The following is a 230,686-nucleotide window of genomic DNA, read 5'->3' on the forward strand; positions in this document are numbered from 1 at the left end:
CGATTATGCTCTTCATACATTTCCAGCAGGACAACGAGCTGTGACCATAACTGGGATTCTTTCTGAGTCTGTGACTCAAGCAGAACCCCAAGCTCGTCCGCTTCACGCTCATAAGAACGCCGTTTCTCATTCAGCTCAGCATGACTCTTATGCAGTGCCAGCTTCCGAATCTCTTCCTGCTTGTGCTGTTCTTCCAAGTCTCCAATGTCTTGAAGAATCGTTTTGGCCGCTGAGATCGTACGCTGCAGGGCAGCTGCCGGAGAATGGGCGGCATCCTGCCCATATTGGGCTGCGAATGCTCCGAGTTCTTCCGTGTATTGCCGAATAGATAAGGTCAAATCATTGATCTGATTATCCAGCCCGGCCAGCTCCACCAAGAAACTTTCCCTTTCCTTGCGCAATCTTCTCTCTTCCACCGTTAGGTCTTGCTGTGCTGTCCCAAACTCTCTGATCGTTTGCTGCCAGAGATTAAACACCACATCCCACTGTTTCCGCAGCTGTTCCTTGGCTGCCTGAATGACCTCTTGCCGTTCTTTCATCTCCAGAGAACCTTCGATAGCTTGAATTTCTTTTTGCCACTGCTCAATTTGCCGGGTATGGAGCAACCGTTTAGCCAGAAAATAAGCTACTTCAAGCTTCTTCTCTTGCGCTTTGGAATCCTCCAGCCGACCACGCGCACGGCTCTGATCATCACTGAGCTTCTTAAACTCTTCTTGCTTCAGTTCCGTTTCTTCCTTGCTGCGTAAGTATTTAAGATTGTCTGTCTCAAAGCGCAATTGCTTCGCATCCTGATAACGTCCAGCCAGTTCATCAGCAATCTTACTTCGCTCAACTTCTGCATTTCTCTGCTCTTCATAGATAACCGTATAGATTTGGCGTCCACGTAATTCCGTTTCTTGAACTACGTTTTCTGCTTCCACGCCTAGTTTTACCAGCTCATAAAGTGGTGCAGCCATACTAAGAAACTCTGTATAGACCTGCTCCCGCTGTTCAAGCATCGGCAAGCGCTGAGCCACTGTTGCTGTATCGATAAACATCCGCTGCAGCGTATTGTCGTCTTCCTTTAATCCTTCATTCAGACTAGATCCGATTTCAGGAATAATCAGCTTTTCGAACAAGTTATGATTGGTGAAGGCATCATTCTTTTTAAAATAACCTTTGATACCGCCCTCTTCACCATTGATCCGCCGCATATTACGCCACTCGGCGATATGGATATCCCGGGTAGCCAGGAAGTCATAATATCTTTTCAAATCCGAGCTATGGCTGCCAAAAGGTACAATCTCTCCCCGCCGATCGCGCACAAATTGCTGGATCGTTTCAAAACTCGTAGGTTCAGCAGTCACCTCGTCAAATAACGGCAACGTTGATAGCGTAAGTTCAGCCGCTTCACCGTAATCTGTAAGTGCGTACAGCAAGTAATCCACTTTGATATCCTGCTGATCAAGCGAATTATGTGCCGTCATAGCGATTCCCGTGGTCATATACTCATTGCGCTCATTGTTGTCGAGATGCCATTCGATAGCTACGTGAAAAGTGTACGGTTTAAGTTGTTTTTTATGATTATGAAAGAATGCCTCAACCTGGTTCTCACTGTCTTTGCCCCATGGTGTTTTGGGCATCAATAGCTGGAAAATGGATTGCAGCAGTACGCCCTTTCCACCGCCATTCATGAGCGTAATAAGCGTATTAGCGGGTCCCTCTTCGTTACAGAGGTCCAGAATCATGTCGTCGTATTTCTTGAGCATCTTCTCGTATTTAAGTCCTGTAATTCGTATGCGTTCAATCCGCGGCATAGGTAGCACCGTCTTTCTCAGCTAAAGTTCTTCCAATGAGGCTCTTTAATTCCTGGTATCGATCGACATCATGATATAAATAACGCATTCTCTCATAAAGCTCTTCCCGAGGAAAGATACGCTTCTCTGTCTCAGAGATGAATACGAGCTTCTCCTCCTCCAGAAGTTTCATGCCTTCATGAATCAGCCCAATTCGTGAGCCTGCGCCTCTGGTCAGAAGATCGCTTTCTTCCTGACTCTTAGTCTGCATGTAAAGACTGGTCCATACCTTAAACATCGCTTGGATATCAAGCTGCCACTGCTGGCTGAATCGTCCTTCCTCATCCATCTGAATCCACGTCTGAAAGAGAGAGGACACTTGATCAGCAATTTGAATATAGGACATACTGTCCTGCCCAGACTTAAAATGAGTCTCATCCTGATCCATTTCGGCCAGAAAAACCAGAATAATAATATTGATAATATGTAAGTGAGTTTTACGCTCAACACGTGAATATTTGTTCTTCAACTGGGTGAAGTTGGTTGCAAACACTGATCCCAGCGGATTAACTAGCAGATGGAGACGGTGCCCGGAATTCATCACCCGACAGCCCCCTTCTTTAGCAACGTACTGAAGTGCATCATAAGTTCCTGCATCCTGAAGGCATTCTGCCGCTGCAGGGTCATCGAGAGGAATTACTTTTTTACGGAGCAATTCAAAAAATAGCCGCGAAGCTTGCTGTACCTGTTCTAATGTATAACTCATGTTAGTAACTTCTCACCTCTCCACGATCGTAATCATATATGGACTCATATCCAGACCAGGACACCGTACCCTTGAGGCTGGTTCTGGAGCAATGCTCGTCCGCAGCGTTTTGCCGCGTAAACTCTCCAACAGAAGATCTTCCGCAAGCACATATTGGATTAGCTGTTGGCATTCATCAGAAACGCCGCTACCACCTTCTGGTGCCTGTTCCTGCACTAAAATATCTGTATGAAAAAACTGCACCCACAGATCAACAGCATCCGGTGTGTTAGCCCACCCTGTTAGTTCTTCGGCGGAAAAAGCGTCTGCAGTAAAGGTAAAGCTTCCCTGCTCAGCCAAGGCAGCAAAAACCGGCATCCACAGCTCCACTACTTTTCTCCATGGAATACCTTTAGGAATATATTGAACAGGCTCAGTGTCCACCTCATCTTCGAAATCATCCATCATTAAGTCGGGGATAAACCCTACCTCTTGTTCCTCCCAAGCCCAAGGAAGCGGATAAACGAAGTCCTGATTCGGAGCGAATAATCCGCTGAGCAGCAGTTCAAGACTGTCACCGCTTGGCAGACCCTCCTCTTTCACCCATTCCTCCCATACATGTGTACGGAAGTTAAACCCGGCTGCTCCCCAGAATAATTCAGGGAAGTTCAACCTTAAATTGGTCTCCATCTCAAAAATATTCAACACTACCTCAGCCAGCTCATCGTGTACACGCCTAGAAAGCTCGACTCGTTCAGAGAGAATACGGATCTCATTGAAGTCGATCACGTCTTTCTCATCATTGGCCAGCCGGGCCAGAGAACGGTGAATACTGTCAAAATGTTTGCGTTCCTCCTCGAACTGATGATGAATCTCTTCGAGTCGCTGATGCCGAGCTACTCCGAATTCACTAAAAATATGCTTCGGATTGCGGCGTAACGCATTGCGGTATTCTTGCTGTTGCTGAGTCATCTTACGGACACGGGAGATCAGTTCATTAACATCCTGAAGAGCCCGAGTTACGCGCCCATGCTTTATATGCATTTGAATCTCGAGCAGTTTGATGCTGATCTGAAATTCATCAATAATCTCATGGCTCATAAAAATGAGCTCCATTGCATATTCAGAGAGTCGATAGATGGTTCTGCCGTTCTCTTCCCAACTGCTGCGAGTCGCATCCTCATCCACCGTGAAATACTTATATTTCTGCACGGACATTTGCCGGGTCACATCATCATAGAAAAAGGATTCGAAATCCCCACCATTCCCGCTCCACAATAAACCGTCCACGAGACGCTCTACGGATTCGGTAGTCCCAAGATTGGCGATATTAAAACGTTCCAGCGCAGTCCAAGTAAGCTCAATAATATCCTCTTTGGATCTTCTCTCATTCGATTCTAGCTCCAGATAATAGACTTGCAGCAGAACGCTTAAAGATACCATTTCTTTGTAAGGTTGGATTTCGCCAAGGTTCATGCCAGCCCCCAAATTCCACAGGGGATTCAATCGTTTGTTTCGTTCGCCAAAATCCGACCAATTCATCTTTCTGCTAACCTCGCCATCACTTCATAATTTAAAATTTCCTGCGGAACTCTCCGGTCCTCTTCCAGCAATCGTTCCATATATGACTTTAGTTCGGGATAATTAGAGAATTCTTGAAGTACATTGTGTAGATGATCTGGGTTACAACTCTGGGGAACATTATACATATACGGTTCCTCAGTCAGTTTCATCATCTGCTCATAAATAGGGAGCGCCAGTCCAAGGTTTAAATCCGGATAACTAACCTTTAGTTTACCGTATATGTCCAAACCTGCTTTATCCATATCCCCGACATATAACAAGGTGGTTTGAAGGGGGTCAATATCCAATTCTTCAAGAAAGAGTAGGCTACTATCAATCTTCCAACCTTCACCGTAAATTAGCATGTCTGGAAACAGACCACAGATCTTCTTTTCACTAAGCATTAATCGTTTGGCTGAATGGAAAAATGACTTATTCTCCACAATAAGAATATTCCGAACGGGAACTAATGAACTGAAGTAAATAAATGGCTCCCTTGCGTTTACACTTTTTAAACTTTCCAGCGTAAGTTTAAGTCTAGTAAGAAATTGTTTACCTTCAGTTTCGGAGAGCCACTTCTCCTTACCAAACAGTTCCAGTGACCTTTCTTCTGTTGTAATGATTTCGCGATCCTTCGCCGTACGCAAAAAATTAGATACCTGCACAATCTGATCCCAAACCTCTTGTGTCTGAGTTTCAGGACGAATCAAGTAATAATGAAGATCCAGTAGATTCTGTACGCTTAACACGGCTGAAGGATCCCACCCCACTTGAGTTGAAACACTCTTATTTAACCAAAAATATGTATACATATAAGGCTGTTTAGAACTCATCGGACTGGACTTCACCGGTTCTAAGAAACCTTCAGCAACAAGCTCGTTTATACTATCCGCCAAAACACGAAATCCTCCGGCCCATAGATATTCTTCCTGTGTTTTATAAGCAGAACTAATGACTTCTTGTTCAATGCTGTCAAGATTTATTTTTCTTCTCCCTGTACGCACAGTTCCGTACTTGTTCTCCAACAAATTAATTATAATTACTCTCAATTCATCACCCTCACTAAAAGAAATAAAACCCCTATACATCCTGTATAGGGTTCTGAAGCACGGGAATATATGTTTCTATTATAACAATCCTTCAAAGGTTATGCTATTTTTGTTAAACAAAATAATAGATTCTATTGTTTACACTTTCCTATCAAAAAAGAGGTTATACTACGGATTTTCACTTTAACACATAGACTATTTACAGTGTTAGGTATCGCTAGAACATAATTAGGGAAAAACTCCCTGAAAACAGTCGATATTCGCTCTAAATGATCTGAATTAGGGAATTGCTCCCTAAAAATCAGGGAAATCTCTTCATTTTCCACCAAATCAGCTAAATAATAGGGAGGTTTTCCCTAATTATTAGCCGGATGACAAAAGATCGCAGAATTACAGGGAGAAATTCCCTGATTTTTCTGTTGAAGCTTCATTAACCCTTATAGACTCCGCAAAAAAAAGACAGCCCCAAAAACCATGAAATGGCTGAATGGGACCGCCCTTTTTTATTAACTACTCGGCAACTCCTGGCGTAAACGCCATACAATACTGCTCAAGTGTGCTATTAGGTAGAGGAATGACCTTAACCGTACGGAACTGATAATGCTCATAAACGGGCAAATTGCTCGGTGTCTGTGTCTCTAACGTACATAACGTATTGCTCATACGACATTCCGCGAGTAGCGGTGTCATGATTTTTGATACATATCCTTGACCTCGATATTGATCCTGCACTGCAAGCATATCCAAATGTTTATACTTCTGATCCCCAAACATTGATAACCACAAGGAACTCATACTACACAAAATAGATAAACCACGTATAAATCCTCGCACCCCAATGATTCGGCAAATCGGCAATGACTTAATTATCGCAAGGACTATCTGTTTCATATACCTGACGTTCGAAATCACTGTCCCTGTCTGACGCTCCGAATGGAACACTAAAGCCACTGCTTCAAAGTTAGTAGAAGTCGTTAGTAAATCCGAATATGGATACAACATCTCAATGTAACGATGAAAAAAAATATTCAACACGCGTAATCGGGTTGATTCATCAGGCAAGATATGCTGATATAACGGATCATTTTTGGCAAATGCTTCGGCCAGAACACTGGCTGCTCTTGGAATATCATGCTGCTGAATTTTTAGTAATGTACTACAAATAGTTCCACCTCATTTAATAGTCTTATGAATTAGTATAACTCGTCCAATTGAATATGGCACGATGGTTCTATTGTCATTTCTTTATTGAATACGATATGATTGAAAAGATTACAAAAATACTGGGAGGTAAAATGGAAGATATTATACTGTGGCTTAAATACTTGTTTCTAGGGTTTGTTCAAGGGGCAACTGAGCCAATCCCCGTCTCTTCGAGCGGCCATTTGATCATCGCACAGAAATTGCTAGGCTTAAAACAAAATGGGCTATCATTTGAAATTTTAACAAATACGGCTTCACTAATTGCGATTTGTTTTATTTTCCGCAAAGATATCGGAAGATTGATCACTGGATTCGTTCAATTTATTCTGACCCGCAAAGAGGAATATAAGTCGGATTTCCTCTTCTCTTTGTACATCATCATCGGTACCTTGCCTGCGGTAATTGTTGCCTTACTCTTCAAGGATCAGATTGAGGATATCTTCTCGTCGGTTCATACCGTATCCATCGCCTTGCTTGTTACAGGGGTAGCTTTATGGTTGATCCGTAACCTTCGCGGACGTAAACAAGATGGTGACTTAAAAGCGAAGGATGCAGTTATAGTCGGACTTGCCCAAGCAGTCGCCCTTATTCCTGGGATAAGCCGTTCTGGTGCAACTGTCATCTCTTCCATCGCTGTGGGAATGAAGCAAGAAACTGCTTTACGCTTTTCTTTTATGCTTTATATTCCTGTCAGTTTGGGCGGACTCGTTATGGGCGCATCTGATATTGCCCACGATCCTAACCGCTCGCAGCTAGCCATTCCATACTTGATTGCATTTATTACTACACTTATCGTCACTTATTTCTCCATGCGTTGGTTTATGGGGATTATGGCTAAAGGTAATTTGAAGTATTTCTCTTATTACTGCTTCTTAGCTGGGATACTTCTCCTCATCTTTATGTAAGACATAACTTCAATTAAAAAACCTCATGACAATCTCTGAGATCACAGAGAGAGCATGAGGTTTTTTTGTACTATTTCAACATGGATATTACTTCATCGCTCGACCGGATCTTACCTATGCGAGGGAAGATAGTTTTGCATACATAATCATGTTCTTCTTTAGCCATCGCGGTCATAGCATCTTCTACAAAAACTTGATGATAACCAAGCTGATAAGCTTCTCTAGCAGTAGTATCCACACCAATCGAGGTAGAAATACCACATAATACGATCGTGTCTATTCCGCGGCGTCGTAACTGCAAATCAAGATCAGTACCGAAAAATGCCCCCCACTGCCGTTTGGTAATCAGATGTGCATTTTTGATATTCGCTAATTCTGGTACGATGTTGTCCCAACCTTCTGGATAGGTCACGGAATTCATTTTCAAATCAGTTTTAGGTTTAAGCATATCTTGCCCATCTAGCCATGACACCCTCACCAAAACAACAAATCCTCCTTTCTCCGTAAAGGATTGGGCTAATTTGCTGGCATTCTCAACCACCTGAGCACTTGTATGCGGCCCCTGCTTTGGACTGTGGACAATTCCCTGCTGCAAGTCGATCACGACTAGCACCGTTTTACTTGCCTCAATACTTTCAGATGCTAAGCTTGGTAATTCTTCCATTGTCTTCTCTCCGATTACTATCAATTTTTGTATACTACAATTACCCTATATTACCCAATAGGTGTCCCATTAGGTAATTTAATATCTGGCTTCAAGAGAACCACATCCCCTTTATCCGGTATTCCTCCAAGAACTAATACTTCTGATTGGAAACCCGCAATATTTCGAGCAGGAAAGTTAACTACCCCAATGATTTGTTGCCCTACAATCTCTTCGGCCTTATATCGTTTAGTAATCTGTGCACTTGATGTTTTGCTTCCGATATCTGGTCCAAAATCAATTTGGAGTTTAATCGCAGGTATTTTTGCTTTTGCAAAAAACTCCGCATTAATAATTGTTCCAACACGAACATCAAGTTTTAAAAAATCATCAATAGTTACCATTTGCCATCCCCCTATTTAGCTAAAACATTTTCCGACTACTTATTTACTTATTTTGAATGTTGTACTTTAAAGATTTCGCCCAAAAATACATTCCCATACCGAATAAGGTTATTATGCCACCTAAAAACTGGAATAACGATATAGTTTCCCCTAATAATAGATATGCAAGGACAATGGCAAGAACAGGCTCACCAATAATCCCAACCGAGACAGTAGTTGCTCCAATCGACTTTAACAAAAGGTTAAAGATGTATTGACCAAAAATAGTTGGAATTATTGCAAGAAGCAAAAAATAAATCCAATCTGATGAAGCATAATTAATTAATGAGACATTATTTATCAAATTGTACACGAGCATAACAGTACCACCAATAAAAAAGACGAAAATGCTGTATTTATTTGCATTGATTTTGCCGCTTACTTTTTGCCCGGCCAACAGATAGACTGAAGCAAAGAATGTGCCAATTAACGATAAACCATCGCCGATTAGTGCATCTTTCGAAACCCATATGTCTCCCCATGCAATAACAATCGAACCTAAAAGAGCAACAATCAGGCAAAAAACGGTTAGCAGGTTAACATGTTCTTTGAATAAAAAGTAAGACCCCATCATAACAAATAGCGGCTGTAACGATAAGATCACCATGGAGCTTGCAACTGAAGTATAGACCAATGATTCCATCCAGAATAAAAAGTGTAACCCTAGAAATAGGCCGGATAAAATAACGATGGCCCAATCTTTTTTATTCATCTCAGTAGAACGAGCCATTTTCCCAGATGTAAAACAGAGCATGATGATTACAGAAATAAACAATCTATACATCCCGGCCACTGAAGTAGGTGTATCTGAAAGTTTAATCATGATTGAAGAGATAGAAACGGACAAAATACTGATAAATAACAGAATAAACGGATGAAATAGTATAGACGGTTTATTTGAACTAACCATAGTTCCTCCAAAATGTGTGACAATCCCTGTGCACAGAATTGTATGATAAGTCTAGGCTGGATATAATAATATCACCGTCAGGGTCTATATTGTGCAACTATATCTTTAATTTATATAGAAATATCGTCAAATAAGGAGAATAAGCACTTTGAAAAAGCAATTGCACGAATCCATTCAATTTCCTGATGATGCATTTCCATACATCATGTACACTCATACCAATTATGAATCTATTCCTAATGGCAGAGGGGTTAACGATCTACATTGGCACCAAGAACTACAAATTACTTTAGTGACCAAAGGGAAACTAACCATACAAGTCAACGGAATCAATTATGCTTTAGAAGCAGGTCAGGCCATCTTTATTAATAAGAGCGTACTTCATATTGTTACATACCTTAACCAAGAGGGTGAATATGTTAGTTTTAACTTCCCAGAGAAGTTACTTGCTTTTTATTCTGATAGTGCAATGGAAAAAAAGTATGTACTTCCGTATACCAATTCATTCTTGTTAAGTTTAGAAATCAAAGGAGATAAGGACTGGCATAATCAAATCCTACAAATTCTTTGGGATATGAAAAAAGAATTTGAATCGAAAAAAAAATGGGGATGGGAGTACGAAGTTTCTATCAAAACAGTCCAGTTATGGTTAATCCTTATATCAAATTTTTCTCTATCCTCTGAGGAATCGTCTAAATATAACAGACTCCAGCAAGAGAGACTACAATTAATGCTTAGTTTTATTCACAAAAACTATTCTAATAATTTGACATTGAAGGAAATAGCAGATACAGCACATCTAAGTGTATCGGAGTGCACTCGAGGTTTTAAGAAAAGTATCCATATGACTCCGTATTTCTACTTAATTAAATATCGCATTAATAAAAGCTGTGATTTGTTAATAGCAACTGACTACACGATAACTGAAATCGCACAGCGAGTTGGTTTCAATAACGCAAATCACTTTATCCAGTCTTTTAAAAAACACTTAAACATAACTCCTAAGGAGTTCAGAAAAATTAGAAATGAACGAACTTAAAAAATCAAAAAAGGCAGAGTCGATCACTTTGTCTGATTGCCTTGTGTTAGCGTAATTTCGATGTCCTTCGTAAATCTCGAATATATTTCCAAGACACAAGCTTAATGTTTTCATTTTCTAATAGTCTATGATTTCGGGAACGCCATATAAACGATATCCCACTCTTTTCCAATAAAGTTACGTTTATATCTTCAACCTTTTCGTCCTGCATGAATTAGTGTTCAATTCTACTATATGATAAACTTGCAAGAAGTTATCTGCTATTTATCTATTAATAAAGGAGCGGAAAAATGAGATGGGCAAAAAGAAAAAAACATTACCCGCCAATTTTGCCGAGCTGGTTAAAACGAATGATATATCTGCCTTAAAAGAGGTATTTGAGCTATGCGAATGGGATGCCCGTGGGGGTTACAGCAAAGGTACCGCCCTCAGCTTCCGGCAAATACCGGATGAGATGGTTTCCTGGCTTGTGGAGCAGGGTGCTGACATCAACGCTGCCGACAACTATAAGCGTACCCCTCTTCATGCTCAGGCTGCAACCTGGTCCGGAAATGTCCCCTTACTCCTTGAACTAGGTGCAGATATGGAAGCTCTGGATTACCAGAATGAGACACCGCTGCACTCAGCAGCTGCTTCTTACAAAACAAAAGTAGTGCGTGATCTGGTGGTACGCGGCGCAAATGTCCATGCAGAAAATAACCGGAAAAACACACCTCTCGCCAAAGGATTATTACAATGCCGGAATATCGATATAGTTCACATGGCAGAAATCTCGCGAATTATGCTGGATGCAGGAGCAGTAATCACGCCGGAGATGAAGGAATCCGTGCGGCGTATCGGCAAGGATTTTGAATTCGTCAGAACAAATTACAATAAAGATCGACTGGATGAAACTGCAAATGCTCTCCTGGAGCTGTACCGGCAATTTGATGTCGAGCCTATAGCGAAACTGCAGAGACATGATGGAATCTCTCCTATCGAGGTAACGGCAACCGCATGGCCCGCACAGCACCAAGAGCTGTGGGATTTTCTCGTCCCTGCTTCAGGACACGCGACAACGGTGCAGGGTGAGGTTATCCGCATCACAGGGCGGGTGTCTCATGAAATCCTTAATAATGGCGGAGGAAACTGGGATGCCGATTACCGTAAAATGCTGGATGCACTGATACGGCATTTTAGCACGGGAACGCCTTTAGAGCCCGTCCTTCTTCAAGAGGCAACATCACTCGCCAAACGGTTCCGCAACATCGCTGGCAATGAGCAACCAGCCAGATTATGCGAGCTGGCGGTGCAATGGGTACTTGCCAATCCTCAGCCTATTTCTATGACACAACCCGATTATTCCCGTTAAGTCTATCCTGAATCCTTAACGTGTCTATTATCTAACTAAAGAAAACAAAGAAACGCCCCGAAGAAAAAACTTTGGGGCATCAATTTACATGAATTCTAGATCCAACAAGTTTTAAGGATAATGACGAGAAGAATGTAAAGCACAAGAATCGTACCCGTTGATGTCCAAGGATTAATACAAACTGGAGCCTTTTTTTGTTCTTGAACGCCCCCAACACAGTTATACCCCATTTAAATCCCTCCCTAATTAATTTTTTTAAATTTCACAACAGCATATGACTATGTATCATCAAGTGATTGGGCATTAAACAACTTTGCCGCTTGTATCTAAGTCTATGATTCAATTCATTTTCTTTAACTTGACAAGCATACATAACTTTATGCTAATATAGACAAATCAATAACGTTGATATATCATCTATTCTTCAATTAGGAGAGATCATATGGATTCAAGAGAACCTTTAGGTTTGGTCATTCGAGATTTGCATTTAGAAATAGCAAATTATTTAACAAAGTTACTTGCTCCTTTTCGACTTGCACCTGAACAGCATCTACTTATGGCTCTGATGCTTGAGAAAGAAGGTCTATCTCAGAACGAGATTGCTGCTAATCTTGGTAAGGACAAAGCCAGTGTTGCCCGAATGATCGCCAGCTTAGAGAGCAAAGGTTACATACACAAAGTAACAAGTGCGCAAGATCGCCGAGCGGTAAATGTATATGTAACAGAAGAAGGACGGAAATTAGAGAATACTATAAATGAGGTGACGGTCAATTTAAACGAAATTATCGAGTCAGGATTATCTGCTTCAGATTACTCAACGTTAAAGACTTTGCTAACACATGTGCTGAATAATGTAAGAAGTGCTTAAAGCATTTCTCTCCCCCATATAGTTGATATATCATCTATCATGCAAAAATAATCCGAATCAAAATTCTGAAAAGAGGTTCATCATTATCATGGAATCAACATCAACTGTTCAAGTTAAACGTCCCGCTCTTATGGCCTTCTCGCTTATGCTAGGTGCATTCGTCGGGCTATTCAGTGAAACCGCCTTAAACATGGCTTTTACAAATTTAATGGATGAATTTTCAATCAACGCCTCAACGGTTCAGTGGCTAACCACAGGATATTTACTTGTATTAGGAATCCTCGTTCCAATATCCGCCCTATTAATGCAATGGTTTACCACTAGACAATTATTCACAGCTTCTTTACTATTATCTATCGTCGGCACATTAATTGCTGCCCTCTCGCCCAATTTCACCTCATTATTAATTGCACGATTAGTGCAAGCCTTAGGGACAGGCTTATTGCTTCCATTAATGACCAATATTATTCTTATTATTTTCCCTGCACATAAACGCGGAACTGTCATGGGAATGATGGGACTCGTTATTATGTGTGCACCGGCCCTTGGACCTACTCTATCTGGTTTAATTGTAGATCATTTGGGCTGGGAGTATATCTTTTGGATAAGCTTACCTTTATTGTTATTTACATTAGGTTTCGGATTAACATTCATCAAAAATGTAGCCAACATCACAAAACCTAAAATTGATATTTTATCCATCTTGCTTTCTACTCTTGGATTTGGTGGAATCGTCTTTGGTTTTAGTAACTTTGCTGATCATTCTTTGAGTGAAATCATTGTTTTGCTGCCTCTTATTATTGGTTTCATCAGCTTGATTTTGTTTGTATTACGGCAATTTAAATTGGAAACCCCAATGCTGAATTTACGGGTATTTAAATATCCTATGTTTACGATAGGTCTTATAATGCTCTTTTTAGGGATGATGATCATTTTATCTTCTGCAATTTTATTACCTTTATATTTAAAAGGAGGTTTATTGTTATCGGCCACAATGGCTGGTACTCTACTTCTTCCAGGCAGTGTTATTAACGGGGCTATGGCTCCAGTTACGGGTAGAGTATTCGATAAATACGGTCCGAAATTATTGCTGCCGCTTGGATTTTTTATCGCAACCATTGCTGGTTTTCTATTTACAAGAAACTCTACTGAAACCAGTAGCCTAACCTTTATTTTAATACACTGCGCAATGTTTATCGGATTAGCTATGGTCATTATGCCCGCTCAAACCAATGGGTTAAATCAATTACCCGTGAAATACTATCCGGATGGAGCTGCTGTTATGAGTACACTTCAGCAAATTGCAGGTGCTCTTGGTACAACGTTCGCTGTTACGCTAATGTCTAGCGGACAAACACGATTTGCAAACACACATCCAACCGCTGCACAGCCTGAAATATTAACCGCTGGAATTACACATGCTTACTTATTTATCGCAGCAATTGCAGCTATAGGATTGATTTTATCGTTATTTGTGAAGCGTATTCGAGTGTATTGATTTGTCTGTTAAAAAGACAGTGGACATTAACTGCCCGCTGTCTTTTTTTTAAGTATAACCCTAAGGCTTTAACTCATATGTTTTTCATAAAAAACTAATGTTAAGTTGTCATTTATTTTTTTGGTTTCCCCCGTGCTTCTATACCCTAACTTTTCATATAAATAGCAATTTCTTTGCTCCTGTATAATACTATCCAGCTCCCATTTCTTTGCATCTTTATATCTCTGTTCAATGATTGCAAAAACCTGCTGGGCAATCCCCTTCCCATGATGTTCTGGCAATATAAAGATGATGCTGACCCGATAAGTTTTATTATCCTTTTTAACGATACGGACACCGCCCACAGCAATATCAAAATACTTAATCATATAATAATCTGCAAAAGACTGATTAATTCGATCCCTGATTTGTTCCACAGATTCATTGGCTGGGCTGGTTTCATAATCTTTATATTTCTCCAGCAATGGCATAAAAGCTTTGACTTGCATTTCATGAATAAACGCTGCGTCGCTCGCGTCTGCTTTAGATAAAGAAATCTCCATAAAGTTATCCCCCTCCGATAGTTAGTAAATATATAAGCTGTCAGATATTCTTTTTATCCACCGGTTTAGAGGAATCTCTAAAAGAGCCCAAGATCCCCGTAAACAGTCCAATTAATCCAATAAAAACGCCTATCCCGCGACCACCCTCATAGGCCAATATCACAACTACTCCAAACAATGTAATGTGAAGACCAAAAAGTTGAGTTTGTAGCACACTAGGCCGGATAAAATCTAATAATGCTCCTGCGTGAAACATTACAACAACTAGCACAATTAGAGCGGTTAAGATCCATAATCCTAAACTAATCATCCATACCTCCATTAAAATTTATTATCCACTAGGCACTCCTGATTTCAAATAAAGACACTTGAGCCTCCCGGCTCCAGCGTCTCATCATGTTGATTTATGGTTTGTTTTTGGGAAGGATATAGAGTGTTCCGTCTTCTTTATATTCAGCATAGGCAATATCCTCAATGCAATTATAACCAGACTCTCTGACGCGTTCCTGAATCTGCTCCTTGTTCATCGATCTGCCCCGCATGGACTCTTCCAGTACCCTGCCTTTATCAATAACTGTTATGGAAAAAGCAGAAGACTGCTCAGCTTCAGACTTGCGCATAACCGATAGAGAGCCGTTCGTTTCAAGCAGAGCATACCGTACTTCACTTAGGGAGAAGATATTTTGTTGCCTCAGCATGAACAGCAGTTGGGTATACTCAATATCGTATTTCTCCAACAAATCCTGATTCACTTTGCCATCGTCAATTAGCAGCACTGTCCGGCCTTCCGCCATGTTCCCGAATTTCACAAAATGGGTGGTCACCTTTTCGAACAGATAAGATAATGCGGTCCAAATAAAAAGAGCAAACAGCAGATGCCAGATCTTCACCTCATCATCATATATCGTATTGCCGACAATTTCACTTAAAATCAATGAAGACAGAAAATCGAGTGGTGTCAATTGACTAAGCGTCTTGCGGCCGGTAATAAAGGTAATGATCCACAAACCAAAAAAGCTGATGACCAATTTGACGCCTATAGATACAAATATCTCCATTGCTGCACCTCCAGATGGGACTCGTACAGGCTCATTGCCCTTTTTACACGAAATCCATTCATGAGAGGTATTACACACTCCTAGTGGGGTATAAACAGCAAAAGATACTCTCTGCAACTTGCCTATGTTGGGATAGTTATAAGGAACGTTGTCCCTTTGCCTTTTTCACTATCGACTTCAATAGTTCCTTTCACTTTATCGACGGTACTGTAGACCATAAGCATACCCAGCCCCGTTCCTTCTGCTTTAGTCGAATAATACGGCTTACCGAGTCGCGATATTTCATCTTTAGTCATGCCGACTCCGTTATCTTTAATACTGATCATAATATTTTGTTTTTTTTCAAATATATCGATAAATAGCGTACCGCCATCGGTTTCCTTCATCGCTTCTATACCGTTTTTATATAAATTAATAAGACACTGCTGAATCTGGTTCCGGTCATAGTTTTTATTTAACGAATTATTAAAACTAAATTGAACATCTACTTTGTGCATAGTGGCATAAGGCATTATGATATTTTTAGTATATTCTGATTCTGCCTTCATATTGGAGTAAACCATGTTTTCAGATTGTGGCTTGGCAAAGGAGAGATAATCACTTACAATTTTTTCTGCTCGCTGTAGCTCTTGTAGAGATAACTCTACAAAGCCCTTTTCCTCTGGCGTCATCGTTTTAGATTTATTTAATAGCTGCAAAAAACCACTAGTCACTGTAAGTGGATTTCTGATTTCATGGGATACACTTGCCGCTAGCTCGCTGACGACATTTAATCTTTCCGATTGAACAATCCGTTCCCGATTTTTAATATTGGAGATAATCTTCTCAATCAAAATCATAATGACACTCATCACCCCAACATGAGTTGTCAACGCATTTAATGAAAGAATCCAAAATTGCCTGTCTAAGGAATCCTGAACAAAACCTAAAATTAACAGATAAACCCCCATAATTAGCAAAGCAATCAGACTTGCCGCAATCACACGACCCTTCGATGGTAATTTTAAAAATCTATTTTTATATAACGGCACCAAAATCAGAATCGCTGTCGCAAATAGAAACGAATAAAATACTCCACCTCCACCCACATAGAATCTGTAAGCATTCAAAATAATATATAGAGGAAGAACGTTCCTATATCCTCCAAACAGTGCCACAATAATAAACGGAATGTACCTTAAATCAAAAATATAGCCAATTTCAAGTCTGATAGGTTTTGCAATACAGAGACTCATGGTCACTGCAGACATAAAAACGAGAATCAATCTATTGTAGGAATAGGCCCGATTCTCAAAGAATATTAGAAATGTTAATACTGGAAAAAGCAAAAACAAAAAATTTAAAAGTAGGGTTTCAAACAAGAGATGACTTCCTTTCAGCCTTTTGCTGCGTAAATGAATATATTCAAGGTTATATTAAGAGTTTTAGATCATTACCTAAGCTAACATTATAAGTCACAGTATTGACTATACACTATGTATTTCTCAACCATTTTTCAAATAATCCCAAAAAATCATACTATAGAACCACAATTAGCAAAAAAATACAGACATCTGAAATCTGTTTGGGGTCATCAATTTTCGTATTCCTGAATATCTAAATTGTAAACTGTACCTTCGTAGTTTTTAAGGGCTCATAAATCTAGAGCTGCCACCTTTCTGTATCTGAGAGAAGGAGAGGATTTCATTGCATCCCATAACCGTAATCGAAATTGTAACGTCGGTTGGGTTTGTCCTTGTCATTTTTGTTATAGTATTAGTTTCACCTACGAGGATTAGAAAACTCGGTTTAATCGTAGCCTCTATATTAACATTACTTTTGCTTTTATCCTTTGCGATTCGTCCCGTTTGGATTGAGTTTCAAGTTTCTAAAAAAACAGAACAACTTAATCAATATCTGGAGAAAAAATACCCTTATCAAGAGTGGGAGATTAGCCGGCCAGAAGGTAGACAATATAATCCTTATCATTTAACGGTTAGATTTAAAAATGAAGCGGGCTGGGCTTATACCTATTTAGTAGCAGACAATAATATTCATCAAATCGTTTGGATCCCACCAGAAGGCAAATCTCCTGAGGAAGGAACGCATTCGGAAATGAATCATTAAGTTGTCTTACACAGAAAACAGCCATCCCCTCAGGATGGCCGGTTTTTATTTCACTAAAAATCCGTTAACTGTGATATGGAGCGGCGCCTAATTTAACTTCGCTCGGATCTCCACTTTTGATAATAGCAATGGAGACAGCTATAAGCAATATTTTCCGGAGAAGAAATAAGTACTACAGCCTAAAAACAATTTGATTTCCTGTCTCATTGTTCTTGAAGGGCTTACCATGTTCCCTGAACTCTAATATAACACCTGAAGGATCGTCAGAAAGCGGTGGAGAAATTACGTAATTATAAGAAGCTTGTCCGGTTGAACTTCCGCCATTCATCATTCGACTATCATATTCTTCTCCTATAAACAGCTCGAAAAAGCTATGGTTATGAGAATTTGTTGGAAGCTCAGTTGTCATGTCCCAATCTATATTAAGGGTGACCACACTAGCATTACTATATTGGCGTATAGAGGTCAGTGTATAAAAAAATCCATCTTTCTCAATTGATTTAAGAACTGCAATATGTTTTCTAAAATCAATTGGCTCAACCATCGGTTTAAAATGATCTTCACTTAGCAACGTCCCAAATACCGCTCTCAAAAAATCCTCATAGAGCTCATAATTTTCTGCCCATTTAGAGATAGATTCAAACGGTGGGAATCCTGGATTATTATTCGAGATTTCCTTTCGTTGCTTGATCAATGCACATATTTGCTCGTCAATATCCTTAATTTGCAGATCGTAATGTTCGGTTGGTCGTACAAACGGCATCCTTTTCATGTTGAACCTCCTTTTTGCACAAATGCAAAAGAAATCTCAGCTTCACATACAAGCTCACTATTTACTGTTGCGGTGCCTTTGCCTTTTACAATTTCACCTTTCATCCGATTGACTTCGAATCCGAGAAGAAGCTGATCCCCAGGCGTTACTTGGCGCTTAAAACGGGCATTATCAATGCCAACTAATAACCCTATCTTGCCCATCAGCTTCTCGTTTTTGCACATTGTGATTCCGCCTACCTGGGCTAATGCCTCCACAATTAAAACACCCGGCATAACAGGATGCTCAGGAAAATGGCCGCTAAAAAACGGTTCATTAATGGATACATTTTTAATACCTACTGCTCTTTTGTTCTCCTCCAGCTCTATAATTCTGTCCACTAAAATAAACGGATACCGATGAGGAATAAGTTCTACAATCTGCTGTATATTTAGCATAATTCCCGTTTTAGCCTCCTAAAATACCTTTTGGGTAATTTTAACATTAGAAGTGATTTTGTACTACTCAAAAATACCCAAGTAACTGACCTATAACATCACTTCTGTAGACCCTAAAAAAACAACGGCAGTCCTGGACTAGTAAATAAAGTCCCTGACTGCCGCTTTTTATTGATCTATTGTATCCTAGCTTAAGATTCAAACTTAATTAACAAACACCTGTGTCTTTCTCCCTGCTTCAATTCGTTCAGTGAATTTTCCGCCAGTGTATTCCTCTATCACCTTTTTCCAAAAGCGTTGTGCGGGCTCGTTATTATCTATTTGGTAAACTTCCCATTGCCCCTTATGTATATTAAAAATATCTTTTGCAACTAGTCTACCTAATCCTACTCTCCGATACTTTTTTATAATAAAAAACTCTGCAATGGAAAAGTATAAATCATCATCTCTATTTTTTAATTTGACTAAAACGAATCCAGCATTTTTCCCATTCAGAGTTAACAGATATGGGAAATTCGAGTCCTCTGTCCAGTAATCATTGAGAGGATAATCATTAAATTTCCCGTTTTCTTCAAGGTGCAAATCCATATACTCGGAGAAATCATACATATAAAATTGCATTAGGTTGTTGAGGATTTCTTTTTCTTCAAGGGTCGCCCTTTTAATTTGATAGTTCATCTAAAAACCATCCCATATCTATATTTTATCTAATTAGTAACGGACTCTTCTATTTTCTCGGATAAGTTTCTTCGCATCCTTCGAAATAAAATGATTGTTGTTGTGCGCTTCGATGGATTGATTCCCAATGACTTTGCAGTAATATGTTACCACTCAAGAATACTCTCTTTCAACTTTACAAATTTTTACTTTGTAATTTTGGTACCATTCTTTCTTACCTTTCTCCTGAGCAACTTTGTGAGATTGATGCTGTTTCCAGTTCCTAATCGCGTCCAAGCTCTCCCAATAAGAAATCGTAATACCCGCTCCTGAAGAATCCCTGACACTCTCCACTCCTAAAAACCCAGGTTGCCCGGACGCAAGCTGCTCCATTTTTCCAGCCATAAGGTTATATCCGTTATCCCCCTCCGTACGTTGACTTGAAAATATGACTGCATAATAAGATCCATTTGATTCATGAACCATTCCGCTCAAACTCCCCTTTAATCGTAGATGTTTTTATATAAAACAGATTATACTATTATAATTAAGATAAAAATAATGAATATTAATTGTTAGTTTAATGAATTTTTTTCATACATTATTGAGGAGAGAAATCATTATGAATCTTTTAAAATATCAAATTTTCAGTAAGGTAGTTGAGATCGGCAGCATTACCAAAACAGGAGAGATATTAAATTTAACACAATCAGCCATCAGTCATGCGCTTTCTAGCTTAGAAGCTGAATTCGGACTGTGTCTTCTCATAAGAAACAGATCGGGTATCCGGTTAACCAACGATGGCGAACGTTTAATCCCACATATCAGAGAAATCCTCCACCTTAATGAAAAACTCAATCAAGAAGTAGCTGCATTAAAGGGTGTCGAAATCGGCACTGTGAAAATAGGTACTTTCTCTAGTGTATCGATCCAATGGATGCCCCAAATCATTAAACAATTTCAAAATCAGTTTCCACATATTGAAATAAAACTACTTGATGGTAACTACTCTGAAATAGAAGAATGGATTGCCGATGGAACCGCTGACTTGGGATTTGTTAATCTGCCTACTCGAGATGCTTTTCATGTGGTCCCTCTTCAAAAAGATAGGATGGTCTGCATTATGTGGCAGAATCACCCTCTCGAACGCCAATCAACCATCCGCCTTGAGCAATTGATTGATGAACCTTTTATCATGCCCATTGCGGGTTGTGACACCGATGTAAAGCGAATTTTCTCGCAAAATAAACTCACACCCACGATCAAATATGAATTAGAAGATGATCATGCCATAATCGCCATGGTACAAAATGGTTTAGGGTTAAGTATTCTCCCAGAAATGATTTTGTCACATCTCCCCGACAATGTATGTTATCGCCCATTGGAAGGCGAGTATTATCGTTCTATTGGTATTGCAGCCGCCTCCATTAAAAATGCCTCTCCAGCGGCAAAAAAACTAATTGAATTCATAACACAATGGATCACCAACGTGCCCATCCCTCCGCATTACCGTGATTAATGAGATGGCTCAACGCGCTGTCTGTAACGGCAAGCTTTAAGGCTATCCTTCGCAGAGCAGTCCCTTTTTTGATCCAGCATTAACGTTAGCGTCAGGGGAAACGATTCTTCACTATGTATCTTTTGCGAAATTCACAACTCCCGGGACACGATAATTTGCACAACATAGAGAACAGCCTGCTGGCTGTTCTCTATCGCTGTCTGCCTTAGAAGCACGTGAACGAGCTAATCCGATTCAAATCAATGCCGAAGTACGACCAGAAAAAACCGTTCCATCTGAACCCTGCAATAGAATTACGTCCGACGAATACCGGAAAGAACCAGAATTGCTCGCCGTTGTTCAGCCAAATGTATGTGTTGCGGAACAGGCAGCGTCTGATCCCGCCGGGATCAATGGCAAATGTGGTAGACGACATTTGTGGCACGAATTGCGGTGGAGGAGCCGTCGGCGCTTGAACGCCTCCCGGTGCACCCCCCGGAAATTGTCCGGGGGTTCCACCCGGAAACCCTGGTCCTCCTGGTCCTCCAGGTCCTCCTGGCACGCCAGGTCCGCCTGGTCCGCCTGGGAATCCTGGAAATCCTCCGCCGGCTCCCGGTGTTGGAAAAAATCCCATATGTGATCGCTCCTTTCAATGAGTAGGCATAATCATCATATGCATTCGCGGAGAGAGCGTTTGGGCGCAATAGGCGTTTTTTCAAAAAATGAAAATCAACAATAAGATCTAGCATAGGCACTATCAGAAACCTAATTTGCCTCTACTTATGGTACGTTCAGCGCATCATAGATAAACTGACCAATTACACTCAGCTTTACCTGCTGAATTTATTCCGTCCACATCACCTTACTAAGTTTTTAACTTTAATATTGAATCTTCACTGATGTGATGTAGATGCCTGGTCAGCCTTCACACAATCAATAGCGACAACGAATGCAATCATGAGCGTCTCCATCTCATCCTTCAATATTTGAACCTTATAGCTATCCCCCCAAGTGAACCATTCCTTGTTCACTTTACCGATGACTACACCACGCTGTAAAACCTGAAAATCCATGTCCCACCAGTTGCCATGTACCTCAATGTCAGCCGCATCAATCGTATAACGTGCTTTAAAGAAAGAAAACTCCTTCTTAATCGTCAATACCTCTCGACCATCTACTTCTACAAAAAACTTTGGTAAAAAACTGAACACTTTTTTCGTAATAAGTGCGACCTCATCTCTTGTTGTATTCATAATGGAGAATGTCTTGGGAATTTGCATAAAACTGCCCTCTACGTAATAGACATCTTGCTCCTGCTGATTCTTTACCGTGAATTTACCACTTAGACTGAATACCTTTTGTTTTATATAAAGTTGCTTCATTCTAAGCCTCCTATCGTTCCTCTTAGTTAACATCATTTTAGACAAATGTTATAGTTGTTTTGTCATAATAAAATCTATTTGTTCTTCTTCACCCATATAAAAAGAATGAGTTCCTGTATGAACAAACTTCATTTTTTCATAAAAGCTAATAGCGTTTTTATTTTTTTCCCAAACCCCTAACCAAATCTTCTCTTTATTACATTGTACCGCTATTTCTATAGCTTTATTTATTAGATATTTCCCAAGCCCCTGTTTATGAAATTTTTTTCTAATATAGATCCTCTCGACTTCAAGTGAATCATTACCCATTACTTCAGATTGAGCATCCTCGGTGTTTACCTTTAAATACCCAGCGATTTCTTCATTAAAATAAATAAAATAGAATTCTGATGAGCTATCCGACAATTCTTTTTCTAATTGTTTTAAGTTAAATGCTCTATCCAGGTAGGCCTTCATATTTTCAGGTGAATTTTGATTACTAAATGTCTCATTAAATGTTTCAACACTAATTCCTTGAAGTGAACCTAGATCTTCGAACGTGCACTTTTTTATATTGATAGCCATATCGTTTTCTCCTTTTAAAATATCAATTTACAAATAAACTCTTATTTCGAGCTCTAATTATATGGTGTTATGCAGATGTGACAGGAAAATAGTATACCATAATTGTTGTATTTGCAACAAAAAAACTAAGGATTTACCATTCATTCTACCTATTCGCGTATTGGCGTAATCAGTCTCTCTACGGCAGTCAGAACTCCAAAAGGAAGCGAGCGAGGTTTGGGGATTCGATGATGGAAGATGGTTACTTTCGGACCCAGATGACGTTATTTGCGAATATTTCGGCTTTGGAGCAAGGTTTCGGACCCCAGTGCAGTTATTCCCCCGAAAAGGCTGCTTTCGGGGTGTTTTTCAGGCTAATAACGGCTATACGGTCCGTTAGGATTCCAAAAGTGAGATATGGCGCGTCTAAGGGTCATCTGAGTCCGTTAGATGCTTCCGGGCGCGCAAACGTGATCGAAGAATGTGTGGCTTGGGAGTTTGATGATGGATGACGGTTACTTTTCGGACCCAGATGACGTTATTTGCGAAGATTTCGGCTTTGGAGCAAGGTTTCGGACCCCAGTGCAGCTATTCCCTCGAAAAGGCTTCTTTTGGGGTGTTTTTCAGGCCAATAGCGACTATGCGGTCCGTTAGAATTCCAAAAGTGGGATATGACGCGTCTAAGGGTCATCTGAGTCCGATAGATGCTTCCGGGCGCGCAAACGTGGTCGAAGAAAGTGTGGCTTGGGAGTTTGATGATGGAAGATGGTTACTTTCGGACCCAGATGACGTTATTTGCGAAGATTTCGGCTTTGGAGCAAGGTTTCGGACTCCAGTGCAGTTATTCCCCTGAAAAGGCTGCTTTCGGGGTGTTTTTCAGGCCAATAGCGACTATGCGGTCCGTTAGGATTCCAAAAGTGAGATATGACGCGTCTAAGGGGCATCTGAGTCCGTTAGATGCTTCCGGGCGCGCAAACGTGATCGAAGAAAGTGTGGTTTGGGGATTCGATGATGGATGGCGGTTACTTTCGGACCCAGTTGACGTTATTTGCGAATATTTCGGCTTTGGAGCAAGGTTTCGGACCCCAGTGCAGCTATTCCCTCGAAAAGGCTGCTTTTGGGGTGTTTTTTAGACCAATAACGACTATGCGGTCCGTTAGGGTTCCAAAAGTGGGCTATGACGCGTCTAAGGGTCATCTGAGTCCGATAGATGCTTCCGGGTGTGCAAATGTGATCGAAGAAAGTGTAGTTTTTTTTGGGGGATAGCGGAGGTGACAAAAGTAGAGGGTTCTTGATGATGGAGGAAGCAAACGAAGTTTCAGGATTCGCGGATGGAGAAAACGAGCGACGTTTGGGGGACGATGATGGAGCAAAAAAAATGAGGTGCCCCAGCAGCCATTTTCGGCTTTTAGGACACCCATCCTTTCCGCTGTGCGCATAAAGCGCAGTATGGTGGACTGGTAAGAGCCCGGTTAAAGCCATCTCATAAATCTTTTTTTAGATAGTTTAATCTGATTACTTTCGGCCCATGCGGTTAGTTCTTTCATTCCCTTGTATTCTTCGTCAAGAAAACTAAAACATAATTTATAGGGAGGAAATTTGTGATCTACAGGTTTAATGCCTATTACGGGTATGAAATAGCCCTTTACATAAATATTATCAATTTGATTCGCTTGAATTTCTTTGTTTTCTACTATTATAGCGTCCGGATGAATTCGAACCTCAATGAACTTTCTAATCGTAATGATCCTATAGAGCAATATGATTACAACAATCAGACAGAAAGCCGACCATATATAACCAAAATAAAGTAATACTTTATACTCCGTATTATTTCTGGTATTTAACAATAGTATGCCACTTGAAAAAATCATAGAAAACAGAAGCGACATTAACGACGGACGACTCACCTTATAAGCACCTATATTTTCCATAACCCCCTCACTTTCTCAGACTATTATAACTTACTATATTTCATAAATTATGGATATGGCACTTCTTTTTAATCCACAGGAATCTCAATCACCTTGTTATATTCCTTCATATAATGTATTCCTTCTATCAGAATACTTTCAGGTTTCGTTTGTGTATCAAATAATAAGGTGCGTTCCTTCATGAGTTTACCGTTCATTTGTTCTGACTCTTTTTGATTAATTGTTGTTTTTAAAGCCGTGTTTTCGTTAGCATTTTCTATAGACACACCATCCAGCATTACATCCTCATCTGTAGCAATAGTTATTTCAATCCCTTGAGCGGTCTTGGTCACATCTTTAATCCATAATTCTTTATCCCCTAGTAGAATCGGCTCATTACTATCAGCATTTAGAGGATACTTCTCTTCCAGCTTCTGATATCCAACAAACTCTTTAACAACCAGCTGCAATGAATGTAATTCTTTTGGCAAGGTGTCATAACGAATATCAAATGATCTCCCACCCAGCGAGGTTTTATTGCTACTACCTAATATTTCTACAGGCTTTCCATTGGCAATTAATTGAATGCCTTCTAACCCTAATCTTATTCGATCGAAATTCTCGACATTCATACTCCCTTTAATCACAGTCATGGTGGGTGTGGCCGTGATCGACTTGAAGGTAATTGATCCTTTGTCGGCTTTGACCTTTTTATTAATCGACTGTTTGATCTGAGTCACCATCGCTTGATTTGGATTATAAGAAAACGTTATGCTCCCTTCACTCATCTGCCCTTTCTGGGGAGGTCCCCAGTAATGAAGTGTTAGTTTTTTCGAGAATGGGCTTACGCTATCAAATGTCATCGTGCCTTTTATTTCTGTATGTTCGTCGTTGATTAAAGATACGCCGCTTCTTATGTTGGAATTCGTGAGAAACCCTTCTATTTTTGAAGGACTAAAATGATCTCCCGTCTCCTGTAGTCCCTTAGGATTGTTTAACGTGTAATACACAATAAATTGATTGGCATCTGCCATAATTCCGTTAATCGTAAGTTCTGTTCCATCTGCTAACGTCGTCTTTTTGTCTATGCTTTGTCCCATTCCTTGTTCATTGAGTTGTTGTAAAGTTCCCTCTAACACCTCATCAAAACCAAATAACTTTTTTCCATAATAAGCGAAGGCATTATAGCTGTTTCCAGAAACTACTATCACTAATATAATGACGGCTGCAATCTTCCAGAGGGGCGAGCTTTTTCTTTTTATTCTTTTTGGAGGTGCCGAGTCTAAAGCATTTCTTAATCTCATTTCTAAACCCTCAGGTGCAGTTATGGACTCTAAATTCCTCTTCTCATCCACTAATCGTTGTTCGACGTTATTGTTCATCAACATCACCTCTGTAATGATTTTTCAGCGTTTGTAATCCATTGTAGATCCTTGATTTAACAGTTCCGATCGAGACCTGTGTGATCTCAGCTATCGTTTGATAATCGAGATCATGAAAATATTTCAATTGAATTGCTTCTCTTTGCTGCTCGTTCACATGTAACAATAACGCCTGCATATCCATTTGCTGTTCACTTTTATGATAAGGATCGCCTGATGTAACATCGGCTTTTTCCTTCTCGTCAGTGATGCTCCAGTCCTCTAATAACACCAGCTTGCTTCGCTTATGAAGTTGCCTTTTACAGCCGTTTACCAAAATCGTCTTACTCCAGCTGTAAAAAGACTCCTCTTTCTTAAGTTGGTCAATCTTCTCGTATAACGTAACTATCATTTCCTCCATGGCATCCATAGCATCATGTGCATTTCCCATATAGCTGTACGCAAGCCTATAAAAAACATCCTTTTCATACATGATTAATTGCAGCAAAACTTCTTTATTTCCCTTTTTAGCTTTTTTCACCAATCGAACAACATCCATGCCTTCACCTCTCTCCCCTATATGAGTCAGGAGCACTGTAAAAAGTTCATCTTCATAAATTTTTTTTATATATCGTGAACTATTCAATCCACCCAAACTGTAATATTCAGGAAAATTTCACTCAGACATACCCAAATCTAGTTGATTTTAAACGCTTCAATGTAATAGAATGAACTAATCTAAAAAGAAAAGGATGGGCATAAGCAATGCCGTTTAAAGAACCTCGTACACTTAGTAAAAGATCTCTGCTATTCTTCTCTCTCATTATGCTTGTAAAAAGCTATTTTGCCTGGTATTTTCTATTTGAAGATGGCCCTACTTGGACCACTTGGCTTAAAGAAATCCCTTTTGTACTTCTAGTCTTTTGCTTGATTGAATGGTTCGCTACGAAACGAAAAATTGCAATTTACATGCTTGTCAATGTATTGATTACTACTCTATTTTTCTCATTAATTGTATATCATAATCATTTTGGCATCATTGCTACTTCGCAAGTATTAGATCAGGTCAAACAAGTGGGAGCCGTAAAGAAAAGTATATTTTCGGTCCTTCGTCCTCAATATATGCTTATCTTTGTGGATATCATTGTCATCAGCTTGGTGATGTTTAGAAAACAGAAAGCGCTGGATTGGAAAAAAGCCATGTCGCGCAAAAGTAACCGTAAAGCGGTGGCAGTCCTGTTCTGTATTTCCATCATCATTTGTGCAATGAATATTTTTCCAAACCGTGCCAGTATGAACGAAACGATTAAAGCGGAACAAATGGGCATTCTTAATTATGAAGCCTACTCTCTGCTAGCTGATCAAGAGGAAGAACAAATTGACGTTTCTGAGATTACGCAATCCACTATTGATAAAACTAAAGGAATTCAAGCTAGCTCTAATCCGGTTTTATTTGGAGCCGCCAAAGGAAAAAATCTAATCATTCTGCAAATGGAGTCTTTCCAGAACTTCTTAATCAATCTAAAGATTGATGGACAAGAAATCACACCAAATATGAACAAGCTTGCCGCCAGCAGCTTCTACTTCCCGCGTTTCTACCAGCAGGTTGGACAAGGCAACACTTCAGATGCAGAGTTTATTGTGAACACTTCTTTTTATGTACCCCCTGATGGTCCAGCTACCCAAATGTACGCTCCTAAAGAGCTACCAAGCTTACCCAAGCTGTTGCAAGCACAAGGTTACGATACGGCAACATTCCATACGAACGAAGTCGACTTTTGGAACCGTGGTGAGCTTTATAGTGCTTTGGGATTCAATCGTTATTATGATAAAACTTACTTCGGGGAAGAAGACACTGTATTCTATGGCGCTTCTGATGAAGTTTTGTATGAAAAAACAGCTGCAGAGCTGGCAAGAATGGATCAGAATGAGCAACCCTTTTACTCCCATGTAATTTCGATGTCATCTCATAATCCGTTCTCCATCCCAGAGGATAAATACAAAATGACACTTCCAGAGCGATTCGAAGGAACGCTTGTTGGCGATTATATTCGGGCTCAGAATTATGCTGATTATGCGCTGGGACTTTTTATCGATGAGCTCAAACAAAACGGTGTGTGGGATAACAGCTTGATCGTATTGTACGGGGATCATCGTGGACTGCCTATCTTCTCTCTAAAAGAGGATGATCATCTCCTACTGGAAGAGATTCTCGGCCATGAATATTCGGAACGTGAATTGATTAATATTCCGTTGATCATGTCAGCAACAGGGATTACAACTCCTAGTGTAAAAGAACAGCTAGGCGGGCAAGTGGATATTTTACCTACCGTATCTAATTTATTGGGTGTCTCTCTTGCAGATCATATTCATTTCGGACAAGATCTCTTGAATCAATCAACTTATAACTTACTACCACAACGGTATTACTTGCCTACAGGATCTTTCGTAAATAACGAAGAGCTCTTCTTATCCGGCAGTGGCTTCGAGGATGGCCAGCATTATACTTTATCTGGTAACGGCAACCAACCTCTGCAATCCACAGAAGACGAATTCGAGCGTGCCTTACAGCTACTCCATTTGTCAGACAGTTATGTTACACAGCTACCGGATAGAGTTATTGAAGAATAAGCTGCAATGTATAGCAAAAAAGACTGTGCTCACCAAATCGGTGAGCGCAGTCTTTTTCTATAATGATTATTATTTTGACTCTTTAACAACTAGTTTAAGCGGTGCCGCAATCAGCTTCTCTACGGTTTTGCCTTCTAATACATCCTTAGCGGCTTGAATGGCTAGTTGGCCAATTAATTCAGGCTGCTGCGCAACGGTTCCTGTTAATTTACCAGCTTCGATGGATTTAAGTGCATCTTCATTTCCATCAAAACCAATCACAGGGATATTCTTGCCTGAACTTTGAATGGCTTCAATAGCACCTAGCGCCATTTCATCATTATGAGCGAAAACTGCTTGTACGCCAGGATTTCCTTGTAGAAGGTTCTCCATAACGGTCAGCCCTTTCGTACGGTCGAAATCAGCTGTTTGCTTAGCAATGACCTCTAGCTGGCTGTCCGCAATCTCATGGAATCCCTTACCGCGTTCCCGAGTCGCTGAAGCTCCTGGGGATCCTTCTAGCTCGATGACCTTTGCACCTTTCCCAAGCTGCTCTACAATATATTGTGCCGCCATAGAGCCACCCTTTACATTATCAGAGGCAACAAGAGCTTTGATATCCCCTTGATCTGCGGAACGGTCCAACGTAACGACGGGAATATTTAAACTGTTAGCTGTTTGCACTACTGTCGAGATCGCTGATGAATCCACTGGATTGATCAATAACGCATTCACACCTTTTTGCATCAAATCTTCGACGTCATTACTTTGTTTAGCAGAATCATTTTGGGCATCAATGACAAGGACTTCCAAGCCTTGCTTCTTAGCCTCAGCCAAAACACCATCTTTAACGGATACAAAGAAGGGGTTATTCAATGTAGATATAGATAATCCAATCTTCATGTTCTCCATGCTTCCACCACTGCTAGGCTTAGCCCACTCTGGAGGCTCCAAGGAACAACCTGTCATGAGAATTAATAGTAAGGAAGTAAGAATCAAAGTTAACTTTTTCATGTTGGAATCCCCCTTATACGGCTTTCTTACGGTCTATGAGTACGGCAATGGCAATAACGATCCCTTTGACCACCATTTGGTAAAAAGAGGATACGCCGAGCAAGTTCAATCCATTGTTCAAAATCCCGATAATCAGTGCACCAATCAATGTGCCCACGATACGTCCACGACCACCAGTTAAGCTCGTACCGCCTAATACTACAGCTGCGATAGCATCCAACTCATAAGATGTGCCTGCTGTGGGTTGCGCTGAGTTCAATCTGGAAGTCAGGATCGCTCCTGCCAATGCGGACAACATACCGGTCAATGAATAGATCATTATTTTAATGCGGTCGACTTTAATCCCTGAAATAATAGATGCTTTTTCATTACCACCAATGGCATAGGTTTTACGACCAAATGGAGTTTTGTGCAATACAACCCATAAGACTGCGAAGACGATGATCATTGTTATAGCAGGTACAGGTATTCCCAGTAAATATCCACGGCCAAACAATTGGAAGGTCATGCTGTCTCCGAGACCTGTGATCGGATTACCGTCTGTGTATACAAGTGTTAATCCCCGGAAAATCGTCATGGTCGCCAACGTAGCGATAAATGGCGCCATTTTACCTTTTGTAATCATCAGTCCGTTGACCATCCCCATCACGCCACCCGCTAAACAACCTACAATAATGGCTAAGACAGGATCCCAACCAGACAACATCAGGTTAGCGGTGAAGGCACTGGATAGGGCTAGAATAGAACCCACCGATAAATCGATACCACCCGTTAGAATAACAAAGGTCATCCCAAAAGCGATAAGCGCATTTATGGCAACTTGTCTAAGCAAGTTCAGGATATTAAGGGGCTCCATAAAGCTTGGGTTCAACACCGTAACGATAACAATTAGAATAATCAGCCCTAGTAATGGACCTAGCTTCTGTGTAATTTGCCCGATTTGAAAACCTTTATTTTCTCTCTCACCTTTGATAGTTGTCATTACTATTGCCCCCCTGTAGCTAACGTCATGATTTTTTCTTGCGTAGCTTCTTGTTGTGATAGCTCTCCACTAATTTCCCCTTCATGAACCACTACGATCCGGTCGCTCATTCCTAAGACTTCAGGAAGCTCTGACGATACCATGATTATGGCGACTCCACGTTCCGTTAATTCGTTCATGAGCTGATAGATCTCCCGTTTAGCTCCTACGTCCACTCCACGGGTAGGTTCATCGAGGATAAGCACACTTAAGCCGATCCCAATCCATTTGGCGATGACCACCTTTTGTTGATTCCCCCCGGATAAATTCCGGACTAAAGTGGAGGAAGACTGTGTCTTGATGTGTAGCCGTTTGATAAGTATGTCTACAAATTCTTGTTCTTTTTTATCAATGATTACACCCTTAGGAGCGAAGCTATATAAATTTGTAAGCACCATATTGTCTCGAATAGAGAAATCAAGCACTAACCCTTCATCTTTACGGTCCTCCGTAACGAATCCTATCCCCGCCTTCATCGCATCATTGGGATTTCGAATCGTGACCTTTTCTCCCCGCACCATAATTTCTCCACGGTCTAACGATTCCAAACCGAATAAGGTTCTCATCATTTCTGTTCGTCCAGATCCCATTAATCCCGAGAAACCTAAGATCTCACCCGAACGAACGGAGAAATTAACATCTTTAAATTGCCCTTTTTTCGTGGCATTTTTAACTTCAAGAACAACCTCTCCGGGTTTGGAGGTACGCTCAGGAAACCGGTCGGTTAATTCACGCCCTACCATCTTCCGAACTACATCATCGAAGTTAGTCTCTGGAATGGGCTTCGTGTCTACTGTTTTCCCATCTCGCATGACCGTTATTCGGTCACATATCGTAAAAATCTCTTCCATCCGGTGCGAAATATACACGATGGAGACGCCTTCCTTTTTAAGGGAAGTTATGACTTCGAACAATTTCTGGATTTCCCGTTCGGTTAATGCCGCTGTCGGTTCGTCCATGACGATAACTTTTGCATGAGTCATAAGCGCTTTTGCAATCTCAATCATCTGTTTCTCCCCTACCGAACATTCCCCCGCCTCTTGATTTAAGGGAATCGTTACGGAGAGCTTACGAAACTGTTCATTTGCTAACGCTTTCATTTCTTTCATATTTAAGATCCCTAGTTTGGAGGTTCGTTCCTTACCAATAAACAGATTATCTAGAACTGTCATATCCGGCCACACATTCAACTCCTGATGGATAAAAGCGATCCCATAACGTTCAGCCTCTTTGGGATTGTTAAAGTATGTTTCCTGACCATCTATACTAATGGTTCCTTGATCACGCTGATGCAGTCCAATCAAAATGTTCATCAGAGTAGACTTTCCTGCGCCATTCTCTCCCATTAGGGCATGAACTTCACCATCCTTCAGCTCAAAATCCACACCCGTCAACACACGGTTAGCCCCAAAAGATTTATAAATATCCTTCATCGTAATGTGCATATGCTTTGAACCCCCTTTTTATCAAAAATAGACCCCGGCTTGTAAAATACAATTTGCATACGGCTTAGCTTCCCCCGTACGAATGATGACCTTCGCATGCTGGGTTAACAATTTAAATTGTTCATGTGAAATCGCCTCTATAGGTATTTCCTTAAATTTGTCATTCAAGTATTCAGAAGTGCCTTTATTTTTTGCTGCTAATTCCTCTGCCACGATAACTTTCTCTATGACCATATCCTCTGAAATGATTTCGACAATCTCTTGAAAGCTGGGAACTCCCAATTTAAGCGCTAAATCAATCTTTGGAACACCAGATGGAACGGGTAATCCAATATCAGCAATGACAATCGTATCGGTGTGGCCTAAATCAGTAAGCACTTTGGAAATATGACTGTTTAAGATTCCTTGTTTTTTCATAATTAAAGACTCACCTCCACCTCTACTCTTGTTGGCATGCCACCTTGGGCACCAAATTTTGTGACGGATAAAGAAGCCGCGCGATTGGCAAACTTTACACTAGTACGAATAGACTTGCCTTCAGCTAGAGCAACAGCAAATGCCGCATTAAAAGTATCTCCTGCTCCAGTGGTATCTATAGCATTCACTTTATAGGTGGGAACTAAAACTTCCTGTTTACCATCGTAATAACGTACACCATTGCTGCCCTCGGTTATAAATAACTTATTGGGATATTTGCGTAAAGCTTCAGCAGTACTCATCTCAGGAAATAATATTGCACATTCATGTTCATTGGGAGTTAAATAGGTGGCATTGTTTATAATCGTTTCACTGATAGGCCGAGCAGGTGCTGGGTTAAGCAACATAGGCACATTGAATTTATAGCAAATCTCACTTACATAAGACACCGTCTCTTCCGGAATTTCTTGTTGGATTAATACCATGTCAGAGCCTTTAATATTATCAAGTGCCCGTTCAACCAATGCAGGAGTAACTAAATCATTGGCTCCTTTTACAACGATAATGCTGTTATCGCCTTCCGCTAAAATGATGTGAGCTGTTCCACTTTCGACATGTGTAACCGGTTCCACATTGGCGGTAAAAACGCGATTCTTTTTCAGATTATCCATGATAGCGGTACCATAGAAATCATCACCTACACAACCAACCATTGTAACTTCTGCTCCTAGACGGGCAGCAGCGACGGCTTGGTTCGCACCCTTACCGCCCGGAACGGTGGAGAATTGTTCTCCAAGCACAGTCTCACCCGCGTGAGGCCGCTTATTCGAAGTCACTACTAAATCCATTGAACAGCTGCCAATTACACATATCTTAGCCATATTCATCAACCTTTCTCATGTTGTCATCTATTCTTTACTTCTTGTAGTTTCCCGCTCCACAAAGCTAACGGGTAGTTGAATAATCTTCTCTTCCACCTTATCTTGCTCAATTAGCTTAATAAGTAAACCCGCTGCTTCTCTACCCATATCATGTGCCGGCTGGCGAATGGTGGATAAAGCAGGTGACAACAAGCTGCTGAGCGGGATATCATCAAATCCGATGATTTGCAGATCCTGCGGCACTCTTTTACCTAAACGATGTGCTTCATGAATGACTGCCGTCGCCACAATATCATTACTGGCAATTACGCCATCCGTATCTATATATTTATCAAATAACTCCACAGCCCATTGTTCTGCTACTGTATGGGAGAAGGATGAAGTTTCGATCACATTATAGCTGATTCCCATTTCATTAAGGACTTCAATCGCCCCAAGAAATCGATCTTGTGCAGGTTTGATATGCGCCGGTCCTTGTATCACTGTAATTTTTTTGCTTCCCCGTGCGATAATCTCCTGTGCTGCAAGACGTCCGCCCTTTTTGCCATCTGCGTATACGGAAGGGCTATCATTAGAAGTACGGTCCAGAAATACAACCGGAATCTTCAAGTTAGAATAAACGTCACTCTCAGGGAAATTGGTTGACGATATCATGCCAATGACATTGTTTTGGATAAAGGTTTGAATATAATCCATCTCTTTGTCCTCGTTCTCATCACTATTGCCAAAGATGATCCGATAACCTTGCTCCTGCATCCGATCCTCTATCCCCCGCGCTAACTGCGGGAAGAACGGGTTAGTAATATCAGGCAAGAGCAGCCCGATTAATTTAGATTTCCGCTTGTATAATGATCTTGCAACCTCATTAGGGGTATAATTCATTTCTTTGATCGCTGCCTCAACCTTTTTGCGAGTATCGATATTCACATATCCAGATTCATTTATAACCCGTGAGACTGTTGCTACCGAAACTCCAGCTATTTTTGCGACATCTTTGATCGTCATCATTCTTTCATTCATCCCCCAATGTGTAACCGGTTACATGTATTACATAAATTAGATTATCACATAACCTTTTCATTTACAAATCTTTTTTTCGAACATAAAGCTAACAAAAGATACCAACTATATATCGATATCTTTTGTTATTTGAATTTATTTATCTGCAAAGCGATTTAATAATTTTATTGTATTGAAATGCATACCTTCATGGTAAAGTGTGAAATTTATGAATTCACCGATTGAATTTAGGGTTAATCCACTCCCTGTTGTAAGAGGGGTTACTTGCTCACTTAAGCGATTGTGAAAAGCTTCCTGGATCCGTTTGGGTTGCTCCGTAAGCATCTCAAGTAAAACTTCAAGCGTTGGCGGTTCCTCATTCCACTCGGCTGGTTTAGTCCCTTTCGCAAATAAGCGTTCAAAGCTTGCCGGCAATTGCATAAGCTCCCGAGCAGAATGAAAGGCAAACTTCTCTTGCACCAAATAAATATGTCCCAAATTCCATCGGATATTGTTATTAAACCCTTCTGGAATGCTATTCAAAGTTCCCTCAGATAGTCCCTCGACAGCACGCACAGTAACACTACGCACAAACTTAATTTGTTTGAATACAATTTGATCCATTATGACCCCTCCTAATTTTTATCCATAGTTTACCATAAGATTATCTTTAATTTCCTAATATTATTTTATACTTAATTGTTTCATAACGAGCGTAATAAACAACTGCATATAACTTTCTTGAAGTTTCTTCTTTCTGTAGCCCATCCATATCGAATGCTTGGAGACTACATTTTCTACTGCTACTTTAGCTAATGTTCCCTGATCAAGATAAGGTTTCGCCAACAAAGCGGATACATAACTAATTCCATAACCGGCAATGACAGCTTGAATAACTTCATTCACTCCATTAAATTGAAGCCCAATCGTTGGCTGCTGTACACTTCTTTCTTCACACAACCGGACAAGCCGCTCTCTGGCTGCACTGCCCTCTTCCCTCATAATAAATGCTTCAGACATTACTTCTTCAAAACTAACCTGCTGATTGGCAATAGGGTGATGGGAAGAAACCACGAATACATACTCGTCCCTATATAACTCCCGATGTTCGAACACTCCTGTATTATGCGAAGGAAACTCCATATCACTGTAAATCGCCACGTCTGCTTCAAAATTATTTAATTTTTCCATGACACCATGAGAATTAGTAGTAGTGATCTGAATGTTAACTTCCGGAAAAGATTGTTTGAATAATGACGCCCACCGGGGAATGAGGATGCTTGTCGCTAAATAATTACCTGCAATCCGCAGATTCCCCTCAGGAAATTTGTGATAGTCTTCAATGATTTGCTGGACTTGATCACCCATGGCAAAAAACTTCTCAAGAGGTTCGATTAACCTTTTTCCTAAAGGGGTAAGCACCATCCTCTTTCCTTTAATTTCAAATAATAAAATATGATTCTCCCGTTCAAACTTACGGATTTGCGCTGATATAGCGGGTTGACTGATATGCAAACGTTCAGAGGCTTTGGTCACACTACCTGTGATCGCAACGTAATAAAACAATTTTAATACATGATAGTTCATCGTCAACTCTTCCTCACTTTATAAAATAATATCTGTATTCGCCGCTTATCCTCAGCCATTTTATTATAACTATACATTATGGATGTTAACTATTATATATTGTTTATTTATATTTATTTATCTTATACTTACAACTATTCATAAGGGAGGTCACGTTAATGACAAAGACAGTATTCTACTTAACCCGCCACGGGCAAACAGAATGGAATTTACAAAAACGAATGCAAGGGCATCAAAATTCTGCGCTTACAGCCTTGGGCGAACAGCAGGCGGAATGGTTAAGAGATCGTTTGGAAGTAGAAAACTTAGGCGCAATTTATTCTAGTACTAGTCCAAGAGCATTGCATACTGCGCAGATTTTACGGGGAAAGCGGAGTTTACCTATTCATCAGCAAGTTTCTTTAATGGAAATTAACATGGGGAGCTGGGAAGGAATGAATACGGATCAGATACAACTAGAATCCCCTTTACAATATTCCCATTTTTTCACCAGACCCGATCTATATATTCCTCTAACCTCAGGTGAAACTTACAAGCAGCTTGAACAAAGAGTAGTGCCGACAATGGAGCGCATCATAAACGATAACGTAGGGCTAGAAGTGCTCATCGTCACACATCGGATGACTTTAAAAGTCATTATGGCTTATTTTCTCAATAAATCATTGCAGGAAATTGGGGAGTTACCGGATATTCTCTCTACAGCATTATGTAAAGTAACCCTAACTGATAACAATACAACCATTGATCTGTATGGAGATACTTCACATTATCAATGACTATGGGTCAAAAAATAAAAAGGTAACTCCGATTAACGGGGCTACCTTTATAGGGTTCAACATTAAATATCCACACTTTTGATTATAAAACTGCGGACCTTCATCCATTTGCCTGAAATGAATTCATCAATCGTTTTCGTCTTTGGTCTAACGCAAAAGCGATGTTTTGCCCCTTTATCAAAGCCCACAGCTTCAAAAATTAGGCTATCCCCTATTTGCTCCTTGAAGAACACCTGCTTTAATCCCAACCTATTTAACATTTCAAGCTTTACGCTCTCAATATATGTGCGCGAATACTCCTTAGACATATGTGTTCCTCCTAGTAGTGGTAGTAATATTATAAGTCAATATGAAGAAAATCAACAATAGTTCATATATTCATCCACAAAAAACAACCAGGCAGCGATTCTCCGTTGGAGGTTCACTGCCTGGTGTTTTGGGTCTGCGGTGGTTTGCTTGAGTAGGTTACGAGCTAAGCTTAATCATTTGTAGCTTTCGGATACCCACTCCGTTGTAACGCACTATCTTGGTGAAATTTGTAAGATAACTGCATTCTATACACTTATTCCATATCCACAAGGGCTAATTCTAACTTTAAGTGTATTCTATACAATTAAAAACTAGAGAAGTAGCCTGTAGAGTATTAAATCAAGAAAAATTGATGTACTAAATACAGCTATTTTTATTGGCCGAGCATTTTGAGCATTTTAGTTGTACAAAATACAGTTAAAACCATCTACTGTACACTTCAATACTCCATTACTTGTTACTTCAAAGCTTCCGTCGGCTCTCATATGGTAACTAGATGGGGTGTAGTCCATTATGAGTTTGCCCATTCATACTGATTCCTTTTTCCTGAACCTATCCGAATAATTCTATCTATTTAGTCCTTCAACTTCTACATCTAACTAATCGAAAACATCACTAACTTATTTAACTTCAGTTGCCCCAGTCACTTTACCTTCAATCCCTGCAGTTGCTTTCACATCTTCGTTTGCGAAGTAAAGATTTCCATCAATAGTCGAGGTTTCATGCAGATTAAATCCGTTCGCTTCTACATAAACATCACCTTTAATGGTTCCGCCTTGAACTCGTAAATTTTCACTTTGTACAGTTAACTTAGGTACAGTGAGTGTGTAATTGGCAGTAACTTTGTGATCAGCGTCTTGGGCATAAAGAGCAATCTTACGGTAGATGTCGCCGTCTGCGGCCCCTTTATCATGGAATTCGCCTTCAACAACAACATCTTGGGCAATAGTCACATCATTTAGAATGGCAATAATCCAATTTCCATCTTTACTTACAGCCTTGGTAAACGCATCTGCTTGATTTACGATTGAAGCTGTAGTAACTGCATCCGTTTGCTCTGTAGTTGGAGCCGTAGTAGCCGCCGAATTAGTCGCATTATTATTATTCGCACCACAACCAGACAATACTGCAACCGAGACGCCTGCTACTAACATCATTTTAAATAACTTCATTTTAAATCCCCCTTGTTTTTGATTATAAATTAATTATATATTAAAATTTTTAATAAACAGGTGAAAATTTTCACAATATTGTGTCGTTATCTGAAGCGGTTTCATAAAGATCACTCCTCTCCATCCGGATTCGTATCCACAAGTAACACCTCATCTCGCTGCCCGTTTTAAGTTCATAGATCTTAATACTTATTTACCCAAATTTTAAGAAAGGTCACAAAGGTGATTAATTCCACACAAAAAGGACACTCCCAATAACTGCGGAAGTATCCTCAAAATCTTTATTACTATAAATCTTTAGATTAGATATTCTCTTGAAAAAGATATGGAACCATCATACTCTACACTTACTTTTTTAATGTTAGGTTTATGCAAAACTCCAGCATAAAAATAATACAGCGGAAGGATGACCATTGGGTTAATAAGCATTTTTTCAGCTTTTGCATAAAGCTTGTTTCGTATAATTTAGCTTAAGACGATTATCAAGCAGATCTTCCCAGAGTTGAATCTCAAGGGCTACATTCTTCCATTTCTAGCAACTTAACAGGGTCATCTGACTGCTCACTCCCCCCCATTGACGCTTTAGAATCAGAATGTTAATCTTTAGAAAATATCACAAGGATAAGGGAGCTATTTACTGGTGAAAAAGACAACCATGAAGGACATCGCACTTCGTGCCAATGTCTCCGTCGCAACAGTGAGCTATGTTCTGAATCGTGTCGGCAACCAAACCATTCCTGAGAAAACGCGCCAGCAGATTCTTCAGCTTGCCGAGGAACTGCATTACATACCGAATCTGGCAGCACGTTCACTTGCGAATCAGAAAACAGGATTGGTCGGTGTGCTTGTTAACACAGCAGCCCATACCCCACACTGGAAGCTCCATGCCCAGTTCTCATTTATACATGCCTTGGAACAACGGTTAACAAATGCTGGTTACCATACGCTGCTATATTCACTTGATGTTGACCAGCCTTCTTTGGATATTATCGTAGAAAGAAAGCTGGAGGCTGTATTTCTGATCGATGTGCGCGAGGAAGCCTTTTATTCGATCTCCAAGCATTTTGTAGAAGGAATTCCTTTGATTCTGATCGACAGCATGATAGAAGATAAACTCTTTAAGCAAGTCTTTTTCAACTATCGAGCAGCTCTGCAAAAGGTAAAACCACAGGACCTTTCACAGGTATGTTTAATTATGGAGAGCTTCAATAACTCTTTCCTCACCCGCTTTATTCAGGACAGTCTTCCATTACCTGAAGAAGCGATATTCACCGTTGTCAATTTGGAGGAATTAAATACATTCTTACAGGAGGGGGGCTATAAAGAGGCCATTGTCATTAATGAGTTTATTGGAAGTTACGTTGAAAAAAACGGGAGGTTCGAACAACTCTCTGTTCTTTGCACCTGCAATTGTCCGGAAATATTAGGAGATGACGTTCATAAATTCATTTTCACAGGGGATAAAGCGGCTACTGCATTTGAACTCATGGACAAATTATTGCATCATTCTGACTACTCCGCACAAGAAAATAATTGTTATTTTGTAGAATAATTTTTTTGGCTATTCACTTAAGCGTTTAAGTTGAAAGGAGCATAACTTATGCCTGGTCCTGTATTAGTGAAACAAGTTCCCTCTGCTGTTCAAGCTCATCCCTCTCTTTGGGGAAATCGGAGATTCCTGCTGCTACTCAGTTCGTACTCCATTTCCTTGTTCGGTAACACTTTTCATAGTATTGCTTTAAGTTTATGGGTACTGCAAACGACCGGCAGCGCCAAAATGATTGCCATCATCACGATAATCAATTTATTGCTTAGTTCTTTGCTCGGATCGATAGGGGGAACTTTTGCGGATAGGGTCAATCGTCGAACCCTCATGCTGATCACAGATCTGATAAGTTGCGGACTCGTAGTGACGCTAGCTTTAGCCATTTCCCTGCCCTCTACTTCGTTCATTATCGTCGCCATACTGACGGGTCTTACGACCATTTCAGCTTTATTCCAGTCCCCGGCATACCAAGCTTCTATCACTACTGTTGTTGGTAAAGAACATCTACAAAAAGCGGTAGGACTGTTGAACTTGTCTGAAAACATCTGCCGGACTATTGGTTATTCCGCCGGTGGGATTTTCGTAGCGAGTTTTGGAGCAGCCGACGCTATTTTATTTGATGGAGCTACATTCTTCCTCTCCTTTCTGCTCGTGTTAGCGGTCCGCTCCCTTCCTTTGCCAACTCAATTAAATAACGTGCCCAAGAAAGAACGGAAATTCACACAGGATTTGATCGATGGAATTCGCTATATTTGGAGGTACCCTTTTGCACGCGCCGTTATGATTATGCTTCCTACCTTAACCTTATTTTTTGTCCCCTCCCTGATGTTGACCCAGGTTATGGCTGTCAACGTGTGGGATTCCACTCCCTTTCAGTTTGGACTTATTGAAGCCTGTATTCCACTTGGTTATATGATCGGATCCGGTCTGATCTTACTGCTCGGCTCCAAATTGAAAAACAGAGGTTTCCTTATTATGACTGGACTGCTATGTCTCGGTCCCCTGTACCTCCTGTTATCATTCGTCACTTCCGCTGCGATTGCCATTCCTATCATTCTTGTGATTGGCTTCATGTTCTCATTCTCCACGTTGCTGATTAATACAATCCTTAGGCTGGAAGTTTCAGAAGACATCCAGGGTAGGGTGTTCGGTGTATTAGGTTCTATCATGAGTGTAGCCCCATCCATTGGTCTTACTGCTGTCTCATCCTTGTCTGATCTCTTCAGCCCTGGTCCTGTCATGGGTTCAATCGGAGTCTTACTGCTGCTGTTTGCCTTATCAACTATCACTAAATTAAAGGTAATTCGAAACTACAAGTAATTTCAGAACGTATCCTGTGTTCTTTATCGCCCTCTTTTTCTAATAACGCGTCTAAGATGAAGCTCAAACAGTAATAGAACAACCAGAAAAATCAATAACAGGAGACCCGCTATTCCAGTTAGAAATGGAAATAGGAGTGGGAAGAAAATACTAGGATAGGCCTTAGTAACATCTGAATAATAGCCCATACCCATAAGGGAGGTACCGGAGAACTCGATTAGCTTGACGCCTAAATGATTGTTGCTTCTTTGCGCATAGCTGAGAACCTCTTCGTCTACTTCTCCGTCTTGTGCAATCGTGATGATTTTCCATTTTCTTGTTTCCATGGGTTGACTATCGTCGGTCAGTCTTTGGACTATATTTATTTGATTCTCACCAGTCTTTCGGTCCTTTACTGTGAGAATATCTATCCACGAAAAATACCTGCTGCCTCTGTCCCGATTGGATAGCCATATTTCATCAGGGGTGGAGATTTTTTGATCATTTAATAAGAACTGAACTTTGACAATATCACCAGGCGGGACCTTCTCCTCTTCATCCCATGGGGTCAACTCTGCTTTCCTGCCTGTTTTTTCTTCCCTGATTTTAATATTCTTATCATCAACCGTTATCTCTTGTACGTTTATTGGGTTATATTCTTTTTCAGCATGCTTTATCTCATAACGCTGATTAATTTGATCAGAGATTATGTACTCACGTATATAGTTGAACAATGGGTTAAAAGAAATCGCCAACAAAAATAGCGAGACGCCAGATATAACTATAAACTTCTTCATAAGTCCTCCTTTTTAACGTACAGTCAGTTTAAACTTTTGGCGTGAACCCCCTTCCGGTCCATCGGAACACACTCATCCATTTATATCTTCCATCGTAGCGTTAATAACATTCATAAATAAGTTCTCCTTTAATAGATTAGGCACTACCTTCCTCTAAATCTCCCAACCATAATAAACATTGTGGAATAAAATCAGCGTAGTCGTGTAATGCATTAATCGTACGGATTACCTCACGAGTACCCAGCTCCCGTTCTGCATCATCTGAGCTCTCCAGTCCTAGCGAACGTCTGATATTGTAAGCTAACCATTCTAATTTTCTCAAAAAGCCATAGTTGAGCACAACCTGCCAATCCGCATAAATCTCTCCGCCATGCTCCAGATAGCTGTTAATCAAATTTGAGAATGCCTTTTTGCTTAAATCTCCCGATTCAGAACCTGACCAATATAAAGCTACATCTATCAGCTCTAACGTAGGATGAATAGGTCCTGCTGCTTCCCAATCGATTATTATCGGAACTTTCTGCTCATCCCACAAGACATTTTTGGGGTCTAAATCCCGATGGCTGATAACATAATGATTCGTCAATAGACTCGCTGAAGAATGAATCAATGACTCCCAATTCTCTATCTTATGCAGGTGATCTGCCAGCAAGCTTGACCATTCTGCACCCTGCTGCTCTCCTTTGAGAGCAAGCTCCTTCCAATTTTCAACTGCAGCATTAGACGCTTTAAGCGTTTCAAAGTGATGATCATCCGTTCCCTGTGAGAAATCGATGATGTGGAGCTGCGCAAGAATTGCCCCAATCTTTTTACAACAATCTAAATCTATTTCATCTAAAGGTAATGCCTTCCCCTGAACCCATGGAAACAATAAATAAAATTGCCCTTCAACCTCGTGCATACTACTGCCATTAGATACGATTGCCGGGACAGCATGGATTCCCTTTTGATAAGCCAGATTCGCAACCATTTCAGAAAAAATATAATTGGACATTGCTGTATCTCGTTGCATAATTTGAGGATTTAAGACCTTTACTGCGTATTGCGCTTTATCCGTTTGCAGGCGATACATTCTGTGCAAGAGTCCGCCTGTTATCGGTTCAGGTTCATTCATCAACAGACCCAGATTATATTTGGCACAAAGTGTAGCGAATTTTAAATTATAGCTTATATTTTCCATGTTATGTATTCCTTTCTGTGTGAGTAAAGTCGTACTCATTTAAAATGGTTCAAGTAAATTTAAAACATATTTTTATCTTTATGAAATATTATGTACTGTTCACTATGACATCCTGTGTAACCCTCGTGAACCAAAAATGAAAAGGAGGCTTCGTTAATGAGTAAGCGGTTACATCAATCAGGGTATCTTGTAATCATTTGGTTTTTAGTCTTTACCTTAGGGACGGCAGCTTTTGGCTCTCTTTCCTCTGTGTCGGCAGCATCTGCCCGGCAAGCGGAAAAGCTAAATCGGGGACTAGTAGCAGTGAAGGTATCCAGCGGTGTATTTGTGAGCTGGCGGCTACTCGGAACAGAAGAACTGTCGGTTTCTTTTAATTTATACCGCAATGGTACAAAAGTAAACGTTACCCCAATCACGGACAGCACGAATTATCAGGATAACGCTGGCATAACTTCGTCTAGCTATACAGTTCGAGCAATCGTCGGCGGTATTGAGCAATCAGATTCCCCAGCAGCAAATGTATGGGCCAACAATTATTTGGACGTTCCGATTCAGATTCCGGCAGGTGGCACTACGCCAGATGGCGTAAGTTATACCTATAGTGCCAATGATGCCAGCGTGGGCGACTTAGACGGTGACGGGGAATATGAAATCGTGTTGAAGTGGGATCCTTCCAATTCCAAAGACAACTCGCAAAGTGGCTATACAGGCAACGTCTATCTGGATGCCTATAAGCTGAATGGAACTCGGCTATGGCGAATTGATCTGGGTAAAAATATTCGGGCTGGCGCACATTATACTCAATTTCTAGTCTATGATTTCAATGGTGATGGTAAAGCCGAAGTAGTCTGCAAAACAGCAGACGGTACAGTTGATGGAGTTGGCGTAACCCTTGGAAACACAAGTGCAGATTATCGCAACTCCAGTGGATATATCCTGACCGGGCCTGAATATCTGAGTGTATTTTCCGGACAAACGGGCAAAGCCTTAACCACGATTGATTATGTTCCTGCCAGAGGAACCGTATCCAGTTGGGGTGACAATTACGGCAATCGAGTAGACCGCTTTTTAGCAGGTGTAGCCTATCTGGATGGAGTACATCCAAGCATCATTATGGCACGTGGTTATTATACACGCACAGTCGTTGTAGCTTTTGACTGGAATGGCAGTGCTTTGACCCGTAAATGGACCTTTGATAGCAATAGCTCCACCAATGCTGGAACCGCCGGTCAAGGTAATCATAGCTTAAGTGTAGCCGATGTGGATAACGATGGTAAGGATGAGATCATTTATGGTGCCTTAACCATTGATAATAACGGTGCGACCTTATACAATACAGGGCTGGGTCATGGAGACGCGCTGCATGTAGGTGATTTAAATCCGAACCGCCCCGGTCTCGAAGTTTTTAAAGTCATGGAAAATACTAGTTCTCCCTATGGCGCTGCGGTATGGGATGCTGCAAACGGGACGGTCTTATGGGGTGTATACACGGGAAAAGATACCGGCCGGGGGATGGCTGCCGATATTGATCCCAATTATCCCGGGGAAGAGGTATGGGCTCACGGCGTTGGCCTATACTCCATTACAGGCACCAAAATAAGCAGCTCAATGCCTTCTGTGAATTTTGGAATCTGGTGGGATGGCGACTTGTCCCGCGAACTGCTGGATGGTGTCAAGATTGATAAATGGAACCCTGCAAGCAACTCCGTTACCAATTTATTAACCGGAGCGAGCGTAGCATCCAACAATAGTACCAAAGCAACGCCAAGCCTACAGGCCGACCTGCTTGGAGACTGGCGCGAAGAGGCTATCTGGAGAAAGTCCGATAACTCGGCTCTACGAATCTATACAACTACGAACATCACCACTAATAAAATATATACCTTAATGCATGATCCAGTATATCGGTTAAGCATTGCCTGGCAGAATACAGCTTACAATCAACCTCCGCACACAGGATTTTTCCTAGGCAACGGTATGGCCACTGTGTCTAAACCCAATATCTACGTAGTGCCGTAAGCTTTCTAAAGAATCAGTAAGTGAACAAAAAAGCAATTGCTGTTATCCGGATGTGCCGGGGCAACTGCTTTTTTGTTCGGTTTATACCAGCATCAGCAATGATCGAGGTGCGTTAATAGTTTTTTTAATTGTTTAATGCCTTCGCATTGAGTGGTTATTATTGCATATAGGATAGGTTTTAGTGCTGGGCAGATATTAAACTGCAAAACGTTGTTTGACATTCGTACAGCGCCCTCATGATGGGGTATCATCTCTCGTACAAAATTAGCATTTACTCCGTTGGTTACAGTTGCCGATCCCATTTCTGAGAACATTGTTTGCGTTACTTGCTCGAATTTCTTCATGTATTGAGATCGTTCAAAATCTGTATTCGTCAGCATTCTGCATTTGCACTGGATAGCTTGCATATTGGAGATACTTTTAGTTTGTGCTGAAATGATATTTGTAGCAATACGCTGTAGTTCAAGATTGGTCGTGTATTTAAGAATATTACGAGACATCTCAATAGCTGCGATATGATGTGGTATCATCTGTTGAATAAAGGTGTCTGATATACTACACGATAGCGGAACACATGTCATTCTTCTAATCATGGTATTTAGAATATTATAATAAGCATTCAGATAAGCTTGTGTCACATTGCTTAGTTTGCAGTTTCTATCCATAAGGTTCATAACTCCTTTCTGGATAGTGTATGAGAAACGTTATGGGTATGATCCTAGATCCCCAATTAGAACCCCAGCTTTAATAGCCAAGCTGCAAGCTTCTCCTCCCGCCTTTTCAATTCCCCATCTACGCGATTATATTTTCCAAGCCGTTGCTCAGCTGCAATGCTGCCATCTAGCATATACAAGACACGCTCAGCTTGAGCAGCGACTTTAGCATCATGTGTGGCGATTATAAGCGTTGTTCCTGATTGATTAATATCTGCTAATATGTCCATGATTTCACTAGCTGCTTTTGAGTTAAGCGCCCCGGTTGGCTCATCGCCAAATAATATATCTGGCTGATTAATGAGTGCTCTGCAGATTGCTGCTTTTTGTAATTGTCCTCCTGACACCTGTGTAATATCACGTTCAGCCAGCGCAGATATTCCTGTTTTGTTCATTAACTCAGCTGCTCTTTTATTGATAGTTCTACGGCTGCTGGTTCTCGCCCGATAAGCAGACAGGATGATATTGTCGCGGATATTCAAGTTTTTTAACAGATGCATTTGCTGAAAAATAAAGCCCATATGCTTTAAGCGCAGACCGGCTAATTCGTTCTCTGAAACTCCGCTGATCTCCTGCCCTTTAAAAATAACACTTCCCTCTGTCAACTTATCCATCCCGCTGATCGTATACAGCAATGTTGATTTTCCTGAACCAGAAGGTCCCATGACAGCTATGAATTCCCCCTGAGACACCTGAAGCTGAACATCCTTTAATATCGACTGCGGAGTTCCTTGCCCTGTTGAATAACTTTTTATTAACCCTTTCGTCTCTAATATGAACATTCTGCCACCTCCTATCATTCGGCAATTAGTTTGGCTATACTGGATTTTCTGATTGAGATCGTGCTTGTTACGGTGGTGAGCGCTACAATCAGCATGACAAGTAGAGGAAGCATAAGATAGGCTACCGCCGGATTGACTACAAACTGTATCTTAGAAGCCCCCATGAAAGAGCCTAGCATTTGAGCAATTTTTTGCCCGAGAGTGTTAGCAGCAATAGTACCAAGAATGACGCCCAGCCCTGATATTATCAGCATCCTTACCAGATACTGCCTACGAATATCTCCTAACGTAAAGCCAACACTTCTCAAAATAGCGGTTTGCGAAGAATCCTTGGCAAGCAGCATTTTCAGAAATAAAGAGGTAATCAATATCGAAATCGAAAATGCGATAACGATGGATAAGCCTGTAACCAGCTTCAATTGGCGAATTGTATTTCCTAATGTCTGAGCTAAATAGCTTTGCAGATGAGTGATTTTTGCTGGATAAAATAATTTGGTGTACTGATCCATTTTTGCCTGGACGGAAATTCCCGGATTCACATCCAAAGCTACTACATACCAGAGAACCGTCTTCGAATCATATGGCAATTGCGCTTTTGCGGTTCGGCCACCATTAGTTATATCCTGATAGATCCCGCTAACGGTCAATTTTCTTGCCACCCCAGCAACCTCTAAATGAACGATATCCCCCACCTTTTTATTCAGTTCCTTGGCGTTCAGGTCAGAAAGAGCGATCTCATTTGCACTTCTAGGAGTTCCTCCATGAACATACGAGAGCGGAAAAATAGTAAAGTCACCGGTTTCAACATTTAGCGATTCCCATACACCATCACTACCTAATACCTTAAATCTAGAAGTAATCAGTGGAGAAAATTTAGAGATGTCCGGGTCATTTTCAAGCTTGGTTATCATCTCATTAAAACGCTTCTCTATTTGGTTCGATTGCTGCAAATCAATGCGAATATCGCTCTGACCGACGCCCATATAAGAAACAAACCGGGGAGACTGAAGGGTATTCAATATATTCACTGGCACTAGAACGATAAACAAACTGATCACAAATACGAAGAACAATAATCCGTACATGGTGAAGCGCCCGTAAACATCTTTTACCCCGAGAAAAGCATTCACGTTAACAAATTTACGCTTGCTAAGTGAAAATCCGCTTGTGTTCATCCTTGCTTCACCCCTCGTACCTGACCGTAAAGCTTCTACAACCGTGATGCGATTAAAGCGTCTAAGAATCATCCGGCAAAAGAATACAACAACTCCAAAGATCAAACCTACCGCCAGGACAGGAACAAAATATTGAAGGATACTGGCAGGAGCAACGCCCAAATACAAAGTAATATTGGCTGTAAACAAACGCACCACACCTAAAGACAGTAAATATCCACATACAGAGGCGACGGCTGCCATCACGATATATTTTGCTAAATAAATGCTGCGAATATCTTGCTGCGTGATCCCAATCGCTTTCATGACACCTATCTCTCTGTAATCCTCTTCCAAGGTAGCGATCATCGTAAATCTGAGACATAAAATAGCAATCAGCATCAGCAGAACACTTACCAAAATAATAACAACTGCGATAATCCCGTCCGTCAGTGCATTCAGCGTTTTAAATAAAGGATAGTCAATGGAGGGGCCTTTATTGGGCAGATTTGAGGATTGATACTCATTGCGGAAATCATTGAGCTTAGATAGATCTGTAAGCTGAAATTCAATCAGGTATTCAGGTTCGCCGAGCTGTTGTTTAAGCGCTGTAAAGTCAGCAGCATTTACGACAAAACGTTTGGAGCTGACCATGGCTGGATTCATTTGGACATCCCTTACAAAATCAGTAATCACAAACTTTTTATCGAACTGTTCACCTAGAACGCTAACTATGTCGCCGATTTTCAGATTCTTTTGCTTCATATAATAAATGGGGACAGCGATTTCTCCTGCCGATACCTCAATCACCTTGTTCTCTAAATTCAGCAGCAAATCAAATGAAGGGTTCTGCTCTACAAAGCCGATATCCATCACGCTGTTTGCTTCCGAGCCTTGGTTACTGCCTAGATAAACGTTAGATCCATCCAAGTTAAGCATCTCTACGGTTTGTTGGTCTTTCACCAGTGGATTAGCGGCTGTAAAGCTCTCGATTGCTGAGCTGTCGATTTGTCCTGCGTGCATCTGCACGAAATGAGGGGCTTTGGATTTAATCAATAGCTGATTCAAGGACCCCGACAATTCAATAATCACTTGCGACGCTGAAGCAACAAGCAAAGCCGATAACATGATAAACACAAATAATCCGAAGGTAATGATTTTATTGCGTTGAAGGTCTCTTTTTACAATTCGTAGCAGCATTGACGGGCCTTCTCCTCTCTAATACGGAATTCAATTATTCACGTTCAAGGCAGCGAATTGATTTCATTCTGGGGATCACAAATGCCATAATAATGATGAGCAAACCAGAGATGATAAATAATAAACCGATTCCCCGTCCTTCCCCAGTGCCTATCACCTTACCTACTGATGAAGCAAGCAGACCTCCCTCTCGTAAAAGAGGATTAAACACTTGATCAGCCAATATGCCAGCAAAAGCATACGCAGCCACATAACCGAGTTGTGATAAAATGCCAATGATCCCCCATGCCCGCCCCTGTGTGTCATTTGGGATATGGTTGCGAATCATAACATCAGCACTGGTATTAACAAAAGGCAACGTTGCAAAAAATAAAAAGCCAGCAGCTGTAATAAAAGCAACATTCGTGGTCAGACCCACCAAAGAAAAAAACAGTCCGGCGAATCCTAGGCCGAGCGCTAATACTTTGATATATTTACGATCGATGCTAAAAACTCCAATAATCAGACTGCCGAGCAACATCCCTATAGCACTTACAGACAATACCGTGCCTAGAGTTTTCGTATCCGTAAAGGGTAGAAGCATAGGCGTATATAAGGTTTGGAGAAAACCCACATAAAAAGTAACGACAGACAAAATGATCGTAAGCTGCAGTACACCTTTCGTGTAAATAAGAGCATCCCAGCCCTCCTTCAAATCTTTTACAAACGACTGATTCGTTGGAACTCTGTGTTCAGTCTGTAGATTCCTGCGAACAGCCATCACTGCAAGAACTGTAACTAGAAAGGTTGAGATATCTATAAGCAGGATAGTTTTTATATCCATAAAGCTAAGCAAAATCCCGGCAAGGATAGGAGAAAGAAGATATTTTGAGGACGCAGCAAGCTGAACTAAGCCACTGGCCTTAGCAAATTGCTTCTCTGTTAATAAATCTGTAATGGTAGCTTTGTAGGCAGGTTCAAGCAAGGATACAAAAATCGAACTAAACGTCACGCCCAGACAAATCTGCCATAATTGAGGTTCACCCAGCAGCATGATGATGAGAACATATACAAGTCCAAAAGCAGACAACAAATCCCCTGCTATCATCATCAATCGCCGATCAAACCGATCCGCTAACACGCCGCCAAAAGGACTGAGCACAATGGAAGGGAGAAAAGCACATAAGGTTAAAAGTGCCACGCTAGAGGCAGTCTGTGTCATCTGGAACACATAAACCCCTAAGGTGAAAGCTGTCAACCCGCTGCCAACACTGGATATCCACTCCCCCATCCAAATGATCATAAAATTTCCGAAGGATTTGTTGTTCAGAATATTCCCTCTCCCCTACTCAAACATTTGAAACACATAGTCGAAGCTGCCCTTCTCCGCCCCCAGCGTAATTTCCATCGTATAGATAAAAGCTCTTATCTTCTGGATGATTTCCTCAGGCTGCCACTTGAATATCCCTTCATCAAAAAGAAATTGAGAGGTAATCAATAGAAATTCCATCGTCTCCCGGGGATACGGATTGTGAAACAGTCCCTCCTCTATGCCCTGCTCAATGACCTCCGTCAAAACAGGAGTTAGCCGCAAAATGGTTTCCACCAAGCTTTTCTGGTGCAGCTGTGCATTATCAGCCTGATGGAACTGCTCAATCATTTGGCTTTTTCTGTCCGTATCCGGCTTTTGCGCCATAATGATTTGCAGCAGCTTTTCATGAACGGTCAGCTTAGGATCTGCAGCAATTTGCTTAGCAGCTGCTACACCAGCATCAATAAATCGCAGCACAACAGCATCCATGACCTCTTCCTTCGATTTAAAATAATAGTAGAAGGTTCCCTTCGCGATACCTATAGCCTGCAAGACATCATTCACTGTCGTTTTGGTATACCCTTTCGTAAAAAACAGCATTTCTGCTGTATCCAATATTTCATTTCTACGTTCTTCCGCTTCTTTGGAAATTCTCATCTGCAACGTCCTCCATTCTATCGACCGACCGTCGGTCTATTCCAATTATATACAAACATTAGATCCTGTCAAGATTAATCCGGCATCACAAAAAGAGAGAATTCCAAAAGCTACGTTATAGCAGCTGGAACTCCCTCGTTTTGGGATATACTGTTGGGTTTAACTGTTGAGTTTTAGTCTTACTGTTTACTGTTTGGTCTTATTGTTTACTGTTTGGTTTTACTGTTTGGTCTTATTGTTTACTGTTTGGTCTTACTGCTGCGTTTTACTTTTAGCTTGCTCTTTGATCTGATCCGTTGAGCGAAACCTTTGCTCGCGTTGTAACACTAAACTACTAAACTTCGTTTGCTTGGATCACATTTGCACTTACGACGCAGCTTATCGGACACAGCTGACCTTATACGCTGCATTATCCCCCATTTGGATTCCTAACGGACCGCATAGCACCTATTGGCATCAAAAACACCACAAAAGACCGCTTCCTCAAGGAATAGCTGCACTGGAGTCCGAAAACCGGCTCAAAGGGCTATAAATTTGCAAATAGCGTCCTCTGGGTCCTTAAGCAACACGGGATAGGGATTCAATAGGTAATCAATAGGTATTCAATAGGTATTAATTACCTAAGTTCGGACTAAGTGGCTTCCGGCTGCAGATTTTGCCCCCAAACGGCTTCCCTGTATAGAATGCTGCTATTTCGCATGAGCTTCTGCAATCCCGTCTCAAATAGATTATCTAATCCGCCGGATTGTACTAATGAAAATTTGCTGCCCAAGGAATAGGCTATATAATAATCCGCCCAACTGCTATAACGTTCTTGTAGCTGCCTTGCGGCTTCTATTTTGTATTCCCAGGCTTCTTCCTTCTTCAAATAATCCTCAACATAACCAATCCGGCTCAGATAAATTACCCAAGCTAATCCAAAAGCAGAAATGTCACCAGAAGGCAACTGATGTATACCTTGTGCAACAACCTTCAGATTAACAAAATCCTCATGATCCTTATGTGCCTCAAGATATTTACTGCGTGAGGTTTCGGAAAGTGTGGCTAAACGAGCATGTAAAGATCTATATTCTGCACGGTTGCCATCTTCTAGAAGCCAGCGAATCTGGCGATGAAAGGAGTTAGCATCCTCGATATTCCATCTTTCACAAGCATTTTTGATTAATCCTCTTTTGAAGAAGACATTACTGAAATCAAACTCATAAACCACATAGTATCTCCCTAAGAGACCACGTATGCAGGTAGAGGAAAGACAGCGGAAATACATTTCCAATCGTTTTCTTTGCTTAACATTGTATTCCTTCAGCATGTAGAGCCTCCTGATATTAGTTCGAGAATAGGTATGCTGTTTTGCAAATCTTCCTGATTTTCCATAGAAAAATAAGAATGAACACCGCATTGACAAGCGGGGGAAGCTCAGATACTGAAAAATAACATATGGTATATACCAAAATATAGAACCAGCTTAATTTCAGGAAAACCAATAGATAGAATAATATAGGCCCCATAATGTTCTTTCCAATGGTTACGAGCGAAGAGATACGAAGACGTTGTGGATACAGTTTTTTGTTCTTCAACATGGACTTATTCGCAAGGTAACGAAAATGAATGAACTCGTCCTTTTTAGACTCATTAGTCTCCGTTTGTGTAAGAGCTTCCTCAATATGAGAACATGCAATCTTACATTCCAGAATTAAACATTGCACATCTCTATTTCCAGCATCCTCTTGCAACAAATATTCACAATCCTTCATCGCTTCCTCATAACGCTGCAAATAGTAGAGAAGCCGGCCTCTTAATAAGTAACCGTCTCTTTCGTTAGGCCACATAGTGGTTACTCGGTCCAAGCACACCAGCGCTTCCATATAATCAGCAGTATCCAGACAATTCTTAGCTCGCAATAATTGCAGATCAGGATCATACTGAAACAGCTTATTTGCTTCGTCGAGCAGTTGACCCGCTTCAGTATGTTTATCCTCCATCAGCATGAATTGAGCGGATTGCCTCAGATTTAGATAGTGTTCTATGTCAAACTCAAGAGACTCCTGCAAAAGGAAACACTCATAACGCATCTCCATGCTTCCGTCGACCTGCCCCAGTATGTACTCGACTAACTTATTATCATAACGTTGAAGAAATATTTCCTTGTCCTCACGAAAATGAAAAAATGAATCCAACGCCTCCCATACGGCATGAGGCAAATTCCGATGCTGATCAAGGAACAACATAAGCTTATCCCTTAGCCGATCACGATGCTCTATACTCCACATGAAATCTTCATTCAAAAGTGAATGCCACGAAGCTTGTTGAATCCGCCGCGAGAAATCCGCATACAGTTCCCTAATTTGTCTGTCAAAAATATCTGCTGGCTGTTCTTGAAGATCAGCATCAAGTTGGATGGGAAGAGGGCGAAACAGCGCCCACTCGTTTTCATGTGGTATAGAAGTGGTCCCTTCTACTTCTTCCTCGGTGTCTTCCTCCGCAACTTCTTGTTCTTCTTCCTCGCTTTCTTCCTCCTCAGCTTCATCTACTCGTATTACTGTTTCTGCTTGTATCACCATTTTTTCTATTTCTTTTGATATTGCTTCTGCTATTTCTTTCTTATCCTCACCTATAAATGAAGGGACAGTGCTTGCTATACGCTGCCCGGAGCGGGCCCATTTCACGGCTGTATCATAAGCTTCTCTAAGCTGTTGGTATCCTTCAGGGTCATCTTCGGGGTGATGCGATTTCAGCTTTTTGGCATAGGCCTTCTTGATGATAGCTAGTTCATCTGTGGGTTCAATCTCCAACATACTCCAGATTGTCATGTGAAGTATGACCACCCTTCAATTTCCGCCAATTGCTCATTGAAAGCTTGTGCCGCTTTTTCAATCACTTTTTCGTTCTGAGTATATAAAGCATCTTCGAATACTTTCAGACACTGTGCGATAAATTTCCGTTGGTCCCCAAGCACCTCTTCATATAAACGCTCACCTCTAGCAAGCAGAAGCCTGTTCTCGGTACGCTCACGCGGATGAATTTTGATACTCCGCAGTTCCAGTAAACGAGCTTCAATTTGCTTTTTCGTCATTGCACCAGCATTTTGCTCAATGATCATCTGATGCTTCTGACCTGTTGAAACGGTTGTAACCTCCACCTCAAGAATCCCATTCACATCATATGTATATCTGACATCTATACTTTCTTCTCCCCGAGGTGCTTGCGGAATCTGAAACTCCATTTCTCCCAGGAAAAGATTATTTTCAACGCGAGGACTCTCCCCCTGATACACATCCACACTTATGATCTTTTGATTATCTGCGGCTGTATATAGACGTTCTACCCGGCTAACAGGAATCGGAGTGTTACGTTCAATGATCGGAAAGTAATGTCCAGATGACGTTTGTCCGCTTGAACCTCTACGCAGAACACTGGTTCCTAATGTATAGGGGCAAACGTCCGTCAAAATCATTTCATCCAGCGCTTGATCACGCTGCTTCAGCGCCACCTGAACCGCAGCTCCCAGTGCGACGGTCTCATCTGGGCTGATATTCGCATAAGGCATTTTCCCGAACATACGGCTGATAATTTGCTTAATCAGAGGCATTTTAGTCGCACCCCCAATCATCACAATCCCATCCAGATCGGAAGGCTGCAGTGAAGCATCCCGCAATGCTCTTTCTATCGGCTGTCTTAGACGTATTAGTAACGGTTGTACCAATTGCTCAAGCTCTGAGCGTTCTATAGTCAGCACGTATTCTTCCTTCTTAATAACTATCCGCATAGTCGCAGCAGACTCTGTACCAAGAATTCGTTTACTCTGCTCAGCCTGCTTATACAACATCGACCTCGTTATTGGTGTTAATGATTCCGCGTCCAGCTTATTCTTTTGGATAAAATAGGCCACTAGTATCTCTGTGAAATCTTCCCCGCCAAGATAGTTATCTCCGGCAATCGACTTAACATCCATTACCCCTTCGAAAAGCTCCAGAATTGACACATCAAAGGTTCCTCCACCCAAATCAAAAACAAGAAATGAAGTCTCCTGATTCTGATGCAAGCCATAAGCGAGTGCTGCCGCCGTAGGTTCACTAATAAGCCGCTCTACTTGTAAACCAGCCAGCTCAGCTGCTTTCTTAGTTGCTTTCCGCTGAACATCATTGAAATAAGCCGGAACACTGATTATAGCTTTCGTTACGGACTCACCTAGATGATTTTCCGCATCCTCTTTCAGTGACCGCAGAACAAAAGAAGATAACTCTTCAGGAGTAAAAGTCATCGTACCTAGTTTGTATTTCTTTGCTGATCCCATAAAGCGCTTAAAAGTCGAGGCGGTTAGCTGTGGATGTGTAATCAGTCGTTCCTGTGCGATTCTTCCAACCAATACTTCTCCCCCTGCATCTACACTAACAATCGAGGGTGTTACATGCTCCCCGAGTACATTGGGAATAATTACAGCCTGACTGCCGTCCCAATAAGCAGCAAGACTATAGGTCGTTCCTAAATCAATTCCGATTGTTCTCACTACTATCTCCACTCCTTTTATATACAATAATATACAAAGAAAAGAGTCCAAGAATCGAAATGTCACTAATTCAACATATTTACATCCAGAGCATAATAATGAAATTGCACTTCTGCAATAGACATAAAAAAGGTATCTCAAAAGCCACAATGGCTGATGGAATACCTTCATTTTTTGGCGGAAAATATTTTTCTGTACATCATCTATAAAAAAACAGTCTCATTCGTTCTCTGGACGTCCTAACATCTGATCTATCTTCTCTTTTGCACCTTCCCATGAGGTCAATAATGGAAAAGCATATTGTTCACGGGCCCGCAAATTCCATGGATGCGGAATACAAAGCACTTTTCTTCCCTCCTGCAATGCCGGAACCAGGTTATGCACCCCGTCATCGATCAATAGATCGTAGTTAATAAGATTTTTTCGCTTACAGGTAAAGAAATTTTCAATCGGAATAAACGGCATATGCTTCTGCAGCCAGTTCCATTTTTCCACCACCGACTGGGGTTGGGCTGCCGTAACAATAATTACATCATAAGCGTTATGCAGTTTCTCCATTTCTCCTACGACATGTTCGTCAAACAGTTCAAGCTCTTCATACAGACCGGGCCGCCCATAGAAAATCTCTTGTGTACAATCCGGATGACGTAAATGATCCGTATTCCAATCAAGCATTTCCTCATACCGCAGCAGATGCGTGGGAAAATCATTATTATTATGGTATATGGCTCGCTTCACTAGATGGCAAATTGTATCATCCATATCTACTGCAATTATTGGCTTCCTCATCTGCGCCTCCATTATTTTTTTAGATTACACTTTAATTATATACAATGAAATTACGGTTTTCGTCGAGAGTTAATTAAAATCCCGGTTAATGTTTATTAAATGCTTCTACGCATTTTTGGCAGATACAAGCTTTCCCTCTCAGTTCTTCCGGGATCTGTTCTTGCAATTCGAGTGGAATTTCTGTATGGAAACACCAACAGTCACCGCCTTCAGCGCCACAACGATTCAATTCTTTACATAAAGGACAATGGCGTTCTTCAACCAGTATGTTCATCGTATCCAAAATTTCTACTCCCCCAAAAATCAAAAACTATTTTTCTTTGGAAAACCATATCAATAAAATAAATCCAACTTCAATTTCTCTATTATTCCAACACTTGTGAACTCGGTTCACTTGCATTAAGATAGTGAACATTACGAACTCAAATGGGAGAATAACAGATGAATGATAAGAAGCTGAGCTTTTTAGATACCCTACATAGTGACTTACTTGCTACCATGGAAGAAGTATATAATCCTTGCAGGTTTGATTGCTCCGAACCAATTCTTGAACCGCAAAATGCGGAATACGGAGCATATATCTTTACCTTAAATGCGCTGGCCATTAGATTCCGGGTGGCTAAAATCACACCCACTAAAGTCGGGCAATTTGTGACACTATGGGAGCGAATTGGAGATCATCCCATCCAACCCTATGACATCTCAGATCCTGCTGATCTCTTCGTTATAAGTACACGAAATGGGAATCACTTTGGCCAATTTATTTTTCCAAAAGCTGTCCTAAGAGAACAAGATATTCTATCTGATAAAGGTGAAGGTGGAAAAAGAGCTTTTCGAGTCTACCCGCCTTGGGACATTCCCACGAGTCGCCAAGCTCAAAAAACGCAAACATGGCAGTCGGAATATTTCTTGGATATCCCTGCAAATAAACCCGTAGACTACCTTCGTGCGCAAGCACTTTACGGTTTACCCGTAAATCTTACGGTCTGACCTATCTCCTCCACATGTTCCTTATCGCCCTGCAAAATAAAATAATAGTATACATCATCTCCTATTTTCACCGCTTCGGGATATTTAATTATAAGCGCCGCTTGATGATTCCATTCCTCCCCTTGGTCAGCAGAAGGCATAATCAACTTTGCCTTCTCTTCCTCTTTCAACCTCTCTAATGTCAGTTCAGTAATTTGCGGATTGGAGCCATAAGGCTTCAGCTGATGGGAGGCAACGATTTCAGCAACTTCATCTATTGATTGTCCCTCTCCAGACATAGCGGATGATTGAAAAAAACCATCCTCCCCCTGACCCTTCTTATCATCTGCTGAATCTACGACCCATTCCGTTGGATACTTCAAAGAGACTCCATAAGCATTGGAAGTAAAGGTTGCAAGCCCAGTTTGCGTAACCAGCATACCGATTACAGTACCTGCAAGTACAATAACCGCGATAACCAACACCCATAGCCACCGTTTTTTGTATACTCTTATTTTCACGATATCCCCCTAAATCAATAATTAGTTGACATGTACAATATTAGGAAATAAGATATAAACAAACATATGAGCAATCATTCATATGTATTAGTGAGGAGGAAATTAAAATGAGCGATCTTAAAAATATCCTATCTCTACTTCTTTTCTGCATCTTCCTAATTTCTTATCTATTAAAGCTCCTTATACTTTACAAGAAAAACCACATTAAAGGAAACGTTCTGGCTAAAGGCGCTAAACTATCTAAGATCCATTATACCGAGCTATTGGTAAAAACCTCTACTTTTTTATGGGGCGCAGTATGGTTTGTTTTTTCCGTAGCAGAGTCCTTTATGGTTACACTTGTAGACAAAACGTTTGATATTCCTGTAATTCACTTTAGCGGTGTTGGTGTAGCTGCCCTCGGGTGTTCCATTTTCATTCAAGCTATGATTGCTATGCGCACTTCATGGAGAGTTGGGATTGATAAGACTACTGTAACCAAACTCATCACACACGGTATTTATAAATATAGTAGAAACGCTGCATTTGTCGGGTTTGATCTCATGTTTTTGGGATTGTATCTGATGTACCCCAATCTATTAACACTCCTAATATTCATTCTTAACATTGCCGCGATTCATTTACTAATTCTTCAAGAAGAGCAACATTTAATGTCCGTATTCGGAGATGAATATATCCAATATGCCAATAATACACCCAGATATTTTTTATTTTAAAATCTTTTATCAAGCTCCGATAATTTATATTCACTATATCATTTTACATTTTTTACAAGTCCAGAAAACATTCTCTTAATGTAACTACTATAATATGAGACTGTAAACATACATTAGGAGGGAAATTATGAAATCACCGAAAAAGTATGGCGTCAGAACAGCAATTGTAGCGACAGCGGCAACTGCTCTTTTTGTATCCAGCATAGTCACTACAAATGCACCTAATCAAGCAGACGCAGCATCTTCGAACACAAGAAATGTAATTCTGTTTATTGGAGACGGAATGGGTGCTGCTCAGCGTGATGCCATCCGGCTTGCCACCGTAGGTGAAAAAGGAAATCTAGCAATGGATTCCATGCCATACGTTGGATTAATTCATACAAGCTCCACTGTCCCTGTTACAGATTCGGCTGCTTCTGCTTCTGCTTATGCCAGCGGTGTGAAGACTTATAATGGTGCTATCGGAATGGATGCCGATAAAAAAAGTGTTAAGACCATTATGGAATATGCTAAAGATGCCGGGAAATCAACTGGTGTCGTTACTACTAGTCAGATTACAGACGCGACTGGCGCCGCATTTGGTGCTCACGTTGAAGACCGCTCAAAGCAAAGTGATATCGCTCTTCAGCTTCTGACAAAGAGCAAGGTTGATGTTCTGCTCGGTGGGGGTGAGGATTTCTGGTACCCGGCAGGCAATCCCGGCAAATTCCCAGATGAACCCGCTGAAGATCCTTCAGAAAAAAGCAAAGGAACGCAAGGTAACCTTGTGGATAAAGCTAAACAATTGGGCTACACCTATGTAACGAACAAAGCGGATATGCAAAAAGCAAAAGACGGCAAGCTACTTGGAATATTCGCAAACGAGGAAATGTTCCAGCAAAAGCCTGAGGGTGAAGGAGATATTTATAATCCGGTGGTATCGCTGCCCGAGATGACTAAGAAAGCTATAGATACGCTAGCAACAAATAAAAAGGGGTTTTTCCTTATGGTGGAAGAAGAAGGCACTGACGAATTTGCACACCAAAACAACGCTAAAATGACGATTAAATCAGGTCAAGAACTGGACAAATCCGTGCAAGTAGCCAAAGACTTCGCCAAAAAGAATCCAGATACACTGGTTCTTGTTCTTGCCGACCATGAGACCGGCGGATTTTCTATTGAAGCTGTTGACGCAGATGATGAGTCCGGTGACGGCATATCCAAAGAAGACGGTCCATTCGCCATCGCCAATTCCAAACACAATTTTGTAGTGGACTGGACGACCTCAGGCCATACTGCGGTTGATATTCCAATCACAGCTATGGGCAAAAATGCACAATTATTTACTGGAATCTACGAAAACACCGAAGTATTCACCAAGCTTATGCAAGCATCAGGTTTTAAAGCCAAAAAATAAAAGCAAATAATAAAAGACTAGCCAGATTTTTTTCTGGGTAGTCTTTTTCATTTTAAAATACAGTATTTACTTAGCATCTGTTCGCACAACAAAAAGGATATCCTTAGTCTGATCCGCCCATTTACCTGTCAGATGAAATCCTCTGATCGTTGCTCCAGGCTCAAGCGCACTCTCATCATCCAGTTCTATGCCCACCTCTCTGGAGAGGGTCTGAGATTGAATCACTTTTCCATCCATATGAATGGTTATCTCTGGCATCGCCGTGCTGCTGACTTCCTCACGATCACAAATGGTTAATACAAGCAGAAGTACAAAACTTAGGACTGCGATGTATATTCTTTTCAAGAAGACACCCCTTCTTCCCATTGTTCAACTAATCTGATGTGAAATATTCGATTCCCAATATGATCAAACCCAAAATAAAGATGATGATACCAATCACAAGCGGAAAACCTAAAGCTAAACTATGAATCGATTTTACAAATATACCGTTAATTAACGATTACAGCGAGGTGTGTTTATAAAATTCTATTTTTATAGCTAATCCAACGGTTTCCTTATGCTTCTAATTTACGTGACAGCTCCTTAATTAACTCGATCTCTCGTAAAACCATACTTCGGGTGTAAAAATAGAGCTCCTCAGAGTAATCCATATCCTCACTATTGCCAACTACTTTGGATAACTGCTGTAAATGGTCCAGCTTTTCGTTCATATAAGTCTCTCTGTAATCAAGCAATCTTCTACGTGTCTCCTGATCCAAAAGCTCATAATAAGCAAGACGAATAGACCATTCATTATCAATTCGAATAGTCTCCAGCGTAAATTCTGTTAAGCAGGTGTTAAACCGCTCCTCACCCTCAGTAGTTATAGAATATACATAACGTTTAGGCCGGCGTTCCTGAATTTCCGTTTTTTTGATTACCCATTTTCGCTTTTCAAATAATTTCAGCTTTGGATAAAGCGAGTTATTGTTTACGATTTTATCATTGCCCATTACAAAAATAATGTTTTTTTTAATTTCATAACCATGTTTGGCCCCTTTCATTAATTGGGCCAGAATCAAAACTTCAATATCCATAATCATCCTCCGGGCTTCCGGAATACGTATCCGGTTCATCATTTTCTTATATTACCTCAATTACTACATTCCTGCCAAATCACTCGTGATTTTTTGCACATACTTTCACCCTGCTCTTTCGCTAATATAGGTTAAAATAACCTATTTATTTTTAACCTATATGTAGAGAGGAAGTTATCGTATGGAATTCACACATCTATTTAGCAAGGGCACAATCGGAAATATGGAGCTTAAGAACCGGGTCATTTTACCAGCGATGGGCACGAAAATGAACGCGCCGGGTGGATACGTCAGTGATCGTCTGATTGATTACCATGTAGCACGAGCTAAAGGCGGCAACGGCTTAAATACTGTAGAAGTAACAACTATTCACCCAACGGCGGCCTCCGATGATGCTCCTGCCCTTTATGATGATAAATTCATTCCAGGTATGGCTCAATTAGCATTAGCTATTCGAGAGGCAGGAGGCAAAAGCTGTCTACAGTTATGGCATGGAGGTAAAGTAACTCCCAACCTAATTCAGGTCTCCTCTTCACCTGTTCCGTTTGAAGGCGTGACTCATATACCACGTGAACTTGCGCATCATGAAGTCGGCGAGATGGTTCAAGCTTACGCAGATACAGCATTACGTGCGAAGAAAGCCGGATTTGACAGTGTGGAATTCCATGCCGGCCATGGTTATTTGCCCCAACAATTTCTAAGTCCTGCAATGAATTTTCGTCAGGATGAGTACGGCGGTTCTTGGGAGAATCGCTGCCGCTTCCCGCTGGCTTGTATCCGGGCTATCCGGAAAGCGGTTGGACCTGGGTTCCCTATCTTGATGAGAATCTCTGCGATTGAGGATCTACCGGGCGGACTTACGCTGGAAGATATGAAGCTCTTCTCAAAGCTCGCTGAAGAAGCTGGAATTGATGCTATTAATGTATCTCGTGGGGTCCCTGCTGGCGCTGCGATTAAATATGAAGTTCCGCCGATCGATTTACCTGTAGGCTTCAATGTAGATAACGCAGCACAAATTAAATCTGTGGTTAACATCCCTGTTATTGCCGTAGGCCGTATTAATGATCCAGCAATTGCAGACCGGATTATTGCGGAGGGTTTGGCTGATTTTGTAGCCATTGGGCGTGCGCAGCTGGCAGATCCGGAATTCTGCAATAAAGCTTTAGCCGGACGTGCAGACACGATCGTTAAATGTGTGGGTTGCGACCAAGGCTGCTTCGATGGATTCGTGAATCCTAATGTTCCATTTATCAGCTGTGTGTTTAATCCTGCAACCGGTCGTGAAAGTGAATATGAATTGCAGCAAACGGGTATCCCCAAAAAAGTACTTATTGCTGGTGGTGGCCCTGGCGGATTAGAAGCAGCTGTCACCCTGAAACGACGTGGGCATCATCCAATATTATGCGAAAAAAATGACATTCTGGGCGGACAGCTTTATATTGCCGGTGCCGCACCACGTAAAGAGGAAATGGCTGCAGCCGCTCTGAATATGGGAGAAACCGCTAAACGTGAAGGTGTAGACATTCGAATGAATACAGAGGTTACACCTGAATTAATCCAGGAAATTGCTCCAGATGAGGTCATTCTTGCAATCGGATCTTCTCCTATTATTCCGCCTGTGGAAGGCATCGACAGTTCACATGTGGTCAATTCACATGATGTGTTATGGGGAACGGTTCATCCAGAAGGAAGAGTCGTTATTATCGGCGGTGGTTTAGTGGGGCTTGAGGTCGCAGAACTGCTTGTAGAGCGCGGACATCAAATCACTGTAGTTGAAATGCAAGCTGATGTTGCTAATGATCTAGGGCTTCTGCGTAAAATCTGTGTCATGGAAAGTCTATATGGACATGGCGTTGAATTAATGACCAACAGCAAATGTATGGCGATTCAAGGGGATAGCGTAATTGTTGAAAAAGACGGCGAACGTCACAGCCTACCTGCTGATTATGTAGTAATTGCTGTAGGTTCACGCGCCCTCAACAAACAACCCCTTCAGGACTTCTTGGAGGAAAGCTCCATCCCTTATCATGTAATTGGCGATGCGGTGCAAGCGCGTAGAGCGCTGAATGCGATTTGGGAAGGCGCTGAATTAGCTAGACGAATCTAATTAAGCTAACTATATGCTTCATGAAAATAACCCGGCAGGTCCGCCCTGCCGGGTTATTTTTTACTCAGAGTGCATTCGTGAAATGTTATTCGGTAATCGGTATCCATTTAATCCTTCACCCTTCACCCATTATGCCGTTCGGACTCAGGAGACGCTATTGAGCTAAAAATAGCCTTTTTACGAATCTATCGGACCTAGATGCCGCTATTCCGCAAAAATAGGGGTCAAAAGAGGTGCTGCGACGGGAATAACTGCAGTGGAGTCCGAAAAGCTCAGCAAATCAGGATTTAGGTGCTAATAAGTGCAACGGTGTCCGTTAGCGAGAGAGATGCGCACAAAAGTATGGTAAGAAAGATGAAAATGGTGAGAATGTCGAGAATGATGAGATTGGTGAGAATAGTGAAATACTCATCTCAATGACCACTCACATTCATTTTGAGTATCGGCAGCCCAATAAATGCGGCATATCGCTCAGCTTCTTTAAGAACCAACTTTTCCGTATCACCCAGCTCGGCAAAAGGATGGATCATAATCTCAATCCCCTTGGTCTTTAGGGTTCTTTTCCATGTACCCACAACCTGACCCTCCACAACAATCGTCGGAAGAAAAACACCATTATTCCCCGGAACTATTAAAGGAGCAACGTCGGGCTCTAGAACGGCACTTCGGTCTTTATAACCCAGAATGTACTCATCAAAACCCGGAAGCAGATGAACGCCCGAGTCCTCAGCAGTTGGCTCTAGCCGATGAGCAGACATCCAATACTCACTGCTATCAATAACCTCTGATTGCAGTTGACTTTTGGCCGCTTCCAGACCTCTTCTAGCATCGGTAAGGGTTATGCCTGCCCACCAAGCAAAATCTTGAACAGTTGCAAAACCATGTCCAGTGAAATATCTCCGAGCGAGTTCATACAATGATTCATCGTAAGAAAGTTCTCGAAACTGTGGCACCCATTCCTCTAACAAAACAATCGTTTGCTGCTTACCATTCATCGGTCCGAAACAAATCAACCCTTGGTACGCAACATTCCACAACATATGATAACCACGCTGGTTCCCTGTGTGAATACCTTCTTCTTCTATAAGCTGAAGTAGAAGTGCACGATCTAGCTGCTTTCCACCTTGTAAAGCATTAACTATAATATGTCTACAACGTTCTAGTGTCTGATCATCTAGCCCAAGCTCTGCATTCCGCCGCTTTGTTTGTCCTGCTAAACGCGGCACAGATAGCTGATGCATCCACTTTACATCTTCCGGTGGGACAAAATGAAGCGTACCTCGCAGCGTCCAATTCAGAATCATCTTGCGATCAGCGATAGCACGCTCTATATCAGCTAAACTCGAAGATGGAATACGTAACCCGATCGCCCACATCGCCTGCATGTAATCCTGCGCCTGTACTGCCCCTAATTCTTTAACGACCTGTTCGGGCTTGATTAGCTTGGAATCAACGATCTTCTGGTTATATAAACGTTGCGCAGCTATCATTTTATTCGTCACACTTTGCCTCCTTAAGTGATCCTTCTCAAACCATCGTTTAACCTTATTGGAATAATTTTAATATAATTTTTTCCAATCTCATAGTTTTTCTTATTTCTTAGCTGTGGCCCGTCTTACGGTGCGACTACCGATCCCAACAAATCAATGATTTGCTCAACCTGAGCATAAGGTAAACCACCAATATCAATCTGAGCCAGAAAACGATTGTGTCCGTACAGCTCATGTTGATAAAGGATTTTTTCAATAACCTGTTGTGGGCTGCCTACGAGCAGCGCATTTCTCACACTCATGGCTTCAGCAAATTGGTCTTTAGGGTACGCTGATCCACGAAGCTCTTTCATCATGTGATTTAAATATGGGTAATAGTTACGGAATGCTTGCTGTGAATCTTTATCGATATATAAAAGGGTGGTTGTACCCACCGGCAGCTCTGCCGGATTAAAACCTGATTGTGCGGCAACCTGACGATACATATTCACAGAGGTCTTGAACGCTGAAGCAGGTCCACCTAGAACAGCCAGCATCATCGGGATGCCCATTCTTCCTGCCTTAACTGCACTTGCCGGAGGTCCACCAACCGCTCGCCAGATAGGCAGTTTACCATTCAGAGGCTTCGGAAAAATCTCCATATCATTCAGAGCAGGACGGAATTGCCCTTCCCAGGTAATTCTTTTTTCGTTATTTATTTTCATAAGCAATTCAATCTTCTCTTCGAACAATTCTTCATAATCCCTCACGTCATATCCGAACAGTTCATAAGCTCCTAATCGTGATCCACGTCCAGCAACAATCTCTGCTCTGCCTCCGGATAACAAATCCAATGTCGAAAATTCTTCATGTACACGTACAGGATCCGCTGTGCTCAATACAGTCGCTGAACTGATGAGTTTGATTCGTTCCGTTGTATTTGCTATAGCTCCAAGTACGACCGATGCTGCTGAAGTAATAAATTTCGGCTGATGACTCTCCCCCACTCCAAACACATCTAATCCAGCATCCTCTGCTAATTTGGCGGCAGCAATGATCTCTTGAATCCGTTGTCGTTCACTGATTGATTTACCTGTTAAGGCATCTGCAACATGATCACCTAATGTGTATAAACCTATTTCTAAACCCTTATTCTCGTCGATTCTATATTGTTCCATCATGATGATGTCCTACTTTCTTCGCTGTATTATTGGATAGGATGAAGCTTCGATGCAATCTCTTCCCGGCGTTCTTCCAGAAAAGAAGGCAAGGTCAAATTCTCGCCCAATGTGTCAAAAGATTCATCAATCTCAAACCCTGGACCATCTGTAGCAAGCTCGAAAAGAATATGGTTCGGATCACGGAAATACAAGGAATGGAAGTAATAACGATCAATGACCCCTGTGTTCTTGAACCCTGCAGCTGTGATTTTAGCAGCCCATGCGGTTAATTCTTCCAGATCCTTCACTCTTATAGCCACATGATGGACACTCCCTCTTCCCGGTCTTTCCCGGTCTTGATCATTAACTTCTTTGAGCTGAAGTTCAGTGTACAAGCCGCCTTTAGCTGTTTCATAAATATCCACCATAACCTTCGGATCACCCATAGATGGAACTCTACGAACTTGTGTATAGCCTAAAATATCCTCCAAAACAGCCTTTGTACGGCTAGCCTCACGGACAGTCAATTCAACGGGACCCAATCCAACAATGGCATATTGTGGTGGAATATCATCAGTAATCCAAGGTTCTACCAGCTGAGTCACATTATCTTTTTCTGCGGACACCAGATGAACCGTTAATTCATCACTATCCTGAAAAGTAAGCGAATTGCGCTCCTCTATACTTACGATAGCTTCATGAGCGACTTCAAATGTATCTAATCTGCTAGCCCAATATACTAAAGCCTCATCGCTAGGAACGAGAAGAGAGATTGCAGAAATACTGTTCGTTCCTTTCCGGGTCTGGCCTGCATTTGGCATTTCAAAAAAGGATACCTCGGTGCCTGGAGCGCCATTAGAGTTGCCATAGAATAAATGGTACATGGTTGGATCGTCCTGATTTACGGTTTTTTTGACAAGTCTTAGTCCCAGTACTTCTGTATAAAACCATAGGTTTTGTTTAGCGTCTTTAGTAATCATTGATACATGATGTTGTCCGGTTATTTGTGGTTGGCTCATTTTAATTTCCTCCTAATATAATTATGGTTTACTAGTAAACTGATGCTGAAAAAAGGAAGCTTTATTCAGAATAAAGCTTTTACAATACTACTGAACTCCTCGTGGAATTCGATTCTCATTCAGGCTATGGCGGTGAATCTTCTTAAGCATGCTGTAAAATACTTTTTTCTCGTCGTCCGTCAGTGGATCGAATAACGAAGCTTGGAAATCCGATTGCAAAGGAAGCACCTTCTCGATAAGCGCCTGGCCCTTTTCAGTTAAAGAAATATACTTCACCTTCCAATCCTGCTTGCGTTCAATCCATCCTTCTTTTTCTAATCTGCCAAGCATATGTGATACTCCACCTTTAGTAATGGTTAAATGCTCGGCAATATCCATTTGTGTCACAGGCTGATGTAATAGTATTTGTACTAACGCATCAAACTGGCTGACCGTTAAATCAAACTGCTTCAAGAACTCATTGGAAAGATCGTTACTATTGTCATAAACTCTTACCAGCCGCAGCCAGATCAATAAGCTTAGTTTGTTGTCTTCAGTGAATCCATTGTCTCGCATTATGCCACATCCATTACTTTGGAATTGGATCTATTTGATTATCAGTTTACTAGTAATCTGATATGAAGTCAAGTTTCGTATTAACTTAAGAAATAGAGAAGCACAGATAAACCATTACTAAACATGTGCGCGCCTATAGGCACTAATATATTTTTTCTTTTCTCATATAGGTAGGCAAAGATTAATCCAGCAGCCATATAGGAGAAGATATTCCACATTTCGTTATAGTTACTCTGGAACACCACGGCTCTATAGACATGTTGAAAGCCAAATAAAAAGGAGGATATCAGATAAGCCAGAAGACGACTCTTCCTGCGGATCGTTCTATAAATGGTAACCCGATATACTAATTCTTCAATCAAGGGGCCAATCCATACCACGTTCACTGTAAAAATAAATGGATACGAGGACAACATTGCCCGTAAATCCACCTCATTAACAGACTTTGTAATAGGATGAAAAATGGAAATTAGTGTGGGGATCAACATACTTCCGATGATAATAATCAAACAAAGTCCCCAAACCATCCATAACATATTACGGACCCAGTATTGTCTGAAATCATGAATAGCTTGTTTATAGAATCCCCTAAAACCTATAATCACTCCTATGTAGATCAGACTATTCAACATTAAGGCCATTCGATTTTGTTGTTCTGGCTGCCAAATAAAAACATGGTTGAGAATCCCCATAACCGGCCTGATCAAGAGAATAGAGAACAACCCTAAAAAGTACATTACTGCTAATATAACGCCTAAGATCAATTGCCTTTTACTTAATTTTTCATCAATCATTATAATCTATTCCCCCAAGTAAAATTGTTAATAGACTGAATATCAACCATTTTAGCATTGGGAAATTTCATATGACTTAATGTAATCTTACATAGACCTTAAATTTGCCGGTTCAGCTCAATTATAATTTCAAACTGGTTATCTTGCGTATTCAGCTGAACAGTCCCTCCATGAGCAGCTATTATTTTTTGAACAATGAGTAACCCTAATCCAGAACCTGCCGGGTTCAAGGCTGATGGTTGGCCGTAATTAATAAAAGTAAGCTTGGCTCCATCATTCACCTTTTCCAGCACAGCTTGAAACGTAGAACCTTGCTCCTGATAAGCGATGGCATTATAAAGCAGGTTTGAGAATACTCGATTCATTCTTTTTTTATCAAACTGTAGAATTATTTCTTCTGGCTCGATTACAAAATCAGGGATCATACCCGCAGCCTCAAGCTCGGGCAACATATGTATCATTTCTTCTCTCAAGTATTCTGAGAAATCATCTGTTGTAACATCCAAGCGGAATTCGGGACTTTCCATTCTCGATAATTCAAACAAATCCTGAATCAATACATTGGCACGGATACTATTTTCGTATATTATTTTGGCAAATTCCAAATGTTCTATCCGACCGCTCCCCTGTTCTTTTAGTTCAAGCTCTGCGTAACCCATAATACTTGTTAATGGATTTTTTAAATCATGGGATATATCCAATATTAGATTTTTTCGATTGTTTTCACTCTGTTCTTTTAACGAGGTCTGGATCTGAATCACTTCTGCCATATGATTAAAAGCCTGCTCCAGTTGACTAAACTCCCTATTCCCGCCTACCTGCACTCTTGCTGAATAATCCCCATTCTTAACCTTTTTAACAGCAGCGGACAACTGGTCTAAGGGTTTAATGAAACTAACCGCCGTAATTCTCGCATAAATCATCGTGCTTAGAATCAGAATCAACAAATAACCTAACCCAATAAACCCAAGCATTTGAAGGGTATGATCCTGCATAGGTGAATCTGAATTCCAATGGAAACTGCCTGTCATTTTCACTTGTATAGGTAAAGAGACGATCAGCCAAAATTGTTCCTGCTCATTATATTCAACAGTGATCATATCTTTGTTAGCGCCAGTATTCATTAGAAAATCCGTAAATTCTTTGACACTAATCTGCTTGGACGTAAATGGATTGTTGCCAATGGAGTGTATGACTTCGTAATTGGAATTCACAACCTGTAAACTGCCCCCGACATCATTAACAACACTAGTGTCAATTCTTTGATAGTCATTTTGCATAAGCTTAGCAGCCGTTAACTGATTATAAATAATGTCCTTAGATCCCAGCCTGTTCATGCAAAACAAAGCAACAATCACCAATATCGTTATAACCGTTGTTATAAGAAAGATCGCGATATAGTTTTTTAACAATTGATAGGATATATTTTGTTTTCTCATCTTATTTACCTGGGTTGTAGAATTTGTAACCTAGTCCACGCACTGTAACGATATATTCGGGATGGTGCGGGTCCCGTTCGATCTTATTCCTTAGACGGCTGATGGTAACCATAATCGTATTATTATCACTATAGAAATCTTCTTCCCACGCCGCTGCATATAACTTTTTGGGCGTAAAAATTTGATTAGGACTCTGCATCAGACATTGTAACACCTTATATTCCTTGGCATTTAGAAGAACTGGACTTTCATTTATGTACAACATACATTCCTTTAAATTCAGCTTCAATTCTCTATGTTGGATTGTTTCTTCAGTTATCGATTGGCTAAGATCGTATACATTTCTTCGTCTCAGCTGCGCCTCAACCCTAGCCACAAGCTCTGAAGCACTAAATGGCTTCACCATATAATCGTCTGCTCCAAGGCCTAAGCCCACTATCTTATCAATTTCTTCACCGCGGGCAGTTAACAAGATAACCGGAATATGGCTTTTCTCTCTTATCCGTCGCAGCAGATTAAGCCCATCAAGCCTGGGCATTACAATATCCAGAATGGCAAGATTTATTTCATGTTGATTAACAACCTCTAAAGCCTCAATGCCATCCTTGGCTTCGAATACTCGATAGGATCGATCTTCTAAATGTATTTTCACTAGTTTTCTTATATCAGTTTCATCTTCAGCAATCAGTATATTCATCGCTTAATTCCCCTAACTATTCTCAAATAGCTGAGTCTTTTCACTCAGTATAACTTGCCAATACCACTTCGGTATATAAAGCCTAAAGAATACATCTGGAACATCATGATTAAAATACCCATGGATCACCATAATCAAATCTATTAAAATCAATAATTCCAAGTTCCTCGACTTCGTAATGATCATACTCCCGTTTTTTATGATCATAATGAAAAATCTCCGCCGTTCTCAACAATAACGCTCTGCCCTTATGAACCGGTTCAACTCCCTCCCATGTAGAAGCATTCGGGATGTCACTAAAAAATGGAATCATTTCACGACCTCCTTTTAATCAAACTGCTTCACAAAATAGAAAAATTTTCTTATATATTTCTCAGAAAATTATTTTATTCAATTGATGTTGGAACAACAATAGTGTATGATGCATAGTATAGATCGAATACTGTATGACACATAGTAAGTATAAACGACTTCGACGTCCTCTTAAGGACAGCAAGCGTTTAAACCAAAAATATAAGAACAATTTATAAGAGATTATAAATTCTTATATTTTAAATAATGAGGTGGGTGAATGAGTACTTTATTAAATTCTTTAATCACAGAGCTTAGAAGAGGTACGTTAACGCTAGCCGTTTTAAGTCAATTACGAACGCCCCAGTATGGATATTCGCTCGTTCAATTGTTGGAGGAATCCAGCATCATCATCGATCAAAGCACCCTATATCCATTACTTCGCCGATTAGAGAAACAGGAATTAGTGACGAGCAGCTGGGACACATCCGAGAGCAGACCCCGTAAGTATTATGTTCTAAGTGACTATGGCGTAGAGATTTTTTTACAGCTAAAGGAAGAATGGCTTAAGAATTCGAAAGAACTCTACGGCCTATTACAAGGGGAGGATGACCATGAAGCTGATTGAGATTTACATTCATGAAGTTACTCGGAGGTTACCAGAACAAAATCGGGAAGACATCGCATTAGAATTACGATCAACCATCGAGGATATGTTACCGGATGATTATGACGAAAAAGAGGTAAAAGCCGTCCTTGCAAAATTGGGCAATCCAGCTATTTTAGCTAGTGAGTACCGCGATCAGCCCATGTATCTCATCGGCCCACGCTATTTCGATTTATATGTTACGTTATTAAAAATGATTATACCCATCGCTGTAGTTGTTTCTTTAATCGCTCTGGTTGCTGATTACTTGATTGGCTACAGCGGCGATAAAACAGTTGCGGATATTGTTACTGCAGTTATAAGTACAGGAATTGGAACCTTCCTTGAAGTAGGCATCCAAGTCTTTTTCTGGATAACTGTTGTGTTCGCTATTATCGAACGGGCGGATAAAGGAAAGGAAGGTCATCCTCTTACTACAAAATTAAGGAAATGGACTCCTGATGATTTGAAGGATATCGCGCTTGTCCATAAGAAAAAAGCAATTACAAGCTTCGAAGTGTTCGGAAGTTTACTGTGGACTGCCATTTGGGCTACTGTTTATTTTAATGCTGAACACCTGATCAGAGTCTATAGAGGCGGTGAAGGCGCACTTAACTTCGTGGCCCCAGCTTTTAATCAGCATGTATTACTTGATTATTGGCCAATTATTCTTATTGTGATCGGATTAGAAGTCGCGTTAACTATATATAAATTAATCAAGAGACAATGGACTAGAGAATTAGCATTATGTAATACGGCCCTTGAGCTCATTGTACTTATTGTATTCGCTGTTATCCTTATAAATCCGAGTGTATTCAACCAAGAATTTATTAATTACATGTCTAATTTATTAAACACTACAGCTAACCAATTTGAAACGGGACTAGTAGGTGGAGGAATAGCAATCTTGATTTTAGTCGCGGTCCTCAATATATATGAGGGCTTCCGCAAGGCTCGCCATTAGTATTCACAGAACGGCGATTCTCCTGTTATTTGGTGAATCGCCGCTTTGTTTTCTGACTCGTTGAATGCCTGCTTCAAATGCAACAACTTCAACATTGTCAGACCCCTCTGAGAGTTGCGGACCCAGATGACGTTATTTGCACATTTTCTGCCTTTGGAACAGGGCTTCGGACTCCAATGACGCTATTCCCTAGAATCAGCTCCATATCGGGGGTGTTTCAAGGCAATAGCGGCTATGCGGTCCGTTGGCATCCCAAAAGTGCGATATTTCTGGGTTTAGAGTCATCTGTGTCCGATAGGTGTTTCGTATGTGCAAATGTTGGCGAAGAATACGAAAAAAAGGAGTTGTCTCAGCAGCCATTCAGGGCATATGGGACAACTCCTTCTGATTTAATTAAATAGTTCAAGCTCGATAACCGTATCCATCTCATCAGGTAACATCGCGCCTTTTAATGTAATAAAAGCTCCACCGTCAACATCCGAATATTCCTCAGCCATCCACGGCACCTCCACCTTTAGCTCGGTACCATCACGTAGTAATCTAGCCTTATTAATCTTCCCTTTCAAGCCTTGGAAATAGATCGGGCCAATTCCACGGTCGTAGACATGCGCATACAATTTATTGCCCTTTTGCGTATAACGTCCCCACTCTGGCTTAGGTAGCGAAGACTTCCCGCATCCATAAATACTATCTCCATTAAGGCGCATCCACTCCCCAACTTCGTCAAGGATAACCAGGGATTCCCGTGTCATTTCACCTTTAGCATCTGGTCCAACATTGAGGAGCAGGTTACCATTCTTACTGATACATTCGACCATCGTACGAATGACTTGCTTGGTCGATTTATAATTCTTATCCTCGGAATGATAACCCCAGTTGTCATTCAGGGTAATGCAGGCTTCCCAAGGGATGGATTGCCCGTTTACGTCAACAATGCCGCCAGGCGGAATGATCTGCTCGGGGGAGAAGAAATCTCCAGCATACTCCTCAGGTTCTGCCGCACGAATATTGCCACCTAATCGATTGTCGATAATAATATCAGGTTGTATGGAACGAATCATCCGGATAAGCTCCGTCGCCTTCCACTTCTCCCCTGTCATATTATCGTAGGAGAAGTCAAACCACATAATGTCGATTTTACCGTAATTGGTGAGCAGTTCCTTTACTTGCCCATGCATATACTCCAAGTATCTATCGAAATCAATCGGCTTATCTTTGACCGCTTCGTTATCCCGATCAGGATGTGCCTTATCTCCATAACCGGGATAATCCTCATGGTGCCAGTCTATGATAGAGTAATATAGACCAACTGCAATCCCTTCAGCACGGAAAGCGTCTACATATTCCCGCACTAGATCACGCCCAGCGGGCGTATTAGTCGCTTTGAAATCAGTCAGCTTACTATCGAACAGACAGAACCCGTCATGATGTTTGGTCGTAAGCACAGCGTATTTCTGACCCGCAGCTTTGGCTGCACTTGCCCATTTCTTCGGGTCATATCGTGAGGCGTCAAATTCATCGAAATACGTCATGTAATGCTCTCTACTCATCCGCTCGTTGCCGCGTATCCATTCCCCTCTAGCAGGAATTGAATATAAACCCCAATGGATAAACATCCCGAACCTATCCTGTAAGAACCATTTCGTTCTTTCTTCTCTTGTACCCATCTCTCCAACTCCTCCGTTAATGAAAGCTGTGAATCAATCTTTCACTCCACCTAAGCGGTATGGAATAATGCTGCTGCTCCAATTAGGCCTACATCATCTTTGAGAGCGGCAGGTTCAATTGTAAAAGTACCCTTATAAGGATCCATGACAAATAGATCCGTCTTCTCCACCAGTGCAGGGAATAACAAATCTCCAGCCTTACTCACGCCTCCACCGATCACGATCCGATCAGGATTGAACGTATGTACTGCATTGGCTAGACCTAGTGCCATATAATGAATACTCCGGTCAATAACCTCAACGGCCACGGGATCGTTAAGTGCCATGGCTTCAAATACATGCCGCGAAGTAATTTTTTCTCCATTTATATTAGCCAGTTCCGTAATCATCGACGGTCTGCTCTCCATACTTCGCAGCGCCATATCCCGAATCGCTGTGCCCGAAGCGAAAACTTCCCAGCAGCCGAATCTTCCACAGCTACATTCCGTTCCGTTCGGGTCAATAATATTATGACCTAGTTCACCAGCAAATGAATTTTTGCCAAGAAGCAGCTTGCCGTCAATGACGATACCTGCTCCAATTCCAGTGCTAAAGGTAACATAAACCATGTTGTCCGCACCTTTGCCAGCACCTCGGACATACTCGCCCCAAGCCGCAGCGTTCGCATCATTCACTACCTTTACTTCAACGCCTAGCTCCAACTCCATCCAGTGCTTCAGTGGGACATTATCCCACTCCGGAAGATTGGTGCCGTGAATAACGATCCCGTCCTGGCTATTTACAGCTCCGGGAGAAGCCAGACCCACTCCTGTGAGTGGTCGCCCTTCGGATACGGAGCGGATCATATCGATCATTCGCTGCACCACTTCTTTAGCGGTACGTGCCCCAGCCGTTTCCATCAATTCCCGTTTCAACACGGTCCCCTTTGAATCGAACAATGCTGCGGCAATTTTTGTGCCTCCTAAATCGATTCCAACTACGTAGCTCTCAACCTTCTGCATAACCCATTCACCTTTTCACTATCTATTATTAGCCGTTAGAATGAATACTCTCCGCTAACGCCCGTAAGGCTGCTGGATCGATTGGCGACAAAGCGTCTTTATCATAACGAACAGCCGACCCAAAATGCACTTCTGTTACTCCAGTCTGATGTATAAATGAAGTAATACCTTCCGGCTTCAGACCGCTTCCAGCCAGTATACTTACCGTTTTACCCCTTGATTCCTCGACTAGCTTCCGCATAGCAGGAATAGCTTCAGGTGCCGGACCTGGCCCGGCAGAAGTGAGTACACGCGTAATTTGCGGATACTTACAAAGCGTTCGATAACCTTCTATTTGATCCTTCAACTCATCAAAAGCACGGTGGAAGGTAACTTGCAATCCCTCGGTCAACGGCAATAATGTTTCAAGCGCTCGCTCGTCGATAGTCCCTTCCGGGGTTAACGCACCAAGCACAATCCCCGCCGCACCGCTGGCTGCAATTTGCTTTATCTCTGCTGCCATGGTCAAAATGTCATACTTTGAATAGCAAAAAGAACGGCTGTGCGGGCGAACCATAACAAACGCAGGAATGTTAACCGATTTAGCAACTTGTTGCACCAATCCTATCCCTGGTGTTAATCCGCCTTCCGTAATCGCAGTAATAAGCTCCAGGCGGTCAGCCCCGTTCGCTTCTGCTGTAAGGGCATCGTCCATACAGGTAGCGATGACTTCCAATCTCATAACTTTCCTCCACTCTTCCGGTTGTTATTGTTGCGCCTGTTTCATGACATAATCAGCGAGCAGTCGAGCACCATAGCCCGTTGCTCCAGCTTCTGAATACCCCACATCCTGTTTGTACTGAACCGTCCCAGCCATATCAATATGGACCCAGCTCAGCGATTCCGCTACAAAGCGCCGTATAAAAAGCGCTGCTGTAATCGCACCTGCAAAAGGTGAAGTACTAACGTTGCGCAGATCAGCGTAATTGCTTCGAAGATCGACTTCGTATTCATCCATAAGCGGCATGGGCCACAGTCGTTCTCCATTGCGCTCACCGATTTCGACGAGGCTCTGCGTCATCTCTCCATCACCCCATATGCCGGCGATACCTAATCCTAACGCTGCGCCAACATTTCCAGTAAGTGTTGCAATATCAATGACCTTAGTTGCCCCGATATTTGCTGCATGAATAAGAGCATCCGCGATAATAAGCCGCCCCTCGCCATCCGTATTTGCAACCTGAACCGTCAGCCCATTAGGATAGCGTATAACAGACGATGGCAGCATTGCTTCAGCATCTGGTACGTTATCAACAACTGGGATCAACGCGGTCACATTTACATGAGCATGATTCCTTACTAAAATATCCAGCGCCCCAAGAACAGCTGCTGCCCCACCCATATCCATACGTGCATCGCTAATATCACTTGCGGTCTTAACATTCATCCCACCCAAATCGAAGGTAACACCTTTACCCACCAATGCCAGCATTGGCAATTCAGGGTTACTCTCATAGCGAATTTCAACGAGGGCTGGGGAGTGTTTACTGCCTGCTCCAACCGCCAGCAACCCATTCATCTGTAGGTCAACCAGCTCCTGCCCCCGGTAGACATGAACTTTCACTGCTGCGTTATCACGCTCGAAATATTCGACCATCCATTCTGCGAACCGATCCGGATTTAGAGTCCCGGGCACCTCATTCACCAGATCGCGAGCAACCACTGCTCCTTCAGCGCGCATGCGGCCAGTACTTAGTACAACTTCCAGTTCAAGCTTAGTCAGTTCAGGCCAATCAGCTGTCTGGAGCAGCAAATCAACTGAAATGTCTATTTTAGTAACACCACGATAGGTTTGAAAACGATATAATCCGAGAAGCCAGCCTTCAATCCATGCTTGCAGCTCATCCGCAGCGGAAATATTACTTTCTGCTGTCCTACGAACAAATGAAGCTGAATTTCTTCCTTCTCTTAGGGCTGTACGGGCGGCAGATCCCGCTGCTCGGCGAACTCTCTCAAGCGTAAGAGCCCGGCGTTTTCCCATTCCAATAGCTATCACATCGGACTCTTCCTCAGAGCGAGCATATAACCATGTCACACTGCCACTCTGTTTGTGAGCTTCTCCCAGCCGAAGAGGAAAAGCCTCCTCTTCATAGGCTAAGTAGATAAGCGTATCCGCCCCATTAGCGGAATCGAACAAGATATTCATAGCTGTCCCTTCTTTTCCGTAAAGTGTACTCACATTTTAAATTATCGTTCTAGTTTCAACATTTCTTCATCAAAGAGATGACAAGCGAGCTCATGACCTGGTTCAACTTCCCGGAATACAGGCACATGTTGCTTACAGATTTCCATACAGGAAGGGCATCTTGTATGAAAACGACAGCCCGTCGGCGGATCAACGGGACTTGGAAGATCCCCTTTTAGAATAATGCGTTCCTTCTTCAAGCTTGGATCGGGCACGGGAACTGAAGATAACAGCGCTTGGGTGTAAGGATGCAAGGGACGGTCATACAATGTATCCTTATCAGCCGTCTCCACAAGAGAACCCAGATACATAACCCCAATTCGATCACTAATATGCTCGACCACACTGAGATCATGAGAGATGAATAAATACGTCAGGCCATATTCCTCCTGCAAGTCCTGTAACAGATTCAACACTTGGGACTGAATCGATACATCCAGCGCTGACACGGGTTCATCCGCCACAATTAGACTTGGGCGAACGGACAGAGCCCGGGCAATCCCAATCCGTTGCCGCTGTCCACCGCTGAACTCAAACGCGAATCGCTCGGCGTGGAAACTGTTCAATCCAACGGTCTCTAGCAGTTCGCAAGCTAGCTTATCCCGTTCTTTAGAGGACAGCTTCGTATGAATAAGCAGGGGTTCGGCGACAAGATCCTTCACCTTCATACGGGGATTAAGTGAAGCATAAGGGTCTTGAAACACCATCTGCATATCTTTGCGCAGAGGCCGCATTTGGTTGTCTGAGATATGGCTAATATTTTGTCCCTTAAACCACACTTCTCCATGATTGGGTTCCAGTAAGCGAGTCACCAGCCTGCCCGTAGTCGATTTCCCACAGCCACTTTCACCTACAAGGCTGAACGTTTCTCCCTTACGAATGGCGAATGAAATCCCATCAACGGCGTGTAAATATTTAGTCGTTCCGAAGAAGCCCTTCTTCACAGAAAACAACTTCTTCAAACCCTTAACCTCAATTAATGGAGTCTCTTTCATAAACATCCCGCTCCTTCCGTGTCCTCCTGCTGTGTAAGCCAACAACGGCTTTTGCGCTCTAGCCCCTCAATCGGAAGTAGCTCAGGTTCTTGCGACAGACAACGCTCCATGGCAAATTCGCAGCGTGGCGCAAACTTACAGCCGGCAGGCATTTGTGAAAGGTCTGGCACATTCCCTTTTATAGACTCCAAGCGATGTACATTCTGGCGCAGCTTAGGTACCGATTGAATCAATCCCTTGGTATACGGATGTTGTGGTCTGGCGAACAGCTCCTGAACAGAGGCTTCTTCCACCACACGACCTGCATACATAACAACTACCCGGTCACATAATTCGGCAACTACTCCAAGATCATGGGTAATGAGCAGCATTCCCATATCCTGTTCATCTTTCAACTGCTTCATCAGATCAAGAATTTGCGCTTGAATCGTTACATCGAGTGCGGTCGTGGGTTCATCGGCAATCAACAGCTTTGGATGACAAGACATGGCCATTGCAATCATAACCCGCTGTCTCATCCCGCCGGATAGTTGATGCGGATATTCATCGATTAATTCCTCTGCGCGAGGGATACCTACAAGCCGCAACATATGAATCGCATGCTCACGAGCCTTCTTGCGTCCATAACCCAAATGCAGTCTAATCGGCTCTGTTAATTGCAGCCCAATCCGCAGCACTGGATTAAGAGAGGTCATCGGCTCCTGAAAAATCATTGCCAGATCATTTCCCCGGATTTGGCGCATCTCCTTCTCAGAAATCTTCGTCAAATCCTTTCCTTCAAAACGCACAGAACCTTCAGAAATTCTGCCCGGCGTATCTTTAAGCAACCGCATGATCGATAATGAGGTTACACTTTTGCCACAACCAGATTCACCAACCAGGCCTAGCACTTCACCTTTTTTAATAGCAAAGTCTACCCCCGCAACCGCAGTTATACTTCCATCGCCGCGTTTGAACTCCGTTTTCAGCCCTTGTACATCCAACAAATGTTGAGTCATGTCTTGTCCCTCCTTAGTTTTTCATTTTGGGATCAAGAGCATCACGCAGTCCGTCCCCGACCAGGTTAAATGCAAGTACTGTTAAAAAGATGGCTATCCCCGGAAAATAAACGATATGTGGAGCAATACTTAAATAATCACGTCCCATACTTAACATTGCGCCCCAATCGGGCTCTGTTGTTTTTGCACCCATTCCGAGAAAGCTCAATGATGCAGCGGCCAAAATCGCTCCGCCAATCTTCATGGATAGATTAACGATAATGCTGGGCACGGTCTCAGGAAAAATATGACGCCAAATAATCCGGCGATGCTTCGCTCCCATGGAACGAGCCGCTTCCACAAACAATGTTTCTTTCGCAGACAGCGTTACGCTCCGAATAATTCGGGCGAACGATGGAGTACCAAAGACTGCAACTGCGATAACAACGTTGGATAGACCCGGACCGAGAATGGCGACGATCCCAATGGCAAGCAGCAAGTCAGGAAAAGAAAATAGTACATCACTGCCACGCATAATTATCCGATCTAGCCAACCGCCATAATATCCGCTTAACAGACCTAGGATAGTTCCAAGTACACCTGCGATTAAGACGGAACTGAGACTGACCGCTAAGGTTAAGCGAGTACCATCAATCAAACGGCTTAGAATATCACGGCCATATTCGTCTGTCCCGGCCCAATGTGCAGCAGAAGGACCTGCCATAAGAGCATCGTAGTTTGGTTCATCAGGATTATACGGGGTCAAAAATGGCCCGAAAATTGCAATTAGGAATAGCAATATAATAAAAAATGCGGCCATAAGGGGCATCTTTTGTTTACTGAACTTACGTAAAAAAACACCCATACGGCCTTTTGTTTTCTCCGGGGCCAGTACCTCTCCGGGTAATGGAGATTTTGCTCCCATCACCGCCGAATTGTCACTCATGATATCCCTCCTGATCCTAAATTCACCCTATAAATCTATTGAAATTCTGCTTCTTAGTCGCATTAGCTACTGAGAAAACCTTATTTTCGGATTAAGTACGCCATACAATAAATCTACTAATAGATTGATAAGAATAAATTGTGTAGCAAACAGAAGCAGTAAGGCTTGAATGACTGTATAATCCCGGAACAAAATGGAGTCTACTAGCAGCCTGCCAAGACCCGGAATACTGAATACCGTCTCAACCATTACAGAGCCGCCGAGCAGGAACCCAAACTGAAGCCCAGCTACGGTAACCACCTGAATCAAAGAGTTGCGCAGCGCATGCCTGCCGATAACAACATACTCGCGTAAGCCTTTTGCACGTCCTGTACGGATATAATCCTCCCGAAGGGTCTCCAGCATAGATGACCTAGAATAACGGGCCAACATAGACATAATTCCCATCCCGAGTGTAATGGAAGGAAGAATATAGGACTTCCAGGAATCAACACCACCCGTTGGAAACCAACCAAGCTCTACCGAGAAAATTTGAATGAGTACCAAGCCTAACCAAAATCCAGGAATAGACATCCCTGAAATGGCTGTCAACGTCCCTAAATGATCCGGCCACCGATTGCGATAAACGGCTGAAACCACGCCAATTAGAAGACCAATAATTAGAGCCCAGGCCATACTAAGAAAAGTCAGCCACAACGTAGGCATTACTCTGCTTTCCAGCATGTCAGTAACCGGGATCCCTGAACGGATCGAATTGCCCAGATTCCCACTTAGCAGATCACCCATGTAGTTTATGTATTGCTTCCACAAAGGCAGATTGAGACCCAGCTGCTCCTGAATTCCACGAATCTCTTCAAGCGTGGCATCTTTACCGGCAATAAGTCGGGCTGGATCGCCTGGGATTAAGTGAATAAACAAAAAGACAAGCACCGATACAATGAACAACAGCGGAATAACCCCGAGGAGTCTTTGTAAAGCATATCTACCCAACTCATAAGCCCCCTTCAGTATCGACAAATGATTTAGTGAGGCCGCTTCCCACCATACTACAGAAGCGGCCTCGTTCATTTCTTGGGATATTAAACCTAACGTTTGTTTAGCATTATTTCACTTCTGCATTCAGGACATTAATGGAACCATCCGGGAAGACCTTAACTCCTTCCAGATACGATCTTTTGCCTGAGATGATTTGGTCGACGCCCATGAATGCCCATGGAGCATCTTCCCAAATTGTTTTTTGAATATTGCCATAGATGGATTTAGCCGCTTCTGGATCAACAGATTTATTCGCCTCAGCGATCCATTTGTCTACATTTTCATTTTTGTAATAGGCTGTATTTGAGCCAGCAGGCGGGAACATTTCACTACTGAACAACCCTCTGGTTGCACCATCTGCATCACCTGAAGACGGAGACCAGCTGACATACCACATTTGAATTTTTGCTTCTTCTGGTGTCTTAGCAGAGTTAATTTGGTCGGACAATGTGCCGCCTTCCATGGATTTCACGTCTACCTTAATCCCTACAAGTGCTAGCTGTTGCTGAATAAATTGCATACCCTTCATAGTTTCGGATTCATTTTCACCCCAAATTTCGGTTTCGAATCCATCAGGATATCCTGCTTCAGCAAGCAATTGTTTAGCTTTTTCAATGTCATAGTCATAACCTGTTTGCGGGGAATAGTATTGTGTTTTGGAAGACATCGTGGAATCAAGCTTAGCACCAAGACCCGATTTCACAACTTTGATATAAGCTTCTTTATTGATAGCATAGTTAATGGCTTGACGAACCTTCACATCATCGAAAGGTTTTTTCATCGTATTCAACGTTACATAACGGACGATTGTCGAATCGATGGTATCTACAGTAATTCCTTCAAGACCTTCAACCTCAGATACTTGCTCCGTTGGCATTGGATAAATAAAATCTGCCTCGCCGGTTTTTAGCATGGCTATCCGTGATCCATTCTCTGGCACAGGTCTAAAGGTCACACTATCCACTTTTGGCAAGCCCGCTTGCCAGTAATCAGGGTTCTTAACGACAACCAAGCGGTCGCCTTGCACCCATTCTTTGAACTTAAATGGTCCCGTCCCTACAGGATTTTTCGAAATATCGGTGCCATTTTCTTCTAAAGCTTTCGGACTAATAATAGGTGCCATAGCTACTTTATTTAAAAATGCGTTGTACGGCTCACTGAGTGTAATAACCACGGTTTTAGCATCAGGAGTCTCCACTTTCACTACCTTTGCGAAGCTTTTGCGCAGTCTCAGATTGTTCTTCTCATCTTGAATACGGGCGATGTTTACTTTAACCGCTTCAGCATTAAAGTCAGTACCGTCTTGGAATTTAACATTCTCTTGCAGCGTGAACGTGTAGACCAACCCGTCTTCACTTATGGAATGGCTTGCGGCAAGAACAGGAACCACGTTCATATTCTCGTCAAAACCCATCAGACCTTCGTACATCGTTCTGGCAGCGCTGATTGAATGCGTATCGCTTGCGTTATGAGGGTCCAGCGTAATAAAGTTAGAATTGATGGCAATTACAATGTCTTTATCATTCTTTGTAGTTGGGGTGCTAGTTTCAGTTCCACCAGCAGTATTGCCTTTTTGTCCCTCGTTGCTCGCTTTGTTGCCGCACCCTGCAGTCACTACTACTGTAATAAGCAGCAGCATGAACATTGACCATACTTTTCCTTTTGCTTTCATTTTTTACACTCCCCTATTCAAACGATGTATTAGAAAAGCTTCTAGTCCGATTAATCACCAAACTTGAAGATTATTCTTGACCTTATGCTCTAGATCTCCCATTGAAATACAGCACGGCGTTCGCCGACTACAGTACCGCCATCATTAACAATCGTGTTAGGCACGAGTGCATATAGGCGATCAATTGTGTCTTGATTGCTGTAACCAATACGTTCTAGAATCGATGCGATAATACATGGCCAGACTTGTTCTGATCCGTCGGATACTTTCAGTGATATACCCATTCGTTCCTTACGGAGTCCGATACCGTATACCCCTTTTGCTCCACCCTTAGCCGTCAGATTGTCATCCTTCAGGAGCTCTGAGCATACAAATTTCGTGTCAGCAATCATAACCGGGTTATCGTTCATAAGTTTTGCAATGGCAGCGGCTGCGTTACGTATATCCGTATCCTCAATTAAATCGGGACACGCTAGCTTTAGATAGGAATAAGCGATTTTATGAAGCGGAAGTGCGAAGATAGGAAGTCCACAGCCATCAATACCTTGCGGAATGGACGCTTTGGGAACTTCAGCGATATAAGCCATCATCTCAAGAATCTCCTGTTGTACAGGATGGTTAGGATCGTAATAAGTGTTTATATCCCAACCCATATATTTGCTAAGGCCCATTAAGCCTGCATGTTTGCCTGAGCAGTTATGAAAGATTTTACGAGTAGGCTCATTTGCCCGGTGACGTTCTGCTTTGGCTTCTTCATTCAGCGGGTATGTAGAGCAGCAATGAAGTGACTCTTCTTTTAATCCCATTTTCTGAAAAAGAGCTTCAAGCGCTTCAATATGGAAGGCTTCTCCCCGGTGTGAAGCGGTAAACAGCGAAGCTTCTTTACTTGTCAAACCATATACTTCATCGATCCGGCGTTTCATTACCGGCAAAGCTTGGAATGGCTTAGCAGCAGAGCGAAGATAAGTCATATGCTCCGGATCGCCTGCTTTGTACAAAATGTTGCCCTTCTCATCAACTACACTAACTGCACCATAATGCACATTCTCCAGCAGGCCACCACGATATTCTTCTACCAATGTTGTAAATCTCATCTGTACAACCTCCCCAGCAGTAGTTAATTTAATCTAAGGCAAAAAATCGATTCTGCGATAAAAGTCCCGATCCAATAATTACACCCTTCTCATTTAGCAACGAGCGATGAATCGTAAAGGAACCACGAAGCGGCTCCCAGGTAAAGCGCGAGAGGTACAGCTGCTCAACTTCTTCGTATATATCCGGGAATTTGTCCACGAGTTCTCCACTTAAAATCACGCTGTCGGGGTTATACATGCATACGACATTATTAATGGTGATGGCCATATACATGAGTGCACGGTCGATCAAGTGAATCGCCCATTGTTCTCCTGCATGTTTTGCTGCGAATAACTCCTCAATCGTACGGATCGGGCGAATCCGATTAGCTTCAGATAATAAAGAACTGATATTTATATAGGTCTGTAAACAGCCCGCTTTGCCGCACTCACACATCATTCCGTTAGGATCCACTGTCGTATGCCCAATTTCACCCGCACTGTTCATCACCCCTCGATAAATCTCTCCCTCGAGAATCATCGCAGAGCCCACGCCTTGACCGAAACCCAATAATGCCGTACGGCTGGAGCCGACTGCAGCTCCTTTAAGATGTTCAGCAAGAGCCCTTACTTTCAGCTCATTGTCCACAGCGATTTCAAAACCTGTCAGCTCTTTCAAGCGTTTGGCTAACGGCACATTTTTCCATCCTAGCTGAACAGAGAAGACAACAATTCCTTCTTCGTTATTCACAATGCCGGGAAGTCCAACGCCAATACCCACGATACGTGTTCTGTCAATCACATGCTGCTGGAACAATTGCTCAATGGCTTCATGAATCCGTTCCAGCGTTCGATCCGGGCTTTCGTCTGGTGTACGGGGAAATTGACTACTGCAGATAAGCTGTCCTTGTAAGTCCACAATTCCAATAGACATAAGACTCCGATCCAGTTCAACGCCAACCGATAATACAGAAGCGTCCATCATACCTATTAACGTTGATTTCCGACCTAATCCTGATGATACCTGCTCTGAATCGAGTAAATATCCTTCCTCCGTCAACTCTCCGACAATTCGACTTACAGTCGTAGGACTCATACCAGTCTGTTTAGCAATAGAAGCGCGAGAAATCGGTTGTTGATTTTTTATAATTTCGAAAACCGTTAAACGATTTTGTCGCTTCATAAAATCCTGATCGTGCTTTTTCACGGGCATTCTCCTAATTATTTTCTCCAGTGCATTAATTGGATTAATAAACCACAAAAACAAGAAAATATTTGCAAATAAAGCGCTGATAATGTATTCTTTGATTTAAATTTTAATTTAGTTTCTCCAGTGATGGGATTAATAATAAAGGGTCATGGTTTATGTGTCAATATAAATGACATATTTTTTATTTAAAAATAAATGTAAGCGGTTAACGAAAGATAACCAACACAAAAACCACTCAATATATAACACATACATAACATACAAGCCCATGAATTAGCATTTAATTTGAATCTTGAACCTATTAATTGGAATAGAAAGACTGAAAGTGGTATTTTACTTGGATTAATGTGAGGGTGTGTGAATCGATGGTAAATTGAAGGTAACACTCGCATCAAAAGGAAACTCTCAAAAAGGAGGTAGCTTTTGATGCGAAGTGAGTTAGTTACATCGAAGGTGCTAAAATCATTGAAACTCAACGGTCTTAACCGCTGCGTCCTCTTGGATCATCGATAACAATTGTACTGGATTAAATGATTCAGGCAATCTTACAACGATTTCTACGTTTAATTCGGATTCTACACTGTTATTTTCAGCATGAAAACTTAGAACAGCGATTTTGTGTTCTTTAAGCAACTCTTGAATTCGGCCCATAGCGCCTTCTGTGTTAGCTAGACTTATAACGAGCTGTTGGGTTTTTGGTGCGGCCAGCCAGCTGTTACGACTGTGTAAGATCTTTTGCCCAAGTAAAATGATTATCGTTGCTCCTACGCCAAGAATATAAAGACCAGACCCTATAGCCATGCCCACTCCGGCTGTTGCCCAAATCCCTGCAGCAGTAGTGAGCCCTTTGACTGTGTGTCTTTGCATAAAAATCATTCCTGCGCCCAAAAAACCTACTCCGCTTACTACCTGAGCAGCTATCCGAGCGGGATCAAGAGAAAGATTAGGCCAATCCGCTTGATCCTGAAACCCATATTTGGAGATGACCATCATAAGTGCAGCACCTAAGGCCACAACAAAATGTGTTCTAACTCCAGCTTCTTTCATCCGGCTTTTGCGTTCATATCCAACTAATACGCCACAAATTCCCGCGCCAATTACACGAAGCAAATACTCAAACTCCATACCTTCACCTTCTTTCATCATGATATGTATGTTGGATTAGTACCACGTAGGATAAAGTCGATAATCTATTTATTGTATCACAAACAAAAAACCATAATACGTCCTCTCGCATTATGGTTAACTCGCTTTTTTTAAATTTTATACTTCTTAGTTCGTATCGGAAGCTAACAAAGAGCAAATCTCCGCATCTACAAATCTACCTTTTTCAAAAAAAGATTCGCGCAACAATCCCTCATACTTAAAGCCCGCTTTCAAAAGAGACTTCTTGGAGGCAATATTAGCCGGATCATAAAACGCCTCAATTCGATGGAGCTTCATATGCTCAAAGCCATACGCAATAATAGCTGTCAGGACTTCCGTCATCACACCCTGCCGCCAATAAAGTGGAGATAATTCATACCCAATCTCTGCTTTGAAATTTCTGTGCGCCCAGTTATGATATCCGCATGAACCCATCATTATATTATCCTCACGCCTGGCTATTCCCCAGCGAATACTTTGTTTGCCTTTGAAACGTTCATCCCATCTTTCGATAAGGTTGATCGCTTGCTGTATATCGGTAAAGCTATCCAGATCATAATACTGGGTCACTTCATCTTTTGAAAAATAATTATATATTTCTTTAGCATCATCCAGTGTAATTCTTCTCAAAATAAAGCGGTCTGTTTCGAGCACAGGAAATCCTTCAACGTTATCGATCATATTTTCCTTAAGTCTCCTCTCATTTATAAACTAGTGATTTTTTTCACCTTGTAATCATTTGTTCATATTGCGTTCTTAATTGCTTGATACACTTCAATCATAACGATAACTACAAAGGAGATATTCTTATGAAAAAATTGTATTACACGTCTTTTTTCTATGCAATTCTTGGTTTGATAGCCGGAGTGGCCTATCGCGAAATTACTAAAATGAATGATTTCACAGGAGATACTATATTAGTTGCGCTTCACACTCACATTCTAGTCTTAGGATTCTTTTTCTTTATTATTGCTATGATCTTAGACAAGTTATTTAATATCCATGAGGCTAAATCTTTTGGTGCATGGTACATTGTCTATAACATTGGTCTTCTAATCACGATTGGTGCAATGGCTACACGTGGAATGCTGCAAATTAACGGCAGTGATATTAGCTTCCTGCCCCATATTGCGGGGCTTGGTCACGCCATTGTTGGGGCTGGAATCATCTGGCTGCTTGTGCTACTCGGTAAACGAATTAAATAATACAGAAAGAGCCGCCAGGATCACTCCAGCGGCTCTTTTAATTATCCCCTGCTTTCCGTTACGGAGCAATCCCCCATACGAGAGCATCACTTTGATAAAGCGTCACTTTATCCCAGTTAGTATAAGCAGTTTTAGTAGCATCAAAGGAGTAGTCATTGGCTTCGTTAAAATTAGTCCAATCTGATTTATATATTCTGAGTTGAATATCTCCGGACTGGCCTCCAGCTGGAATGGAACCAGCCGAAGAAGCAAACGAAAGTTCAACGTAAGTGTCTGCATTCGTGCCAGTGTAGTCTGCAAAGGCGACTTGAACATTATTATTGCCGATCTGTGCCCAATCAATTGTGCCATTTAACGTCTGATTACTATCTTTAGTGAAATAATAACGGATTTTAAGATCGCTTAAGTTCACTGCGGTTGTGCCGTTATTTTTAATATTAAAATAAGGTTTGATCTGATTGTCTGTCGCATTAGTATCTCCCGCCCGATACTGCAACGTCAGACTAGTTGCTGCCGGAACTTGTGGAACAGCACTCGCTTGTGCCGAATTCACACTCTCTCCTGTACTATTGGTTGCGCTTACAACATAGTAATAGGTTGTTCCGTTCGTTAAGCCCGTGTTAATGTAGCTCGTTGCCGTTAGCCCTGTTGCTACAGTGGTATACGGCCCTCCGCTTGTGGTTGCACTTTTCACAGTGTAACTAGTCGCACCACTGGATGCACTCCAGCTCAGGTTTACTTTTGCATCTCCTGCTGTCGCTACCAAATTGGTTGGCGCCGCGGGAACAGTCGCCACTGCTGCTGGAGCCGCACTCGCTTGTGTAGAATCCGCACTCTCTCCCACACTATTGGTTGCGCTTACAACATAGTAATAAGTTGTTCCGTTCGTTAGGGCGGTGTTAGTGTAGCTCGTGGTCGTTAGCCCTGCTGCTACAGTAGTGTACGGGCCTCCGCTTGTGGTTGCACTTTTCACAGTGTAGCTAGTCGCACCATTGGATGCGCTCCAGCTCAGGCTTACTTTCGCATCTCCCGCTGTCGCTACCAAGTTAGTGGGTGCCGTCGGAACAGTCGCCACCGCCGCTGGGGTCGCATTCGCTTGTCCCGAATTCACACTCTCTCCCACACTATTGGTTGCGCTTACAACATAGTAATAGGTTGTTCCGTTCGTTAAGCCTGTGTTGGTGTAGCTCGTTGCCGTTAGCCCGGTTGCTACAGTGGTGTACGGCCCTCCGCTTGTGGTCGCTCGTTTTACGGTGTAACTAATCGCACTGCTGGATGCCGTCCAGCTCAGGCTTACTTTTGCATCTCCCGCTGTCGCTACCAAATTAGTGGGTGACGCAGGAACTACAGTACCCCCTCCGTTACTCAGAGGAATTACAGGGTAAGCATTCTGTACCAGCTGAACAAATTGATCATGGAACCAGTGGCCTGATACAGGCGCATTAGGTAATGCACCGGTCAGTGTGCCGCTTGAGCTGGTATAAGTCGGATCACACATTCTGTCAAAGCCCTTGCCCTCATTATTTGGAATGGCGCTGCTGGAGCCGTCAGATTCTCCCGGAGGTTTCACCCAGACGAATGCATCCAAATGTGAGGCTGCATAACCTGCGGGTGCTGCTTGTGGAACTTCTCCAATTCCGGCACCGCTGGCATTACACCAATTGCCGCGATGGAGACGTTTATCAATCCGACCGGAATCCGCATAAGCGTTAACGGTTGTTCCGCTTGCACTAGTCGGACGATTTGCTCCTCCCCACCCATTACGGGAAGTATCAATAAGGAAGCCGATCGTGGAAGGCCAACCTTTTGCTACAAAACCTGAATACAAAGCTGCTGTGAAATCAGCTTCATCAAAATACGGATTCCATTCATAATAACTTGCAGAACGAAGCTGCTGGCTGCCTATCGTAAGATTCGGATCTGGAAGATTAGGTTCTACTAGTGGAGTGGTATTGGCTGTATTCGTAATGAATCCATCGACACTAGCAAGTCCAGCTGTAGTGCCTGACACAACCGAAGTAAAGAGGTCGATAGCGGGGCCACGGTTAGTATCCCATCCGAGCCAACCAGAGTGACCAATATCCATGTAAGTATACACATTTGGAATGGCATGGAGAGCATTTAAAGTGTAACGTGTAGCATCACGGTAAATATTCGTGGAGTTAGCTTGAGCACACTGTGGTGTGCTGAGATTGGTAACTAGATTCGGAAGCGAATCCGGCTCTACGATAGTCACTATCCGAATGTCACTATATTTGGGCTTTGCAAAAATACTGGCGATTACGTCAACATAATCTGATTTGTAGGTTGTCAAACCCGCTGCTGTCAGTGGCAGCTCGCCATTGGAGGCCAAAGCGTGGCAATCCCGCCCAGGCATATCATAAATTACGAATGTGGCTGTAATCGGCGTGTTTGGTTGCTTTTGCGCGAGTACGGAATCTAATGTTTCCTCAAGACTTTTTCTGCCTCCGTTTTCTGTCCCGCCATAAATTGCAGCAATTCGATCCAGCCATACGGCTGTCGGATATTTTTTAATGGTCTCCATCTTGGAAACTAAAGTACTATCGGTAACCTGAGCAATAGAGGTATCAATCAGTGCGGCATAATCAGGATTAACATATGCTGTAGCTCCTACAAACGGATTGTCAACATGCGCCTCACTGGCATACGTGGTAGAAGGAGCATATCCGGTGATAACTAAAGCCATGATCGTAAGCAATAACAACATTTGCTTCCTTAGTGCTTTTGTCATTTATTATTCTCCTTTCGACAATTAAATAAATTCGTAAATAATTTATTAATAGCCACGCGATGCTACAATTGCAGTATTCACTCCTTTAAAGAATGGTCACCTCCTCTATGCCTTACCCGCACTCATCATCACCTCCTCTCCGTTTTAAAGATCTAACAAGAGCCTAAATACCCTAACTATTTAACATAAATATAATTTTATTTAATTTATAGAAAATTATCCCTTTTCTTGAATACTACCATATCCTATTTTTAATTAGAAGATAGTAGATGAAATAAAAGTTTAATAATGAGACTATAAGAATATTTGTTTATAAACTGGTAAATGATACAATGTGGAAGTGACAAGGTATTTTGAATTTTAAGTATTTTCGAAGTAACGCTAACAAACCTTTAAGGAGTGAAAAAAATGTCCATCGATGTTTATCTTAATTTCAATGGGAATTGTCGTGACGCAGCAGAGTTTTACGCAGAGGTGTTTGGCACTGAACGTCCACAAATCATGACCTTTGGTGAAACACCACCCGATCCCAATTTCACTCTTCCTGAGAAAGCTAAAGATTTGGTTATGCACACCCGCTTGAATATCGAAGGCAGTAATGTAATGTTTTCTGATGTTTTTCCAGGTATGCCTTTTATCGAAGGAAACAATATTAGTCTTTCCGTAGTTAGTAAGGATTTAGATAACATAAAGAAATATTTCGATAAGCTTCAAGAGGGCGGTAAAGTAGTTATGGAACTGCAAGAAACCTTCTGGAGCTCTTGTTATGGTAGTCTAAAAGATAAATTCGGCATCGACTGGCAATTCAATTATGATGACGGACGAATAAATATGTAATAAAAAAACAACGGGCATGGAGTAACTAACCTCCTGCTCGTTGTTTTTTTGTTTTTCGCTTAAATTAGTCCATAATCAAATCGTACACACTAACCTTCCGAATTCGCCGGGCAACAAGCATAGACACCGCATAAGCGACTACTAGAATGGCTGCACACAATAGCAATACTTGAGGCAAACTAACCGCCAGTTGGACATTATAAATCCCTAAACTCGAGAGCAATAGTACAAACGCTGAGTCTGAGAAAAAATACCCCCCTATGCTCCCCAAAGCTACTCCCACCACAATCACCGGAAACAGACTAAAGGTAATCTGCGTCATCAGATTAAAAGTGGTGTAACCCATTCCTTTAAGAATGCCGAACTCACGTTTCCGCTTCAGAATCAAAGTCTTAATCACTAAATACAAAATCAGACTGACTACTATAATCGTCACCACAGTGATGACTGCTGTCATAGAAGATACTGCGGCAGTGAATGTACTGAGCGTACTATCAACCGTTTCTCGAATGTTAGTAATGTTCCATTGCTTAGGGAAGCGTGCTTCCAGATCCTTCACAAAAGCTTGCGCATCTCCCCCCTCTTTCAGATACACATTGATGGACAGAGGGGTGTACTCCGGTTGAAGTCTTCTCATTCCATCACCGGTCATACTCGCCACCATTCCAAGTTGGCTAATCTGCTGGCTTAAGCCAGTAACCAAATAATTCTCCGTCACACCATTAAAAGTGATCGGGACCTCGTCCCCTATTTCTGAATTTTCCAACTTAGCAATAACACCGGAAATCACAATTTCATTATCATAAATTGGCTCTCGCCCTTTGTATATGGTTTGTGTCTCCAGCTTGCTATAATCGTCAGATACCCGGAGCATAAAGCTGGTGTTTTTAATCGAAGCGACCATGCTATCCAATACAGTCAACTTTTCAACCCCTGGCATGGCTTCTAATTCTGTAAACTTCCCCTGCTGTAGGTCACCGTTTTTCGGCAATAACAAAAAGTCGCTGCGTTCTATACCTACCAGTTCTATAACGGCGGAGGTATCTCCCTTAAAGTTGAAATTCAATATAGAGCAAAAAATACTAGAAAAGGTTAATCCGGCAACGATCAATACGATCATCATATTCTGTTTTGCCTGCCTTACTAAAGCTTTAAGGCTTAAGCTGAATTGCAGATTCATCCGGGATGTTTCGAGTGGAATTGGGTTCCGCTTGAAATTGTGAGTGAGGATTCCGCTCTGCAGAGCTGTAATCGGAGTAATGTTCCGAATTCGCCGGCTCGACAGATAGGTAACAAGTAGCACTAGTCCAGAGACAATAACCAAACTAAGCACTGCACTGACCCCTTCAAAGGATATTGGCCACAGAAGTCCGATTGAAGACGAAATCATATTCCCTACCAACGGCATAACCAGCCCAGATAACCCGCCTCCCGGTATAGCTGCAATGATGGAAACTGAGGTGAACTGTAGCAGAAGCGCATTTTTAATCTGCCATGAAGTATAACCGTTAGCTTTTAAAATACCGATGTTCGTTAAATTGTCTTCAATATGCCCCAATATTTGAAACCTGATGACAATAAGCGAGATTAGAACCATAATCAGTGCAAATACGATTAAAATGGCTGCTAAAAGATTAACAAAAACACGGTTCCCTTCGAGCCCAACCTCTGCCCGCATGACTTGAAATTGATCCGTACTTCCTGAGGCAAAAATCCGCTCACTAAGCATTTGCTCCAGCTTTACATCCTTTGAAGGATCGGTTAAATCTGCTGATAGAAAGCTGTACTGAGCTTCAGTTCCAAGACGTTCCCCCAACTGTTTATAACCTTCATCATTCAAAAATACTTTTAAAGCTCCATTAGTTAACGTCCCTAGCAACGGCTCCTCAATAAAGCCACCTATAGTATAAGAAAATGAGTTATTATCGTATACAAAAGTAAAAGTATCCCCAAGGTTATACCCCGATCCAACATGGAACAAATAAGGCAGATAGATCATATTCGCATCCTTAGATCCTAGTGGAGTCGTTGTCTTGAACAGTCCCTTGGTCCGCGGTGTATCCATGTTAAGAATTATAAAAGCTACCGTAGTGTCCGTTTGTCCGTACTTCATTTTAGCATCTGCTAACAGAATTGCTGCTTCATTCTCCCAGGATTCTGTATATGAATAACTATCCACAAGCTCCTCATACTCTTCTAGATAATCATCTTTTGGAAAATATGCACTTATTTCTGGAGTCCTTAATTCAGTCATTTTTTCTTGCTGGAAGGAATTGAGCTTCAAAATGACCGTAAGACCAATGTTCAGCAGCAGCACAGCTATCATGATAAGAATGAAGAGCGTAACCGTAGCACTTTTTCTTTTACGAATATTGGACCAAGCTAATTTTCCTATTAGGCTGCTCATCCCTACCACCCCAATTCGGTTAGAAAGGACTGTAATTGCTGCTGCCGTTCAGGTCCGTTATCTTCGCTATAAGGGGTAAGACGCAAATCTCCCACGATGACTCCATCCCGCAAATACAATATCCGATTTCCACGCAACGCGGTTTTAAGATCATGAGTAACCATAATTATACTTTGCCCTTGTCTATTCACCTCAGTAAGGACGCGCAGTACACCTATTCCTGCTGAACTATTTAACGCACCCGTCGGCTCATCGGCGAAAACCGCTTTTGGACTGTTGATCAATGCCCGGATAATCCCCGCCCGCTGAGCTTCGCCACCTGAGATTTGCGCCGGAAACTTGCCCCAGACAGAGTCATCCAGACCTACATCAGAGAGTAGCTTTTTGGCTTTTTTTACAGCCCCTGCTCTATCCTTTTGTACAAGAAAAGCACTTGATAATACATTGTCGAGGACACTCATCGTATCCAGCAGATGAATCTGCTGAAACACGAACCCACAATTCTTCCGCCGGAATATCGCAAGCTGATCATTACTCATGGCTGTGATATCCTGACCTTCAAATAGAACCTCTCCAAGTGTTGGCTTATCCATACCCGAAATGGCATACAGCAGTGTTGATTTACCAGAACCAGAGCTGCCCATGATAATCGTAAAATCACCATGATATAAGGTCAGATCCAGATTTTTCAAAACATGCTGCTGAGTTCCTCCATGGGAGAAGGTTTTTCCAAGCTTATTAGTCTGCATCAGCACTTTATTATTCACTTCGCTCATGTTGAACACTCCATTTACATTCATGCTCATTAATTGCGCTAAAAAAAATCATAGCTCTACGCGAAATATAATGGCTGCAATCACAAGCTCATTCGTAATTGCAACCTTATCGTACGTTAAATGTTCTTAACATGTCTTTGTGCAATCCTTAGCTAATTCTTAATTCTGTCCTACTAAAGGAATTAGCAGTTTGACTGTAAATCCGTCCTCCCGATTGGAGCACAGAATGTCGCCTTGCATTTTTTGCATCATATAACGGGAAATGTACAGGCCTAGACCTGCACCATTCTGGCTCACGGCCAGACTGCCCCGAAAAAATTTATTGAATACTAAAGGCAGCTCCTCTTCAGGAACCCCGGGACCATAGTCCAGAATATCTACCTCCAGATAATGATCCGTGATCTCGAACTTAATATCTATGGGTGTGTCTGTGTAGGCATATTTGTAGGAATTATTCACAACATTATCGATCACCTGCTGCAACCGCAAGGGGTCCACCGTAATGAGACAGTCAGGCACAGATGCTGCTGAAATCCGTTCATAGAAATTCACATTATTTATAATTTGGATCAGCAGGTGGCTTTGCTCTTCCGTTAAGCTGACTTTAAGTTCATTTAGTTCCTCCAAGGTCGAATGGAACATATCAGTCACCAGACGATCAATCTGATCTGCTTTGGAGTACAAAGTGTTAAGCTGTCTGCCGGTCTTCTCATCCCTTGCGCTTAATAACATCAGTTCCGTGATCGCCTTTAACGAAGCAACGGGTGTTTTAATGTCATGACTGAGACTAGCAACCAGTTCCTTTTTACTTTTATTCGCCAAATATTCGCTGTGTCTAGCCGCTGCAAGCTCTTCCCGCATCATATCAAAGCTTTCGGTAAAAGCACCAAACAGATGATTACGATCCATCTCCAGCGGCACTTCCAGATCACCTCTCGCGATATGCTTCGCGAATTGCTGCATTTTGCGGAACGGACGGAGAACCGATCGATTCAGGAACCAAATATAGAGAACGCCTAGAACCGTAAGCAGAAGCAGCATCACAATAGAAACTTGTATAAATTGTTTTTTCATATGTATAAAGATCGCACGGTAATCATTATTAATAATCACCTTCCCCACCATCTTATCCTGAACAAAAACGTCCACTAGAGTATCCCGATTATTGATGGCTTCGTTAACAGTAACGGAAATCGCATTTCCCGTCTGATATTTAAGTACTCCCGTGGTATCTATAATGGCAAATTCATAAGGACTTTCCTTGTACAGCTTCGGATCAAGCTTGTCCCAGTTCTGTTCCGTGAGCTTCACAATGGTATTGATCGCCACTCTATCTGTTCCTGTCTCCACCTGCAAATTAAGAATTAGGAAGGTGAGCGCTAAACTTGCGGCAAATATAGTAAGCAGAAGGGCCAACAGCAGTTTTTTTGTCATAACTATTTGTCCTCAAAAGCATAACCGATGCCCCATACTGTACGGATGTACTGAGGATCATTAGGATTCTGCTCAATCTTCTCACGTAGATGACGGATATGTACATTTAAGGTGCCATCCCCCGCAAAAACATCTCCCCATACCTCAGTAAATAACTCCTCTTTGGGGATTACCCTATTTTTCTGCTGAATCAAATAGCTGAGCAATTTATATTCCATCGTTTTCAGCTTGAGAGCTACGCCATTAAGGCTTGCCCTCCTAAGTTCGGGGTCTATCTGGATAGGGCCGGCTTGGAGGATAGCTGCCTCAGCTATAACTTCGTTATTGTGGCGTTTAAGCACCGCCTTCACTTTTGCGAGCAGCACTCGCAGGGTATACGGCTTATGAATATAGTCATCTCCTCCGATATCAAGAGCAATCAATACATCATCTTCACTCGAGCGGGCACTAATAAACAAGATAGGAATCCCCATCGTCTGACGCAGCTCTTTGCATAACTGGAAGCCGGATTCACCGCCTAAATTAATATCTAGCAGTAACATTGAGACCTGATGCTCACGTAAAAAGCTTCGACAGGCATCAGCGCTTGTAACAAACGCGGTTTGAACATCGAACAAATTAAAATATTCGCAGGTGGTCTCCGCAAGTTCAGTTTCATCATCAATAATTAAACAATCATATCTCATGGATTTCTCTCCGCTTCAACAGAATTTAGTATTATGTTAGAATATGCCTTTAAGGAGGGGTTACCTGTGGATAAACAATCCCAGCGTCTGGAGCAATTTTTAGATAAATACCAACAAAGCTGGCCATTGAGCGGCACAGTCTTGATAGCTCAGCATGGAGAAATCAAGCTACAAAAAGCATATGGGTATGCGAATCTTGAACATCAGGTCCCGAACGCTATAGATACCAAATTCCGGATCTGGTCGCTAACCAAGTCATTCACTGGCATGGCGATTCTGATGCTAAAAGAACAAAAACGTCTGCGACTGGAAGATCCGATCTTAAAATATCTTCCTGAACAGCATGCATTCGAGGGGATGACCATCCTTCATCTGCTGGGACATACCTCGGGTATAGCCAACTACACTTCTCTACCCGAATATAATCAAAAATTAAATAAACTGAAGCTGACTCCCTTGGAGATGTTACAGCTATTTGTGAGTCAACCGCCTGCATTTATGCCCGGCACATCGTTTTCCTATAATAATTCGGGTTATTATTTATTAGGAATGATCATTGAAAAGATTACTGGCATGACATTTGAAGATTATATCACTACTTTTATATTACAGCCTCTTGGCATGGTAAATACAGGAGTTTATAACAATCAGCAAATCATTTCAAAATTAGCCTCACCTTATCATTCCTCATGGGAAGAGTATACTCAGGGTGAATACATACATATGAGCTCTATCCTGTCAGCGGGTGCCATGTATTCGACGGCTGCTGATCTTTTCCTGTGGGATCAAGCGTTATACTCCGATCAATTAGTGTCTCACGATACTCTGGAGATGGCTTTTCATTCAAGTAATCTCAAATATCGATTTGGTTGGTTTTTGGACGAACGTTATGATCGCAAAAGAATGTATCATGGTGGTGCTTATCGCGGCTTCCGAAGTGAAATGCACAGATATCCAGAAGAGCAGACAACCGTCATCATGTTGACCAATTATGATTGTGTCCCCATTACCAAGTTAACGGAATCTCTATCTGGATTAGTATTCGGTGAGCCTGCCGAAATGCCGATATTCCCGCGAGCCTTTCCACTTGATGATAGCATGTATGCTGAATATATGGGGACCTATGAGGGATTTGGCTGCAAAGCGAGCGTGGAGCGTAGGGGCCAGGACTATTATTTTGTCTGGAATGATGAAGAGGTTACACCGTTCTATCCTATCTCAGAAACAAGATTCCATCATACCAAGCATGACAGTGAATTTGAATTTAAACGAAATGAACAGGGTGAGCTTTCATTTCTGGGGATGAAAAAAAACAAACGAGTGCCGCAATAGCCATAAAATAGCTACTGGGCACCCGCCTTTTTTCAGCTAAGGCCTAAGCCTTGGCCAAAATTATAAATTGCGTGAGCATCACGATTACCGCTGAAGACACCCCCAGCGAATTAATGATTGTTAAAGCATTTGGATAACTTTCTTTCCGAAATTGTGAGAACAAAGACACCGTCCATAACACGCTGAAAAATAACGACGACAACCCGGATACAGCTTCACTATCAATTCGTCTGCTCCGGAGAAACAATCCGGCAAGGGTGGCGACAGTATAAACAATATATATTACTAGCTCTATCGATGTGATAACGATCGCCTCGCCGGCAGAGAACAAACGCATTAACAAGTATTGAAAACCTAAACAGATAAACACAAGCTGGTTAAAAGATAGTCTCTTCACTCTCATAGCTTAGCTCCTTTAGGATATATTTTCACAAAAGACAACGCTTACATTGTACTAGTGATTGAATATATCTTCTGTGACTTTCCATACCCTGCCAAATATTAGTCGGATAATATCCTCACATACAAAAAAGGAAGTACACTTTGCGAAAAAGATCCGCAAGGCATACTTCCTTTTTTTACGATTCGATTGTAGATTTAGACGGAATGGGACATCTTAGTTCCAAAATAGAATGAACAGTGGATTTATAAGATGTTTTCTTAAAATTAGGAGGTCATTGCTGTGAGAAACAAACAATCCATTGTCTTCGTGACCATACCATTATCCGAGATCAAGAAGTTCATCCTTATTGATATTGTTGCTGGATGGGTCTTTTATTTTGCTATAAAATTCCCCTTCCATTCCTTAATTGCCGCCTCTGCCGGAAGCATGTTTGGTCCTATCCTCATACGCCAATCCATGAAGTTAGTTCAAAATCGCGCCAAGGTTTAAGGTTTTAAGAACTGCTCAATCTGTTTTTTATGATGCTTATCATGTGGGATAAAACTTCTCAAGTACTTGCGAACGCTGAATTTTTTGCGATCTCCATCCTTATATTCCTGATTGAATTCCTCTTCCGTTAAGCCTACAGCTGCATCTATGATTTTAGTTCTATAACGTACAAATTGTTCAATTAATGTTTGTTCAGATAATAATTTAGCATATTCTACAGCGTTAGCATTAAACTCGTTAAAATCCAACTGCTTGGTTGTGATCGGTTCCCGGAGAATTATTTTCTTAATCGCACCTTCATAAAAATATTTATCCCATAACATGAGATGACAGATGATATCCTTTAAAGTCCATTTACCAGCTGCAATAGGCTGATTCCAATGTTTAGCTGATACTTCACCTAAAGATTCTACGAACGGGATGAGGGACTTAAATTCGAGTAACATTTGCTCATTTGTTTTTGCAGCCAGAGAGATCAACCTCCACATGAAAAATAAAATAATTCAGTCACAACATCTATGCTGCGTCATCCGCAGAAGCTGCGGCCAGATCCGTATCGGTAGAGTCAGGATTCAGCCAAATCTCAATCAACTCATGGGTACGCTTCACATCATTTTCGTCAAGAATGTAATACCATTGATCCTTCCGTCTGCCCTCACCCTGCAACATATGGCTTGTGATCTCAGGAGTACCCCCTTCAAGAATTACTCTTTTCGCCAAATCAAGAATAAAGTCTGACTTCATATTGGTTTGGAAATTACTGCCTGCTATTTCGATGATTTTCTGTATATTAAGGATATTATCTACTCTCTTCATCCGTTCAAGCGCAGATTTCAAAAAGATCCGCTGCCGCTCCGTTCGTTTAAAATCAGAATCCTCGCGGTATCTTACATACATTAATGCTTCAGCGCCAGAATAAATCGGTTTGTTCGGTTCAATTCTTAATTTCTCATGATCCGGGCTCTTGTTCTCAATCACCTTGGTAATCGGAAGTTCAACACCCCCTAGAGCATCTGTAACGCCCACAAGACCGTTAAAATTAATAGTAGCGTAATATTCGATAGGCGCGTTTAATAAATTTTTAACGGTGTCTACACTCATCTGAGGACCGCCATAGGAATGAGCTGCATTAATCTTGGTTTCTTTCCTAGCTCCTTTAACCTTTTCCGCTCCGATAATTTCTGCATAGGAATCACGAGGGATCGACACGAACAATACTTTATGATCAAGTGGCCGGATCACAGTATATATAATCGAATCAGAAAGCCCGTTCTCTTTTCCCCGCTGATCAGTACCCAATAGGAGGATAGAAAATGGACGATCCTTGTTATCCGCCGTTGGTTGTAATCCGGGAGCTTCAGCGTTTTCATTATTCTCCAAAGGAACGTATGATCCATCAAGCGTGTGTTCAATAGTCGGAGCCACAACATTATTAAATCCGAAAATCAGCAGTTCTTTACGAAAAACATAAGATCCTAGCCCAGCAATAAGTACGATAGCAAGCGTAAATAGCCAGATCTTTTTTTTCTTGCTGGTCTTAGTTTTCTTTTTCACTTTTTTTTTCTCAATTCTACTTAAAGAAAATGAAGAAGCTGAATGGGTAGTCTGTTTATTTTTCATTCGGATCCTTAACCCTTCCTGATGACGGATTCTACCAGCCGATAATAGGGAATCATGTAGGTTGTCTCAAAGCCTAATTTATGCGCTAAGTTGAAAGAACCCTCGTTATCCAGACGACACGCCCACACCGGCTCAAGCTGATGTTCTAAACAGTATTCTATTAAGGCTGAACAGACCGCGTAGGCATAGCCCTTCCCCCGATGTGCTTCTGAAGTTTCTATGCCAATTTCCAGTTGATGCTCATTAACAAAACCCGAAAATGCCGTAGAGGCAATTTCCCCTGCGTCAAGAATATTGAAGCCCAGCCCCTCAGCAAGAAATTGCTCTTCATTCCTCCAAAACGCCTTAGGATTGACACCTCCTGTTGCCGCCAAAAACCGTTCTTTGTTCATTCGCACCACTTCAAGGTCTTGGTTAAGATAAGAAGCTTTCTGTTTCAGATATTTCTCGCAATTAAAGCTGAAGTTGACCCTTGTATTTCTATGGAGCATTTCCTGTTCACTCCAATGAGCGATAACTTCCGGCCAGCCTCCCGCTGGATCAACCTGCAGCAACTCTTGATGATGCCGAATCATATTTTTATTGGTTATGTAATCAAAAAGATCGCGCTTAAACTCTTCATTATCCGACTCTCCAATTAATAAAGACATTCCACAAGGGTGAGCAATGTAAAAAGCACGCGGGTTAACGATATCGTCAACATATACGCTGCCAGGTATGACTTGTTTAACCACGGACTCAGCAAACATCGTATTTATTTTCACTTTTCCTAAAGGCTCAATAGCTTTGTAATAATCTTTACGCTCTAGTCGTTTCATAATTTTCTCCTTAGATCTCACGTAATGTTTTGATAGATAACCACCAGTATGTGAGGATATTTTTTTGCTGGATGACACTGTTACCTAAAATATCCCATTATTATAGACGATCTTAGGGTCGATAAGTTTCTATTTATAAGAAATTTGTGAGACAAAAAAAGACCATATCCTATCAAGGATTGGTCTACCCTATTTATTAATGATGATCTTAGGTTTTTTTCACAATCATATCGATCTCACTCTTGAGTAAAAGATATCTGACGACACTTCTCATGATCGGAACTTTAGTCAACTTATGCTGATCTACATAACTTTTCATTTGATCTTTAGACAGCCCGAGCAAGCTTCCCGCTTCAGACACCGTCAATACTTCCTTGTTACTTGTAGCGTTAAAGGTTTTCTTAACTTTTAAATTCCAGTCTTCAAACACCTGCATTTACATCCGCCACCTTTCTATAAAAAAATCCCCAAACGATACGTTTGGGGATTCATTTTACTACTTACAGTTTTACAACATTCTCAGCTTGTTGACCACGATTACCTTGAACTACGTTAAATTCTACACGTTGTCCTTCATCCAGGGACTTGAATCCGTCACCAGTAATAGCGCTGAAATGTACGAATACATCTTCTCCACCTTCAACCTCGATAAAACCAAAACCTTTGTCTGCGTTAAACCATTTCACTGTTCCTGTTTGCATAATATAATTACCACCTTATTTTTATTTACATGTTATTCTTATCCTCAAAAAATCTCTTGCAAAATCTCTAAAAAAATAAAAATTCACATATGGTACAAGGTTATTAACGTCTAAAGAATAACCCTCTACGCTATGTGAATTCGCCAAGTAAATACTTTCGATAGATTGATTATAACACAGCTAACACCAAATAGATACTCTACTGCATTATGAAGAAAATGGGAGGTAAGAAGGAGCTGTGCCATAAGTGATTCTACGAGCGGAGACTGACCTCCTCACTTTCAAAATCCTAAAATCAACAAAACAGCGATTCTTCTGTTATCGAAGAATCGCTGTTCAGCGTTTTTTGGTCATTTGCGGCCTGCTACGACTACACATTCATTATCCTACGGGGCTTTCGGACTCGGTAGACGTTATTTACATGTTTTTATTCTTTACCGCTAGATTTCGGACTCCAGTGACGCTATTCCTTGGAAAGAGGCTCATAATAAGCATTTTTCAGGCCAATAGCTGCCCTGGAGTCCGATAACATTCCAAATATCGGATAATCGTACGTTTAAGGACCACTGTGTCCGTTAGCAGGTTACTAAGCGTATTTTCCAGTGACTAAGCATGTGCTTTCGACACAGCAGTCATTTTCATAGTTTTAGGTGCCAGCCCTTCTCTATATATCTGAAAAGGTAATCTAAATTTTAAAGTAAGATAATTTATCCAACAGGTCTTGCACCATTGAGCTGAGTGACTCCGACGAGGCTGAGATCTCTTCCATAGAAGCAAGCTGCTCCTCAGAGGCTGCTGCCACACTTTGGGAGTCCGAGGAAGCTTCCGAAGCAAGATCGGCTAATTGTTTAACGGTAACTGAAATTTGCTCCGTCCCCGCGGTCATCTGCTGTGCAGCTGCTGAGACCTCTTGGATCTGATCGGTTACCTGTGTCATCTCTGTCAGAATCGACGTAAATAAAAGATCACTATCAGATACACTCTGCACACCAAGAATTACTTTTTCATTGCCGACAGCCATCGCTTGTGAAGCTTGATTAGTATCTTGCACCACATCTTCAACCAAAGCAGTAACTTGTTCGGCAGCTTTTTTAGTCTGATCTGCCAGCATGCGAATTTCTGAGGCCACCACCGCAAAACCTCGGCCATGTTCACCCACTCTGGACGCTTCAATAGCCGCATTTAGTGCCAACAGATTGGTCTGTTTACTTATGTTCGAAATCAAGCCGATAATCCCGCTGATCTGAGCAGATCGTTCGCCTAAACGTTCAATCGCCAGACTCGTCTCATCTACAGACAGCTTTAACTCCGACATTTGATTCACTGCCATTTGCAGCTGGGCACTGCCCTTTTTCGTCTGATCGGTAACTTCATCTGCAGATGCAGATACCGATGACGAAGAGTCAGCAATCCGTTGCACTCCAACATTCAGCTCGCTCATCGCCATTGAAGAATCACCCGCATAATCACTCTGCAACTGCGCTCCTTCGGCTACTCGTCCAATTGCCACAGCAATTTGTTCAGCAGCTTTCCCAGTCTGCTCAGCGTTAGCTGTCAGCTCTTCAGAGGTAGCTCCCACGGACATTGATAGATCAGCGACAAGTCCAAACATTTCTCGAAGCTTATGGGTCATATGATTAAAATGTGTAGCCATTTTGCCGAATTCATCATCATTTCGAACCTGCAGGGTTTGAGTCAAATCCCCCTGAGACATCAGCTGCAATTTCTCAGATAACAAGCGAAGCGGTTTAACTACCATCAACCATAGTTGAAGACCAACAATAACAGCTAAAATCAAAATCCCAATAATCATAATGATAAAAAATTCTGTTTTAGCTTGTTCATAATCAGCCATGATAACATCCTTAGAGATCGCTGTCTGTGTGTACCAGACCTGGTCACTTCCAGGCATTGGTATCGGAACAAAAGTCCGCAGCACGTCTTCTCCCTTGGAATTTATCGTGTATCCCAGTTTGGCCTCCCCATTCTTCACACGCTTCCACAGTACTGTTTTATCTTCTGTATCACCGAATTCTTTGAGTACACTTTGAGGATCATTTGGGTTGGCTGCATATTTGCCATTACCAGTGATTAAAGAAACATAACCTCCCAGAGGTTTATAGTTAACGGCTTCTTCCTGCAATTGGGTTAACGAAACATCGAACCCTACAGTCCCCAGAAATGCACCCGTTTTATCCAAAATTGGCAGCATGACCGAAATCATCTCTATAGCTCCACCAGTCGTCTCATAGGAGTAGGGTTCAATATATACCGGTTTTTTCTCTTTTTTTGGTAAAAGGTAATAATCACCCGCACCTTCTACATCATAATTCTTTAAGGGTTCAACCTTTATTGCACCTTGATTTCTAAAGACATAAGGAATAAAACGCCCCGTACCATCATCATATGGCATCTTATTTATATTAGCCTGATCGTTCTGATCAAAAGCATTGGGTTCCCATAATATGCTCATCCCAAAAATTTCTGGTCTGTGCTCAAGCATAGTTTTCATTGTAGAAACAACATCTTCACGGTCCAAGGTTTGACGTTCTCTTGATTCAAGGAGTACTTCAGCGAGCGCTTCACCCGTCGACTGAATGTCTATCATTCTATTCTGAATGGTCTCCGCATAACTTTTTCCTGCGACCTCTGCCTGAAGTTCACCGTTGGATATGCTCACACTACGCAGATTAGCCAGGTTTGCGACTAAACTAAAGAAAAAGATCACAATAATTACTAAACTTACCACCATAACAAATTTAAACGTTAATGAAAGCCTTCGATACAATGCCATCTGAACAACTCCACTCTAGGATAATATATCTTTAATCGACAAAATACGACCTCTATTCAATAGGACTTATTACCTATAATTCAAGGGATGAAAATTTAAAATTCTATCCATTCCAAAAGTATGTTTAAATAAAAGTAGCCTAATCAAAAAATAACATAATACAAAGGAGTTCATGCCGATGGAAATATCCTCTTTTTTGTTGCCAAAAGATCAAGTCGCCTATATCACTAACTCACTATCCATGCTGGAAGCCTTAGAACAATTAGAACAGCACCATTACACGGCTATCCCTATTATTGATAATGAAGGAAAATATGTAGGAACACTTTCGGAGGGTGATCTATTGTGGAAGCTGAAAAACACAGCAGATTTAACCTTTGACAATATAGGGGAAATTCCAGTAAGCGACATCCAAAAGCATGTTCATAACGAAAGTGTTCTCATTAATGCAGAAATGGAGGATATGCTGACGCTTGCTGCGGATCAGAATTTCGTTCCTGTGATTGATAATGAGGGTGTATTTGTTGGAATTATTAGGAGAAAAGATATCATTGAATATTACACTCGCAACATTACAGATTAATAAAAAATGACCAATCTCCATTACGGAGACTGGTCATTTTATTTTTCATCAAAATTACAGTTCAGTCAGGATAATCGTTCCTTGTGGGGTAATCGCTAAAGTATGCTCATATTGTGCTGACAATCCGCCGTCAATGGTACGCGCAGTCCAACCATCCGCATCAATTTTTGTTCTGTAACTGCCTGTGTTCAGCATGGGCTCAATGGTAAATACCATCCCCTCTTTAAGACGAGGCCCTCTCCCTGCTGGACCATAGTGAGGTACTTCCGGAGCTTCATGCATTTCTGAACCGATCCCGTGGCCAATAAAATCACGCACTACAGAAAACCCGTTAGACTCTGCATAAACTTGGATGGCATGCGCAACATCGCCAATACGGTTGCCTGCAACCGCCTGCTCGATTCCACGGAATAAAGATTCCTTAGTAGTGTCTAGAAGTTTGGTCGCCTGTTCACTAATATTGCCAATCCCGTAAGACCAGGCCGAATCTGCCAACCAGCCGTTTAAGTTAACAACCATGTCAATGGTTACGATATCCCCGTCTTTTAGCGGCTCTTTTTTCGGGAATCCGTGGCATATTACATCATTTACAGATGCACAGGTTGCGTACGGGTACCCATTATATCCTTTTTGCTCAGGAGTAGCTCCTTGAGACAATATAAATTTTTCTGCAAATTCATCAATTTCCCAGGTCGTAATACCAGGCTGCAAAATTTGCGCAATTTGACGATGACATTCAGCGAGAATTTTTCCCGCCGCACGCATTTTTTCGATCTCTTCCATCGTTTTCATGATAATCATAATATCGCCTCTTCTGTACAGAACACATCGCTCTCGGGCAACGGTTCTTCTTTTGTATTTAGTTTACCCTTTATATTATGAAAGAAAATCGCGAGAAATCCAAATCATAAGGCAAAAAAAATTATATTTTCCTTCCTGAATCTAAAAATAACATCATTTCTTATGAGAATGTTAGATGAAAGACGAGTGCTTTATCAGCAATTTCTCTTATCTTTCTAATAAAACATAAAGTTATTGTTATCGTTAAATTATTTATTATTCCTAAAAATTACTTTATATGTTATATTCAAAATAACTGAGGAGGTGATACATGCCTGTAATTGAGTGCATTTACTGCAACCACCTGGAGGATACGCATAATCAAAGAAGCAACCCTATTTGATTAAGGAGGAAATGTTGATGAAATTCAGAAAGCATTTTTCGTTCCGGAAAATCAGTTTGTTAGTATTAATTAGTATCCTTACTCTTTCTATTTCTTTACCTCAACAGCAGGCAGCGGCAGCAAACACTTCTGTTAAAGGTTTTTATGTAAGCGGTACCACTTTATACGATGCCACCGGCAGTCCTTTTGTAATGCGCGGGGTTAATCATGCACACACTTGGTACAAAAACGATCTGGCTACTGCAATACCGGCCATCGCAGCGACTGGCTCCAATACCGTCAGAATTGTTCTTTCTAATGGCAGCAAATGGTCTCTCGATACCTTAGCTGATGTCCAAAATATTCTTAAGCTTTGTGATCAGTATAAAATGATTGCCATGCTGGAAGTGCATGATGCTACGGGCTCAGACAACACCTCTGACCTTAACGCTGCAGTAAACTATTGGATCAGCATCAAGGATGCTTTGATCGGTAAAGAAGATCGTGTCATTGTGAATATTGCTAATGAATGGTACGGTTCTTGGAACACTGCAACATGGGCCAGTGGATACCAAGCGGCAATTCCTGCGTTAAGAAATGCGGGCATTAAGAACACTTTAGTTGTAGATGCAGCGGGATGGGGTCAATACCCACAATCTATTTTCACTAGTGGTCAGGCTGTATTTAATTCAGATACCTTAAAAAACACTATTTTCTCAATTCATATGTACGAATATGCTGGAGGTAATGCTGCTACAGTCAAGAGTAATATCGATAGTGCCTTGGCTATTGGAGCCCCTGTGATTATCGGCGAATTCGGTGACAAGCACACGGGTGGAGATGTCGATGAAGCCACCATTATGAGCTACACGAAGGAAAAAAAGGTGGGCTGGCTCGCCTGGTCCTGGTATGGTAATGGCGGAGGCGTTGAATATCTGGATCTAGCCAGCGGTCCAGCAGGAACACTCAGCAACTGGGGAAATACAGTCGTTAATGGAGCAAACGGAACCTTAGCAACCTCCGTGCTTAATAAAATTTACACAACACCTGGTTACCAACCTGTGCCGGATGGTGGCACTACACCAACACCAACACCAACACCTACACCAACACCTACACCAACACCAACAGCTACACCTACACCTACACCTACACCTACACCTACACCTACACCTACACCTACGCCAACACCTACACCTACGCCAACAGCTACAGTAACACCTACAGCCACTCCTACCGGCTCGCCATCCAGTAATCTGGCACTTTACTACCGTGCAGCAGATACCAATGCTACTGATAACTCAATCAAGCCCTACTTCAACATCTATAACAACGGAACAACGGCAGTCAATTTAAATGGACTGAAAATTCGTTATTACTTTACTAAAGATGGAAGCGCCTCTCTCAATGGAGTAATCGATTGGGCGCAGGTCGGTGCTTCTAATATATCGGTTGCCCTCGGGTCCACAAATGGGACGAACGCCGACTCTTACGTTGAGCTTACTTTCAATGCTAGCGCGGGCTCCATACCTGCCGGTGGGCAGTCAGGAGAAATCCAATTACGCGTGCACAAAAGCGACTGGTCTAACTTCAATGAAGCAAATGACTATTCGTTCGATCCAACCAAAGTTTCCTTCAGCACTTGGAACAAAGTAACCCTGTATCAAAACGATGTACTGATCTCCGGTATCGCTCCTTAAACACATAAACCAGCGAGCCTCCCGGAATTGGAGACTTGCTGGTTTTTAAATTGAATCTGTTGTAGCGCAGATGTTAGGATCTTACTAGATTATTGTAGATCAAATGAAGGCTGTTACTAGATTTGTCAGTCAACGGAGATCTACTGCTGTTAGCCTGCTCCCGGAATGTTACTACTCTGATGTTAGTTTACTGCCGGACTGTTACTACTTTGATGATAGTTTACTGCTGCTCGTCTATTGTTCCGCTAGTCGGTTGCTTCTCTTTTATTTGGCTGTTCTGCGTTACTTCACTATTGCTCCTGCTGTTCTGCGTATTACTCTATAATTGCTCCTACTGAGCTAATTTCACTCTGTCCCACTATCTAATATGACCCTTTTACTACTCTGATGTTAGTCTACTGTCGCTCGTCTATTGTTCCGATAGTCGGTTGCTTCTCTTTTATTTGGCTGTTCTGCTTTACTTCACTATTGCTCCTGCTGTTCTGCGTATTACTCTACAATTGCTCCTACTGCGCTAATATCACTCTGTCCCACTATCTAATATGACCCTTTTACTACTCTGATGTTAGTCTACTGCCGCTCGTCTATGCTCATCTACTGTTCAACTACCGTTCTTTACCTATGGAGCGCTTTGTCGTGATTTTCGGACTCAGATGACGCTATTTGTGCGATTTAAGCCGTTTTGAGCAACTTTCGGACTGGAGAGACGCTATTCCTCTGAAAAAGGCCTATTTTGGCCTCTTTTCATCCCCATAACGGCGCTGGGGTCCGAATACTCGGCAAATTGGCAAGATTTCAGGAAATAAGGGCTCCTGAGTCCGTCACCTTGTTAGTCTACTGCCGCTCGTCAGCGCATCTACTACTCATCTACTACTCATCTGCCCCTCATCTACTACTCATCTTCTATTCGTCTGCGCTCGTCTGCGCTCACCTACCGTTCTTTACCTCTGGAGCATTATGTGTACGACACGACACCCCGCGCATCTAACTACGACCAAACCACAAAAATCCCGGCAGCCATCAACTGGCCCCGGGACATTTTTAAATCTACTTTCATTTAGTCATGGAAATTAAGTCCAGAGGTAACGGCTTTAACATAATCTGCACGGATCACGAAATCTCCAAAATGCTCGCCTTGTTGACGTTCTTTGGCATATCGGTGAAGAATAGGTTCAAGCGTCTCTAGGATCTCCTTCTCATCTATGTTTTCTTTATACATTTTATTGAGGCGATCACCCGTAAAGCCTGCTCCTAAATACATATTGTATCTGCCAGGAGCCTTGCCGATAAACGAGATTTCACCCAGCGCCGGTCTAGCACAGCCATTAGGGCAGCCGGTCATTCGGATCACAATTTCCTCGTCACGCAAACCAGCTTTATCTATAACAAGCTCCAGCTTATCTATCAGCGAAGGCAGATAGCGTTCCGCTTCAGCCATCGCAAGTCCGCAGGTTGGCAGTGCTACACAGGACATGGAGCTGCGCCGCAATGCAGAAAGATGTGCTCCATCTGTTAGTCCATGCTGTTTAGCCAGCTCAGCTACTTTGCGTTTTTTGGCAGTAGTGACGTTGGCAATCGTTAGATTCTGATTCGGCGTTAGCCGGAAATCTCCAGTATGAATCTTAGCAATCTCCCGCAAGCCAGTCATCAAGGTGTATCCTTCTTGGTCATGAATCCGTCCGCTTTGGATATAAAGTGTCAGATTCCATTTTCCGTTGGTCCCCTTCACCCAGCCGTAACGGTCTCCGTTGTGATCAAAATGATAATCACGTGCTGCTTCAAGCTGCCATCCGAGTCTTTCATGCAGTTCGTCTACGAACCATTCCAGACCATGGCGGTCAATTGTATATTTGAACCGTGCATTTTTGCGGACAGAACGATTACCATAATCCCGCTGGATCGTTACGGTCTTTTCTGCCACATCAATCAACTGTTCCGGACGGCAAAAACCAATTATACGTCCCAACTGAGGATAAGTACTGGTATCGCCATGAGTCATCCCCATACCGCCGCCTACAGAAACGTTGAAGCCGACTAGTTTCTCATTTTCCAGAATAGCGATAAAACCCAGATCTTGCGAGAATACATCCACATCATTAGAAGGAGGCACCGCTAGACCAATCTTGAATTTACGCGGTAAATATACCGGTCCATAGATCGGTTCTACTTCCGCACGCTCGCCTAAGCTATCTACTACCTTCTCACCGTCCAACCAGATTTCATGGTAAGCAGGCGTACGTGGTGATAAGTGATCACTTACTTTGCGCGCCCATTCGTAGACCTCTGCATGCACCTCTGACTGGTAAGGATTCGGATTACTCATTACGTTACGGTTAACATCGCCGCAAGCTGCCAGCGTCGTCATCAGCGTATCATTAATGCTGCGAATGGTTTTCTTAAGATTCCATTTGAGTACCCCATGCATTTGAAACGCCTGTCTGGTAGTCAGACGTAAGGTTCCATTGCCGTATTTTTGTGCCAGATCATCCATCACTAGCCACTGCTCTGGTGTCGCTACCCCGCCTGGGGCAACTACACGAAGCATGAACTGGAATGCAGGCTCCAGCTTTTGCCGTTCACGCTCGTTGCGTAAATCCCGATCGTCCTGCATATAGCTTCCGTGAAATTTCAGCAGCCGATTATCATCTTCCGGCAAGCCTCCGGTAATCGGATTGCTTAATGTCTCAACAAGCGCGCCCCGCAGATAGTTACTCTCTTGCTTAATGTGCTCAACATCGCTTGGAGGCCCGCCGATCGGCTTAACCTTTTCATTGTTTGCCATTGTTGTTATCTCCCCCCGAAGTCATTCGATAACTTTCCTCTATCCATTAGTAAACATCACGTTGGTAGCGCTGCGCCTGCTGCATATTATCCAAATAAGCTGCCGCTTCTTCAGGACTCAAACCACCCTCATGCTGGATGACAGTAATCAGAGCAGAATGAACATCATGTGCCATATGCTTCTCGTCTCCGCAAATGTAAATATGAGCTCCCGCTTGCAGCCATTCGTAGACCTCGCGGCTCTTTTCCAGAATGCGATGCTGAACATATACTTTCTCTTCGGTATCACGGGAGAAAGCAACATCCAGCTTAGTTAACAAGCCGTCTTTAAGCATTCTCTGCCAGTCCGTCTGATAGAGGAAGTCCGTCACAAAATGCCGATCTCCGTAGAACAGCCATGATTTACCTTCCGCCCCAAGCTCGCCACGTTCCTCCAGGAAAGAGCGGAAGGGTGCAACACCTGTGCCCGGTCCAATCATAATGATCGGTGCATCAGGATTCGTCGGAAGCTTAAAGTTCGGATTATGTTGAATGTAGATGGGCAACGTATCTCCCGGCTGGACTCTTTCAGCACAATGTACCGAGCAGACCCCATAACGCTCACGGCCATGTGCCTCATAACGTACAGCTCTAACCGTTAAATGAACCTCATCTGGATTAGCTTTATAGCTGCTGGCAATTGAATAGAGTCGTGCCGGAAGCTTGCGCAAAATAGTCACAAAGCTACTGGCCGAACCCTCCCATGGAGAGAAGTCCTGAACTAAATCGAGCAGATCGCGGCCTTGAATATATTCCTTAAGCTGTTGCGCACGTTCTGGCGACAATAGATCACTTAGTTGGTTAGAAGAAGATAACTTCGCCGCTTGTTCAAGTAACGGTTTGGTCAATACAGTGATTTCATAGTGGTGAAGAAGGGCCTCACGTAAGGTGCCGTCTTCCCCTTTTTTATTAAATGGAACAATATCATTAGAATTCCAGCCCATAGTATGAATAATAGCGTCTACCAATTCAGGATGATTCTCCGGATAGACACCCAGCGCATCCCCTGGTTCAAATTGTATGTTCGAGCCTTCTAGGGATAGTTCCAAATGGCGGGTCTCCCGGTCAGAACCACGTCCGTTCAGATTAAGGTTCTCTAATACTTCCGCTTTAAAAGGATTGTTACGGGTATACAAAGGCTCCTGAGAATTTGCGTCTTCCGCAGCTTGAACCGCTTTTGCCGCAATGGCCGGAGCATTTAAATGTGCATTTAACGCACTAATGACGCCTTCAAACCACTCGGTAACCGAATCATCATAATCAAGATCACAATCCACACGTGGACTTAACCGCTTGCCGCCAAGTTCCTCAAGCCGCTGATCGAAGTCCTTGCCGGTCTGACAAAAGAATTCATAGGAGGTATCCCCCAGTGCCAGCACTGAGAACTTCAGATTCTCTAATTGAGGAGCTCTTTTGCTATAGAGAAATTCATGGAACATCCGTGCATTATCTGGCGGCTCGCCTTCACCATGTGTACTGACCAGCAATAGGAGGTTCTCAACCTTCTTAAGCGCATTGGGCTTAAAGCTGTTCATCGCAGTGAGTGTGACCTGAAATCCTTGCTCCTCCAGCTTGCGGGACAAGCTCCCAGCCAGCCGTTGGCAGTTCCCTGTCTGGGACCCAAACAACACGGTCACTTCACGTGAAGCTGCAGGTTGACTAACGGCACTACCTTCCACATTTCCTATCGTATTTGATTGTACTGCTTGAACCCCGGCACCTGCCGATGGTGCAGTAGTAAAGCCCATGGCTGACAAATAACCGCTAAGCCATATTTGCTGTGTCTCCGTTAAGGATGGTAGAAGACGATTGAGTAGCTCGACTTGGCTCTCGTTAAAAGGACTGTTCGTTACCTGTAGTTGCAACAATATCCACCTCTCCTAAACATGAAATCTTCTGATGATCCGTACCTCATGAAATCAGGCTATCACAATAATTGTAAACGATCAATGATGTCGATTTACCCTAATAATTGTATTTTATTGAAAAATCATCTATAAAGTACTTAAAAACCGATCAAAACAGTATGATTTAACCTGTTTTGATCGGTTTCATTATAAAAAGTGATACTATTTATAAAATATTGTGATAAATAAAAGCTATAATTTTTGCTTACTTTCGGGAAATAACACCTCGCCGCTCCCCGTCTTAATCTTCACTATCTCCTCAAGCGTATTCGACAGCTCGCCGGGTGGATAAGGTTTAGTTAAATATTTTTGAATTACATCGTTTAATTGATTCTTATCCGATTGATCCAGAGCAGAAGAAATAACGATAGGTATATTTTCAGTTCTTGGATCTTCTTTAAGCATTCGGATCAAATCCCAGCCATCCAGCTCTTCACCCAACATCAAATCTACCACAATCGCCACAAATGGTGTTTTCAAGGCCTGATCAAAAGCTTGCTGTGGATGGTAATGATGGGTAACACGGAAGCCCTTCCCTTTAAGCTCTTCTGATAAAAGCAACGATAGACTGTAATCATCTTCAACGATCATCACATTAGGCTTGAGCTCTTTATCGGTGCTCCATTTATTAAGCTCATCCTGTTGCCGGCTCGCTTCCGCATGGAGGATAGGGAGGCTAAACCAGACGGTAGTGCCCTCTCCTTCAACGGAATCTATACCGATATTTCCCTTTTGCTTCTCAATAATCTCCTTACAGATGGCAAGCCCGAGTCCTGTTCCTCCAATTCTTTTAGAGGCGCTATTATCCACTCTTCTGAATTTTTGGAATAGCTGTCCTATTTGATCCTTAGGAATGCCAAGACCATTATCCTGGATACGTACAATAATTCTATCCGACTCGTTATGCAGCAGTACTTTAACTTCATTGTTATCAGGCGAGAATTTAATCGCATTACTTAACAGATTCGTCAGAACTTGGACAATCTTATCCTTGTCCACGTCAACATCCGCATTCAAAGCCTCATCCACTAGGAGTACATGATGGGTACTGCTCAGTTTATATTGATCAATTACGCCTAATACAATTTCACTGAGATTCAAATGCTCCGTGATATATTGCTGCTTACCTGACTCCATTCTCTGCAAATCAAGAAAATCATTAATGAGCTCCGTCAGTCGTTTAGCTTCTTTATGAATCGTCTCCAGATATTTAAGCTGCTTCTCAGGCTTCATGGTCTTAGATAATAACAGTTCTGTGAAACCAAGTACACTCGATAGCGGTGTTCTTAGCTCATGACTTACCGTACTGACAAGATCAGATTTCATAAGGTCCAGCTCATATTCTCTAGTGATATCTCTGTAGACAAACAATGTACCAATACGCAGTTCGCGACGGAATACAGGGATCGCATACACATCAATATGCTTCATCGATTCAGTTCCAATGGAGTATTGCATGCTGCTCGATTCCAGAGCATCCTCAGCAATCGCTTTTTCAAAAAACATCCGAAGTTCATGATTCTCATTCGAGTGCTCAATGAAATAATCCATCCATTTCTGACGGGGAATCAAAGCTCCTTCTGTCCACTCATAATTAAAAATGTTGCTCAACGCTTTATTCATCTGCAGGAGCATACCTTCTGTATTCACAAATTGTATGCCCTCGTTCACATTATTTACGATGTCCCGATTCAGCTTTCGTCCATGTTCAATCTCTTCATACATGAATAAACGTTCAATCGCCAGCGCTACGCGGTTCATCATCCCCTGAACCTCATTAATCTCTTCTTTGCTGAAGGAATGACCAATCCGGCTGCCACAGAACACTGCAAGAATCTCATCCTCTGCGTTCACAACAGTAGTGTAGAAGTCGTAAACATAGACCTCACTCGCAGAAATCCCTTGCTCTGATTGTGTGGCCAGGCGCTTGATTAGGTACGTTTTTTCCGCTTGCAAGCGATATAACATCTCATTATTCTCATGATCAAGATAACGCTCCACATTCTCCTGGGGAATGCCTTTCACAGCCGCGATATTATCTTTCACAAGCAGGAAGAAACTCGAATCAAAGGCATACAGGCGATGCATAAACTCAATAAACTTATCGGCAAATTCATGTTTATCCAAAGTATAAGTAATATCATGATTCAGCTGATTATTTAGCTCTAGCATCATCTTGGTCTGTTCTGTGTTTTTTAACGTTTCGGCTAGCTCCTGCTGCACGCTTTTCATTGAGGTGATATCGTTCGCAATAAGGATGTATTGATAAATCACACCCTCTTCATTCAGGTACGGCACAATCGTCAGATGCAGCCAGATGGGCAATCCGTCTTTGGCTAGAATCTGCAGCTCATTGTTCCACACTCCGCCTGTATTTAATTTGTTAAAGATTTTCTGATAACCCTCATCAGAGAGATTATAAAGTTCAAATAACTTATAGGTGTAACCGATAATCTCAGACTTTTTATAGCGGGTATATCCACTTAAATTATCATTCGCGTAGGTAAAGACACCTTTAGCAGTAAGGATCCCTACCGCAGACGATTGATCCAAGGCTTTCATCATACTCTCAATTTCACTAAGCGAGCGCTGCAGCCTATATTGCTGATCCTGAAGTTCATCCTGCTGCGCATGCAGCTCTTCATTCTGCATCATCAATTCTTCTTCTTTATCTTGAATACTTCTAGCCATATTTAGAAAAGCATCATAAAGTCGGCCAATTTCATCTTGATTCTTAAGCTTGCCCAGAAGAATTTCTTCTCCTGCAGCCAGGGAATGGGTTGCCCCTTCCAGCTTCAGAATAGGATCTATTAGGTTCTTCAGAATCCGCCAGATCATAAAGGTGAAGATTAGCAGAATAATCGTGCTGAAAAAGAATGCGATAAAGGTAAACTCATTGGCACGTTTGATGTAATCCATAGCCATAGTATTTAATGCGGCGTCGGATCGTTGCTTGTACTCTTTTGTATACATTAAAAAATCATTCACTGATTTCGTGTTCCCATCTGCGGATAGAGCTCTCAAAGACACATAATCATCTGCCTCGACAAACCGAATCGCTTCCGGCAAAACTTTAGTTTTGTACTGAACATAAAAGGCCTTCAAACCATCTCTAAACAAAGCTTCTTCCGGAGATAAACTGAGATTAGAATAGGTATCCAGAATCTTATCAAAGTTAACAAGTCCTAAGTTTAAGAGCTCTAATTCATTGTCACTCTTAAGTGCGCTGAATCCCCTCGCTCGGAAAAAAACCTCATTTAACGCAGTCGCCAATTCGTTAATCGTGTCCGCCTTATTTTGCAGAACTTCACGGTCTCTACTTAATTTGTTCTGCTCATTGTTTATGAAAAACAAAAATACAGATCCCATAAGAATGATTAACGAAAAAACCAAGGCAATGATACGAATATATCTATTTTTAATACTGTGATTAGAGCTGCTACCCTTTGTCACTTAGGATCCCCTCCACAATCTGCAAGAGTTCCATCGGACTAAAAGGTTTTGGCATAAAATAACGTGCGCCTGCATCTACCGCTCGAAGACGATCTACATCTTGGGCTTTGGCTGTTAACATTAAAATAGCTGTAGCCTTCTTTTTCTCATCATCCAGTTGACCTAGGACTTCAATCCCTGTCATTTCAGGCATCATATAATCCAATATCACCAAATCATAATGATCCTGTGACAATTTTGAAAGCGCCTCTAATCCGTTCTCGGCAGTGTGGATCTCCACGTCTTCCAAATCTTCTAAGGTGTCTACGATTAACATTCGTAATACTTCTTCATCATCCACTACCATTACCTTTTGCATAGCTGCCTAGTTCCCTCCGCTTTAGATCTCTCCTGGTGCTCACAACATATTCAGAACCCAATTAGAACAAAAATCTATGAGCCAACCGCTCTATCCTCGACAATAACTCAGGCATATGGACCGGTTTGACTACATAATCATCGGCACCCATCTGCAGGGCATGTACAATATCCGCCTGATTGTTTCTTCCCGTCAACATGATCACTAATATATTTACTTCCGGATACGTTTTGCGGATTCTTTCCAGAACTTCTACTCCATCCAGATCAGGCATCACACCATCCAGCAAAATAATATACTTCTCATCCACGGCATACCAATCCGATTGCAGGAAATCAAGCCCATTCACATAGCTGCTAACCTTCACCTCAGCAATATTCTCCGGCTCCCAAATGGCGAACTGACTGGTCACAATTCTCCGAATTAGCGTATCATCATCCACAACAATCACATTCAGAACCGAATGCTTTTTAGTAGTGGATAAATGGTCCGAATAAAGCGTTGTCTGATTCCTTCCAGCATGCTTACTGGCATAAAGAGCCTGATCTGCTTCCTCAATCAATTTATCGGCTATATTCTCGGCATCTGTTACCTCAGAAATCCCGCTAGAGATAGTCACATGAAAGATTTCATTTTTCGCAAAAAAGTCAGTCGCCGCAAACCGCTCTTGAATACGTTGTATAACCAACATTGCAGATTCCGCATCCGTGTGAGGTAAAAATACTGCAAACTCTTCTCCCCCATAACGGCAAAAGGTATCCTCCAGACGGATGGAATTCTTCACAAGCTCGGAAAAGCCCTGCAGCACTTCGTCTCCGATTAGGTGACCATATGTATCATTAACGTTTTTAAAATAATCCAAATCAATCAGCGCTAACGAAAATACGCGGTTGGTCCGCTTAAAATCACCAATCAGCTGCTTCATGACTTGATTGAAGTGTTTGCGATTAAATGCGCCGGTCAAATCATCGACGATGATGGACTCCTGCCATTCTCTTTTGAGCTGAAAGCGATTTTTGATCAATACCAGAAATAAATCAATATCTACAGGCTTCGGTAAAAAATCCATCACCCCCAGCGAATACGCCTGCATTTGCGTCGCTTTGGAGTACTCCCCACTTATAATAATAATGGGAATTCGTTCTTTTTTAGCCTTGCCGATAATTTGGTTCAACACCTCAATCCCGCTTTTATCCGGTAAAAGAATATCCAGCAGAATGAGATCTGGTTTCGTTTCATAAAAGATTTTGAGTCCCCGTTCAGCAGATAAGGCAATGCTTACATAGTAATTCTGCCTCTCCAACGACTCTTTCAGATAAGCAACTAACTCTACATCATCGTCGATAAGAAGAATATCATTCTGCGTGAGTGTCTCAGCAGGTCCCTTTTTATCCAATGCTTTGACAGAGCTTGAAGCTGCCAATGAATGGACATTAAACAATGGAATCAGTGGATATAAATAATCCCCCCATTCCTCGACTGACCAACTCTTAAGACTGCTTTCCATGAAATAGGGCAGCGTATCCTCGGCAAATTGTTCGACATCTGGTAATCCGACAGTTCCAGCAGTGCCTTTTAAATTATGCAAGAAACGATAAATGTCCTTTTCCTTCACTGCCGCCTGTTCCGTCCATTCCTGGAGGGTCATCTTCGTTCTTTGCTCAACCATGTCTTTATATTTTTGTGTAGTCATATTTACTCCTTCAGACTATCATATCAAACTCTCAGTTCATCACATTTTTTATAGGCTGTCAAATGAATTTTCTATAATTTCAGCTGCCAAAACAAATATTTAATCAAACTGACAAAAAACCTTTGGTTGAAGCTTGTTTCATCATTTGCAATAATAGTTGGAATGGTTCATTCCGTATACACGGTGAAATCAACAAATACAAAGGGAGGCTGTATTCATGAAGGGGATTATTACTGTATTAGGAAAAGATAAAGTAGGGATTATCGCTAAAGTATGTACATATCTAGCCGAACACAATTTGAACATTCTGGATATTTCGCAGACGATTGTTCAAGATTATTTTAACATGATGATGATTGTAGACATTTCTAGCTCAACTAAAGCTTTTGAGAATATTGTAGAGGAATTACATTTGCTTGGCGAATCGATTGGCGTGGAAATCAAGCTTCAGCATGAGGATATTTTTAATATTATGCACCGAATCTAGGAGGATGGCTGACCATGATATCACTAGTGGAAGTACAAGAAACGAATAAGATGATTCGTGAAATGAATCTGGATGTGCGTACCATAACGATGGGGATCAGCCTCATGGATTGTGCCCACACGGATATGCGCATCTTTAATCAAAATGTATATGACAAAATCACCAGATCCGCTGAAAAGCTCGTAAAGACGGGTGAAGATCTGGAAAGACAATTTGGGGTTCCTATCGTTAACAAACGGATTTCTGTCACACCCATCGCTATTGCCGCTGGTGCGGTGAAGACAGATACCTATGTACCTGTTGCTGAAATCCTGGACAAGGCTGCAAAAGAGGTAGGCGTTAACTTTATCGGCGGCTTCTCTGCACTTGTACAAAAAGGCTGCACCAAAGGCGATCGTATTCTGATCGACAGTATTCCAGAAGCATTGGCAGTCACTGAAAGAGTCTGCTCCTCGGTCAATGTCGGTTCCTCCAGAAGTGGAATCAACATGGATGCTGTGAAATTAATGGGTGATATCATTATCCAAACTGCGGAACGCACCAAGGATCGGGATTCCATCGGCTGCGCCAAGCTGGTAGTCTTCTGTAATGCCGTTGAGGACAACCCTTTTATGGCCGGAGCATTTCACGGGGTTGGAGAGCGGGAATGTGTCATCAACGTTGGCGTCAGCGGTCCTGGTGTCATCAAACGTGCGCTTGAAGAGGTTCGAGGACAGGATTTTGAAACCTTATGTGAAACCATTAAACGGACAGCCTTCAAAGTCACACGTGTCGGTCAGCTAGTTGCTCAAGAGGCTTCCAAACGGATGAATGTTCCTTTTGGGATTATCGATCTATCCTTAGCTCCTACTCCAGAAATCGGAGATTCCATTGCCGAAATCTTTCAAGTCATGGGTCTGGAGGAAGCTGGGGCTCCGGGAACAACCGCTGCTCTGGCGATCCTAAATGACAATGTTAAAAAAGGTGGCGTGATGGCCTCCTCCTATGTAGGTGGACTTAGTGGAGCCTTTATTCCAGTCAGTGAAGATCACGGCATGATTCAAGCGGTTCAGCGGGGTGCCCTTACACTAGAGAAGCTGGAAGCTATGACCTGTGTGTGTTCCGTGGGACTGGATATGATCGCTATCCCCGGAAGCACCACCAAGGAGACCATTTCCGGCATCATCGCTGATGAAGCTGCAATCGGCATGGTGAATAACAAAACCACTGCGGTTCGCGTGATTCCAGTAATCGGCAAGGACGTTGGTGAAATGGTCGAATTTGGCGGCCTGCTCGGATATGCACCAGTTATGGCAGTGAATGGCTTCAACTGCGCGAATTTCGTTAATCGTGGCGGACGAATCCCTGCACCAATTCATAGCTTTAAGAATTAATAGAAACCTCTAACAGCAAGTCCCTATTTGTACTTAGGAGACTTGCTGTTTTTTTATATTCTAAAGCTGAGAATATTAGTTTATCTTGATTAAGCCCGTTGAATGCCGATATTAGGCGTTCCGCCAGTCAAATCGATAAATAATACATAATCATTTCCATCTGTGCCCTTCAGCACGAGACCCGTCTGACCTACAGCACCTACAGAAAAGTATCGAACCTGTTGCAGGCTGGTAGGAGCGCCTGGTGGCAATGTTGCTTGGTTCGTAGCGATCAACCGGGTTGCAGCTCTGATGGTGCCTGCCCCGCTAATTTCACCGGTAACCCCCAGATGACCGAGTATGGATTCACTGCCGTTCACATTTAGGCTTCCCATTATAGTCTGACTACCATTCAAATGCAGATTCGAATCGATAGTCTCATTTCCATTAACGTGCAGATCATTTTGAATGGTCTGACTTCCTGTAACTAGAACGCTATCGAAGGTTGGCAAGGCGATCATCCCTTTCAGGTTTTATAGTATATCTTATGTTAAACAAGCCAGCCCTGTCATAGATAGATATACAGCTTTCACTAAATCCGCTTTTTATCTTCGAGACTCTGATTAATGGTCTTATACCTAAAGTCAAAATAACCCCCTACACATATAATGATTAGCAAGACTCGGTGCTAGAGCGGACGACTGGCTCCACAGAACACAGGAGGAATTATGAAGAAGACAGCTAATAGGCTCACTCCTGAAAGGCCTTCAAGTCACGAAGTCACCATCAGCCAAGTTAATCCATCGCAACACCATAACCTCATCCTAGAGATGAACTCTTATAGAGCAGAGCCTTTGCAACGGGAACTCAAACAATTAAGAATATTGCTGCTGGTTCCTACAGAGGCAAGCGGTAAAATGCCTAATGTACGACTTTTTAAAGATCAACTAAGGCATCTGGTCAAAGAAGTACTTGCTATTAAATTCCAGCATAATCTGGAGGAATATTTAGCCCATTTTCAACCTGATCTAATATTAGCTCTAGGATCGGAGACCCTATTTCCGGAGGAGAACCTCCCTGCTCTGAAAGCTTCCAACGTTCCCAAAGCGGTATGGATGGCAGATGCCGCTTGTCTTACTCCAACAGAACGTAATCTGGCATTGTTGTTCGATTATATTTTCACACAGAACATAGCTAATCTGATCTATTACCAGGGTTTATGGGGCAAACACTCCAGCTATCTCCCATATGCTGCGGATACGGATCTCTATTATCCAAGACGTGTGGAGGACTGTTATAAGAGTGATGTACTCATTCTGGGCGATTTTCAAATCGATAGTGTGCTTTACACGTTGGCGTATTCAGACCTACTTCAAGGCCTTAAGGTAATGATCGACGGGCGTGGTTGGGAACCCCCCAGAAATTTCATTGATATCACCCATAGTAAAGATATGTCCAGCTATTATAATGGAGCAAAAATCGTCATCAATTGCACTGGTTCTGTGCAGCAGATTATGGAGGTCACCGCTTGCGGTGTATTTCAGTTAGTGGAGGATCATCCCCATCTTCATAATTACCGAATTGCAGAAGAAGATCTCATTCGTTTCCAGAACTTCAAAGAGCTCTCCGATAGCTTTAAGCACTATTTTTCACATAGTGAAGAAAGAAGAATTTCTGCCTCTCGTGCCCTAAAGGAACTTAAATATAACCATTCTTATATCCAGCAAGGAAAGTTACTGCTGAGAAAAATATTCAAGGAACCATAGGGGGTGACCTGACTTGAAATGCATTGCTTTTGTATTGCCTCAGTTTCATCAGATCTCAGAGAACGATTCCTGGTGGGGTGAGGGTTTTACAGAATGGACAAATGTCAGGAAGGCTGCAGCCCTTTATCCTGAACATGATCAGCCCAAGAAGCCATTAAATAATTACTACTATGATTTAACGGATCCTAAAGTGAAACAATGGCAGGCAGAGACCGCAAGGGCTCATGGCATTTACGGTTTTTGTTATTATCACTATTGGTTTAATGGCAGGCGACTGCTGGAACAACCGGTTCAGCAGATTCTTGCGAGCAAAGAGCCTGACTTCCCCTTTTGCCTTTCTTGGGCTAACGAACCCTGGACACGTAGCTGGGATGGCACCGAAGAGGATGTCCTGATGCCACAGGAATACGGAGAAGAACGGGATTGGCGAATGCACTTTTATGCTTTACTGGAAGCCTTCAAAGATGATCGTTATATCCGGGTGGAGGATAAGCCTGTCTTTATCATTTATCGGTCTGCTAGTATCCCGCACTGTGAAGAAATGCTTCAATATTGGCGCGAATTGGCTCTGCAGAACGGACTTAAAGGACTTCATCTGGTCCGGACACTGGGCGGTTTCCCCCTAAAGAAAGAGCAAGGATTCGATGCCAGTCTGGAATTTGAGCCGCATTACACATTCGCACATGGCGGGGTTAAGCATTTATGGAGCTCAAAGCAGGTGGAGGATCAGAGGCATATCGTAATTGATTATGATGAGTTATGGGAATCTATGTTGGAGAGGACACCCCATAGAGACGGAGAAATCATATATCCGGGAGCCTTTGTCAACTGGGATAACACACCACGTAAAGGCCCTGCCGGACAAAGCACCTTAGGCGCTAATCCTCAAAAATTCGGCCAATACCTTTCACGACAAATTGAGCGCGCCAAAAAAATGTTCAAAAGTGAATATATTTATATCAACGCCTGGAATGAATGGGCTGAAGGGGCCTACCTAGAACCGGATGTACGTTATCAATATCAATACTTGCAAGCCGTTAAGGAAGCCTTACAGTTTCATCACAAAGAAGATCCTTCTTAGCCGTAGCGCCAGAAGGATCTTTTTCATGGTATGTTATCTTTCCGATGACTGCATTCTGGCGCTTCTTGCACTCACCAATCTCCAGCCAGTTAATAAAGCAGCCACTAGACATATCGATGCCGAGGTTACAAACACTACATGCATGCCCTCGATAAATAACTCTGGCCGACCAGGAACTAGCCCTGTCACCCTATAGCCGGCTTTACTGCTCATCACTTGAAAAAGAATTGTAGTAGCAATTGTTATGCCGACAACCATACCCACATTACGAACTAACGAATTGACACTACCCGCAGAACCAAGCTGTGTTCTTGGTACCTTAGACATGACAAGCGAATTGTTCGGCGATTGAAATAGACCACTTCCTATCCCCAGCATAGCGATCCACACACCTACCAGCACAACAGAGCTTCCTACATGAAGCTGTGCTAATCCGAACTGCGCAATAACCATGACCACCAGCCCTGCAAAAGTCAAAAATTCCGAGCCTATTTTATCCGATAGCGCTCCACTCATTGGAGCCACGACTACCATACATATCGGCAACAGCATTAACAAAAAGCCTGCATAGAATGGCGATAAATTAAGCATGTTCTGTGCATAAAACGGCGCGATAATATTGAAGCAGAAATTCGCTGTAAATACGAGAAAACCACATAAGATACTTAAAGAAAACAACGGATTCTTAAATAATGACAGCTGCAACAGCGGTTCTTTTCTGCGAAGCTCCATCCATATGAAAGCAACGAAGCTGACTACAGCAACAATTATTGATGTAACAATTAAGCTGTTACCATATCCAAGCTGTTGACCTAGTAATAATCCTGCGAACAAAGTAATGATAAAGACAGCGAACAGTAAACTGCCCGGCACATCAATCGAAGATTTCACTCTCGTTAAATCCTTAGGCAATACCTTCCATCCAAAAAATATAGCGATCAGGCCAATAGGGACGTTTACCCAAAAGATATACTCCCAGCCTAAGGTGGAAACCATAATCCCGCCTAGACTTGGACCGGCTATACTTCCCAGAGACACGAATGTACCAATGAAACCAAGGGCTTTACCACGCTCCGTGGCAGGAAAGATATCCGTAACAATTCCCTGACTGTTCGCCATGGTCATCGAAGCACCTAAGGCTTGAATTACGCGCGAAGCAATTAAGGCTGGTAAGCTTACACTAAGCCCACACAGCATAGATCCAATAACAAATACAATCGTGCCAATCTTAAAAATTCGAATCTTTCCTACGATATCTCCAAGCTTGCCGAAGAAAAGGATCGCCGCACAGATCGCCATTAAATATCCTGTTGTTACCCATTCGATTTGCGCCATGGGCAGCTTCAGTTGTTTGGATAGCTCAGGCAGAGCAATATTGACAATACTACCATCAAGGGTGGACATAAACGTAAAAATATTCAGAACAATTAAGATCATCCAGCGCTTCTTCTGAATTTCTTTATCCTCCTGATAGGTTGCACTTACAGAACTCATAACTAACACCTCATTAAATATTAATAATCACTGTTTAGTTGCGCACGCAACCAAACTCGCCATACCCAGTGTACAACAATTTAGTTGCGTGCGCAACGACTTTATTGTACACTTTATTTCAAGGCAACAAATGAACGAACATATAACCCAAAGAGGTGTCTATATTGGCAAGAGAGCCTATCGGGAAGCTAATTTCCCATCTTCACCGTCAAAATCAAAAGAAACTGGTTAAGCAATTTGTCCCCTATGGAATCGGTAGTGGTGGACAGCATAGCTTTCTTAAATTGATTCTCTCTCGGCCAGGCATTACTCAGGATCAGTTAACTGCCGAATTGAAGTTCGATAAAGCAACTACAGCACGTTCTGTGAAGCAATTAGAGAACTCGGGATATATCGAGCGCAAAGACGATCCTAATGATCGACGCTCTCACCTTCTATATCCTACCCCGAAAGCCATCGATTTCTTCCCAGTTTTACAGTCCATCTTAGATGAATTTAATAAAAGCCTTGTGGGCCATTTAACCGATGAAGAAGTAGAGCAACTACATTTCCTGCTGCAAAAAATCAGCAAAAACGAAGAATAGAACATAAGAAAAAGGATGTCCCACAGCCATTAGGCTGTTGAGGCATCCCACGTTTACTTTTGCTTTACGAGCTCAGTAACTTCTTCCGTAATCTCTTCTCCGCCCATACTCTTCCATTTAGCTACAAACGCATCAAAATCACTAAGCGGTGAATCACCCACAATGATATTTAAGAACGTCTCATTCTCCAGATTCTGCAGTTCCGGCCATTTAGTCTTCATAAGTCGGGTGTTCCCATAAAAGACCCCACGCACTCCCTCTATAGCAGTTGAGGTTAACACAGCTACTCCGTATTTATACGCATTTGCTGCTTTCCAGCCTTCAAGATCTTTTTTGGGCTGCTCTGTTTCTGCTACCCATTGATCATAAATGAGCCGGGTATCAGAATTTAATGTATCCGGGTCTATCTTTCCGTGCAAAGCCTGCTGGATATCAGCATAATGTTTCTCAATCGCATCCCTATAATCTATCAGAAGATCGAACGGATAATATGCACGCAGCTGAATGCCTGTCTGCGCAGAGAAATCACCCAGCTTTTTTACCTCCTCTTGATTAGGATCCTGTCTTCTTTCGAGTCTTGTAAACACGTTTAATTGCTTGATTACAGCCTCAGGATGTTCAAACCCTTTACGCACAACAAGATATCGATCTGTTACCGGCGCTAAATGAGCGACAAACTTACCGGAATCGTCAACTGGAGCTGTATATGCTCTCCATTCTGCCTTCGTATCCAAAGCCACTGCCTCTGATAAAGGATAATAAGGCATCCACCAAGGACCAAAAAACATCCCGGATTTACCTGTAATAATAGGCTCCTGAGTTTCCTTATATAGTGCAAAGTCCGGATCCAGCAACCCGCGTTTATACCAATCAGCAAGTTTAGCAAGCGCTTGTTTGGTCTCTGGTGTAATGGAGCCATACACGATATTGCCGTTGTTATCCTTAATCCAATTCGTGGGGAAAGCGTGAAATGCACTAAACACAGCATCCAGACCATTAACTAATGGTTTAGTTCCATATACGATATTTTTGTAGCCGCTTAGACCGACGGTATCTCTTTTTCCATTTCCATCAGGGTCTTTTTCAATAAAAGCTTTGGCAATTTTCTCGATGTCTTCAAAAGTTTGAGGAGGCTGCAGCTCCAGCTTCTCCAGCCAATCCTGACGTACCCAGAGCAGCACGGGAGAGTCAGCATCAATAGCTACATTCGGTAATCCATATAGTTTTCCATCGCGGGAAGCGTCCTCTAATGCCTCCCCCTTTGTAGAATTGTACATATCCTTGATAAGTTCAGATCCATATATTTTATAAGTCTCTGTCAAATCTTCAATCATATCATTATCAATTAATTTCTTCAGTTGATCCCGATCCACAACCATGGCATCAGGCAAATCGTTGCTATCAATGGCAAGCTGTACCTTTTGCGTAAAAGCATCCTCACCCTTCGCTTCCCAGGAGTGAACCACTTTGATATTCGTAATGCTCTCTAAATAACGGGTGATTGGATTGTTATCGTTGCTGTCACCTGTATTAAGCCGCGAGTCGGGAACCTTAAACCCTACTCGGATCACAATCGGATCCTCATATTTGCTATAAGCGATAGAAGTAGCTTCATCCCCTGCCTGAGGGCTTGCAACCGAATCTACAATACCAATATTGTCACGACATGATGTCATTCCAATGACCATAAACACTAGGAGGATAGATTTCCAAAATTTCATATTTGGTTTTTCCCCTCCGCACGGAATTCACTTGGTAATTTACCAATACGTTCTCTGAACAATCTGCTGAAATAACGATCATCCTCAAAACCGGACCGCGAAGCAATCTCACAGACGGGAAGTGTAGTCTCCAGCAGCAGTGATTTGGCAAGCTCCAGCCGCATTCCCCGTAAACATTCACCAAATGTCTCTCCGGCAAAACGAGCGAAACATTGGCTGAAATAACCACGGCTCATATTAATGACGGCTGCTACGTCGCTCTGATTGATTTTGTCACCTGCATGGCTCTGCATATAACGAACTGCACGAATAAGACAGGACATAACCTCTTTAGTTAATCCAAGTTCCAGCATTCTTCGTCCCACATGATCAGAAAATCGCCGCAGCCAGTTCTTCCAATGGCACCAGTTCAGATTATGGGAGATGTCCCTTTCCAGTTGAGCAGCATCTTCAGGCTTTAAAAGTAAAGAGCTCCAGCTTTGTATTAGAGAGTGTGCAAACGCCAGAAACTGATCAGAACGGGGTTTCTGCTGAAGTATGTTTGCTACAAACTTCTCCCACTCATTTCCATCAATTGTCCACTTTAGATTCTGTGCTTGCTCCAGCAGATTATCCGCCTCTTGTTTTGAATAGGGAGCCCCTGGTTCCTTCTTTATGTCTTCATATTTCAATGAGGTCAAATCCTCAGGTTCAGGATGATAAAATAGAATACGGCGTAATTTCGCAGTGAGCTGTTCCTCCAGTTCCTGCAAGGGTTGATCTCTCAATCCACTGATCAGCGCGGTCTGCCATCGTCCGGATAGCTGGATCTTAAGCTCACGTTTGCTCTCATCTATTGAGAAACGATGTAATAAGGGCGACATCCACATCTCATGAAAAGTAATGAGCGGATTATTTTTCACGCTGGACAGCTGAAATAATTCTTCTTCATTGCATTGATGATTTAGTGGCAAATACAGCAGAGCCTTATCAGAAGCCATACGTTTACTTTCCCCACGAACCAGAGCATCCCGTGTATTGTCCTCCCATTTAATTCGATCGACAAGACGTCTGATGGTTTCATCCGCATTTTCCATCTCAAGCAGTGTTTTTACAATATAGTCAACGGCTCCTAAACGCATAGCCTCCTGAACATAGTCAAATTCATGATGACAAGTAAGGACAACACAGCGAATGCCTGCGAACCGTTGTCTAACCATTTTAATGAGCTCGAAGCCTGAAATGCCTGGCATGGTCAAATCCACAAATAATAAATCTACTTCCTGCTGTTGAAGCAGCTCCAAAGCAGATTTACCATCACCTGCCTCCCCAACTATAACAATCCCTAAGGATGACCAGTCGATCAGGGATATGAAGCCTTTTCGCACGAGTCTCTCGTCATCGACAACTACAGCCTTAATCATCGAAGTCCTCCTTACCTTTCCTCGGAATCACAATGGATACAACCGTACCTTCTCCTGGCTTACTGAACATCTCTAGCTTCATTTGTTCTCCATAATAGGTTCTAAGCATCCGGTTCACATATGAAAAACCAATTCCAAGTCCCCGTTTTTTCGCTCCATCATCAGACAACAGCTGATCTAATGTATCTGCATCCATCCCAGCGCCATTGTCTCTCACACATAGCTGAACCTCTCCTTCACCATGTTTCGTTATCTCAACATCTACCTTGCCATTATCGCTTAATCCATGATAAATCGAGTTCTCCACCAGAGGCTGAAGCAGAAATCTCGGGACAGCCACAGACAATACATCCTCATCAGCTTCAACGTTAAATTCAAATTCATAATCATAACGAATACGCTGCAGCTCCATATAATTTCGAATCGCTTCAATTTCCTCGCCAATGGTAACAATGATGCTTTGCTTGCCCAGATTATAATGCAGCACCTTTACAAGAAGAGTGACCAGCTTGTCGATCTCCTTCTGGCCGTTTAGCCGGGCCATCCACTGTACCGTATTTAAGGTGTTATGCAAAAAATGAGGATTGATCTGGCTGAGCAACTTCTCAATCTCAAATTGGCTTTTCTGTTTCTCATTATGGGCAACCGCAACAATCAGCTCATTCACCTGTTTTTTCATCTGCTGAAAGTTGGTAAGCACGAAATCAAATTCTTCCACATTCGTATAGGCTACCGGAGCGGTAACATTTTCCGCCATTCGGTTGATTTCAAGGTTGACCTTACGCAACGGACCATAAATTTTCCTCCAGATGATCCAAGCCAGAAATCCGGCAAAAAGAAGGGTGGAGAAGGCAAGTAAGATCATTTTATAAAACCAAGAATAAATTTCACTGTTGAATTCTGATTTTTTCACAACGGCAATAAGCTTCCAGCCCTGAGGACTCGCGTAACGAAAAAGATGATATCCGCTTAGCGTTTCATGGGTGAGATTGGAGTTGCTTCCCGCAGCTTTAATAATACTTAGCGGAAGTTTGCCATCGATCACTTTTGTACTATTACCTTGCTGATTGACCAGCAGATGATTTACTTTCATCCCGTAGGACTCCTGATTGAAGATTTTGCGAAACAAACTATAATTCGTCTCCAAATAAATATAAAGCTTATGCTGGCCCGGCACACGGACAATTCGCTGCTCCGAGAACACGAGATTATCTCCAACAGCGTACATAGTGGGATGTGGTCCATAATAGTCAGCCCCGTTATATCGCATAAAAGACGGCAATGTACTGATATCAAAATTTCTGCGTGCGCTCATGTTGGTGAACAGAACGGGATCATCGCTGTCCGGCATAATGTAGGCTGTAAGTCCAATATAAGGGTTCGTAAAATTGACTAGATTGATCTTCTGGTTGATGGAATTCATCATTTGCGATTTGCGAAAAATTTGTTTTTCCTGAATAAATGAGGACATCTCCTGCACAATCTGACCGTCCAGAGCAAACTGTTTGGAGGCAAAATCCATATTGTCGATGGCATTCTCCAGGCTTGAGGCTTCCTGTCTCAGACTAGCGCTGATCCCGTTGCCAATTTTACCTGAAAGGATGGAGTAAATAGAGGTGTAGGTTACGAATCCTACTAAGAGAAGCGGAAGTAGTGTTCCGATTACTAGATAGATAAATAAGGTATTACGTAAGGATTTGACAGCTGGAGTATGACTCCGCAGGGGTACTCTTACCATCTGGATTATCCTCTTCTTTCTATCTGAAAGCGTTTTATATTAATGTGAGAATACCACATTTATCCTTAATTGAATAGAATAAGGCAGAACAGCCTCCACGCCGCCCCGCCTTATTTTATAGTTACTAGCCGTGTTTATTTAACGCTTTTACGGGCCTCGAACAATTCCTCAGCCTTTTTAATCGAGAAATCCATAACTTCGGAATACCCAAGACCATTTACCTTATCATGCATTTCTTTATTCAATTTATCGTATTCCGCTTGATCTTTAGCAAAGACCATTTTCCAGGAAATCTGTTGAATAACCGTACCGATTTGTTTATTCTTTTGTTCCACTGTTTTATCCATGGTTAATGGCTCTTTGCCAGTGAAGCCTTGTGGTGCTACAGCCAATAGATTGTTTTTCTCAAAATACTCCTTAGGAGTCAGAACGCCCATTTTCGCTCTCCAGTCACTATCAAGCTTGGATGGGTTACGCTCTAGGGTTGTTGTCCACAGATTATGATCGAATGGCTCACTATTCTCTGGATTCACCATCGCCGGAACCACAAACGAGAAGTTCATTTGATTGGAGCCATAGTAGTAGTCACCCCCGCCGTATTCAGCAGGAACTTGAGTATTCTGTTGATCAGTATAAGCTTTCCAACCAAAATCAGTCACTGCAGGTTTGCCGTTTGCATCAATATCCCAAGTCAGACCTTGAGGTCCGTTAGGTACTGCTGTACCACTTCCTGCAGAAATCATTGCACCTTCCGGTGTGTACATCCAGTTAATGAATTCCATAATTCTAGCAGGTTCCTTAGCTTTTGCGCCGATTGCAATAATACCGTTACCACCGTAAACATTGAAGCCTGTGGAATACATCAATTCATCTTTGAACGGAACCAGCGCAAAACCTTTACCTTCGGCTGTTCTTTCTGGTGTATTGTAGTTAGCAGCTCCAAGCCATGGGAACCAAGAGAACAATAGACGACCATCTTTGTATTTCGCAACAACATCGTCAAATTTTTGCGTCATAGAGTCCGGATCAACCAGCCCCATCTGGTTAGCTTCAAAATACAGTTTGAGCGATTTCATGTACCAGCTATCTTCGGATAAGAAGTCATAATACTTTTCTTCATCTGCCTTAACATACACAGCAGTATCAGGAATTTCGTCATAGCCCATCATGTTTGCGAACTGTTTAGCCAATGTCATTTTATAGTTGCCATCCCAATCAGACCACATCGAGAAAGCATAGGTTTTTTTGCCTTGTTCATTCTTAGGCTCGAGCTCTTGCATTTTTTTCAGCACAGGCAGATAATCTTCAATCTTTGTAATTTCTGGCGCTCCAATTTGTTGGTAAAGATCAAAACGCAGGTCTGGACCCCAAGTCATATCTTTTCCTTCAGAAGGTCCGGATGGATTAGAAGCTACGCTGTTCCCCATACCAAAGACTGATGATCCACCGCCAAAAGCTACCTTTGCTTTCTCAATAGCTTTTGGAAAAGTGCTAGAAATGTCTTTTCCGTATTTGTCCAAAAGACCGTCCTGTGTCCAGTCCAAGAGCAGCTTTCCTTTGATGGCATTTGGATAGTGATTCTTGTCGTCACCGAAAATGATGATATCTCCAAGATCTCCGGAAGCCATCATTGCAGAGATTTTGGTATCTCCACCAGTCAGGTTTGAAGCCACAATGTCCATTTCGATGTTGAACTTATCCTTGATAATTTTTGCAAACCATCCAGTCTGTGGACCGGCATAGTTAGCGGTTGTTGAGAATACAGTCAGCTTCAGCGGCTTGGAATGATCAAGCGCTCCGTCATCCGGTGCTGCTGTCTCTTCCGCCGGGGCATTCGTGGCAGCCGACGTAGGTTTCTCTGTGCTCGTGTTTTTGCCCGAGTTAGCCGTATTATTCCCCCCGCCACATGCTGCAAGAACGAAGACCAGAATTACGGATAGCATGACAAGCGATGCTCTTCTTAATCTCATTGCTTTATACCCTCCCTTTCATCTCTTCACTTATAGTTCAACTCTGCTTATAACAGAGGAAAACCCAGTTCTAGTCCAGAGCGGCCACCCATCAGCCTTTAACCGCACCGATCATAATTCCTTTGACGAAAAAGCGTTGGAAGAACGGATACACGATCAAAATCGGCAATACAACGATCATCGTTACAGTCATCCGCACTGAGGTTGGAGTCTGCATATTCGCTGCACTAGCGGCCATATCTGGCGAATTACGAATTAAGGCTGCGAGCGAGCTGGATTCGTTCAAATAACGCCATAATAAGAACTGGAGCGTAAAGTATTTCGTATCTGTCATCAGAAACGCCGTATCAATAAAGGCATTCCACTGATTCACCGCTGAGAAAATCGTAATCGTAGCCAAGATAGGTGTTGTAAGAGGAACAATGATACTCCAGAACACCCGGAAGTAACCTGCTCCATCCATTGACGCTGACTCCTCAAGTGAGGGCGGAATTGCCTCGACGAAGGTTTTGACCAAAATGATATTAAAAGGAGTAATAATGGTTGGCAAAATATAAGCCAGGTAATTATTAGTCAGATGCAAGTTATGCATGGTGATATACCATGGGATCAGCCCTGCGCTGAAATACATCGTAACTACAACACTGCGGTACCAAATACTCCGGCCCCACATTTCCTTTTTGGTGAACAAGTACCCAAGAAATGCCGAAGATCCAACGGTGAGCAAAGTACCAACAACTGTTCTATAAATAGAGACTGTCGCCGCATGGCCTAAACCACTGATTCTTAGAACCTTACTATAGTTATCAAAATGGATCTGCCTTGGATAAAATTTGATATACCCTGCTGCGCTAAGATCATTCGAACTGATCGTATTAATGAACAAATAGTAGAATGGATAAATGCATGACAGGGTGAACAATCCAAAGAGTGTGTAGATAATAATTTGAAAGATTAATTCTCCAGAAGTTAGTTTTTTCTTTCTCAAATGGGATCACCCCTGCCTTAAATGATAGATTCGTCACGCACCATCTTGGATAATGTGTTTGCCGCGAACAGTAGAATTACACTGACGACCGACTTCAGCATACTGACAGCTGTGGCAAACGGAAAGTTGTTAGCAAACGCAATATTGTATACATATAGATCCAGCACTTCTATGGAATCTTTATTCATCGCATTTTGAAAGGCAAAGTACTGCTCCATCCCGTTATTGACCAAGTTACCTATGGAGAGCAGCAGTAGGACAAAGAAGGTTGGGATAAGACCCGGAATGGTAATATGCCAGATTTTACGGAACCGGCTTGCACCATCCACCTCTACGGCTTCATACAACTCCTGATCAATGCCTGCGATTGCAGCAAGATAGAGAATGGCACCCCAGCCTAACGATTTCCACCAATACCAAATGATCATCGTGACCCAAATATTCGAGCTGGAGGCTAAAAAGTTATAACCCTCATCAACGATTCCAAGCTGCACTAAAATGTGTGTGATGACCCCGTTATCAACGGAAAACAACGAGAAGGCCAATGCATATACCAGAATCCAGCTGATAAAGTTCGGAATCGTGGTTAGCGTCTGCACCATCTTGCGATACCAGCCTGACTTAATCTCGGTCAGAAAAATCGCAAAGATCACTGGAAATATTGAGGTAATTAGTCCAAGTGAACTCATGGCAAGAGTGTTCTTCAGCACGCGCACAACCTCTGCGGTCTGTGTTGGATTGGATACAATCGTCTTGAACCATTTCAACCCGACATATGGCGTGTCAGACAACGGTATTCCGGGAATGAAATCATAAAATGCATAAATCCATCCGCTGATCGGCAGATAATAGAAAATAAAGGTGACAACAAGAAACGGAAAAGCCATGAAGAACAACTTATGTTTGTTCTTCATCTTCCAGCGGGATCGATGAACCGGATCGACGCTGGGAAGTAATTCACCAGAAGGTACCCCCATGTCGGAATCTCCTATACCCAGATTTTGATTACGTTTTCATAGTATCAGAACCTTTACGTATGACGAGATAGATCACAGAACGGCCTCACTGGAGAACCGTCTGATGCTTGTGAACCAAATTCGCATCTATTTCGACCATTTTCTACCTAATCGCTGTAGGTCTAGTGATGGAGAGCCTACATGCCTTTGGGCTTATAAAAAGCGGCAGGATGACGGAAATTCCCGTCATCCTGCCGCTGAAAGAGATGGTTTCCTAAGGAGCGCTTGGGAGCTATGGGCAACTAGACTCTCCTCGTTCACTACATCAACTATGGTGCGCTTTGTCCTCTTCGTCCGCTACATCAACTATGGTGCGCTTTGTCCTCTTCGTCCGCTACATCAACTATGGTGCGCTTTGTCCTCTTCGTCTGCTACATCAACTATGGTGCGCTTTGTCCTCTTCATTTGTTATGGTCTTTCACACTTCATAGTTTTGGCATCGGACCCAGATGCACTTATTTCCGGAATTCAGCGCTTTTCCTCGTGCTATCGGACTCAGGTGCAGCTATTCACACAAATATAGTCCAAATATGAGCAAATTCATGCCGATAAGAGCTATACAGTCCGAAACTACGGCAAAGTAGCTCAAAAATCAGCAATAGCGACTATACGGTCCGCAACACACTTCATGCAGCTAAATCAGGCACTCTTCTCTCGAGAATTCATCGCATTTGCTAATACTGTCTGACTCATTCTTGGATTCATCGCATTTGCTCATGCTATCGGACCCAGATGCACTTATTTCCGGAATTCAGCGCTTTTCCTCGTGCTATCGGACTCAGGTGCAGCTATTCACTCAAATATAGTCCAAATAAGAGCAAATGCAGCCGATAAGAGCTATACAGTCCGTAACTATGGCAAAGTAGCTCAACAATCAGCAATAGCGACTATACGGTCCCCAACACACTTCATGCAGCGAAATCAGGCATGCTTCTATCGAGAATACATCGCATGCCCTCATACTGTCTGACTCATTCTTGGATTCATCACATTTGCTCATGCTATCGGACTCAGATGCACTTATTTCCGGAATTCAACACATTTTCTCGTGCTATCGGACTCAGGTGCAGCTATTCACTCAAATATAGTCCAAATAAGAGCAAATGCATGCCGATAAGAGCTATACAGTCCGAAATTACGGCTAAGTAGCTCAAAAATCAGCAATAGCGACTATACGGTCCGCAACACTCCATCCATCATTCTTAGGCACACTTCTATCTAGAATCCATCACATTTGCTTGTACTATCGGACTCATTCTAGAATCCATCATATTTGCTAATGCTATCGGACCCAGGTGCACTTATTTCCGGGTTTCAACACATTTTCTCGTGCTATCGGACTCAGGCGCAGCTATTCACTCAAATATAGCCCTAATACGAGCATATGCATGCCGATTAGAGCTATACAGTCCGAAACTACGGCTAAGTAGCTCAAAAATCAGCAATAGTGACTATACGGTCCGCAACACACTTCATGCAGCTAAATCAGGCACTCTTCTAACGATAATACATCGCATTCCCTCATGCTTTCGGACCCATGTGCACTTATTTCGGAAAACATCGCATTCCCTCATACTGTCTGACTCATTCTTGGATTCATCACACTTCCCTCATGCTGTCGGACCCAGGTGCACTTATTCCCGGAATTCAACACATTTTCTCGTGCAATCGGACTCAGGTGCAGCTATCCACACAAATATAGCCCAAATACGAGCATATGCATGCCGATAAGAGCTATACAGTCCGAAACTACGGCAAAGTAGCTAAAAAATCAGCAATAGCGACTATACGGTCCGCAACACTCCACGCATCATTCTCAGGCGCACTTCTATCGAGAATTCAGCGCACTCCCTCATGCAGTCTGACTCATTCTTGAATTCATCGCATTCCCTCATGCTATCGGACTCATTCTTGAATCCATGACATTCCCTCATGCTATCGGACTCAGATGCTCTTATTTCCAGAATTCATCGCATTTACTCAACCTTCGAACTCAGCTCCCTTACTTCGAGGGTTCATGCTCATTTGCACTCCCAACCACACATAAAAAAGCAGCCTCTCAAATGAGAAGCTGCTCCATCACTTTACAACCCTAGTTTGTTTACAACCAATTCACTGCATTCCGCATAATGCGCACTACATTCCGCTCGTCATTCGAATGCCCGCGCCTTTCGCCACAGCCTAATGCCCAGGCGTCTGAACTTTCCCCTCCGCGGAGGCATCCATTTTCTGTCGCCCCATAAAAAAGGAGGCCAGCAAAGCTAACGCAGCAGGAATAACCGCCCAAGCGAAGGTGTTCGCAATGGAAGAGGAAAGTCCCTCTGTAATTTTGCTCAAAATTTCCGGTGGAATCAGTGCTCTAGTCTCAGGCGACAGCAGGGAATGCGGATCTTTAAAATCCATAACCCCAGCAGCCCCCGCAGAAGCAGCTCCTCCTCCATTTGCTGTGAGCAACTTAGTTAGACTGCCCGAGAAATAATGGCTTTGAATAATGCCAAATGTGGTTATTCCGATGGTCATGCCAAGCGAACGAATGAAATTCAGTGTTGCGCTGGCAGAGCCGCGTTGCTGCGCAGTCAGACCATGAATAGCTGCTGTGCTTAACACAGAGAAGGAAGCGCCAATGCCCAATCCGATTAAAATCATATACAAGGTAACCAAGAGACGTGAAGCTTCCGGAGTAAGCGTTGCTACCAGCCCTGTGCCGATCACCAAAAGTACAAACGTAGGAATCAGCAGATTGCGGTAACTGGTTTTTGCCATCAGGAATCCTCCCGTTGTGGCGGTAATTACTGAGCCGACCATCATCGGCAGCAGGACAAGTCCTGAATTGGTAGCCGAACCCCCTAATACACCTTGGATAAAGATCGGGATATATACGGAAGCCACGATAAATGCAGCACCACTAAATAGCGCGCACAGAATGCTGACGGCGTACAGTCTTTTTTTGAATAACGCAAAGGAAATGATCGGCTCTTTCGCTCTCGTCTCTACAAAAAGGAACACTGCCGCCAATATAGCAAAAGCTGCAAATAAGCCGAGGATCATCGATGAGCCCCAAGCGTATTCTTTTCCACCCAGCTCCAACGCAAACATTAAGCAGATGACAGAGCCCAGCAATGTGCCCGCACCCAGCCAATCAATAGGTTGTTTGGAATGCTCATGTGACTCTTTATAAAAGAAAACGACCATCACAAAAGCCAACAGTCCAAGCGGTAAGTTAATATAAAATATCCACTGCCAAGCAATATGATCGGTAATATACGCGCCTAGCAATGGACCAAAAATACTCGATAATCCAAATACCGCACCAAATGCACCGCCCAGCTTGCCCCGTGTCTCCAGCGGTACGGCGTCGAACATTATGGCAAAAGCAATCGGCACTAGCGCGCCGCCTCCAATTCCCTGAATCGCCCGATAAGCAGCCAGCTGAGTAATCGTATCTGCCGTCCCGCAAAGCGCTGAACCCGCCATAAATACAATAATCCCAAAAACAAAAAACTTTTTACGCCCATACATATCAGACAGCTTGCCAAAGATAGGCATCCCCGCCATCTCAGCTACGAGATAAGCTGATGTTACCCAGACAAATTTGTCCATACCGCCTAGTTCCCCAACAATATTGCCCATTGCTGTAGCAACGATGGTGCTGTCCATGGAGGCCATCAGTATTCCCAACAGCAGACCTGCGATTACAATGCCCAGATTGGGCGCTTTGGCAGCACTCATTTATTCCACTCCCCATTGTCAAAAGATCTATAACTATGTGTTACAGCTTTACTTGATGCCTCACTATTGCATTCTTGTGAATCTCCAAAGCACTACGGTATTCCACAGTATCAATCTCACAATCCACACCGATGATTACCCGATCTCCTCTGACAATATTTGCTTTTGTATTATTCAGCTCTATCGTATCGCCTTCAATGAGCCCAGCCTCAAAAAGCACTTTAGGATTCTGCTTCATCAAATGCAGGAATTTTCCAGTCTTGCTTTTTTTGATCGTTAAAGCACTGCCTCCAACCTCTTTCGCTCTACTTAGACCATATAAATTGATCTCCAGTTGCTCCGCACTTAGCAGTCCTGCCACATTGAGAGCGCCCGAAATACGCAGATGTTCACCTTCACAATCACCATTAACCTCCAAATTACCGTTAAGATGAATATCGTCGATTTTTACGGAGGCTGCTTTAATTTCCCCCTGCCCCCGCAAGGAATCCCCTTCAAGATTACCCATAAGTGTCATCTCACCGGTTATTTTCATTTTGGTCATTAGCAGGTTTCCATCTACCCTTGCATTTCCAGTCAGGCTCAACTTCTCACAATCTACATCCCCTGCAAAATGACCTTCCCCAGTAACCTTAATATCCCGAAAAAAGCCTCCCGCTGAGGTCGTTGTGCCCATTATTTTCAAATTACTCCGAATTGTTTCTTCAGTCACCGATCTTCTCCACCTTTCCAACCTTTGCTTCAGGATGTACTGTGATCTGATCACGATACTCTATCCGCTCAACAGTACAGCCTGGACCTACAATCACAATATTGCCCCTGATAACATCAGCCGTTGTATATTCCAAATCAATAAAATCTCCTTCAATAGTCCGAGCCCGCAGCTCCGATCTTAATTTAGGGATGATTCCACTTAACATTTTGCTCCAGACTCCACTATTCGTTTGCCGGATCACTAGACTCTCCACACCAATTTCATGCGCCTTTCCCTGCCCTTGCAGTTTGAAGTCTACATGTCCTGCACTAAGTAAACCTCCGACACTAAAGCTTCCTTCCCCCGCAAAATCCTCAAGCTCACAATCACCCTTGATATTCAGCATTCCATGAAGTGTGCAGCTTTCTCCCCGAATGCTCTCCCCGACAGTAATCATTCCGTCCACTTTTAGGGAGTTAAAACGCAAATGGCCCAGCACTTTCATCGTTCCATTGCATTCCGCTTCTTCCGCCGAGAGATCATTCTTCAAATTCATATGCCCGTTTCCTTTAAAAATTCGCGTCACGATGGGTCCCGTTACTTTGCCTACACCATCGATTCGCACGCTGTTATAAGTACCTCCGGCCCCCCCGCTGACTCCGTTTATAATCAGATCCGGCAGCTCTCGTTTGTCCATTACACTAACCCCCTATTCAACAAGCTTAAAAGCAAGCTTACCTTTCAATTGTTCTATTACATCTGCACTGAGTATTTTACTGACCAGCTTTACCCCTTCATCGAACCATAACTCCGCTGGTGCCTGAACCAGAATAAAGGATGACACCCCCATTTTGCGGATAAAAAATAACTCCCAGCTGCCACTCTCAAGATTGGAGGCTTTATCCATTAAGGTTCGAAACAGCAGCTCTGCTTCCTCCATACTCATCTCCCCTGCACTAAGCAGGCGATCTACAGCCAATAAATAAGTGAGTTGATCGAAGCTATATCCATTCTTGACACCGAGCCTCTCTCCAAATTTCCCCAGCGTCATCGACGAAACAATGTTACGTTCTATAATTTCCGCAGCAGATATACTTACTTTGTCAAAAGAAGCCTTATCTGATAGCTTATCAGCCATTTCATCCAAAGAAAGTCCATCTTTCATATTCACAATATTATCGATACGGGACAAAATCATGTCTTTTGGAAAAAAAGTCTCCTGTCCAGTAAACGTAGATTTACGGATAAACCATTCCTCTGGAATCAACTGCTTCCGCTTCCAGCGGTACAATTGCCCATAGGATATACCGGTTAAATCCAATAGCTGCTTCTTTGAGATCAAATCCTCTTCCATGCTTATCACTCCTTGAAGCCATCGTAACATAACACTGTTACGTTGTAAAACCAATAAATTAAACTCCCCTCATACCTACCTACGCTAGTAACCATCGTGTCCTAACGTCTCCCCCAAAGATTTTAAAGCATACCTTAAGAGCAGACCTCCGTCTTGAGAAGGATTTAACGGTCATTCACTATTTTTCCACCCAAAAAAAGACTGCCCCCGCCGCTATAAATGGCAGCATGGAACAGCCTTCTCTTAGAATGATTTTTACGATCTGCTAATCTTACTGAACAAAAGTATAATGTGCTGAATCATATTGCGGGCCGGATTTTTCGTAAGTGAACCAGTACTCAATACTGCTGCCAGCGCTTAATCCACTCACCGTCTGCTTCCATGTTCCTGAGTTATTAGTCATCCTGTAATTAAGCTGGGAACCCCCGTTAATCTTGTAATGCACATCTACATAAAGGGCACTGGTTACAGGTGTAATATAGATACTCGCCTCTGTAGCAGAAAGTCTCGTTACCCCTGCTGTAAAGTCAGCCGTCACATGATCACCGCCTCCGCTGCCTCCAGTGGGATTAGTAGTAACTGTTGCGGTATTACTAGCGGAAGATAAATTACCTGCTGCATCCGTGGCTTTTACTGTAAACGTATAGGCTGTGCTTGGAGTAAGTCCACTAACAGTAGCTGTAGTTCCCCCCACAGTGGACACCTGCTGTGTTCCGCGATAAACAATATAACCTGTAACGCCAACATTATCGGTAGAAGCGGACCAGCTTAAGCTAACTCCTGTATCCGTCTTACTGGTTACCGTTAGATTAACGGGAGCGGTTGGCGCGGTTGTATCCCCAGTATTACCACCACCCGTCAAATATTGACCTGTGAATGGATTAAACCGGTGCAGTGACATTATTAACCAACCTGTGCTGGAAACACAGTTTTGCTGCGCCATCACCCAATAACTGTTGCTGGACCCTTTCAGCGAGTAGGGAATACCCCCAAGCGAAGCACCGCTTGTGCCTTGTTTTTTAATAATCTCTGTATTAATAGCGTCTGCCTTTGAGGCATTGCCTTGCAGATAATAAGCGAGCGACATGAATGCGCTTCCTTCAAACCATACGTCAGCACCCGTATTGCCAATTTGATTTCCGTTATCGTCATACGCTGGCAATACTTCATCTGTCCAGTCAAAATCATATCCGGTGAGCGTATTCCCAGCATCATTGTAAGTAAGCGTCTGCTTGTAACGCGGATTCGCAAGTGTTCCCGGGGTGCCGGAGGCATTTTCCACATAGGTTAAGCTTGCGCCGTAGTTATGTGTTCCGGATACGCCTAAAGCTAATACTCCCCAAGGATTCACGTCTAAAGGTATTTTGGGGTCGATCAGATTTGTATCGTTTTTCCAGCCCCCCTTGAAACGTTTGACTGTGTCATCCCACACATAATTATCCAGGAAGGTTTTGACTCCAGAAGCCGCACTGTTATAAGTAGCTGCCTTTGAGGAATCCACCGAAGCATAATACTGCAATACCCGGTAAATATCGATATTGTGCTCGGTTGAGCTCCAAGGCTCATCGGAATTACTCCAACCACTCCATCCCCCTGCGATACTGCCATTAGCCTTTTTATACTGTAAACTCCAATCTAGTGCTTTGAGCGCCATTGGACGATACCGTGAATCATTATATTGCTTCTCATAAGCCATAGCAGCCATTGCCATCCATACAACGGGTCCCACATGTTTACGGATTTCTTCTCCGAAGCCGTTGTTATACCAATAAGAATTCAGCCAGAAGCCTGATGGATCTTGAATGTCCCGCATTTTGTTCAAAACCTGCTCTGCCCGCGTCCGTTCACCCTTTACAATAAAGGCGATAGCTGCAACCGCTTGATCATATGTGTATACAATCTGTTTGGGGTTGTTTGGTCCCCAGAAATCTTCAAAGCTATCTACCAGTCCCTCAAAAGCATACCCCGCTGTTGCATCCTGCTGGGCCTTCAGCCAGATTAAAGCACGATTTGAAGCGTCACTTGCAGCATCTGCATTCGCTTTTCCACCAAAGGGTAGAGCTACCCCAAGCACCAGCAAACTTGTCATTAAGATCGAAAACAGCTTCCTCATCTTCATAACTTTCCTCCTCTTAATCATGATGAACTAGGCAATAAGAGTTCTTTGAAGCATAAAAACTAAAGCGTTTTCAAACAGCAACAACAGGGACTTTTGAATATTTTACCATGGTAATTGTCCTCATTTTCAGGCTTAGAAACCCATTCGTCAACGATTTTATGTAAATTTTTAACTAAATGAGGCGAAACAACCAAAATTTCCATTTGAGAAATCATACGAAAGACCAGCATCATTTTTATGAATTCATATTTATGAAGACAAAACAAAAAGAGCAGACAGCTCCTTTACAAGGATTCTATCTGCTCTTTACTATTTATCTCTATACTATTCTGCTTTATCTTCGCCAGCAGTTTCAGCTACAGCGGGTTCAGCAGTATCTTCTTCTGTTGGCTCTTGCGCTGCTGGAGGTGAAATACGGACAATCAATGTGTCCTCAGGCGTCAATACTTCCCAGCCTTCATGCTTCGGCAAATCAGATACCAGCAATTGATCACCAATATCTAGTCCACTGATATCCACTTCAAAGGATGCAGCTATTTTATCTGGAAGTGTGCGAATATCCAGCTCATGCAATTCAATTTGTTGCACGCCGCCGCTCTTCACACCTACTGGTTCACCTGTAAAGTGGAACGCTACTTTTGTATCCAATTTGGCCTTCATATCAATCTGCTGAAAATCAATGTGCAGCAGTTGTTTGGAAATTGGCTGACGTTGGATTTCTTGAATAACCACGTTCTTTTTGCCCGAGTCTGGCAATTCCAAAGTAAGAACAGCCCGTGGGTTGCTGGCTAAAATACCTGAAATTGTCTTAGCATCCGCTGTAAAGGACTGGCTATCTGAACCTGCACCGTACACGACTACCGGTACAAAGCCTTTTCTGCGCTGTGAAGAAGTGGAGCCGGATCTTTCTGTCAAACGTACTGTTGTATTCACGATGATTCCTCCTAAGTAGGGATTTTATACTAGACCGATTAGATATGTACGCCTAACCTAACCACTCTCTAATTACCCCATTGACCTGGCTTTGAAACCTCTCACGACTTTTGAGCCCAGGCAAAAATAAGGTCAAATTGTATTATTATACAATTCAACATTAATTATTCATGTCTTAGGAGTAAATCATTGCTATATTTGTGACAACTATTAAACTAAATGACAAGCTACAAAATGGTTACTGCCAACATCACGAAATACCGGGATTTCAGATCTACAAACCTCTTGCGCAAAGGGACAACGGGTATGGAATTTACAGCCAGAAGGCGGGTTTACCGGACTCGGAATATCTCCCTTAAGTACAATTCTTTCCCTTTTCAGCTTTGGAATAGGAATCGGAACAGCCGACAGCAGCGCTTTGGTATACGGGTGGAGCGGATTCTTAAACAGTTCATCTCTTGAAGCCGTCTCCATCATAGAGCCCAGGTACATGACACCGATTCTTGAACACAAATGCTCCACAACACTCAAGTCATGGGAGATAAACAAATACGTTAACCCTCGACTCTGCTGGAGCTTACTGAATAAATTAATAATCTGTGCTTGGATGGAAACATCCAGTGCTGAAACTGGTTCGTCTGCAATGATCAGCTCAGGATTCAAAACAAGCGCACGGGCGATCCCAATCCGCTGCCGCTGCCCCCCGGAGAATTCATGCGGAAAGCGATCAATATGATAAGAAGATAACCCGCAAGCCGCTAGCGCTTCAAGCACCAGATCTCGCACCTCGGACCTTGAGCATAGACCATGATCCAGTAAAGCTTCACCAATGGCATCACCTATACGAACCCGTGGGTTAAGTGAGCTATAAGGATCTTGGAAGATCAACTGCATTTGGGGTCTAATATTGCGCAATTCAGCGGGCGACAGGGAGTGAATGTCTATCCCTTTGAACTTGATCTCACCTGCCGTTTTATCCGTTAGCCGTAAAATCGTCCGTCCGACTGTACTTTTGCCGCTCCCAGATTCCCCTACAAGCCCAAACGTTTCCCCAGGTTGAAGTGTGATGCTAATATCGTCAACAGCCTTTACATGCCCAACGGTTCGGTTAAGCAGCCCCTTAGTAACAGGAAAATATTTCTTTAAATGATTGACCTCAAGCAGTGCTTCAGGCATGAACAACCGCCTCCTCATACAACCAGCAAGCTACCTTTTGTCTGCTGGCCACCTCTTTAAGCTGGGGCTGCTGGCTGACACATACAGGCATGCAATGCTCACAGCGGTCATGAAAATAACAAGAGGGCACCAGCTCAAGCGGATTTGGCACTTGACCTGGTATGGAATACAGCTCATCCTGTCGCTGATTGATTACCGGCTTCGATTTGAGCAGCCCTTTTGTATAGGGATGTTTGGGGTTGTTGAACAATTCAACAACTTCCCCCTCCTCCACAATCTTTCCGGAATACATAACAATCACATAATCGGCCATCTCTGCCACTACGCCAAGATCATGGGTGATTAGTAGAATGGACATGCCCGAGCTATCTTTAATTTCACGCAGCATATCCAGAATTTGCGCTTGAATCGTTACATCCAGCGCCGTAGTCGGTTCATCAGCAATCAATAGCTTTGGACTGCAGGCAATGGCAATAGCAATCATAATCCGCTGCAGCATACCTCCACTTAATTCATGCGGGTAACTATCAGCAATTTGCTCTGGTCGTGATATGCCTACCTGCTTAATCAGTTCAATCGCCCGGATGCGCGCCTGTTTCTTGTTCATCTTCAAATGTACAATCAGCGGCTCCATGATTTGCTCACCGATCTTGATTACAGGATTAAGGGAGGACATGGGCTCCTGAAAGATCATCGCGATCTCATTCCCGCGGATGGTCCGCAGTGTGTTTTTGTCCATTTTCAACAAATCTTCACCCTGAAAATCAATTTTCCCTTGGGCTACCTTGCCCCCGGGTTCCTCAACAAGCCCCATGATGGACATCGCGGTCACGCTTTTGCCGCAGCCTGATTCTCCAACGATACATACCGTCTCTCCCTCGCGAACACGGAAGCTTACATCATCAACGGCTTTCACTTTTCCTTCTTCCGTGAAGAAGTATGTACTTAGACCGTCTATATTCATTAAATCACTCATCTGAGGGTCACCTACCTCTTCTGTTTAGGATCAAGCACGTCCCGGAGTCCGTCCCCAAAGATATTGATCGCGATCACTGTCGCAAAAATCGATAACCCTGGTGGAATCCACAGCCACGGCCGATCCTGAAAGTCGATCATATTATTCGCAGCATCAATCATATTGCCCCAGGTTGGAGTTGGCGGCATAACACCTAGCCCAAAAAAGCTAAGAACCGATTCACTCAATATAGCACCACCGATGTTAAGGGTAGCCATAACAATCAGCAACGGAACGATATTCGGCAGCAAATGATTAAACAATTTACGCCGGTCACGGAGGCCTAATACTACCGCCGCCTGCATAAACTCACGTTCACGCAGACTAAGCATTTGCCCCCGTACCATACGTGCCATACCCGGCCAGCTAACAATACTAAGCATCAGCATAACGATATACATCCGATAATCCGTTGGGATCTTCCACTCCGATAATAACGCACCAAAAATAAAGAGCAGTGGCAGACTCGGAACCGTCAACAGAAGATCCGCAATCCGCATTATGATTTGATCGGCAATACCGCGGTAATACCCAGCAATAGCCCCCAAAAGAGCACCGATAAACACCGAAAGAACCATTGACGCTAGTCCCACGGTCAGTGAAATGCGCCCCGCCTGCATTACCCGGGTCAGAATATCTCTGCCCAATGCATCAGTGCCCAGCCAATGCTTCATATTGGGCGCCTTGTTCATCATAGCCATATTAATTTTGTTATCCGTATAGGGTGAGAACAGCGGACCAATAAAACAAAGCGCAAACATAAAGATCACCACCACAAATCCGGATACCGCCAGCTTGTTCTTCAGCAACCTCCGCATGGATTGCCGGAATAAAGAGGATTTTCCTTTGGTGGTCTGCGGCTTCGCAATCCCAGCTACATTACTTTGAACTGCCACGTCAGCTTCCTCCTCTCTATAGCCGAACCCTAGGATCGGCAATCCGGTACAAAACATCCGAAAGCAACGTTCCTATGACGGTAAGTATGGCAATAAACATCGTAAAGCCCATCAGCAAAGGATAATCCCTTAGTCCGAAGGACTGCATATACAGTTGGCCAATCCCAGGCCAATTGAATATTTTCTCAATAATAAGTGATCCGCCAAATAGTGCCGGAAGCTCAAAACCAACCAGTGTAATTGCGGGCAGTAAGGCATTACGTAAGGCGTGTGTAAAGAGCACCTTGCGTTCTTTTAGGCCTTTGGCGCGTGCCGTACGGATATAATCCTGTTTTAAGACATCGATCATATTGCTGCGGAAATAACGGGTGAGCGAACCTAATCCCAGAAGGGTCATAACCACAACCGGAAGGGTCATGTGCGTTACGATCTCCTTAAAGTAAGCCAAACCCGTAGCATTACTACCCGTGGTGATTATTCCACCTGGAGGCAGCCACTTGAGATCGACGGCCAGGATTTTGATCAGGAATAAGCCTATAAAAAATGACGGCAGCGACATGGCTGCGAATATAGCGATCATCACGAGTGTATCGAACCATGAATACTGCTTATAGGCCGAGATGACGCCAATAATGACCGCAATCACCCACGTCAGAAACGTAGATACGGCAGCCAGCAGAAAGGAATTCCAAATATAATCATTAAAAAGCTGCAGCACAGGCTTTTGTTGGGCTAAGGAATACCCGAAATCACCATGCAGCGCATTCTTCATCCAGATCCCATACCGTTCAAGCACAGGCTTGTTTAAGCCGTAGATTTCACGCAGCTCAGCTTTGCGTTCAGCGGTCAATTTAATATTTCCGGTTATGAAGTCACCGGGAGTTGAAGCATACAGACAGAAGATCAATAATGATGCCGCAAATAAGATGATGACCATGTACAACAGTCTTTTCGATAAATAAGCGCTCATGACAGACTCCTTATGATTCGTCCCCTGCCCTTGAATCCAGTCAGGGCAGGGGACACTGGTTTATTTATTTCAGGCTCCAAGTTGGCAGACTGCCAGCAAGACCGATGAACGGGCTGACCGATAGATTCTCAATACGTCCGTTATAGGCGTATACTGTCTTTTTATAACTTGTAAAAATAATAGGCAGTTCATCATTGAAAAGCTGATACAGCTCTTTATATACCGCTTTGCGCGCCTCAATATCAGTAGTGGCCAAGGCTTTGTTGTACAGCTCCAGGAATTTCGGATTGTCATAATCCGTGATTTCTCCATCGAAGAATTGCATGAACCCGTCAGACGGATCAGTCAACATGCTTGTGGAGAAGGATACGAGATCGTAGTCCCCACCTTCTACTTTCGATACCAGTGAGTTAAAGTCTGCGAAAACCTCAGGCTGGAATTCGATACCCAGCGCTTCAAAATTCTCTTTAGCTACAGCGATGAAAATATCTGTGTTTTTACTCTTCGAACCGAGGTAATGGATGGACAGCGGTTTGCCATCTTTTTCACGGATCCCCCCCGCGCCTACCGTCCAGCCAGCTTCATCGAGTAATTGTTTTGCTTTTTCCGGATCATATTTGTAAGGATTAATACCTTCCTCAGTGTAAGACCAGGAAATCGGCGATGCCGGGATGTTGGCAATAGACCCTGCACCTTGTGCTGCATCCACATAAATACTCTGACGATCCAAACCGTACACAATAGCTTGACGTACAAGCTTATCCTTGAGCTGCTCATGCTTCAGGTTAACTTGCAAGTAACCATAGGTGCTTGGAGTGTAAGGAATAATATTCACAAAACCGAGTGCTTTCAGCTTCTCGATATTCTCGTCTGTCGCACTAAAGGAAGCGTAGTCCACTTCACCAGTTTCTACGAACTGCCATACGTCGCCTTCCGTAGTTTTGTAGATGAAATGCTCCGTCTTTGGTTTACCTTTGAAATAATTCTCATTCGCTACAAAACGCACTTCTTGACCTGGAATAAATTTCTCCAGCTTGTAAGGTCCATCGCCAAGTGGCTTCTCATGCAGCTTTTTAATGTATTCAAGATTTCCAATTTTATAGTCCTTGCCATAGTAAGCTTTCGACAGTACATTCGAGCCGAGCTGTACCAGCGCCGTTGCGTTTGGTTGCTCAAGGGTTGCTGAGATCGTCTGTGGATCAATTACTTTAATGCCCTCAACTGTAGGGGATGTACCTTCCTTATAGGCTTTGCCGCCTTTAACATTTAGCGATGGAAGCTGGGAGCTACCGTCATACGATTTGTCGTATTGGATCGTCCATGTAAATGCCACATCATCCGCTGTTAACGGTGAACCGTCGCTGAATTTCAAATCTTTTCTCAAGTGGAAAGTGTATGTAAGCTGATCATCCGAAACATCCCAGCTCTCCGCAAGTTCCGGCGTTGGAACGCCTTTGTCATCAACAGTTACGAGAGAAGCGTATAGCAGTGAAGAGACATTGCCATCATAACCACTTTGTTGAAAATAAGGAGTGAACGCTCCGCTTGGGTCCGTAAGCCCGACGATAATGGTATCTGTACGTTTCTGGGCCACCGCTGGAAGTTTGGATAAATCCGTGGCAGTAAAAGGTTCGCTTAGAGCACCCGCAGGAACGATCTCTGGTGCAGTGGTTGCTTCCACATTGGTTGAATTGGAGCCTGCAGCCGCATTGTTTGCGGATGAGGATTCGTTATTACTGTTGTTAGCGCAAGCAGAAAGTAACAGTGACCCCGTAAGCAGTAATGAAGTGATTACAATCGCATTTTTTCTCATGTACCTATCTCCCTTTTCTCTCTGAATAGAATAATAACTATAATTCCTACCCGTTAAGTATGAATAACATCTGATGTTCATTATAGAAAGGTTTTTTAGTTCTGTAAAGAGAGAACTTCAAAAAAATTCTCCATAAACAGAATTAGGCGATAATTAAAACAAATAAAAAAAGCCAAAACCCTCTCTGCATAAGAGAAGTCCTGGCTTTCAGGCGGTTATATTTTTAAAAAATCATTATTTCAAATACTCGAATAGCTGCTCATTCATCCGATGAATGCCTTCAAGACGCAGACTGTATCCGGTGACATTCTCCCCTTCAATATAGGCATGAAGTAAACCTGCACAACGAAGATTAAAAATATGATCATGCACAATCCCCTTCGAGATCCCCGCATGCTTAACAATTTCGGTAAACGTCTTACGGCCACCACTCAGGGCTTGGAGGATTTTTAGCCGGCTTTTTTCACTCAGACTACGGATCGCTCTGTACATAAAAGGGGAGATTTCCTCATTCTCCATCGATATCCACGCCGCATAATGGCAGATCGTTAATTCACCGTAGCAATAAATGATATTAGCAGGCTGAAAATGATACTGTGGAATCAGTACGAGCTTCTTAAGCCCATCCGTAGGCATGAAGTAAAATCCGTTGGTCGTCTTGTTCACGAAATCCGCAGTGTCCAGTCCATTAAGCTCCATGTTCTTGGAATCCGCATGCTGCTGCAGTTTGCTCAAAATCGCAGGATTGCATTGGCTAAAGTACTGGCGGTTCCACTCGGAGAGTAAAAATACTACGCGGTTACGGTAATCCTCCATATGGCTTGGAAATACCTTTACATACTTTGATAAGGTCTCATATAACTCACCAACCGATAACCCTTCAATCCAGTTCAACACACTGTCTACATCATCTTTAAATGGACAACAGTAAATGAGCAGATTCAACATTTTCCACTCATTGTTTAGTTCGGTTTCTTTCAGACGGGATAACAGCTCTTCACTGAGCGTGCTTTCAATTTCATTAGCCCACGCTACCCCTAAATCAATCTTCTTATAGGATTTTTTGCAGAGATAAGTATGTAAGCTGTTCAACAATTCATAAATCGATCCAAATTCAACCTCAACCTTGTATTCCACAATGATTCCTCCTGCTAGCGGTTCTTTTCAGTAGTGAGATATTCTCTTAATCTTATTGTATTATCCTGAGAATACGCAAGCTACTCTATAAACGGGAGTGCATAAAAATTCATTAGCTGTTATTTCAGCGCCAAATTTTTTTTTATTGCACGGTGGTTTAGCTGTTATTTCCGTTAGCGTGGACGCTATCGGACTCTGTAGAGCTTGTGCTAATAGCGTCTGCCGTAGGCTTCAGCGGGAGATCAGGACTCTGCGCTATCGGACACAATTGACCTTGTGCTAATAGCGTCTGCTGGGTCCGCAATCTCCAGCGGGAGATCAAGACTGCACTATCGGACACAACTGAGCTTGTGCTAATGGCGTCTGCTGGGTCCGTAATCTCCAGCGGGAGATCAAAACTCTGCACTATCGGACTCCATAGGCGCTATTGACACTATAAATGCCTATTTCGTGCCTATTCCAAAGGAATAGCTGCACTGGGGTCCGAAACTTTGCTCAAAAGGCTAAATATGTGCAAATAGCGTCTGCTGGGTCCGTAAACATCAGTGGGGAAATCAGGACTCTGGTCCATAAGCATCAGTGAGGAATTAGGATTCTGGTCCGTAAGCTTCTGCTGCGGATTAGGATCCTACGCTATCGGACTCAGTTGACCTTATTCGCAGGATTATCCCGTTTTTTGTTTGCGATCGGACTCCATAGGCGCTATGGGCATTAAAAATGCCTATTTCGCGACTATTCCAAAGGAATAGCTGCACTGGGGTCCGAAACTTTGCTCAAAAGGCTAAATATGTGCGAATAGCGTCTGCTGGGTCCCTAAGCATCAGTGGGGAATTAAGACTCTGGACCGTAAGCTTCTGCGACGGATCGGGATCCTACGATATTGGACACCTATCGGACACAGTTGACCTTATTCGCAGTATTATCCTCTTTTCAGCATGCTATCGGACTCCATAGGCGTTATGGGCATTAAAAATGCCTATTTCGCGACTATTCCAAAGGAATAGCTGCACTGGGGTCCGAAACTTTGCTCAAATGACTAAAAATGTGCAAATAGCGTCAATTGGGTCCGTAAGCATCAGTGGGGGATTAGGGTCCTACGCTATCGGACACCTATCGGAATCAGTTGACCTTATTCGCAGTATTATCCTCTTTTCAGCATGCTATCGGACTCCATAGGCGCTATGGACACTATAAAGGCCTATTTCGTGCCTATTCCAAAGGAATAGCTGCACTGAGGTCCGAAAATTTACTCAAAAGGCTAATAATGTGCAAATAGCGCCAGCTGGGTCCGAGAGGTTCTGCGGAGGTTTAGGACAACCGAGAGTTCGAGGTTCGGGGTTCAGCGTTCTGAGGTCCCATGGTTCCGGGGTTCCGGAGTTCCAACATTCCACCGTTCCCAGCTTACCAAAACAAATACTCGAGGTTAGTTAACTCTCACTTGCTCATATTCTGCTATAGCCAAGTTGCCCACATGAACAAAAATGCAGCACTGCGATTCACAGGTAACAAGGAAAACAACATTCAACCCGAAGAACAATCAATCTGGTTCGCTCCTCGCTTTTTGCAATTCATGGTAGTAAAATATAGGCAATAACTAATTAGGAGTGAAGCCATAAGATGCAAATTCAAAATGAAAACGGACGTTTTTTTGTTGCTAATGACGGTAAGGACCTTGCCGAAATCACATACAGTTTAGATAAAGAAGCCGGGGAATTGGTCATTGACCACACTCGTGTCTCCGAAGAACTGCGCGGTCAAGGTACTGGACAAGAGCTTGTACGTGCTGTTGTGGACAAGGCTCGGAATGAGAATTTAAAAATTGTACCCGTATGCTCCTATGCTGCGCATCAATTCGAGAAGCACCCGGAGTACAAAGACGTGCTGAGCGGGAATACTGGCGGGAGAGCTTAAACCTGCTCCCGTTTCCGCGAAGCTTTTTTAGTAACTATGCGAACTTATAATAGTTCAAATACACTTTAGGGGGAAACGGGTTTGACGACTGCCGACACTTTTAAGAATATTGAAGAATTACAACAACGCTGTGAGCAATATGAAGGAATCTCATTAAAACTGAATTGGGATATGCTCCGCCAGCCATCAAGCGCAGGTGATACGGAATGGCTCGTGACTTATGAGGACGAATTACTGGTCGGTTTCTTGGGACTCTATGGTTTTGGAAGCGATATGGAGGTCTGTGGCATGGTTCGGCCAGGCTACCGTCGACGCGGAATCTTCACCTCTCTGTGGAACCGAGCACAAAGCATAATCAAGCGCAATAAAGTCTCTACTCTTCTTCTAAATGCACCCGCCGCTTCTTCATCTGGAACTGCTTTCCTGCAAACCTTGCCTCTGCAGTTCAATCACGCTGAATATCAAATGAAATGGGATGGCAATTCCATGGTGTCATCTGATGTCAGCTCAGCAACAGGGACTGTCGTCTTACGGCCAGCTCGTGAAGAAGAGGCTCACATTCTGGTCGAACTGGATTGTGGAGGTTTTGATATGAAGACAGAAGATGCTGCAGAGCAGTATGAGTTGCACAAACAGGAAGGTATGCAAGAGAATATTATGATCGAGATGGACGGCAGGCCTGTTGGGAAGATGCGAGTGTGGACTGAAGATAATGAATCCTGGATCTATGGATTTACAGTCGACAAAAAGCTACGTGGGCTTGGCATTGGCCGCAGCGCCCTTCTTCAGACCATCGAACGAGAGCGCAAAAATTATAATGGTGTAAATCTGGAGGTCGCACTGGATAATCCCAATGCACTTAAGCTGTATGAGAGCTGCGGCTTTGTCATTCAGAATAAACAGGATTATTACCGATATATCGGCTAATCCCCAGACCTACTCTTGAGATTTTAATAAAGCAGTCACAATAAGACCTCCTTACTTGCTGGTGTTCTAACCTGCAGATAAGGAGGTCTATTTATTATAGTAAATAATTCGCTTCGCCTCTCTCATTTCTACGATCGCTGCAGCTTAAGGAACCGTCAGCTAACACTTCCCGCTCAAGAAATACGGATAACAGACGCACATAATCCAGTGACTCCATAATCGAGATTGCCTCTCCATCAAAGCAGTATTTACGTCCATCCAGCAGCGAGAAAACTTCCACGGTCTCCGCTGGCTCACCATAAGCATGATGGCAAAAAACATTGGCCATATGCATAAATCCAGTGATGATATCCTCATTGCCATTAACCATAAATTTCTGAATGTTCACGCTTCGGCCACTTTTTGAAGAGTTCCAAGCCAGCTGCGTAATCATCGATAACTCCAAATTCAGCGCTGGAACTGGAACATGCCACTGTTCATATAACATCACTGGAATCTCCTGTAGATGATTGCTTGAAACGATACGCATAAGCTCATCAGCTACACTCGTTTTGATATCCCAATATTGCAAAAGGGAGGGAAAAGCATCTCCCCTAGGAGGCCACCGGCGTTCTAACAGAAATTGTATAGGTGTCTCTCTTCGCACTTCCGGCAACAGACTATAGAAGTCATTAAGTGTATGCCCCACAGCATATTGAACCTGCTGACGCCAGCGTGGGAGCCCCGTCGCTGGAGCTCCGCTAGCTAAATTCTCAGTCCCGCCCAGCATAATATGCTCCATGCGATAATCGTGCAGCCGTTTATACGGAGGGCTATGTACATCCCTTGGTTTGTTAAACCAACTTCCCACTGGCCCACCCATCTTAGGTTACCGCCATACAGGCTTCGATGAATTGACGTCCGAATTGACGGCAGGCTTCTTTTTCGGCAGCATTCGGGCCATACTCAATCTTTAGGCTATCTTGCAAAATGACTGCTCCACGCTCCTTTAGCTTCTCCTCGATAACATCCACTGCCCCACAATAAATGGCGTAGCCTGTATCTCCACTACCAAAAACTGCTGACTTCATAGCAGTCAAATCAAGTTCATCCATCTCCTCATAGAAATCAAGAGATTCATCCGGCAACTCTCCGTCTCCCCAAGTGTATGCCCCTAGCAGAACGCCTTCATATGATTTTATCTCAATCGCATTACATTCAGTGACCGACTTCAAAACAGCCTCACCGCCTGCTTGGCGTATTCCTTCTACAATCAATTCAGCCATTTCCTCAGTGTTGCCAGTTAAACTAGCATATGCCACAAGCACTTTAGCCATAAACTCCTGTTCCTCCCCTACTAACACCTTAAATTTAAATCATATACGCTTCACCTCATTCTATTTGATAATGATTATCATTGTCAATAAATAAAGTTAAAAAAACGCAAACTCCCCGTTATTACACACGGTTGAGGTTTGCGCTCCGTCTCATTTTTCTTAAAAAGAAGCTTAATAAGCACCTTCCAGCAAGGTTATGTGATTCCCATCAGGATCACGAAAATTCATTTCTTTACCGCCATATTCCATCGTAACAGGTGGCTGACAATCCAGTCCCTTAGCTTTCAACTGCTCGTATGTCTCATCCAGATTATCACAGCCGAATACTAAATTAACAAAACCTGTCGTAAGATTTTCCCACTTTGCAGCATCCCAAATAATAATTCCCGGCTGTTTCTTGTCAAAACCAAGCTTTGCCCCGTCGAAATTACCGTAACCTTCGAAAGGCATAGGAATTCCTAGTACCTCCGTATAAAATTTAGCTGACGCCGCAGTATCTTTAGTGTAAATGTTAGTCCCTTCAAAAGACGAAATCATAACTTGTCCCCTCTCATTCTCATAATATGTCTCATTTCTTACTTAGGTTTAGTCTAACAAGGTTGACACGCTTTGTATTGCAAAATTACGACATTCTTCGGCCTGCATAGACCAAGGCTTCAAGTGGGGTTCTTCCTGCATATTTTTTGAAATTATTGATAAAATGGGACTGGTGACTGTAACCATACGCGAAAATAAGATCCTGCATATTCTTCGTCTGCCCAGGTAAATGACACATCTCCCGCCATACATTCTGAAACCGCACGAGATCTGCTGTTTTTTTGGGCGATACACCTATATATTCTTGAAAAAGCCGTTCAAGTTGTCGTCTGCTTAAATTAGAACTGGTCTCCATATCCTCTGCGGTCACAATCCCTTTTTGTTTAACCATAGTATAGACTGCGTTCATCATCCGATCGTTAGTCCGCCCTCTACGCTCAAGACGACGAAGCAGATAGGCTTCAGCGGCTGCAATCCTTTCGTCCATCGAGTTTACTTTCTCCAATAGATGACCAAGCTCTTTTTTAAAAGTGCCAAAATATTGATCTACATCGACATGTGCATTCAAGACATTCCGCAGATGATCATCTGCAAAAAAATGAACCGCCCAGAAATGAAATCGGATACCAAAGGTTGAACTCCCCCCTGGCTTTCTGTCTGAGGAGACTTCAAATGGAGTGTCATTGATGCCGGAGAAAAAAGTGTTTGTATTACCTGATTCTCTATCCAAATCCCAAATAATATCCATACAAGTGTCCGGAATTATTGTCTCCGTCTCAGGTTGTTGTATAGACTCCACATCTACAGAACCCCAAAAACAGCGAATAAACGGCTGCAAGGCATGGCTGGGCAGAAACTCACTAGTGTGGTTGGGTTTTGCAGTTATAGGGAAATACAGCGGTGAGAGATTAAACATAGCTTTAGTTCTCCGATCGTAAATAGGGTAAGAACTCTACTATCTGATCATACACAATCAAGTCATGAAGCACCAGTTGAATAGCCGCATAAGTATGGGAATATTATACACCTCATTAGCATTGGACAAAATAATTGGTGAAGCTGGCTGAGGCGTAATTTGTTTGTAGCAATCAGGTGAAATGTTGTACAATAAAGGCTAAATGAATTTTTTTGAAGGATGGATTAAATCATGTATATAGCGAGCGATTGGAAAGACTATGAAGTAATTGATACAGGCGGTGGAGAGAAGCTCGAACGCTGGGGCGATATTATCTTGCGTCGTCCTGATCCACAGATTATTTGGCCTCTAAATAATGAGACCGCTAAATGGCGTGATGTGCACGGACATTATCACCGTTCCTCCGCTGGTGGCGGACAATGGGAAATGAAAAAAAACATTCCGGACGATTGGAAGATTAGCTATGGTAAATTAAAATTCCACTTACGTCCTACAAACTTCAAGCATACAGGACTATTCCCGGAACAAGCAGCCAACTGGAGCTGGATGATGGACAAGATTGCAGCGGCTAACCGTCCAATCTCAGTGCTGAATCTTTTTGCTTACACAGGTGGAGCTACTGTGGCAGCGGCGAGTGCCGGTGCTTCTGTCGTTCACGTGGATGCAGCCAAAGGTATGGTGCAGTGGGCGAAAGAAAACGTTCAGCTGTCTGGTCTTGGAGAACGTCCAGTCCGCTTTATCACGGATGATGTATTCAAGTTCGTACAACGTGAACAACGCCGCGGCAGTAAATATGACGCGATTATTATGGACCCTCCTTCTTACGGAAGAGGACCTGGTGGAGAAATGTGGAAGCTTGAATCAAGCTTGTACCCTTTCCTTGAGAGCTGTATGGAGATTATGAGCGACAACCCATTGTTCATGCTCATTAATTCCTACACCACTGGAATTTCTCCAACTGTACTGCGCAACATGTTGTCCATGACCATGGGCAAACGTTATGGCGGAAAACTTACCTCCGGCGAAATTGGTCTTCCGATCACCTCCTCCGGCATGAACCTGCCATGTGGTATCCTGGGTCGCTGGGAGGCGTAAGCCATGACACAGCATAGTTCCGGCAACAATGAGGCTGTAAGCGGCGGATCACAACGCTTTGAAGTGTTATACGAAGACAACCATCTTCTGGGGATTGTAAAACCCGTGAATATTCCTGTTCAGGAGGATGCAACAGGCGATCCTGACCTGCTGAACCTGCTGAAAGAAGATGTGAAGGAACGTTTCAACAAACCCGGCAACGTCTATATAGGTCTGGTCCACCGTTTGGATCGACCGGTTGGGGGCGCAATGATTTTTGCCAAGACTTCCAAAGCGGCTTCAAGACTATCCGAGAGTGTCCGTACTCACGGCTTTCATAAGGTGTATTTAACAGTCGTGCATGGTAAACCGCCAGCCACTCGTGGCCGTCTTACAGATACGCTGCTTAAAGACGCAAAGAGTAACACCGTCACCGTGGTTCGAAAAGGAACTCCCGGCGGCAAGGAAGCAATTCTGGATTACACAGTGCTTGACAGTGCAGAAGGATACAGCCTGCTTAAGATTGATTTACTTACAGGGCGTTCCCACCAAATTCGGGTGCAGCTGAGTTCGATCGGCTGTCCATTATACGGTGATCAGAAGTACGGGGCTTCAGTGAACAGACCGGGGCAACAAATTGCGTTATGGTCAGCACTTGTAGGATTCCCTCACCCTGTTACTAAAGAAGAAGTGGAACTCATCTCTCTGCCCCCACAAACCCATCCTTGGGATCTGTGGCCGCGTGAAACACTACAAAAAGGGCTGTCCTAAAGCAGCCCTTTCTAGGCATTGAAACGATAAAAACGAGGCAGTGACTCTCCGGTTAGTGGAGAATCACTGCCTTGTTTTTGTTTCTGCGTCTGCTACTTGAACAGACTATGGGAAGAGGGTCCACGCTGGAGTGTTCTTCCTAGCTCCGCAGGATATGCTTAGTCCGATTTTTCCAGCCGGGCATTGAATATCCCTTTGAGATTAAACATCCCTTCGAGATTAAACATCATTTTGAGAGATTAAACATCCTTTCCACCTTCCAGCCTGAACTTAGCTAACGATCCACCGCTCTGTTTAGCGGTGGATCAGTAGTTGATCAGTAGTTGATCAGTAGTTGATCCTAGTTGGAATCTGAAATGAAAGTAAGATAACTGCACTCTATACACTTATTCCGAATAAAAAAACAGTAGGTCGGATTTTAAGTGTACTCTTTACAACTAAAAATCAGGGAAACTGTAAAAAGAGAAGTAAATCAAGAAAATAGTTGTATAAAATACAGTTATATCTCAATGCTCGAGTAATTTACAAATAATAGCTGTACAAAATACAACTAAATACATTTAGATGCCTCTAATTGCTCTAAAACACTCTAAACGCTTCTACATACTCTAAACGCTTCTACATACTCTAAATGCTTCTACATACTCTAATGCTTCTACATACTCTAAATGCACTAGTGATACAGCCAAGCTATTTGGTTCAAGGTGTAGAACCCTCCGGTGTAGTTGTAACAACCATTTTGCCCATTAAGTAGAGCAGTAACTGTTGGTTATGAGAGGAGATCGGATCAAGCGCTTCCGCAAAAAAATCACTGCGGATCTTTAGACCCCGTGCAGTTTCTTCCATTCCAGTCTCCGTTATGCTTACCCATACAATCCGCCGGTCCGAAGCATCTCTTTCCCGCACAATAAGCTCATGTTTCTCCATCCGATCAAGTAACATCGTAACCGCTGCAGGACTGGTCGCCAAATGTGGAGCCAGATCAGAAGGCTTCATGGCGTCGCGTTCCTGAAGCAGTTCAAGTACAGTAAGTTGGGCATCCGTCAGCGTTGGAGCAAGATTACTGTCCATATGTAATTTATAATCTTTTAAAATCTTATGCCAAATTTTACTGAATTCAGAAGCATGCACACTTATTCCTTCCTTTCCTCGCGGTTCTATCCGGTATATCTACATTTTCGCGAAACAACTTCCATTTCCTGCAAACGAAGAAAAAATAAATCTGCCGGACCTTCAGCATAAAAAAATAAAAAACGACGCTTAGTCAACCCTCCAAAAGAGCGGACTAAACGCCGTTATAAAATCACTTGTTAATCGCTAGTTTTAATGAACTGATGGGAAAAGATTTATGATCTCATCCTTTTTCTCCACAGCTACAATCTGTTTGCCTGTAGAACGACGCTCGCCCAGCGGCGCTGATTCAGAGGAGAACGTATGGTGGGCATTCTCACGGGTAACGGCATTCAGTTCCAACGGCTCCTTGCAATAGAAAGCCCCTGCTAACCTGCTGCCATTTGGACGTATTCGTTTGCCTTCCTTGAATTCGAAGGTTGGCATTCCTTTGCCACCACGGCTTTGTGATGGATAATCCACAAGTAATGAACGTTTCGCATAACCAATATCAGAAATAGCAAGGATTTCGCCTTCATCTTCGCTGACCCAGAAGCAGGAAATCACCTCGTCGCCCTCGCGCAGCTGAATTCCTCTTACACCGGATGCAACGCGACCCATAGGGTTAACCTCATTCTCATGGAATCGGATACTCATTCCCTCACGGGTGACCAGCACAATGTCCTTGTCATTCGTACTAGAAGCCACTGTAATGATCTCATCACCCTCGGCTACCTTACAGGCCGCTACAGCTCCAGAACGGCTTGTAGAGTATTCCTTGAGCTCTGTACGCTTCACCTGACCCCGACGGGTGACAAACACAAGGCTCTGCTGCGGATCATCTAGATTATTCACCGGAATCACACTAACGATTCCATCTCCCTTAGACAATCCAATAACATTCACAATCGCTGTACCAGGCTCTTTCCATTTAAACTCCGGAATCTGGTGCACAGGAAGCAAGAAGTATTGCCCCTTGCGGGTAAATACCAGCAGACTGTCACGGGTATTTACATCCAGCAGCCTGACGATATGATCGCCTTCTTTGACGCCTGAGGTATGACGCTCCCCACCAGAACGGGTGAAGGAAAGCATACTAGTCCGCTTAATATATCCATCTGCTGAAAGAGCAACGAGCACATCCTCCGCGTTGACCAGCGCTTCAAGGCTAACCTTGAGCTCCTCGACTTCGCCTTGGATCAGAGAACGGCGATCAATGCCGTATTTGTCGCGAATCTCCAGCAGTTCCTTACGAATTACAGCAACTAGCTTTTTGTCGCTATCCAAAATGCCGCGCAGATGTGTAATCTTTGCCATCATTTCATCTAACTCTTTCTGGAGTGAAGTGATCTCCAGATTGGTCAGACGATACAATTGCAAAGTAAGAATCGAATCGGCTTGGCGTTCACTGAAGCCGAACATCCATACGAGATTGTTCTGAGCATCCTGACGATTTTTCGACGCTTTGATCGCAGCGATAACCTCATCCAGAATGTTTAGTGCTTTAACTAAGCCCTCTAAGACATGAGCACGGTCTTCAGCGCGTTCCAGATCGAACTGGGTGCGATGAGTCACAACTTCACGCTGATGCGCGATATAAGCTTCCAGGATGACTTTTAGACCAAGCTGCTGAGGTGCTTTGTTAACAATAGCAACCATATTGAAGTTATAGGTGATTTGAAGATCGGTTTTTTTGAGCAGATACGCCAACACGCCTTGAGCATCAGCCTCTTTTTTGAGTTCGACTACAATCCGCAGTCCCTCACGACCGCTCTCATCACGAACCTCGGCAATGCCATCGATCTTTTTCTCCAGCCGAATATTCTCCATGGAAGTAACCAACCGTGATTTTACAATCTGGAATGGAACTTCCGTGATCACGATTTGCTGCTTGCCGCCCCGCATATTCTCAATCTCTGTTTTGGAGCGCAGGTAAATACGGCCTTTACCTGTGCGGTAAGCATCCATGATGCCGTCTCCGCCCATGATTGTGCCGCCTGTAGGGAAATCCGGACCTTTCATGAAGGTCATAATTTCTTCCAGCTCAATATTTGGTTTCTGCATCACTGCGATACAAGCGTCAATTACTTCACGCAGATTATGTGGCGGAATTTCAGTGGCAAAACCAGCAGAAATCCCACTCGTGCCATTTACGAGCAGATTCGGATACCGGGAAGGAACCACAACAGGCTCTTTGGCGGTATTGTCAAAGTTATCTTTAAACAAGACCGTCCGCTTCTCGATATCACGCATCATCTCCATTGCAATGGGAGACAGCCGTGCTTCTGTATAACGCATTGCCGCTGCTGGGTCATCGTCCATAGAGCCCCAGTTGCCGTGACCGTCAACTAGCACATGCCCCATCTTCCAAGGCTGTGCCATACGTACCATACCATCGTAAATAGAGGAGTCACCATGTGGATGGTAATTACCCATTACATCTCCGACAGTTTTGGCTGACTTGCGGTATGGCTTGTCAGGGGTGTTGCCGGAGTCGTACATCGCATAAAGAATCCGGCGCTGCACGGGTTTAAGTCCATCACGGACATCGGGGATTGCCCGGTCCTGAATAATATATTTGGAATACCGACCAAAGCGGTCACCGACGACCTCTTCCAGAAATGCCGGCAAAAATTGTTCTGATAAACTACTCACTTTGCTCACCTTCTGTTCCTCAAACTGCCCGTTTTAAAATAGTATGGTGATTCTCAGGTACTTCAGAGCTTTTTGGAATTCCGGGCATTATCGCTCCTACAGTTCCAAAATCCCCCTAGGTCCCATAAATCACCAAGCTCTTAGAAAATCGGGATTATCGTCACTTGCAGCACTGACATTACTCTACAATTTCGGTGAAATCGACATTTTCAACAATCCAGCGTTTACGTGGATCGACTTTGTCACCCATAAGTGTTGAAACACGGCGCTCCGCCTTAGCGGCATCCTCAATCTGTACCTGAAGCAGCGTACGCGACTCTGGATTCATCGTTGTCTCCCACAGCTGATCGGGGTTCATCTCGCCCAATCCTTTATAACGCTGAAGCTCGAAGTTTTTGCCGAATTCCTTTAAGTAATTTTGCAGCTCTTCATCACTCCAGGCATACCTTACAGTCTCCAGCTTACCCGTTTTGCGGGTCAACTTATAAAGTGGAGGCTGAGCGATAAAGACCTTACCTGCATCTAATAAAGGCTTCATATAACGATAGAAAAATGTCAGCAGCAGTACCTGAATATGCGCTCCGTCGGTATCGGCATCGGTCATAATGATAATTTTAGAATAATTGCTGTCTTCGACGGTGAAATCCGGACCAATTCCAGCACCTATTGTAGAAATAATTGCTTTATACTCGTCGTTCTTCAGGATGTCCAGCAGCTTAGCTTTCTCCGGATTCATCGGCTTACCTTTTAGCGGCAATATCGCTTGAATCTTAGAGTCACGGCCTTGCTTAGCCGAACCACCGGCGGAATCACCTTCCACGATGAACAGCTCCGTACGTGTAACGTCCTTTGATTGTGCAGGAGACAGCTTACCGCCAAGATTCGAGCTTTCGCTGCGTTTCTTGCCTGTGCGGATCTCATCGCGGGCTTTACGTGCCGCTTCCCGCGCTTTCGACGCTTGAATCGATTTCTTCAGCAGGCTCTGCGCAACTTGTGGATTCTCTTCCAAGAAACGCGCCATATTTTCAGAAACGATATAATCTACTGCACTACGGGCGGAAGCACTGCCAAGCTGATCCTTCGTCTGTCCAACAAATTCAACCTCGGACATTTTTACACTGATAACAGCCATCATGCCTTCCCGCAGATCATTACCTTCCAGGTTTTTATCTTTTTCTTTAAGCAATTGCGTGCGGCGGGCATATTCATTTAATACACGAGTGTACGCAGTTTTAAAGCCGGTCTCATGTGTGCCTCCGCTGCGAGTTGGAATGGAGTTTACGAAGGAAGCCAAGGTTTCTGTGTAGCCTCCGTTGTATTGCAGAGCTACTTCTACCTCGATATCATCCTTTTCTGCACTGAAATGGATAACATCATGGAGAACATCCTTACCTTCGTTGAGGAACTGCACAAATTGACTGGCTCCACCTTCATAAAAGAACTCATCCTGACGGTTGCTCCGCTCATCTTGCAGTGTAATACGCAAACCGGAATTCAGAAAAGCAATCTCCTGAACCCGCTCTGCCAGCGTGTCATAATTCAGAGCAATTCCATTTGGGAAGACACGAATATCTGGCTTGAAAGTAATTTTCGAACCCGTTTTATTGGTGTTACCCAGAACTTCAAGACCAGTTACAGGTTCGCCAACATGCTCCTTGCCCTTCTTGTCCACCCAGTACTCAAACCGCTGCCGATGGATTTTGCCCTCACGATAAATCTCTACTTCGAGCCATTCAGACAAAGCGTTTGTGACAGAAGCCCCTACGCCATGCAAACCGCCTGATTTTTTATAACCCGATCCACCGAACTTACCGCCCGCATGCAAAATTGTAAATACAACTTGCGGGGTAGGTACCCCTGTCTTATGCATTCCAGTTGGGATCCCCCGTCCATTATCGCTAACGGTTACCGAGCCATCCTTGCGAAGCAGTATGTCAATCTTTGTACAATACTTGGCTAAATGCTCATCTACGGCATTATCTACGATTTCCCATACTAAATGATGTAGTCCTGAAGAACTCGTACTGCCGATATACATGCCAGGTCGTTTGCGTACTGCAACCAGACCTTCGAGCACTTGAATGTCGTCAGCATCGTATCCAGTACGGCCATTCTCGCCGTTATTAGAAACTTCAGCAAACATATCGATCTGTTCGAGCATTCATGCTCCTCCTTCTTTTCTCTATACTAAGAAGAAACGGCTTGGCCGTCCTTTATGTTAAGAACGGTATCCGTTACTGCCAAAAACCTAAGGATAGAATATAACGTGAAATTATACTCTCCTATATTTCTAAGAAATGCAAACAAACGTTTTGGTCACTTTGTTCATTCTAATTCAAAATATCCCTTTTCGTAAAGACGGCGAATGAAATGATCACCGAAGCGGCCCCCCATACAGCCAGCACAGCCATGGAAAATGACAAGGACATCCCTTCAATGGGGGCGGGAGTACCAGACAAATAGCTGGTCAGTCCAAGATTTACCATAAATAAATATTTTGCTGTTGTCCAGGCAGAGGCCATATTGGTCAGTATACTACCTGCAATCAGCGCTGCCATCATAACTACTATACTCGCCGCAGTACTGCGAACAAGCACCGAGATCATGAACGCGAGCAGTGCAACCACTACGCTGACGAACCAAATCAAACCACCTTGCATAAGCATATATTTCCACTGGGGCACTGCATGTACAGTAGACATATCTAGCGAATCACCACTGATTTTAAAGCCTGTAAAAACAGGAATGTTAAAACCTTTAAAACCAAAGGCGAGACCAGAGATAAAGTAACTGATTGCAAATGTGGAAAGTACGATAAGCGAAACAAACATTAGCAGTGCTGTCATTTTGCTAAAAAGCACCTTCCAACGCTTGACCGGCCTAGTCAACAGCATTTTGATAGTTCCGGTTGTCCTTTCGGCCGAGACCAAATCTGAGGCCACCGCCATAATGAGCAACGGAATAAATAATGTAACCGAATTATCCATAAATTCACGGGTAAAGGTAACCCCGCTAGGTTCATTCGGATTAACGTCATGGTGAAGATAATACTGAAGCTGTTGTACAAATATTCGCCGATAAGTCTTCCATTCCTCTGGAATCCGGTCACTGCCCAGTGAATTTTGATTATCGATAATCTGCTGCTGGATCTCAAGCCGCCAATCGGAATTAAATTTCTCCCGACTCCGTTCGGCTGAACGCATCTGTGCATAGGTGAACATAGGCACCAGTACAATCAGAATCAGCAGTATAACATAAAACCGTTTCTTTTTTATAATCTTCAAGCACTCATTACGGATTAGCGGAAGCAAGTTACTCAACATTCTCACCCTCCGTTAGTTTCAAGAATAGCTGTTCCAGTGTCGGATTAATTTTATGCACAGCTCTCACCTCAATTTCAGCAGTAACCATTACGGCCACAATCTCGGGGATCAGATCCTGATCCATGATCGTTATTAAAGAATTGGGGCCCATCCCGGCAATAATTGAGTCATCTAATGTGACGTCTTCCAGTTTCTGAATTTGAATATCTGAACGATCAGCCAGCATTTCCCGGGCCTCAGCAAAAGGCTCCAGCTCCCAAAGTACATACGGCGAATTACGAGCGATCAGCTCATCTACCGCGCCTACTGCCAATACACGCCCTTTACTAATAATCGCTACACGGTCGCAAAGAAGCTGAATTTCACTAAGCAGATGGCTCGATACGAACACCGCCAGCCCTTCATCCGCCAGCTTGCGAATGAATTCTCGCAGCTCTTTAATGCCTTTAGGGTCAAGTCCATTCGTCGGCTCGTCCAAAATAAGCAGCCGTGGACGTCCCAACAGCGCCTGCGCAATGCCTAATCGTTGTCTCATCCCAAGCGAGTATGTACTTACCTTATCATGTATCCGCTGATCTAATCGAACAATATCTACCACTTCGCTAATACGTTCATTGTCTACGCCAGGCTGCATCCGGGCAAAATGCTGCAAATTCTCCCACCCGGTCAAATAGGTATATACCTCAGGATTCTCAACGATAGAGCCTACATATTGCAATGCTTTTTCCGGATTTCGGTTCACATTGTACCCACATACTGTAATCTTGCCCTCAGTAGGTCGAATCAAATCCACAAGCATGCGGATCGTGGTCGTCTTCCCAGCCCCATTAGGCCCGAGAAAGCCGAAAATCTCCCCTTTTCTCACATCGAAAGTGACATCATCTATAATCCATTTTCGTCCTATTTTTTTACGTACCCCGTCCACAGACAAGACGACTGTGCCGGAGTCTTCACTATTCGCTTTTGTCATATTTAATTTAGCTCCTTGTGACTGTCATTTTCTCGGTTTGTACTTGCTCAAAGGGCATTTACCTACATGATCTTACTGCAAAATTTAACACTCACCTATATACTACTGCACAGCCTGTATGAACCGTTCTCCGATTCGCTGATAGCCATCACCATTAGGATGAAAATGATCGGTGGATAGATACTTGTCCAAATGTCTGTTAAACAAGTCAAACGTAGGAACCAAGGTCATGTTGCTATGCTCATTAATAATATCCATTGCCGTATTATTCCACTTCGTTACCGCTTGATTGCCTGGTGCCAGTAATTCTGGAATATCGCCAAAGGGATTATACAGCCCCATATAGTAAACTTGCGCATTCGGGTTGATCTGTGAGATTTTATCGAGAATCTTCTCCAGTCTAGCTGCTGCTTCTGGCAGAGCGGCTAATAAAGACTCTGGAGTCAGCTCCTGCCCAGAGGTTGATGAAGTTGTGTTGCCCTGTTGCGCCCCATTATTCTCAAGAATATCCGAATCCTTAAACAGATCATTTCCTCCGACGGATAGCAGAACAACATTCGACATGCGCAAGGCATACTCCACACCATCTTCGTTCAGTTTGCTTAACAGCCCCGCAGTAGTCAACCCGTTAATCCCCATATTGCCTAAAAAGTCTACTGTGACACCTTTTGCGGATAAACCAGTAACCGTACGCTTAACAAACCCTTCTCCGGTGTTATCACCGGTCCCCTTGGTAAGCGAATCCCCGAGCGCAACAATTTTGAGGAGCTTGACAGTCTCCGTCACCGGTGCGGCTGTTTGCTGAGGCAAGCTGCTCTCGGTAACCTCTCCGACCGGATAGATAATATCTTTAACCGCATAAACTAAACCAACCATCAAAACTATAGTTGTTACTATGGAAATCAAGCTGACGCTGCGCCATGTCCATTTCGAATCCTTCAAAGCTATCCCTCCGTATGCCGTTCTATTATGTATTGTTCCACAATTTACAAAGATCTTAACTATGTTACATAAACATAATTCTTCCATACAAGTTTTGCAAATGTCTAGCAAAGAAAAAAATCCCGCTGCTACAGTGTTTTTGCCGAGGAACGAGTGTGGACTTTTTTGAAAATAAAAAAATACTGGCTTTTTAATTAATGCCATTATATAATATTCACCGTTGACTCTTTAGACATTACGGGTTATTAGCTTAGCTGGTAGAGCAGCCGACTCTTAATCGGCAGGTCGCAGGTTCGACCCCTGCATAACCCATAGAGCTAGACAGAAGAAGTAAGGACAAGTTCCTTACTTCTTTTTTTGTTGCATTTTTATTCTTCACCACACAAAAAAAACCGCTCCCCGACTTACATCGGAGAACGATTTCTTCCTGAAGCATCTACTCGTATTATTTACCAATAAACTCTTGAACCCAGTAATTATTATCATAACCGACACCGATATAATTGAAGTTAGCATTCAAAATATTAGCGCGGTGACCTGGACTATTCATCCATGCCTTCATTACTTCTTCTGGTGTTTTTTGTCCCATTGCGATGTTCTCACCTGCGGCTTTATAAGTGATGCCAAAGGATTTCATCATATCAAAAGGTGAACCATACGTAGGTGAAGTATGTGAGAAATAGTTATTCGAACGCATATCTGTAGCTTTTGTAGCGGCAACTTTGTGCAGGCTGTCCAATCCAGCTACAGGTGACAAACCAGCTGCTGCACGTTCTTTGTTTACCAGCGTTACGATTTGCTGAACATAGGTTCCTTTATTGCTCACAGCACCTGTTGTAGTTGTATTATCAGTTGGCTTAGTTACAGTAGTTGTGTCTGCTGGCTTTGTAACCGGTTTTGTAGTTGTAGTTGTGGTCGTGTTGTCTTTGTTTGGTACTGTTCCAGTTTGTGGCTTAGTTACCACGATTGTGCTATTCGAAAAAGGGAATCCCTCAAGATTAGCTTGTTTAAAATATTGTAATATTTGCTCATAACTTGTGCCTTTTATTGTTACTGTCGATTCATTCGATGCCGCATTTGCTTCCAATGGAAGAGAAATACTAAGTGCCATAACAGCTGCCACGCTACCACCGATGATTGCTTTTAATGTCTTGTTCTTCAATCTGCCATCTCCTTTTTTCTTGCGTGTAATATATGCTTCTGCCTAGAGTGACCATCTACAAATGTTACAAAGTTGTAATTTGTTCCTCAGTCATTGTAGCATAAATCTCTCAAATGTGCGCTTCTAATTTTTTACATATAATAGTCTTGACTGTAAGATTTCCGATTCCTAGATACATTCGCTTTCTTTCGCTGTTTTCCTTCCTAAAAATACCATTTTACCTGTTATTCGCGAAAAAAAAGCAAAAAAAGTCGCCCTCCCCGAAAGGACGGCAACTTCAGCAAACCTATGGATACCTGACGATTAATGGAACGATTGCCAGAACTCGCCCTCCGTAGAGATCAATCCCATGATTTCCGCATAAGGAATCCGGAAGGTTGGAAAACCTGCAGAATACGGAGCGATCTCATAAGGTGCGAAATATAGATACAACGCTTCATTATCTACAAAGAAGGGCTGATCCGAGGTAATTCCTTTATACGTATCCGGAAAAACATATGAATATTGTGGATCGTTCTCGATCTGTTTGCCCACAATTTTACTGAGCTTCTCCACATATCTGCTGCCTGGCTTGAACAAATCCCCCAGCTTATAGAACCTGCCGCTGCGCAAATTAATATGCGGATAGATTTTGGTAGGCATTCCATGTGCTGCTCCAAAAGGAAAACGATAACCGGTCAGCTCCAGCACCAGCAGGTTTTTACGGAAGAAAGAGACTGAAAAATCACCATTATAACTAAAGTCCTGGGAAACCCCTCCACTCCCAACGTCTTCAGCAAGGGATAGCTTGCGCAGCTTATCGTTAACCTCTCGCGAAACTTCCGCACTTGCAATCCCCTCAACGACCGGATAATACACCAGATAATCCCTGTTCGGTTTGTATTTCTTCTCCACTACGGAATAGGGAGGTCTCAGCGGAATGACTCCATTTTGGCGCCAAACCTGCTTTCCCTGCCGATCATAATAAGATGTGCGTTGATCTACATCTGCTCTTATCAAACGTCCGCTAAGGGTGAGTGTTCCCGCCCCTGGAATAACTGGGGGCTGGGCTGCCTTTTTTCCACTTCTATCGATAAAATAGGTATCTTTAGCATCAAATACAGATGCCAAGCCTTCCTGATAATTGTTCACGCCAAGCAGGGTGTGATTGCTCAGGACCGCTCCCGTTTCCGCATCTGCAATTACGTAACGTGATCCGCGATAAGGCTGGCTGGGGAATACAGGCGTTCCTATGGCTACTCTGCCTTCACCTAGCTGCAATACTTCATAATATTTTGCCGGGATGATCATTTTTCCTTGTTTATCAATCAGCCCGTAGGCGTTGCCATAATTTTCAGCGGTATTCACCACCGCACGTCCCTCTGAAAAAGGTAACGCAGAGGTGAATTGCGGTTGAATGGCTACAGAACCATCCGTATTTAAATAGCCATATTTACCGTTTTCAGTCGCTTGATAGGCTAGTAAACCTTCTCCCGGACTTCCAACGAAAGGATGGTTATACGTATGCAGAATGTTCCCATCCGGATCGATGAGCGCATACTCTCCTTCTTTGATTTTAACCAAAGCCACGCCGTTCATAAAATCATTGGCATCTACATAAATCGCGGGCAGCACCTCTTTGCCTTGCGCGTCCACATATCCATATAGCGATTGGCCGCCGGTCGTATTTTGTTTTGAAAATAGTGCTCGCCCCTCATGTAATGAGTTCAAATAATCATACCGGGCGGACGTCACTTCTTTGCCTTTTTCATCAATAAAAGTGTAGCCCTTGGCATCCGACACGACCGCGCGCTCTTCCGAAAAAGGCGCAATAAAAGAATAGATCGGCTTCACTCGTTCTCTTCCAGTGCTGTCAATGAGCCCGCTGTTATTTTTTCGCTGAACTACGGCAAGACCGTTCTTTTGAAAATCCTCAGCATATTCGTACCGGGGTTCAATCTGAACACGGCCCTCGTCATTAATATATCCCCAAAGTGTGCCCTCTTTGAGATTAAACGGCGCCGGATGCAGACCCGTGGTCCGCAGATCGTCCCCCACCCACTCCGGCAATAAGTATGGCGCCTCAAAAGGCTTATTAGAGTAATCTACACGATATAATCCCGCTTCTGCCGGAATCGTGACGAATAACTCCTCTTCCGTGCGTATGAAATCCTCATCCTGCTGAGTAATATATTCGTTCCAGCCAATGCCATCCCATTTCCAAACATCCGCCTGTATCAGACCATTGTCATTCCCTTTCCCCAGCTCATTCAACCTAATCCTTAACATCCAGTCGCTCCCCTTTAACAAAGGCATTTGCCTATAGAATATGGGAGAACGTTGGTTTATGTGCTTTTTGATCTTTGGGGTTAGGGGGAGGCGTATTCCAGGATACTTTTGCCTCTCTTTCCACTTCCGTTGCTCGATTTGGCGTATTCTAGGGCATTAATGACTCTCTTTCCTCCTCCGTCGCTCGTTTTGGTGTATTCTAGGGCATTTTTGCCTCTCTTTCCTCCTCCGTCGCTCGTTTCGGCGTATTCTAGGGCATTAATGCCTTTCTTTCCACTTCCGTTGCTCGTTTCGGCGTATTCTAGGGCATTAATGACTCTCTTTCCTCCACTGTAGCTCGTTTTGGCGTACTTTAGAGCATTAATGCCTCTCTTTCCTCCTCCGTAGCTCGTTTCATCTAATTCTGCGGGATTTATACCGTTCTTTCGCCTCACGTAGCTCGTTTCAGCCAATTCTGCGGGATTTATACCGTTCTTTCGGCCCACGTGGCTCATTTCAGCCAATTCTACGGGATTTATACCGTTCTTTCGCCCCACGTAGCTCGTTTCAGCCAATTCTACGGGATTTATACCGTTCTTTCGCCCCACGTAGCTCGTTTCAGCCAATTCTATGGGATTTATACCGTTCTTTCTCCTCACATAGCTCGTTTCAGCCAATTCTACGGGATTTATACCGTTCTTTCGCCCCACGTAACTCGTTTCAGCCAATTCTACGGGATTTATACCGTTCTCTCACCTCATGGTGCTTCTGTTCTGTAACTAATATTAGTTTGTTGATATTGTTGGTGAGCAATGATGAATATGATGTGTTTTCGTGGTGCTCCTGATGACGATGGTCGTGTTATTACTGCTGATATTGATTTGTGGCGGTGATTGCCATGTTCATGCTGATAATGTTGAGAGGATTGTGATAACCGTGTTTGTGTTGATGATATTAATTGGTGATGGTAATGATGCTGTAGTAGTACCGTGGCGGTTATGGTGCAACTATTGGGTGGAGTAAATCCTATTGGTGGAATATTAGATTTGATGGAGCAGGGGTGGCAATGTTGATTGAAGTTGGTGGTGGTAAGTAATGTTGATGTTAGTGTTGCTGGCGCTGTTTAGTCGTGGTGGCATTTTAGTGGGTAGTTTTGGTGTTGTGTTTAGTTGTTAGTACTGTAGTTAGTCGTGTTTTGGTTGACAGTGTTGTGGTTGGCAGTACCGTAGTTAGTGGTGCTTTAGTTAGCAGCGCTGTAGTTAGCAGTGCTGACAGTGACATTATTGGTGTAGTTGATATTATTGGCGTAGTTGATATTATTGCTGTACTTGATGCTGGTCCCAATGGTACTAGTGGGAGCGAAATTGGTTTATCCCTAACTAATTAAACTAGTTTTTGTGGGTAGTTTTTCATACATAGTTTTTGTGGTTAGTTTTTGTGGGTAGTTTTCGTGCTCGTGCGTAGTTTTCCTATGCGAGGAGCAAGGGGGCGACGTTCAGTACTTATGAATTTGTACTTATGAATTGCTTCTTATAAATCGGTACTTTTAATTTGCATCATATGAATTGGCACTTATGAATTTGTACTTTAAATAGGTTCATATGATTTGTATCTTATGAACTGATTCTTACGAGTTGCTTATATCCGCAAGCGAAAATGGACAAACCAAAAAGCGTTTGCCATAAATAGCAAACGCTATAATCACCACACATCCCCCACACAACTACTTCTTCGAAGAATATTTCCGCATATCAAATGCGACCGCGGCGATGATGATCAGACCTTTGATAATCAACTGATAGTAAGGGCTGATGCCGATAAAGGTCAGGCCGTAGTTGATTAAGGTAAAGATAATAACACCGACCAGAACACCTGGCACTGTTCCGATACCACCGGTTGTGGACACCCCGCCCACGACGCAAGCAGCAATCGCATCGAGCTCATACATGTTACCATAGTTATTGGTTGCACCACCTGTTCTGGCAGCCTCCAGCACACCCGCCAAACCATAAAGGGCTCCAGCAATCGCATAGATGTAGATCAAGTTCTTGGAAACATCGATGCCAGATACTTTAGCTGCCTGCATGTTACCGCCGATAGCGTACATGTTCTTGCCCAGCTTAGTTTTATTGAACACCACCCATACGATGGCGGCGACACCCAAGGCTATCAGCACGATATACGGGATTGAATATTGCCCCTTGCCGATAAACCCAGAACCGATTGTAGTGAAATCTGGACGCAGACCGCCAATCGGCTGTGATTGGTTGGGGTCCATGTCAAAGTACAAAGAATTCAAGCCGTAGACGATAACCATCGTACCCAGTGTTGCGATAAACGGCGGGACGTTCAGCTTGGAGACGACAATACCATTGACTAGTCCGCAGAGAAGGCCAGCGATAATAGCTATAAGGATCGGAAGCCACACTTGCACCTGCGGCAGATCAGGAAAAAAGCGCCGGGAATAATCCGGAATTTGCAGCATCGAAGCAGAGATTACCGCTGTAAAACCAACCACACGTCCAGCAGACAAGTCCGTCCCAGCTGTGATAAGGATGAAGGCAACACCAAGCGCGATGATAATCCGTGTTGACGACTGAATTAGAATGTCCCGTAAAGTATTTACAGAGATAAAGGCCGGCTCATATAATGCAATACCCATAATTAGAATTACCAAGACAATATAAATAGCATTTTGAGTAATAAAAGATTGGGCTCGTTTAGCGTTCATTAGTAGTGTTCCTCCTTAAAGTTACGCGAAGAGTACTTCTCTTCGTAAACCAAATCTAGTTTCGCCCAGCAAAACTATCATTGAAATCCTATCCTAATGCTGTGCAGCGAGCCGCATAACTTCGGTTTCCGTAGCTTGCTCGCCTTCTAGTATTCCGGTAAGCCTACCCTCCGACATGACCATTACACGGTCAGACATTCCGAGCAGCTCCGGCATTTCTGAGGAGATCATAATGATGCTTTTCCCTTGCTGCGCCAAGTCGGCAATAATCGAATAAATCTCGAATTTAGCCCCTACGTCGATACCGCGAGTCGGCTCGTCCAGAAGCAGGATTTCGGGCTCGGTTAGAAGCCATCTGGCGAGCAGCACTTTTTGCTGATTCCCACCAGAAAGATTCATGATTAGCGTTTTGGTTGTTGGAGTTTTGGTCCGTAATTTTTCAATCATTTTATCGACTTCTTCTTTTTTCTTTTTTCCATCTAGTAGAAGTAGTAGTTTCTGGTATCGATGCAGATTAGCGATTGCGCCATTTTCATGAACAGACAAGACTGGAAAAATACCGGTGACACGCCGTTCCTCCGTAAGCAAAGCCATTCCGTGTTTCTTAGCATCCTTGGGAGATTGGATATGAATGCGCTTACCATCGATAGAAATCGTCCCCGATTTGATAGCCCTCAGGCCGAATAATGCCTCAATAACCTCTGTTCTCTGAGCGCCTACCAGACCACCAATCCCTAAAACCTCACCTCGTCTTAATTCAAAAGAAACATCTTTAAACGATCTTTCTTCAGGGGAGGTTAATCCTTCCACCTTCATATATACTTCGCCAGGCACGTTAAAGCGTTCTGGGAATCGATTGGTCAGGTCACGGCCGACCATTTTGGAAATGATAAGGTCTGTGGTCAATTCCGCCGCTGGCCAGGTTCCGATTTTTTTACCGTCCCGCATAATGGTAACCTCGTCAGAAATTTCGAGAATCTCTTCCATTTTGTGAGATATATAAATAATAGCTACGCCTCTACTCCTAAGGTCCCGTATGATCCGAAATAAATGCTCCACCTCCACACTAGTGAGGGAGGAAGTAGGTTCATCCATTACAATAACGCGGGAGTGAAAAGAGACAGCCTTCGCAATTTCAATGGATTGGATTTTGGATACAGACAGTTTACCCACTAATGTCTCGGGATTCAGATCGATATCCAGGTCTTTAAACAAATTCTCCGTGTCAGTGTACATTTTCTTATGGTCAATAAACTGAAAAGGTCCAATCCCTTTGGTTGGGAAACGTCCTAACCAGATATTCTCCATCACACTTCGGAACGGCACGGGATGCAACTCCTGGTGAATCATGGAGATCCCATTTTTCAAAGCGTCATTTGAGCTTCCGATAGAGGTCTTCTCACCCTCCAAAAAAATCTCACCGGCATCCGGTGAATAAATACCAAAGAGACATTTCATTAAAGTGGACTTACCCGCACCATTCTCGCCCATAAGGGCATGCACCGAACCCGGTCTGACCTTTAAACTAACTGCATCCAGCGCTTTGACGCCGGGGAATTCTTTAGTAATATCATTCATTTCTAGCAAAAACTCAGCTTTTTCCATGTTGTTACGCCCCCTACGCTTTTTTCTTTTTTCATGAGAGGCACAGCGGTTTCATCCTGTTCCCTGCCTGAAAGAAATCCGAGGAGCGAATATCCGCTCCCCGTTGCTGCCATATGATCATGAATTCCATCTAGATTAGAGCGTTATTATTTGGCGTCATCGATATTGTCTTTGGTGATCTTTTTATAGGAAATCCACACGTATTGGTTGTCTGTGATATCAAAGCCTACGTTATCTTTTGTAGGTGTTTCTCCTTTAGCAAGCAGAGCAGCAACTGTGATCGCAGCTTTACCTTGGTTGTTCGCATCATTCAGCACGGTACCAAGCATCGTTCCATCTTGCAGCGCTTGAATCGCAGGAGCAGTAGCATCTACACCTACTACCGGCATGAATTTATCACCCGTGAAGTAACCTGAAGCTTTCAGAGCTTCGATGGCACCGAGAGCCATATCGTCATTGTTCGCAAGCACAGCTTCAATTTTGTCGCCATGGGAGCCAAGGAACGCTGCCATTTTTTCTTGCCCTTTTACGCGGTCCCACATCGCAGTATCTTCAGCCAGCTTTTCTACCTTGATGCCGGCATCTTCAATTGCTTGGATGGAGTAAGTAGTACGAAGCTCAGCGTCTTGGTGCCCCGGTTCGCCTTTTAGCATTACGTATTGGAGGACACCGTCGCCGTTTTTATCTGCTTCAGGATGTGCCTTCCAGTAGTCCACGATCAGTTGACCGGACATAGTTCCGGATTCTTCCGCTTTAGCGCCTACATAATAAACCTTATCCCATTTCTTCATATCTTCTGGCAGCGGCTCGCGGTTCAGGAAGACCACCGGAATATTTGCCGCTTTTGCTTTTTCGATAATAACGCCAGCCGCAGTACGGTCAACCGGATTGATCAGCATGCCTTTATATTTTTTGGTGATGAACAAGTCAACTTTGTCATTTTGTGTGGGTTGAGAATTTTGGCTATCTACGATATCTACAGTAGCAATGCCTTTGGCAGCAGTGTCGATTGCGTTACGAACACCTGTCATGAAGGTATCGTCAAATTTGTAAATGGCTACCCCTACTTTTGGCGTTTCAGTGGAAGAGCCCGCATTTTCAGTTTTTGGAGCGTTGGTAGCTTTACCACTGTCTGCATTATTGTTGCTATTGCCACAGCCTGCCAGGGCGGCACCCAGTATTGCGCTTGCTAAAAGAACGGAAGTGATTTTTTTCATTATTCATTGACCTCCTGTTTATACTTCTTTTTTTTGGTTTAACCCTGAATTCTCTCGGGCACATCCATATTATGCCTTAGGTGAAAACGGTTTCGAATATAAAATCCTACTCACTTTTATAAAAATTCTACTGAACCCAAAAAACGAATACCTCCCATTTTAAGGATGGCATTCGTCTTTTCAAAAATAAACCGTCCACTATCTGACGAAGGGAAATAACAATTTCTGATTCTCAGGCCACAGCATATTGTCCAAATCAATGAGTTTAGTGCCCGTATCGACACGTTCAGGAACATCCATTCCTTCGATTACCTCAACGGCATGTTTTACGGCTAAATACCCGTTACTAAAAGGATTTTGGATTACGGTCGCTTGAACCGTACCCTCCTGCAGCAACTCCATCATTGACGGGGAGCTGTCGAACGCAACCATTTTAATATTATGCAGCCCTCGGCTCTGGATAGCTTTTGCCGCCCCCTGTGAAGCTGTCTCATTCAAGCTGGCGATCCCGCGAAGATTTGGATGTTTCAGCAGCATTAACCGTGTCAGCTCTTCAGCATCACTAATACTCGAAGTGGTATAAGAAATCTCTACTACCTGTATGTTCGGATATCGGGCAGCGTAATTTAAAAATCCCTTTTCCCGCTCCTCCGCGTCCCTAGCACCATATTCAATGCCGTTTGAAGACTCCTGCTCCGCCCCCAAAGATGAATTTGTGAAGTTAATGATGCCAACCTCCCCGTATCCATTTAGCAGCTGAATGAGTCTTTCTGCAGACTTTTGTCCCGCTTCATAGCCGTTTGAACCCACATAGGCTCTTACTCTGGCCGAACCGACTTCTGCATCCACAGACAATACGGGAATCTTGGAATATGCCGCCCGATCAACCACTTGTGCAAGTCCCATATAGCTACTGGCAGCTAAAATAATAACGTCCGCTTTTTCTTTAATGGAGTCCTCAACCATTCTGACCTGTTCCGCAATATCACTCTCAGCATTCGGAGCTTTGAACGTTAGTTTCACATTAAATTCCTGTGCCGCAGCTTCTGCCCCCAATCTAACTGTATTCCAATAGTCGCCTTTGTTCATTTTTACAATAAGATGAATATTGCGGGTTTTGTTCGTGTTGATATAATTAGGTGCCGAATTAAAACAAGAGGTGATGGTTGTCCATAACATCACACATACCAGCAGGGTTAGCCAAAAACGAACGATTCTCATACCGATGTCTCATCCTCCTCATGTCCAGGATTGCCCTCGCCTGCTGTGAGTGCCGGGAAGATAAGAGTAACCGTAGTGCCTTCTTCAATTTCACTTTCAAAAGAAAGACCATAATCACGCCCATAATACAGCTCAATACGCTCGTTAACATTTCTAACGCCTACCCCGGAGCCATGCATACTCTTACTGCCGCCTGTTAAAAGAACCTTCATAGTCTCCTCGGACATTCCCAGTCCATTATCACGAATGCGGATGATGACAAGATCATCCTTCAGCTCCGCTTGGATCGAAATAAAACCTTCATCAGGCATCATTTCAATCCCGTGATACAGAGCATTCTCCACAATAGGTTGTAAAATTAGCTTAATCGTCTGACACTGCAGCACTTCATCCTGAGCCTCGATCTCGTAGCGGAACTTATTTTTGAACCGAAAACTCTGAATCACAAGGTAATGACGAACATGATCAAGCTCTTCCTGCACGGTAATCATATTATTCCCTTTACTAAGGCTAATCCGGAAAAACTTCGATAAGGACTGAATCATCGTGACTACCTCCTCAGTCTTGCCGCGTTCAGCGAGCCGGATCACAGAATTCAGGGTATTGTACAGAAAGTGCGGATTGATCTGGGATTGCAGTACTTCAAGCTCACCTTTACGTTTGGTTTCCTGTTCATAAATAATCTGATCCATCAGTTGGCGGATACGTTGCAGCATAAGGTTAAACCGTTTGGACAGCTGTTCCACCTCATACGCCCCACTGACATCTATTCGGGTGTTGAGATCCCCTTCGCCCACCTGCTGAAGCGTCCGTTCCAGCTTGCGGATAGGGCGGGCAATACGTGCAGACAAAAAGACAGATACAATAATTACACATAAAATGACTACCGCTAAAAACCAGGATAAAAAAGTGTTTAGATCACGTTTGGTGGTTACAATCTCATCATAATAAGCCACGCCCACGATCTTCCAGCCTGTCTGTTCCAGTGTTCTTACGGTGATAAACCGTTTTTCACCCGTAGACTCATCCAAATAGCTACGAAAAGCATATTCCAGTACTGGCTCCACATTCTCATATTTTAAGCCAGCGTAAATCAGCTGCTGCTGGGGATGGTACACAATATTTCCTAGCTGATCGAGGATGTAAGCGTATCCTCTTTTGCCAAGCTTAACCTGCTTGCTCAGCTCATCAATGGTTCGAAAGTTAAAATCCATCAGCAGGATGCCGGTTTTTAAGACTCCGTTCTCCTTATATTGAATTAATTTGCTGATAGACACGACCCAGATATATTGACCTTTGAACAAATTCTGAATATGAGGTGCGGAATAGGAGAGCTCTGATGTTCTTTGCGCCGTCGTAAACCAGCTCTGAGTCTCCAGCTGTGTGTTGCTGCGCAGCTTCTGACCGGGTGTTCCCACGACATATTTCCCCTGTGGTGTAAAAACAGCCGCCGAGACCAGATCCTCTCTGCTCCCCATTAGCATAGCCATTCTTTCCGTCAATAAAGCGGAATCCACGGAAGGGCTATTCGTAATCTGCTCCTCCGCTGTCTCAAAAATATTGCGCATTCCCTTAACATAAAGACCCAGATTGTAATTCACTTGCTCAATGATCTGCTGCATATTCATATTGGCATTCTCTTCTGCGGTCTTGGCAAACTTGTTGTACAGCATAAGGCTGACAACGACAGCTACCAGCACGGCAACAGATGTAAAAGTGAGTGTAATCGTAACTTGAATGCTTCGGAGCTTGGAGGACAACCGACGTTTTCCGCCTTTGGGATGCTGCGGTCTTAGAGGAAAGGAATAAGGTTTATCCTTCAGCATCTTTACCCTCCTCTGGAGCTGTTTTTATACTCTTTAGGAGATTGGCCATATTTTTTGCGGAAACAAAAGCTGAAATAGTTAGGATCGGCAAAACCTATTTTTTCTGCGATTTCAAAAGCCCTCAGCTCCGTGGACCGCAAAAGTTCCTTGGCTGCCTCTAACCTAATTTGCAAAAGATAACTAACGAACGTCATTTTCATTTCCTTCTTAAAAATACTGCTAAAATAGCCGGTACTTATATGTAAATGCTGACAAACCTTGCCGATGGAAATATCAGATTCAACATAGTGGCTGCGTATATATTCTTTAGCTTCATCAATAAGCAGCTTATAGGAAGATTGACGTTCTAATGCAATCGTATCCATTAAACCGCTACAGACTGCAATAATCCATTGCTTGGCTTCGGCCATACTATTAAATTTATTGATGGCAGTTAGCGACGAAATGCCAGAACCAATATACTTTGCAGCTTCACTGCCGGATTCTTTAGCCACTCGCAGGATAGATGTAAAAATCTCCAGCAAAAAAATCTGATAATCCTGTGTAGACACCTGCTCTGCGTCAAGACCGGCAAATAACTCCTCAACAACCTCTTTGAGTTCTTGCACCGTACCTAGTTTAATCGTCCGGATTAAGGATTGCTGGGTTAGTTCATCATAGGTTAGCAGTGTGCTGGAACGTGACTCAACGTCCTCAATCCAGATCACCCGGTTATTGCCGAGAATAAGCCGATAATCTAATGCCTGCAAGGCATCCCCAAAAGAATTAAATAACAAAGCAGGCGATGAACAGACCGTTCCGGAGCCTGCCGTTACCGTCAGCTTCAGAAAACGCTGTACGTTCTGGCGGATTTCTTCAAGAAGCTCAAAAGTCTTTCCAGTGATATCAGTTTCTTCCCCTTCTTCATGGATTGTGAGCAATACGACCTCATCACGATGAATAAACACCCTTCCAAAACCATGCTTCGAGCATATTTCTTCAGCAATATTCAGCACAGCGAATAGCTGTAAATTCTTTTCACCAGTGTCTCGTAAAGAAATTTGCCCGCCTGTTGCACCCCCAGCAGATTCCCGCTCAGGACGAATATAATCCACACTAATTACCGAAGCCTGAAACCACCGTCCCGTTAATTTTATGCCATATTCAGTGCTTTTCTCAGCAATTTCATCCGTACGCAATCTACGCGAAATAAGGGACGATAAAAATTGCTCCCTTAACACAGGCAGACTTTTCCGGTAATGCTCACTGAGTACAAATACATTTTCTTTTTCTGCAATTTCAGCCTCGATAGTGGCTCTAACCTTAAGCAATACTTCAATTAATTCCTGTGAAGAGAACGGTTTCAAAATATACTCATCAATTTGCAATTTTATCGCCTTCTGAGCATATTCAAATTCATCATACCCAGTCAAAATGATAATCTTAGTGTTAGGATGATGACTACGAATCCATTCAGCCAGCTGAAGTCCATTCATAAAAGGCATTTGGATATCGGTAACTACCACATCCGGCAGCAAACGGTCTATGGCATCCGCAGCTTCCCGTCCATTCTCCGCCTGCTCGACAATCTCAAATCCGTAACGCTCCCAGTCAATCTGCCCGATAACGCCTTCCCTAACGTCTTCTTCATCTTCAGCAAGAACTAGCTTATACATGTCTCATCCCTCTTTGGAAACGTTTTAGATGTCATAAATTTTATTGTATATGATTCAAACCAATCCATCTATGGTTAAGTTATTTAAATAGTTTTAGGTATTAATATATTAAATACATATAAAAAAAGAGTTCCAGAGCAAAAAAAAACCATCCCGCCGTAGCTGGGATGGGGATGATCGGTAACCTATAAGTATTATAGCAACGCTTTGTTAAAGCGATAGCCTGCTGTCTTTTCGAAACCGATATGACGATAAAAAGCATGTGCCGGTGCGCGTTCTACGCGGTTGCCACTTCTAAGGAAAAGCTGACAGCAACCTTGCTCACGTGCCCATTCTTCTGCTGCGGCCACAAGTCTTTTACCGAGTCCGTTTCCTCTGAGTTCTTCTGATACGATAAGTGCAGTAATCTCAGTGATACAATCTGTCTGTTTGTAATACGAGCTTACCTGTCTAAGGCCGATCATACCCACAACTTCATTGTTCAGCTCTGCTACAAGTGTGCATTGGAGATTGCTGTTCTCCATGCTTTCCAGTCTCTCTTTCATCACGCTTAGCGTTGTTGGATAGCCGAATTCCCGCAGAAGCGCTGTAACTCTCTCCAGATCATTCAAGCCGCATTTGCGAATTTCCAGTACAGGTGCCATGGTACTACTGTTCATCCTCATATACCTCCACTTTTAGCATAGACGCCGCCTGCTTGGCTATCGTCCGCGCGATTTCCACATCTTTTGCCGCACTTAACGCTACTGCCATCCGCCGACCAGGACGAACTTCCGGTTTACCAAATACGCGAACCTGAGTCCTAGGCAGTTCCAAAGCTTCACCAATTCCGGTCACAGCAAAGGCTCGTCCCTCTCCATCAGCCTTCAGCGTAGCTGAGGCACCAGGTGTCAGCAATTGTACTGACTGGACAGGAAAACCAAGAATAGCTCTGACATGCACTGCAAATTGAGATAAATCCTGCGTCGCCATCGTGACCATCCCCGTATCATGGGGTCTAGGTGACACTTCACTGAACAATACGCCTCGATCTGTCAAAAAAAGTTCCACTCCAAAAATACCGAAACCTCCGAGCTGATCCGTTACTGCTTTTGCAATAGATTGCGCTTCTTCAAGCAGCTCTGGCTTCATAAAGTGAGGCTGCCAGGATTCCACGTAATCTCCATCCTTCTGAATATGTCCAATAGGTGGACAAAATACCGTACCAGACACAGATCGCACCGTCAAAAGAGTAATCTCGCTCTCAAAAGTAACAAAAGCCTCCACGATAACTCGTGTTCCTTTAGCTCTCGCTCCAACCAAAGCAGTGTTCCAGCAGTTTTCTGCATCCTCAGGGCTTTTGCATACGCTCTGACCCTTGCCAGAAGAACTCATAATCGGCTTAATGACATAAGGAGTACCTAGCTCGGCTATAGCTTGTTGCAGCTCTTCCAGACTATCCGCAAAACGGTAATCAGCAGTTGGCAGTCCAAGGTCTTCAGCCGCAAGACGACGAATCCCTTCTCTGTCCATGGTCAGCCGAGCCGCCCGCGCCGTCGGAACAACGAAAAAGCCTTCTTCTTCAAGCTCTTGAAGAGCATGAGTGGCAATTGCCTCAATCTCCGGAACAATGACATCCGGTTTCTCAGAGCGAATCAGCGCTTTCAGCGCCTCTGCATCCAGCATATCAATTACATGTGAACGATGAGCTACACCCATCGCCGGTGCATCGGTATAACGGTCTACAGCTACGGTCTCTACGCCAAGGCGTTGAGCTTCAATTATGACTTCCTTACCCAGTTCCCCGCTGCCCAGCAGCAACAGCTTGCGGCTTTGAGCTGAAAAAGGAGCTCCCCACATTGTCGATTCCAACCTCTTTCGGCAAATTGACTGTCTCGTTTTTATGAATTTCAGAAAACGTAACAGTTTCATTGTATATTTTCAGGCTTCTTTATTTTCATCCATCATACGCCAGATTGCAAGTGTTCTTCGACATTTTCCTACAAACTTCACAGAACTTTGTCGACTTTATCAACGAAAGTTTGTTCTAGACGTGATAATTGGTGGCTTATTTGGCCCCAATGATCTGCAGTCTCACCCCCTTTAAGGAGATCTAACATCGCTTTCTCTTGCTCCGCAAGCCCTTCTTGCAGGCTTTCGGCAGCAGATTTTAATTCTCTGCTGATATTCTCGACGTAATGAGCGATTAATTTTTCCTTCTGCTCTGCCGCTGCAAGATTAACCGCTTCTTTCAAAAGCGGCTCTGCCGCACCTTTGACCAACTCCCGCCCAGTTCCCTCAAAGAAATAACGCGGGGATTTGAAATGGCCCCATAAAGCGGACCACTGCACAGGCTGAAGCTGGCATTCCAGATCCTTAGGAGATGGCCAAGCCTGCTCCTCATTCTCCATAAGATGAAATTCCTCCGTGGAAAAGAGTAGCTCTGTAGCTGCCGCTTCAGCAGCTTCATGTACAAGCCTGCGTCCCGTGCCCTCTAGCCGCAGCGTTGTTGCCCATAGCTCTTGCTCAAGCTCGCGCTGAGTAGTACGTATTAGTTCGGCACCACAGGCAGAGAAAATGGCTTTTAAATTACCTGCATCCTCACGCAGTAAGGAGGGATGAAAAGATTCCTGAAAATTTCTGTTGAAGGAGAAGCTAATCCGCTGGCACACATGATAGATCAGTTCTTCACTTTCATGAATTAGATCTCTGCTAGGACGTTCCTCAGTCTCCAAAAGAGATAACCGCTTCATGGCGAACTGCCGCCTTTCCTGCAGTTCTTTTAACCCGGCTTCACGCTCGCTCGCCGCCTTGGAAGCCAGATTCTGCCATTCCTCAGCCCGGCGCCGAACCGATGCGATGCTCTCAGCAGCTGCGTTAAGTGAAAGCTGTGGAAGCTCATCACCAGCAAAGCTGGATAATGCTTGCTCAAATTCATTGAAGCGGGAGGTTTCATAAAGATCGTGATTATGTTGAGTTTTAGCTTCTAGAGCAAGCAAGCTGGACAAAGCATAGATTCTCGGAGACCGCAAACCTCCGGCACGCAGATTTTGAACGACATGTGCTTTAACCTCATCTAGTTCTTCTTCGCTTGAAGCGAGATCGGAGGCATTAATAATAAAGAACATTTTATCGAGAGAAAAGCTGTCTTTAATGCGGCCCAGCTGGGCCAAGAGGCCGCGATCCGCCTTCGAAAAGGCGTGGTTATAATAGGTCACAAAACAGATCGCATCCGCATTTTTCATGTAACTAAAGGTTACGCCAGTGTGGCGTGCATGCAGTGAATCTGCTCCTGGTGTATCTACGAGCACAATCCCGCTCTCCGTCAAAGGACAGGCATAATATAGGTCAATCCCTTGCACGAAGCAAGCCCGGGTCTCTTCCGCAACTAGGTTTCGATATTCATCCAAATCAACCGTCCGCACCGTTCCTAATAGCGGCTCAGCTTCAGCCCAACCGGATGCTGCGGCTCTTAGAAATCCTGCATGCGGCAGCGCAGAGGGGTGAATTCCCCGTGTTGGCAGGCTCGCAAGTACTGCTGTCCACGTCTCCTGTTGCGGCTCTCCAAGCTGCAGCACGCTGAAGGAATGGCAGATGTCATCCCAGAAATCCGCCATGCTCTTCATCGTTACAACCGCGCTGGCATGGCGGAAGTCTCCTTCCGGCGCCAATATGCGGTTAACTGCGGCCGTGGCAGGGTGTGGCGACACGGGCAGTACTTCTTCGCCGAGCAAAGCGTTGGCGAAGGAAGATTTGCCTGCGCTGAACGCACCGAACAGTGCAAGGGTAAAGCGGCCGCCGGCGAGATCCTCCGCCCGTGCGGCCAGACTGCGCGCCGCCGATGCCATCGCTGGCTCGCGGCGCAGCAGCTCTGCCGCAGCCGCCAGCGCGTCAGCGGCTGCCGAGAGCCGGCGGCGTCCGCCCGCCGGCGAAGCCGTTCCCGCCGCCCAGCTTGCGGCGGCGGCGCTTCCAGCCGCGGCGCGTTCGCGCGGCTGGATCTCCCGCGGTGCGGCGCTCTGCGTTGCCGCACGTGGGGTGACCCTCACCTCCGGCAGGATGCCGGGGTTGGGTCCGGCGCGGCGGCAGCAGCGCCGCTAGCTCGTGCGCGCGGGCGTCAGCCGCGCGGTCCAGGGCGGCTAGCGCGCGGGCAGCGCGCGCCTGCCGCGTAAGGGCCTGTTCGCGGCGCTGGAGTTCCGCGCGCTGCTCCTCGATAAGCGATGGCAGCTTCGCCAGCAGCTCATCGCCAACTAACAGCGCAGCGCGGCGGAATTGGCTCTTCAGCTCTGCCGCAAGTGTGCGGCAGAAATTGAGCAGCGCCTCGCCGCTATTCCCCGTTCCCGGCTTAACTGCAGCCGCCAGCCATTCTTGGCTCAACGCCGGGAACCCTTGCTTCAGAGTCGTCTCTGCCTCCTCTGCCCACAGTCCGAGATTCTCCGCCCATTGACGTACCAGCTGAATCAGATGCCATTCCAGCTGAGCGGAAACCTCTCGGACCAGTAATCCTTGCCAGGCATCCAGTCGTTTGTCTTGTTCCTTCTCCCGCCGTCCGGCTGTAGAGAACAAACCTAAGCGGAAGCCTGAGCTGACACTCTCCACATAGCTCCCTGCCGCCTCTCTAACATCCGCAGGCATTAAGTTAGCATTATTGAGTAAGGCATCAAGATCACTTCGCAGGCTAGCTCGTGATTGCTGAGGCAGCTCCTCAAGCAGTGCCTTCTCTTCTTCCAGCGATTTCAGCTCTTCCATCACAACTGTAACCTCTGCACCCTCTAGCTCAGCTAAAAAAGTTTCCCGTTCCTCCTGCTGGTCTTCACGGAACGCGGTTAGCGAAGAATCTGCTGTATGATGAATGGAACGTGACAAGCTATATTGAAGCAATTGTTCCCTATGCTCCAACAGCTCTGTTATAAGGTTCAGCAGATTATCCCAATGATTCAGTGGGTGCTCTTTCATTTTGAGTGAGGTAAACAGAATCCCCGCACAATGAATCCCCCACTGCTCGAAAGCATTTTCAAGCTGGCGTTTATATTCTTCAATGGAAATTTCTTGTTCTCTATGCTTGTCTATCTGATTAACAATAAGATAGAGCGGTTTGCCCCAGTCACTAAGATTTTTGGCAAAAGCCAAATTATTCTCTGACTGTACATGGTTATAATCCATAACATAAAAGACGACATCAGCTAAATGCAGCGCGGAACGAGTGGCGGCCTGGTGGCCATCATCCGTCGAATCTACGCCAGGCGTATCCAATAGAACACCATGCTTCCCTAGAAGAGGAATCTCATTCCAGACTTCAATCGCGGAATATTCTCCGCCATTTCGACAATATTCCTGTAATCTTTCTGGTGTTGTCTCTACAGGGGTAGATTCATTTCCACTTCCCTCAACCCTTGGATAGATAAGCACTCGTGGAGCCCCGCTGCGAATAGAAACAATATTGGCACTAGTCGGCACAGGTCCGGAAGGCAACACTGAGCTGCCGCATAAAAGATTAATCATGCTGGATTTCCCTGCCGAGAAATGCCCACAAAAAGCAAGGGTCAGTTCATTCCCACCCTCTTTATTTTGTAAATCTTCATATATTCGTTCAGCACTCTCGTCGCCCCAGTGGCGCATTAAATCTTTCAGCCGGGAAAGCTGCGATGCTGTTTCACTTAATGTTTCTCTCTGAATTCTAACCTGTTCCGCTCCCACAGACATTCCACCTCCACAGTTACCTTCTAATCATGCACTGATCTTAATCCATTCATGAATACTGATTTAAGCTCTTTTTTATGCAAAACTTATATAGGTGCAATTTCTGAACTTTAGCGCGGAACATTTTTTATAAATAATAATTACAGTTTATCACCAGTTTGACACAAATTAAATACACACTACTTACAAAATAACCTATCATCTCCTACGAAATGATACCAAAAAAGAAGCGTGGTTGTCGTCCTGTAAAGCCAACAGTCGTTTCTCGTAGAAATATAAGGATATTCAATAAAAAAAGGAGCCAGCCCCAAGGGCTGACTCCATTTCAGGTCACTTCTCAATTATGCAGTTTCCAAAACAGGCAACAGAATTTCAAAAACTTTTCCGTGCTGCAGAATAGTCAATCCACGAGATTTGTCTCTCATTACGACAACCTCTGGTTTTACAGACATACGCTCCAGATAGTGCTCAGGCACATCACCGGAATGACTGATCGTAATGCCCTCTACTTCTTGCTCTTCATTTTCTTCCAACGGGCTTTCCACTACGCGGTCAAAAATATCCGAGAATACCTCAAAATTATCTGTGTATACAGAAATGCATTTCATCTCTATCCCATCCTCTTCTTCAACTCTAACTTTTAACTTTTTGGCGTATGATCTTTAGCTTTCCTGACGACAGCCGTTTTCATACGTTTTTTGCCCTCTCGACATACATCAAGGAGCGGACAAACCTGACATTTTGGATTCTGAGCCTTACAGTGATATCGTCCGAAAAAGATTAGCCGGTGATGCGTGAGCGTCCATTCATCACGTGGCACAGCCTTCATCAGCTTTTTCTCCACTTCCAGCACAGAATCTTTCCAGCCTGCCAATGCAAGTCGTTTAGCAACCCGCTCCACATGAGTGTCCACAGCAATGGCAGGAACTCCAAATGCGTTGGATACTACTACATTAGCGGTTTTACGACCTACTCCTGGCAACGTTACAAGCAAGTCATGTGCCTCAGGCACTTCTCCGCCATACTGTTCTATGAGTATAGAGCACAGGCTTTGGATATGCTTAGCTTTGTTACGATATAAGCCGATGCGCCGGATATCCCCCTCCAATTCCTCCAGCGGCACAGAAATATAATCGATGGGGGCTTTGTACTTTTGGAACAGGTCCTCGGTCACTTTGTTCACCGTTGCATCCGTACATTGGGCTGACAGCAGCACCGCTATTGTCAATTCAAAAGCGTTACTGTGATTCAGCTCGCAATGTGCATCCGGAAACAAATCTCCAATCGTATCCAAAATGTGGCGGACGTCTGCAGCTTTCATAGTGTCCCCTCCACGGAGCAAAAACGCTCAGAAAATTCTATCGAGCGTCTCACCTCAAATGTTAGAAATATAAGCAAAGTATGTATTATAACGTATGGATTCATACATTTCAACACATACGATACTGGCATTATATTTCAAGTATTAACGCCTGGATTATCCTAATAAGAACAGTAAGCGTTTAAGCGAGAAATATAAGACATACAGTATAGGAGCAATACTTATACTTTCTTATATTTCAAAAAAAACGTCTTGACGCAGGTAAAGCCCCCTGTGTCAAGACGGTGATTCACTCAGAAATCCACCATTGCAACTATTGTTTCACAATTTCAACCAAAATATCATTATTGAAATACATTATAATATTATCATTTTCTTTCAAAGATTGCACGGATAAAGTCGAATCTCCCTGATGAATATAAACATTAGCAGGAACAAAAAATTGATATTTATCGTTCAAATTAGGTCTCTTCGTCACCAATGAGTTTGTTGCACTCTCATAACGTGAGAATGTTCTACTGAGCTGAGACATAATACGAATCGTTGTAGATCCATCCGGATCCTTGCGAATCTCTACTCTGTCCCCTGCCGTCAAGTTGCTAAGAGCAGTCGTTGTCGAGCCGTCACGAATGATTTTGACTCCTCCACTTACCGCTAAGGTCTGTGCAGCTCCAGCATAATCCTTCACGACTACGCTATTCCCAGCGGCATCTACAGAACTTACCTGACCTGTTGTGAGCTTAACTGCTTGAATAGCCAGCGGTGAGCTACCATCAAAGGTCACATTAAGATAATCTCCCGCTTTTAAATCCGTTAGCTTAATGCTCTCACCAGCTTCATTGGTCAACGGGATTGCCAAAGTATTAATATCACTGGTTCCCCCATTCCATTTGATGCCCAAACGGTTGGTTCCAGAATTCACGGTTGCCGCTTCAACTTGCAGCACAGTCTTCACTTTCAATACCGCTATCAGATCCTGACCTGTAGTCAGTGAAGCCGTTACATTGCTTCCAATAGGAATATCACTTAGGGAAGGACTAGTCTTACCAAAGAGATCAACAAGTTGCGGATAAGGCATCGTTAAACTTTGTCCATCATTAAGCTTCAAAACAAGAGTTTTCGACGTAGAATTAACAGCTGTTAAAGTTCCTTCGTACTTTGTGACAATTTCCAAAGACAAAGCCCGCTGTCCTATTGCCTTCAGATTAACTTTGCGGTTCTCGATAAGTTTCGCACCCATATTAGTTAAGTTAGGCAATGCACCTTCATAAATCAGCTTTGTTTTCTCATCCAACTGAACCACATGGGCTTTTTTGCTGCTGTCCATAACTGTAAGGAGCTGTGTTTTGCTATTATAATCCACAATTGTTGCTCCACTATACTGCTCAATTTGGCGGCTTAACACTTCAATTTTGGTAACTTGATCGCTGCTGTTTAAGGTAACCTGAATCTTGTCCCCACCTACTGCATCAGCAATAAGATCATCAGCTACTGCTCCACTCATGTTCGGAATAACAATCGTCGGTTTAGTGCCAAGCAGTTTAACCTCACGATTTCCGTCTGCTTTTTTGTAAACAACTGTGGAACTAGTCAGCTCGGTAAGTACCCCCTCAACTGTCCGTTCAACACCTTCCGTCACTTCTACAGTGCGGATCACATTATCTTGAATCGTATATTTCACCGCATTACCTGTCTTCAAATCTGCAGGTTTCAGCACTGATGCTTGGGAGCTGAATAATGAAGTCCCATCTTCCCATTTAAAAGTTTCTACAGTACCCGCAGTATTTTTGAAAGTAATGCTTTTACCAGTAAGATCTACACTTTGAATAGTGCCTGTGGTTGTTTTGTTAACAACCCCTGAAGTCACTTGAACCTTTACTACTTTATGCGAACCACTATACGTTTCTCGTTGCAGTGAAACTACACTGTCTGTTACCAGCGAAGCAGGTTCAAGTCCAGCTCCATTTACATCCACAAAGGAAGTAGTCTCATCGTAGTAATATTCAGTGAACCCTGTTGGTGACTTTAACCAAAGCTTATTACCTGGAGCTACCATGGCGAAGTTTCCTGACAGAGTCTCTACTTGTTGTGTAGGGTCAGTCACTTCAACATAAGCCGCGTTATATGTCGCACCAATTACAGTAACCTTAGTGTAGGGTTGGACATCACTTAGATTGATTCTGCTTTCAGAGGCACTTGTGTAATAAGCAGTGCTTGCTCCCAGGGTATATGTAGAAGTCTTTCCGTTGTTATAAACGGATAGTTTCCCATCTGCTAATTGACTGATCGTTCCTGATACCGTGTTGTCGTATTCAACCGTATTGTGAGCTTCAGCACGACTGAAAAAAGTCGCCAATTGCGCACGTGTTACAGCACCTTGCGGATCAAAACGATTGCCGTCAAGTCCGTTTGCTAGGCCTAAATCAACGGCAACGTTGATGTAACCACGTTTGTTGGCAGACACTTTGGTATCATCCGCAAAGCCTGTTGGCTCACTAGCGGCCCCTGCTGCATCTGCGCTTTTTCCAAGGGAGCGGATTAACAGCTCCGCAATCCATTCCCGGGATGCTTTACGCTCCCCCCAAGAAGTCTTCAGATTATCTGGAGCCATTTCGGTTGCTTTATCGAGTAATCCTTGTTGAAAAGCTAACACAACATAATCCTTGTAATAATTCGTAACCTTAAAATCTGTAGGCAATGCTACCGCAGAAGAAGCATCCACTTTATCCTGCAGCTTCATAAACCGCAGGGCCATAAGCACTGCTTCCTGCTGAGTTACAGAATCACCCGGACGGAACAATCCATTATTCCCAACCACAATTCCTTGTGAAGCGAGTTTATAAATATGTTTTTCAGCCCAGAAGCCTGTCTTCACATCGCTAAAAATCCCTACAGATTGTGTAGTGGTTGATGTCGGTGTAGTGGCAGCTGTGTCTGCAAACACTGCACTTGCACCACCAAAAACCATAACACCAGCCATAACAGCCGACACTGCTTTATTAGAATAAGCCTTCAATGGACGTTTTGACCTTTTTTGCGCGGACAATAGATTATTCCCCTCTCTATGACTCAAATAAATAGTATGTTTAAAAATTCGTCAGCTAGATACCTAATTCCTTTGTTGCATAACCAATTAAGAATTATCTCTAGTCATAGGATGCAATAGATCCACATGGCCCATTAGACTTTCTACCTTTTCACCATCAACTAAAACTTCGATACTCTTTACTTCCGCAAATTGAAAATAAGTTTTGGCAAGTGAAGTAATGGCAAAGGATTCTCCACCCGCACCAAGCTGAGCTTCATCTGGTTTATGAATATCCATTACGATTTGACCCTCTACGAATTTTAATGATTTCAGTTCAATTTTCCCCCACAAAGGTACAAGATCTGTATTCTCACTACTTTGCAGTGCTTTGAACGTCTCTGTATATTTCTCAACATCGTCAGAGTAGTTAATCGTAGTCTTAGCAGGCACTAAATCCATAATTTGCGAATCAGTGTAATAAACTTCAATACTCTGGCTTTGCTTTTGTGTCTCATTTTCTACCGGCTTCGAAGATGGCTGAGTTTCTGCATTAGTATTATCTGCTGTCGGTTGCGGAGTGCTAGCCACTTCGGTTTCCTGATCATCAGATGGAGCTGGGGTACTTTCTCCAGCACCACTTACAACGTTTGTAGTATCTTGCTCCACTCCATTAGCAGGAGCTGCAGTAGGCTTATCTCCACAGCCAGCTATCACTAGTAGAAGTAGCGCAGCAACCCCAACCATAGTCCATTTTTGTTTAAACATTAATAAACGCCTCCTCTAGATGAATACGGGCAGACAGGTACCGCAAAACCACTTCTTGCCTTTTTATTGATAAAAGCAGAAAGCTGACTTTGCGGCGCTCGTCTGCCACTGGTCTGTTATTTTATACCCAAATATTCCTTGATCCCACTCACTATTGAAGCAGCAACTTTATTTTGTAATGCTTCCGTAAAGAGCAATGTCTCATCCTTCTTATTGCTAAGGTATCCTACTTCAAGTAGAACAGCAGGCATTTTCGTTTCACGAATGACATGGAAATTTCCGTATCGTACACCGCGATCACTAAGCCCTGTAGCCTCAACAAGATACTTATGCATTACTTTCGCTAAGGCCTTACTGGCTTCCCGCTGATAATACGTTTCTGTCCCGCTTGCCGCAGAAGATGCGGAACTGTTAGCATGTACAGAAATGAATAGATCTGCTTTTAAATTATTAGCCATAGCCGCTCTATCCTTGAGCTCCAAGAATGTATCGTCACTGCGTGTCAGTACGACATCGATATTACTTTCTTTTTTCAGCAATGCTGCTGTCTTAAGTACTATAGCTAAATTAAAATTCTTTTCGTATTTTCCTGTTACTCCTACTGCACCAGAATCTTTGGCTCCGTGCCCCGCATCCAGTACTACGAGCTTCTTGCCATCATTACCTGGCTGTGTTGAAGTATCATCCGTACTTTCTGCATTCAGGTCAATGATAACCAACTTAGAATCCGTCCCAGAGACGCTGATGTTATAATTCTTAGGATAATTCAAATCAATTACAAAACGAACAGTATAAGGATTGGAGCTATAAAGCGAATACCGGACACCTGATACATCAGGATAATCCTTCACTTCCAGTTTACCATTCAGATCAGGATCAAGAACTTGTCCCGTACCAAACAGATCTGAGAAAGTGGCATTAGGAAAATCAATAACTAACCGATCCGGCCCTGTCATTACACTTACTTTTGGCTCGGAATTACCTTCCATCGCAATGCTTAAACGATTCTCACTAAAGCTCAAACCATTTATCATGGTTAAATTTTTAGTAGGATCTACCGGCGGAACAACAACTTCAGATCCACCATTTCCAGAGTTCCCATCAGAACTGCCGTTTTCATTTGAGGATCCTGGGGTAATAAGATACACGATCTTCTTCGCATTATCCCAAGTGACGGTGAGACCAAACTGCTCACTTATGAACCGTATAGGTACAAGTGTCGTATCACTCCGCAGGACAGGCGCAGTGGTAAGCTGTACTGTTTTGTCATCAACCGAAGCTGTCTTTTGATTAACAATAAGTTTGATTACCTTCCCTTGCTGTTCAATCGTCACCGTTTTGCTTTTTTGATCCCAGCCCACGGTATAACCAAGACTCTCGGAGATCAATCTCAACGGTACCATGATAGTATCATTCACATTTTCAACCGGTACTTTTTGCCCTGCAGTAATCTCTTTGCCGTCTAGATAAATCTTGCTATCCGCGGCAGCAGCATGTCCATGCTCAGGCAAAACCAACACAAAGAGCAACAATAACAACATCAAACTGAATTTCTTCATTCTTCACCTCTAAGAATCTAGTATTCGCCTGTGAATGGCGATCGTGGTGCCCCTGTCTCCGTCAACCTCAGACCTCTATTAGACGCTGGTAATCTATAAAGGTTGCGAATATATTCCATAAAAATTGAGAAATCTCACCAACCGCAAGTGTTAAAGCCCCAGATATTCCTTAATTCCGGCAACAATTTCTCTCGCTAATTTCTCTTGAAGCTGCTCACTATACATCGCCGATTCATTTCCTGAATTTGTAAGATATCCTACCTCTAGCAAGACTGCTGGCATTGTGGTTTCCCGTGTAACATGAAGGCTTTTCGTACGAATCCCGTTGTCTTTAAAACCAGTAGCGGCTAATAAATGCTTATGCATAATCTGAGCAAGAGGCAGACTATCACTGCGAGAATAATAGGTTTCACTGCCATTTATTTTATCTCTATTTGGATATCCAACCTCTAGCGAATTCGCGTGCACTGAAATAAAGAGATTCGCTTTAGCAGCCTCCGCAATTTTCACGCGATCCTGAAGCCCCAATGTAGCATCGTCAGTTCGAGTAAACACCACGTCAACTAATGCTTCCTGCGTTAACAGTGTTTGTACTTTGCGGATGACGGCCAGATTGAAGTCTTTTTCCAGCTTACCTGTGAGACTGACAGCTCCTGATTGAGTTCCGCCATGACCCGCATCTAGAACTACAATTGGCTTACCTAACGTTCCATTAGCCCCTGTGGTGTTGCCTCCGTTGTTAGTTACATTCAAATCAATCGTAACAAGCCCGGTGCTTTCATCCGTACTAAGCTGGTACGGTTGATTTCCAACCGTTTGAATTACGAATCTGACAGTGGACGGACTCACACTGAACAGTGCATAACGGATCTCAGAAACGAGCGGGTAGCCGGCAACGTCCAGCTTACCCTGTGGACCGCCAGTGGTGGTAACACCCGTAAGACTTCCAATGAAATTCGGATCGAACGCAGCACCCGGAAAATCTACGACGATTCGATCAGGGTTGCTCATTTTTGTAACGTTTGGCTTAGTAGCCCCCGACACAGCGATAATAAGTCGGTTCTCAGTGAATACTGCCCCGTTTACTAGAGGGCCTGTTGGAATTCCTGCTGTGCTTCCCGGTGCCGTAGTTGTTTGTGGAACTGGTGTCGGGCTGGGTGAAGTTACTACACTGCCAGCAGTTGTCCCGTTGTCACTTCCCGGCGTAGCACTTGGAGTTGGAGCAGGTGTATTAGTTGCTGTTGGATTGGTAGTATTCCCCTCAGGTGTCATTGCAGGATTGCTAACTTGTCCACCTGTCAAATAGACGGTTTTATCAACATTATCCCAGCCCACCTTTAAGCCGAACTGCTCGCTTACGAAACGAATTGGAACAAGTACTGTGCCGCCACTCTGCTTAGGAGCTGCATTTAAATCAAATGTCACCCCATCTGCATCAGCTGTTTTCCGTCCTACCGCCAGCTCAATGCTTTTACCATCCTGGTGAACGGTTACTTTCCGGGTCTGCTGCTCCCATAACACCTCGAATCCAAGATTCTCTACTACCACTCTGACCGGAATCATAACGCTACCATTTACATTTTCGAGTTTAATTCCTTTTGGCAAAGCAAGTTCCTGATTGTCCATAATAATTCTGCCTGTGCTGCTACCAGCTGCGGCAGCTTCTTGTCCGGTGGATGTTAAAAATAATAAAGGCAGTAACAAAAGCAGCAATACACGAAGCCCAGCTCTTCTCATTCTCATTTTCCGCTCCTTCTGCAAGTAATAGATCCTAGATAAGTATTTAGACGACAGAAATCACCAAATGTTTCCTTAATGACCAATGAATATATCGATTATAGCAAAAAAACTTCTATTTCCGACACCCGGAAATAGAAGTTTTGCGTATTTTTTGTAAAGTTTAAGAATCAGACCAGTTATATCCTCTTTTTAAGAGAATAGCTTTGCAGCATGACGCTCTTCATAAGCAGCAATTTCATCTGCATGTTGAAGGGTCAAACCGATATCATCCAAGCCTTGCAGCAGGAATTGACGACGGTGCTCATCCAGATCAAAGCTGATGCTCAGTCCGAATTCATCTTGTAAAGCATTGTTCTCAAGATCAACTGTCAGCTTGTAGTCCTCATGCTCAGCTGTCCGTTTGAACAATTCATCCACTTGCTCTTCCGAAAGCTTAATCGGCAGAATGCCGTTCTTAAAGCAGTTATTGTAGAAGATATCCGCATAAGAAGGTGCAATTACAACTCTGAACCCGTAATCCATAATCGCCCATGGTGCATGCTCCCGAGAGGATCCACAGCCAAAGTTAGCGCGTGAGATCAGAACAGAAGCCCCTTGATAACGTGGTTTATTCATTTCGAAGGCTGGATTATCGTTACCTTCTTCATCAAAACGCCATTCATAGAACAAAAACTGTCCAAATCCCGTCCGTTCAATCCGTTTCAAAAACTGTTTTGGAATAATCGCATCCGTATCTACATTTACCCGGTCAACTGGTGCAACAATTCCTGTTAATTTTTTAAAAGCATCCATAGTTTTATCCTCCCGTGTTCTCTCTAGTTCTATGAGCTGACGGCTTCCGTCTTATAATTCCAATCACGTACATCAGTGAAACGACCTTTGATCGCAGCTGCGGCTGCCATAGCTGGAGATACAAGATGTGTACGTCCTCCGCGTCCTTGGCGTCCTTCAAAGTTACGGTTCGAGGTAGATGCACAGCGTTGTCCAGGCTGCAGAACATCCGGGTTCATGGCCAAGCACATGCTGCATCCCGCTTCACGCCATTCAAAGCCAGCGTCAGTAAAGACTTTATCAAGTCCTTCTTTCTCAGCCTGCATCTTAACACGGCCCGAGCCTGGAACAACAATGGCAGTAACCTTTTCAGACACCTTATGACCTTTAGCTACCACTGCTGCAGCTCTCAAATCTTCGATCCGCCCGTTAGTGCAGGAACCGATAAATACATAATCAATCGGAATTTCGGAAATAGGTGTTCCAGGAGTCAAATCCATATATTCAAGCGCTTTTTCAGCAGCTTTACGTTCATTTTCAGTGGTGAAGTCCGCCGGATTCGGAACGCTGGAGTTGATGTCAGTTCCCATGCCCGGGCTAGTCCCCCAGGTCACTTGTGGAATCAATGTTTCCACATCAAATTCAACAACCGTATCGTACTGGGCGCCCTCGTCACTTACAAGACTCTTCCATGCTTCTACAGCAGCATCATAAGCTTCGCCTTGCGGTACGTATTGACGTCCACGCAGATAATTAAAAGTAGTTTCATCAGGGGCAATCAAGCCAGCTCTTGCTCCGCCTTCGATCGACATATTGCAGACAGTCATACGTTCTTCCATCGACAATTCACGAATAGCTTCGCCTGTATACTCAATTACATAACCTGTGGCAAAATCAGTACCGTATTTAGCAATAACACCCAGGATCATATCTTTTGCTGTTACGCCAGGGTTGCGTTTGCCTGTAAAGCGTACTTCCATAGTCTTAGCTTTGGATTGCTGCAAACATTGGGTAGCCATTACATGTTCAACTTCACTAGTTCCGATACCGAATGCCAGCGCGCCGAATGCACCATGCGTGGAGGTATGGCTGTCGCCGCAAACGATAGTTTTTCCAGGATGTGTCAAGCCGATTTCAGGACCCATTACGTGTACAACGCCTTGATCAATATCGTTCAGATCGAACAGTCTTACACCAAAATCAGCACAGTTCTTAGAAAGGGTATCAATTTGCTGTTTGGAGATTGGATCTTTAATGTTAAAACGATCTTTAGTTGGTACGTTATGATCCATCGTTGCGAAAGTCAGCTCAGGACGGCGAACCTTCCGGTTGCTGAGGCGAAGCCCTTCAAAAGCCTGCGGAGAAGTAACTTCATGAACCAAATGCAGATCAATATAAATAATGCTAGGTTTGCCTTCCTCTTGATGAATAACGTGATTCTCCCAAATCTTCTCAAACATTGTCTTGTTGCTCATAATTTCACCTCATTAATAGAATCGTTCATTGGAAGAGAGCGTGGAGTCTCTCTTGAATGATCTAAATATAACACCCCTGTCTTTATAATTCCAAGATATGATATCTATAAAAGTGATAGTCTGAACCTATAAGCTGAGTTAGAGTATGTTGAGGCACAATATGTAGGTGCAATGCACAAGCGGGATGTGTAGGAGCGTTGCGCAAGCGGGATGTGTAGGAGCGTTTCCGCAACCGGGAGGTGTAGGAGCGTTGCGCAACCGGGATGTGTAGGAGCGTTGCGCAACCGGGATGTGTAGGAGCGAGGCGCAAGCGGGATGTGTAAGTGCAATGCGCAACCGGAATGTGTAGGAGCGAGGCGCAACCGAGATGTGTAAGTGCAATGCGCAACCGAGATGTATAGGAGCGAGGCGCAACCGAGATGTGTAGGAGCGAGGCGCAAGCGGGATGTGTAGGAGCGAGGCGCAACCGAGATGTGTAGGAGCGTTGCGCAACCGGGATGTGTAGGAGCATTTAGTTGTATTTTGTACAGCTATATTCCTGTGAATCATTCGTTAATGAATATAACTGTATTTTGTGCAGCTATTTTCTTGAATTATCGCTCTATAGCTGGGAACTCTGGTTTTTAGTTGTATAGAATACACTTAAAACCAAAATTATCCCTTTTGCATAAGAAATAGCTGCACAGAATGCAGTTATCTCATAGATACTCTCAAGATCCGGCGCAATAAATATATTGTGAGAGGATATCGGATACTTCGATCAGTGCAGTAGGGATAATTCTTGAAAACAGGCCCGGCAAATTCTGGGGAGTGAAGAAGTGAATGCTCCTTCGGGTTGCCTATACAAAACTATAATCCAATAGGATATACTTATAAGTAAATCATTTCCCTAAGGAGTCCATATATGGAACTGAGACAACTGCAGTATGTGCTGCAAATCGCAGCCGAAAAAAACTTCTCACGTGCAGCGGACAAGCTGCATATTGCCCAGCCCTCGCTCAGCCAGCAGCTTTCCAAACTGGAAAAAGAGCTCGGCGTAATGCTTTTTCAGCGTAATACCAGCTCAGTTGAGCTGACCTACGCAGGTTCTAAATTCGTTGAACAAGCACAGATTATCATTGACGCAGTGGAGCTGCTGCGACAAGAGATGTCCGACATATCAGAACTGCGCACTGGACGTGTAGTTGTGGGCAGTATGCCGATTACAGGTGCACATCTTCTGCCGCATGTGCTTCCAGTTTTCAAACAAAATTATCCTGAGGTAGAAATTACGCTGCTCGAAGACTCGTCTATGAACCTAGAGAAGCTCACCGCAAGTGGCCAGACCGATTTAAGCCTGCTCTCCTTACCCCTCGAAATTCCTGCTCTGGCTTATGAAGAGCTTGGAGAGGAAAGAATCGATCTCGCTGTTCCTCCTGAACATCCACTCGCTAAACGAATCCTAGATGGAACACGGACCTCACTTGAAGAGCTTAAGGACGAACCTTTTATCGTACTTAAGGAAGGTCAGGGCTTCCGCAAAATGACTGTGGAACTATGCCGGAAAGCCGGATTCGAACCACGAATCGTTTTCGAGAGCAATAATATGGAAACCGTTCAATCCCTAGTGGCAACAGGCATGGGCGTGACTCTTGTTCCTCGTTTTATCGCTCGTGCACCGCGAAGTGAATTTGTTCCAGTCTACTTACCGCTCGCTGATCCAGTGCCTAGTCGTACGCTAGTTGTAGCATATCGACGCGGACGATATTTATCCAAGGCCGCAAAGGCTTTTGTAGAAACATTCAAATCAACCGTGTCTGAATTAACGGAAGAATAGAATATATACAAATAAAGTGCCCCAGTAACCATTCGCGTGGTTGCCGGGGCACTTTTTCAGGTAAACCTCTTTTAACAGTACTAGATTATTTACGCAAATTACGCTGTGTAATCAGGCGGTTCTGATCATCCGACACACGTGCTTTACTTGAATCAGCCAATCCCTTATCAACTGGAGCCCCGGTGTGCTCTTCCACAAATTCACGAGTCACACTATTCTGAAGCTCTGCTACTTCGTTTGAATCTTGATTCTGTCCCTGCTCGGCATTGTTGTCTTTAGTCAATTTAATCCACCTCCTGGTAACAGATTATAAGTTCTTTACCCCTTCTCTTTGAGGTTAAACATAATATATAGAGCTTTCTGCATGAAGAAATATATCCTACGTTTTCCCTTTGCAATGCAACCAGCTCCATGGTATTCTATTGAAAATAAGTGAAACGTGCAGACGGGACCAGTAAGAATGAGTCTAACCGCGCCTAGAGAGTAGATTCCGACAGGCTGAAAGAATTTACCGCGGTTTTCGTTCCGAATCCTACCCCCGAGCGGCCTGTGTCTAACAGGACGGATCCTCCCGTTATGAGAATGAAGTCGGATGATCCCTCATCAATGAAGGTGGTACCGCGGAAGTTTATAAGCTTTCGTCCTTTGCTAAGTCTAAGGATGGGGGCTTTTTGTTGTTTTCAGGACTTAATAAACGAAGAGGATGTGGATAGAAATGATGACGCGAATCGTGGTCAAAATAGGCAGCAGCTCGCTGACCGGACCCGAGGGCGGTTTGAATCGTGAAGCAGTCTCCTTTTTCGCCTCAGAGATTGCCGAGTTGAAGAAAAACGGCTGTGAGGTGTTGTTAGTAACCTCTGGTGCGGTAGCCGCCGGCTTCCGCAGTATCGGTTATCCAGCACGTCCGAAGCTGCTGCATGAGAAGCAGGCCGCTGCGGCTGTGGGTCAGGTACTGCTGATGCAGGCTTATCAGGAAGCTTTTGCCCAGCATGGAATTACTACCGCGCAAATATTGCTGACTCGCACCGATTTCTGCAGCCGCAGAGCCATGAATAACGCTATGATGACTGTAGAAGAGCTACTTCGCCAAGGAGCGGTGCCCGTATTTAACGAGAATGACACTGTCTCCGTAGATGAACTGAAATTTGGCGATAATGATACCCTCTCTGCGCTCGTAGCCAACCTGTTAAAAGCCTCTAGACTGCTTGTCTTAACCGACATGGATGGTTTATACAGTGGAGATCCCCGCAAGCATCCGGATGCTGTCCGTTATCAGTTCGTAGATGACATTACACCAGAGATATATGCTATTGCTGGTGGAGCTGGCTCTAGTGTTGGAACAGGCGGTATGCGATCCAAAATCGATGCGGCCAAAATTGCTACTCGGGGTGGTGTTCCTGTCTTTGTCGGAAGAGCCACCGAACCTGGTGATTTACAGCTTGCTGCAACGGGAGAAGGCAGGGGCACTTATTTTGCAACGAAGCTATCCTCTCTTCCCGTCAAAAAACAATGGCTAGGCTTTATGTCTACCCCTCTCGGCTCCCTATACGTGGACGAAGGGGCTGTAGAAGCTTTGCTACATGGCGGACACAGCCTGTTGCCTGTAGGCGTCAAACAGACAGAAGGTAGTTTTCACGCAGGAGATGTTGTAGAAGTCCTTGGACCCGACTCCAAATTGCTTGGACGTGGGATTGTAAATTACGATGATGCTCAGCTGCGCAGCATTCAAGGTCTGCCAAGCCGTGAAATTGTACCGAAGCTGGGAGAAGTACACCGGCTTGAGGTCATTCACCGTGACGAATGGATTACACTGAGATAAACATTTTTTTCAATTCAAATATAGGGAGGAAACGTCATGAGTGAAGTTATTAATAAGAGTAAATTAGCCAAGGAGACAACAGGAGTTCTAGCAAGCTTAACAACTGGTCAGAAGAATGAAGCACTGCTGGTCATGGCCGATGCACTTCGCCGCGAAGCTCCCGCCATTATCAACGCCAATGCGGAGGATTTGGAACGAGGAGGACTTAATGGAACTCCGGAATCCATGCTCGACCGGCTGGCATTAGATGTTGACCGGATTAACAGCATTGCCGAAGGCTTGCAACAAATCGCTGTATTACCGGACCCTATCGGTGACACGCTAGAAAGCATTGAACGTCCTAACGGCCTCAACATCCAGAAGCTGCGTGTTCCGCTTGGTGTGATCGGCATCATCTACGAAGCACGTCCCAATGTGACTGTTGATGCTGCGGGTCTATGTCTTAAAACCGGCAACGCTGTTGTGCTTCGCGGTGGCTCCTCTGCCCTGTCCTCCAACCGTAAAATTGTCGAGGTTCTGCACAATGCTCTTGCTGAAACCTCAATGCCGCCTAACGCGCTTCAGCTGATTGAAGACCCAAATCGTTCTTCAGTAGATGAAATGCTAAAGCTGAACGGACTTTTAGATGTGATTATCCCGCGCGGAGGCAGCTCTCTTATTCAAAATGTAGTCCTTAACGCAACCGTTCCCGTAATTGAAACTGGAGCAGGCATCTGCCATACTTATCTCGACGCAACTGCCTTGCCAGAAATGGCACAGGACATTAGTTTAAATGCCAAAGCTCAGCGCCCTTCGGTATGTAACTCTATGGAAACACTACTCGTTCATCAGGATTACGCGAGCAAATATCTGTTATCCTTAGCCGAAGCATTCCGTGAGGTTCATGTAGAACTTCGTGGCTGTCAACAAACCCTCTCTCTTGTCCCATGGCTATTACCTGCAACCGTAGAAGACTATGCTACAGAATACAATGATTATATCCTTAATATTAGAATCGTCAGTGATATGGAAGAAGCTATGCAGCATATCGCCCAGTATGGCACGAAACATTCGGAATGTATCGTAACGGAAGATCAGGAGAACGCCACACGCTTTTTACAAGAAGTGGATGCTGCCGCTGTTTATCACAATGCCTCAACCCGCTTCACGGATGGCTTTGAATTTGGATTCGGTGCAGAGATTGGTATTAGTACCCAGAAACTCCACGCACGTGGCCCGATGGGTCTGCCTGCACTAACTTCAACCAAATATAAGATCTTCGGAACGGGACAAATTCGGGGTTAGTATACACGTTTAAGTATTCTATCACACAATTTTTAGGAGGATTTTAGCCATGTGTCAGCAACCTTCAGTTCCACTCATGAATCATAATATTGTTTTTTATGGCGCAGGCTCCATGGCAGAAGCCATCGTTCGCGGGATGATTAGCCGCAATATCGTAAAGCCCGATAATGTCATCATGCTCAATCGCAGCAGCAGTGAACGTCTGGCAGAATTAAAAAGCCGTTATGGTGTAATAGGTACAAATGATCCCGAACAAAAAGTAGAATACCTACGTAACGCACCAGTAATAGTACTGGCAATGAAACCTAAAGATGCTGCAGAATCCTTACGCGGACTAGGCCCGCTTCTTTCTCCGGATCAGATTGTAGTTTCTGTCATTGCAGGTCTATCTATTCGAACCATGCAAGGTCTACTTGGCAAAGCACAGCCTATTGTTCGCACAATGCCTAACACCTCCAGTTCCATCGGTCTGGGTGCCACTGGTCTAGCCTTCTCCAAAGAAGTAGACGAAAGAGGCCGTCGCCTTGCTCTTAATATCTTTGAGGCTGTCGGGCTTACAACAGTCATTGATGAGGAACGTATGGAAACCTTGACCGGAATTTCAGGCAGCGGGCCTGCGTATATCTATTACATGATGGAAGCCATGATCGCCGCTGGTATCCGTGGTGGGCTGCCACTTGATCAAAGCACCGAATTAACTGTTCAAACTGTGCTGGGAGCTGCCCGAATGGTACAACAGACGGGAGAAGAACCCGCAGCACTTCGTAAGAAGGTTACTTCCCCTAATGGATCAACACAAGCAGCTATAGAAGTGCTTGAACGAGGGGAATTCTTTGAAACTGTGATTGCAGCCGTTAACCGATGTGCCGAGCGCTCACGTGAAATGGGTGCTGCCCTAGAGAAAGAGCTTCGTTCTTAACCAAAAAAAGATCGCAGCCCATCCCCTCATCGGGTGGGAAGCGATCTTTTTTTACCTTGTTACAACATTTCCATAATTATCTCTTACGATTACCTTTAGATTTACAGGAGCCGCAACGGTCACGTTCAACGCATTCCTGGAGTTATCGAATACTAGATGTCTAGGTATGTCTCCTAAAATGACGTAAAATGTATCTCCGACTTGTTTAGTTTGCAACAGCCGCTTCTCTTGCTCTTGCTTGAGTTGCCCTTCTGCCGTGGAATAACTCCCAAATACATTCAACTCATTCCCAGCCGTTCGATCAACCATAATTCCATAAGGTTCGGCAGCCTGGATTATAAGTGTACCTACACCCTGTGGAACATTCCCCTTCCATTCCGGCAAGGAATAATTCTCCTCCGTAGATGAGATCACATGTCTAAATTCCTGTGTTAATCCTAAAGAGCTGACTCCTGCGAATACTAAACAGCACACTGCCAGAAATCCGACGAACAGAACACTTAGCACATCATAGTACATTTTCCCTTTACCACGGAACCATAAGGTGTAAATTACAATTTCTAAACCAAGTAAGATAAAAATGAGCGGCCACCAAGCAAGCGTTGTCTCGAACACATCCGCTCCTTTCCACTGCGAGACCATTATTAATGCCCCGAGAAATAAAAGGCTCAGTCCCATCGACAACGTACCTACACGCCAACTTCTAGACTTCCCTACGTTCACTGGAAACTCGCTAGTTACCATGACTCCCGGCTCTACTTCTATTGGATTATTCAAGATTGACCCCCCGCCCCTTTTCTACCTTTATTATTTTTACTTCCAGTCATCAGCTTCACCCCACCACCAATCAATAACACGGAGACGACAATGGTCTTAAAATATTCATTTACGCGATATTCCAGCCGCCATTCTGGAAATCTGATATCAATGGCAGGAACTGCGACATTCACAACAATAAAGTATAATCCGAGACACATCAGGACTGCTCCGAGCCAGCCTTGATGATTTAAGAAACCTTCGATAACCGGCTTATCCTGCAAAGGTTCACGTCCATATCGGCTAACTAACTGTAAGCCATCGAATAAGCTATAGAACCAAATGACCGGGATAAGGAAAAAGAGCAATGTTAACCGCAATAGATCCATGACATAAATACTTCCTAAGAAAAGAAGCATGAGCTGGAGCCCTCTTTTTTGCAGTCCCAGATACATCTGTCCAGCACCAGGAAATGCGGATAGTAATGTCGCTAATACTTTGCTGCGTCGTCCTTCCTCACGTCCAGCCTCCATCTCTTCGAATAATGTGCGGTCAACAAGCATTTCTCCTGCTTGTTTACGATGGATCAACTGAACTGCATCAAACATGCAATACAGCCAAATTACTGGCAATACTCCAAACAGCAGCAAAAATGCATCACTCGAAGTAATTCCAGCCAAGAATAACATAACGGTCATGAATCCGAAAAAAGAAATCAGAAAGGATAGTCCACGCTGCATCAGCCCCATATGAAAATGACCCAATCCAGGAATGAAAGACAATAAGATGACATGCACACGTTCATTATCCTCCGTCTTTACGGGCATAGTAGAACTAAAATCCAGCATTGATCCATCAGGCGCTACAATTGGAGTGGGCATTTGCAGTAATTTAATCACCAGATGAATCATCGAAAGAATCCATAGAAGTAAGAATCCGATCACGCCCAATGCCAGAATCCCCTCATCCCCTTCAGCCATAGCGATTAAGAATGACATAAATAACACACCAAAGCTTAGCAAAAAATAAACAATCCCTTGTGGTCGTCTTCCCATATAATAATGACCTGCTCCAGGAATCATATTAAGAAAAAGACCCTTAATTTTATTACGCTGCTGTTGCATTGTTCATTTCTCCTCTCATTTCTGTCTTCCGTCCATAATCCGGCTCAACCATCCGCTGGTGGCTTGCATGAATTGTTCGCTATAAGATGGCGAATTATCTTTCTTAGGGACAATAAGCTCCATTTCACCCGTGAGTAACTTATCAAACATCCCGGAAGACATAATCATCAGCGTTAACGAAGCAGCAACGGCATAATGAAAGATTGTTTTATCATACCAGCGATAACGCCGTGATCCTTCTTCTTGCCCCGCTACTTCTTCTATGACTACTGAAGATCTCACCGTAGCCACCCAATCTCCCATAACTCTCTCTGTAAAAGCAGACGAATTCTCCAATGAAGGCAGATCCTCCTTTAGCTCATCCAGCATCTCCATGTATGAAACAAATGTGTCTTCATCCTTGAGCAGCATTAGTTCCCATTCTTCTCGCTCTAAACTATTTTCTTGCCCTTCAAGATAAGCTTTTGCCTGCTCGCGGCGAATTAGGTTTTCTCCACTCTTCATCATAGCCATTCGTCCTCCTTCCAATGTTTTCGCATCCATTGTCTCGCCCTATATAGTCTGGACTCCACCGTCTTCAGAGTAATTTCATTTTCAGCAGCAATTTGCTCATATTTTTTATTTTCCAGATAATAAGCCACCATAATTTCCCGATGACCCTCCGGTAAATTGTTGATCTCACCCGACAGACGATTCATCCGGTCACGACGGACAACAGTGGCTAGTACATCCTCCTCATTTGAAGGTGTCTGGCTCAGCACAAGCTCATAGTCACCAGGTAACTCTCGTAGCCGATCACGTTTACGTTTGGCATCAATAGCCTTATTTAAGGCGATCCGCGTAATCCATGATTTTAAGCCTTGATAACGGTAGTCAGGGAGAGATTTATACATCTGAAGAAAAGCTTCCTGAGCAGCGTCTTCAGCCCCTTTGACTTCACGTAATACAGAATAGGTGATTTTGTATATGTGCTGACTGTATGTATTTACAAACTGGCGAAACGCATCTTCGTCTCCTTGGCAAATCCGCTTGATTAATAGCTCTCCTCAATGACTCTCCCCTCCTTCCCACAGCAATAGACGCTGAGATCTTCGCCTACCCCTGCACTTATCTAAAAAAATAAAAAAAGAACCGTACAGACTCTAGCAATAGCTAAAGCAATACGGTTCTCTCCTAAACGATCTATCTTCCACCATTGCGGAATTTTTGTGTATACGTCTTAACATCCTGAGCGTTCTTGACCCGGTTACGGGCCCATTCCAGCAATATCCGGTCGATATAACGAAAATGAACCTTCCCCGCAAATACGGATTCCTTGAGTGCTAACAGAATCAGCTCCTCAGGATATCGGTCTTGATCCACCCAGCTGGAAATCGTCTCACATTCCATTGGAGACAGCGGGCGCCCGAATTCCTTCTCGAAAATACTGAATAGATTCCGGCTCTCCTCTTTATCTCCAAGTGAAGAAGGAGATGTGGGGGGAGTTCCGAATCCTCCACCTGACGCAGCAGCCCGGGGAGCTGATGTTGCATATGCCCCTTTGTCCTTATCTTGCTCATTTTCTTGTACAGCTGTCGCAAGATAAGCACCTAGCTTTCCATATAGCCCTGAGAAATTGTAGCGTTCATAATGGATATCTCTTAGCTCATCGTTGTCTCCATCGATGCTAATGAAACCCTCCTTCATGAGCTTCTGCAATTCTCCGGCCAGAACGGAAATGCTACGACCAGTTACGACCTGAAGCTCCTCCAGAGAAGGGAACTCAATCCCTTCCACTTGCCTGAAGGAGAGCAGATGAATCAGCAGCATCGCTTCACTTCCGCTTAAATTCAGCTTCCGGTAATACTTCAGTAAAGCGTAAGGTATGACGGCCATTCCGTTCTCCAGACCGAAGGAGACGCCTTCGCTCCAGGTACTCCATGTCTTGCCGTCCATGTGCTTCCCCCTTTGTTCAAATCCTAAGAACTTATGGGTAGAGGCGGTACAGTGTACGTGGGAATGGAATAGTCTCACGTACATGGTCAAGACCACAGATCCAAGCTACAGTACGCTCAAGCCCAAGTCCAAAACCGGAGTGAGGTACAGATCCGTAAGTACGCAGATCCATGTACCATTTATAAGAATCCATCGAAAGATTGTGCTCTTTATAACGCTCTTCAAGCAGCGCAGGATCATCGATCCGCTGTGAACCCCCAATAATCTCTCCATAACCTTCAGGAGCGATCATATCAGCACACAGTACGACTTCAGGACGATTTGGATCCGGCTTCATGTAGAACGCTTTGAATGAAGCAGGATAATGAGTAATAAATACAGGTTTATCGTATGCTTCAGCGATTGCTGTTTCATGAGGTGCACCAAAATCATCACCCCAAGCAATATCTTCAAAGCCTTTATCATTCAAGAACTTGATCGCATCGTCATAAGTAATGCGTGGGAATGGTGCTTTGATATTCTCCAGCTTGGAAATATCGCGGCCTACCGCTTCCAACTCCGCACGGCAATTCTTCAATACGGATTGCACTACGAAGCTAATAAACTCTTCCTGAACCTTCAAGCTTTCTTCATGATCTGTGAAGGCCATTTCCGGCTCGATCATCCAGAACTCGATCAAGTGGCGACGAGTCTTAGATTTCTCCGCACGGAAGGTGGGTCCAAAGGAATATACACGGCCCAGTGCCATAGCTGCAGCTTCCATGTACAATTGTCCGCTTTGGGTCAGGTAAGCATCCTCATCGAAGTATTTCGTGTGGAACAAGTTAGTAGTTCCCTCTGCTGACGTTGGCGTCAGAATCGGAGGATCCACCTTTGTAAATCCGCTCTCGTTGAAGAACTGTTGGATTGCCCGGATAATCTCCGCACGAATAACCAGAACAGCCCGCTGCTTCGAGGCACGGAGCCAGAGGTGACGGTGATCCATCAAGAAATCAACGCCGTGCTCTTTCGGAGTAATTGGATAATTCTCTGTAAGGTGCAGAACTTCAATTCCGGTAACAGTCATTTCAAAACCGGATTGACTGCGAGGCTCCTCACGAATAATACCGGTCACATACAATGAGCTTTCCTGTGTGAGGCTCTTAGCTGCATCCCATACCTCTTCAGGCACTTCTGATTTCACTACAACTCCCTGAATATAACCTGTACCATCGCGAAGCTGCAGGAACTGAATTTTACCACTGGAGCGCTTGTTGTTTACCCAACAACCGATAACAACACTTTCTCCAACATGTTCATTCACGTTCTTGATTACACTCTTGTTAGCCATGCCTTCAATCTCTCCTCTAATTTAGCCGTTAATTCCTTGCACAATACGGTTTGTATCACGTGCGATGACAAGCTCTTCGTTAGTCGGAACTACAAGCACCTGCACTTTGGAATCTACCGTAGAGATACGACGCGGGTCGCCGGAGCGAACTTTATTAGCTTCAACATCCAACTCAATACCCAGGAACGTAAGGTTATTTAGCAGTTTCTCACGTAGCAATGAAGCATTTTCACCAACACCAGCAGTGAATACGATAGCATCTACACCGTTCATAGCAGCCGCATAAGAACCGATATACTTGCGCAAGCGGTACTCATACATTTCAAAAGCTAGCGTGGAATTAGGCTCACCTTTTTCCATACCCTCAATAATATCACGCATATCACTGCTTACGCCCGAAATTGCTAGGAGTCCACTATGTTTGTTCAACATGGAGTTAACTTCGCCTACGGACAATTCTTCCTTGTTCATCACGTAAGGTACAATTGCTGGATCAAGATCACCACTGCGAGTCCCCATCATCAAACCTTCCAGAGGAGTCATACCCATGGAAGTATCCACAGACACTCCATCTTGAACCGCAGTTACACTACCTCCGTTACCGATATGACAAGTAATGATCTTCAGATCTTCCAACGGACGCTCCAAGTACTCCGCAGCAGCTTTGCTTACGAAGTCGTGTGATGTACCGTGTGCGCCATAACGACGAACTTTATATTTATTGTACAGTACTCTAGGAATCGCGTACATATAAGCTTTTTCAGGCATTGTTTGATGGAATGCAGTATCGAATACAACAACCTGCGGTACACCCGGCATATTTACTTCAGAAGCCGTAATCCCCATCATTGCTGCTGGGTTATGCAGGGGTGCAAGGTCAAACAATTGACGAATTTTAGTCTTGGCATCAGCGTCCACAAGTGCGGAAGCTTTGAAGAATTCACCACCATGTACTACACGGTGACCCACAGCATTGATTTCTTTAATGGATTCAATAACGCCATGCTCTTTATCCGTTAGGCAAGCTAGAACTTTACGAATCGCTGTGTTATGCTCCAAAATTTCACTTACTTCTGTTACTTCAGCTTTACCAGTAGGTTTATGGTTCAGAATGGAGGAATCCATCCCGATACGTTCCACCAAACCTTTAGCCAAAACGGATTCATCAGCCATATTGTACAATTGATATTTTAAAGAAGAACTACCGGAGTTAATTACTAGAATATTCATATACGGTCACCATCCTTGTCGTACTGGAAGAAGCCTTCGCCTGATTTCATACCTAATTGTCCTGCACGCACCATCTTCTTAAGGATCGTGGAAGGACGATATTTCAGCTCACCATATTCACGGAACATATTTTCGAGTGCAGCAAGAACCGAATCCAGACCAAATCTGTCAGCCATTTCAAGCGGTCCATATTGGAATTGATAACCAATACGCATAGCATCGTCAATATCCTGTGCGGAGGCAACGCCCTCTTGCAGTACATGCATAGCTTCGTTGATAAACAAGCAAATGAGGCGTGATGTTACAAATCCTGGGGATTCATAAATCATTACACCTTTTTTCTCAACAATTTCATCAACAAAGGATTTTGTATCTTCAAAAGTAGCATCTGAAGTTTTCAGACCGCGTACAATTTCAACAAGATCCACTTTAGCTACAGGGTATATGAAATGCATTCCGATCACGCGTTCCGGATACATTGTAGAACTTGCAAGTTCAGTCAAGCTAAGTGTTGACGTATTGCTGGCAAGAATAATGTGGTTTGGACATACTTGATCCAGTTGATTCAATATTTTTTTCTTTTCTTCTAAATCCTCAACGATTGTTTCGATAACCATGTCACAAGAGCTCAGCTCTGCGAAATGTGTCACTTTTTGAATGCGGCTAAGAATCAGCTTCTTCTCAGCTTGAGTGATCGCCCATTTCTCCAGTTGCTTATCTAGACTTGTCTCGATCATTTCGTAGGAGTAGTCCAGTTTCTCAGGGGTTTTCTCCACCAGCAATACATCCAGGCCCTTGGCTGCCAGCATTTCGGCAATCCCTTGTCCCATTGTGCCACCGCCGATGACACCAATTTTCTTGAAATTCATAAAAAAGTCTCCATCCTTTCAGGTATCTATACTTTTGTATTGTACCTTGTCTGTCGCAAAAATTTATAAAGCCCGACATATAATGATATCTTAGCATGCCTGAAAAGTAAAAAAAAATAACCAGCATAAATATTTATGCTGGTAAACGCACGCTGTCACGAAATTGACATCGAAATTGCTCTCCAGAGAGCACTTCTTCCTTCATTAAAATGTCAAGGGAGTAATCAAATACATTTCGTTGCTTTTCAAGGTGGTCGTGAGTACGTACCATCAACTCGTCCAATATTTTACTGTTTTCCTTCATAAGCTCTTCAGTGGTAACCATTTCCAGCTTGGCAATACCCAACGAAGTCAATCCGGATTTCATCATGGTTTCGACAATATTCAGGGCCTGATCAAAATCGCCACGTGAACCTGTGCTTCGTCCGCCATAATACATTTCTTCTGCAGCCGCTCCACCAAGTGCGATCATAATCTGATCTTCGAGATAATCTTTGGTGTACAGATACTGCTCTTGCTGAGGATTGTGACGTACATAACCAAGGGCTTGCCCCCGCGGAGTCAGCGTAACCTGACTGACACTTCCCGGACGAAGCAGTTCTGCCATAATGGCATGTCCCAATTCGTGGATCGCCACACGTTTTTTCTCTTCGTGGTTAGTTTCTCTGTCCGTTTTTTCCCCCATCATAACCTTGTCAATCGCCATCGACAGATGCCGCTGCTCAACCTCTGTCAATTCCTCACGCATCATATAAATTGCTGCCTCATTCATAACACTTTCGAGCTGAGCACCGGAAAAACCATAGGCTTCTTCGGAAATTTTGTCGAGGTTCACATTGGCATGAAGCGGCTTATTTTTGGCATGCAATTCGAGAATCGATCTGCGGCCTTTTTTATCAGGCATGTCCACTTGAATATGACGGTCAAACCGGCCAGGACGCAGCAATGCTGAATCAAGCATTTCTTTACGGTTAGTGGCTGCTACCAGTAGAATGCGTGGTGTTTCGTTGTTATAGATCCCGTCCATCTCAGTCAACAGCTGATTCAAGGTCTGATCATATTCTCGCTGCTGTCCGCCTTCACGCTTTCCGCCAATTACGTCAATTTCATCTATGAAAATAATAGCGCTTTGCTTGTTTTCCTTAAGGGCGCGGGTACGGGCATCCTTAAACAAATCGCGGATACGGCCGGCACCGACACCTACGTACATTTCTACAAACTCACTGCCTGATGCTGCCACAAATACAGAGTTCGTATAATGTGCTGCTGCTCTAGCCATGAGGGTCTTACCTGTTCCTGGAGGGCCTGTAAGCAGAATCCCTTTCAAAGGCCGAATCCCGAATTTGCTGATTTCCTCATGCCGGATCAAAAAATCCAACGCTTCACGAAGCTCCTGTTTTGCATTGTCTTGCCCGCCAATTTCTTCAAAAGTAAGCTTTGAAGGTCCATCCTTCTTGCGTTTCTTCCCGGCACCTGCATTTACCGCAAGTCCGCCTCTTAAATGAGCAATGATAAGTAACGCCGTGAGCATCCCAGCAGCAATTACAATCGGGAATATATTAATGCCTAGAAAAGCCATAAAAATAAACAAGACAGGAACAAATCCGATTAGAATTTCTTTAAGGTATTTAGGCATTATTCCATACCCCCAATGTCGCAGGTTTACGCGGCAAAATAATAAATTTGCTTTCTTTTCCATTACTCAAGCTTACATAGACATTATTGTCATCAATTTCTGTTGAGGCTATCACATTTTTATATTGTGGATATTGCGCTTTGAGTCCATCAAGTTCTGTGGGTATAAGTGTATATTTACGGCTCTCCATAGCTTCGGCTACAGAGAACATCGCTTTATCCCAGTATTCATCCAGCAGTTCACTGGAGTTCTGTTCTACATCAAGTTTTAGTGTACGTCCATCAATCATCGATTTTCCTTCTTGGGAGACGTACTGAACCAGTTCACGTAATTTCGTGCCTGGCTGGAGATCAAGTTTCAAAGTGACCTCATTGCGGTTAATACTGATATGAGAATTATTGACGCCCTCATATTGAGATACAATCTTCTGAAGTGGTTCCTGCATTGCAAACTGACGATACAAAAAGAAGCCACCAAACAATAGAGTAGCCGACAGTAGAGACGTTATCAGCACAGGTACAAGACGTAATTTCAAGAAACGTCCTCCTCTCAAAGATGACAAAATATAAAGCTCATTATAATAATTTATAGCTACTTGAGAGCTCATCAGAGAGACTGAAGTCTCTTATTGCTGTTCTAATTACAAGTAGTAGTATATCACAGGTGTATATACTAATTTCAAAATAAATGTGAATATATTTAAAATTTAATTTTTTAAATATTTCCATCAATACCAAATAAATTCCTCACTTTCGACAAAATCGGCCTTGATTTTTAATCAATCAGCCTATTTTCGTATGTGAATATAAGAGAATATTCGGTGATAACCACCCATTCAGTATATCACTTAGTATATCACTTTTGTACATCAAATAAATGTAAACAAGCGAACTTATAATAAAGTTCGCTTGTTTACTATGCCACCCTTAATTTCCTTATGTTCAGCTTAACTTTTAGGTAAACTGTAACCTTCGCCCATTCGGGACCCATCCGAAAAGCGATAAAATTGATAATAATACCGACCGCTCTGTTTATAAAAAAGCTGCCAAGCATACTCTCCGTTATATACTCCCGGCAGCAAGCGTTCAATCGTTATGTCCGGAAGATCAGCTTTGATAATGCCGCGTATTTTGGCTTCCGAGGTTCCTTTACTTAGTTCCTCAGCAAACACTGCGTCGTCGCCTTCAGCAAATTTTCCATCTACCGTAAAGCGGACCCAGACCATAAGAGCAGTCCCGGCTTCATTTTTCCCAGTTAATACCCAGTACACTGCATTTTCATCCCAAACCGATTTTTGTGCTTTGGTTACCTCTGTTAGACCCGCTCTGGTTTTGGCAACATCCTTAGCGATATCACGCTCGTTCCATTGATCTTTCATAATATAGGCATAGAACTGGATAAGTCCAAACCCCAGGAGCAGAATCAGAACTGACCCCAGGAGGATCCATTTTTTCCTTTTCTTCAAGGTACAGCTCCCTTTCTAGTAATATATCTTTTTTGATTATATAACACACCCGCGCGTTTATCCAAAATTTCATAATTTTCTAGCTTTCCCAGCCTTAAAAATACACAAAAGGCCGCAACTTTTGCTAAAAGCAAAAAGTCGCAGCCTATTATTTATTCGTTATTCTCCAGACTTAACGCTTCAATAAACCTTCGAAGGCTTCTTGCGCTTTACGCCGGATAGCTTCCTCATCCAGGGTTAAGCATTGTCCATGCTTGATGACCTGTTTACCATTCACCCACACATGCTCAACATCCTTAGCGCTAGCAGAGTAAACTGCATGAGACAACAGATCTGTGTGTGGCAGCAAATGTGGCTGATCGATATCAATAGCAATGAAATCTGCTTTCATCCCTACAGCAAGTCTGCCTACATTATTTAAAAAGATGGATTGCGCGCCATATTCTGTAGCCATACGCAGAGCTTCTGGAGCTGGAACAGCCGTTGGATCACCGCTGACACCCTTATGAATGAGAGCTGCAAGCCGCATCTCTTCAAACATATCCAAGTTATTGTTGCTTGCCGCGCCATCCGTGCCAAGAGACACCTTCACACCAGCTTTTAGAAGATCAGTAACCCGAGCCACTCCGCTAGCCAGCTTCAAATTACTGCCCGGATTATGAGATACACCCACATTATGGCGAGCCAAGATCTCAATCTCTTCATCATTTAAATGAACACCATGTGCAACTATCGAGGGACGTGTGAACATGCCAAGCTTCTCTAAGTGAGCTACAGGACGCAACCCGTAATCCGCCACATTTTGTTCCACTTCACGTTTCGTTTCGGACATATGAGTATGCATCGGTAAATCCAGATCATGCGCTGCCTGCACAAACTTAACCAGGAAGTCCGGAGGGCAAGTATAAGGGGCGTGTGGCGAGATCATAGTAGTAATTCTACCGTCAGCCTTTCCATGCCAGTTACGGGCAAAAGAAATCGCTTCCGCAAGCTTGTGATTCTGTACATCCTCTGGACATAACCCGATCACACCACGCATCAATACGGAACGGATACCTGATAACTCAGCTACCTCGGCTACTCGGTCCATATGATCATACATATCGAGGAAGGTCGTAGTTCCACCCTTCAGCATTTCCAATACAGATAAGGAGGTTCCCCAGTATACATCATCACCGGAGAACTTTTCCTCCATTGGCCACATCTTCTCCTGAAGCCACACTTGTAGCGCTAAATCATCTCCATATCCACGCAGCAAAGACATCGCCGCATGACCATGTGTGTTTACAAGTCCAGGCATGAACAGCAGACGGCTGCCATCAACCACTTGCACTCCAGCTTCCATCTGAGGCTCTTCTTTTCCTATGTAAGTGATTAAATCATCTTCAATAGTCATATATCCACTCAGAACCGGCTCATCCGTTCCCGGAGTCAGAAAATACCCGCCCTTAATTATCGTTTTATTGTTGTTCATGTTCACTTTCTTCCTTTCCATCCCGCAAGTAATAAGCAAGACTTTGCAGATCAGTTGTAAAATCAGCTGCATGCACCCGGATATTCGGTGGTGTCTTCAGAATCACAGGGGCAAAGTTCAAAATTGCTTCAATCCCAGAAGAAATGAGGATATCTGCTACATTTTGAGCTTCTGAATCAGGTACGGTAATAATGGCAATGCGAATACCTTGCTCACGAATTGTGCTGCCTAGTTCATCCATCGGTTGCACAGTAAGGGAGTTGATCTTACGTCCAACCTTAGGAGCGTACGAATCAAATATAGCCGTAATTTTCATAGTATCTTTGAGATATGCATTGTAATTAGACAAGGCATGTCCGAGATTACCTGCTCCAACTAAAGCTACATTAAGCTGTTGATCCAGCTTCAGGATATGACGGATTTTCTCAATAAGATACGTTACATCATATCCGATACCTTTTCTGCCGAAGTCACCAAAATATGCTAAATCCTTACGAATCTGTGCGGGATTAAGATCAAGCTTTTGTCCAAGTTCCTGAGAGGAAACTGTTAATATTTCGCGATTCTGGAGATCATTCAAAAAACGCAAGTACACAGGTAGTCTGCGAACAACGGCTTCTGATATTTTATCCGATTTCATATTTTTCCTCCTAAAAATAGTAATGTTCTTGTGAAAATCCATATTCAAACGTCTACCTCTCCTTATTAAGGACGGTACTGTAACACACCGCCCTTAAGGATAAGGAGGAGCTAAACTGAAGACGAGCGTTTTAAGAAGCGCCGCCATCCTCTAGCCATTCCGCTATGCGAGGGACCATTTGATCAGTAAGCATATGCTCCATTTTGGGACCAGGCAATGAATAAAGGAAATACTTCCCGTAATGAGATTCAATAACCCTTGTATCATAAACAATAACTATTCCGCGATCCTGCGCCGTGCGAACCAGTCTTCCGAATCCCTGCTTAAAACGAATAACCGCTTGAGGAACAGATAATTTCATGAACGGATTCTTCTTCTGGGCCTGTAATAACTCCGACTTCGCTTCCGCCAACGGGTGATTCGGCGGTTGAAATGGAAGTCTCACGATGGCCAGGCAAGTCAGTGCTTCACCTGGAATATCTACACCTTCCCAGAAGCTGCTCGTCCCCAGCAATACGGATGCTGCACTGTCCTGAAAGCGGCGGATCAGCTTGCTCCGGCTGCCACCTTCCACGCCTTGACCAAGCACCGTAATCTCTTGTGAGGCCAAAGCCTCTTTAAGCGGATCATATACCTGACGCAGCATTTTATAAGAAGTAAACAGAACCAGCATCCGCCCACGTGTTGTTTTAGCAGCTTCCGATAATGACTGTACGAGTGTATCGACAAATCGAGCATCGCCCACACTCCCCTTCACACTAGGAAAATCACGCGGTATAACTAGCAGTGCCTGCTCGCGATACTTAAAGGGAGATGGAAGGAGTGAGGTCATTAGACGTCCCTCTTCTGCAGCTTCGTTAAGTCCGAGATTATCAATCATAAATTGAAAAGACTTATCTACAGACAGCGTCGCCGAGGTAAGCACGATGCTTTTTTTCTTATCGAAGAACAACTCTTTAAGCTGGCTGCTAACATCCACAGGGACGGCATACATCTGCAGTGATTTGCTGCGGTAATTTCCATTTGCCTCCAGCCAATATACTACATTATCGTCATTCAGCCCCATAAAGAATCTTACTTGCTCACGGATGGAAGCCAAATCCTTAAATAAACCGCTAATATCAGTAACAAGACTGTCTGCTGAAGATTGGCTTTCCTGGTCGCGCATCTCGTTAAGCATTTTATCACCCTTACGGATGATGTCGCTTAACGTCAGATTCATAGTGTTCTCTAGCGCAACCAATTCATCCCAATCCTTCGGCTTACGGGCGGGAATCAACCGCATAACCAGTTGTCCCGCTTCCCCTGCCCCTGCATCACTGCGTTCCGGCAAAAGGCTGAACAGCTTGTCGCTGAGTGCATCCCAGGTTTCTTTGACGGTAAGCAGATCCGGGTAGATCCGATCGATGACTCCGCTCCATTCTGAAGCCTCTTCACTGCCTGACGACTGTAATATCTGACGCAGAGCAGGAAGCTGTCCGTTTCGGCTATCTTTATACAGTCGCGATAACGTGTGTGCCACAGTGAAATGCTTCATATGCATGCCAAGATGTTTACCAGCCACATCTTCTAAATGATGTGCTTCATCAATGACAAGATGCTCGTAAGCCGGAAGCAGCTGGTGCCCAGCCTTAACATCTGCGAATAGCTTGGAGTGGTTCGTAATAACCACGTCAGCAATCCCAGCTTCATGCTTGGCCCTATGATAATAACATTTGCGGAACCAAGGACAAGAACGGCCCAGACAGGAATCGGTATCGCTTGCCACCGTCTCCCAGAAGTCACCGCCCCGGCCGCTTAAATTCAGCTCTTCATCATCCCCTGATTCACTTTGAGTGAGCCATACAATCATCTGAGCGGCAGTAAGCGCATCTTCCCTTGGGCTTATAAAGTCCTTCTTATTAATTTTATGCTCAAACTTACGCAGACACAAATAATGCCCTCTTCCCTTAAAAATAGCAGCTTTAAACGGAAAAGGAACTACCTGCGTTAACAAAGGGATATCCCGCTCGCGCAATTGGTCCTGCAGATTAATGGTATGAGTGCTGACCATGACTTTTTCATTGGTGCGAACGCTTTGATAAATGGCAGGCAACAAATAACCGAGCGATTTACCGGTTCCTGTGCCCGCTTCGATCAGTAGGTGTTTGTCTTCGGCAAGTGCCGTCATCACCTCATTGATCATAATATCCTGAGCTTCCCGGCTTTCATACTGCGGTAATGTGTCTTTAAGTCGTTTGGTTACTTCGTCCATATAATCAGTAAAAGATAAATTCGCTAGCGGATTCTCAGCATGCTCATCTCTAGGTGGCGCTAACTCCGTCCAATCTCCTACTGCAAGCGCTAATTGACGATAGAAAGTCAGATCACCTTCGGGCTGTAGCGTTTCCGCTTCCCGCTCTCGCAGCAGACCATCAAAGTACCAGCCCAGATCACTATCCTCTTCGGTAAACAGCTCACAGAGTCTCTGGATCGTAAGCAGCGGCAGCTCGTAGAGCTCCTCCAGACATTTCAGCAGCACTAAAGCAGTCGCAAGTGCATCACTATCTGCCTGATGCGGACGATCATGTGTCACTCCAAAATGAGCACTGACAGAGCCTAGTTGATAAGATGTGAGCGAAGGAAAGCAAATTTTCAGAAAATCAATCGTATCCAAAATCCGCCCTTGAAATGGCAAATAACCACAACGATCTAAAGCATTTTGTAAAAAATGGAAGTCGAAAGCGACATTATGCCCTACAAGCACAACATCATCCAAGAGCGGAACAAGCTCCATCATCATCTCATCCAGCTCAGGCGCATCCTTAACATCATCATCGGTAATCCCCGTCAGACCTGTTATAAAAGGAGGAATCGGCGTTCCGGGCTTGACATAGGAACCATATACCCGGGAGATGGACCGGTCTTCTTCTATAATTGCAAGGCCAACCTGGATAATTTCACCCACGGATTGGGTTCCTGTTGTTTCAAAATCAAGCACGGCAAATTTCATTATAATTCTATTCCCTTTCAATTGAGACTCTTAATCAGCATAACAGAAGTTGCGAAAAAAGGCGATGCACACCACTGGTTCAGGGGATGCATCGCTTGAATGGAAATTTCCAAAACCGTTATTCTTTTACAAAAGGGAAACCAGCTGATTTCCAAAATGCAGCTTCCCTCCACGACGGCGGCATACCTCTAAGTTAACGTTTGGTTCCGGAAGCGCAGGGTCATGCTGCAAAGCAAGATCAAATAATTCCTGCGCTTCATTGAAACGTTCCTGTGAGGCTCGTATGCAGCCTAAAGCATTATAAACCATGGCTTTCAGCTTGGTTTCCCGTATCAAGCCCAGCATATGGTTCAGATGACCCCAAGCGGCCTCACCGTCACCTTCCTGCAGATAAGAGATGGCTAAATATAATCGAGCAGCCAAGCTATCCGGGTATTGCGCAATAACTTCTTTAAACTGATCAATACACTTTCCATACATCAGCAGCTTATAATACCCCTGACCTCTTACAAAGGAATCCATACATAGCTCTGGTGCTTCCTGTTCCGGCACTTCCTCTTCGACCACTGCTGTAAAATCCGCACTTTCGCGAAAGGAACTAAGCTTCTCAGCAAAAGCGAGCCATTCATCCATCACTTTGTCGCTCAGTCTATGCAGCATATTATAATTGCATAAAAGCTCGTTCCGGCGGGCACCCTCCGCTGTAGGGTAATCTGTTACGATCTCCTGAAGCACCTTGTTCATTTCAGCAAACAAATGTTGAAACATGGGCGATCCCCCCTTACTGAAGATGAAATCAGTTCAGCTTGCCTGACTTCATTTTCTGCGAGATCGGGGTCTTTCATCCCTGCCATTCATTACATGGCGTAAGTCCATACATTAAGCGATTGTAGCATGCAATTCATGATCAGCCAGCTTCACTGGTTTGTTATTCTCATCCACGAATACCACCGTTGGCTTATGTGACTCCAGTTCTTCTGAGGACAACATCGCATACGAAATGATAATTACTGTATCGCCCGGCTGAACAAGACGAGCTGCGGCACCATTAAGACAGATCACTCCGCTTCCGCGCGGTCCAGGGATTACATAGGTTTCCAGTCGCGAACCATTATTGTTATCCACAATTTGAACTTTTTCATTCTCAAGAATGTCCGCGGCTTCCATCAAGCTCTCATCAATGGTAATACTGCCTACATAGTTCAAATTCGCTTCCGTTACTGTTGCGCGGTGAATTTTGGATTTCATCATATGTCTAAACAAGTGCAGCAACCTCCTTTGGAATAAATACATTATTATCAATCAAGCGTGTTCTGCCAAACTTCACGGCGAGCGCTATTATAATTTCCCCATCCACTTCTGATAAAAGAGCTTCATCCTCTAATCCTTCAAGATCAGGGAATGTTAAGATCTCCGCATAATCAATCACCGCTAGAGGGGAGCTGGAAATAACCGATGTCAACAATTCCCGCACTTCAGCAACGGTTGTTACTTTTCCTTCTTCAATAGACTGACGTGCTTCACGTAAGGATCGAGATAACACCAATGCCTGACTACGCTCCTCTGGAGACAAGAATACGTTACGTGAGCTGAGTGCAAGTCCATCCCCTTCACGAACGATCGGACAAGGAATAATTTCGATATTCATATTAAGATCGGACACCATTCGGCGAAGCACAGCAACTTGTTGAGCATCCTTCAGCCCAAAGAAAGCATAATCCGGCTGTACGATATTGAAGAATTTATTAACCACTGTGGTTACACCATCAAAATGCCCAGGGCGGGATGCCCCACAAAGCCGGGTAGTAAGCTCCGATACCGAGACCGTAGTCCGAGTAGGCTGCGGATACATTTCTTCCACACTGGGGATAAATACAATATCTACTCCCTCACGTTCAGCGAGCTCCAAATCACGACGCTCGTCACGCGGATAGGAATCATAATCCTCGTTTGGCCCGAATTGCAATGGATTCACAAAAATGCTCATTACCACTGTGTTGCTCATTTCTCCAGCCCGGCGAAGCAGACTGGCATGTCCGTCATGCAAGTATCCCATCGTAGGAACGAACCCAATCGGGGCGTGCCCGCCTTGTCTCATATACTCCAAAGCTTCGCGCAGCTGCTCCATGCTTCTGACGACTCTCATTTATTTCCCTTCCTTTCTTGCAGCGCCATATAAAGATTCCAAAACCGTTTCATCTGCATTAAAAACGTGACTTTCATCTGGGAAGGAACGTCCCTTCACTTCCTTCACATATTGGCTGATGCCCTCACGGATTACATTACCCACATCCGCATAGGTTTTGACAAAACGTTTCTCACGGTAAGGTGAGGCATACCGCAGCAAATCATGGAAAACCAATACCTGTCCATCACAGTAACGGCCTGCACCGATCCCAATGGTTGGGATGCTAAGCGCTTCAGAGATCGCTTGGGCTACTTCTTCCGTTACCAGCTCCAGAACGATTGCAAAAGCACCTGCGGCCTCAAGCGCCTTAGCTTCATCCATCAGGCGTTGCGCATCTTTGGCATCTTTGCCTTGAATCCGGTAGCCACCAATCATATTCACGGATTGCGGAGTAAGCCCGATATGTCCCAGTACAGGGACTCCCGCAGCTACCACCGTAGCTACAGTCTCACAAATCTCGAGTCCACCTTCCATTTTGACGGCATGAGCCCGCCCTTCCTGCATTAATCTGCGCACTCCCCGCAGAGTTTCATCTACACTTCCGTGATAAGTCATAAATGGCATATCCGCCACGATAAAGGTGCTTTGTGCTCCTCGAGTTACCGAGCGGGTATGGTACACCATATCTTCAATCGTTACCGGTAAAGTTGTATCGTATCCAAGGACTACATTCCCAAGAGAGTCACCAACCAAAATAAGGTCGATACCTGCTTCTTCTGCAAGAACTGCAGACGGATAATCATAAGCGGTCAGCATGCTCAGAGGCACACCTTCTGCTTTCATTTTTTTCATTTTTACAATATTTAGCGCTTGTTTGTTTGCCATTTCTCTTTTCGTCCTCCTTTTTTAAGTAACCTGCCCGTAAAAATCGCAACAAAAAAACCTTTTAGCAATCATTTGCTAAAAAGGTCCGAAGGGCAAAAAAGAGTCACTTGCGATCGTCCCTTCTGTCTCGGTCCTTACGGCTCAGAGCAGAATCCAACGTAACCGCCAAACGCAGTTATGAAGGTATTTCCAATAATAAAAATATAAAAAAGTTCTTCAGTTCAAGAGTACAGTTCGTTAAACGATACCGCCTCCGACCCATAGTATAACAAAAAAAGCTCGGAATTACACGAAAAAAATATGACAAGGGATGATACCCTTGTCATATAAAAAAATATTATAAAAGTTCAATCTCACCTGAGCATACGTTAGAGATCTCTCCCAAGCTGTTTTTAAGCAGCAGACCACCTATTTCATCCAAACCTACTACCACACCTTCAGAACGCCCCTGAGGGCTATTCAGTGCGATCTGGCGGCCCAAAGTCACTGACATGGACTCCCAGAGCTCTTTGATGGGTTTAAAACCTTGCTTCATGTACAAATTGTAATGCATCTCCAGCTCGTCCAAAACTGCTTTTACCAGCTCAGAACGGTCAACTGGAGCACCGCCCCGCTCAATCCGAAGTGAAGTCGCGACCTCCTGCAGATGATCAGGATAATCTTCCTCTGTCATGTTCGCGGAAATGCCAATTCCAGCAATGCAATAATGAAGCTCCCCTTCTCTTAGAGAAGATTCGAGTAAAATCCCACAAATCTTACGACCGCCTGCGAGCAGATCATTCGGCCATTTGATGCCGGCATCTACACCTGTTACCCGTCGAATTGCCTTACAGACGGCAACCCCAGCCAGCAATGTCAGCTGCGGAGTCTCCGACAAGGGTAATTGGGGCCGTAACACAATACTCATCCAAATGCCCTTGCCACGGGGAGAAAACCACTTTCTTCCCATTCGGCCTCGGGCGCCCGTCTGTTCTTCCGCGATGACAGTTGTCCCTTCCGGCGCGCCGTTTTCCGCTAAAAACTTAGCTTCTTCTTGAGTGGACACCACAGATTCCAGCAACTGAATGACGCCCACCCAATTCGAAGCGGAGGTCTCTCGCTTCAGCTCAGTTAGCGACAGCGCTTTATCATCGCTCATGTCTATCCATCCTTTTTGCTTCAAGCAGTAATAATTGTTTATCGTTAGGTAAATCACCTGAAGCGACCGCTTGCAGGAGTCCATTTAACATTTTGCCTAGCCATGGTCCCGGACGTTTGTCCAAAGCCCCCACCAGCTCATTGCCTGTAATCTCAAGCTCTGAAAGGCTGGTTAGCGGCATTTGAGCGATCCATTCTCTTGCCGCTTGTACATTTACAGCGGCAGGTGTTGTTGAGGCCTCTGTCGATTCCACGACGGAAAAGGCAGAAGAGGCAGCAGCGGGAAGAGTAGGTGCAACTGCTGGCAGGATCGCCAGCAGCGAGAGCCACCCTTCGGCAGCTTCCACGCCAAAGGCCAGCACGGCGGCGATCCATTGCCGCCGCAGACCTTCCCTGCCGCCCGTACCCGGCGGCAGGGCCTCTATCGCAGCGGTCCAAGCTTCGCGGACCCGCAGCACCTGGACGACGCCGCTCCGCGTCGTCCCCGAGAACGTCCATGCCCGCAGCAGCACATCGGCCTCTTGGGCCGATTGCTTCAGGGCATGGAGGAGAAGCGCCCACCGCAGGCGGGCGCTCTCCAGTTCCCCGACCCCGGCCGTTAAGGCGGCAGCAGCCGCCATATCGGTTCCGGTCCAGGGGAACGGGGCTTTGCCGCGCGCCAGCAGCTCGCAGCGCGCTAGCATGCCGAGGCCGCGCAGAGGATGCGGCCCCTCGACGATGCGGTCCAGCTCCGCGCGGACACGCTCCACAGCAATATGCGCCAGCTTATCCCGCTGGCGCATCAGGCCCCTCCACGTGTTCTTCGCGATGGAGAAATCCAGCACCGATGCAAAACGAATGCAGCGAAGCATGCGAAGCGCATCTTCGTCAAACCGCTCCTCCGCATCGCCTACACAGCGAATCACCTGCAGCTGTAGATCCTTCTCACCCTCAAAAGGATCAATAAGTTCCCCATTTAATCCACAGCAAATCGCGTTGATCGTGAAATCACGACGACGAAGATCCTCCTTCACATCGTTGACGAAAAAAACATGCTCAGGACGACGATGGTCAACATAACCACTTTCTGTGCGGTATGTCGTCACTTCAAACGCACAACCATCCTGTATCACGGTGACCGTACCATGAGCTAATCCTGTTGGCACACTGCGCGCAAAGATAGCTATCACTTCCTCCGGCAGTGCTGAGGTTGTAATATCCATATCATGCACTGGCCTACCCAATAGCTCATCGCGAATACATCCTCCAACCCAATAAGCCTCGTGGCCATTTTGGGTTAACTCGGAAATTACAATCTCCGCTGCAACTGCCATCGCAGAAGGTGCCATTGTCCATTCCATATATGACTCCTTACCCCCGAACTGGGTCCAGTCCAAGTACCTTGCGCCCCAGCACCCGGTAATAAATATCTTCATATTGTTTCGTTATCGAATCCTTACAGAAATCTTTGCAGGCTGTTTGTAGACAAGCTTCTCTGAACTGTTGCACCATACGTTCATCCGACAGGAGCTTAACTGCATATTTAGCCATAGCCGTTGTATCGCCAATCGGGGCAAGGAATCCAGTCTTTCCATGCTCTATAAGCTCAGGGATGCCTCCGGTTTGCGAGCCAATCGTCGGTACGCCGCAAGCCATTGCTTCCAGAGCAACCAGACCAAAGCTTTCCTTCTCGGAAGGTAGCAGAAGCAGATCAGCTAAAGAGATCACCTGAGCGATTTCATCCTGCCTTCCCAGAAAACGAACTTTATCTTCCAGACCCATTTCGCTAATTTTGGCTTGAATTTTGGGAAGATCCGGACCTTCACCTACAAGCAGCAGGCGTGAAGGCAGTTCACGATTCACTTTGGCAAAAACGTCAACAACATCGCTGACTCTTTTTACAGGACGGAAATTACTGATATGCATCAGAATCTTCTCATCAGGCGCTGCGAAATCTCCCCGCAGATCCGTTACATCACGCGGATAATAGACCCGATGATCCACGAAGTTATAAGTGAGATCAATGTCGCGGGTAATATCGAGTACGTCCCGTGTTTCTCTAATAAGATCCTGAGAGACCGCCGTAACGGCATCACTTTCATTAATCCCCAGACGAATCAAATCTTTAAGCGATTCATCCTGACCAAGCACCGTTATATCCGTACCATGCAACGTGGTTACAACCTTCATATCGTTCCCAAGCATTTGCTTTGCAAGGAAAGCACACACTGCGTGTGGCACTGCATAGTGAACATGGAGAAGGTCCAGATTTTGCATTTTAGCAACCTGAGCCATCTTCGTAGCAAGCGCTAGATCGTACGGGGGATAGCGGAATACATAATAATCGTTTACTTCTACCTCATGGTAAAAAATATTTTTCTGAAACGTTCCCAAGCGGAACGGGATACTATGTGTAATAAAATGAACTTCATGACCCTTCTCGGCCAAGAGTTTACCTAATTCAGTCGCAACTACGCCTGAACCGCCAAGAGACGGATAACAGGTAATTCCTATTTTTAGCATACGATCCATCTTCCTGTCTCCTTCTTCTCCAGTATTGATTCGTGTAATGAATCATCTATTGTTTGTCGGCCGCTTTCAAAAAAGCGAACACCGTTTCTTTCAAAATCACACAGGACTTCATTTCTCTAAGCTGTTCAATAAAAGCTCTCAGGAGCGCAATGGCGTATTAATTCCAAGCGCTCCTGGATCAATCTTAATCAGCTTATTATATTATCATACAAACTTCGTTATATCCGTTCCTTAAGTAAACAATTCCACCGTATGAGGTACCTTGGTTGCAAACCCTTCTGCATAAGGAATCAGTCTGCGCTGGCCAAGCAGCATATCTCTCGAACGGACTCGTTCAATGTAGCCTTCCGTTAACGGTGTGGATACAGCATCCTCACCCGGAGGTTTGGTGAACTGCGAGCGATAGCAGGACAACGCCTGCTCTTTCAAGCCATATTGCTCAGTAACATCAACAATAAGATCGGTACGTCCTAAATCATTGATAAAATAGAAGTACAGCTGTGGAGCAGGAATTGCCGGCTTGTCCGGCATATATTTACGTAGCTTGGCATTAAACACAGCCTCTTCCACCAGCTTGCTACAGGCGATATGATCGGGATGACGATCCTCCCAATAAGGAGCAAAAACTATCGTAGGAGAAAAGCGGCGAATTTCAGCAGTCACAGCCGCCACATGCTCTGCTGTAATAAAAAGCCCTCTATCTGGCAGACCCAGGTTTGTCCGCACGGATGCTCCGAGAAGGTCTGCAGCTTGCTGCGCTTCTTGCTTGCGAAGTTCTACTGTACCGTTCGATGACATTTCCGCGGCTGTTAAATCGCAAAGTCCCACCTTAAGTCCCGCAGCGGTATGTTTCGCAATTGTTCCTGCCATACCAATCTCCGCATCATCTGCATGCGCACCAAATACAAGAATGTCCAGCTTCATTCATCAACACCCGGTTTGTATTTATGAACCAGTGCACGCCAAGCAAAATCACCACGATCAATCGCCTTCACAAGAACCTCCGCTGTGGCAATATTCGTAGCTACCGGTATCCCGTATACGTCACACAAACGAAGCAGAGCTGAAATATCAGGTTCATGTGGCTGCGCCATTAATGGATCCCGCATGAAAATAATAAGATCCAGTTCATCCTGTGCTACCATTGCACCGATTTGCTGATCTCCACCTAATGGACCAGACATGTAACGATGAATTTTTAAGTTAGTTACATCCATAATCCGTTGGCCAGTAGTCCCTGTAGAAAATAGTTCATGACCTTCAAATACATGTTCATAAGCTAATACAAAATTTACGATTTCATCTTTTTTACGATCGTGGGCAATAAATGCGATCTTTAACATGGTGTTCTCTCCTGTCTATTCTATAAAGTGCTCGAATCCATAGATCAAGCCTGTATATCCCATTACCTTTTCAATACCCATCTTAACGCCTGGCATATATCCTGCACGCTCATAAGAATCATGGCGAATCTTCAAGGATTGTCCGAATCCACCAAAAATCACTTCTTCTTGAGCAAACACACCAGGAAGACGGACACTATGTATCCGGAATCCGTTATAGTAACCACCACGGGCACCTTCAATGGTTTCTTCCTCTTTAGGATTACCTTGACGAAGTTCCTCACGAACTTCCGAAATCATCTCTGCGGTTTTGACCGCAGTTCCGGATGGAGCATCCAGTTTCTGGTCACCATGATACTCTATAATTTCCAGATGCGGGAAGTACTTTGAAGCTTGTGCCGCAAATTTCATCAATAGAATAGCTCCAATGGAGAAATTCGGAGCAATAAGTCCGCCAATCCCCTGTTCTTGACACTGCTTGTCCAGTTCCACCATCTGCTCCGGTGTGAATCCGGTTGTACCGATAACCGGACGCACTCCGTACTTAATAGCTAGCGCTGTATTCGTATACGCTGACTGCGGTGTAGTGAAATCCACAAGGACATCTCCGTTGCTTCCCGCGAGGGCGGCCTCAAGATCAGAAGTTACAATAACGCCTGAGTCTTCCAGACCTACCAGACGCCCTGCATCAATATCGCCCGAAGAACGATCTACTGCTGCTGCTAACTCCAGCTCTTCGTCCTGCAATACAAGTTTAACAACCTCTTTACCCATTCTTCCGCCTGCGCCGGATACAACGACCCTGATCTTGTTATTCATATTTTTTCCATCCTCGCTCTCACTAGTTATATAGTTATTGCATATACGATTGTATGGATTTCTGAAGGTCTCTCATCAATTCCCGCAAGCCAGAATCATCCGGATGTAACGAAATCACTTCTTTTAAGGCAGTCATAGCCTGTAAATGTTCATTCACTCGGCTATGCGCGATAGCAAGCCATACATAAGCATCCCCATATAATGGATCAAGGGTAATAGCCTCTTTGAGCAGTGTAATCGGATGATAAGGGTTGCGAGTTTTGTTGTCTTCATCTTCTATCAACCGTTTGGCTTCCTGTACATGCATCATAGCCTGCAAATGCTGCAGATGCAGACTATACTCAGGTTTGCTGGTGTCCAGCTTTACAGCAGCCTGAGCATGAACTAAAGCTTTATCTAGCATACCACTGCGGGCATACGTTATGGAACAACGATATCTAACCTCGGCATCAGCAGGGCTTGCTGCAATTGCAGACTCGAAGCAAACAATAGCTTCGGCAAAGTCACTGCGCAATATCGAGCGGTAGGCCTCTCTTACATAATCCTTATGATCCATATACACACCATCCTCACGGCTAAATCCCGTTCGTTTGGTACAGCATATGTTATAGAGGCCTAATCGGTGTCTTTCGGTGTCCAACGTCCCGCATCACGGGTATTAAATTTATGCATTACCTTATTATGCGCTTCCGTCAGGTCTATCCCGAGAGAATTTGCAAAACAAACGGTAATAAACAGAATATCTCCCAGTTCAAGTTCAATGGAATTCTCAGCTTCATCAGACTTCTTAGGCTTCTCGCCGAACTCGTGATTGACCTCTCTAGCCAGTTCTCCGACTTCCTCGGACATGCGGGCCAGCATAGAGAGTGGACTGAAGTACCCTTCCTTAAACTGCGATATATAAGCGTCTACTTCACGCTGTATGTCACCAAGACTTTTGTCCATAAAATGTAACTTCTCCCCCTCTGTATATCTTGCCTTCTGTTTGCCCCTATGTTATCGTAAAGACGTTTTGAAGACAATCTTTTTTGAATATTTTAACACACGCAAGAAAAGGTATACTTATTATAGGAAAAGAAAAACTGCCTACAAAAGGCCTAACGAGGGATTTCATGAATTCAAAAAAGGTAATTACAATCAGCAAGACAGTCGCTCCCATCTTGCTCGGAGCCGCAGTATATGCCTTCGGGCTACTGTATTTCATCATTCCTAATCAGTTGATGGAAGGCGGCGTAACCGGGATCACACTTCTCCTTAATTATGCCTTTAGTATTCCCATCTTTTTATCCACACTGCTGATCAACCTTCCTTTGTTTCTGCTGGGCTGGAAAGTCCTAGGCGGGCGGCAAATTGTGTATACAGGTGTAGGGATCGGGGCGTTGACCTTTTTCCTGTGGGTTTTCGAACGAATGATTACTGCGGGATGGATTATCCCCTTCAGTACCGAACACGACTTTATTCTTGCGGCACTGTACGCAGGAGTAACGCTTGGAACGGGGCTTGGGCTTGTATTCCGATTTGGGGGTACAACAGGTGGTGTTGATATTGTCGCAAGAATTCTGGGACGGAATTTTGGCTGGAGCATGGGGCAGATTATTTTGGCCATCGACATTATTATTATTGGCTCTTCCATCCTCTACATTCCTAAAGAAAAAATACTTTACACACTCGTCGCAGTTTTTATCTCATCACGAGTGATAGATTTTATCCAAGAAGGCGCCTATGCTGCCAAGGCATTTACAATTATCAGTGATGAAGCACCACAAATTGCCGATCTGATTACAGCCGAAATGGACCGTGGTGTAACCCTCATCCCTGCCATCGGTGCTTATTCCAAGCAAGCCAAATATATGGTGTACTGTGTAGTCTCAAGGCAAGAAATCCGCCGGCTAAGTCTGCTGGTCAAATCCGTTGATCCACGCGCCTTCGTAATTATTAGCGATGTACACGACGTACATGGAGAAGGCTTTCGAGAAACCTAAATAAAAAGGAGTGTAGGCCATTTCAAGCCCACACTCCTTTTTACTATTTATAATTTCATCCTACGGAATCGGCTTCCAATTCTGATTCTGACCTCGGTACTTGCGATAGGCTACATAGGCTAACGCAGCTATAATGAAGCTTGCGGCTAACCCTCCCCAAATCCCAAATTCTTGCGATGCCAGCGGCAAGGACAAAGCAGGTTCATCCTTCTCTTTTCCGAACATTACTCTTACCGCATCCTGACCATAAGATACAATTTCAAGCAGGCGGGCACGTTCAACCTTTTGTGAGGACGAAGGAATGCCGGCCGCATATGAGAGCCAGGAATCAAAAGCATTCACAACTTCAGGCTGGTGGGAGACAATCACTGCTGGCCGAATGTTATCATACCTGCCCTGCAGTCTTTCCAGAGCTGTTTTCCAGCCCGCCAAATCATTTGCAACCGCACTTTGCTCCATCGCATTTAGATCCTCGCGAATCAGCTTGTAGTACTGAAGCCAAATAGGCTGGCGCGGATGATTAAGACTGTTGGCAGCTAGACGTAGCTTGGCGGCTGCCGCTTCCCATTGCTGTGGATTTATTTTCGCGCCTGCCACGGTAGCCTTCAGGTCCATAATGACCCCTGACAATGCATTAATACCCTCCACAGAGGTCATTCCTTCAAAGGATGAGGACACAAAGATCTTGGAGATCGCTTCGGTCTCCTGTCGGACCTTCATTACATCCCCTTCCAAAACATACCCATACAATGCCTCAGCAGCTTGTTCCAGCTGCTGTGCCCCAGTCTTTCCGCTCATTACTGCCAAACCGTTGCCCGAACTAACGTCGGCGCTTTGCTTCGAAGCTTTGCCAGACCCTTCACCAGCATCCCCTAGCGCTGCTGAAGCCTTTACAACATCCATACTGGACAGCAGCCAGCAGAATACTAGAACAACCACTACATAATATCTCCCGCGGAGCATGAGACATCCCCCTCCTACTTAAGAAGAAACGACGTTGTCGTCTTTTAAAGACGATATTCGTTTCTCGTAAAATTATAAGGATAAAGCATAGTATAAAACTTATACTTCTTATAATTCTAAATGTATGGCAGGGGGACAAGGGATAGAACTGCTTACTAACGTCTATTCTTGAACTGATAGATTGACTCTACCGGTCTTTGTCTTCTACTAAACAACCAAGCAGCTGCAACACTAAGCAGCGTAAGCGCCATTGTAAAGTACTGTACCTGTATAACATAATCGTTCAAAACAGAAGGTAACCACGGATAGATTCCGTAAGAATAATCCAGCATATCGTTGGCGAGTGTCCAAAGCAGGGCTAATGGAATCATTTTGCGGAAAGAAAAAAACCTCGCATAAATCAATGCTTCAACTGCCATCCCCGTATGGGAGATTACCAGCATCCAATCTTTCCAAACCAAAACATCACCGTGATAACCCCCGGCAAAAATAATACTCACTGCCCATATCCCGTACTTCACTGAAGTAACGACCGCCAAAGCCTCAATAAGTTCCCTTACATTGTTTCCTGTGTAGCTTTTTGGAGGGAAGAGCATCAGCAACAGAGCCAAGGTAAAAAACAAACTTGCGGTTGGACTATCCGGAACAAATGGAAGCAGCCAGTGTGGATAATTAGCCGCAGTGAACTCCAGTTGATTGCCATACCATATGTAACCATAAATTGTACCCAGGAAATTTACGATAAATAACAACCAGATAATTCCCCGGTTCTTAAACAGTTTGTTAAACCAATGAACTGGCATACAGATTATTAACCTCCCCAAGTAATGGCACTTTGCATTTAGACATACAAAAACCTGACCGCATGCACGATCAGGTTGCGTTATCATTATTTTACTGTTCGCTTTTTTGTTTGGCAAGCCAGCCGGCCAAGGTATCAATATCCGCTTCTGATAGACCTGCTCCCAAAGCGGTATCGTACATTTTTGGCATCTGCCCTTGACCCTCTTTTATAATAGTAAGGATTGCTTCTTTGTCATGGGTGTCTCCAACTCCACGAAGTGAAGGACCGCCCGCCCCTTTCAAATCTGCTGCGTGACAGGAGATACAAGTGGCTTGCTTGAAGAGTCCCATAGCAGGATCATCCTTGTCCACAATCGCTACTTCTTTTGGCTTAACGGCACTGGAGGTTGGAAGACCCTTAGCCCTGTTCTCCGCCGCCTTTTCTTCCCGTTGAACATCTTCAGGAATCTGACCCGTTTCAGCCATTTCATGTTTGTATTCAGTCCAGGCTGTATTGGTCAAATAAACAATCGCTGCAAGTGACAAGAACATTAAAGATGAAGCAATCGGTCTACGGTAAAAGCGACGCTCTCTACCCGTATCCAGAAAAGGAGCCAACAGAAGTGAACCAAAAGCCACACCAGTAACTCCTAGTGTACCCAGAACGATATAATCGCCTGAAGCATATGGGAGCTTCAAATACTGATAGAGGAACAAGAAATACCAGTCAGGAATCGGGATAACCGTAGCACTAGCATTTGCTGGAAAACCTAGCGGAGCTGGCTCTGAAATAGTAAGGACTAATATTCCTACAAGCACAACGACTCCGACCATC

General features: G+C 43.5%; 212 protein-coding genes and 1 tRNA gene (2 of these 213 cut by a window edge). 44 read left to right on the plus strand and 169 right to left on the minus strand.

Annotated elements, in window-relative coordinates; translation table 11 throughout:
- The 5 genes from MHI15_RS02720 to MHI15_RS02740 all read right to left on the minus strand — a co-directional run.
- Positions 1 to 1,796, minus strand: the 5' portion of a protein-coding gene (locus tag MHI15_RS02720; protein ID WP_339187669.1) for a hypothetical protein. It extends 2,686 nt beyond the left edge of the window; only the first 1,796 of its 4,482 coding nucleotides appear in the window; the start codon lies at positions 1,794 to 1,796; the stop codon falls past the left edge of the window.
- On the minus strand, positions 1,783 to 2,541 hold the full coding sequence (locus MHI15_RS02725; protein ID WP_076190642.1) for a DUF6063 family protein: 759 nt from the start codon (positions 2,539 to 2,541) through the stop codon (positions 1,783 to 1,785). The genes MHI15_RS02720 and MHI15_RS02725 overlap by 14 nt, the downstream gene beginning before the upstream one ends.
- Positions 2,542 to 2,553: 12 nt before the next feature.
- Complete coding sequence (locus MHI15_RS02730; RefSeq protein WP_143761875.1) at positions 2,554 to 4,062, minus strand: hypothetical protein; 1,509 nt, start codon at positions 4,060 to 4,062, stop codon at positions 2,554 to 2,556.
- The gene (locus tag MHI15_RS02735; RefSeq protein ID WP_340396916.1) at positions 4,059 to 5,108 is read right to left on the minus strand and encodes a Wadjet anti-phage system protein JetD domain-containing protein; all 1,050 of its coding nucleotides are present in this window, start codon (positions 5,106 to 5,108) and stop codon (positions 4,059 to 4,061) included. The genes MHI15_RS02730 and MHI15_RS02735 overlap by 4 nt, the downstream gene beginning before the upstream one ends.
- A gap of 534 nt (positions 5,109 to 5,642) precedes the next feature.
- Positions 5,643 to 6,023: a GNAT family N-acetyltransferase gene (locus MHI15_RS02740; RefSeq protein WP_256720975.1), complete on the minus strand. Its 381-nt coding sequence runs from the start codon at positions 6,021 to 6,023 to the stop codon at positions 5,643 to 5,645.
- Between the two features lie 98 nt (positions 6,024 to 6,121).
- On the opposite strand from MHI15_RS02740, the gene MHI15_RS02745 reads away from it, so the two are divergent.
- Entirely contained in the window at positions 6,122 to 6,298 is a 177-nt protein-coding gene (locus tag MHI15_RS02745; RefSeq protein ID WP_256717547.1) for a hypothetical protein, read from the plus strand.
- Between the two features lie 129 nt (positions 6,299 to 6,427).
- Positions 6,428 to 7,240 (plus strand): undecaprenyl-diphosphate phosphatase, encoded by an 813-nt coding sequence (locus MHI15_RS02750; protein ID WP_036688882.1) that lies wholly within the window; start codon positions 6,428 to 6,430, stop codon positions 7,238 to 7,240.
- A 70-nt stretch (positions 7,241 to 7,310) separates the two neighbouring features.
- On the opposite strand, the gene MHI15_RS02755 is transcribed toward MHI15_RS02750, so the two are convergent.
- From MHI15_RS02755 to MHI15_RS02765, 3 genes are read right to left on the minus strand one after another with little or no spacing between them, the layout of a single operon-like run.
- Positions 7,311 to 7,904: a hydrolase gene (locus MHI15_RS02755; protein ID WP_341164107.1), complete on the minus strand. Its 594-nt coding sequence runs from the start codon at positions 7,902 to 7,904 to the stop codon at positions 7,311 to 7,313.
- Positions 7,905 to 7,954: 50 nt separating this feature from the next.
- Positions 7,955 to 8,287 carry a chaperone CsaA gene (csaA, locus tag MHI15_RS02760; protein ID WP_076182994.1) on the minus strand — a complete coding sequence of 111 codons (333 nt, stop codon included), beginning with the start codon at positions 8,285 to 8,287 and terminating at the stop codon, positions 7,955 to 7,957.
- A 43-nt stretch (positions 8,288 to 8,330) separates the two neighbouring features.
- Positions 8,331 to 9,149, minus strand: coding sequence for a DMT family transporter (locus MHI15_RS02765; protein ID WP_339187680.1), 819 nt, complete (start codon positions 9,147 to 9,149; stop codon positions 8,331 to 8,333).
- A 235-nt stretch (positions 9,150 to 9,384) separates the two neighbouring features.
- Here MHI15_RS02765 and MHI15_RS02770 point away from each other — a divergent pair, with 235 nt between their 5' ends.
- Positions 9,385 to 10,275, plus strand: a complete 891-nt coding sequence (locus MHI15_RS02770; protein ID WP_076306935.1) for an AraC family transcriptional regulator — start codon at positions 9,385 to 9,387, stop codon at positions 10,273 to 10,275.
- Between the two features lie 295 nt (positions 10,276 to 10,570).
- On the plus strand, positions 10,571 to 11,626 hold the full coding sequence (locus tag MHI15_RS02775; RefSeq protein WP_076190631.1) for an ankyrin repeat domain-containing protein: 1,056 nt from the start codon (positions 10,571 to 10,573) through the stop codon (positions 11,624 to 11,626).
- A gap of 95 nt (positions 11,627 to 11,721) precedes the next feature.
- Here the strand turns inward: MHI15_RS02775 and MHI15_RS02780 are convergent, their stop codons facing one another.
- A complete protein-coding gene (locus MHI15_RS02780; protein ID WP_232061537.1) occupies positions 11,722 to 11,802 on the minus strand; it encodes a YjcZ family sporulation protein in 81 nt (26 codons plus the stop codon).
- A 266-nt stretch (positions 11,803 to 12,068) separates the two neighbouring features.
- Here MHI15_RS02780 and MHI15_RS02785 point away from each other — a divergent pair, with 266 nt between their 5' ends.
- On the plus strand, positions 12,069 to 12,494 hold the full coding sequence (locus MHI15_RS02785; protein WP_076183004.1) for a MarR family winged helix-turn-helix transcriptional regulator: 426 nt from the start codon (positions 12,069 to 12,071) through the stop codon (positions 12,492 to 12,494).
- An 82-nt stretch (positions 12,495 to 12,576) separates the two neighbouring features.
- Positions 12,577 to 13,992, plus strand: a complete 1,416-nt coding sequence (locus MHI15_RS02790) for an MDR family MFS transporter (protein WP_143761881.1) — start codon at positions 12,577 to 12,579, stop codon at positions 13,990 to 13,992.
- A 68-nt stretch (positions 13,993 to 14,060) separates the two neighbouring features.
- Here MHI15_RS02790 and MHI15_RS02795 read toward each other — a convergent pair whose 3' ends face one another.
- From MHI15_RS02795 to MHI15_RS02810, 4 genes are all read right to left on the minus strand, one after another.
- Positions 14,061 to 14,534 (minus strand): GNAT family N-acetyltransferase, encoded by a 474-nt coding sequence (locus tag MHI15_RS02795; RefSeq protein ID WP_076307654.1) that lies wholly within the window; start codon positions 14,532 to 14,534, stop codon positions 14,061 to 14,063.
- A 40-nt stretch (positions 14,535 to 14,574) separates the two neighbouring features.
- Complete coding sequence (locus MHI15_RS02800; protein WP_076276110.1) at positions 14,575 to 14,844, minus strand: hypothetical protein; 270 nt, start codon at positions 14,842 to 14,844, stop codon at positions 14,575 to 14,577.
- A 94-nt stretch (positions 14,845 to 14,938) separates the two neighbouring features.
- A complete protein-coding gene (locus MHI15_RS02805) occupies positions 14,939 to 15,592 on the minus strand; it encodes a DUF421 domain-containing protein (RefSeq protein WP_076190621.1) in 654 nt (217 codons plus the stop codon).
- A 122-nt stretch (positions 15,593 to 15,714) separates the two neighbouring features.
- Complete coding sequence (locus MHI15_RS02810) at positions 15,715 to 16,953, minus strand: ATP-binding protein (RefSeq protein WP_076127331.1); 1,239 nt, start codon at positions 16,951 to 16,953, stop codon at positions 15,715 to 15,717.
- Positions 16,954 to 17,278: 325 nt separating this feature from the next.
- Here MHI15_RS02810 and MHI15_RS02815 point away from each other — a divergent pair, with 325 nt between their 5' ends.
- The gene (locus MHI15_RS02815; protein ID WP_076127333.1) at positions 17,279 to 17,698 is read left to right on the plus strand and encodes a hypothetical protein; all 420 of its coding nucleotides are present in this window, start codon (positions 17,279 to 17,281) and stop codon (positions 17,696 to 17,698) included.
- A gap of 172 nt (positions 17,699 to 17,870) precedes the next feature.
- Here MHI15_RS02815 and MHI15_RS02820 read toward each other — a convergent pair whose 3' ends face one another.
- The 4 genes from MHI15_RS02820 to MHI15_RS02835 form a co-directional block, all read right to left on the minus strand.
- The gene (locus MHI15_RS02820; RefSeq protein WP_076281503.1) at positions 17,871 to 18,470 is read right to left on the minus strand and encodes a chorismate mutase; all 600 of its coding nucleotides are present in this window, start codon (positions 18,468 to 18,470) and stop codon (positions 17,871 to 17,873) included.
- Complete coding sequence (fabZ, locus tag MHI15_RS02825) at positions 18,467 to 18,907, minus strand: 3-hydroxyacyl-ACP dehydratase FabZ (protein WP_076281502.1); 441 nt, start codon at positions 18,905 to 18,907, stop codon at positions 18,467 to 18,469. Before fabZ ends, MHI15_RS02820 begins: the two co-directional genes overlap by 4 nt.
- A 204-nt stretch (positions 18,908 to 19,111) precedes the next feature.
- On the minus strand, positions 19,112 to 19,585 hold the full coding sequence (locus MHI15_RS02830; protein ID WP_076281501.1) for a GNAT family N-acetyltransferase: 474 nt from the start codon (positions 19,583 to 19,585) through the stop codon (positions 19,112 to 19,114).
- A 153-nt stretch (positions 19,586 to 19,738) separates the two neighbouring features.
- Positions 19,739 to 20,050: an antibiotic biosynthesis monooxygenase family protein gene (locus MHI15_RS02835; RefSeq protein WP_076281500.1), complete on the minus strand. Its 312-nt coding sequence runs from the start codon at positions 20,048 to 20,050 to the stop codon at positions 19,739 to 19,741.
- A 136-nt stretch (positions 20,051 to 20,186) separates the two neighbouring features.
- On the opposite strand from MHI15_RS02835, the gene MHI15_RS02840 reads away from it, so the two are divergent.
- Positions 20,187 to 21,083: a LysR family transcriptional regulator gene (locus MHI15_RS02840; RefSeq protein WP_076281499.1), complete on the plus strand. Its 897-nt coding sequence runs from the start codon at positions 20,187 to 20,189 to the stop codon at positions 21,081 to 21,083.
- Positions 21,084 to 21,288: 205 nt separating this feature from the next.
- Here MHI15_RS02840 and MHI15_RS02845 read toward each other — a convergent pair whose 3' ends face one another.
- The 3 genes from MHI15_RS02845 to MHI15_RS02855 all read right to left on the minus strand — a co-directional run bounded on the left by MHI15_RS02845 (position 21,289) and on the right by MHI15_RS02855 (position 23,008).
- Positions 21,289 to 21,696, minus strand: a complete 408-nt coding sequence (locus MHI15_RS02845) for a transporter (protein WP_076201483.1) — start codon at positions 21,694 to 21,696, stop codon at positions 21,289 to 21,291.
- 259 nt (positions 21,697 to 21,955) lie between these two features.
- Positions 21,956 to 22,444: an LURP-one-related/scramblase family protein gene (locus MHI15_RS02850; RefSeq protein ID WP_076276104.1), complete on the minus strand. Its 489-nt coding sequence runs from the start codon at positions 22,442 to 22,444 to the stop codon at positions 21,956 to 21,958.
- 48 nt (positions 22,445 to 22,492) lie between these two features.
- Complete coding sequence (locus tag MHI15_RS02855; RefSeq protein WP_076183033.1) at positions 22,493 to 23,008, minus strand: GNAT family N-acetyltransferase; 516 nt, start codon at positions 23,006 to 23,008, stop codon at positions 22,493 to 22,495.
- 487 nt (positions 23,009 to 23,495) lie between these two features.
- On the opposite strand from MHI15_RS02855, the gene MHI15_RS02860 reads away from it, so the two are divergent.
- On the plus strand, positions 23,496 to 23,840 hold the full coding sequence (locus MHI15_RS02860) for a hypothetical protein (protein ID WP_341164108.1): 345 nt from the start codon (positions 23,496 to 23,498) through the stop codon (positions 23,838 to 23,840).
- 619 nt (positions 23,841 to 24,459) lie between these two features.
- Here MHI15_RS02860 and MHI15_RS02865 read toward each other — a convergent pair.
- From MHI15_RS02865 to MHI15_RS02875, 3 genes are all read right to left on the minus strand, one after another.
- Positions 24,460 to 24,921: a hypothetical protein gene (locus MHI15_RS02865; protein WP_341164109.1), complete on the minus strand. Its 462-nt coding sequence runs from the start codon at positions 24,919 to 24,921 to the stop codon at positions 24,460 to 24,462.
- A 68-nt stretch (positions 24,922 to 24,989) separates the two neighbouring features.
- On the minus strand, positions 24,990 to 26,282 hold the full coding sequence (locus tag MHI15_RS02870) for a DUF4179 domain-containing protein (protein ID WP_076281493.1): 1,293 nt from the start codon (positions 26,280 to 26,282) through the stop codon (positions 24,990 to 24,992).
- A complete protein-coding gene (locus MHI15_RS02875) occupies positions 26,272 to 26,820 on the minus strand; it encodes an RNA polymerase sigma factor (protein WP_076278725.1) in 549 nt (182 codons plus the stop codon). Before MHI15_RS02875 ends, MHI15_RS02870 begins: the two co-directional genes overlap by 11 nt.
- Before the next feature lie 206 nt (positions 26,821 to 27,026).
- On the opposite strand from MHI15_RS02875, the gene MHI15_RS02880 reads away from it, so the two are divergent.
- Positions 27,027 to 28,892, plus strand: coding sequence for an LTA synthase family protein (locus MHI15_RS02880; protein ID WP_076218177.1), 1,866 nt, complete (start codon positions 27,027 to 27,029; stop codon positions 28,890 to 28,892).
- Between the two features lie 69 nt (positions 28,893 to 28,961).
- On the opposite strand, the gene rbsB is transcribed toward MHI15_RS02880, so the two are convergent.
- From rbsB to MHI15_RS02920, 8 genes are all read right to left on the minus strand, one after another.
- The gene (rbsB, locus tag MHI15_RS02885; RefSeq protein ID WP_076183044.1) at positions 28,962 to 29,885 is read right to left on the minus strand and encodes a ribose ABC transporter substrate-binding protein RbsB; all 924 of its coding nucleotides are present in this window, start codon (positions 29,883 to 29,885) and stop codon (positions 28,962 to 28,964) included.
- A gap of 13 nt (positions 29,886 to 29,898) precedes the next feature.
- Positions 29,899 to 30,867: an ABC transporter permease subunit gene (locus MHI15_RS02890; protein ID WP_076127362.1), complete on the minus strand. Its 969-nt coding sequence runs from the start codon at positions 30,865 to 30,867 to the stop codon at positions 29,899 to 29,901.
- A gap of 2 nt (positions 30,868 to 30,869) precedes the next feature.
- Positions 30,870 to 32,351: a sugar ABC transporter ATP-binding protein gene (locus MHI15_RS02895; RefSeq protein ID WP_076218180.1), complete on the minus strand. Its 1,482-nt coding sequence runs from the start codon at positions 32,349 to 32,351 to the stop codon at positions 30,870 to 30,872.
- A gap of 21 nt (positions 32,352 to 32,372) precedes the next feature.
- The gene (gene rbsD / locus MHI15_RS02900; protein ID WP_076127366.1) at positions 32,373 to 32,768 is read right to left on the minus strand and encodes a D-ribose pyranase; all 396 of its coding nucleotides are present in this window, start codon (positions 32,766 to 32,768) and stop codon (positions 32,373 to 32,375) included.
- A gap of 2 nt (positions 32,769 to 32,770) precedes the next feature.
- Positions 32,771 to 33,649 carry a ribokinase gene (rbsK, locus tag MHI15_RS02905; RefSeq protein WP_076127398.1) on the minus strand — a complete coding sequence of 293 codons (879 nt, stop codon included), beginning with the start codon at positions 33,647 to 33,649 and terminating at the stop codon, positions 32,771 to 32,773.
- 27 nt (positions 33,650 to 33,676) lie between these two features.
- Positions 33,677 to 34,657, minus strand: a complete 981-nt coding sequence (locus MHI15_RS02910; RefSeq protein WP_076127368.1) for a LacI family DNA-binding transcriptional regulator — start codon at positions 34,655 to 34,657, stop codon at positions 33,677 to 33,679.
- A gap of 147 nt (positions 34,658 to 34,804) precedes the next feature.
- Entirely contained in the window at positions 34,805 to 35,272 is a 468-nt protein-coding gene (locus tag MHI15_RS02915) for a DinB family protein (RefSeq protein WP_076127369.1), read from the minus strand.
- A gap of 60 nt (positions 35,273 to 35,332) precedes the next feature.
- Positions 35,333 to 36,235: a LysR family transcriptional regulator gene (locus MHI15_RS02920; protein ID WP_341164110.1), complete on the minus strand. Its 903-nt coding sequence runs from the start codon at positions 36,233 to 36,235 to the stop codon at positions 35,333 to 35,335.
- A 158-nt stretch (positions 36,236 to 36,393) separates the two neighbouring features.
- Here MHI15_RS02920 and MHI15_RS02925 point away from each other — a divergent pair, with 158 nt between their 5' ends.
- Positions 36,394 to 37,011, plus strand: a complete 618-nt coding sequence (locus MHI15_RS02925) for a histidine phosphatase family protein (RefSeq protein WP_076301738.1) — start codon at positions 36,394 to 36,396, stop codon at positions 37,009 to 37,011.
- Positions 37,012 to 37,073: 62 nt separating this feature from the next.
- Here the strand turns inward: MHI15_RS02925 and MHI15_RS02930 are convergent, their stop codons facing one another.
- Positions 37,074 to 37,319 carry a hypothetical protein gene (locus MHI15_RS02930; RefSeq protein ID WP_036688955.1) on the minus strand — a complete coding sequence of 82 codons (246 nt, stop codon included), beginning with the start codon at positions 37,317 to 37,319 and terminating at the stop codon, positions 37,074 to 37,076.
- 621 nt (positions 37,320 to 37,940) lie between these two features.
- A complete protein-coding gene (locus MHI15_RS02935) occupies positions 37,941 to 38,492 on the minus strand; it encodes a polymer-forming cytoskeletal protein (RefSeq protein WP_076183054.1) in 552 nt (183 codons plus the stop codon).
- 640 nt (positions 38,493 to 39,132) lie between these two features.
- On the opposite strand from MHI15_RS02935, the gene MHI15_RS02940 reads away from it, so the two are divergent.
- Positions 39,133 to 40,044, plus strand: a complete 912-nt coding sequence (locus tag MHI15_RS02940; RefSeq protein WP_076129864.1) for a LacI family DNA-binding transcriptional regulator — start codon at positions 39,133 to 39,135, stop codon at positions 40,042 to 40,044.
- Between the two features lie 48 nt (positions 40,045 to 40,092).
- Positions 40,093 to 41,358 carry an MFS transporter gene (locus MHI15_RS02945; RefSeq protein WP_341164111.1) on the plus strand — a complete coding sequence of 422 codons (1,266 nt, stop codon included), beginning with the start codon at positions 40,093 to 40,095 and terminating at the stop codon, positions 41,356 to 41,358.
- A 23-nt stretch (positions 41,359 to 41,381) separates the two neighbouring features.
- Here the strand turns inward: MHI15_RS02945 and MHI15_RS02950 are convergent, their stop codons facing one another.
- Both MHI15_RS02950 and MHI15_RS02955 read right to left on the minus strand, forming a co-directional pair.
- A complete protein-coding gene (locus tag MHI15_RS02950) occupies positions 41,382 to 42,134 on the minus strand; it encodes a hypothetical protein (protein ID WP_280753048.1) in 753 nt (250 codons plus the stop codon).
- Positions 42,135 to 42,270: 136 nt separating this feature from the next.
- Positions 42,271 to 43,314, minus strand: coding sequence for a phosphotransferase (locus MHI15_RS02955; protein WP_341164112.1), 1,044 nt, complete (start codon positions 43,312 to 43,314; stop codon positions 42,271 to 42,273).
- 156 nt (positions 43,315 to 43,470) lie between these two features.
- Here MHI15_RS02955 and MHI15_RS02960 point away from each other — a divergent pair, with 156 nt between their 5' ends.
- Positions 43,471 to 45,333, plus strand: a complete 1,863-nt coding sequence (locus MHI15_RS02960; protein ID WP_179086269.1) for a rhamnogalacturonan lyase — start codon at positions 43,471 to 43,473, stop codon at positions 45,331 to 45,333.
- Positions 45,334 to 45,425: 92 nt separating this feature from the next.
- Here the strand turns inward: MHI15_RS02960 and MHI15_RS02965 are convergent, their stop codons facing one another.
- From MHI15_RS02965 to MHI15_RS03010, 10 genes are all read right to left on the minus strand, one after another.
- On the minus strand, positions 45,426 to 45,998 hold the full coding sequence (locus MHI15_RS02965; protein WP_340010636.1) for a DUF305 domain-containing protein: 573 nt from the start codon (positions 45,996 to 45,998) through the stop codon (positions 45,426 to 45,428).
- A 65-nt stretch (positions 45,999 to 46,063) separates the two neighbouring features.
- The gene (locus MHI15_RS02970; RefSeq protein ID WP_341164113.1) at positions 46,064 to 46,828 is read right to left on the minus strand and encodes an ABC transporter ATP-binding protein; all 765 of its coding nucleotides are present in this window, start codon (positions 46,826 to 46,828) and stop codon (positions 46,064 to 46,066) included.
- A gap of 14 nt (positions 46,829 to 46,842) precedes the next feature.
- Complete coding sequence (locus tag MHI15_RS02975) at positions 46,843 to 49,182, minus strand: ABC transporter permease (protein ID WP_341164114.1); 2,340 nt, start codon at positions 49,180 to 49,182, stop codon at positions 46,843 to 46,845.
- A 34-nt stretch (positions 49,183 to 49,216) separates the two neighbouring features.
- Entirely contained in the window at positions 49,217 to 50,464 is a 1,248-nt protein-coding gene (locus MHI15_RS02980) for an MFS transporter (RefSeq protein WP_341164115.1), read from the minus strand.
- Between the two features lie 42 nt (positions 50,465 to 50,506).
- Positions 50,507 to 51,130: a TetR/AcrR family transcriptional regulator gene (locus tag MHI15_RS02985; RefSeq protein ID WP_076129871.1), complete on the minus strand. Its 624-nt coding sequence runs from the start codon at positions 51,128 to 51,130 to the stop codon at positions 50,507 to 50,509.
- Positions 51,131 to 51,761: 631 nt separating this feature from the next.
- Positions 51,762 to 52,439 carry a DUF1266 domain-containing protein gene (locus MHI15_RS02990; protein WP_051491590.1) on the minus strand — a complete coding sequence of 226 codons (678 nt, stop codon included), beginning with the start codon at positions 52,437 to 52,439 and terminating at the stop codon, positions 51,762 to 51,764.
- A gap of 16 nt (positions 52,440 to 52,455) precedes the next feature.
- Positions 52,456 to 53,940 carry a J domain-containing protein gene (locus MHI15_RS02995; protein ID WP_341164116.1) on the minus strand — a complete coding sequence of 495 codons (1,485 nt, stop codon included), beginning with the start codon at positions 53,938 to 53,940 and terminating at the stop codon, positions 52,456 to 52,458.
- Complete coding sequence (locus MHI15_RS03000; RefSeq protein ID WP_341164117.1) at positions 53,937 to 55,637, minus strand: molecular chaperone HscC; 1,701 nt, start codon at positions 55,635 to 55,637, stop codon at positions 53,937 to 53,939. Before MHI15_RS03000 ends, MHI15_RS02995 begins: the two co-directional genes overlap by 4 nt.
- A gap of 219 nt (positions 55,638 to 55,856) precedes the next feature.
- Positions 55,857 to 56,426, minus strand: coding sequence for a 5' nucleotidase, NT5C type (locus tag MHI15_RS03005; RefSeq protein WP_076129874.1), 570 nt, complete (start codon positions 56,424 to 56,426; stop codon positions 55,857 to 55,859).
- An 85-nt stretch (positions 56,427 to 56,511) separates the two neighbouring features.
- Positions 56,512 to 56,700 (minus strand): cysteine-rich CWC family protein, encoded by a 189-nt coding sequence (locus tag MHI15_RS03010; RefSeq protein ID WP_076310487.1) that lies wholly within the window; start codon positions 56,698 to 56,700, stop codon positions 56,512 to 56,514.
- Positions 56,701 to 56,867: 167 nt separating this feature from the next.
- Between MHI15_RS03010 and MHI15_RS03015 the strand changes: the two genes are divergently transcribed.
- Positions 56,868 to 57,416, plus strand: coding sequence for a MepB family protein (locus MHI15_RS03015; protein ID WP_076301747.1), 549 nt, complete (start codon positions 56,868 to 56,870; stop codon positions 57,414 to 57,416).
- Here MHI15_RS03015 and MHI15_RS03020 read toward each other — a convergent pair.
- Positions 57,386 to 57,916, minus strand: a complete 531-nt coding sequence (locus tag MHI15_RS03020; protein ID WP_341164118.1) for a hypothetical protein — start codon at positions 57,914 to 57,916, stop codon at positions 57,386 to 57,388. The two genes, MHI15_RS03015 and MHI15_RS03020, sit on opposite strands and share 31 nt — an antisense overlap.
- Positions 57,917 to 58,023: 107 nt before the next feature.
- On the opposite strand from MHI15_RS03020, the gene MHI15_RS03025 reads away from it, so the two are divergent.
- Both MHI15_RS03025 and MHI15_RS03030 read left to right on the plus strand, forming a co-directional pair.
- On the plus strand, positions 58,024 to 58,632 hold the full coding sequence (locus MHI15_RS03025; RefSeq protein WP_076281480.1) for a methyltransferase family protein: 609 nt from the start codon (positions 58,024 to 58,026) through the stop codon (positions 58,630 to 58,632).
- Positions 58,633 to 58,759: 127 nt separating this feature from the next.
- Entirely contained in the window at positions 58,760 to 60,028 is a 1,269-nt protein-coding gene (locus MHI15_RS03030) for an alkaline phosphatase (protein ID WP_076129878.1), read from the plus strand.
- Between the two features lie 66 nt (positions 60,029 to 60,094).
- Here MHI15_RS03030 and MHI15_RS03035 read toward each other — a convergent pair whose 3' ends face one another.
- Together MHI15_RS03035 and MHI15_RS03040 are read right to left on the minus strand one after the other, a co-directional pair.
- Complete coding sequence (locus tag MHI15_RS03035) at positions 60,095 to 60,373, minus strand: hypothetical protein (protein ID WP_076278739.1); 279 nt, start codon at positions 60,371 to 60,373, stop codon at positions 60,095 to 60,097.
- A gap of 212 nt (positions 60,374 to 60,585) precedes the next feature.
- A complete protein-coding gene (locus MHI15_RS03040) occupies positions 60,586 to 61,113 on the minus strand; it encodes a helix-turn-helix transcriptional regulator (RefSeq protein WP_172628838.1) in 528 nt (175 codons plus the stop codon).
- 175 nt (positions 61,114 to 61,288) lie between these two features.
- Here MHI15_RS03040 and baiCD point away from each other — a divergent pair, with 175 nt between their 5' ends.
- Positions 61,289 to 63,214: a bile acid Fe-S flavoenzyme BaiCD gene (baiCD, locus tag MHI15_RS03045; RefSeq protein WP_341164119.1), complete on the plus strand. Its 1,926-nt coding sequence runs from the start codon at positions 61,289 to 61,291 to the stop codon at positions 63,212 to 63,214.
- 413 nt (positions 63,215 to 63,627) lie between these two features.
- Here baiCD and MHI15_RS03050 read toward each other — a convergent pair whose 3' ends face one another.
- The 8 genes from MHI15_RS03050 to MHI15_RS03085 form a co-directional block, all read right to left on the minus strand.
- Positions 63,628 to 64,716, minus strand: coding sequence for a winged helix DNA-binding domain-containing protein (locus MHI15_RS03050; protein ID WP_341164120.1), 1,089 nt, complete (start codon positions 64,714 to 64,716; stop codon positions 63,628 to 63,630).
- 113 nt (positions 64,717 to 64,829) lie between these two features.
- Positions 64,830 to 65,861 (minus strand): LLM class flavin-dependent oxidoreductase, encoded by a 1,032-nt coding sequence (locus tag MHI15_RS03055; protein ID WP_341164505.1) that lies wholly within the window; start codon positions 65,859 to 65,861, stop codon positions 64,830 to 64,832.
- A 29-nt stretch (positions 65,862 to 65,890) separates the two neighbouring features.
- Complete coding sequence (locus tag MHI15_RS03060) at positions 65,891 to 66,862, minus strand: ring-cleaving dioxygenase (protein WP_076281476.1); 972 nt, start codon at positions 66,860 to 66,862, stop codon at positions 65,891 to 65,893.
- 87 nt (positions 66,863 to 66,949) lie between these two features.
- Positions 66,950 to 67,417 (minus strand): MarR family winged helix-turn-helix transcriptional regulator, encoded by a 468-nt coding sequence (locus MHI15_RS03065; protein ID WP_076129882.1) that lies wholly within the window; start codon positions 67,415 to 67,417, stop codon positions 66,950 to 66,952.
- Between the two features lie 80 nt (positions 67,418 to 67,497).
- Positions 67,498 to 68,211, minus strand: a complete 714-nt coding sequence (locus MHI15_RS03070) for a CPBP family intramembrane glutamic endopeptidase (RefSeq protein WP_076179130.1) — start codon at positions 68,209 to 68,211, stop codon at positions 67,498 to 67,500.
- Positions 68,212 to 68,309: 98 nt separating this feature from the next.
- Positions 68,310 to 69,650 carry a sensor histidine kinase gene (locus tag MHI15_RS03075; RefSeq protein ID WP_076179131.1) on the minus strand — a complete coding sequence of 447 codons (1,341 nt, stop codon included), beginning with the start codon at positions 69,648 to 69,650 and terminating at the stop codon, positions 68,310 to 68,312.
- A gap of 1 nt (position 69,651) precedes the next feature.
- Positions 69,652 to 70,347 (minus strand): response regulator transcription factor, encoded by a 696-nt coding sequence (locus tag MHI15_RS03080; RefSeq protein WP_076281473.1) that lies wholly within the window; start codon positions 70,345 to 70,347, stop codon positions 69,652 to 69,654.
- 109 nt (positions 70,348 to 70,456) lie between these two features.
- Positions 70,457 to 70,660 carry a hypothetical protein gene (locus MHI15_RS03085; RefSeq protein ID WP_340396928.1) on the minus strand — a complete coding sequence of 68 codons (204 nt, stop codon included), beginning with the start codon at positions 70,658 to 70,660 and terminating at the stop codon, positions 70,457 to 70,459.
- A gap of 258 nt (positions 70,661 to 70,918) precedes the next feature.
- Here MHI15_RS03085 and MHI15_RS03090 point away from each other — a divergent pair, with 258 nt between their 5' ends.
- Entirely contained in the window at positions 70,919 to 71,266 is a 348-nt protein-coding gene (locus MHI15_RS03090) for a PadR family transcriptional regulator (protein ID WP_076129886.1), read from the plus strand.
- Complete coding sequence (locus MHI15_RS03095) at positions 71,253 to 72,248, plus strand: HAAS signaling domain-containing protein (RefSeq protein ID WP_076281472.1); 996 nt, start codon at positions 71,253 to 71,255, stop codon at positions 72,246 to 72,248. The genes MHI15_RS03090 and MHI15_RS03095 overlap by 14 nt, the downstream gene beginning before the upstream one ends.
- A 389-nt stretch (positions 72,249 to 72,637) precedes the next feature.
- On the opposite strand, the gene MHI15_RS03100 is transcribed toward MHI15_RS03095, so the two are convergent.
- The 13 genes from MHI15_RS03100 to MHI15_RS03160 all read right to left on the minus strand — a co-directional run bounded on the left by MHI15_RS03100 (position 72,638) and on the right by MHI15_RS03160 (position 86,875).
- The gene (locus tag MHI15_RS03100; RefSeq protein WP_076281537.1) at positions 72,638 to 73,915 is read right to left on the minus strand and encodes an alpha-L-fucosidase; all 1,278 of its coding nucleotides are present in this window, start codon (positions 73,913 to 73,915) and stop codon (positions 72,638 to 72,640) included.
- Positions 73,916 to 73,965: 50 nt separating this feature from the next.
- Complete coding sequence (locus tag MHI15_RS03105) at positions 73,966 to 74,916, minus strand: ROK family protein (RefSeq protein ID WP_076129889.1); 951 nt, start codon at positions 74,914 to 74,916, stop codon at positions 73,966 to 73,968.
- 28 nt (positions 74,917 to 74,944) lie between these two features.
- Entirely contained in the window at positions 74,945 to 75,637 is a 693-nt protein-coding gene (locus MHI15_RS03110) for a copper homeostasis protein CutC (RefSeq protein ID WP_076183112.1), read from the minus strand.
- Between the two features lie 24 nt (positions 75,638 to 75,661).
- Complete coding sequence (locus MHI15_RS03115) at positions 75,662 to 77,101, minus strand: leucyl aminopeptidase family protein (RefSeq protein WP_341164121.1); 1,440 nt, start codon at positions 77,099 to 77,101, stop codon at positions 75,662 to 75,664.
- 41 nt (positions 77,102 to 77,142) lie between these two features.
- The gene (locus MHI15_RS03120) at positions 77,143 to 78,135 is read right to left on the minus strand and encodes an ABC transporter ATP-binding protein (RefSeq protein WP_139332068.1); all 993 of its coding nucleotides are present in this window, start codon (positions 78,133 to 78,135) and stop codon (positions 77,143 to 77,145) included.
- Positions 78,132 to 79,133: an ABC transporter ATP-binding protein gene (locus MHI15_RS03125; RefSeq protein ID WP_076129893.1), complete on the minus strand. Its 1,002-nt coding sequence runs from the start codon at positions 79,131 to 79,133 to the stop codon at positions 78,132 to 78,134. The genes MHI15_RS03120 and MHI15_RS03125 overlap by 4 nt, the downstream gene beginning before the upstream one ends.
- Before the next feature lie 13 nt (positions 79,134 to 79,146).
- Complete coding sequence (locus MHI15_RS03130) at positions 79,147 to 79,977, minus strand: ABC transporter permease (protein WP_445255220.1); 831 nt, start codon at positions 79,975 to 79,977, stop codon at positions 79,147 to 79,149.
- A 147-nt stretch (positions 79,978 to 80,124) separates the two neighbouring features.
- Positions 80,125 to 81,048 carry an ABC transporter permease subunit gene (locus tag MHI15_RS03135; protein ID WP_036689023.1) on the minus strand — a complete coding sequence of 308 codons (924 nt, stop codon included), beginning with the start codon at positions 81,046 to 81,048 and terminating at the stop codon, positions 80,125 to 80,127.
- 112 nt (positions 81,049 to 81,160) lie between these two features.
- Positions 81,161 to 82,765: a glutathione ABC transporter substrate-binding protein gene (locus tag MHI15_RS03140; RefSeq protein ID WP_076278750.1), complete on the minus strand. Its 1,605-nt coding sequence runs from the start codon at positions 82,763 to 82,765 to the stop codon at positions 81,161 to 81,163.
- An 89-nt stretch (positions 82,766 to 82,854) separates the two neighbouring features.
- On the minus strand, positions 82,855 to 83,859 hold the full coding sequence (locus MHI15_RS03145; protein ID WP_340396938.1) for an asparaginase: 1,005 nt from the start codon (positions 83,857 to 83,859) through the stop codon (positions 82,855 to 82,857).
- Between the two features lie 28 nt (positions 83,860 to 83,887).
- On the minus strand, positions 83,888 to 85,045 hold the full coding sequence (locus MHI15_RS03150) for an ROK family transcriptional regulator (protein WP_076218480.1): 1,158 nt from the start codon (positions 85,043 to 85,045) through the stop codon (positions 83,888 to 83,890).
- A gap of 465 nt (positions 85,046 to 85,510) precedes the next feature.
- Positions 85,511 to 86,194, minus strand: a complete 684-nt coding sequence (locus tag MHI15_RS03155; RefSeq protein ID WP_244886359.1) for an MgtC/SapB family protein — start codon at positions 86,192 to 86,194, stop codon at positions 85,511 to 85,513.
- 126 nt (positions 86,195 to 86,320) lie between these two features.
- Positions 86,321 to 86,875, minus strand: coding sequence for a GNAT family N-acetyltransferase (locus tag MHI15_RS03160; protein ID WP_081387118.1), 555 nt, complete (start codon positions 86,873 to 86,875; stop codon positions 86,321 to 86,323).
- A gap of 128 nt (positions 86,876 to 87,003) precedes the next feature.
- Here MHI15_RS03160 and MHI15_RS03165 point away from each other — a divergent pair, with 128 nt between their 5' ends.
- Positions 87,004 to 87,399 (plus strand): DUF2871 domain-containing protein, encoded by a 396-nt coding sequence (locus tag MHI15_RS03165; RefSeq protein ID WP_076129897.1) that lies wholly within the window; start codon positions 87,004 to 87,006, stop codon positions 87,397 to 87,399.
- A 58-nt stretch (positions 87,400 to 87,457) separates the two neighbouring features.
- Here the strand turns inward: MHI15_RS03165 and MHI15_RS03170 are convergent, their stop codons facing one another.
- Positions 87,458 to 90,151, minus strand: a complete 2,694-nt coding sequence (locus MHI15_RS03170; protein WP_076147887.1) for a glycoside hydrolase family 6 protein — start codon at positions 90,149 to 90,151, stop codon at positions 87,458 to 87,460.
- A gap of 408 nt (positions 90,152 to 90,559) precedes the next feature.
- Here MHI15_RS03170 and MHI15_RS03175 point away from each other — a divergent pair, with 408 nt between their 5' ends.
- On the plus strand, positions 90,560 to 90,988 hold the full coding sequence (locus tag MHI15_RS03175) for a VOC family protein (RefSeq protein WP_076147884.1): 429 nt from the start codon (positions 90,560 to 90,562) through the stop codon (positions 90,986 to 90,988).
- Positions 90,989 to 91,052: 64 nt separating this feature from the next.
- On the opposite strand, the gene MHI15_RS03180 is transcribed toward MHI15_RS03175, so the two are convergent.
- From MHI15_RS03180 to MHI15_RS03195, 4 genes are all read right to left on the minus strand, one after another.
- Positions 91,053 to 93,395: an ABC transporter permease gene (locus MHI15_RS03180; RefSeq protein ID WP_076278754.1), complete on the minus strand. Its 2,343-nt coding sequence runs from the start codon at positions 93,393 to 93,395 to the stop codon at positions 91,053 to 91,055.
- Positions 93,396 to 93,397: 2 nt separating this feature from the next.
- A complete protein-coding gene (locus MHI15_RS03185; RefSeq protein WP_076183127.1) occupies positions 93,398 to 94,171 on the minus strand; it encodes an ABC transporter ATP-binding protein in 774 nt (257 codons plus the stop codon).
- 159 nt (positions 94,172 to 94,330) lie between these two features.
- Positions 94,331 to 95,605 carry a HAMP domain-containing sensor histidine kinase gene (locus MHI15_RS03190; protein WP_076304844.1) on the minus strand — a complete coding sequence of 425 codons (1,275 nt, stop codon included), beginning with the start codon at positions 95,603 to 95,605 and terminating at the stop codon, positions 94,331 to 94,333.
- Between the two features lie 2 nt (positions 95,606 to 95,607).
- Positions 95,608 to 96,291: a response regulator transcription factor gene (locus MHI15_RS03195; protein WP_076129903.1), complete on the minus strand. Its 684-nt coding sequence runs from the start codon at positions 96,289 to 96,291 to the stop codon at positions 95,608 to 95,610.
- 66 nt (positions 96,292 to 96,357) lie between these two features.
- Here MHI15_RS03195 and MHI15_RS03200 point away from each other — a divergent pair, with 66 nt between their 5' ends.
- The gene (locus MHI15_RS03200) at positions 96,358 to 97,623 is read left to right on the plus strand and encodes a serine hydrolase domain-containing protein (protein WP_341164122.1); all 1,266 of its coding nucleotides are present in this window, start codon (positions 96,358 to 96,360) and stop codon (positions 97,621 to 97,623) included.
- Between the two features lie 43 nt (positions 97,624 to 97,666).
- On the opposite strand, the gene MHI15_RS03205 is transcribed toward MHI15_RS03200, so the two are convergent.
- A complete protein-coding gene (locus MHI15_RS03205) occupies positions 97,667 to 98,026 on the minus strand; it encodes a hypothetical protein (protein WP_036685802.1) in 360 nt (119 codons plus the stop codon).
- A 279-nt stretch (positions 98,027 to 98,305) separates the two neighbouring features.
- Here MHI15_RS03205 and MHI15_RS03210 point away from each other — a divergent pair, with 279 nt between their 5' ends.
- A complete protein-coding gene (locus tag MHI15_RS03210; RefSeq protein WP_036685800.1) occupies positions 98,306 to 98,515 on the plus strand; it encodes a hypothetical protein in 210 nt (69 codons plus the stop codon).
- On the opposite strand, the gene MHI15_RS03215 is transcribed toward MHI15_RS03210, so the two are convergent.
- From MHI15_RS03215 to MHI15_RS03240, 6 genes are all read right to left on the minus strand, one after another.
- The gene (locus MHI15_RS03215; RefSeq protein ID WP_341164123.1) at positions 98,512 to 98,961 is read right to left on the minus strand and encodes a DinB family protein; all 450 of its coding nucleotides are present in this window, start codon (positions 98,959 to 98,961) and stop codon (positions 98,512 to 98,514) included. The genes MHI15_RS03210 and MHI15_RS03215 overlap by 4 nt on opposite strands.
- Before the next feature lie 70 nt (positions 98,962 to 99,031).
- Positions 99,032 to 100,135, minus strand: a complete 1,104-nt coding sequence (locus MHI15_RS03220; protein WP_341164124.1) for an LCP family protein — start codon at positions 100,133 to 100,135, stop codon at positions 99,032 to 99,034.
- Between the two features lie 8 nt (positions 100,136 to 100,143).
- On the minus strand, positions 100,144 to 100,953 hold the full coding sequence (locus MHI15_RS03225) for a GNAT family N-acetyltransferase (RefSeq protein WP_341164125.1): 810 nt from the start codon (positions 100,951 to 100,953) through the stop codon (positions 100,144 to 100,146).
- A gap of 208 nt (positions 100,954 to 101,161) precedes the next feature.
- Positions 101,162 to 101,389, minus strand: a complete 228-nt coding sequence (locus MHI15_RS03230) for a hypothetical protein (RefSeq protein ID WP_038572358.1) — start codon at positions 101,387 to 101,389, stop codon at positions 101,162 to 101,164.
- A 64-nt stretch (positions 101,390 to 101,453) separates the two neighbouring features.
- On the minus strand, positions 101,454 to 101,654 hold the full coding sequence (locus MHI15_RS03235) for a cold-shock protein (protein WP_036685790.1): 201 nt from the start codon (positions 101,652 to 101,654) through the stop codon (positions 101,454 to 101,456).
- 685 nt (positions 101,655 to 102,339) lie between these two features.
- Positions 102,340 to 104,448, minus strand: a complete 2,109-nt coding sequence (locus MHI15_RS03240; protein WP_076218469.1) for a methyl-accepting chemotaxis protein — start codon at positions 104,446 to 104,448, stop codon at positions 102,340 to 102,342.
- A gap of 178 nt (positions 104,449 to 104,626) precedes the next feature.
- Here MHI15_RS03240 and MHI15_RS03245 point away from each other — a divergent pair, with 178 nt between their 5' ends.
- Positions 104,627 to 105,031, plus strand: coding sequence for a CBS domain-containing protein (locus MHI15_RS03245; RefSeq protein ID WP_076281463.1), 405 nt, complete (start codon positions 104,627 to 104,629; stop codon positions 105,029 to 105,031).
- A 54-nt stretch (positions 105,032 to 105,085) separates the two neighbouring features.
- Here the strand turns inward: MHI15_RS03245 and map are convergent, their stop codons facing one another.
- Complete coding sequence (gene map / locus MHI15_RS03250; protein WP_036685786.1) at positions 105,086 to 105,832, minus strand: type I methionyl aminopeptidase; 747 nt, start codon at positions 105,830 to 105,832, stop codon at positions 105,086 to 105,088.
- 399 nt (positions 105,833 to 106,231) lie between these two features.
- Between map and MHI15_RS03255 the strand changes: the two genes are divergently transcribed.
- Together MHI15_RS03255 and MHI15_RS03260 are read left to right on the plus strand one after the other, a co-directional pair.
- On the plus strand, positions 106,232 to 107,893 hold the full coding sequence (locus tag MHI15_RS03255; protein ID WP_341164126.1) for a cellulase family glycosylhydrolase: 1,662 nt from the start codon (positions 106,232 to 106,234) through the stop codon (positions 107,891 to 107,893).
- Between the two features lie 103 nt (positions 107,894 to 107,996).
- On the plus strand, positions 107,997 to 108,218 hold the full coding sequence (locus MHI15_RS03260; RefSeq protein ID WP_341164127.1) for a hypothetical protein: 222 nt from the start codon (positions 107,997 to 107,999) through the stop codon (positions 108,216 to 108,218).
- Positions 108,219 to 108,950: 732 nt separating this feature from the next.
- Here MHI15_RS03260 and cysI read toward each other — a convergent pair.
- From cysI to MHI15_RS03285, 5 genes are all read right to left on the minus strand, one after another.
- On the minus strand, positions 108,951 to 110,675 hold the full coding sequence (gene cysI, locus MHI15_RS03265; RefSeq protein ID WP_076130761.1) for an assimilatory sulfite reductase (NADPH) hemoprotein subunit: 1,725 nt from the start codon (positions 110,673 to 110,675) through the stop codon (positions 108,951 to 108,953).
- Between the two features lie 46 nt (positions 110,676 to 110,721).
- Positions 110,722 to 112,578: an assimilatory sulfite reductase (NADPH) flavoprotein subunit gene (locus tag MHI15_RS03270; protein ID WP_339248792.1), complete on the minus strand. Its 1,857-nt coding sequence runs from the start codon at positions 112,576 to 112,578 to the stop codon at positions 110,722 to 110,724.
- A gap of 234 nt (positions 112,579 to 112,812) precedes the next feature.
- Entirely contained in the window at positions 112,813 to 116,073 is a 3,261-nt protein-coding gene (locus MHI15_RS03275; protein ID WP_076281460.1) for an ATP-binding protein, read from the minus strand.
- A complete protein-coding gene (locus tag MHI15_RS03280; protein ID WP_076130763.1) occupies positions 116,060 to 116,431 on the minus strand; it encodes a response regulator in 372 nt (123 codons plus the stop codon). Before MHI15_RS03280 ends, MHI15_RS03275 begins: the two co-directional genes overlap by 14 nt.
- A gap of 61 nt (positions 116,432 to 116,492) precedes the next feature.
- On the minus strand, positions 116,493 to 118,124 hold the full coding sequence (locus MHI15_RS03285) for a diguanylate cyclase (RefSeq protein ID WP_341164128.1): 1,632 nt from the start codon (positions 118,122 to 118,124) through the stop codon (positions 116,493 to 116,495).
- A 217-nt stretch (positions 118,125 to 118,341) separates the two neighbouring features.
- Between MHI15_RS03285 and MHI15_RS03290 the strand changes: the two genes are divergently transcribed.
- A complete protein-coding gene (locus tag MHI15_RS03290) occupies positions 118,342 to 118,611 on the plus strand; it encodes an ACT domain-containing protein (RefSeq protein ID WP_036685776.1) in 270 nt (89 codons plus the stop codon).
- A 17-nt stretch (positions 118,612 to 118,628) separates the two neighbouring features.
- A complete protein-coding gene (locus tag MHI15_RS03295; protein WP_341164506.1) occupies positions 118,629 to 119,984 on the plus strand; it encodes a PFL family protein in 1,356 nt (451 codons plus the stop codon).
- 89 nt (positions 119,985 to 120,073) lie between these two features.
- Here the strand turns inward: MHI15_RS03295 and MHI15_RS03300 are convergent, their stop codons facing one another.
- Positions 120,074 to 120,484, minus strand: coding sequence for a hypothetical protein (locus MHI15_RS03300; RefSeq protein ID WP_248548519.1), 411 nt, complete (start codon positions 120,482 to 120,484; stop codon positions 120,074 to 120,076).
- Between the two features lie 207 nt (positions 120,485 to 120,691).
- Here MHI15_RS03300 and MHI15_RS03305 point away from each other — a divergent pair, with 207 nt between their 5' ends.
- The gene (locus MHI15_RS03305) at positions 120,692 to 121,729 is read left to right on the plus strand and encodes a glycosyltransferase family protein (protein WP_312151270.1); all 1,038 of its coding nucleotides are present in this window, start codon (positions 120,692 to 120,694) and stop codon (positions 121,727 to 121,729) included.
- Between the two features lie 13 nt (positions 121,730 to 121,742).
- Positions 121,743 to 122,810: a glycosyltransferase WbsX family protein gene (locus tag MHI15_RS03310; protein WP_312151268.1), complete on the plus strand. Its 1,068-nt coding sequence runs from the start codon at positions 121,743 to 121,745 to the stop codon at positions 122,808 to 122,810.
- 33 nt (positions 122,811 to 122,843) lie between these two features.
- Here the strand turns inward: MHI15_RS03310 and MHI15_RS03315 are convergent, their stop codons facing one another.
- Positions 122,844 to 124,304 (minus strand): MFS transporter, encoded by a 1,461-nt coding sequence (locus tag MHI15_RS03315; protein ID WP_341164129.1) that lies wholly within the window; start codon positions 124,302 to 124,304, stop codon positions 122,844 to 122,846.
- Between the two features lie 164 nt (positions 124,305 to 124,468).
- On the opposite strand from MHI15_RS03315, the gene MHI15_RS03320 reads away from it, so the two are divergent.
- Positions 124,469 to 124,888, plus strand: a complete 420-nt coding sequence (locus MHI15_RS03320) for a MarR family winged helix-turn-helix transcriptional regulator (RefSeq protein ID WP_076130769.1) — start codon at positions 124,469 to 124,471, stop codon at positions 124,886 to 124,888.
- A gap of 53 nt (positions 124,889 to 124,941) precedes the next feature.
- Here MHI15_RS03320 and MHI15_RS03325 read toward each other — a convergent pair whose 3' ends face one another.
- The 19 genes from MHI15_RS03325 to MHI15_RS03415 all read right to left on the minus strand — a co-directional run bounded on the left by MHI15_RS03325 (position 124,942) and on the right by MHI15_RS03415 (position 149,966).
- The gene (locus tag MHI15_RS03325) at positions 124,942 to 126,609 is read right to left on the minus strand and encodes an extracellular solute-binding protein (protein ID WP_076310484.1); all 1,668 of its coding nucleotides are present in this window, start codon (positions 126,607 to 126,609) and stop codon (positions 124,942 to 124,944) included.
- Positions 126,606 to 128,012: a response regulator transcription factor gene (locus MHI15_RS03330; protein WP_076310485.1), complete on the minus strand. Its 1,407-nt coding sequence runs from the start codon at positions 128,010 to 128,012 to the stop codon at positions 126,606 to 126,608. Before MHI15_RS03330 ends, MHI15_RS03325 begins: the two co-directional genes overlap by 4 nt.
- Entirely contained in the window at positions 128,005 to 129,750 is a 1,746-nt protein-coding gene (locus tag MHI15_RS03335) for a sensor histidine kinase (protein WP_076130772.1), read from the minus strand. The genes MHI15_RS03330 and MHI15_RS03335 overlap by 8 nt, the downstream gene beginning before the upstream one ends.
- Before the next feature lie 134 nt (positions 129,751 to 129,884).
- Positions 129,885 to 131,720: an ABC transporter substrate-binding protein gene (locus MHI15_RS03340; RefSeq protein ID WP_036685758.1), complete on the minus strand. Its 1,836-nt coding sequence runs from the start codon at positions 131,718 to 131,720 to the stop codon at positions 129,885 to 129,887.
- 91 nt (positions 131,721 to 131,811) lie between these two features.
- Positions 131,812 to 132,708, minus strand: a complete 897-nt coding sequence (locus tag MHI15_RS03345) for a carbohydrate ABC transporter permease (RefSeq protein ID WP_036685756.1) — start codon at positions 132,706 to 132,708, stop codon at positions 131,812 to 131,814.
- A 17-nt stretch (positions 132,709 to 132,725) separates the two neighbouring features.
- Positions 132,726 to 133,685, minus strand: coding sequence for an ABC transporter permease (locus MHI15_RS03350; protein WP_076130774.1), 960 nt, complete (start codon positions 133,683 to 133,685; stop codon positions 132,726 to 132,728).
- A 2,220-nt stretch (positions 133,686 to 135,905) separates the two neighbouring features.
- A complete protein-coding gene (locus MHI15_RS03355) occupies positions 135,906 to 137,453 on the minus strand; it encodes an MDR family MFS transporter (protein WP_076278179.1) in 1,548 nt (515 codons plus the stop codon).
- Between the two features lie 40 nt (positions 137,454 to 137,493).
- Positions 137,494 to 138,165, minus strand: coding sequence for a hypothetical protein (locus MHI15_RS03360; protein WP_076278768.1), 672 nt, complete (start codon positions 138,163 to 138,165; stop codon positions 137,494 to 137,496).
- The gene (locus MHI15_RS03365) at positions 138,158 to 138,844 is read right to left on the minus strand and encodes a hypothetical protein (protein WP_076130804.1); all 687 of its coding nucleotides are present in this window, start codon (positions 138,842 to 138,844) and stop codon (positions 138,158 to 138,160) included. The genes MHI15_RS03360 and MHI15_RS03365 overlap by 8 nt, the downstream gene beginning before the upstream one ends.
- 12 nt (positions 138,845 to 138,856) lie before the next feature.
- The gene (locus MHI15_RS03370; protein WP_341164130.1) at positions 138,857 to 139,501 is read right to left on the minus strand and encodes a YhbD family protein; all 645 of its coding nucleotides are present in this window, start codon (positions 139,499 to 139,501) and stop codon (positions 138,857 to 138,859) included.
- Positions 139,502 to 139,772: 271 nt separating this feature from the next.
- Positions 139,773 to 141,620: a fibronectin type III domain-containing protein gene (locus MHI15_RS03375; RefSeq protein ID WP_081386409.1), complete on the minus strand. Its 1,848-nt coding sequence runs from the start codon at positions 141,618 to 141,620 to the stop codon at positions 139,773 to 139,775.
- 324 nt (positions 141,621 to 141,944) lie between these two features.
- On the minus strand, positions 141,945 to 142,553 hold the full coding sequence (locus tag MHI15_RS03380) for a 50S ribosomal protein L25 (protein ID WP_076130800.1): 609 nt from the start codon (positions 142,551 to 142,553) through the stop codon (positions 141,945 to 141,947).
- Between the two features lie 210 nt (positions 142,554 to 142,763).
- Positions 142,764 to 143,729 (minus strand): ABC transporter ATP-binding protein, encoded by a 966-nt coding sequence (locus MHI15_RS03385; protein WP_036685744.1) that lies wholly within the window; start codon positions 143,727 to 143,729, stop codon positions 142,764 to 142,766.
- A complete protein-coding gene (locus MHI15_RS03390) occupies positions 143,722 to 144,705 on the minus strand; it encodes an ABC transporter ATP-binding protein (protein ID WP_076130798.1) in 984 nt (327 codons plus the stop codon). Before MHI15_RS03390 ends, MHI15_RS03385 begins: the two co-directional genes overlap by 8 nt.
- An 11-nt stretch (positions 144,706 to 144,716) precedes the next feature.
- Complete coding sequence (gene opp4C / locus MHI15_RS03395) at positions 144,717 to 145,640, minus strand: oligopeptide ABC transporter permease (protein WP_036685740.1); 924 nt, start codon at positions 145,638 to 145,640, stop codon at positions 144,717 to 144,719.
- Positions 145,641 to 145,656: 16 nt separating this feature from the next.
- The gene (locus MHI15_RS03400) at positions 145,657 to 146,610 is read right to left on the minus strand and encodes an ABC transporter permease (protein WP_076130810.1); all 954 of its coding nucleotides are present in this window, start codon (positions 146,608 to 146,610) and stop codon (positions 145,657 to 145,659) included.
- Between the two features lie 64 nt (positions 146,611 to 146,674).
- On the minus strand, positions 146,675 to 148,423 hold the full coding sequence (locus MHI15_RS03405) for an ABC transporter substrate-binding protein (protein WP_036685737.1): 1,749 nt from the start codon (positions 148,421 to 148,423) through the stop codon (positions 146,675 to 146,677).
- Positions 148,424 to 148,657: 234 nt separating this feature from the next.
- Positions 148,658 to 149,560: an ArsR/SmtB family transcription factor gene (locus tag MHI15_RS03410; RefSeq protein WP_076278176.1), complete on the minus strand. Its 903-nt coding sequence runs from the start codon at positions 149,558 to 149,560 to the stop codon at positions 148,658 to 148,660.
- Between the two features lie 157 nt (positions 149,561 to 149,717).
- Positions 149,718 to 149,966, minus strand: a complete 249-nt coding sequence (locus MHI15_RS03415) for a hypothetical protein (protein WP_340010687.1) — start codon at positions 149,964 to 149,966, stop codon at positions 149,718 to 149,720.
- Between the two features lie 1,211 nt (positions 149,967 to 151,177).
- Here MHI15_RS03415 and MHI15_RS03420 point away from each other — a divergent pair.
- Both MHI15_RS03420 and MHI15_RS03425 read left to right on the plus strand, forming a co-directional pair.
- Entirely contained in the window at positions 151,178 to 151,471 is a 294-nt protein-coding gene (locus MHI15_RS03420) for a GNAT family N-acetyltransferase (protein WP_076134638.1), read from the plus strand.
- An 81-nt stretch (positions 151,472 to 151,552) separates the two neighbouring features.
- The gene (locus tag MHI15_RS03425) at positions 151,553 to 152,398 is read left to right on the plus strand and encodes a GNAT family N-acetyltransferase (protein WP_076281449.1); all 846 of its coding nucleotides are present in this window, start codon (positions 151,553 to 151,555) and stop codon (positions 152,396 to 152,398) included.
- Between the two features lie 94 nt (positions 152,399 to 152,492).
- Here MHI15_RS03425 and MHI15_RS03430 read toward each other — a convergent pair whose 3' ends face one another.
- From MHI15_RS03430 to MHI15_RS03445, 4 genes are all read right to left on the minus strand, one after another.
- Positions 152,493 to 153,260, minus strand: coding sequence for a hypothetical protein (locus MHI15_RS03430; protein WP_076281448.1), 768 nt, complete (start codon positions 153,258 to 153,260; stop codon positions 152,493 to 152,495).
- A 1-nt stretch (position 153,261) separates the two neighbouring features.
- Positions 153,262 to 153,714 carry a flavodoxin gene (locus tag MHI15_RS03435; RefSeq protein ID WP_076127609.1) on the minus strand — a complete coding sequence of 151 codons (453 nt, stop codon included), beginning with the start codon at positions 153,712 to 153,714 and terminating at the stop codon, positions 153,262 to 153,264.
- 171 nt (positions 153,715 to 153,885) lie between these two features.
- Positions 153,886 to 154,251, minus strand: coding sequence for a VOC family protein (locus tag MHI15_RS03440; RefSeq protein WP_076104466.1), 366 nt, complete (start codon positions 154,249 to 154,251; stop codon positions 153,886 to 153,888).
- Between the two features lie 85 nt (positions 154,252 to 154,336).
- Positions 154,337 to 155,167: an AraC family transcriptional regulator gene (locus MHI15_RS03445; RefSeq protein WP_341164131.1), complete on the minus strand. Its 831-nt coding sequence runs from the start codon at positions 155,165 to 155,167 to the stop codon at positions 154,337 to 154,339.
- Positions 155,168 to 155,398: 231 nt separating this feature from the next.
- On the opposite strand from MHI15_RS03445, the gene MHI15_RS03450 reads away from it, so the two are divergent.
- Both MHI15_RS03450 and MHI15_RS03455 read left to right on the plus strand, forming a co-directional pair.
- Entirely contained in the window at positions 155,399 to 156,262 is an 864-nt protein-coding gene (locus MHI15_RS03450; protein ID WP_340394155.1) for a class I SAM-dependent methyltransferase, read from the plus strand.
- A 3-nt stretch (positions 156,263 to 156,265) separates the two neighbouring features.
- Entirely contained in the window at positions 156,266 to 157,012 is a 747-nt protein-coding gene (locus MHI15_RS03455) for an RluA family pseudouridine synthase (RefSeq protein WP_076127603.1), read from the plus strand.
- A 699-nt stretch (positions 157,013 to 157,711) separates the two neighbouring features.
- Here MHI15_RS03455 and MHI15_RS03460 read toward each other — a convergent pair.
- From MHI15_RS03460 to MHI15_RS03485, 6 genes are all read right to left on the minus strand, one after another.
- Positions 157,712 to 158,143, minus strand: a complete 432-nt coding sequence (locus MHI15_RS03460; protein WP_076127601.1) for a MarR family winged helix-turn-helix transcriptional regulator — start codon at positions 158,141 to 158,143, stop codon at positions 157,712 to 157,714.
- A 192-nt stretch (positions 158,144 to 158,335) separates the two neighbouring features.
- The gene (gene gyrA, locus MHI15_RS03465; protein WP_341164132.1) at positions 158,336 to 160,777 is read right to left on the minus strand and encodes a DNA gyrase subunit A; all 2,442 of its coding nucleotides are present in this window, start codon (positions 160,775 to 160,777) and stop codon (positions 158,336 to 158,338) included.
- 178 nt (positions 160,778 to 160,955) lie between these two features.
- On the minus strand, positions 160,956 to 162,938 hold the full coding sequence (parE, locus tag MHI15_RS03470) for a DNA topoisomerase IV subunit B (RefSeq protein ID WP_076127597.1): 1,983 nt from the start codon (positions 162,936 to 162,938) through the stop codon (positions 160,956 to 160,958).
- A 169-nt stretch (positions 162,939 to 163,107) separates the two neighbouring features.
- Positions 163,108 to 164,097 carry an ABC transporter permease gene (locus tag MHI15_RS03475; protein ID WP_036685819.1) on the minus strand — a complete coding sequence of 330 codons (990 nt, stop codon included), beginning with the start codon at positions 164,095 to 164,097 and terminating at the stop codon, positions 163,108 to 163,110.
- Positions 164,090 to 165,070, minus strand: a complete 981-nt coding sequence (locus MHI15_RS03480) for an ABC transporter ATP-binding protein (RefSeq protein WP_036685707.1) — start codon at positions 165,068 to 165,070, stop codon at positions 164,090 to 164,092. Before MHI15_RS03480 ends, MHI15_RS03475 begins: the two co-directional genes overlap by 8 nt.
- Positions 165,071 to 165,172: 102 nt before the next feature.
- Entirely contained in the window at positions 165,173 to 166,012 is an 840-nt protein-coding gene (locus MHI15_RS03485; protein ID WP_076127595.1) for a GDSL-type esterase/lipase family protein, read from the minus strand.
- A gap of 239 nt (positions 166,013 to 166,251) precedes the next feature.
- Here MHI15_RS03485 and MHI15_RS03490 point away from each other — a divergent pair.
- A tRNA-Lys gene (locus tag MHI15_RS03490) sits at positions 166,252 to 166,324 on the plus strand.
- Between the two features lie 133 nt (positions 166,325 to 166,457).
- On the opposite strand, the gene MHI15_RS03495 is transcribed toward MHI15_RS03490, so the two are convergent.
- The 3 genes from MHI15_RS03495 to MHI15_RS03505 all read right to left on the minus strand — a co-directional run bounded on the left by MHI15_RS03495 (position 166,458) and on the right by MHI15_RS03505 (position 170,098).
- Entirely contained in the window at positions 166,458 to 167,174 is a 717-nt protein-coding gene (locus MHI15_RS03495; RefSeq protein WP_036685704.1) for a CAP domain-containing protein, read from the minus strand.
- A gap of 303 nt (positions 167,175 to 167,477) precedes the next feature.
- Positions 167,478 to 169,442, minus strand: coding sequence for a WG repeat-containing protein (locus tag MHI15_RS03500; protein ID WP_076127593.1), 1,965 nt, complete (start codon positions 169,440 to 169,442; stop codon positions 167,478 to 167,480).
- Between the two features lie 80 nt (positions 169,443 to 169,522).
- The gene (locus MHI15_RS03505) at positions 169,523 to 170,098 is read right to left on the minus strand and encodes a hypothetical protein (protein WP_341164133.1); all 576 of its coding nucleotides are present in this window, start codon (positions 170,096 to 170,098) and stop codon (positions 169,523 to 169,525) included.
- 169 nt (positions 170,099 to 170,267) lie between these two features.
- Here MHI15_RS03505 and MHI15_RS03510 point away from each other — a divergent pair, with 169 nt between their 5' ends.
- Both MHI15_RS03510 and MHI15_RS03515 read left to right on the plus strand, forming a co-directional pair.
- Entirely contained in the window at positions 170,268 to 170,444 is a 177-nt protein-coding gene (locus MHI15_RS03510) for a hypothetical protein (RefSeq protein ID WP_175623563.1), read from the plus strand.
- Between the two features lie 133 nt (positions 170,445 to 170,577).
- Positions 170,578 to 170,808 carry a hypothetical protein gene (locus MHI15_RS03515; protein WP_076304045.1) on the plus strand — a complete coding sequence of 77 codons (231 nt, stop codon included), beginning with the start codon at positions 170,578 to 170,580 and terminating at the stop codon, positions 170,806 to 170,808.
- Positions 170,809 to 171,144: 336 nt separating this feature from the next.
- Here the strand turns inward: MHI15_RS03515 and mglC are convergent, their stop codons facing one another.
- The 18 genes from mglC to leuC all read right to left on the minus strand — a co-directional run bounded on the left by mglC (position 171,145) and on the right by leuC (position 196,011).
- A complete protein-coding gene (gene mglC / locus MHI15_RS03520; RefSeq protein ID WP_076127586.1) occupies positions 171,145 to 172,152 on the minus strand; it encodes a galactose/methyl galactoside ABC transporter permease MglC in 1,008 nt (335 codons plus the stop codon).
- Positions 172,153 to 172,245: 93 nt separating this feature from the next.
- Positions 172,246 to 173,757, minus strand: coding sequence for a sugar ABC transporter ATP-binding protein (locus MHI15_RS03525; protein ID WP_076101437.1), 1,512 nt, complete (start codon positions 173,755 to 173,757; stop codon positions 172,246 to 172,248).
- Between the two features lie 146 nt (positions 173,758 to 173,903).
- Complete coding sequence (locus tag MHI15_RS03530; RefSeq protein WP_094903385.1) at positions 173,904 to 174,974, minus strand: galactose ABC transporter substrate-binding protein; 1,071 nt, start codon at positions 174,972 to 174,974, stop codon at positions 173,904 to 173,906.
- Positions 174,975 to 175,172: 198 nt separating this feature from the next.
- On the minus strand, positions 175,173 to 176,195 hold the full coding sequence (locus tag MHI15_RS03535; protein WP_076127584.1) for a substrate-binding domain-containing protein: 1,023 nt from the start codon (positions 176,193 to 176,195) through the stop codon (positions 175,173 to 175,175).
- Positions 176,192 to 178,021: a sensor histidine kinase gene (locus MHI15_RS03540; RefSeq protein WP_081387836.1), complete on the minus strand. Its 1,830-nt coding sequence runs from the start codon at positions 178,019 to 178,021 to the stop codon at positions 176,192 to 176,194. The genes MHI15_RS03535 and MHI15_RS03540 overlap by 4 nt, the downstream gene beginning before the upstream one ends.
- 2 nt (positions 178,022 to 178,023) lie before the next feature.
- Positions 178,024 to 179,676, minus strand: a complete 1,653-nt coding sequence (locus MHI15_RS03545; RefSeq protein WP_076127582.1) for a response regulator — start codon at positions 179,674 to 179,676, stop codon at positions 178,024 to 178,026.
- Positions 179,677 to 179,870: 194 nt separating this feature from the next.
- A complete protein-coding gene (locus MHI15_RS03550) occupies positions 179,871 to 180,335 on the minus strand; it encodes a GNAT family N-acetyltransferase (protein ID WP_232061416.1) in 465 nt (154 codons plus the stop codon).
- On the minus strand, positions 180,325 to 181,515 hold the full coding sequence (gene purT, locus MHI15_RS03555) for a formate-dependent phosphoribosylglycinamide formyltransferase (protein ID WP_076127580.1): 1,191 nt from the start codon (positions 181,513 to 181,515) through the stop codon (positions 180,325 to 180,327). The genes MHI15_RS03550 and purT overlap by 11 nt, the downstream gene beginning before the upstream one ends.
- A gap of 149 nt (positions 181,516 to 181,664) precedes the next feature.
- A complete protein-coding gene (locus tag MHI15_RS03560) occupies positions 181,665 to 183,503 on the minus strand; it encodes a dynamin family protein (RefSeq protein WP_341164507.1) in 1,839 nt (612 codons plus the stop codon).
- Positions 183,504 to 183,546: 43 nt separating this feature from the next.
- Positions 183,547 to 185,349: a dynamin family protein gene (locus MHI15_RS03565; RefSeq protein ID WP_341164134.1), complete on the minus strand. Its 1,803-nt coding sequence runs from the start codon at positions 185,347 to 185,349 to the stop codon at positions 183,547 to 183,549.
- 344 nt (positions 185,350 to 185,693) lie between these two features.
- Positions 185,694 to 185,960, minus strand: a complete 267-nt coding sequence (locus tag MHI15_RS03570; protein WP_036676334.1) for a hypothetical protein — start codon at positions 185,958 to 185,960, stop codon at positions 185,694 to 185,696.
- A gap of 32 nt (positions 185,961 to 185,992) precedes the next feature.
- Positions 185,993 to 186,673: an endonuclease III gene (nth, locus tag MHI15_RS03575; RefSeq protein WP_036676333.1), complete on the minus strand. Its 681-nt coding sequence runs from the start codon at positions 186,671 to 186,673 to the stop codon at positions 185,993 to 185,995.
- 313 nt (positions 186,674 to 186,986) lie between these two features.
- Positions 186,987 to 189,719: an S-layer homology domain-containing protein gene (locus MHI15_RS03580; protein ID WP_341164135.1), complete on the minus strand. Its 2,733-nt coding sequence runs from the start codon at positions 189,717 to 189,719 to the stop codon at positions 186,987 to 186,989.
- Between the two features lie 87 nt (positions 189,720 to 189,806).
- Entirely contained in the window at positions 189,807 to 190,466 is a 660-nt protein-coding gene (locus MHI15_RS03585) for a GerMN domain-containing protein (RefSeq protein WP_076281440.1), read from the minus strand.
- A gap of 116 nt (positions 190,467 to 190,582) precedes the next feature.
- On the minus strand, positions 190,583 to 192,025 hold the full coding sequence (locus tag MHI15_RS03590; protein ID WP_341164136.1) for an N-acetylmuramoyl-L-alanine amidase family protein: 1,443 nt from the start codon (positions 192,023 to 192,025) through the stop codon (positions 190,583 to 190,585).
- 150 nt (positions 192,026 to 192,175) lie between these two features.
- A complete protein-coding gene (locus MHI15_RS03595; RefSeq protein WP_081386262.1) occupies positions 192,176 to 193,768 on the minus strand; it encodes an N-acetylmuramoyl-L-alanine amidase family protein in 1,593 nt (530 codons plus the stop codon).
- Positions 193,769 to 193,954: 186 nt separating this feature from the next.
- A complete protein-coding gene (leuD, locus tag MHI15_RS03600; RefSeq protein WP_076127570.1) occupies positions 193,955 to 194,557 on the minus strand; it encodes a 3-isopropylmalate dehydratase small subunit in 603 nt (200 codons plus the stop codon).
- 29 nt (positions 194,558 to 194,586) lie between these two features.
- On the minus strand, positions 194,587 to 196,011 hold the full coding sequence (leuC, locus tag MHI15_RS03605; protein WP_076127568.1) for a 3-isopropylmalate dehydratase large subunit: 1,425 nt from the start codon (positions 196,009 to 196,011) through the stop codon (positions 194,587 to 194,589).
- Between the two features lie 904 nt (positions 196,012 to 196,915).
- On the opposite strand from leuC, the gene MHI15_RS03610 reads away from it, so the two are divergent.
- Positions 196,916 to 197,827, plus strand: coding sequence for a LysR family transcriptional regulator (locus tag MHI15_RS03610; RefSeq protein ID WP_076101451.1), 912 nt, complete (start codon positions 196,916 to 196,918; stop codon positions 197,825 to 197,827).
- Positions 197,828 to 197,912: 85 nt separating this feature from the next.
- On the opposite strand, the gene MHI15_RS03615 is transcribed toward MHI15_RS03610, so the two are convergent.
- Entirely contained in the window at positions 197,913 to 198,110 is a 198-nt protein-coding gene (locus tag MHI15_RS03615; RefSeq protein WP_076101453.1) for a hypothetical protein, read from the minus strand.
- Between the two features lie 432 nt (positions 198,111 to 198,542).
- Here MHI15_RS03615 and proB point away from each other — a divergent pair, with 432 nt between their 5' ends.
- Genes proB through proC form a run of 3 tightly spaced genes read left to right on the plus strand, consistent with a single transcriptional unit; the run spans position 198,543 to position 201,849 of the window.
- Complete coding sequence (gene proB, locus MHI15_RS03620; RefSeq protein WP_076308387.1) at positions 198,543 to 199,646, plus strand: glutamate 5-kinase; 1,104 nt, start codon at positions 198,543 to 198,545, stop codon at positions 199,644 to 199,646.
- A gap of 36 nt (positions 199,647 to 199,682) precedes the next feature.
- Complete coding sequence (locus MHI15_RS03625; protein ID WP_248548502.1) at positions 199,683 to 200,930, plus strand: glutamate-5-semialdehyde dehydrogenase; 1,248 nt, start codon at positions 199,683 to 199,685, stop codon at positions 200,928 to 200,930.
- 49 nt (positions 200,931 to 200,979) lie between these two features.
- Positions 200,980 to 201,849 (plus strand): pyrroline-5-carboxylate reductase, encoded by an 870-nt coding sequence (gene proC / locus MHI15_RS03630; protein WP_076127559.1) that lies wholly within the window; start codon positions 200,980 to 200,982, stop codon positions 201,847 to 201,849.
- Positions 201,850 to 201,900: 51 nt separating this feature from the next.
- On the opposite strand, the gene MHI15_RS03635 is transcribed toward proC, so the two are convergent.
- The 26 genes from MHI15_RS03635 to MHI15_RS03760 all read right to left on the minus strand — a co-directional run bounded on the left by MHI15_RS03635 (position 201,901) and on the right by MHI15_RS03760 (position 227,068).
- Positions 201,901 to 202,626: a hypothetical protein gene (locus tag MHI15_RS03635; RefSeq protein WP_081393607.1), complete on the minus strand. Its 726-nt coding sequence runs from the start codon at positions 202,624 to 202,626 to the stop codon at positions 201,901 to 201,903.
- Positions 202,623 to 203,729, minus strand: a complete 1,107-nt coding sequence (locus MHI15_RS03640) for a hypothetical protein (protein ID WP_076127557.1) — start codon at positions 203,727 to 203,729, stop codon at positions 202,623 to 202,625. Before MHI15_RS03640 ends, MHI15_RS03635 begins: the two co-directional genes overlap by 4 nt.
- A gap of 15 nt (positions 203,730 to 203,744) precedes the next feature.
- A complete protein-coding gene (locus tag MHI15_RS03645; protein ID WP_143762397.1) occupies positions 203,745 to 204,242 on the minus strand; it encodes a hypothetical protein in 498 nt (165 codons plus the stop codon).
- Entirely contained in the window at positions 204,233 to 204,763 is a 531-nt protein-coding gene (locus MHI15_RS03650; protein ID WP_341164508.1) for an RNA polymerase sigma factor, read from the minus strand. Before MHI15_RS03650 ends, MHI15_RS03645 begins: the two co-directional genes overlap by 10 nt.
- 148 nt (positions 204,764 to 204,911) lie before the next feature.
- The gene (locus tag MHI15_RS03655; RefSeq protein WP_076302747.1) at positions 204,912 to 205,664 is read right to left on the minus strand and encodes a DnaD domain-containing protein; all 753 of its coding nucleotides are present in this window, start codon (positions 205,662 to 205,664) and stop codon (positions 204,912 to 204,914) included.
- Between the two features lie 31 nt (positions 205,665 to 205,695).
- Positions 205,696 to 206,994, minus strand: a complete 1,299-nt coding sequence (asnS, locus tag MHI15_RS03660) for an asparagine--tRNA ligase (protein WP_036676308.1) — start codon at positions 206,992 to 206,994, stop codon at positions 205,696 to 205,698.
- Between the two features lie 21 nt (positions 206,995 to 207,015).
- A complete protein-coding gene (locus MHI15_RS03665; RefSeq protein WP_036676305.1) occupies positions 207,016 to 208,224 on the minus strand; it encodes an acetate/propionate family kinase in 1,209 nt (402 codons plus the stop codon).
- Positions 208,221 to 209,093, minus strand: a complete 873-nt coding sequence (locus tag MHI15_RS03670; RefSeq protein ID WP_036676304.1) for a 3-hydroxyacyl-CoA dehydrogenase family protein — start codon at positions 209,091 to 209,093, stop codon at positions 208,221 to 208,223. Before MHI15_RS03670 ends, MHI15_RS03665 begins: the two co-directional genes overlap by 4 nt.
- Positions 209,094 to 209,226: 133 nt before the next feature.
- A complete protein-coding gene (locus tag MHI15_RS03675; protein WP_076276715.1) occupies positions 209,227 to 210,729 on the minus strand; it encodes an AAA family ATPase in 1,503 nt (500 codons plus the stop codon).
- Positions 210,722 to 211,264, minus strand: coding sequence for a hypothetical protein (locus tag MHI15_RS03680; RefSeq protein WP_076127549.1), 543 nt, complete (start codon positions 211,262 to 211,264; stop codon positions 210,722 to 210,724). Before MHI15_RS03680 ends, MHI15_RS03675 begins: the two co-directional genes overlap by 8 nt.
- A 411-nt stretch (positions 211,265 to 211,675) precedes the next feature.
- On the minus strand, positions 211,676 to 212,194 hold the full coding sequence (locus MHI15_RS03685) for a cell wall elongation regulator TseB-like domain-containing protein (protein ID WP_339281200.1): 519 nt from the start codon (positions 212,192 to 212,194) through the stop codon (positions 211,676 to 211,678).
- 172 nt (positions 212,195 to 212,366) lie between these two features.
- Entirely contained in the window at positions 212,367 to 213,668 is a 1,302-nt protein-coding gene (locus tag MHI15_RS03690; RefSeq protein ID WP_341164137.1) for an amidohydrolase, read from the minus strand.
- On the minus strand, positions 213,655 to 214,308 hold the full coding sequence (locus MHI15_RS03695; RefSeq protein ID WP_036676294.1) for a redox-sensing transcriptional repressor Rex: 654 nt from the start codon (positions 214,306 to 214,308) through the stop codon (positions 213,655 to 213,657). Before MHI15_RS03695 ends, MHI15_RS03690 begins: the two co-directional genes overlap by 14 nt.
- A gap of 130 nt (positions 214,309 to 214,438) precedes the next feature.
- On the minus strand, positions 214,439 to 217,300 hold the full coding sequence (gene dinG, locus MHI15_RS03700) for an ATP-dependent DNA helicase DinG (RefSeq protein ID WP_076127545.1): 2,862 nt from the start codon (positions 217,298 to 217,300) through the stop codon (positions 214,439 to 214,441).
- Between the two features lie 126 nt (positions 217,301 to 217,426).
- Positions 217,427 to 218,068 carry a tetratricopeptide repeat protein gene (locus MHI15_RS03705; protein WP_076278335.1) on the minus strand — a complete coding sequence of 214 codons (642 nt, stop codon included), beginning with the start codon at positions 218,066 to 218,068 and terminating at the stop codon, positions 217,427 to 217,429.
- A gap of 111 nt (positions 218,069 to 218,179) precedes the next feature.
- On the minus strand, positions 218,180 to 218,563 hold the full coding sequence (gene panD, locus MHI15_RS03710; protein ID WP_036676288.1) for an aspartate 1-decarboxylase: 384 nt from the start codon (positions 218,561 to 218,563) through the stop codon (positions 218,180 to 218,182).
- Positions 218,556 to 219,446 (minus strand): pantoate--beta-alanine ligase, encoded by an 891-nt coding sequence (gene panC, locus MHI15_RS03715; protein WP_076306198.1) that lies wholly within the window; start codon positions 219,444 to 219,446, stop codon positions 218,556 to 218,558. Before panC ends, panD begins: the two co-directional genes overlap by 8 nt.
- Positions 219,447 to 220,313, minus strand: a complete 867-nt coding sequence (gene panB / locus MHI15_RS03720; protein WP_076304039.1) for a 3-methyl-2-oxobutanoate hydroxymethyltransferase — start codon at positions 220,311 to 220,313, stop codon at positions 219,447 to 219,449.
- A 337-nt stretch (positions 220,314 to 220,650) separates the two neighbouring features.
- On the minus strand, positions 220,651 to 221,451 hold the full coding sequence (locus MHI15_RS03725; RefSeq protein ID WP_076127538.1) for a biotin--[acetyl-CoA-carboxylase] ligase: 801 nt from the start codon (positions 221,449 to 221,451) through the stop codon (positions 220,651 to 220,653).
- Positions 221,441 to 222,790 (minus strand): CCA tRNA nucleotidyltransferase, encoded by a 1,350-nt coding sequence (locus tag MHI15_RS03730; protein ID WP_076192193.1) that lies wholly within the window; start codon positions 222,788 to 222,790, stop codon positions 221,441 to 221,443. The genes MHI15_RS03725 and MHI15_RS03730 overlap by 11 nt, the downstream gene beginning before the upstream one ends.
- Positions 222,791 to 222,800: 10 nt before the next feature.
- Entirely contained in the window at positions 222,801 to 223,961 is a 1,161-nt protein-coding gene (bshA, locus tag MHI15_RS03735) for an N-acetyl-alpha-D-glucosaminyl L-malate synthase BshA (RefSeq protein WP_036676278.1), read from the minus strand.
- Between the two features lie 231 nt (positions 223,962 to 224,192).
- Positions 224,193 to 224,885 (minus strand): bacillithiol biosynthesis deacetylase BshB1, encoded by a 693-nt coding sequence (gene bshB1 / locus MHI15_RS03740; RefSeq protein WP_038572419.1) that lies wholly within the window; start codon positions 224,883 to 224,885, stop codon positions 224,193 to 224,195.
- Complete coding sequence (gene mgsA / locus MHI15_RS03745; RefSeq protein WP_036676275.1) at positions 224,882 to 225,304, minus strand: methylglyoxal synthase; 423 nt, start codon at positions 225,302 to 225,304, stop codon at positions 224,882 to 224,884. The genes bshB1 and mgsA overlap by 4 nt, the downstream gene beginning before the upstream one ends.
- A 15-nt stretch (positions 225,305 to 225,319) precedes the next feature.
- Positions 225,320 to 226,123 (minus strand): 4-hydroxy-tetrahydrodipicolinate reductase, encoded by an 804-nt coding sequence (gene dapB / locus MHI15_RS03750; RefSeq protein ID WP_036676273.1) that lies wholly within the window; start codon positions 226,121 to 226,123, stop codon positions 225,320 to 225,322.
- A gap of 34 nt (positions 226,124 to 226,157) precedes the next feature.
- Positions 226,158 to 226,679 carry a tetratricopeptide repeat protein gene (locus MHI15_RS03755; RefSeq protein ID WP_036676272.1) on the minus strand — a complete coding sequence of 174 codons (522 nt, stop codon included), beginning with the start codon at positions 226,677 to 226,679 and terminating at the stop codon, positions 226,158 to 226,160.
- 59 nt (positions 226,680 to 226,738) lie between these two features.
- The gene (locus MHI15_RS03760; protein WP_036676271.1) at positions 226,739 to 227,068 is read right to left on the minus strand and encodes a nucleotide pyrophosphohydrolase; all 330 of its coding nucleotides are present in this window, start codon (positions 227,066 to 227,068) and stop codon (positions 226,739 to 226,741) included.
- A gap of 167 nt (positions 227,069 to 227,235) precedes the next feature.
- Between MHI15_RS03760 and MHI15_RS03765 the strand changes: the two genes are divergently transcribed.
- The gene (locus MHI15_RS03765) at positions 227,236 to 228,105 is read left to right on the plus strand and encodes a YitT family protein (RefSeq protein WP_076127532.1); all 870 of its coding nucleotides are present in this window, start codon (positions 227,236 to 227,238) and stop codon (positions 228,103 to 228,105) included.
- Positions 228,106 to 228,165: 60 nt separating this feature from the next.
- Here MHI15_RS03765 and MHI15_RS03770 read toward each other — a convergent pair whose 3' ends face one another.
- The 3 genes from MHI15_RS03770 to MHI15_RS03780 form a co-directional block, all read right to left on the minus strand.
- Positions 228,166 to 229,068 carry a sporulation protein YpjB gene (locus tag MHI15_RS03770; RefSeq protein ID WP_341087211.1) on the minus strand — a complete coding sequence of 301 codons (903 nt, stop codon included), beginning with the start codon at positions 229,066 to 229,068 and terminating at the stop codon, positions 228,166 to 228,168.
- Positions 229,069 to 229,223: 155 nt separating this feature from the next.
- Positions 229,224 to 229,871 carry a DUF1405 domain-containing protein gene (locus MHI15_RS03775; RefSeq protein WP_051490910.1) on the minus strand — a complete coding sequence of 216 codons (648 nt, stop codon included), beginning with the start codon at positions 229,869 to 229,871 and terminating at the stop codon, positions 229,224 to 229,226.
- Between the two features lie 91 nt (positions 229,872 to 229,962).
- A protein-coding gene (locus MHI15_RS03780; RefSeq protein WP_076134674.1) for a menaquinol-cytochrome c reductase cytochrome b/c subunit crosses the window boundary here: on the minus strand, positions 229,963 to 230,686 show its 3' portion. The gene runs 149 nt beyond the window's last position; the window shows 724 of its 873 coding nt (coding positions 150–873); its start codon lies beyond the right edge, outside the window; the stop codon is at positions 229,963 to 229,965.

Source organism: Paenibacillus sp. FSL H7-0918 (assembly GCF_038007025.1).
Lineage (GTDB): Bacteria > Bacillota > Bacilli > Paenibacillales > Paenibacillaceae > Paenibacillus_AQ > Paenibacillus_AQ odorifer.

Excerpts from the sequence above, each read along its gene's own strand:
- MHI15_RS02725 (WP_076190642.1), bottom strand. The coding sequence starts at position 2,541 with ATGAGTTATACATTAGAACAGGTACAGCAAGCTTCGCGGCTATTTTTT.
- MHI15_RS02730 (WP_143761875.1), bottom strand. The coding sequence starts at position 4,062 with ATGAATTGGTCGGATTTTGGCGAACGAAACAAACGATTGAATCCCCTG.
- MHI15_RS02740 (WP_256720975.1), bottom strand. The coding sequence starts at position 6,023 with ATGAAACAGATAGTCCTTGCGATAATTAAGTCATTGCCGATTTGCCGA.
- MHI15_RS02745 (WP_256717547.1), top strand. The coding sequence starts at position 6,122 with ATGGATACAACATCTCAATGTAACGATGAAAAAAAATATTCAACACGC.
- MHI15_RS02750 (WP_036688882.1), top strand. The coding sequence starts at position 6,428 with ATGGAAGATATTATACTGTGGCTTAAATACTTGTTTCTAGGGTTTGTT.
- MHI15_RS02755 (WP_341164107.1), bottom strand. The coding sequence starts at position 7,904 with ATGGAAGAATTACCAAGCTTAGCATCTGAAAGTATTGAGGCAAGTAAA.
- csaA (WP_076182994.1), bottom strand. The coding sequence starts at position 8,287 with ATGGTAACTATTGATGATTTTTTAAAACTTGATGTTCGTGTTGGAACA.
- MHI15_RS02765 (WP_339187680.1), bottom strand. The coding sequence starts at position 9,149 with ATGATTAAACTTTCAGATACACCTACTTCAGTGGCCGGGATGTATAGA.
- MHI15_RS02775 (WP_076190631.1), top strand. The coding sequence starts at position 10,571 with ATGGGCAAAAAGAAAAAAACATTACCCGCCAATTTTGCCGAGCTGGTT.
- MHI15_RS02785 (WP_076183004.1), top strand. The coding sequence starts at position 12,069 with ATGGATTCAAGAGAACCTTTAGGTTTGGTCATTCGAGATTTGCATTTA.
- MHI15_RS02795 (WP_076307654.1), bottom strand. The coding sequence starts at position 14,534 with ATGGAGATTTCTTTATCTAAAGCAGACGCGAGCGACGCAGCGTTTATT.
- MHI15_RS02800 (WP_076276110.1), bottom strand. The coding sequence starts at position 14,844 with ATGATTAGTTTAGGATTATGGATCTTAACCGCTCTAATTGTGCTAGTT.
- MHI15_RS02805 (WP_076190621.1), bottom strand. The coding sequence starts at position 15,592 with ATGGAGATATTTGTATCTATAGGCGTCAAATTGGTCATCAGCTTTTTT.
- MHI15_RS02820 (WP_076281503.1), bottom strand. The coding sequence starts at position 18,470 with ATGAAAAGGATGCCGTTTGTACGACCAACCGAACATTACGATCTGCAA.
- fabZ (WP_076281502.1), bottom strand. The coding sequence starts at position 18,907 with ATGCTAAATATACAGCAGATTGTAGAACTTATTCCTCATCGGTATCCG.
- MHI15_RS02830 (WP_076281501.1), bottom strand. The coding sequence starts at position 19,585 with ATGAACTATCAAATTAAAAGGGCGACCCTTGAAGAAAAAGAAATCCTC.
- MHI15_RS02835 (WP_076281500.1), bottom strand. The coding sequence starts at position 20,050 with ATGGTTCATGAATCAAATGGATCTTATTATGCAGTCATATTTTCAAGT.
- MHI15_RS02840 (WP_076281499.1), top strand. The coding sequence starts at position 20,187 with ATGAATCTTTTAAAATATCAAATTTTCAGTAAGGTAGTTGAGATCGGC.
- MHI15_RS02845 (WP_076201483.1), bottom strand. The coding sequence starts at position 21,696 with ATGGGATTTTTTCCAACACCGGGAGCCGGCGGAGGATTTCCAGGATTC.
- MHI15_RS02850 (WP_076276104.1), bottom strand. The coding sequence starts at position 22,444 with ATGAAGCAACTTTATATAAAACAAAAGGTATTCAGTCTAAGTGGTAAA.
- MHI15_RS02855 (WP_076183033.1), bottom strand. The coding sequence starts at position 23,008 with ATGGCTATCAATATAAAAAAGTGCACGTTCGAAGATCTAGGTTCACTT.
- MHI15_RS02860 (WP_341164108.1), top strand. The coding sequence starts at position 23,496 with ATGACGGTTACTTTTCGGACCCAGATGACGTTATTTGCGAAGATTTCG.
- MHI15_RS02865 (WP_341164109.1), bottom strand. The coding sequence starts at position 24,921 with ATGGAAAATATAGGTGCTTATAAGGTGAGTCGTCCGTCGTTAATGTCG.
- MHI15_RS02870 (WP_076281493.1), bottom strand. The coding sequence starts at position 26,282 with ATGAACAATAACGTCGAACAACGATTAGTGGATGAGAAGAGGAATTTA.
- MHI15_RS02875 (WP_076278725.1), bottom strand. The coding sequence starts at position 26,820 with ATGGATGTTGTTCGATTGGTGAAAAAAGCTAAAAAGGGAAATAAAGAA.
- MHI15_RS02880 (WP_076218177.1), top strand. The coding sequence starts at position 27,027 with ATGCCGTTTAAAGAACCTCGTACACTTAGTAAAAGATCTCTGCTATTC.
- rbsB (WP_076183044.1), bottom strand. The coding sequence starts at position 29,885 with ATGAAAAAGTTAACTTTGATTCTTACTTCCTTACTATTAATTCTCATG.
- MHI15_RS02890 (WP_076127362.1), bottom strand. The coding sequence starts at position 30,867 with ATGACAACTATCAAAGGTGAGAGAGAAAATAAAGGTTTTCAAATCGGG.
- MHI15_RS02895 (WP_076218180.1), bottom strand. The coding sequence starts at position 32,351 with ATGCACATTACGATGAAGGATATTTATAAATCTTTTGGGGCTAACCGT.
- rbsD (WP_076127366.1), bottom strand. The coding sequence starts at position 32,768 with ATGAAAAAACAAGGAATCTTAAACAGTCATATTTCCAAAGTGCTTACT.
- rbsK (WP_076127398.1), bottom strand. The coding sequence starts at position 33,649 with ATGGCTAAGATATGTGTAATTGGCAGCTGTTCAATGGATTTAGTAGTG.
- MHI15_RS02910 (WP_076127368.1), bottom strand. The coding sequence starts at position 34,657 with ATGATGACGATCAAAGATGTCGCAAAAATAGCTGGAGTTTCGGTAGCA.
- MHI15_RS02915 (WP_076127369.1), bottom strand. The coding sequence starts at position 35,272 with ATGGATCAAATTGTATTCAAACAAATTAAGTTTGTGCGTAGTGTTACT.
- MHI15_RS02920 (WP_341164110.1), bottom strand. The coding sequence starts at position 36,235 with ATGAACTATCATGTATTAAAATTGTTTTATTACGTTGCGATCACAGGT.
- MHI15_RS02925 (WP_076301738.1), top strand. The coding sequence starts at position 36,394 with ATGACAAAGACAGTATTCTACTTAACCCGCCACGGGCAAACAGAATGG.
- MHI15_RS02930 (WP_036688955.1), bottom strand. The coding sequence starts at position 37,319 with ATGTCTAAGGAGTATTCGCGCACATATATTGAGAGCGTAAAGCTTGAA.
- MHI15_RS02935 (WP_076183054.1), bottom strand. The coding sequence starts at position 38,492 with ATGAAGTTATTTAAAATGATGTTAGTAGCAGGCGTCTCGGTTGCAGTA.
- MHI15_RS02945 (WP_341164111.1), top strand. The coding sequence starts at position 40,093 with ATGCCTGGTCCTGTATTAGTGAAACAAGTTCCCTCTGCTGTTCAAGCT.
- MHI15_RS02950 (WP_280753048.1), bottom strand. The coding sequence starts at position 42,134 with ATGAAGAAGTTTATAGTTATATCTGGCGTCTCGCTATTTTTGTTGGCG.
- MHI15_RS02955 (WP_341164112.1), bottom strand. The coding sequence starts at position 43,314 with ATGGAAAATATAAGCTATAATTTAAAATTCGCTACACTTTGTGCCAAA.
- MHI15_RS02960 (WP_179086269.1), top strand. The coding sequence starts at position 43,471 with ATGAGTAAGCGGTTACATCAATCAGGGTATCTTGTAATCATTTGGTTT.
- MHI15_RS02965 (WP_340010636.1), bottom strand. The coding sequence starts at position 45,998 with ATGGATAGAAACTGCAAACTAAGCAATGTGACACAAGCTTATCTGAAT.
- MHI15_RS02970 (WP_341164113.1), bottom strand. The coding sequence starts at position 46,828 with ATGTTCATATTAGAGACGAAAGGGTTAATAAAAAGTTATTCAACAGGG.
- MHI15_RS02975 (WP_341164114.1), bottom strand. The coding sequence starts at position 49,182 with ATGCTGCTACGAATTGTAAAAAGAGACCTTCAACGCAATAAAATCATT.
- MHI15_RS02980 (WP_341164115.1), bottom strand. The coding sequence starts at position 50,464 with ATGATCATTTGGATGGGGGAGTGGATATCCAGTGTTGGCAGCGGGTTG.
- MHI15_RS02985 (WP_076129871.1), bottom strand. The coding sequence starts at position 51,130 with ATGAGAATTTCCAAAGAAGCGGAAGAACGTAGAAATGAAATATTGGAT.
- MHI15_RS02990 (WP_051491590.1), bottom strand. The coding sequence starts at position 52,439 with ATGCTGAAGGAATACAATGTTAAGCAAAGAAAACGATTGGAAATGTAT.
- MHI15_RS02995 (WP_341164116.1), bottom strand. The coding sequence starts at position 53,940 with ATGACAATCTGGAGTATGTTGGAGATTGAACCCACAGATGAACTAGCT.
- MHI15_RS03005 (WP_076129874.1), bottom strand. The coding sequence starts at position 56,426 with ATGAGGAAGCCAATAATTGCAGTAGATATGGATGATACAATTTGCCAT.
- MHI15_RS03010 (WP_076310487.1), bottom strand. The coding sequence starts at position 56,700 with ATGAACATACTGGTTGAAGAACGCCATTGTCCTTTATGTAAAGAATTG.
- MHI15_RS03015 (WP_076301747.1), top strand. The coding sequence starts at position 56,868 with ATGAATGATAAGAAGCTGAGCTTTTTAGATACCCTACATAGTGACTTA.
- MHI15_RS03025 (WP_076281480.1), top strand. The coding sequence starts at position 58,024 with ATGAGCGATCTTAAAAATATCCTATCTCTACTTCTTTTCTGCATCTTC.
- MHI15_RS03030 (WP_076129878.1), top strand. The coding sequence starts at position 58,760 with ATGAAATCACCGAAAAAGTATGGCGTCAGAACAGCAATTGTAGCGACA.
- MHI15_RS03040 (WP_172628838.1), bottom strand. The coding sequence starts at position 61,113 with ATGATTATGGATATTGAAGTTTTGATTCTGGCCCAATTAATGAAAGGG.
- baiCD (WP_341164119.1), top strand. The coding sequence starts at position 61,289 with ATGGAATTCACACATCTATTTAGCAAGGGCACAATCGGAAATATGGAG.
- MHI15_RS03055 (WP_341164505.1), bottom strand. The coding sequence starts at position 65,861 with ATGGAACAATATAGAATCGACGAGAATAAGGGTTTAGAAATAGGTTTA.
- MHI15_RS03060 (WP_076281476.1), bottom strand. The coding sequence starts at position 66,862 with ATGAGCCAACCACAAATAACCGGACAACATCATGTATCAATGATTACT.
- MHI15_RS03065 (WP_076129882.1), bottom strand. The coding sequence starts at position 67,417 with ATGCGAGACAATGGATTCACTGAAGACAACAAACTAAGCTTATTGATC.
- MHI15_RS03070 (WP_076179130.1), bottom strand. The coding sequence starts at position 68,211 with ATGATTGATGAAAAATTAAGTAAAAGGCAATTGATCTTAGGCGTTATA.
- MHI15_RS03075 (WP_076179131.1), bottom strand. The coding sequence starts at position 69,650 with ATGAGAAAACAAAATATATCCTATCAATTGTTAAAAAACTATATCGCG.
- MHI15_RS03080 (WP_076281473.1), bottom strand. The coding sequence starts at position 70,347 with ATGAATATACTGATTGCTGAAGATGAAACTGATATAAGAAAACTAGTG.
- MHI15_RS03085 (WP_340396928.1), bottom strand. The coding sequence starts at position 70,660 with ATGATTCCATTTTTTAGTGACATCCCGAATGCTTCTACATGGGAGGGA.
- MHI15_RS03090 (WP_076129886.1), top strand. The coding sequence starts at position 70,919 with ATGAGTACTTTATTAAATTCTTTAATCACAGAGCTTAGAAGAGGTACG.
- MHI15_RS03095 (WP_076281472.1), top strand. The coding sequence starts at position 71,253 with ATGAAGCTGATTGAGATTTACATTCATGAAGTTACTCGGAGGTTACCA.
- MHI15_RS03100 (WP_076281537.1), bottom strand. The coding sequence starts at position 73,915 with ATGGGTACAAGAGAAGAAAGAACGAAATGGTTCTTACAGGATAGGTTC.
- MHI15_RS03105 (WP_076129889.1), bottom strand. The coding sequence starts at position 74,916 with ATGCAGAAGGTTGAGAGCTACGTAGTTGGAATCGATTTAGGAGGCACA.
- MHI15_RS03110 (WP_076183112.1), bottom strand. The coding sequence starts at position 75,637 with ATGAGATTGGAAGTCATCGCTACCTGTATGGACGATGCCCTTACAGCA.
- MHI15_RS03115 (WP_341164121.1), bottom strand. The coding sequence starts at position 77,101 with ATGAATATCTTGTTCGATTCCGCTAATGGGGCGGATACGCTTATCTAC.
- MHI15_RS03120 (WP_139332068.1), bottom strand. The coding sequence starts at position 78,135 with ATGAAAGAGACTCCATTAATTGAGGTTAAGGGTTTGAAGAAGTTGTTT.
- MHI15_RS03125 (WP_076129893.1), bottom strand. The coding sequence starts at position 79,133 with ATGACTCAACATTTGTTGGATGTACAAGGGCTGAAAACGGAGTTCAAA.
- MHI15_RS03130 (WP_445255220.1), bottom strand. The coding sequence starts at position 79,977 with ATGGGTGTTTTTTTACGTAAGTTCAGTAAACAAAAGATGCCCCTTATG.
- MHI15_RS03140 (WP_076278750.1), bottom strand. The coding sequence starts at position 82,765 with ATGAAAGCAAAAGGAAAAGTATGGTCAATGTTCATGCTGCTGCTTATT.
- MHI15_RS03145 (WP_340396938.1), bottom strand. The coding sequence starts at position 83,859 with ATGAGATTTACAACATTGGTAGAAGAATATCGTGGTGGCCTGCTGGAG.
- MHI15_RS03155 (WP_244886359.1), bottom strand. The coding sequence starts at position 86,194 with ATGATGAAAGAAGGTGAAGGTATGGAGTTTGAGTATTTGCTTCGTGTA.
- MHI15_RS03160 (WP_081387118.1), bottom strand. The coding sequence starts at position 86,875 with ATGATCGATAACGTTGAAGGATTTCCTGTGCTCGAAACAGACCGCTTT.
- MHI15_RS03165 (WP_076129897.1), top strand. The coding sequence starts at position 87,004 with ATGAAAAAATTGTATTACACGTCTTTTTTCTATGCAATTCTTGGTTTG.
- MHI15_RS03170 (WP_076147887.1), bottom strand. The coding sequence starts at position 90,151 with ATGACAAAAGCACTAAGGAAGCAAATGTTGTTATTGCTTACGATCATG.
- MHI15_RS03175 (WP_076147884.1), top strand. The coding sequence starts at position 90,560 with ATGTCCATCGATGTTTATCTTAATTTCAATGGGAATTGTCGTGACGCA.
- MHI15_RS03180 (WP_076278754.1), bottom strand. The coding sequence starts at position 93,395 with ATGAGCAGCCTAATAGGAAAATTAGCTTGGTCCAATATTCGTAAAAGA.
- MHI15_RS03185 (WP_076183127.1), bottom strand. The coding sequence starts at position 94,171 with ATGAGCGAAGTGAATAATAAAGTGCTGATGCAGACTAATAAGCTTGGA.
- MHI15_RS03190 (WP_076304844.1), bottom strand. The coding sequence starts at position 95,605 with ATGACAAAAAAACTGCTGTTGGCCCTTCTGCTTACTATATTTGCCGCA.
- MHI15_RS03195 (WP_076129903.1), bottom strand. The coding sequence starts at position 96,291 with ATGAGATATGATTGTTTAATTATTGATGATGAAACTGAACTTGCGGAG.
- MHI15_RS03205 (WP_036685802.1), bottom strand. The coding sequence starts at position 98,026 with ATGAGAGTGAAGAGACTATCTTTTAACCAGCTTGTGTTTATCTGTTTA.
- MHI15_RS03215 (WP_341164123.1), bottom strand. The coding sequence starts at position 98,961 with ATGTTACTCGAATTTAAGTCCCTCATCCCGTTCGTAGAATCTTTAGGT.
- MHI15_RS03220 (WP_341164124.1), bottom strand. The coding sequence starts at position 100,135 with ATGAAAAATAAACAGACTACCCATTCAGCTTCTTCATTTTCTTTAAGT.
- MHI15_RS03225 (WP_341164125.1), bottom strand. The coding sequence starts at position 100,953 with ATGAAACGACTAGAGCGTAAAGATTATTACAAAGCTATTGAGCCTTTA.
- MHI15_RS03230 (WP_038572358.1), bottom strand. The coding sequence starts at position 101,389 with ATGCAGGTGTTTGAAGACTGGAATTTAAAAGTTAAGAAAACCTTTAAC.
- MHI15_RS03235 (WP_036685790.1), bottom strand. The coding sequence starts at position 101,654 with ATGCAAACAGGAACAGTGAAATGGTTTAACGCAGACAAAGGTTTTGGT.
- MHI15_RS03240 (WP_076218469.1), bottom strand. The coding sequence starts at position 104,448 with ATGGCATTGTATCGAAGGCTTTCATTAACGTTTAAATTTGTTATGGTG.
- MHI15_RS03245 (WP_076281463.1), top strand. The coding sequence starts at position 104,627 with ATGGAAATATCCTCTTTTTTGTTGCCAAAAGATCAAGTCGCCTATATC.
- map (WP_036685786.1), bottom strand. The coding sequence starts at position 105,832 with ATGATTATCATGAAAACGATGGAAGAGATCGAAAAAATGCGTGCGGCG.
- MHI15_RS03255 (WP_341164126.1), top strand. The coding sequence starts at position 106,232 with ATGAAATTCAGAAAGCATTTTTCGTTCCGGAAAATCAGTTTGTTAGTA.
- MHI15_RS03260 (WP_341164127.1), top strand. The coding sequence starts at position 107,997 with ATGAAGGCTGTTACTAGATTTGTCAGTCAACGGAGATCTACTGCTGTT.
- cysI (WP_076130761.1), bottom strand. The coding sequence starts at position 110,675 with ATGGCAAACAATGAAAAGGTTAAGCCGATCGGCGGGCCTCCAAGCGAT.
- MHI15_RS03280 (WP_076130763.1), bottom strand. The coding sequence starts at position 116,431 with ATGCAAAAGGTAATGGTAGTGGATGATGAAGAAGTATTACGAATGTTA.
- MHI15_RS03285 (WP_341164128.1), bottom strand. The coding sequence starts at position 118,124 with ATGACTACACAAAAATATAAAGACATGGTTGAGCAAAGAACGAAGATG.
- MHI15_RS03290 (WP_036685776.1), top strand. The coding sequence starts at position 118,342 with ATGAAGGGGATTATTACTGTATTAGGAAAAGATAAAGTAGGGATTATC.
- MHI15_RS03300 (WP_248548519.1), bottom strand. The coding sequence starts at position 120,484 with ATGATCGCCTTGCCAACCTTCGATAGCGTTCTAGTTACAGGAAGTCAG.
- MHI15_RS03305 (WP_312151270.1), top strand. The coding sequence starts at position 120,692 with ATGAAGAAGACAGCTAATAGGCTCACTCCTGAAAGGCCTTCAAGTCAC.
- MHI15_RS03315 (WP_341164129.1), bottom strand. The coding sequence starts at position 124,304 with ATGAGTTCTGTAAGTGCAACCTATCAGGAGGATAAAGAAATTCAGAAG.
- MHI15_RS03325 (WP_076310484.1), bottom strand. The coding sequence starts at position 126,609 with ATGAAATTTTGGAAATCTATCCTCCTAGTGTTTATGGTCATTGGAATG.
- MHI15_RS03330 (WP_076310485.1), bottom strand. The coding sequence starts at position 128,012 with ATGATTAAGGCTGTAGTTGTCGATGACGAGAGACTCGTGCGAAAAGGC.
- MHI15_RS03335 (WP_076130772.1), bottom strand. The coding sequence starts at position 129,750 with ATGGTAAGAGTACCCCTGCGGAGTCATACTCCAGCTGTCAAATCCTTA.
- MHI15_RS03340 (WP_036685758.1), bottom strand. The coding sequence starts at position 131,720 with ATGAGATTAAGAAGAGCATCGCTTGTCATGCTATCCGTAATTCTGGTC.
- MHI15_RS03350 (WP_076130774.1), bottom strand. The coding sequence starts at position 133,685 with ATGGGGGTACCTTCTGGTGAATTACTTCCCAGCGTCGATCCGGTTCAT.
- MHI15_RS03355 (WP_076278179.1), bottom strand. The coding sequence starts at position 137,453 with ATGAGTGCTGCCAAAGCGCCCAATCTGGGCATTGTAATCGCAGGTCTG.
- MHI15_RS03365 (WP_076130804.1), bottom strand. The coding sequence starts at position 138,844 with ATGGACAAACGAGAGCTGCCGGATCTGATTATAAACGGAGTCAGCGGG.
- MHI15_RS03370 (WP_341164130.1), bottom strand. The coding sequence starts at position 139,501 with ATGGAAGAGGATTTGATCTCAAAGAAGCAGCTATTGGATTTAACCGGT.
- MHI15_RS03375 (WP_081386409.1), bottom strand. The coding sequence starts at position 141,620 with ATGAAGATGAGGAAGCTGTTTTCGATCTTAATGACAAGTTTGCTGGTG.
- MHI15_RS03385 (WP_036685744.1), bottom strand. The coding sequence starts at position 143,729 with ATGCCTGAAGCACTGCTTGAGGTCAATCATTTAAAGAAATATTTTCCT.
- MHI15_RS03390 (WP_076130798.1), bottom strand. The coding sequence starts at position 144,705 with ATGAGTGATTTAATGAATATAGACGGTCTAAGTACATACTTCTTCACG.
- MHI15_RS03400 (WP_076130810.1), bottom strand. The coding sequence starts at position 146,610 with ATGAGCGCTTATTTATCGAAAAGACTGTTGTACATGGTCATCATCTTA.
- MHI15_RS03405 (WP_036685737.1), bottom strand. The coding sequence starts at position 148,423 with ATGAGAAAAAATGCGATTGTAATCACTTCATTACTGCTTACGGGGTCA.
- MHI15_RS03420 (WP_076134638.1), top strand. The coding sequence starts at position 151,178 with ATGCAAATTCAAAATGAAAACGGACGTTTTTTTGTTGCTAATGACGGT.
- MHI15_RS03430 (WP_076281448.1), bottom strand. The coding sequence starts at position 153,260 with ATGGGTGGGCCAGTGGGAAGTTGGTTTAACAAACCAAGGGATGTACAT.
- MHI15_RS03435 (WP_076127609.1), bottom strand. The coding sequence starts at position 153,714 with ATGGCTAAAGTGCTTGTGGCATATGCTAGTTTAACTGGCAACACTGAG.
- MHI15_RS03440 (WP_076104466.1), bottom strand. The coding sequence starts at position 154,251 with ATGATTTCGTCTTTTGAAGGGACTAACATTTACACTAAAGATACTGCG.
- MHI15_RS03445 (WP_341164131.1), bottom strand. The coding sequence starts at position 155,167 with ATGTTTAATCTCTCACCGCTGTATTTCCCTATAACTGCAAAACCCAAC.
- MHI15_RS03450 (WP_340394155.1), top strand. The coding sequence starts at position 155,399 with ATGTATATAGCGAGCGATTGGAAAGACTATGAAGTAATTGATACAGGC.
- MHI15_RS03455 (WP_076127603.1), top strand. The coding sequence starts at position 156,266 with ATGACACAGCATAGTTCCGGCAACAATGAGGCTGTAAGCGGCGGATCA.
- parE (WP_076127597.1), bottom strand. The coding sequence starts at position 162,938 with ATGCTCGAACAGATCGATATGTTTGCTGAAGTTTCTAATAACGGCGAG.
- MHI15_RS03480 (WP_036685707.1), bottom strand. The coding sequence starts at position 165,070 with ATGACAAAAGCGAATAGTGAAGACTCCGGCACAGTCGTCTTGTCTGTG.
- MHI15_RS03500 (WP_076127593.1), bottom strand. The coding sequence starts at position 169,442 with ATGTTAAGGATTAGGTTGAATGAGCTGGGGAAAGGGAATGACAATGGT.
- MHI15_RS03510 (WP_175623563.1), top strand. The coding sequence starts at position 170,268 with ATGACGATGGTCGTGTTATTACTGCTGATATTGATTTGTGGCGGTGAT.
- mglC (WP_076127586.1), bottom strand. The coding sequence starts at position 172,152 with ATGAACGCTAAACGAGCCCAATCTTTTATTACTCAAAATGCTATTTAT.
- MHI15_RS03525 (WP_076101437.1), bottom strand. The coding sequence starts at position 173,757 with ATGGAAAAAGCTGAGTTTTTGCTAGAAATGAATGATATTACTAAAGAA.
- MHI15_RS03530 (WP_094903385.1), bottom strand. The coding sequence starts at position 174,974 with ATGAAAAAAATCACTTCCGTTCTTTTAGCAAGCGCAATACTGGGTGCC.
- MHI15_RS03535 (WP_076127584.1), bottom strand. The coding sequence starts at position 176,195 with ATGAGAATCGTTCGTTTTTGGCTAACCCTGCTGGTATGTGTGATGTTA.
- MHI15_RS03540 (WP_081387836.1), bottom strand. The coding sequence starts at position 178,021 with ATGCTGAAGGATAAACCTTATTCCTTTCCTCTAAGACCGCAGCATCCC.
- MHI15_RS03545 (WP_076127582.1), bottom strand. The coding sequence starts at position 179,676 with ATGTATAAGCTAGTTCTTGCTGAAGATGAAGAAGACGTTAGGGAAGGC.
- MHI15_RS03550 (WP_232061416.1), bottom strand. The coding sequence starts at position 180,335 with ATGAACAGTAGTACCATGGCACCTGTACTGGAAATTCGCAAATGCGGC.
- purT (WP_076127580.1), bottom strand. The coding sequence starts at position 181,515 with ATGTGGGGAGCTCCTTTTTCAGCTCAAAGCCGCAAGCTGTTGCTGCTG.
- MHI15_RS03560 (WP_341164507.1), bottom strand. The coding sequence starts at position 183,503 with ATGGCATCGGCGGCGCGCAGTCTGGCCGCACGGGCGGAGGATCTCGCC.
- MHI15_RS03570 (WP_036676334.1), bottom strand. The coding sequence starts at position 185,960 with ATGAAATGCATTTCTGTATACACAGATAATTTTGAGGTATTCTCGGAT.
- nth (WP_036676333.1), bottom strand. The coding sequence starts at position 186,673 with ATGAAAGCTGCAGACGTCCGCCACATTTTGGATACGATTGGAGATTTG.
- MHI15_RS03585 (WP_076281440.1), bottom strand. The coding sequence starts at position 190,466 with ATGTTTAAACAAAAATGGACTATGGTTGGGGTTGCTGCGCTACTTCTA.
- MHI15_RS03590 (WP_341164136.1), bottom strand. The coding sequence starts at position 192,025 with ATGAAGAAATTCAGTTTGATGTTGTTATTGTTGCTCTTTGTGTTGGTT.
- MHI15_RS03595 (WP_081386262.1), bottom strand. The coding sequence starts at position 193,768 with ATGAGAATGAGAAGAGCTGGGCTTCGTGTATTGCTGCTTTTGTTACTG.
- leuD (WP_076127570.1), bottom strand. The coding sequence starts at position 194,557 with ATGGATGCTTTTAAAAAATTAACAGGAATTGTTGCACCAGTTGACCGG.
- leuC (WP_076127568.1), bottom strand. The coding sequence starts at position 196,011 with ATGAGCAACAAGACAATGTTTGAGAAGATTTGGGAGAATCACGTTATT.
- MHI15_RS03610 (WP_076101451.1), top strand. The coding sequence starts at position 196,916 with ATGGAACTGAGACAACTGCAGTATGTGCTGCAAATCGCAGCCGAAAAA.
- proB (WP_076308387.1), top strand. The coding sequence starts at position 198,543 with ATGATGACGCGAATCGTGGTCAAAATAGGCAGCAGCTCGCTGACCGGA.
- MHI15_RS03625 (WP_248548502.1), top strand. The coding sequence starts at position 199,683 with ATGAGTGAAGTTATTAATAAGAGTAAATTAGCCAAGGAGACAACAGGA.
- proC (WP_076127559.1), top strand. The coding sequence starts at position 200,980 with ATGTGTCAGCAACCTTCAGTTCCACTCATGAATCATAATATTGTTTTT.
- MHI15_RS03640 (WP_076127557.1), bottom strand. The coding sequence starts at position 203,729 with ATGCAACAGCAGCGTAATAAAATTAAGGGTCTTTTTCTTAATATGATT.
- MHI15_RS03645 (WP_143762397.1), bottom strand. The coding sequence starts at position 204,242 with ATGGCTATGATGAAGAGTGGAGAAAACCTAATTCGCCGCGAGCAGGCA.
- MHI15_RS03655 (WP_076302747.1), bottom strand. The coding sequence starts at position 205,664 with ATGGACGGCAAGACATGGAGTACCTGGAGCGAAGGCGTCTCCTTCGGT.
- asnS (WP_036676308.1), bottom strand. The coding sequence starts at position 206,994 with ATGGCTAACAAGAGTGTAATCAAGAACGTGAATGAACATGTTGGAGAA.
- MHI15_RS03665 (WP_036676305.1), bottom strand. The coding sequence starts at position 208,224 with ATGAATATTCTAGTAATTAACTCCGGTAGTTCTTCTTTAAAATATCAA.
- MHI15_RS03670 (WP_036676304.1), bottom strand. The coding sequence starts at position 209,093 with ATGAATTTCAAGAAAATTGGTGTCATCGGCGGTGGCACAATGGGACAA.
- MHI15_RS03675 (WP_076276715.1), bottom strand. The coding sequence starts at position 210,729 with ATGCCTAAATACCTTAAAGAAATTCTAATCGGATTTGTTCCTGTCTTG.
- MHI15_RS03690 (WP_341164137.1), bottom strand. The coding sequence starts at position 213,668 with ATGAACAACAATAAAACGATAATTAAGGGCGGGTATTTTCTGACTCCG.
- MHI15_RS03695 (WP_036676294.1), bottom strand. The coding sequence starts at position 214,308 with ATGAAATCGGATAAAATATCAGAAGCCGTTGTTCGCAGACTACCTGTG.
- dinG (WP_076127545.1), bottom strand. The coding sequence starts at position 217,300 with ATGAAATTTGCCGTGCTTGATTTTGAAACAACAGGAACCCAATCCGTG.
- MHI15_RS03705 (WP_076278335.1), bottom strand. The coding sequence starts at position 218,068 with ATGTTTCAACATTTGTTTGCTGAAATGAACAAGGTGCTTCAGGAGATC.
- panC (WP_076306198.1), bottom strand. The coding sequence starts at position 219,446 with ATGAGAGTCGTCAGAAGCATGGAGCAGCTGCGCGAAGCTTTGGAGTAT.
- panB (WP_076304039.1), bottom strand. The coding sequence starts at position 220,313 with ATGGCAAACAAACAAGCGCTAAATATTGTAAAAATGAAAAAAATGAAA.
- MHI15_RS03725 (WP_076127538.1), bottom strand. The coding sequence starts at position 221,451 with ATGAGCGATGATAAAGCGCTGTCGCTAACTGAGCTGAAGCGAGAGACC.
- MHI15_RS03730 (WP_076192193.1), bottom strand. The coding sequence starts at position 222,790 with ATGGAATGGACAATGGCACCTTCTGCGATGGCAGTTGCAGCGGAGATT.
- bshA (WP_036676278.1), bottom strand. The coding sequence starts at position 223,961 with ATGGATCGTATGCTAAAAATAGGAATTACCTGTTATCCGTCTCTTGGC.
- bshB1 (WP_038572419.1), bottom strand. The coding sequence starts at position 224,885 with ATGAAGCTGGACATTCTTGTATTTGGTGCGCATGCAGATGATGCGGAG.
- mgsA (WP_036676275.1), bottom strand. The coding sequence starts at position 225,304 with ATGTTAAAGATCGCATTTATTGCCCACGATCGTAAAAAAGATGAAATC.
- dapB (WP_036676273.1), bottom strand. The coding sequence starts at position 226,123 with ATGAATAACAAGATCAGGGTCGTTGTATCCGGCGCAGGCGGAAGAATG.
- MHI15_RS03755 (WP_036676272.1), bottom strand. The coding sequence starts at position 226,679 with ATGGATCATAAGGATTATGTAAGAGAGGCCTACCGCTCGATATTGCGC.
- MHI15_RS03760 (WP_036676271.1), bottom strand. The coding sequence starts at position 227,068 with ATGGACAAAAGTCTTGGTGACATACAGCGTGAAGTAGACGCTTATATA.
- MHI15_RS03765 (WP_076127532.1), top strand. The coding sequence starts at position 227,236 with ATGAATTCAAAAAAGGTAATTACAATCAGCAAGACAGTCGCTCCCATC.
- MHI15_RS03770 (WP_341087211.1), bottom strand. The coding sequence starts at position 229,068 with ATGCTCCGCGGGAGATATTATGTAGTGGTTGTTCTAGTATTCTGCTGG.
- MHI15_RS03775 (WP_051490910.1), bottom strand. The coding sequence starts at position 229,871 with ATGCCAGTTCATTGGTTTAACAAACTGTTTAAGAACCGGGGAATTATC.